Annotated in this window: 218 protein-coding genes, 3 tRNA genes and 2 pseudogenes (2 of these 223 cut by a window edge); 114 read left to right on the top strand and 109 right to left on the bottom strand. The window is 50.3% G+C overall.

The genetic code is table 11. The annotated features are described in order from the left end of the window. The 5 genes from CRO57_RS20890 to CRO57_RS20870 all read left to right on the top strand — a co-directional run. A tRNA-Glu gene (locus tag CRO57_RS20890) sits at positions 1-18 on the top strand (it extends 58 nt beyond the left edge of the window). 655 nt (positions 19-673) lie between these two features. Continuing rightward, positions 674-1,762 carry an extracellular solute-binding protein gene (locus tag CRO57_RS20885; protein WP_244580173.1) on the top strand — a complete coding sequence of 363 codons (1,089 nt, stop codon included), beginning with the start codon at positions 674-676 and terminating at the stop codon, positions 1,760-1,762. Between the two features lie 191 nt (positions 1,763-1,953). After that, complete coding sequence (locus CRO57_RS20880) at positions 1,954-3,084, top strand: ABC transporter ATP-binding protein (RefSeq protein WP_097155499.1); 1,131 nt, start codon at positions 1,954-1,956, stop codon at positions 3,082-3,084. Between the two features lie 17 nt (positions 3,085-3,101). Continuing rightward, entirely contained in the window at positions 3,102-3,971 is an 870-nt protein-coding gene (locus tag CRO57_RS20875) for an ABC transporter permease (protein ID WP_097155440.1), read from the top strand. Positions 3,972-3,980: 9 nt separating this feature from the next. Next, entirely contained in the window at positions 3,981-4,841 is an 861-nt protein-coding gene (locus CRO57_RS20870; protein WP_097155439.1) for an ABC transporter permease, read from the top strand. A 151-nt stretch (positions 4,842-4,992) separates the two neighbouring features. Here the strand turns inward: CRO57_RS20870 and CRO57_RS20865 are convergent, their stop codons facing one another. Beyond that, positions 4,993-5,331, bottom strand: a complete 339-nt coding sequence (locus CRO57_RS20865) for a hypothetical protein (protein ID WP_097155438.1) — start codon at positions 5,329-5,331, stop codon at positions 4,993-4,995. A gap of 272 nt (positions 5,332-5,603) precedes the next feature. On the opposite strand from CRO57_RS20865, the gene CRO57_RS20860 reads away from it, so the two are divergent. Then, positions 5,604-6,029, top strand: a complete 426-nt coding sequence (locus tag CRO57_RS20860) for a deoxycytidylate deaminase (protein WP_097155437.1) — start codon at positions 5,604-5,606, stop codon at positions 6,027-6,029. Between the two features lie 334 nt (positions 6,030-6,363). Further along, on the top strand, positions 6,364-8,553 hold the full coding sequence (locus CRO57_RS20855) for a CHASE3 domain-containing protein (protein WP_097155436.1): 2,190 nt from the start codon (positions 6,364-6,366) through the stop codon (positions 8,551-8,553). Between the two features lie 58 nt (positions 8,554-8,611). Here CRO57_RS20855 and prfH read toward each other — a convergent pair whose 3' ends face one another. Both prfH and CRO57_RS20845 read right to left on the bottom strand, forming a co-directional pair. After that, on the bottom strand, positions 8,612-9,238 hold the full coding sequence (gene prfH, locus CRO57_RS20850; RefSeq protein ID WP_097155435.1) for a peptide chain release factor H: 627 nt from the start codon (positions 9,236-9,238) through the stop codon (positions 8,612-8,614). After that, positions 9,235-10,434 (bottom strand): RNA ligase RtcB family protein, encoded by a 1,200-nt coding sequence (locus tag CRO57_RS20845; protein WP_097155434.1) that lies wholly within the window; start codon positions 10,432-10,434, stop codon positions 9,235-9,237. Before CRO57_RS20845 ends, prfH begins: the two co-directional genes overlap by 4 nt. Before the next feature lie 612 nt (positions 10,435-11,046). Between CRO57_RS20845 and CRO57_RS24825 the strand changes: the two genes are divergently transcribed. Beyond that, the gene (locus tag CRO57_RS24825; RefSeq protein WP_170956195.1) at positions 11,047-11,223 is read left to right on the top strand and encodes a hypothetical protein; all 177 of its coding nucleotides are present in this window, start codon (positions 11,047-11,049) and stop codon (positions 11,221-11,223) included. Positions 11,224-11,277: 54 nt separating this feature from the next. Here CRO57_RS24825 and CRO57_RS20840 read toward each other — a convergent pair whose 3' ends face one another. The 4 genes from CRO57_RS20840 to CRO57_RS20825 form a co-directional block, all read right to left on the bottom strand. After that, the gene (locus CRO57_RS20840) at positions 11,278-12,246 is read right to left on the bottom strand and encodes a phytanoyl-CoA dioxygenase family protein (protein WP_097155433.1); all 969 of its coding nucleotides are present in this window, start codon (positions 12,244-12,246) and stop codon (positions 11,278-11,280) included. A gap of 112 nt (positions 12,247-12,358) precedes the next feature. After that, positions 12,359-13,000 (bottom strand): acyl-homoserine-lactone synthase, encoded by a 642-nt coding sequence (locus CRO57_RS20835; RefSeq protein WP_170956194.1) that lies wholly within the window; start codon positions 12,998-13,000, stop codon positions 12,359-12,361. Between the two features lie 93 nt (positions 13,001-13,093). Beyond that, complete coding sequence (locus tag CRO57_RS20830) at positions 13,094-13,831, bottom strand: helix-turn-helix transcriptional regulator (protein ID WP_097155431.1); 738 nt, start codon at positions 13,829-13,831, stop codon at positions 13,094-13,096. 577 nt (positions 13,832-14,408) lie between these two features. Further along, complete coding sequence (locus CRO57_RS20825; RefSeq protein WP_097155430.1) at positions 14,409-15,203, bottom strand: SDR family NAD(P)-dependent oxidoreductase; 795 nt, start codon at positions 15,201-15,203, stop codon at positions 14,409-14,411. Between the two features lie 120 nt (positions 15,204-15,323). Between CRO57_RS20825 and CRO57_RS20820 the strand changes: the two genes are divergently transcribed. From CRO57_RS20820 to CRO57_RS20810, 3 genes are all read left to right on the top strand, one after another. After that, entirely contained in the window at positions 15,324-16,226 is a 903-nt protein-coding gene (locus CRO57_RS20820; RefSeq protein WP_097155429.1) for a LysR family transcriptional regulator, read from the top strand. 130 nt (positions 16,227-16,356) lie between these two features. Continuing rightward, positions 16,357-17,460 carry an Acg family FMN-binding oxidoreductase gene (locus CRO57_RS20815; protein ID WP_097155428.1) on the top strand — a complete coding sequence of 368 codons (1,104 nt, stop codon included), beginning with the start codon at positions 16,357-16,359 and terminating at the stop codon, positions 17,458-17,460. After that, entirely contained in the window at positions 17,453-17,908 is a 456-nt protein-coding gene (locus CRO57_RS20810; protein ID WP_097155427.1) for a MarR family winged helix-turn-helix transcriptional regulator, read from the top strand. Before CRO57_RS20815 ends, CRO57_RS20810 begins: the two co-directional genes overlap by 8 nt. A 109-nt stretch (positions 17,909-18,017) precedes the next feature. On the opposite strand, the gene CRO57_RS20805 is transcribed toward CRO57_RS20810, so the two are convergent. The 4 genes from CRO57_RS20805 to CRO57_RS20790 form a co-directional block, all read right to left on the bottom strand. Then, positions 18,018-18,518 (bottom strand): hypothetical protein, encoded by a 501-nt coding sequence (locus CRO57_RS20805; RefSeq protein WP_141401300.1) that lies wholly within the window; start codon positions 18,516-18,518, stop codon positions 18,018-18,020. Between the two features lie 35 nt (positions 18,519-18,553). Further along, positions 18,554-19,069 (bottom strand): hypothetical protein, encoded by a 516-nt coding sequence (locus tag CRO57_RS20800; protein ID WP_097155425.1) that lies wholly within the window; start codon positions 19,067-19,069, stop codon positions 18,554-18,556. Positions 19,070-19,087: 18 nt separating this feature from the next. After that, positions 19,088-20,011, bottom strand: coding sequence for an NADase-type glycan-binding domain-containing protein (locus CRO57_RS20795; protein WP_141401299.1), 924 nt, complete (start codon positions 20,009-20,011; stop codon positions 19,088-19,090). A gap of 134 nt (positions 20,012-20,145) precedes the next feature. Further along, positions 20,146-20,991, bottom strand: a complete 846-nt coding sequence (locus CRO57_RS20790) for a LysR family transcriptional regulator (protein ID WP_097155423.1) — start codon at positions 20,989-20,991, stop codon at positions 20,146-20,148. A gap of 113 nt (positions 20,992-21,104) precedes the next feature. On the opposite strand from CRO57_RS20790, the gene CRO57_RS20785 reads away from it, so the two are divergent. Further along, positions 21,105-22,295 carry a YbfB/YjiJ family MFS transporter gene (locus CRO57_RS20785; protein WP_097155422.1) on the top strand — a complete coding sequence of 397 codons (1,191 nt, stop codon included), beginning with the start codon at positions 21,105-21,107 and terminating at the stop codon, positions 22,293-22,295. 22 nt (positions 22,296-22,317) lie between these two features. On the opposite strand, the gene CRO57_RS20780 is transcribed toward CRO57_RS20785, so the two are convergent. Further along, on the bottom strand, positions 22,318-22,791 hold the full coding sequence (locus tag CRO57_RS20780; RefSeq protein ID WP_170956193.1) for a GNAT family N-acetyltransferase: 474 nt from the start codon (positions 22,789-22,791) through the stop codon (positions 22,318-22,320). Positions 22,792-22,807: 16 nt separating this feature from the next. Continuing rightward, on the bottom strand, positions 22,808-23,998 hold the full coding sequence (locus CRO57_RS20775; protein WP_097155421.1) for a benzoate/H(+) symporter BenE family transporter: 1,191 nt from the start codon (positions 23,996-23,998) through the stop codon (positions 22,808-22,810). A gap of 102 nt (positions 23,999-24,100) precedes the next feature. Between CRO57_RS20775 and CRO57_RS20770 the strand changes: the two genes are divergently transcribed. Together CRO57_RS20770 and CRO57_RS20765 are read left to right on the top strand one after the other, a co-directional pair. Next, positions 24,101-24,664: a helix-turn-helix domain-containing protein gene (locus CRO57_RS20770; RefSeq protein ID WP_097155420.1), complete on the top strand. Its 564-nt coding sequence runs from the start codon at positions 24,101-24,103 to the stop codon at positions 24,662-24,664. A gap of 180 nt (positions 24,665-24,844) precedes the next feature. After that, entirely contained in the window at positions 24,845-26,617 is a 1,773-nt protein-coding gene (locus CRO57_RS20765; RefSeq protein WP_097155419.1) for a methyl-accepting chemotaxis protein, read from the top strand. A 63-nt stretch (positions 26,618-26,680) separates the two neighbouring features. On the opposite strand, the gene speB is transcribed toward CRO57_RS20765, so the two are convergent. The 4 genes from speB to speA form a co-directional block, all read right to left on the bottom strand. After that, a complete protein-coding gene (gene speB / locus CRO57_RS20760) occupies positions 26,681-27,553 on the bottom strand; it encodes an agmatinase (RefSeq protein ID WP_097155418.1) in 873 nt (290 codons plus the stop codon). A 21-nt stretch (positions 27,554-27,574) separates the two neighbouring features. Beyond that, entirely contained in the window at positions 27,575-28,768 is a 1,194-nt protein-coding gene (locus tag CRO57_RS20755) for a carboxynorspermidine decarboxylase (RefSeq protein WP_210200955.1), read from the bottom strand. 74 nt (positions 28,769-28,842) lie between these two features. Then, positions 28,843-30,048: a saccharopine dehydrogenase family protein gene (locus CRO57_RS20750; protein ID WP_097155417.1), complete on the bottom strand. Its 1,206-nt coding sequence runs from the start codon at positions 30,046-30,048 to the stop codon at positions 28,843-28,845. Between the two features lie 156 nt (positions 30,049-30,204). After that, positions 30,205-32,094: a biosynthetic arginine decarboxylase gene (speA, locus tag CRO57_RS20745; protein WP_210200954.1), complete on the bottom strand. Its 1,890-nt coding sequence runs from the start codon at positions 32,092-32,094 to the stop codon at positions 30,205-30,207. A 423-nt stretch (positions 32,095-32,517) separates the two neighbouring features. Between speA and trpB the strand changes: the two genes are divergently transcribed. Beyond that, a complete protein-coding gene (gene trpB / locus CRO57_RS20740) occupies positions 32,518-33,729 on the top strand; it encodes a tryptophan synthase subunit beta (protein WP_170956192.1) in 1,212 nt (403 codons plus the stop codon). 121 nt (positions 33,730-33,850) lie between these two features. Here the strand turns inward: trpB and CRO57_RS20735 are convergent, their stop codons facing one another. The 5 genes from CRO57_RS20735 to CRO57_RS20715 form a co-directional block, all read right to left on the bottom strand. Further along, positions 33,851-34,786 carry a DMT family transporter gene (locus tag CRO57_RS20735; RefSeq protein ID WP_097155414.1) on the bottom strand — a complete coding sequence of 312 codons (936 nt, stop codon included), beginning with the start codon at positions 34,784-34,786 and terminating at the stop codon, positions 33,851-33,853. Positions 34,787-34,822: 36 nt separating this feature from the next. Beyond that, positions 34,823-35,338 (bottom strand): RidA family protein, encoded by a 516-nt coding sequence (locus CRO57_RS20730; protein WP_170956191.1) that lies wholly within the window; start codon positions 35,336-35,338, stop codon positions 34,823-34,825. Beyond that, positions 35,325-37,217, bottom strand: a complete 1,893-nt coding sequence (locus CRO57_RS20725; protein WP_097155412.1) for a TRAP transporter permease — start codon at positions 37,215-37,217, stop codon at positions 35,325-35,327. The genes CRO57_RS20730 and CRO57_RS20725 overlap by 14 nt, the downstream gene beginning before the upstream one ends. Before the next feature lie 166 nt (positions 37,218-37,383). Continuing rightward, entirely contained in the window at positions 37,384-38,391 is a 1,008-nt protein-coding gene (locus CRO57_RS20720; protein WP_170956190.1) for a TAXI family TRAP transporter solute-binding subunit, read from the bottom strand. 144 nt (positions 38,392-38,535) lie between these two features. Next, a complete protein-coding gene (locus tag CRO57_RS20715) occupies positions 38,536-39,438 on the bottom strand; it encodes a LysR family transcriptional regulator (protein ID WP_097155410.1) in 903 nt (300 codons plus the stop codon). On the opposite strand from CRO57_RS20715, the gene CRO57_RS24425 reads away from it, so the two are divergent. After that, entirely contained in the window at positions 39,426-39,674 is a 249-nt protein-coding gene (locus CRO57_RS24425) for a hypothetical protein (RefSeq protein ID WP_141401297.1), read from the top strand. The two genes, CRO57_RS20715 and CRO57_RS24425, sit on opposite strands and share 13 nt — an antisense overlap. 162 nt (positions 39,675-39,836) lie before the next feature. Beyond that, complete coding sequence (gene ilvD, locus CRO57_RS20710; RefSeq protein ID WP_097155409.1) at positions 39,837-41,693, top strand: dihydroxy-acid dehydratase; 1,857 nt, start codon at positions 39,837-39,839, stop codon at positions 41,691-41,693. 71 nt (positions 41,694-41,764) lie between these two features. Here ilvD and CRO57_RS20705 read toward each other — a convergent pair whose 3' ends face one another. Next, a complete protein-coding gene (locus CRO57_RS20705; RefSeq protein WP_097155408.1) occupies positions 41,765-42,466 on the bottom strand; it encodes an MORN repeat-containing protein in 702 nt (233 codons plus the stop codon). A gap of 201 nt (positions 42,467-42,667) precedes the next feature. Here CRO57_RS20705 and CRO57_RS20700 point away from each other — a divergent pair, with 201 nt between their 5' ends. Next, complete coding sequence (locus tag CRO57_RS20700) at positions 42,668-43,420, top strand: DUF2066 domain-containing protein (protein WP_097155407.1); 753 nt, start codon at positions 42,668-42,670, stop codon at positions 43,418-43,420. A 99-nt stretch (positions 43,421-43,519) separates the two neighbouring features. Here CRO57_RS20700 and CRO57_RS20695 read toward each other — a convergent pair whose 3' ends face one another. Further along, positions 43,520-43,921, bottom strand: a complete 402-nt coding sequence (locus tag CRO57_RS20695) for a YbaY family lipoprotein (protein WP_097155406.1) — start codon at positions 43,919-43,921, stop codon at positions 43,520-43,522. A gap of 359 nt (positions 43,922-44,280) precedes the next feature. On the opposite strand from CRO57_RS20695, the gene CRO57_RS20690 reads away from it, so the two are divergent. Continuing rightward, positions 44,281-44,940, top strand: a complete 660-nt coding sequence (locus tag CRO57_RS20690; RefSeq protein WP_141401296.1) for a GGDEF domain-containing protein — start codon at positions 44,281-44,283, stop codon at positions 44,938-44,940. A gap of 36 nt (positions 44,941-44,976) precedes the next feature. Here CRO57_RS20690 and CRO57_RS20685 read toward each other — a convergent pair whose 3' ends face one another. The 6 genes from CRO57_RS20685 to CRO57_RS20660 all read right to left on the bottom strand — a co-directional run bounded on the left by CRO57_RS20685 (position 44,977) and on the right by CRO57_RS20660 (position 51,608). Then, entirely contained in the window at positions 44,977-46,563 is a 1,587-nt protein-coding gene (locus CRO57_RS20685) for a peptide chain release factor 3 (protein WP_097155404.1), read from the bottom strand. A 197-nt stretch (positions 46,564-46,760) separates the two neighbouring features. Then, complete coding sequence (locus CRO57_RS20680; protein WP_097155403.1) at positions 46,761-46,982, bottom strand: helix-turn-helix transcriptional regulator; 222 nt, start codon at positions 46,980-46,982, stop codon at positions 46,761-46,763. Then, positions 46,979-47,434, bottom strand: coding sequence for a hypothetical protein (locus tag CRO57_RS20675; RefSeq protein ID WP_097155402.1), 456 nt, complete (start codon positions 47,432-47,434; stop codon positions 46,979-46,981). Before CRO57_RS20675 ends, CRO57_RS20680 begins: the two co-directional genes overlap by 4 nt. 78 nt (positions 47,435-47,512) lie before the next feature. Then, the gene (locus CRO57_RS20670; RefSeq protein WP_097155401.1) at positions 47,513-49,330 is read right to left on the bottom strand and encodes an ABC-F family ATP-binding cassette domain-containing protein; all 1,818 of its coding nucleotides are present in this window, start codon (positions 49,328-49,330) and stop codon (positions 47,513-47,515) included. A 125-nt stretch (positions 49,331-49,455) separates the two neighbouring features. Next, entirely contained in the window at positions 49,456-50,739 is a 1,284-nt protein-coding gene (locus CRO57_RS20665; RefSeq protein ID WP_097155400.1) for a coiled-coil domain-containing protein, read from the bottom strand. A 251-nt stretch (positions 50,740-50,990) separates the two neighbouring features. Beyond that, the gene (locus CRO57_RS20660; RefSeq protein ID WP_425291293.1) at positions 50,991-51,608 is read right to left on the bottom strand and encodes a DUF1134 domain-containing protein; all 618 of its coding nucleotides are present in this window, start codon (positions 51,606-51,608) and stop codon (positions 50,991-50,993) included. A gap of 237 nt (positions 51,609-51,845) precedes the next feature. On the opposite strand from CRO57_RS20660, the gene CRO57_RS20655 reads away from it, so the two are divergent. The 7 genes and pseudogenes from CRO57_RS20655 to CRO57_RS20625 all read left to right on the top strand — a co-directional run. Continuing rightward, the gene (locus tag CRO57_RS20655) at positions 51,846-52,385 is read left to right on the top strand and encodes a YHS domain-containing (seleno)protein (RefSeq protein ID WP_141401295.1); all 540 of its coding nucleotides are present in this window, start codon (positions 51,846-51,848) and stop codon (positions 52,383-52,385) included. 216 nt (positions 52,386-52,601) lie between these two features. Beyond that, a complete protein-coding gene (gene chpT, locus CRO57_RS20650; protein WP_097155398.1) occupies positions 52,602-53,303 on the top strand; it encodes a histidine phosphotransferase ChpT in 702 nt (233 codons plus the stop codon). A 183-nt stretch (positions 53,304-53,486) separates the two neighbouring features. Further along, entirely contained in the window at positions 53,487-56,300 is a 2,814-nt protein-coding gene (locus CRO57_RS20645; RefSeq protein WP_097155397.1) for a hybrid sensor histidine kinase/response regulator, read from the top strand. Further along, a complete protein-coding gene (locus CRO57_RS20640) occupies positions 56,297-56,788 on the top strand; it encodes a chemotaxis protein CheW (protein ID WP_097155396.1) in 492 nt (163 codons plus the stop codon). Before CRO57_RS20645 ends, CRO57_RS20640 begins: the two co-directional genes overlap by 4 nt. Positions 56,789-56,816: 28 nt before the next feature. After that, complete coding sequence (locus CRO57_RS20635; RefSeq protein WP_097155395.1) at positions 56,817-57,182, top strand: response regulator; 366 nt, start codon at positions 56,817-56,819, stop codon at positions 57,180-57,182. Between the two features lie 34 nt (positions 57,183-57,216). Then, on the top strand, positions 57,217-58,446 hold the full coding sequence (locus tag CRO57_RS20630) for a protein-glutamate methylesterase/protein-glutamine glutaminase (RefSeq protein ID WP_097155394.1): 1,230 nt from the start codon (positions 57,217-57,219) through the stop codon (positions 58,444-58,446). Continuing rightward, positions 58,443-59,288, top strand: a pseudogene (locus CRO57_RS20625) (CheR family methyltransferase); the annotation flags it as partial. The gene CRO57_RS20630 and the pseudogene CRO57_RS20625, both read left to right, overlap by 4 nt. Before the next feature lie 623 nt (positions 59,289-59,911). Here the strand turns inward: CRO57_RS20625 and ctrA are convergent. Beyond that, entirely contained in the window at positions 59,912-60,613 is a 702-nt protein-coding gene (gene ctrA, locus CRO57_RS20615; protein ID WP_097155391.1) for a response regulator transcription factor CtrA, read from the bottom strand. A gap of 370 nt (positions 60,614-60,983) precedes the next feature. On the opposite strand from ctrA, the gene fliI reads away from it, so the two are divergent. From fliI to CRO57_RS20595, 4 genes are all read left to right on the top strand, one after another. After that, positions 60,984-62,321 carry a flagellar protein export ATPase FliI gene (gene fliI, locus CRO57_RS20610; protein ID WP_097155495.1) on the top strand — a complete coding sequence of 446 codons (1,338 nt, stop codon included), beginning with the start codon at positions 60,984-60,986 and terminating at the stop codon, positions 62,319-62,321. A gap of 13 nt (positions 62,322-62,334) precedes the next feature. Further along, on the top strand, positions 62,335-62,748 hold the full coding sequence (fliJ, locus tag CRO57_RS20605; RefSeq protein WP_097155390.1) for a flagellar export protein FliJ: 414 nt from the start codon (positions 62,335-62,337) through the stop codon (positions 62,746-62,748). Positions 62,749-62,954: 206 nt separating this feature from the next. Further along, positions 62,955-63,419: a paraquat-inducible protein A gene (locus tag CRO57_RS20600; protein WP_244580172.1), complete on the top strand. Its 465-nt coding sequence runs from the start codon at positions 62,955-62,957 to the stop codon at positions 63,417-63,419. 68 nt (positions 63,420-63,487) lie between these two features. After that, positions 63,488-63,853 (top strand): 6,7-dimethyl-8-ribityllumazine synthase, encoded by a 366-nt coding sequence (locus tag CRO57_RS20595; RefSeq protein WP_244580171.1) that lies wholly within the window; start codon positions 63,488-63,490, stop codon positions 63,851-63,853. Positions 63,854-63,877: 24 nt separating this feature from the next. Here the strand turns inward: CRO57_RS20595 and flhA are convergent, their stop codons facing one another. From flhA to CRO57_RS20550, 9 genes are all read right to left on the bottom strand, one after another. Beyond that, positions 63,878-66,043, bottom strand: coding sequence for a flagellar biosynthesis protein FlhA (gene flhA, locus CRO57_RS20590; RefSeq protein WP_097155493.1), 2,166 nt, complete (start codon positions 66,041-66,043; stop codon positions 63,878-63,880). Positions 66,044-66,143: 100 nt separating this feature from the next. Continuing rightward, positions 66,144-67,517, bottom strand: coding sequence for a sigma-54-dependent transcriptional regulator FlbD (gene flbD, locus CRO57_RS20585; protein ID WP_097155388.1), 1,374 nt, complete (start codon positions 67,515-67,517; stop codon positions 66,144-66,146). 15 nt (positions 67,518-67,532) lie between these two features. Then, the gene (gene fliN / locus CRO57_RS20580; protein ID WP_097155387.1) at positions 67,533-67,877 is read right to left on the bottom strand and encodes a flagellar motor switch protein FliN; all 345 of its coding nucleotides are present in this window, start codon (positions 67,875-67,877) and stop codon (positions 67,533-67,535) included. Further along, positions 67,874-68,851 carry a FliH/SctL family protein gene (locus CRO57_RS20575; RefSeq protein ID WP_097155386.1) on the bottom strand — a complete coding sequence of 326 codons (978 nt, stop codon included), beginning with the start codon at positions 68,849-68,851 and terminating at the stop codon, positions 67,874-67,876. The genes fliN and CRO57_RS20575 overlap by 4 nt, the downstream gene beginning before the upstream one ends. Positions 68,852-68,917: 66 nt before the next feature. Then, positions 68,918-69,976, bottom strand: coding sequence for a flagellar motor switch protein FliG (gene fliG / locus CRO57_RS20570; RefSeq protein ID WP_097155385.1), 1,059 nt, complete (start codon positions 69,974-69,976; stop codon positions 68,918-68,920). Between the two features lie 9 nt (positions 69,977-69,985). After that, positions 69,986-71,671 carry a flagellar basal-body MS-ring/collar protein FliF gene (fliF, locus tag CRO57_RS20565; protein WP_342068290.1) on the bottom strand — a complete coding sequence of 562 codons (1,686 nt, stop codon included), beginning with the start codon at positions 71,669-71,671 and terminating at the stop codon, positions 69,986-69,988. Positions 71,672-72,040: 369 nt separating this feature from the next. Then, a complete protein-coding gene (gene sciP / locus CRO57_RS20560) occupies positions 72,041-72,313 on the bottom strand; it encodes a CtrA inhibitor SciP (RefSeq protein WP_097155384.1) in 273 nt (90 codons plus the stop codon). Between the two features lie 225 nt (positions 72,314-72,538). Further along, positions 72,539-73,207, bottom strand: coding sequence for a flagellar hook assembly protein FlgD (locus tag CRO57_RS20555; RefSeq protein ID WP_097155383.1), 669 nt, complete (start codon positions 73,205-73,207; stop codon positions 72,539-72,541). Positions 73,208-73,225: 18 nt separating this feature from the next. Next, complete coding sequence (locus CRO57_RS20550) at positions 73,226-75,298, bottom strand: flagellar hook-length control protein FliK (protein WP_097155382.1); 2,073 nt, start codon at positions 75,296-75,298, stop codon at positions 73,226-73,228. A 325-nt stretch (positions 75,299-75,623) separates the two neighbouring features. On the opposite strand from CRO57_RS20550, the gene mnmA reads away from it, so the two are divergent. Then, positions 75,624-76,805: a tRNA 2-thiouridine(34) synthase MnmA gene (mnmA, locus tag CRO57_RS20545; RefSeq protein ID WP_097155381.1), complete on the top strand. Its 1,182-nt coding sequence runs from the start codon at positions 75,624-75,626 to the stop codon at positions 76,803-76,805. 76 nt (positions 76,806-76,881) lie between these two features. On the opposite strand, the gene CRO57_RS20540 is transcribed toward mnmA, so the two are convergent. Further along, entirely contained in the window at positions 76,882-78,366 is a 1,485-nt protein-coding gene (locus CRO57_RS20540; RefSeq protein ID WP_097155380.1) for a helicase HerA domain-containing protein, read from the bottom strand. 235 nt (positions 78,367-78,601) lie between these two features. On the opposite strand from CRO57_RS20540, the gene CRO57_RS20535 reads away from it, so the two are divergent. Further along, complete coding sequence (locus tag CRO57_RS20535; protein ID WP_244580170.1) at positions 78,602-79,567, top strand: DMT family transporter; 966 nt, start codon at positions 78,602-78,604, stop codon at positions 79,565-79,567. On the opposite strand, the gene CRO57_RS20530 is transcribed toward CRO57_RS20535, so the two are convergent. From CRO57_RS20530 to CRO57_RS25210, 7 genes are all read right to left on the bottom strand, one after another. Then, positions 79,539-80,441, bottom strand: a complete 903-nt coding sequence (locus tag CRO57_RS20530) for a DMT family transporter (protein WP_097155379.1) — start codon at positions 80,439-80,441, stop codon at positions 79,539-79,541. The two genes, CRO57_RS20535 and CRO57_RS20530, sit on opposite strands and share 29 nt — an antisense overlap. A gap of 64 nt (positions 80,442-80,505) precedes the next feature. Beyond that, positions 80,506-82,644 (bottom strand): 3'-5' exonuclease, encoded by a 2,139-nt coding sequence (locus CRO57_RS20525; protein ID WP_097155378.1) that lies wholly within the window; start codon positions 82,642-82,644, stop codon positions 80,506-80,508. A gap of 77 nt (positions 82,645-82,721) precedes the next feature. Continuing rightward, positions 82,722-83,093 carry a response regulator transcription factor gene (locus tag CRO57_RS20520; protein ID WP_097155377.1) on the bottom strand — a complete coding sequence of 124 codons (372 nt, stop codon included), beginning with the start codon at positions 83,091-83,093 and terminating at the stop codon, positions 82,722-82,724. Between the two features lie 327 nt (positions 83,094-83,420). Beyond that, positions 83,421-83,933 carry a hypothetical protein gene (locus CRO57_RS20515; RefSeq protein ID WP_097155376.1) on the bottom strand — a complete coding sequence of 171 codons (513 nt, stop codon included), beginning with the start codon at positions 83,931-83,933 and terminating at the stop codon, positions 83,421-83,423. A gap of 249 nt (positions 83,934-84,182) precedes the next feature. Continuing rightward, positions 84,183-86,027, bottom strand: coding sequence for a DUF294 nucleotidyltransferase-like domain-containing protein (locus CRO57_RS20510; RefSeq protein ID WP_097155375.1), 1,845 nt, complete (start codon positions 86,025-86,027; stop codon positions 84,183-84,185). 189 nt (positions 86,028-86,216) lie between these two features. Continuing rightward, positions 86,217-87,992: a sodium:solute symporter family protein gene (locus CRO57_RS20505; protein ID WP_097155374.1), complete on the bottom strand. Its 1,776-nt coding sequence runs from the start codon at positions 87,990-87,992 to the stop codon at positions 86,217-86,219. Between the two features lie 20 nt (positions 87,993-88,012). After that, a complete protein-coding gene (locus CRO57_RS25210; protein ID WP_244580169.1) occupies positions 88,013-88,528 on the bottom strand; it encodes a DUF4212 domain-containing protein in 516 nt (171 codons plus the stop codon). Positions 88,529-88,878: 350 nt separating this feature from the next. On the opposite strand from CRO57_RS25210, the gene CRO57_RS20495 reads away from it, so the two are divergent. From CRO57_RS20495 to cysQ, 7 genes are all read left to right on the top strand, one after another. Further along, complete coding sequence (locus tag CRO57_RS20495) at positions 88,879-89,268, top strand: hypothetical protein (RefSeq protein WP_097155373.1); 390 nt, start codon at positions 88,879-88,881, stop codon at positions 89,266-89,268. A 240-nt stretch (positions 89,269-89,508) separates the two neighbouring features. Then, entirely contained in the window at positions 89,509-90,735 is a 1,227-nt protein-coding gene (locus CRO57_RS20490; RefSeq protein ID WP_097155489.1) for a 3-methyl-2-oxobutanoate dehydrogenase (2-methylpropanoyl-transferring) subunit alpha, read from the top strand. 3 nt (positions 90,736-90,738) lie between these two features. Beyond that, positions 90,739-91,755: an alpha-ketoacid dehydrogenase subunit beta gene (locus CRO57_RS20485; RefSeq protein ID WP_097155372.1), complete on the top strand. Its 1,017-nt coding sequence runs from the start codon at positions 90,739-90,741 to the stop codon at positions 91,753-91,755. Next, the gene (locus tag CRO57_RS20480; protein WP_097155371.1) at positions 91,755-93,098 is read left to right on the top strand and encodes a dihydrolipoamide acetyltransferase family protein; all 1,344 of its coding nucleotides are present in this window, start codon (positions 91,755-91,757) and stop codon (positions 93,096-93,098) included. Before CRO57_RS20485 ends, CRO57_RS20480 begins: the two co-directional genes overlap by 1 nt. Before the next feature lie 20 nt (positions 93,099-93,118). Further along, positions 93,119-94,531 (top strand): dihydrolipoyl dehydrogenase, encoded by a 1,413-nt coding sequence (lpdA, locus tag CRO57_RS20475; RefSeq protein WP_097155370.1) that lies wholly within the window; start codon positions 93,119-93,121, stop codon positions 94,529-94,531. 140 nt (positions 94,532-94,671) lie between these two features. Then, entirely contained in the window at positions 94,672-95,301 is a 630-nt protein-coding gene (locus tag CRO57_RS20470; protein WP_097155488.1) for an RluA family pseudouridine synthase, read from the top strand. Between the two features lie 203 nt (positions 95,302-95,504). Continuing rightward, positions 95,505-96,347 (top strand): 3'(2'),5'-bisphosphate nucleotidase CysQ, encoded by an 843-nt coding sequence (gene cysQ / locus CRO57_RS20465; protein ID WP_244580168.1) that lies wholly within the window; start codon positions 95,505-95,507, stop codon positions 96,345-96,347. 32 nt (positions 96,348-96,379) lie between these two features. On the opposite strand, the gene CRO57_RS20460 is transcribed toward cysQ, so the two are convergent. Next, positions 96,380-97,375: a DMT family transporter gene (locus tag CRO57_RS20460; protein WP_170956189.1), complete on the bottom strand. Its 996-nt coding sequence runs from the start codon at positions 97,373-97,375 to the stop codon at positions 96,380-96,382. A gap of 338 nt (positions 97,376-97,713) precedes the next feature. Between CRO57_RS20460 and CRO57_RS20455 the strand changes: the two genes are divergently transcribed. The 5 genes from CRO57_RS20455 (at position 97,714) to CRO57_RS20435 (ending at position 102,539) form a co-directional block, all read left to right on the top strand. Beyond that, positions 97,714-98,580 (top strand): metal ABC transporter substrate-binding protein, encoded by an 867-nt coding sequence (locus CRO57_RS20455; protein ID WP_280176202.1) that lies wholly within the window; start codon positions 97,714-97,716, stop codon positions 98,578-98,580. Positions 98,581-98,584: 4 nt separating this feature from the next. Next, positions 98,585-99,505, top strand: a complete 921-nt coding sequence (locus tag CRO57_RS20450) for a manganese/iron ABC transporter ATP-binding protein (RefSeq protein WP_097155366.1) — start codon at positions 98,585-98,587, stop codon at positions 99,503-99,505. Further along, the gene (locus CRO57_RS20445) at positions 99,498-100,391 is read left to right on the top strand and encodes a metal ABC transporter permease (RefSeq protein WP_097155365.1); all 894 of its coding nucleotides are present in this window, start codon (positions 99,498-99,500) and stop codon (positions 100,389-100,391) included. Before CRO57_RS20450 ends, CRO57_RS20445 begins: the two co-directional genes overlap by 8 nt. Beyond that, positions 100,388-101,245, top strand: a complete 858-nt coding sequence (locus CRO57_RS20440; protein ID WP_097155364.1) for a metal ABC transporter permease — start codon at positions 100,388-100,390, stop codon at positions 101,243-101,245. Before CRO57_RS20445 ends, CRO57_RS20440 begins: the two co-directional genes overlap by 4 nt. A 133-nt stretch (positions 101,246-101,378) precedes the next feature. Next, entirely contained in the window at positions 101,379-102,539 is a 1,161-nt protein-coding gene (locus tag CRO57_RS20435) for an iron-containing alcohol dehydrogenase (RefSeq protein ID WP_097155363.1), read from the top strand. A gap of 7 nt (positions 102,540-102,546) precedes the next feature. Here CRO57_RS20435 and CRO57_RS20430 read toward each other — a convergent pair whose 3' ends face one another. After that, positions 102,547-102,996, bottom strand: a complete 450-nt coding sequence (locus CRO57_RS20430; protein ID WP_097155487.1) for a YaiI/YqxD family protein — start codon at positions 102,994-102,996, stop codon at positions 102,547-102,549. Positions 102,997-103,119: 123 nt separating this feature from the next. Between CRO57_RS20430 and CRO57_RS20425 the strand changes: the two genes are divergently transcribed. Both CRO57_RS20425 and CRO57_RS20420 read left to right on the top strand, forming a co-directional pair. Then, positions 103,120-103,416, top strand: coding sequence for a metal-sensing transcriptional repressor (locus CRO57_RS20425; protein WP_097155362.1), 297 nt, complete (start codon positions 103,120-103,122; stop codon positions 103,414-103,416). A 56-nt stretch (positions 103,417-103,472) separates the two neighbouring features. Then, a complete protein-coding gene (locus CRO57_RS20420) occupies positions 103,473-104,798 on the top strand; it encodes an MFS transporter (protein WP_097155361.1) in 1,326 nt (441 codons plus the stop codon). 15 nt (positions 104,799-104,813) lie between these two features. Here the strand turns inward: CRO57_RS20420 and CRO57_RS20415 are convergent, their stop codons facing one another. The 3 genes from CRO57_RS20415 to CRO57_RS20405 form a co-directional block, all read right to left on the bottom strand. Continuing rightward, complete coding sequence (locus tag CRO57_RS20415) at positions 104,814-105,872, bottom strand: YeeE/YedE family protein (RefSeq protein WP_097155360.1); 1,059 nt, start codon at positions 105,870-105,872, stop codon at positions 104,814-104,816. 100 nt (positions 105,873-105,972) lie between these two features. After that, positions 105,973-106,305: an ArsR/SmtB family transcription factor gene (locus tag CRO57_RS20410; RefSeq protein WP_097155359.1), complete on the bottom strand. Its 333-nt coding sequence runs from the start codon at positions 106,303-106,305 to the stop codon at positions 105,973-105,975. A gap of 126 nt (positions 106,306-106,431) precedes the next feature. After that, the gene (locus CRO57_RS20405; protein ID WP_170956188.1) at positions 106,432-106,830 is read right to left on the bottom strand and encodes a thioredoxin domain-containing protein; all 399 of its coding nucleotides are present in this window, start codon (positions 106,828-106,830) and stop codon (positions 106,432-106,434) included. A gap of 91 nt (positions 106,831-106,921) precedes the next feature. Here CRO57_RS20405 and CRO57_RS20400 point away from each other — a divergent pair, with 91 nt between their 5' ends. From CRO57_RS20400 to CRO57_RS20340, 13 genes are all read left to right on the top strand, one after another. Further along, positions 106,922-107,662, top strand: a complete 741-nt coding sequence (locus CRO57_RS20400; protein ID WP_097155358.1) for a cytochrome c biogenesis CcdA family protein — start codon at positions 106,922-106,924, stop codon at positions 107,660-107,662. A 50-nt stretch (positions 107,663-107,712) separates the two neighbouring features. After that, positions 107,713-108,306, top strand: a complete 594-nt coding sequence (locus CRO57_RS20395) for a thioredoxin family protein (protein WP_097155357.1) — start codon at positions 107,713-107,715, stop codon at positions 108,304-108,306. A 115-nt stretch (positions 108,307-108,421) separates the two neighbouring features. Further along, on the top strand, positions 108,422-108,877 hold the full coding sequence (gene soxX / locus CRO57_RS20390) for a sulfur oxidation c-type cytochrome SoxX (protein WP_097155356.1): 456 nt from the start codon (positions 108,422-108,424) through the stop codon (positions 108,875-108,877). 24 nt (positions 108,878-108,901) lie between these two features. Next, positions 108,902-109,324, top strand: a complete 423-nt coding sequence (gene soxY / locus CRO57_RS20385; RefSeq protein ID WP_097155355.1) for a thiosulfate oxidation carrier protein SoxY — start codon at positions 108,902-108,904, stop codon at positions 109,322-109,324. Between the two features lie 22 nt (positions 109,325-109,346). Further along, on the top strand, positions 109,347-109,676 hold the full coding sequence (soxZ, locus tag CRO57_RS20380) for a thiosulfate oxidation carrier complex protein SoxZ (protein WP_097155354.1): 330 nt from the start codon (positions 109,347-109,349) through the stop codon (positions 109,674-109,676). A 27-nt stretch (positions 109,677-109,703) separates the two neighbouring features. Continuing rightward, entirely contained in the window at positions 109,704-110,549 is an 846-nt protein-coding gene (gene soxA, locus CRO57_RS20375) for a sulfur oxidation c-type cytochrome SoxA (RefSeq protein WP_097155353.1), read from the top strand. Positions 110,550-110,654: 105 nt separating this feature from the next. Beyond that, positions 110,655-112,352: a thiosulfohydrolase SoxB gene (gene soxB / locus CRO57_RS20370; protein WP_097155352.1), complete on the top strand. Its 1,698-nt coding sequence runs from the start codon at positions 110,655-110,657 to the stop codon at positions 112,350-112,352. A gap of 23 nt (positions 112,353-112,375) precedes the next feature. Beyond that, positions 112,376-113,644 carry a sulfite dehydrogenase gene (gene soxC, locus CRO57_RS20365; RefSeq protein WP_170956187.1) on the top strand — a complete coding sequence of 423 codons (1,269 nt, stop codon included), beginning with the start codon at positions 112,376-112,378 and terminating at the stop codon, positions 113,642-113,644. Further along, positions 113,628-114,272 carry a c-type cytochrome gene (locus CRO57_RS20360; protein WP_097155351.1) on the top strand — a complete coding sequence of 215 codons (645 nt, stop codon included), beginning with the start codon at positions 113,628-113,630 and terminating at the stop codon, positions 114,270-114,272. Before soxC ends, CRO57_RS20360 begins: the two co-directional genes overlap by 17 nt. 295 nt (positions 114,273-114,567) lie before the next feature. Beyond that, positions 114,568-115,284, top strand: coding sequence for a c-type cytochrome (locus tag CRO57_RS20355; RefSeq protein ID WP_097155350.1), 717 nt, complete (start codon positions 114,568-114,570; stop codon positions 115,282-115,284). A 30-nt stretch (positions 115,285-115,314) separates the two neighbouring features. Continuing rightward, positions 115,315-116,583 carry an NAD(P)/FAD-dependent oxidoreductase gene (locus CRO57_RS20350; RefSeq protein WP_097155349.1) on the top strand — a complete coding sequence of 423 codons (1,269 nt, stop codon included), beginning with the start codon at positions 115,315-115,317 and terminating at the stop codon, positions 116,581-116,583. Between the two features lie 94 nt (positions 116,584-116,677). Continuing rightward, positions 116,678-117,130, top strand: coding sequence for a DUF302 domain-containing protein (locus CRO57_RS20345; RefSeq protein ID WP_097155348.1), 453 nt, complete (start codon positions 116,678-116,680; stop codon positions 117,128-117,130). A 175-nt stretch (positions 117,131-117,305) separates the two neighbouring features. Then, positions 117,306-118,358, top strand: coding sequence for a YeeE/YedE family protein (locus tag CRO57_RS20340; protein WP_097155347.1), 1,053 nt, complete (start codon positions 117,306-117,308; stop codon positions 118,356-118,358). A gap of 85 nt (positions 118,359-118,443) precedes the next feature. Here CRO57_RS20340 and CRO57_RS20335 read toward each other — a convergent pair whose 3' ends face one another. The 3 genes from CRO57_RS20335 to CRO57_RS25205 all read right to left on the bottom strand — a co-directional run bounded on the left by CRO57_RS20335 (position 118,444) and on the right by CRO57_RS25205 (position 120,990). Then, entirely contained in the window at positions 118,444-119,394 is a 951-nt protein-coding gene (locus CRO57_RS20335) for an MBL fold metallo-hydrolase (RefSeq protein WP_097155346.1), read from the bottom strand. A gap of 2 nt (positions 119,395-119,396) precedes the next feature. Beyond that, the gene (locus CRO57_RS20330; RefSeq protein WP_097155345.1) at positions 119,397-120,314 is read right to left on the bottom strand and encodes an MBL fold metallo-hydrolase; all 918 of its coding nucleotides are present in this window, start codon (positions 120,312-120,314) and stop codon (positions 119,397-119,399) included. A 130-nt stretch (positions 120,315-120,444) separates the two neighbouring features. Then, a complete protein-coding gene (locus CRO57_RS25205) occupies positions 120,445-120,990 on the bottom strand; it encodes a PAS and helix-turn-helix domain-containing protein (RefSeq protein ID WP_097155484.1) in 546 nt (181 codons plus the stop codon). A 137-nt stretch (positions 120,991-121,127) separates the two neighbouring features. Here CRO57_RS25205 and CRO57_RS20320 point away from each other — a divergent pair, with 137 nt between their 5' ends. From CRO57_RS20320 to CRO57_RS20305, 4 genes are all read left to right on the top strand, one after another. After that, positions 121,128-122,672 (top strand): class I adenylate-forming enzyme family protein, encoded by a 1,545-nt coding sequence (locus CRO57_RS20320; protein WP_097155344.1) that lies wholly within the window; start codon positions 121,128-121,130, stop codon positions 122,670-122,672. After that, a complete protein-coding gene (locus CRO57_RS20315) occupies positions 122,669-123,472 on the top strand; it encodes a 3-hydroxybutyrate dehydrogenase (protein ID WP_097155343.1) in 804 nt (267 codons plus the stop codon). Before CRO57_RS20320 ends, CRO57_RS20315 begins: the two co-directional genes overlap by 4 nt. 489 nt (positions 123,473-123,961) lie before the next feature. After that, positions 123,962-125,833, top strand: coding sequence for a hypothetical protein (locus CRO57_RS20310; RefSeq protein WP_141401294.1), 1,872 nt, complete (start codon positions 123,962-123,964; stop codon positions 125,831-125,833). A 336-nt stretch (positions 125,834-126,169) separates the two neighbouring features. Then, complete coding sequence (locus CRO57_RS20305) at positions 126,170-128,215, top strand: hypothetical protein (protein WP_097155341.1); 2,046 nt, start codon at positions 126,170-126,172, stop codon at positions 128,213-128,215. 71 nt (positions 128,216-128,286) lie between these two features. On the opposite strand, the gene CRO57_RS20300 is transcribed toward CRO57_RS20305, so the two are convergent. Further along, the gene (locus CRO57_RS20300) at positions 128,287-128,886 is read right to left on the bottom strand and encodes a TetR/AcrR family transcriptional regulator (RefSeq protein WP_097155340.1); all 600 of its coding nucleotides are present in this window, start codon (positions 128,884-128,886) and stop codon (positions 128,287-128,289) included. Positions 128,887-129,223: 337 nt separating this feature from the next. Between CRO57_RS20300 and CRO57_RS20295 the strand changes: the two genes are divergently transcribed. Both CRO57_RS20295 and pyrC read left to right on the top strand, forming a co-directional pair. Next, entirely contained in the window at positions 129,224-132,613 is a 3,390-nt protein-coding gene (locus CRO57_RS20295; RefSeq protein WP_097155339.1) for an acyl-[ACP]--phospholipid O-acyltransferase, read from the top strand. A 295-nt stretch (positions 132,614-132,908) separates the two neighbouring features. Further along, the gene (gene pyrC / locus CRO57_RS20290) at positions 132,909-133,958 is read left to right on the top strand and encodes a dihydroorotase (protein ID WP_097155338.1); all 1,050 of its coding nucleotides are present in this window, start codon (positions 132,909-132,911) and stop codon (positions 133,956-133,958) included. Between the two features lie 293 nt (positions 133,959-134,251). Here the strand turns inward: pyrC and CRO57_RS20285 are convergent, their stop codons facing one another. The 6 genes from CRO57_RS20285 to CRO57_RS20260 all read right to left on the bottom strand — a co-directional run bounded on the left by CRO57_RS20285 (position 134,252) and on the right by CRO57_RS20260 (position 137,857). Continuing rightward, complete coding sequence (locus CRO57_RS20285) at positions 134,252-134,497, bottom strand: hypothetical protein (protein ID WP_097155337.1); 246 nt, start codon at positions 134,495-134,497, stop codon at positions 134,252-134,254. Between the two features lie 132 nt (positions 134,498-134,629). Next, a complete protein-coding gene (locus CRO57_RS20280) occupies positions 134,630-134,875 on the bottom strand; it encodes a hypothetical protein (protein ID WP_097155336.1) in 246 nt (81 codons plus the stop codon). Further along, complete coding sequence (locus CRO57_RS24820; RefSeq protein ID WP_170956186.1) at positions 134,872-135,939, bottom strand: N-acetylmuramidase domain-containing protein; 1,068 nt, start codon at positions 135,937-135,939, stop codon at positions 134,872-134,874. The genes CRO57_RS20280 and CRO57_RS24820 overlap by 4 nt, the downstream gene beginning before the upstream one ends. A 12-nt stretch (positions 135,940-135,951) precedes the next feature. Then, positions 135,952-136,203: a hypothetical protein gene (locus tag CRO57_RS20270; RefSeq protein ID WP_097155335.1), complete on the bottom strand. Its 252-nt coding sequence runs from the start codon at positions 136,201-136,203 to the stop codon at positions 135,952-135,954. Continuing rightward, positions 136,200-136,640 carry a hypothetical protein gene (locus CRO57_RS20265; protein WP_097155334.1) on the bottom strand — a complete coding sequence of 147 codons (441 nt, stop codon included), beginning with the start codon at positions 136,638-136,640 and terminating at the stop codon, positions 136,200-136,202. Before CRO57_RS20265 ends, CRO57_RS20270 begins: the two co-directional genes overlap by 4 nt. After that, positions 136,640-137,857, bottom strand: a complete 1,218-nt coding sequence (locus CRO57_RS20260; RefSeq protein ID WP_141401293.1) for a glycine-rich domain-containing protein — start codon at positions 137,855-137,857, stop codon at positions 136,640-136,642. The genes CRO57_RS20265 and CRO57_RS20260 overlap by 1 nt, the downstream gene beginning before the upstream one ends. Before the next feature lie 113 nt (positions 137,858-137,970). Between CRO57_RS20260 and CRO57_RS20255 the strand changes: the two genes are divergently transcribed. Together CRO57_RS20255 and CRO57_RS20250 are read left to right on the top strand one after the other, a co-directional pair. Then, a complete protein-coding gene (locus tag CRO57_RS20255; protein ID WP_097155332.1) occupies positions 137,971-138,312 on the top strand; it encodes a type II toxin-antitoxin system RelE/ParE family toxin in 342 nt (113 codons plus the stop codon). Next, a complete protein-coding gene (locus CRO57_RS20250) occupies positions 138,309-138,593 on the top strand; it encodes a helix-turn-helix domain-containing protein (protein WP_097155331.1) in 285 nt (94 codons plus the stop codon). Before CRO57_RS20255 ends, CRO57_RS20250 begins: the two co-directional genes overlap by 4 nt. Here CRO57_RS20250 and CRO57_RS20245 read toward each other — a convergent pair. From CRO57_RS20245 to CRO57_RS20215, 7 genes are all read right to left on the bottom strand, one after another. Beyond that, a complete protein-coding gene (locus tag CRO57_RS20245; RefSeq protein WP_097155330.1) occupies positions 138,590-143,227 on the bottom strand; it encodes an LPD38 domain-containing protein in 4,638 nt (1,545 codons plus the stop codon). The genes CRO57_RS20250 and CRO57_RS20245 overlap by 4 nt on opposite strands. Next, entirely contained in the window at positions 143,224-145,719 is a 2,496-nt protein-coding gene (locus CRO57_RS20240; RefSeq protein ID WP_097155329.1) for a phage tail tip lysozyme, read from the bottom strand. Before CRO57_RS20240 ends, CRO57_RS20245 begins: the two co-directional genes overlap by 4 nt. Further along, positions 145,716-146,294, bottom strand: coding sequence for a hypothetical protein (locus CRO57_RS20235; RefSeq protein WP_097155328.1), 579 nt, complete (start codon positions 146,292-146,294; stop codon positions 145,716-145,718). The genes CRO57_RS20240 and CRO57_RS20235 overlap by 4 nt, the downstream gene beginning before the upstream one ends. A 9-nt stretch (positions 146,295-146,303) precedes the next feature. Further along, entirely contained in the window at positions 146,304-148,340 is a 2,037-nt protein-coding gene (locus CRO57_RS20230) for a phage tail protein (RefSeq protein ID WP_097155327.1), read from the bottom strand. Beyond that, positions 148,341-148,958 (bottom strand): phage connector family protein, encoded by a 618-nt coding sequence (locus CRO57_RS20225; RefSeq protein ID WP_097155326.1) that lies wholly within the window; start codon positions 148,956-148,958, stop codon positions 148,341-148,343. A 91-nt stretch (positions 148,959-149,049) separates the two neighbouring features. Further along, positions 149,050-149,325, bottom strand: coding sequence for a hypothetical protein (locus tag CRO57_RS20220; protein ID WP_097155325.1), 276 nt, complete (start codon positions 149,323-149,325; stop codon positions 149,050-149,052). Positions 149,326-149,356: 31 nt separating this feature from the next. Further along, on the bottom strand, positions 149,357-150,262 hold the full coding sequence (locus tag CRO57_RS20215) for a phage capsid protein (protein WP_244580174.1): 906 nt from the start codon (positions 150,260-150,262) through the stop codon (positions 149,357-149,359). Between the two features lie 415 nt (positions 150,263-150,677). Between CRO57_RS20215 and CRO57_RS20210 the strand changes: the two genes are divergently transcribed. Beyond that, the gene (locus CRO57_RS20210; protein ID WP_097155323.1) at positions 150,678-151,772 is read left to right on the top strand and encodes a hypothetical protein; all 1,095 of its coding nucleotides are present in this window, start codon (positions 150,678-150,680) and stop codon (positions 151,770-151,772) included. A 419-nt stretch (positions 151,773-152,191) separates the two neighbouring features. On the opposite strand, the gene CRO57_RS20205 is transcribed toward CRO57_RS20210, so the two are convergent. The 9 genes from CRO57_RS20205 to CRO57_RS20160 all read right to left on the bottom strand — a co-directional run bounded on the left by CRO57_RS20205 (position 152,192) and on the right by CRO57_RS20160 (position 161,267). Next, positions 152,192-153,028: a hypothetical protein gene (locus CRO57_RS20205; RefSeq protein WP_097155322.1), complete on the bottom strand. Its 837-nt coding sequence runs from the start codon at positions 153,026-153,028 to the stop codon at positions 152,192-152,194. Then, positions 153,021-153,431 carry a hypothetical protein gene (locus CRO57_RS20200; protein WP_097155321.1) on the bottom strand — a complete coding sequence of 137 codons (411 nt, stop codon included), beginning with the start codon at positions 153,429-153,431 and terminating at the stop codon, positions 153,021-153,023. The genes CRO57_RS20205 and CRO57_RS20200 overlap by 8 nt, the downstream gene beginning before the upstream one ends. Next, positions 153,428-155,032, bottom strand: a complete 1,605-nt coding sequence (locus CRO57_RS20195) for a portal protein (RefSeq protein ID WP_097155320.1) — start codon at positions 155,030-155,032, stop codon at positions 153,428-153,430. Before CRO57_RS20195 ends, CRO57_RS20200 begins: the two co-directional genes overlap by 4 nt. A 3-nt stretch (positions 155,033-155,035) precedes the next feature. Continuing rightward, complete coding sequence (locus CRO57_RS20190) at positions 155,036-155,260, bottom strand: hypothetical protein (protein ID WP_097155319.1); 225 nt, start codon at positions 155,258-155,260, stop codon at positions 155,036-155,038. Continuing rightward, positions 155,223-155,633, bottom strand: a complete 411-nt coding sequence (locus tag CRO57_RS20185; RefSeq protein ID WP_097155318.1) for a hypothetical protein — start codon at positions 155,631-155,633, stop codon at positions 155,223-155,225. The genes CRO57_RS20190 and CRO57_RS20185 overlap by 38 nt, the downstream gene beginning before the upstream one ends. Continuing rightward, on the bottom strand, positions 155,630-157,207 hold the full coding sequence (locus CRO57_RS20180) for a hypothetical protein (RefSeq protein ID WP_097155317.1): 1,578 nt from the start codon (positions 157,205-157,207) through the stop codon (positions 155,630-155,632). The genes CRO57_RS20185 and CRO57_RS20180 overlap by 4 nt, the downstream gene beginning before the upstream one ends. A 314-nt stretch (positions 157,208-157,521) precedes the next feature. Continuing rightward, the gene (locus CRO57_RS20170; protein WP_097155315.1) at positions 157,522-158,151 is read right to left on the bottom strand and encodes a hypothetical protein; all 630 of its coding nucleotides are present in this window, start codon (positions 158,149-158,151) and stop codon (positions 157,522-157,524) included. Between the two features lie 567 nt (positions 158,152-158,718). Further along, positions 158,719-160,563: a hypothetical protein gene (locus tag CRO57_RS20165; protein WP_097155314.1), complete on the bottom strand. Its 1,845-nt coding sequence runs from the start codon at positions 160,561-160,563 to the stop codon at positions 158,719-158,721. 8 nt (positions 160,564-160,571) lie between these two features. Continuing rightward, on the bottom strand, positions 160,572-161,267 hold the full coding sequence (locus CRO57_RS20160) for a hypothetical protein (RefSeq protein WP_097155313.1): 696 nt from the start codon (positions 161,265-161,267) through the stop codon (positions 160,572-160,574). 149 nt (positions 161,268-161,416) lie between these two features. On the opposite strand from CRO57_RS20160, the gene CRO57_RS20155 reads away from it, so the two are divergent. The 3 genes from CRO57_RS20155 to CRO57_RS20145 all read left to right on the top strand — a co-directional run bounded on the left by CRO57_RS20155 (position 161,417) and on the right by CRO57_RS20145 (position 164,380). Then, a complete protein-coding gene (locus tag CRO57_RS20155) occupies positions 161,417-162,835 on the top strand; it encodes a pentapeptide repeat-containing protein (RefSeq protein ID WP_097155312.1) in 1,419 nt (472 codons plus the stop codon). A 102-nt stretch (positions 162,836-162,937) separates the two neighbouring features. Continuing rightward, positions 162,938-163,180, top strand: coding sequence for a hypothetical protein (locus tag CRO57_RS20150; protein WP_097155311.1), 243 nt, complete (start codon positions 162,938-162,940; stop codon positions 163,178-163,180). A 60-nt stretch (positions 163,181-163,240) separates the two neighbouring features. Continuing rightward, positions 163,241-164,380 carry a pentapeptide repeat-containing protein gene (locus CRO57_RS20145; protein WP_097155310.1) on the top strand — a complete coding sequence of 380 codons (1,140 nt, stop codon included), beginning with the start codon at positions 163,241-163,243 and terminating at the stop codon, positions 164,378-164,380. 17 nt (positions 164,381-164,397) lie between these two features. Here the strand turns inward: CRO57_RS20145 and CRO57_RS20140 are convergent, their stop codons facing one another. The 4 genes from CRO57_RS20140 to CRO57_RS20125 all read right to left on the bottom strand — a co-directional run bounded on the left by CRO57_RS20140 (position 164,398) and on the right by CRO57_RS20125 (position 166,764). After that, positions 164,398-165,501 (bottom strand): DUF7146 domain-containing protein, encoded by a 1,104-nt coding sequence (locus CRO57_RS20140; protein WP_170956185.1) that lies wholly within the window; start codon positions 165,499-165,501, stop codon positions 164,398-164,400. Then, entirely contained in the window at positions 165,494-165,958 is a 465-nt protein-coding gene (locus tag CRO57_RS20135) for a hypothetical protein (protein WP_141401289.1), read from the bottom strand. The genes CRO57_RS20140 and CRO57_RS20135 overlap by 8 nt, the downstream gene beginning before the upstream one ends. A gap of 171 nt (positions 165,959-166,129) precedes the next feature. Then, on the bottom strand, positions 166,130-166,555 hold the full coding sequence (locus tag CRO57_RS20130) for a helix-turn-helix domain-containing protein (protein ID WP_097155307.1): 426 nt from the start codon (positions 166,553-166,555) through the stop codon (positions 166,130-166,132). Beyond that, a complete protein-coding gene (locus tag CRO57_RS20125) occupies positions 166,552-166,764 on the bottom strand; it encodes a helix-turn-helix domain-containing protein (protein ID WP_141401288.1) in 213 nt (70 codons plus the stop codon). Before CRO57_RS20125 ends, CRO57_RS20130 begins: the two co-directional genes overlap by 4 nt. A 95-nt stretch (positions 166,765-166,859) precedes the next feature. On the opposite strand from CRO57_RS20125, the gene CRO57_RS20120 reads away from it, so the two are divergent. Next, positions 166,860-167,189 (top strand): helix-turn-helix domain-containing protein, encoded by a 330-nt coding sequence (locus CRO57_RS20120; RefSeq protein ID WP_097155305.1) that lies wholly within the window; start codon positions 166,860-166,862, stop codon positions 167,187-167,189. A 1-nt stretch (position 167,190) separates the two neighbouring features. Here the strand turns inward: CRO57_RS20120 and CRO57_RS20115 are convergent, their stop codons facing one another. Beyond that, entirely contained in the window at positions 167,191-167,802 is a 612-nt protein-coding gene (locus CRO57_RS20115) for an SLATT domain-containing protein (protein WP_097155304.1), read from the bottom strand. A 169-nt stretch (positions 167,803-167,971) separates the two neighbouring features. Between CRO57_RS20115 and CRO57_RS20110 the strand changes: the two genes are divergently transcribed. The 3 genes from CRO57_RS20110 to CRO57_RS20100 are packed head-to-tail and all read left to right on the top strand — an operon-like array spanning position 167,972 to position 168,976. Further along, positions 167,972-168,307 (top strand): hypothetical protein, encoded by a 336-nt coding sequence (locus CRO57_RS20110; protein WP_097155303.1) that lies wholly within the window; start codon positions 167,972-167,974, stop codon positions 168,305-168,307. After that, positions 168,304-168,606, top strand: a complete 303-nt coding sequence (locus tag CRO57_RS20105) for a hypothetical protein (RefSeq protein ID WP_097155302.1) — start codon at positions 168,304-168,306, stop codon at positions 168,604-168,606. The genes CRO57_RS20110 and CRO57_RS20105 overlap by 4 nt, the downstream gene beginning before the upstream one ends. Then, positions 168,590-168,976, top strand: coding sequence for a helix-turn-helix domain-containing protein (locus tag CRO57_RS20100; RefSeq protein ID WP_097155301.1), 387 nt, complete (start codon positions 168,590-168,592; stop codon positions 168,974-168,976). The genes CRO57_RS20105 and CRO57_RS20100 overlap by 17 nt, the downstream gene beginning before the upstream one ends. Before the next feature lie 2 nt (positions 168,977-168,978). Here CRO57_RS20100 and CRO57_RS20095 read toward each other — a convergent pair whose 3' ends face one another. Then, positions 168,979-169,434, bottom strand: a complete 456-nt coding sequence (locus CRO57_RS20095; protein WP_097155300.1) for a hypothetical protein — start codon at positions 169,432-169,434, stop codon at positions 168,979-168,981. 145 nt (positions 169,435-169,579) lie between these two features. Here CRO57_RS20095 and CRO57_RS20090 point away from each other — a divergent pair, with 145 nt between their 5' ends. The 3 genes from CRO57_RS20090 (at position 169,580) to CRO57_RS20080 (ending at position 171,317) form a co-directional block, all read left to right on the top strand. Then, a complete protein-coding gene (locus CRO57_RS20090; protein WP_097155299.1) occupies positions 169,580-170,764 on the top strand; it encodes a site-specific integrase in 1,185 nt (394 codons plus the stop codon). Between the two features lie 93 nt (positions 170,765-170,857). Beyond that, positions 170,858-171,058: a hypothetical protein gene (locus CRO57_RS20085; RefSeq protein ID WP_097155298.1), complete on the top strand. Its 201-nt coding sequence runs from the start codon at positions 170,858-170,860 to the stop codon at positions 171,056-171,058. A gap of 182 nt (positions 171,059-171,240) precedes the next feature. Further along, positions 171,241-171,317 (top strand) — tRNA-Arg (locus CRO57_RS20080). Positions 171,318-171,405: 88 nt separating this feature from the next. On the opposite strand, the gene CRO57_RS20075 is transcribed toward CRO57_RS20080, so the two are convergent. Then, positions 171,406-172,731: a HupE/UreJ family protein gene (locus CRO57_RS20075; RefSeq protein WP_097155297.1), complete on the bottom strand. Its 1,326-nt coding sequence runs from the start codon at positions 172,729-172,731 to the stop codon at positions 171,406-171,408. A 279-nt stretch (positions 172,732-173,010) separates the two neighbouring features. Between CRO57_RS20075 and CRO57_RS20070 the strand changes: the two genes are divergently transcribed. The 14 genes from CRO57_RS20070 (at position 173,011) to CRO57_RS20005 (ending at position 188,593) form a co-directional block, all read left to right on the top strand. Beyond that, positions 173,011-174,252, top strand: coding sequence for an HlyD family efflux transporter periplasmic adaptor subunit (locus CRO57_RS20070; RefSeq protein WP_097155296.1), 1,242 nt, complete (start codon positions 173,011-173,013; stop codon positions 174,250-174,252). Continuing rightward, entirely contained in the window at positions 174,249-175,424 is a 1,176-nt protein-coding gene (devC, locus tag CRO57_RS20065; protein ID WP_097155295.1) for an ABC transporter permease DevC, read from the top strand. The genes CRO57_RS20070 and devC overlap by 4 nt, the downstream gene beginning before the upstream one ends. A gap of 8 nt (positions 175,425-175,432) precedes the next feature. Further along, a complete protein-coding gene (locus tag CRO57_RS20060) occupies positions 175,433-176,149 on the top strand; it encodes an ATP-binding cassette domain-containing protein (RefSeq protein ID WP_097155294.1) in 717 nt (238 codons plus the stop codon). 92 nt (positions 176,150-176,241) lie between these two features. Beyond that, on the top strand, positions 176,242-176,622 hold the full coding sequence (locus CRO57_RS20055; RefSeq protein WP_141401287.1) for a hypothetical protein: 381 nt from the start codon (positions 176,242-176,244) through the stop codon (positions 176,620-176,622). 127 nt (positions 176,623-176,749) lie between these two features. Further along, positions 176,750-177,847 carry an acyltransferase family protein gene (locus CRO57_RS20050; protein ID WP_170956184.1) on the top strand — a complete coding sequence of 366 codons (1,098 nt, stop codon included), beginning with the start codon at positions 176,750-176,752 and terminating at the stop codon, positions 177,845-177,847. A 307-nt stretch (positions 177,848-178,154) separates the two neighbouring features. Then, the gene (locus tag CRO57_RS20045) at positions 178,155-178,493 is read left to right on the top strand and encodes a hypothetical protein (RefSeq protein ID WP_097155291.1); all 339 of its coding nucleotides are present in this window, start codon (positions 178,155-178,157) and stop codon (positions 178,491-178,493) included. A gap of 43 nt (positions 178,494-178,536) precedes the next feature. After that, on the top strand, positions 178,537-179,145 hold the full coding sequence (locus CRO57_RS20040; protein WP_210200952.1) for a c-type cytochrome: 609 nt from the start codon (positions 178,537-178,539) through the stop codon (positions 179,143-179,145). Positions 179,146-179,147: 2 nt separating this feature from the next. Beyond that, entirely contained in the window at positions 179,148-180,038 is an 891-nt protein-coding gene (locus tag CRO57_RS20035) for a cytochrome c (RefSeq protein WP_097155290.1), read from the top strand. 139 nt (positions 180,039-180,177) lie between these two features. Next, positions 180,178-180,771, top strand: coding sequence for an ImuA family protein (locus CRO57_RS20030; protein ID WP_097155482.1), 594 nt, complete (start codon positions 180,178-180,180; stop codon positions 180,769-180,771). Continuing rightward, the gene (locus tag CRO57_RS20025; RefSeq protein WP_097155289.1) at positions 180,686-182,173 is read left to right on the top strand and encodes a Y-family DNA polymerase; all 1,488 of its coding nucleotides are present in this window, start codon (positions 180,686-180,688) and stop codon (positions 182,171-182,173) included. Before CRO57_RS20030 ends, CRO57_RS20025 begins: the two co-directional genes overlap by 86 nt. Beyond that, positions 182,170-185,502, top strand: coding sequence for an error-prone DNA polymerase (locus CRO57_RS20020; protein ID WP_097155288.1), 3,333 nt, complete (start codon positions 182,170-182,172; stop codon positions 185,500-185,502). Before CRO57_RS20025 ends, CRO57_RS20020 begins: the two co-directional genes overlap by 4 nt. A gap of 168 nt (positions 185,503-185,670) precedes the next feature. After that, complete coding sequence (locus CRO57_RS20015; protein WP_141401286.1) at positions 185,671-187,680, top strand: hypothetical protein; 2,010 nt, start codon at positions 185,671-185,673, stop codon at positions 187,678-187,680. Continuing rightward, the gene (locus CRO57_RS20010; protein ID WP_097155286.1) at positions 187,677-188,090 is read left to right on the top strand and encodes a hypothetical protein; all 414 of its coding nucleotides are present in this window, start codon (positions 187,677-187,679) and stop codon (positions 188,088-188,090) included. The genes CRO57_RS20015 and CRO57_RS20010 overlap by 4 nt, the downstream gene beginning before the upstream one ends. 296 nt (positions 188,091-188,386) lie before the next feature. Further along, positions 188,387-188,593, top strand: a complete 207-nt coding sequence (locus tag CRO57_RS20005; protein WP_097155285.1) for a hypothetical protein — start codon at positions 188,387-188,389, stop codon at positions 188,591-188,593. 220 nt (positions 188,594-188,813) lie between these two features. Here CRO57_RS20005 and CRO57_RS24420 read toward each other — a convergent pair whose 3' ends face one another. From CRO57_RS24420 to CRO57_RS19980, 4 genes and pseudogenes are all read right to left on the bottom strand, one after another. After that, complete coding sequence (locus tag CRO57_RS24420; RefSeq protein ID WP_141401285.1) at positions 188,814-189,386, bottom strand: hypothetical protein; 573 nt, start codon at positions 189,384-189,386, stop codon at positions 188,814-188,816. A 546-nt stretch (positions 189,387-189,932) separates the two neighbouring features. Next, positions 189,933-190,699 (bottom strand): annotated as a pseudogene (locus tag CRO57_RS19995) (IS5 family transposase). Positions 190,700-190,836: 137 nt separating this feature from the next. Then, a complete protein-coding gene (locus tag CRO57_RS19990) occupies positions 190,837-191,367 on the bottom strand; it encodes a helix-turn-helix domain-containing protein (protein WP_097155283.1) in 531 nt (176 codons plus the stop codon). Positions 191,368-192,466: 1,099 nt separating this feature from the next. Further along, a tRNA-Met gene (locus tag CRO57_RS19980) sits at positions 192,467-192,543 on the bottom strand. A 317-nt stretch (positions 192,544-192,860) separates the two neighbouring features. Between CRO57_RS19980 and CRO57_RS19975 the strand changes: the two genes are divergently transcribed. Continuing rightward, the gene (locus CRO57_RS19975) at positions 192,861-193,457 is read left to right on the top strand and encodes a TetR/AcrR family transcriptional regulator (protein ID WP_097155281.1); all 597 of its coding nucleotides are present in this window, start codon (positions 192,861-192,863) and stop codon (positions 193,455-193,457) included. On the opposite strand, the gene CRO57_RS19970 is transcribed toward CRO57_RS19975, so the two are convergent. Continuing rightward, positions 193,432-194,814: an oligosaccharide flippase family protein gene (locus tag CRO57_RS19970; RefSeq protein ID WP_097155280.1), complete on the bottom strand. Its 1,383-nt coding sequence runs from the start codon at positions 194,812-194,814 to the stop codon at positions 193,432-193,434. The two genes, CRO57_RS19975 and CRO57_RS19970, sit on opposite strands and share 26 nt — an antisense overlap. Positions 194,815-194,998: 184 nt before the next feature. Between CRO57_RS19970 and CRO57_RS19965 the strand changes: the two genes are divergently transcribed. The 3 genes from CRO57_RS19965 (at position 194,999) to CRO57_RS19955 (ending at position 197,352) form a co-directional block, all read left to right on the top strand. Continuing rightward, positions 194,999-195,772, top strand: coding sequence for an alpha/beta fold hydrolase (locus CRO57_RS19965; RefSeq protein ID WP_097155279.1), 774 nt, complete (start codon positions 194,999-195,001; stop codon positions 195,770-195,772). A 23-nt stretch (positions 195,773-195,795) separates the two neighbouring features. Beyond that, the gene (locus tag CRO57_RS19960) at positions 195,796-196,500 is read left to right on the top strand and encodes a class II aldolase/adducin family protein (protein ID WP_097155278.1); all 705 of its coding nucleotides are present in this window, start codon (positions 195,796-195,798) and stop codon (positions 196,498-196,500) included. 171 nt (positions 196,501-196,671) lie between these two features. Next, positions 196,672-197,352 (top strand): hypothetical protein, encoded by a 681-nt coding sequence (locus CRO57_RS19955; RefSeq protein WP_244580167.1) that lies wholly within the window; start codon positions 196,672-196,674, stop codon positions 197,350-197,352. An 8-nt stretch (positions 197,353-197,360) separates the two neighbouring features. Here the strand turns inward: CRO57_RS19955 and CRO57_RS19950 are convergent, their stop codons facing one another. After that, entirely contained in the window at positions 197,361-198,266 is a 906-nt protein-coding gene (locus tag CRO57_RS19950; RefSeq protein ID WP_097155277.1) for a metallophosphoesterase family protein, read from the bottom strand. A 622-nt stretch (positions 198,267-198,888) separates the two neighbouring features. On the opposite strand from CRO57_RS19950, the gene CRO57_RS19945 reads away from it, so the two are divergent. From CRO57_RS19945 to CRO57_RS19915, 7 genes are all read left to right on the top strand, one after another. Continuing rightward, entirely contained in the window at positions 198,889-199,422 is a 534-nt protein-coding gene (locus tag CRO57_RS19945; protein ID WP_342068289.1) for an NUDIX domain-containing protein, read from the top strand. 291 nt (positions 199,423-199,713) lie between these two features. Continuing rightward, a complete protein-coding gene (locus tag CRO57_RS19940; RefSeq protein ID WP_097155275.1) occupies positions 199,714-200,226 on the top strand; it encodes a GNAT family N-acetyltransferase in 513 nt (170 codons plus the stop codon). An 83-nt stretch (positions 200,227-200,309) separates the two neighbouring features. Then, positions 200,310-200,963, top strand: coding sequence for a DUF1285 domain-containing protein (locus CRO57_RS19935; protein ID WP_244580166.1), 654 nt, complete (start codon positions 200,310-200,312; stop codon positions 200,961-200,963). Continuing rightward, complete coding sequence (locus tag CRO57_RS19930; protein ID WP_097155274.1) at positions 200,960-201,637, top strand: CoA pyrophosphatase; 678 nt, start codon at positions 200,960-200,962, stop codon at positions 201,635-201,637. Before CRO57_RS19935 ends, CRO57_RS19930 begins: the two co-directional genes overlap by 4 nt. Further along, positions 201,634-201,972, top strand: a complete 339-nt coding sequence (locus CRO57_RS19925; RefSeq protein WP_097155273.1) for a DUF6111 family protein — start codon at positions 201,634-201,636, stop codon at positions 201,970-201,972. Before CRO57_RS19930 ends, CRO57_RS19925 begins: the two co-directional genes overlap by 4 nt. Positions 201,973-201,979: 7 nt before the next feature. Beyond that, positions 201,980-203,218, top strand: coding sequence for a CCA tRNA nucleotidyltransferase (locus CRO57_RS19920; RefSeq protein ID WP_097155272.1), 1,239 nt, complete (start codon positions 201,980-201,982; stop codon positions 203,216-203,218). A 10-nt stretch (positions 203,219-203,228) separates the two neighbouring features. Continuing rightward, positions 203,229-203,885 carry an HAD family hydrolase gene (locus CRO57_RS19915; RefSeq protein ID WP_097155271.1) on the top strand — a complete coding sequence of 219 codons (657 nt, stop codon included), beginning with the start codon at positions 203,229-203,231 and terminating at the stop codon, positions 203,883-203,885. Between the two features lie 139 nt (positions 203,886-204,024). On the opposite strand, the gene hemF is transcribed toward CRO57_RS19915, so the two are convergent. Together hemF and CRO57_RS19905 are read right to left on the bottom strand one after the other, a co-directional pair. Next, positions 204,025-204,945, bottom strand: a complete 921-nt coding sequence (gene hemF, locus CRO57_RS19910; protein ID WP_097155270.1) for an oxygen-dependent coproporphyrinogen oxidase — start codon at positions 204,943-204,945, stop codon at positions 204,025-204,027. Beyond that, entirely contained in the window at positions 204,942-205,427 is a 486-nt protein-coding gene (locus tag CRO57_RS19905; protein ID WP_097155269.1) for a tRNA (cytidine(34)-2'-O)-methyltransferase, read from the bottom strand. The genes hemF and CRO57_RS19905 overlap by 4 nt, the downstream gene beginning before the upstream one ends. Positions 205,428-205,669: 242 nt before the next feature. On the opposite strand from CRO57_RS19905, the gene CRO57_RS19900 reads away from it, so the two are divergent. The 7 genes from CRO57_RS19900 (at position 205,670) to CRO57_RS19870 (ending at position 212,533) form a co-directional block, all read left to right on the top strand. Then, entirely contained in the window at positions 205,670-207,493 is a 1,824-nt protein-coding gene (locus tag CRO57_RS19900; protein WP_097155479.1) for an ABC transporter ATP-binding protein, read from the top strand. Between the two features lie 430 nt (positions 207,494-207,923). Then, on the top strand, positions 207,924-208,448 hold the full coding sequence (petA, locus tag CRO57_RS19895; protein WP_097155268.1) for a ubiquinol-cytochrome c reductase iron-sulfur subunit: 525 nt from the start codon (positions 207,924-207,926) through the stop codon (positions 208,446-208,448). Between the two features lie 30 nt (positions 208,449-208,478). Continuing rightward, entirely contained in the window at positions 208,479-209,726 is a 1,248-nt protein-coding gene (locus tag CRO57_RS19890) for a cytochrome b (protein ID WP_097155267.1), read from the top strand. A gap of 21 nt (positions 209,727-209,747) precedes the next feature. Beyond that, positions 209,748-210,620 carry a cytochrome c1 gene (locus CRO57_RS19885; protein ID WP_097155266.1) on the top strand — a complete coding sequence of 291 codons (873 nt, stop codon included), beginning with the start codon at positions 209,748-209,750 and terminating at the stop codon, positions 210,618-210,620. Positions 210,621-210,931: 311 nt separating this feature from the next. After that, entirely contained in the window at positions 210,932-211,477 is a 546-nt protein-coding gene (locus CRO57_RS19880; protein WP_210200950.1) for an adenine phosphoribosyltransferase, read from the top strand. Between the two features lie 67 nt (positions 211,478-211,544). Further along, on the top strand, positions 211,545-212,204 hold the full coding sequence (locus tag CRO57_RS19875) for a Crp/Fnr family transcriptional regulator (RefSeq protein ID WP_097155265.1): 660 nt from the start codon (positions 211,545-211,547) through the stop codon (positions 212,202-212,204). 134 nt (positions 212,205-212,338) lie between these two features. Further along, complete coding sequence (locus CRO57_RS19870; RefSeq protein WP_097155264.1) at positions 212,339-212,533, top strand: YgaP family membrane protein; 195 nt, start codon at positions 212,339-212,341, stop codon at positions 212,531-212,533. Between the two features lie 151 nt (positions 212,534-212,684). On the opposite strand, the gene ychF is transcribed toward CRO57_RS19870, so the two are convergent. The 9 genes from ychF to lgt all read right to left on the bottom strand — a co-directional run bounded on the left by ychF (position 212,685) and on the right by lgt (position 221,440). After that, a complete protein-coding gene (ychF, locus tag CRO57_RS19865) occupies positions 212,685-213,782 on the bottom strand; it encodes a redox-regulated ATPase YchF (RefSeq protein WP_097155263.1) in 1,098 nt (365 codons plus the stop codon). Between the two features lie 4 nt (positions 213,783-213,786). Further along, positions 213,787-214,554: an aminoacyl-tRNA hydrolase gene (gene pth, locus CRO57_RS19860; RefSeq protein WP_097155262.1), complete on the bottom strand. Its 768-nt coding sequence runs from the start codon at positions 214,552-214,554 to the stop codon at positions 213,787-213,789. Between the two features lie 35 nt (positions 214,555-214,589). Continuing rightward, on the bottom strand, positions 214,590-215,210 hold the full coding sequence (locus tag CRO57_RS19855; protein ID WP_097155261.1) for a 50S ribosomal protein L25/general stress protein Ctc: 621 nt from the start codon (positions 215,208-215,210) through the stop codon (positions 214,590-214,592). A 235-nt stretch (positions 215,211-215,445) separates the two neighbouring features. Then, positions 215,446-216,378 (bottom strand): ribose-phosphate pyrophosphokinase, encoded by a 933-nt coding sequence (locus CRO57_RS19850; RefSeq protein ID WP_097155260.1) that lies wholly within the window; start codon positions 216,376-216,378, stop codon positions 215,446-215,448. Between the two features lie 227 nt (positions 216,379-216,605). Further along, on the bottom strand, positions 216,606-217,292 hold the full coding sequence (locus CRO57_RS19845) for a hypothetical protein (RefSeq protein ID WP_141401284.1): 687 nt from the start codon (positions 217,290-217,292) through the stop codon (positions 216,606-216,608). Positions 217,293-217,417: 125 nt separating this feature from the next. Next, positions 217,418-218,572: a M24 family metallopeptidase gene (locus CRO57_RS19840; protein ID WP_097155258.1), complete on the bottom strand. Its 1,155-nt coding sequence runs from the start codon at positions 218,570-218,572 to the stop codon at positions 217,418-217,420. Between the two features lie 44 nt (positions 218,573-218,616). Then, entirely contained in the window at positions 218,617-219,387 is a 771-nt protein-coding gene (gene pgeF / locus CRO57_RS19835) for a peptidoglycan editing factor PgeF (protein ID WP_097155257.1), read from the bottom strand. A 78-nt stretch (positions 219,388-219,465) separates the two neighbouring features. Then, on the bottom strand, positions 219,466-220,644 hold the full coding sequence (locus CRO57_RS19830; protein ID WP_244580165.1) for a class I SAM-dependent methyltransferase: 1,179 nt from the start codon (positions 220,642-220,644) through the stop codon (positions 219,466-219,468). Beyond that, positions 220,601-221,440, bottom strand: a complete 840-nt coding sequence (gene lgt / locus CRO57_RS19825; protein WP_097155255.1) for a prolipoprotein diacylglyceryl transferase — start codon at positions 221,438-221,440, stop codon at positions 220,601-220,603. Before lgt ends, CRO57_RS19830 begins: the two co-directional genes overlap by 44 nt. 214 nt (positions 221,441-221,654) lie before the next feature. Between lgt and CRO57_RS19820 the strand changes: the two genes are divergently transcribed. From CRO57_RS19820 to CRO57_RS19810, 3 genes are all read left to right on the top strand, one after another. Further along, positions 221,655-221,918 (top strand): accessory factor UbiK family protein, encoded by a 264-nt coding sequence (locus tag CRO57_RS19820; RefSeq protein WP_097155254.1) that lies wholly within the window; start codon positions 221,655-221,657, stop codon positions 221,916-221,918. Between the two features lie 376 nt (positions 221,919-222,294). Beyond that, positions 222,295-222,990 (top strand): hypothetical protein, encoded by a 696-nt coding sequence (locus CRO57_RS19815; protein WP_097155253.1) that lies wholly within the window; start codon positions 222,295-222,297, stop codon positions 222,988-222,990. Between the two features lie 150 nt (positions 222,991-223,140). Then, complete coding sequence (locus CRO57_RS19810) at positions 223,141-223,479, top strand: tRNA-binding protein (protein ID WP_097155252.1); 339 nt, start codon at positions 223,141-223,143, stop codon at positions 223,477-223,479. Between the two features lie 22 nt (positions 223,480-223,501). On the opposite strand, the gene CRO57_RS19805 is transcribed toward CRO57_RS19810, so the two are convergent. The 3 genes from CRO57_RS19805 to CRO57_RS19795 form a co-directional block, all read right to left on the bottom strand. Next, a complete protein-coding gene (locus tag CRO57_RS19805) occupies positions 223,502-224,929 on the bottom strand; it encodes an ATP-binding protein (protein ID WP_097155477.1) in 1,428 nt (475 codons plus the stop codon). A gap of 99 nt (positions 224,930-225,028) precedes the next feature. After that, a complete protein-coding gene (locus CRO57_RS19800; RefSeq protein WP_425291294.1) occupies positions 225,029-225,733 on the bottom strand; it encodes a response regulator in 705 nt (234 codons plus the stop codon). 122 nt (positions 225,734-225,855) lie between these two features. Next, entirely contained in the window at positions 225,856-226,389 is a 534-nt protein-coding gene (locus CRO57_RS19795; RefSeq protein ID WP_097155250.1) for a MarR family winged helix-turn-helix transcriptional regulator, read from the bottom strand. A 361-nt stretch (positions 226,390-226,750) separates the two neighbouring features. Here CRO57_RS19795 and CRO57_RS19790 point away from each other — a divergent pair, with 361 nt between their 5' ends. Next, positions 226,751-227,641, top strand: a complete 891-nt coding sequence (locus CRO57_RS19790; RefSeq protein ID WP_097155249.1) for a branched-chain amino acid aminotransferase — start codon at positions 226,751-226,753, stop codon at positions 227,639-227,641. A 77-nt stretch (positions 227,642-227,718) separates the two neighbouring features. Here the strand turns inward: CRO57_RS19790 and CRO57_RS19785 are convergent, their stop codons facing one another. From CRO57_RS19785 to pgsA, 3 genes are all read right to left on the bottom strand, one after another. Further along, entirely contained in the window at positions 227,719-228,174 is a 456-nt protein-coding gene (locus tag CRO57_RS19785; protein WP_097155248.1) for a molybdenum cofactor biosynthesis protein MoaE, read from the bottom strand. Between the two features lie 16 nt (positions 228,175-228,190). Next, positions 228,191-228,442, bottom strand: a complete 252-nt coding sequence (moaD, locus tag CRO57_RS19780) for a molybdopterin converting factor subunit 1 (protein ID WP_097155247.1) — start codon at positions 228,440-228,442, stop codon at positions 228,191-228,193. Positions 228,443-228,522: 80 nt separating this feature from the next. After that, positions 228,523-228,872 carry the 3' portion of a CDP-diacylglycerol--glycerol-3-phosphate 3-phosphatidyltransferase gene (pgsA, locus tag CRO57_RS19775; protein ID WP_097155246.1) on the bottom strand. Its footprint extends 226 nt past the window's final position, so 350 of the gene's 576 nt are visible here — the last part of the coding sequence; its start codon lies off the right edge, out of view — the gene reads right to left on this strand; it ends in the stop codon at positions 228,523-228,525.

Here is a 228,872-nt window from a genome sequence, read left to right as displayed (position 1 = left end):
GTCCCGTAGGGCGTGCCACTTTCCAAGTGGGTTGCGACAACAAAAAGCGCGATGAGCCATGCTCTTCGCGCTTTTGTTGTTTTTGCCGCTGTTTATATCTCGGATTTTTGATTGGTTGATAGTATTCAACTGAAGTGCATGATCCGCTTGGATCGATTGCGGCTGAGAAAATCAAAAAATTCAGAGACAAATCCCCATTGCTGCAACAACACAGAAACCATGTAGAGGGTAAACCTGATCCTTATTGGTATGCAATGATACCTAGCATAGATCATCAATGCTTCAAGATCAGGAAAATCAGTGGTTTTTCCTACAAAATCGGCTGCTTTCCGGCTTGATCGAAAAAGAGCGATTCATTGCTTTGTGAAATGGAAGCAGCAATTGATCACAAAGCGTAGATTCCATCACAATACCTTCATATTCATCTGATGTCTGTATGCCAAGTGATCAGAAAGATTGTGATATTGGCTCTGAAATAAATTGTATATAATGAATTGAGTTGAAAAAATTATTACAAAACTATCTGATCCTGCATTGTCAGGTGTGAATAATTGTGTCTAAACTTTGCGACAGTTTTGACGGGTTCAATGCCTGAAAATCAAATGTACGGTTTTTAAAGCCGTGCAACGCCTTAAAAAAGAACGCAGAACAATCCAATAGGGAGAGTAGTCAAATGAAACTGACTGTTGCGATGAAGTCCAAGATGATGGGTGTCACGGTTTTGGCCGGCTTGGCCTTCGCTTCTGGTTCCGTACAAGCCGAAGAACTGCGCTTGCTGACCTGGGGCGGTTATGCTCCGGACGCAGTGGTCAAGATGTTCAAGGATGAGACGGGCATCGATGTCAAGGTGACCAAGTCCAATAACGAAGAAATGATCGCAAAGTTGCGTGCGACTGGCGGCGGTGGATTTGACCTGGCCCAGCCTAGCCAAGACCGCGTATCCGGTGCACAGGCTGAACACCGCATCTATAAACCAATGGATCTGTCCAAGATCGATGCTGGTCAGTTTATTGCATCCATGCTGGATGCTACCAAAGCCAACACCACCTTCAAAGGTGAGGTATATGGTGTTCCGCATGTTTGGGGAACCTCCGGCCTGGTGCTCGACACCAAGAAGGCCAGCATGGTCAAGGATTACACGGATCTTTGCCTGGATGACGTCAAAGGAAAAGTTTCCTATCGTCTGAAGCGTCCTACGTTGATCGGCTTTGCTTTTGCTCTGGGCCATGATCCATTTGCCGCTTATGGTGACAAGGCAGCCTATCAGGGCATCATGGACAAGGTTCAGGAAAAGCTGATCTCCTGTAAGGGCAATGTCAAAACCTATTGGGAAGGTGGCGATTCCCTTCTCAATCTGGTCCGCTCAGGTGAAGTCACTGCCGCGATGGCATGGGATACCGGCGGTTGGAAATTGAACGGCGACAATGCTGATGTGACTTTCGTTGCGCCAAAATCAGGTGCTCTGGGCTGGATCGATACCTTTGTTCTACCGAAAAAGGGTAAGAATGATGATGCAGCTTACAAGTGGATCAACTTTGTGATGCGTCCAGAAGTTGCTGCGAAGATTACCGCTTCGGCTGGTAACTTTACTGCATCCAAAGGGGCTGACGATTTCGCCGAAGACAAGCTGAAAGCACAATTCAAGGCGTCCTTCCCACCTGCAGATCTGGATAACATCAAATGGTATCCACCAGTGCCTGCCGGCTTGGAAACCATCGAAGGCAAGGTGCTTGATCGCGTTAAGGCTGCGAAAAGCAACTAATTGTCGCGCCTGATAAAAGAAGCTCCTTCGGGCAACGCCCGAAGGAGCCTTTTGCGTTTGCTTGCTTCAGAATAAGCGAACCAGCTGAAATGCTTGAAATCAGTTGGTATTTAAAGACAAAGCATGGTGTTTTCTCCTGCGCTGAACTCACGACGCCTCAAACACCAGTTGCCCAATTCGGAAAAGACTACATGAGCCAGCCGCTAGACCTGGAATGCCGAGATCTGGTCAAGACCTTTGATTCCTTCATCGCCGTAGACAATGTTTCGTTACAAGTGCAACAGGGCTCTTTTTTCTCAATTCTTGGCCCCAGTGGTTGCGGCAAAACCACATTGTTGCGCATGTTGGCTGGTTTTCTCGAGCCGACATCAGGCAGTCTTGACATCAAGGGGAAATCGATGTTGGGAGTGCCGCCCAACAAACGCCCGGTCAATATGGTGTTCCAGCATCTGGCCTTGTTCCCGATGATGAGCGTTGCCGAGAATGTTGCCTACGGCTTGAAGCGGCGGAAAATGGCAACCAGTGAAATTGAACATCGCGTCAAGGATGTATTGGAGCGGGTATCCTTGCCAGATGCAGGTTCGAAGAGCGTTGATCAATTGTCTGGCGGTCAGAGACAGCGCGTTGCCATTGCTCGTTCACTGGTGCTGGAGCCAACCTTGCTGTTGCTTGATGAGCCCCTTGGCGCACTCGATTTGAAACTGCGCGAACATATGAAAGTGGAGCTCAAGCAACTGCAGGCGCAAATTGGCACGACCTTCGTTTACATCACCCATGATCAGTCTGAAGCTCTTGTCATGTCTGATCATGTCGCAGTGATGAACCATGGGAAATTCGAGCAGGTTGGAACCCCGCAAGATCTCTATTACCATCCGCACACTTCTTTTGTGGCAGGCTTTGTTGGTGATACCAATCGTTGGTCGGGTCGTATTCAGTCCGTCTCAGGCGACCAAGCTATGGTTGCCCTTGATGAAGGCGGGGAAATTGTTGTCAGGAAAGCAAGTGACACACCATTGAATGCTGGCGAAGATGTTGATCTGTTCGTCCGGCCAGAAGCCATTTCGATTGAACGATCAGATGGAGAAAGCAACATCACGCATTTTGAGGATGGTCAGAACAATTTCGTTGGTCGTGTCACCAATCTTTTCTTCGATGGGGCCAATAGTCGTGTCGAGGTGATTGACGAGCAGAGTGGTCACAAGGTTCTGGTTACCCTGCCACAGACTGGTGCATTTTCAGATCTGGCCAGCGGAGAAATGGTCCAACTGACATGGAAGATTGAAAAATCTCGCGCCTATTCCAAGCAATTGCAGGCATCGTAAAGCATGAGGAAAAGGTGATGACTTCTTCCACCAAAACGGCTTTCAAGGCAAGCACTTTGCTTTTGATGTTGCCATTGCTGATCTGGTTGGTTTTTCTGATCATGTTGCCGCATGTCGATCTTCTGATCGTCTCGCTGCGGGAAAAGCTCGGCTATCGGGAATATGCCTTCAGTCTGCAAAATTATGTCGAATTTTTCACGGAACCGCTTTATTGGAATACCTTCCTGCGTACGGCGGTGATGTCAATTTTGGCGACTTTCATCACGTTAATCGTCGGTTTTCCGATTTCCTACTATATCGCAAAGATTGCGAAGGGAAAAATTCGGGCAACGCTCTTTCTGGCCTGCCTTTTGCCTTTCTGGGTATCGGAATTGGTGCGTACATTCGGGTGGATGATCCTGTTGCGTGAAAGCGGCGTCATTAGTTCCTTCTTGCAATGGTCCGGTTTGGTTTCCGGGCCGGTTGAGATGCTCTATAATGATGCGTCACTCATGACCGGGCTTGTTTATACATCGATGTTGTTCATGGTTGTGCCGCTAGTTACAGTGCTTGATACATTGGATGATAGCCTTATAGAGGCAGGCTATGATCTGGGTGGGAATGGTTTCACGATCCTGCGTGATATCGTTATCCCACATGCCATGCCGGGCATTGCTTCAGGCTGTATTGTTGTCTTCATGCTGACGTTGGGCAATTACCTCACCCCGACCCTGCTGGGTGGCAAGGATAGTCTGTGGTTTACGGAACAGATCTACAATCAGTTTATCACGCGCTTCAATTGGGAGTCTGGTTCGGCATTTGGCTTCATGTTGCTCATTCTATCGTCACTCATCGTCTGGGCTGGTCTCAAGTTAAGCCGACAGACCCTTGCAGATACCGTGAAGTAGGAGGCAGCGATGATACCGTCAATTCCACAACCAAAAGCAGGCATCCGTCTGTATCAAGCCTATGTTGCAGTGTTCTTCATCTATCTGGCGGCCCCTTTGATTGTCGTTGGCGTATTTGCTTTCAATGACAGCCTGTTTCCATCAATGCCTTGGGAAGGCTTCACACTGGATTGGTTTGTTGGTGATGTCGAACCACGTTTGGGTGTTTTCAATGATGGAGCACTGCTTGAAAGTTTTGGCTATTCTGCCTTTATTGCGCTCTGGGTGACTGCGTTGTCGCTGTTTGTTGGCACCTGCAATGCGTTCCTGTTTGAGCGTACAAATTTTCCGGGCAAGAACCTTCTCTATGTTCTGGCACTGACGCCTCTTGTCATTCCCGGTGTCATTCTTGGTATCTCGATCCTTATTTTTGCAAACTCGATTGTAAACAATGTAGAGGATGTATGGGGATACGAGATTGAGGCGTTACGCCCCGGTCTTGTGCTGGTGATAATGGGGCAGTTCGCATTTGTAACGACGATTACCACCTTGGTTATATCTGCACGTTTACGGAAGTTCGACATCAGCTTGGAGGAGGCAGCGCTGAATCTGGGGGCAACCAAACTGGAAGCGGTCCGAACGATCACTATTCCATTTTTAAAGCCTGCCTTGATCGGGGCAGGGATCATCTGTTTCCTCATGTCGTTTGAAAACTTCAACACGACATTGATGTTGACGGGCTCAGATTCACCTCTGACGATTACAATGTTTGATCGATTGAAACAGGGCTCAACACCAGCATTGAATGCTGTGTCGCTCCTCCTCATTCTTATCTCGGCAACGCTTGCGTTTATTTCCATCTTTGTGCAGCAAGACAAGAAAAAATCATAAGGCGCACTTTTTGGACGTCTTTTGGTTCTGGAAACCATGCAGTTTCTTTACGTGGGATACTGCGAAAAAAAAAGCGCGATGGGCCATGCTCCTCGCGCTTTAATCGTGTCAGCTATTGTTCATGTCTTGATTTTATTGTGACTGATGATGCTCAATTGAAACTGCAAATTCGGCTGCCGAAACTTCCGTTGGAATTTTTGTAACGCACGATGATTTTTCTTTTTGCTCGATAATTTTGTACCATCATGTCAGCAACCCGGTTGTTTACGAAGACATCGGTGCCGCTGCAATATTTACCTGCCAATCCCAAACGACATCCATAGGTGCTGCTGGCGTGGCGTTCACATTCACTTTTGGTAGAAAAACCTGTTGCATTGGCGGTATGAATTACCAGAAAATACTGACGCGCTTGTGCTGCTGGTATGGTGGTTGTCAAAGCTGCAAGCCCCAGCAGGCCCGCACCAATTATTTTGGCTCGTTTTGTTGTCATACTGACTGTCCCGGTTGCGTAAAATATCGACGCTAGTGATGTGGTGACCTAACGGCAACGGGAACATGTGTAGCTATTGTTTCTGAAGATGATCTGCTTTATAGAGAAAATTCATTCAATTCCAATTGTTTACCGGATTTCTGATTGATTTTTGTCTCCCGTCTGACGAACGCTGAGTTTCCAGCTTTTCCTGCGAGCTATTGTGCCTTAGTTTGAGTTGAGGCACGAGCGCGATATGTGGGCTTGCCAGTCAAGAAATGATGGAGACGTTCATGCGGCCGGGATTTGATGAATGGATGATGGGGTTTGCAGAGCAGGCAGCCAAACGTAGCCGCGATCCATCCACCAAAGTGGGGGCTGCAATCTGTCGTCCGGACAAGACCATTGCTGCCGTCGGCTATAACGGCTTTCCGCGCCGTATGGCGGATGTGCCTGACCATTATGAAGATCGGTCCGAGAAATATGATCGCGTGATTCATGCGGAAATGAATGCTGCTTTTTCCGCCCATGAGCCGATAAAGGGGTTTAGTGTTTATATCACTCATCCGCCGTGCAAGGAGTGTGCAAAAAACCTTGCCCAGCTTGGTGTCGCTCGAGTGATCTGGCGTCATAATGATGGTATTGCTGCCCGTTTTGATACGACTAGAAGTGAGCAAATCCTCGAGGATTGTGGTATTGAAATTGCAATTTTAAGGTGAATTCTCATATTGATATTATCAGTTGATTGTTCACTTCAGTTTATTTTCTCTTTGTGTCTATTGTTGATTTTATAAGTATTTATGCTTATTTATTTTTGATTTTTCTTTTTTTCTTCATGCTTGCCTAAAAATTCTTAAGAATTACTTGGAATTTTTGTCAAGATCAGCAAGCATTTGCGGAAACTGGCTGCATATTAGCGGCTTATTAATTAGTTAATCATAACTTTCTCTCAGGACTTACGACCTGAACTTATCATCACTGGTGTGATGTGCCTTACCCTCCCAGTGATGTCTGTTCATCGATGGACATTTTGATAGGCAGTGGGAGCGAGATATGGCACTTGGCGGGTTTAAATTTTCAAGCCTCAAAACCAAAAGCAAAATTCTATTGGGTGTGTGTGCGCCTCTGGTTTTGTTGACTGCTGTAGGCGGTATTTCCCTTTTCAATGTAGACAAGATCACCACCACCAGCAAATGGGTGGATCATACCCGGGTGGTGATGGCAGATGCGTCTGCCATTGTGGCCTCTGCGGTCGATATGGAAACCGGTATGCGGGGTTACCTTTTGGCTGGCAAGGAGGAATTTCTGGATCCTTACAAGTCGGGCGAAAAGCGAACCTATGCAGGTATTGACGAACTGCAGAAAACGGTGAGTGATAATCCGGGGCAGGTTGAGCGACTGGAGAAGGTGCGGGCTGTTCTCAAGGATTGGCAGTCCAATGTGACGAAAATGCAAATCCAGTTGCGCCGTGATATTGGCGATGCCAAGACCATGAATGATGTCTCCAAACTGGTTGGGGAAGCGCGCGGCAAAGCCTATTTTGATAAGTTCCGCAACCAGATTGCCACTTTCCAGAATAGGGAAGAGCTTCTGCTTATCAAGCGTCAGAAGGAATTTCAGCGTGAGTTGGATAGCGGATACCTGTCAAAAGAACAGATTGAAAAGGGTGTCCAATGGGTTGAACATACCTACAAGGTCATTGGAGAGACACAGAAAATTCTTGCAGCAGCAGTTGATATGGAAACTGGTATGCGTGGTTATCTGCTGTCAGGTAAAGAGAACTTTCTTGCACCGTATACGACTGGACAAAAGTCCTTTGATAAACTGGTTACCAAACTGAGCAAAACAGTCAATGACAATCCAAAGCAAGTGGCGCTGCTTGCCAAGATGAAGAAAAGCATTGACGGTTGGCGCACAAAGGTGGTCGAACCCATGATTGCGCTCAGACGGGAAATTGGTGATGCCAAGACCATGGATGATATGGCGGATCTGGTGGCTGAAGCCCGGGGAAAACAGTATTTTGATAAATTTCGCCAGTTGATGGATGAATTCAAGGCGGAAGAGCAGACGCTTATGGAAGTTCGCCAAGCCAGCAATGTTGAAACCGTCGGTTCTACATATAGTTTGATTATTGGCTTTGTTGTGGGAGCGATCGTTATTGGCCTTGCACTGGCATGGTTTATTGGCTCTGGCATTGGTGGGCCGCTCAACCGGATTACAGAAGCGATGCGTCGTCTTGCTGATGGCGATACCTCCATTGAAGTAACTGGTACGTCTCGCGAGGATGAGATTGGCGATATTGCGCAGGCGACACAAATTTTCAAAGATAATGCGATTGCCAAGAACCGATTGGAAGCAGAGCAGGCCGAAGCAGAGAAGCAGATGGCTGCAGAAAAACGTGCGGCTCAAATGAAGATGGCTGATGAATTGGAAACCAACGTGAAAAGTGTGGTGGAAAGTATTGCCAGCTCAGCGTCCCAGATGCAGTCGACAGCCGAGAATATGTCAGGTCTGGCTCAGGAGAGCTCCGAGCAATCAACTATTGTTGCAAGTGCGACTGAGGAAGCCTCTGCCAATGTACAGACAGTGGCTGCGGCATCCGAGGAATTATCCAGTTCCATTTCTGAAATCAATCGCCAGGTGAATGAAAGTCGTCAGGTGGCTGAACAAGCGCAGGCCACCACTTCCAATGCAACCGAGACTGTTCAAAATCTCTCTCACATGGCTCAAAAGGTTGGTGATGTCATCAAGCTTATCAATGATATTGCGGAACAGACCAATTTGCTGGCTTTGAATGCGACTATTGAAGCAGCACGGGCGGGAGAAGCAGGACGCGGATTTGCAGTTGTTGCATCCGAGGTCAAGGAACTGGCAAGCCAGACTGCAAAAGCGACGGAAGAAATTGCCAGCCAGATTGGTACAATGCAGGTTGCGACAAATGACTCGGTTTCTGCCATTACCGAGATTCATGGTGTGATCGGGCAATTGGGTGAAGCCATGCTGGCGATTGCCACCGCTGTTGAACAGCAAAATGCTTCAACACAAGAAATTACCCGGTCAGCGCAAGAAGCAGCCGTTGGTACGCAGGATGTGGCATCCAATATCACTTCGGTTCAGCATTCTGTATCCGAGACTGGTTCAGCATCTGGTGAGGTGCTTACGGCGGCTTCTGATCTCTCCAGTCAGTCTGATGCTCTTGATCATCAGATCAATCGCTTCCTTGCGGATATTCGTTCTGCCTGAAACGGGAAATATGGCAATATGAATAGGCCAGCTCAAAAGGGCTGGCCTATTCATTGTTTTACCTGAAGTCTTTGCCGCGAAAAGTGCGAACAGGGTTTCCGCGTTCGAGCTGTTTGTGCAGGTTGTTTTGATCATGCCGGGATATTGCTTTCTTCTGGCTTTCCTGAAGGATGAATTTTGCCTTCATGCGTTCCAGGGCTTGATGCTTGTTGCGATGTTGCGAGCGCTCATCTCTGGATATGACCGATATTCCGCTTGGAATATGTGTCAGACGCACAGCACTGTCGGTGGTGTTTTGATGTTGTCCACCAGGACCTCCTGCACGGAAGGTTTCATATTGCAAATCCTCCGCTCTGATCTTTGTCGTTTCTTCTTCCTGAGCCAGAGGAAAGACACCGATGTACCAGTTTTGGCGTTTGTGATTGGGTCGAAACGGACTTTTGCATATCCATTGAATGGTGCCACACCATTGTGCAAGAAAAGCCGTTACTTCTCCACCAGACAGTGTGACCAAAGCAGAAGGCACGCAGCCCTTATCTGGCTTATTGATCGTATCAATCTGAATGCCAAGACCTGCTGCATGTGCTGCTTTTTGCATTTTTTGAAGACAAAGCGAGACAGCCCTCTGACATTCGCTGGGGCCGTCGCCACTGGTCACCAAAAGCCTTGTTGATTGCTGTATCATCTTTTGTATCTCCGATGTTTGGAGTTAAAGCTCTTCTTGCTTGATGAAACGCTGGATGATTTCTTGAACGTCACCAACGGTTTGAAGGACATAACTGGTTCAATCAGGTGCAGATCTGTCAGATCCTTCAGGACATGGCCAGCATCCTTGTATGCCTGCGGGGCTTCCTCAATGAGCAATTGGCTATCCTCGCAAATGACACGCCCACCAAAAGATGTGTGTATCAGAGCATCCCGGACCGATCTCTTGCGAGTGATGCGCCCATGCATGGAACTGCGATTGTATTTTCGGCCTGCTCCATGGGCGAGAGAAGCAAGAGCATTGTCATCACGTCCAGTTGGATGCACCAGATAGCTCAAAGCATCACGAGAGCCAGCCAAAGGCGCAAAGACCATGTCGGCTTTGGCTGCTCCTTTGCGATGAAGGAACGATCGACTTCCATCCATGTTCTCAATGACCTCCACCAAATTGTGCGGCGAGTCCGAGATCAATTTGCAGTCACAGCGCAACAGGCTGGCAGCCCGTTCCGCAATCAATTGCCGATTGAGTTTGGCCCAACGAACCGCCTGATCATGTAGGGCCATATAGGTGTTTGCTTCTGCCTCAGTCAGAGCTTGTTTTTGCAAGATGGATGCAAAGACTTCGGTGCCGAGGCTGCGAGATCCGGAATGCACAAGCAAGCAAGATTGATGACTGTCGAGACCCGCTTTTGTTGCCAAGTCTGAATTCTCGATGTGATCAACCATCTGCAGTTCGCAAAAATGATTACCGCCGCCGATCGTGCCGAGTGTGCCTGGATGTAGTGTGGCAGAAAGTCCGTTTGCCTCCAGATGGTTGGTATTCTGTTTCGCAGCGTTACTTGCAGTCTGGTCCAATTTGGCCAATTGATTGGCTGACTTGTCTATTTTGATTTTGCGGGATGGTAGATCCAGCACAAAGAGCGACATGCCGCAACCAATGTCATTGCTGATGAGTTGCGGATACAGGTTTGAAGACAACATTGCGCAGCCAACCGGTCCATATTTGCCCGGATGTAAATCAGGAAATGCTGCCAGCTTCTGCATGCCTTGCAGGCTGGCGACTTGTTCTAACTGCTCAAGTGCTGATCCCTCGATCCATGATCGAGAAGAATAAAAATGCTGAATGTCAGCAGCATCCATGCGTGATGCTGCGGCATTCAAATCAGGAGTGCCCATTGAAGAGGTCCTTTGAAAATGTCTTTTGGTGTGCGCAAATAGATGTCAAACAGACGTGCTTGTCAGGGATCTTTGGACTTGCAAAAGCAGGTCAGAATTACCCTGATAGGTATTTGGTCAGTGTTTGACAGAAAAATTTGCGCCAGAGGCTGAGTGAACCGGGATGTCGGTTCAGATCAGTTTGCGGCCTCTTGGGCACGCTCAACAGCATAAGGCATGTGGCACCCTCCATTTTCAAAGTCGGTCATCGGGCATCAAGTTCAAAATTATTGCGCCAGATTTGCTCTCGGATTTCGTTTGATCCGGTATGAGCTGGATGCGTGTGATATCAGCAGCTTTTTGAGAATGCAACCATTCGGATCCAGGGCAAGGTGTCAGATGTCGGTACTTGATGGGACGGACTGACCATCTTCTTTAGTGGGAAGAATGAAAAGAGATGAAAGGTAAGTATTTGATATGGAAGAAAAAAATCGGTATTAAACTGACTGGGTATCCGGCGAGAAGGTTTGGAAATATACTTATCCACAGGGCGATCTCTCAATATACTAGGTTTCTAGTATTGAGAAAAATTCAGTTTTTCCAAATCATAAGAACATAATTCAGGAGGTTCTTATGAACGTGCAACAACAAGAAAATGAATCCAGTATTACGCTCATCTATTCCCATCTGGAAGGCTTGGAAGAACTGGCCGCGCAGTCAGGTTACAGTTTTTTGACTTTCCTTATTGGTATGGCTCGACAAGAAGCAGAGGAGACGCAGAACGGCTCCCCTGAACCTGTGAAACATTAGATTGCGTTGATGCGCATCTTGTTTCCAAAGTCATATGATTTCGGAAAATATGCTTCAGGCCGCGTGTTTGATTTTTGGTCTGCGCCAGACGACCGGGAAATCTGGCCCTGAGAGCGGATCTCCGTCTTGCAAACGCTTTTCATGATGCAATTGTGCGGGTGTGCCGGGGCGGGACTTGAAGCGCATGTCATCACCGGCATAGCGAACAGAGCACGCTCTACGCGGCTGATAGCGGCTTCTGTTGCCGCCAGCGCCATGGACGGTTTTATAATTGTGTATGATGATGTCCCCAGGCTCGGTATCGAAGCTGATAATATCATATTGATCAGGATTGGCCTCGATATCGGGCAACTCTTCCCCTTGGGAACCGGGTAGTGCGGTTTGCGACACAAAGGTGTTGGCTTTGTAGAATTTGCCATCATGGTGAGTTCCGCGGATATATTGCATTGTACCGGTTTCGTGATTGGTCGGATCTACTGCGATCCACATCACACAGCATTGGTTGCCTTCGACTTCAAAGAAACTTGCGTCTTGATGGAATGCGGTGCGTTCCTTGGTGCCCGGTTCTTTGACAAAGACCTGTTCGCCGAAGAAATTGACTTTTTCCGAGTCCAGAAATGCCGCTGCAATCTTTGGCAAGATACCTCTCTGAAGCATGAGTTTGTAGTCACGATTCCGAGCAACGGTGCCGGTATCGACATAGAAATGCCCTTTGCCGGACGTTTCGTCCTGAAGATAGCGATCACCCATTGCTTCGATATATTTGGCCAAGGCTGCCACTTCATGTTGTCCGCCATCATGGTTGGCCAGTTCGTCAAAATTGCCGTTTTGAGCGGCAGCGACAAGCTCGCTGAAATCATAACCAGCCGGGCTTTGATCCAATGTTTGTACCGTGGAATCCAGATGTCGACGGAGCTTGTTGACGAATTGTAGATCGAGGATGCCTTTTAAATGAACGACACCTACATTGTTATAAGCTGCGACTTCGTCAGGGGTGATTGGGCGTACGAGTTCCTTACTCATGACGTTTGCCTTTCATGAATTGAAAAAAATATGAGATTTTTATTGTCAATTTTGCCAGAAGCACCGGCGATAATCGGCAACTGCCTAAATGCTTCGAAATTCTAGGGTAGGGTTAGGCGGCTGACAGCACCGGGATTGGAAATTCGTTTGGATCGAGATTTCCAAAATGCAGGATCGCTTCAATTGCTTCCCTGTGAACTGGAGCACTGATGCCAAGACACATGCCGCCGCCAGGAACGCCACGCCCCCCTCCATATGCAGATGTCGGACCCATGACTTTGATATACGGGCACATTTCCATGAATGCATCCAGCAATTCTACATCAATCACCGACTGTAACCGGGACACCTGGTGTTCGAAGCACCAGATCATGGCTGCAGCAATGACACGTGCTTTGGAGGCACGATTGGCAGCGCGAGATTTTTCCTTTGGCAAGGAAATATAACGAGTGGCTTCATAAATGTGAGGGCTTCTTGGTGCTGGATCTGGATTAGAGATGTGCGGGAAGCAGTCGGCCAACAAAGAGCATCGGTCGGTCGGTGTGATCCTTACACTGCCAACAATCTCTCCATTCTTATCGCGGTCAATGAAATAGACCGCGCAGTCTTTATCGAATTGATCTCGTTCACGGCCATTATAAGAGGGCAGTGACCACCCACGACCTACCACGAATGTTTCAAAGCGTGCCTTGAAAAGCTGATCAAACTCCTGACGGCGGCTTTCCATTTGAGATCCATAAAGAATATTTAACATTTCTACCTCCATGTTTAGGTAACGAAGATAGAATTCACCATCAAAAAATATCTTTAAATACTAGGAACTTAGTATTTTTTGATATTGATTCAACTAGAAATTGATCTCCCCGAGCTGTATAGCGCGATATACTGCATAAGTGCGGTTGCTTGCTGATAGTTTTCTTTTGATGTTCTGAACATGGGTGCAAACTGTATTGCTGGATATGGTCAGAATGTCTGCAATGTCATCATCAGTTTTGCCAGAGGCGACGAATTGCAGAATTTCGCGTTCTCGGAAAGTCAGTGGATTATAATCATTGGGGCGTTGCTTGCGGCGGCGGCAACGGCGCAGAGCCTGGGTGGCAAATGTGCCGACAACATCCAGCGCAAGAGCCGAATCGGGGCTTAAATCGGGGTCCCAGCCGCAAGGTGAGAAAATGGCAATTGAGCCAGTTTCACTGATGACCGGGATGATCATGCCATTGTTAAATCCGAAACATTGGCCTTCGTCGATGATGTTTTTCTCGCGTTTGGAGAGTTTTCTGCGCTCTCTGACCTGGTTCCATGTGAAGGGGGTCGAGGTGCGTTTCAACTCGGTCACAACAGGATCACGCAGAACGTGGCCCTGCTCAAAATAGTTCCGCAAATAGTCCATGGGACGGGTATTGGCCAGGATTAATTCCTGTCCGGTTTGACCGAGGTCCGGTAGCTCCGTGCAGGTCAGATAATCCAGTCCATACCATTTCAGTTCATCAATTGTGGCGGCGATGATCGCGGAATAATCGCCTTCCACGGCCCTGATTTTTTCAACGAAATCGAAAACTCGAAGCTGCCGCGCTTTTTCAATCATAACGTGCACCTTGAATATCAATGGTTTTTGTTAGCTTCCGAACTGGCTTTGATTGGGTAGAGGTATCGGCAAGCATTTATGATTGTAATCAGAATAGATTAGTAGTCATAGATGTGCAATTGCTGGAAATCCCTATCGACGTCAACAACTTGTGATGACCGTTGGAGGTTGTTTCAGGTTGGGATTCTTGACAGGAAAGAGACGCAGAAAAATCATGGATCTTGAAATAAGCTATCTCATGTCACGATGAAAGCTTGGGGCGGTCGGAAATCTGGAAACAGAAAGGGCCATCATGCTTGTTAACATGATAGCCCTGACGCTCTAGGTGTCACAGCTTTACGCTGTTTATTTCTCTATACAACTTGAATAACTTGGGGTTGAGTGTCAACCGTTCGCCGTCGAATTCTGTACCATCATGTCGTTTATGCAGAGCTGGATCTTTACTGATTGAGGAAAATTCTACAAAGGTATAATTGCGGACTGTGCTGTTCGGCCTGTCTCGATGAATACTCTTCCTTCAGTTGTCACTGGTAATTGGAGCCGTTTGTTGTCGTGAGGTATCGAAGTGCGGGCTATATCATGCTTGTGCGATGATGGCCTCAATCGTCTCTGTGATCCGGGCTGCTTTCGCCATATTGGACCCATCTGCTTGAGGAGGGGCAAAGCGTTTGGTGTCATTGTCGTAATATTGGCCGGATTTGCCTTGGAATTCATCGGTTAGAGCCGCCCGGCAGAGAATGTCAGCGCCAATTGAAATGTCGCTGCCTTCCACACCAAAGCCTTCCTTGACCATCTTGGTTGCCAGTAAGGAGCCAGGATTGACCGAAACAAAGAGAGGACCGTCGGGATGCTGTTGCGCCAGATGGCTGGTCCACATGGTGATGGCCAGTTTGCTCTGAGCATAAGCTGGCATGTCCACAATGGGCTCTTCCCCCATCATGGCCTTGATCGAGACCATTGCTTGCGCTGCGGAAGAGAGATTGATGATGCGGCCATCTTTGGGAATGATGGGCAACAGAGCTTTGGTCAGAGCAAAGGGAGCGATGGTATTGACCATGAAGCGGACATCCATTCCGCCTTGCAAGCGCGGCTTATTGGTTCGATAGATGCCCGCATTGTTGATCAGGATATCCAGATGCTTGTGATCATCTGCAATGGCTTTTGCCAAAGCTTGCACATCGGAGAGATCCGAAAGGTCTGCCCGATATATCTGTAAGCTGGCTGGGCTGTCGCTGAGCTGCTCTTTCACAATATCCAATTTGGATTGATTGCGGCCATGCAACAGCAATACATGGCCCTGCTTTGCCAACATTCTGGCGGTTTCCAGACCGATGCCGTCGGTGGCACCGGTGATCAAAATGGTCTTGGGCATATGGGTCTCGTGGATAGAAATGTGTATTTGTTCTTCTCTCACTTCTTAATATATTTATTGTATCGAGGATAAAAATGCTTCATTTTTATCTTCATAATTCGGGTTTTGGATATAATTGCTATGGATACCGATGCGCTTCGTCTCTTTGTCTTGGCCAGTGACAAGCTGAATATTTCAGCTGCAGGGCGGGAGTTGGGGTTGGCTCCTGCGGTTGCCAGTGCTCGTCTGGCAAAGTTGGAGAGGGAGGTAGGGGCAGATTTGCTCCATCGTTCCACGCGTAAGGTGTCTCTGTCTTTGGAAGGGGCGGAGTTCTTGCCCTATGCACGGGAAATGCTGGCACAGGAAGATGCCGCACTTGCTGCGTTAGGCATTGGTCGGCCACAGGCAACCGGCATTTTACGCTTCACTGCGCCAAGCACATTTGCCCAAGCTTATATCATGCCATTGATGCCAGATTTTTTGGCACAGCATCCTGGTGTTAGCCTCGATCTGCGTCTCTCGGATGTTCGTTATGATTTGATCGAGGGCAGCTTTGATCTGGCCCTGCGTAATAGTGTGCTGGGAGATAGCAGTCTGAAAGGGCGGAAGCTGGCTGATGACAAGAGGGTGCTGTGTGCGTCTCCTGCCTATCTGGCAGAGCAAGGCACACCCAGTGAACCAGGCGATCTCAGCCAGCATGAGTTGATTGCTTTTCGTGATCGGGTACCAAAGCCCTTGAGCCGAAATGGTCAGCAAGAGGCCATGTTTGACCCTGCGAAGGGGATCAGTCGTCTGGTTCTGGATGACGGCCATAGTCTGAAATTGGCGACCAAAGCTGGAGCTGGTATTTCGATCAATTCCTTATGGAGTGTGCATCAGGAGCTGGAGGACGGTAGCCTCATCCGCGTGCTTCCGGATTATGAAATTGCGGATCAAAGCGTGCTTTGGCTCGTATATCCCAAAGCCAATGTCCTCTCTGCCAAGGTCCGTGTTTTCATGGATTTTCTGCTGGAGAGGATCGGAAAGCAGCCTGCTTGGGAATGAGATAGAAGGTTTTACCCTGTCAGTTCCGTTTCACTATCTATAGTCTTTTAATAAAGTTCGATTTCGTACTTGTTTTGAATTGAATTCGACTATATAGTTCGATATCGGATTAAATTGAAGGATTGGAAAGATGCATTCCAGACGTAAGATGATTGGTCTCATTGGTGGTGGTGTTGTTCTTGCTGCGGGGGTGTCGATAGGCGGTTTTCTGACGACCCGGCGTCCAAACCGTGCTTTGGTCCCATGGGAGCAAGCAGGCAGCTATAACGAACCACGCAAGCGGGCATTGTCCTATGCAGTTTTGGCACCCAATTCCCATAATCGACAGCCATGGATAGCGGAGCTGAAGGGAGAGGACAGGCTTCTCCTGTATCGCGACAAGTCACTCAACTTGCCCGAAACGGATCCTTTTGATCGTCAGCTGACCGTCAGTATGGGATGTTTTTTGGAATTGCTCCGTATGGCAGCGGCGCAAGATGGCTTTGCATTAAAAATGGATCTCTTTCCGGAAGGCGAGGAGGGGCCTGTGGCAGATGTGACATTTGTCGATGGCGGCAAGAAAGATCCGTTATTTGCCCATGTGTTGCATCGTCATACCAATCGCGAAGCGTATGAGGACCGTCCTGTGCCAGTGGACGCAGTGGAGACGCTCTCTGAATTTGCGAAGATCGAAATGGGCGAAGCTGAGGTTGAAGCTCTTCGTCAAGTGACGTGGGAAGCAATGGAAATCGAGATGACGACCGAAGCCACCCTTATGGAAAATGTGAATCTCATGAGGTTTGGCAAAGTTGAGATCGAAGCCAATCCAGACGGGATTTCTCTCGGAGGACCTTTGCTTGAAAGCTTGATGGTAGCTGGCATGCTGAGCCGAGAAGGTCAGGCGGACCGGACCAGTGATAGTTTCAAGCAAGGACAGGAAATTTTACATACGGCTATGATGGCAACGCCTGCTTATGCGGTGATAACCACCGTGGGCAACACGAGGGTTGAGCAGATAAAAGCCGGTTATTCCTGGATGCGACTGCAGTTGACCGCTACCGGGTTGGGGCTATCCATGCAACCGGTCAGTCAGGCCTTGCAGGAGTATCCTGAGATGAAGGCTCATTATGAACATGTCCATAAAATGCTGGCAGGACCGGGCGAAACGCTTCAAATGCTTGGGCGTCTGGGTTATGGTCCGGCTATAGACCCCAGCCCTCGTTGGCCATTGGAGACACGCATTCGAAATGTCTGACAACACGCACGCTCCTTATTACGCTCTTTTTCTGGAGGCAGGTATCATCAACCAGATTGGGACTGCCTTTCTGGAAGCACGGTTGCCCAAGGGGTTGTTGGTGTCACATTTTGGGGTTGTCAGTCATTTGATCCGCGTGCGGGATGCAGCTACCCCGCTTGAACTGGCCAATGCATTTCAGGTTGCCAAAACAACCATGACGCACACATTGAGTGGGCTGAAAAAACATGGATATATCGAGTTCCAGCCCAATCCTGATGATGGTCGGTCCAAGCAGGTGCGTTTGACAGATGCGGGTCGGCAGTTTCATAACCGTGCTATCAAGAAAATGGCTCCAGTTTTTGAGGAACTGGCAGGACGCTATTCTCCCGAGCAGGTCAATGCCTTGCTTCCCCAGCTTTCGAACTTTCGCGTCGTGGTGGATCATATGAGAGATGAGATAGGGTAGAGAAACGCTACCCTATCCTATCAAAGTCACATGATCAGCTTGCTGCTATGGCCGCTTTGATGGCGTTGTCCATGATATCTGAGCAACTTCGCCATCTTTTTAGAGCGGGTTAGTTTCCGAAATAAGTGAAATTGATAAAACCGATCACAGATGCGATTGCCAAAACACCTGCGAATAACAATACAGGTGCCAACAGTCCGGCCAGAAAACCGAAACCTTCAAGCAACAGGATTGGTTTTCTGGCTATATGATTGTCCGGCCCTTCGACGCTCAGATCAGCGGTTGGGCTGGCATCTATGACCGGATTTCTGAAATGGTCCAAAGCGGGGCGAAGAGTGACAAAGCCAAGTGCCAAAATTGCCAACCCGTACAAGGTCAATGCGATCCAGCCAGGTGGGAAGGGGTCGGTAAATAGGAGAAACCCCCAAAAACCAAGTGCAAAGAGACCGGCCGTTGTCACTGTGCCGATGCTTGCGGGAGGTGTCAGTTCTATTTCAGTTCCACATTCTTCGCACTTATAGTGAATGACAGAGTTATAGATCTGCAATTCTCTGGAGACGGGTGTCAGGCTGGGGGCCCCACAACGCGCGCATTTTCTCAACTGGGGCATTTTCGTTCACCTGTTCCTATTTCTTCTAGCTTGGTTCAGCGTTTATAGTGACATGCTTGGCGCAGTTTAGCGATTGCTGCGGAGGTACCTTTGGTGCCAAAAGAGGAAATCAACTTGCCCTTCTGATCGATGAGATCAAGTTTCACGGCGCGAGATAGGGCATTGAGCCTACCGGCGCCAGTTCCGATTTCGCCAATCCACGTCTCGGTGCCGCGCCCATTGTTGAACCACTTGGCCTTCCATAGTTCTCTGACCAGAACACCCTCATGCAGGGTAAAAAGAAAAGAGAGTCTGGCTGGTTCGTCTTGACCATAGAGGGGTAATGTAGGGAGGTTGCTGCTTCCCAATTCGACTTTCAATCGATATTTTGGACCATCGTGGTTGTTACAAGAAAAGGTCAGTTCGAATTCATTCTGCACGATCGACATGTTGCCATAAGTCATGCCGTCAAATGGTCCGCTGATATTGGCTTTCCAACTTTTGGCTTCCGCGATATTGGTGTAACTGAAAAGAATTGTGACAATCAGGGCTTTATAAAGACTGATTTTCATGGCTGTCTCCTTTGTGCCTCAATTTGTGGCCTTGAAGCCCGGCATCACATAGCTCAGACAGGTGTCCTGATATTTCTGTCCCGGATAGATATCAAGAATGGTGATCAGGATCCCATGAGGGCGGATGGTCTTGCCCAGATTGACCCTTTGCGGCCCTGTTTCATCGCGCAAAGTGCGTACCCAGCTTTCTCCATCGTCGGTGCGGATTTCAATCTGCTTGATACGGGAATTTTGCATGAAGGTTCTGGTGCTACGGTCATAGCCATTGCTGATAATCAAATGATCGAAAGCAGCAGGGTGACCGGTAGGGGCGGAAGGATTAAAGGAAACCTCCAGTTCTACACCGATGCCTTGCCCGGCTTCACCTTCGCACCAGGCTCCGCTTTCCGACCCCAGATTTTCAGGGCCGTATGAGAAATCCTTGCTTTCTGGCAGGACGCTTCGAACGCACCAATGGCCGGTTCGTTTCCCTGCTTTGCTGGCAATATTCAGGGTATGACATTTGAGATCCGATGGTGCTTGAACGGTGGTTCCACCATCTGCGACGCCTGAACAATAGGTGTTTGCGCGTGGACCTTCTCTGATGAGCTTGTCATTTTCGTTGTAGAAATCCTGACTGGATGTGAGAAGTTTTTCCGCAAGATCCAGATTATGGCTTTCGCGCATCCTGATGCTGCCATTCTCCCATTCTTCAAAATGAAAGTTTAGCCAACCACCTTCCAGTTCCACATAACCCAAGGTGAAATTCTTGGTATAGCTACCTTTGCGGTGCTGGTTTAGCAGGATGATGTTCCGTTTGTGGTCATAGCCAAATTCGAAATTCTCGCCAAAGACAGAGCCGTCATCATAGCGGCAGAGATAAAAATCCGTCTCGGCACTGGCAGGCATCGTGAAAGCTGAGATTATTGTGACAAGGAGGATTTGTAAGAGACGATGACGCATGGCTTTCCTGTCTTCCTGAGCACATTGGTGTAATGGCAGGCGGGCGAGGCTGTGAAGCTGAACAAAATCAGCAGCTTGCATCCAGAAAAGCCGTAAAATACTGTGAGCGCAATTGATACAGATGTATCAAAAGCCTAGCCTTGGTCTTCTTGCTTGAAGAGTTTGGCAATTGCTTCAATATCGTGCTGGAAGGGTGAATTTTTACGGCAGATTAGAGAGAGGCGAAAAGTTGTTGCTGGGCCGTCGACCAATCGGGTGGAGAGTGAGTTCTCATAGCGACTGCCCTTGACCATGCTTTCGCCGATGACGGTGTAACCAAGACCTGCTGCGATACAGCCAAGCACACCCTCGACGCTGCTCATGGACATGATCTGTTCATCGGAACGGCCGGTTTTCTGCTGCCAGCTCACCGCTGCCTGCCGATAGGCGCAGCCCTCATCACGTACGAACAGTACAGAGTCATGTTCCTGATCTTTTGGTAACACGACCAGCAGGCTCTCTTCGATCAACGGATAGCAGCACAAATCAACATGAATGGGCTCGGTACCGATGAAGGCGCAATCGAGCGAATTTTTGAGCACACAGGAAATGAGTTCGGCGCTGGTGTGGGTGATGATTTTGGGTATGATCTTGGCATTATGCTGTTTGAGCTTTTTCAGCGTGTCTGGGAGGAAGGTGGCGGCGAAAGTCTCGGTTGTCCCGATGCGCAGCTCAAAGATATCGCCGCTTCGGCGCAACTCGGTGCGGGCGTTGTTTTCAAGCTCTATCATTTGAGCGGCATAGGGATAGAGCAATTGTCCTTGCGGCGTCAGATGTAGCTTTCGACCGCGCAGGGTGAAGAGAGGAACACCAAGCTCTTCCTCCAGTTTCTGGATACGAGCGGAGACATTGGACGGCACCGTGTGAAGCGCTTTGGATGCCCCCTTAATACCGTCTTCATCGACAATGGCTTTGAATGTGCGAAGGCCGATCAGTTCCATCTATTTTCAACGTTTCTCTATTTCAGAAATGTTTCTTCAGAATAATTCGTTTTTACAGTAAGTCAAATTGATCTAATATCTGCGAAGCTACAAAAGCTTTGGGAGGAGCTGGAATGAGCGAGTTAACGAGAGCAAAAGTCTATTTTGCCGGAATATGCAGCATTATCGTCACCGCTGGTGTGGCGCGCTTTTCCTATTCGTCCCTGCTACCTATCATGCAGAGCGAAACCGGCCTGTCGGATGTGATGGGTGGATGGCTGGCGACTTCCAATTATCTTGGATATTTGAGCGGTGTTGTTCTGGCTGCGAGCTTGAGCAATCTGGATCATAAATTCCTTCTCTATCGGCTTTATCTGGCATTGGCGGTGATCACCACCGCTGCAATGGCGCTCACCAGTGATTTGGTTCTTTGGTCCATTCTGCGCTATCTGGCCGGGATATGTGCAACTGCAGGCTTTATTCTCTCCTCTGGTCTGATCCTGAAATGGTTGGTGGCTCATGGCCATCGAGGGGAGTTGGGCATCCATTTTACTGGTGTCGGAGTGAGTATTGTCTCGGTCGCTCTGCTGGTCGAGGCCATGACCTGGCTTCCTGCGACATGGCAGGAGCAATGGCTCACTCTTGCGATCATGGCATTCGTCTTTTCGATCCCTGCCTGGCTATGGATGCCATCGCCTGAGCAGAGCAGCAATGGTCCGCAGCAATCCCTGCAAGCTGATAATCCGCCAAGCCGCAATTTCGTTTTGGTGATGCTCGCAGCCTATTTCTGTGCAGGCTATGGCTTTGTGGTCAGCGCCACTTTCATTGTTGATCTGGTCGAGGGCTTGCCCAATATGGCCGGGCGAGGTCAATGGGTTTTTGTCTTACTGGGATTGGCAGCAACGCCTGCTGTGTTGATCTGGGATTTGGTAGCGCGCAAAATGGGATATCTACGAGCCTTATTGCTGGCTTATCTTCTCAAGATTGTCGGCATCATGCTGCCGGTCTTCAGTCAGGATTTCTATCTGGTCAGCCTCAGCGCCATCCTGTTTGGTGCGACCTTCATTGCCTGTGTCAGTCTGGTTTTGACCATGGCAGGGCATCTTTTCCCATCCAACCCATCCAAGCTGATGGGCAAGATGACAATCGCCTATAGTGTTGCACAAATTCTGGCCCCGGCTCTGACTGGTGTGATCGTTGGCGCGGTGGGTAATTATAATGCCAGTCTCTATATATCCGGGGCCTTCATGCTGGTCGGTACAGCTTTGATCATCGTTCTGATTGCCATGGAAAAGCAGAGGCAGGCGCGGCTGGAAGTTGCTTAGGAATATTGGTAGCTATTTCTGCTTAGGCCGCATCCATCTCATAAATCTTGCTGACACTGGTGTCTGATGTTCGATAAGTTCGAAATCCCATGGCTTCGTAATATGCAAGACCAGTCTCGTTTGTCTGGCCGATGGTGGCATCAATCCTTTTCAAGCCTGCCTGTTTGGCAGCTTCTTGGGATGAGGCGAAGAGATGTTTGCCAATCCCGCATCGGGTAGCATCCAGCCGCACATAGGTTCCTATGATGCCCCAACCATTGGGCACATCATAAGGTTTGTTGTCTGTTGCGATGATGAGGGATTGAAAGCCGAAGACCTTGCCAGTTTCATCCTCGGCAATCGTGCATTTGATGCTATCTGGGTGCTCGATATAATATCGCAGGATATGACCGGCATCGCTTGGGCGATCACTCTTCCAGGACGCCAAAATTGGAGAGAGAATCTCGCTCATCTGATCTGCATCATTGGCCGTTGCTTGTCTTGTCGTGATCATCATCCAGTATGTCTCGCTATCAGCTTTTTTCAGTTACCAATTTACCTGGCTTTTCGTCGTTTGAAAGAGCGATACTTGTCGCAGCGCCAAAGAGGAGAGCCCAGAAGGGGGCACCGATACCGAGGAAGCTGATGCCGGAGACTGTGGTCATGAAGGTGACCAGCGCGGCCTCTCTGTTGTCTGGCTGGGTCAGGGCTGAGCTGAGGCTGTTGCCGATGGTGTTGAGCAGGGCCAATCCTGCAATGGTGATAACCAAAGCCTTTGGCGCAATCAGGAACAGACTGATGATGGTGGCGCCGAGCAGGCCGACAATGCAATAGAAGATGCCAGCCATGATAGCGGCTTTATAGCGTGTCTGCGGATCTTCATCCGCTTCCGGCCCGGCGCAGATCGCGGCAGTGATGGCAGCGAGGTTGAAGGTATAGCCGCCAAAGGGAGCAAAGAGCAGGGTGATGAGACCGGTGACCGTCATGCTGGCTGAAGTCGGCGGCACATAGCCAGCGGATTTCAGCGCCACGACGCCGGGCATATTCTGCGATGTCATGGTGACAATGAAAAGCGGCACGCCGATGCTGATCAGAACCGGCAGCGAGAAGGAGGGCATGATGAATTCTGGTTGGGCAATGGAGAATTCAATCGTCTCCTGGCTGTGGAAGGCACCGCTGGTCCAGCAAAAGAGAATACCTGCCAGCAGAACAGTCGGAATGTTATAGCGTGGGAACCATCTCTTCCCCATCAGATAGGTCAGGCACATCAGCGCGGTCAGGGGCAGATTGTCTTCCATGGAGGAGAAGACACCCAGCCCAAAGCTGAAGAGGATACCGGCCAGCATGGCATTGGCGATTGGCTCCGGGATCAGGTTGGACAATTTGCCAAACCAGCCTGTCAGGCCGGTGAGCGTCAGTAATGCTCCGCATAGAAGAAAAGCTCCGATGGCTTCATCCATGGCCACACCATCAAGGCTGATGACCAGAAGGGCAGCTCCCGGTGTCGACCAAGCTGTCAGAATGGGCATGCGATAGAGAAGTGACAGGATCAGTCCGCTGATCCCCATGCCAAGGCCAAGAGCCAGCATCCAGCTATTGGCTTGTGCCTGGGTCGCGCCTAGCAGATCAATGGCCTGAAAAATGATGGCAACGCTGCTGGTATAGCCCACCAGCACGGCAATGCCTCCGGTGATAACATGCGAAAGTTTCAGACCTGCAATCATTCTGTCCGTGCCTTTTGGGATGGGGGGAGCTAAGCTACTTGAAGAAATCTGTCTGTTCGTTATAACAGACGTTCGCTATAACGAACAAGTGCTTTGGCAATCATGGACCATAAAAAGATCCTCATCAATCTGAAGAGTATTCGTGAGAATGCAGGGCTGAGCCTGTCGCAGACATCCGAGCTGACTGGTGTGAGCAAGGCCATGCTGCATCAGATTGAAAAGGGAGATTCCAGTCCCACCATTGCCACGCTCTGGAAATTGGCCAAGGGTTTTCGCTTGCCGCTCACCGCATTTCTGGAGGATCTTGTTCAGACCGAGACGACCTTCACGCCTGCGCCGTCCGAGACGATCAGCTTTCCAGATGGGCTGACCATTCACACCATCTTTCCATTTGATCCGCGTTTTGGCTCGGAGACATTTTGCCTGGTGCTGGAGCCAGGCCAGACCCATCTCTCCAATGCCCATGTTTGTGGGGTTGTCGAAGATGTTTTCGTGATCAAGGGAGAGATGGAAGTTCTTTTCGATGGAGAATGGACGGCTTATAAAACCGGTGATGGTCTTCGTTTCAATGCTGACCAACCCCATGGCTATCGCAACCTGGCGTCAGAGCCAGTGCAGTTTCACAATGTGATGCATTATTCCAAAATGGCCAAAATCCACTCTTAAGTGAGTGGAAAATAACAAAAATTGGCCCTTAATTGGAATTTTTAGTCCAATTTTCCTAAAATGATTAGGGCTTGGTTAAGTGCTTTTACCTAATTCTGTCCACAATTGGGTGTTTCCGACCCGCAATTTCGGAAACAATGAGCCCTAATATACGTACCAGCACTTGGATGGACCGCGCTCATGTCTATTAAACGCTCCAGCAGTATTCCTGCAAAAATCATGTATGCCATCGGTTCCTGCCTCGCCATCATGATGGTTTTGGCCTCTGTCAGCATCTGGCAGATGAACCGGATTGGCAAGGAACTCACCTCGATTGCAGAAGCTAATATCCCTGTGATGGAAGTGGTCAGCAAGATCACAACGCATCAGTTGGAACAGGCGATTTTGCTGGAACGTTCCTTGCGTGCTTATGGGGTTCAATCCAAACAATCTCAGGCCGAAGTCAACCAGATGCGAGCAAAATTTGAGAAGCTTGCACACAAGGTGACCAAGGAAATCAAGGAAGGTGAGGACGTTGCCAAATCTGCGATTTCCGTTGCCCACACTCCAGAAGAAGAAGCTGAGTATAAGCATGTCTTGAAAGCGCTGATCGAAGTTGAGAAGCATCATAAGGAATATGACAAGAAGGCACTGCATGTGCTGGATCTGGCTGCGGCTGGTGAAATTGCGCAAGCTTCCAGTGATGTCAAAGCCGTTGAAGCGCTGGAGAAGCAGCTTGATCATGAATTGGTTGCGCTGCTTACCGAGATTGAGCGTTTCACTTTGGCCGCTGCAAAAACCGCAGAACAGCATGAAAAAGAAGCTATCACCCAGATGATCTTCCTATCCATTCTGGCTTTCGTTGCTGGCGTGGCAGTGTCCTGGGTCATTGGCCGTAATGGTATTTCGGTTCCGCTTTTGAAAATTGTCAAAGCCATGGGTGATCTGGCCAATGGCAAGACTGATGTCAGCCTGGATGATCGTCCACGTCGCGATGAAATTGGTGCCATGACCCAGGCGTTGAAAGTGTTCCGTGACAATGCCTGTGCCAAGCAGGAACTGGAGCTGAAAGAACAGAAAAAGCAGGTTATGGAGCGCGAGCGTCAGGAACAGCTGGCTAATCATATCGCCAATTTTGAAGCCAATGTGCAGAATGTTCAGGCCACTTTGCAGAGCGAAACCAGTGTGATGTCCCAGACTTCCAAGGGTTTGGTCAATCTGGCTGATGAAGCTTCTGTTTCTGCTGAATCTGCCCACAACGCTTCCGGTGAAGCATCCGGGAACGTACAGACTGTCGCGTCTGCTGCAACCGAGTTGAGTGCCTCCATTCAGGAAATCAGCAATCAGGCGAACCGGGCCATCCAGATCACCGACACAGCATCTGAAGTAGCGCGTGGCACCAATGAAGATGTCACCCGTCTGGCCGATACCGCGGACAAGATCGGTGCTGTGGTCGAGATGATCAAGGCAATTGCTGAACAGACCAATCTGCTGGCACTGAACGCCACCATTGAGGCAGCTCGTGCCGGGGAAGCTGGTAAAGGCTTCGCGGTTGTTGCTGCAGAAGTGAAGGATCTGTCCACTCAGACAGCCAAGGCAACAGATGAAATTGCTACCCAAGTGAATGATATTCAGACCTCGACGCGCTCCACAGTCGACTCCATTCAGGCGATTGGTGAACATATCGAGAGCGTTATGGAAATCACCGGAGCCATTGCTTCCGCGGTTCACGAGCAAACTGCGGCGACCGAGGAGATTTCCTTCTCCATCTCGAAAGCAGCAGGCGGTAGTGATGAAGCCGCAGCCAATGTGACCCGCGTTTCTGATATCATTCGTGAAACCCGTGAGCAGTCCAGCAATGTCGATCAGACCTCGGAGCAGCTGATGAGTGTTGCCAGCGAGCTGAACACTTCGGTCAAGTCCTTCCTTGACGAAGTGCAGAAGAATAGCGATGCGAGCAGAAAAGCAGGCTAAAGCTTTCCAAAGATAAATAGAAAAGCCGCCTCTATGTGGGCGGCTTTTTTGTATCCAGCTTTTCTAGGCTACCAGTCCCATCAAACGGTAGGTGAGATTGGCGGCCGTGAAATCCCAGGCCCATTGATCCTGAAAGGGGGCCAGCTCCACGATATCCATGCCAACGCAGCGGCGGCCTTTCAGGGCATGACGGATCAGGTTCAGGCTTTGGTAATAGGCAAGACCACCCGGTACAGGCGTGCCGGTTGCGGGCATGATGGATGGATCTAACCCGTCAACATCGAAGGTGATATAGACATCTTCGGGGAAATCGTCCGGCAGATCAAAGCTCTGGATGTTGCCAGTGACCAGCTCTTCACCGTCGACAAAATGGATGTGCGGCTGATTGAGGCGGCTTTCCTGCTCTTCGATGCATAGGGCACGAATGCCAAACTGCATCAATGGCATGCCTTCCTCGACAGCCAGCAAATGCATGACCGAGGCATGGGAATGTTTGTTGCCCTGATAGGCGACACGCAGATCGGCATGGGCATCGATCTGAATGATGCCGATCTTCTTCTTCAGAGCATCAGCGACGCCCATCACTGCGCCATAGGTCAGGCTATGCTCTCCACCCAATGTCACTGGGATCTTGCCTTTTTCGACCACGGCGCGGGTGCGTGCGCGCAGCTCAGTCATCACATCCTCAATCGCCTGATTGCAATTGATGGAGGCTGTGGTGGTGATGCCTTTTTCCAGCGGGAAGCCCTTGCCATCGAACCGCTCCAGTTCCTGGCTTGCTTCAAGCAAGGCAGATGGGCCAGCGCCGGTGCCAGAGCCGTAAGAGACGGTCTTTTCCAACGGGCAGGGAATGACATGGAAGAGAGCTGTTTCCGGATTGCTTTCCTCAGTTGTCAGTTCAGAGCCAAGAAAGGCAGGATAGGTCAGATTGGTCATTTTTATGTCTTTCTCGGGTAATCAGGACAGGCGGTCGCGGAAGGTTTCATAGCCAAAGCTCCTGATCACTTCCAGCTCATCTGTCTCGCTGTCCCATAGCGCGATGGAAGGCAATTGCACGCCATTGAAGGTGTTTGTCTTGACCATGGAATAGTGAGCTTGATCAAGAAAGGCGATGCGGTCGCCAATCTTTGGCTCGCTTGCAAAGCCATAATCACCAATGACATCGCCGGCCAAGCAACTAGGGCCGCCAAGTCGGAATTGTTTGGCACTAGAATCCTCACCCAGAAGGGCCGGGCGGTAAGGCGCTTCGATTACATCTGGCATATGACAGGTGGCGGAGAGATCCAGAATGGCCAGATTGGTGTTGCCATTTCGGGTCAGATCCAGGATCTCGCCAATCAGGATACCAGCATCAAGAGCCACGGCTTCTCCAGGCTCCAGATAGATTTCGATATCATATTTGATCTTGATGGCCTTCAGGAATTCCACCAACTCATCGCGCTGATAGTCATCGCGAGTGATATGATGGCCGCCGCCAAAATTGAGCCATTTCATATTTTTCAGCCATGGGCCCACACGGTCTTCAATGGCTTGCCAGGTGCGCTGTAAAGGCTCGAAATCCTGCTCGCAGAGGGTATGGATATGGATGCCATCGAAAGGAGCCACGTCTTCATTTGTGAGCTGGCAGATTGGAGTGCCAAGGCGAGATCCATTGGCGCACGGGTCGTATTTTTCGATATGGCCTTCGGAATGCTGCGGGTTGATGCGCAGTCCAAAGTCCGGGGCGTGCCCCGCTTGTTTGGCGGCTGTAATTTCATCGCCAAAGAGCGCCATCTGATGCGGGCTATTGAAAATCAGATGATCGGAAAGCTCCAGCAATTGCGGCATTTCGCTTTTCTTGAAAGCGGCGGAGTATGTAGCCAGCTCGCCTTTATAATGCTCGCGGGCCAGCATGCTTTCCCAAAGACCAGATGAGCAGGTACCATCCAGATGATCGCTAACCAGATCACCGAGTGACCAACAGGAAAAAGCCTTCAGGGCTGAGAGAACTTTGACATCCGCCCGTTTGCCGATATCAGCGAGGATTTGCAGATTGTTGCGGATGGCAGCTTTATCGACCACAAAGCAGGGGGAAGGAACGCGGTTGAGGTCAAACTGTGCAAAGGCACCGGCATCGCCTGCCTGTGTTTCCATGATGGGGGTATCGCTCATGCCTGTTCCTGCTTCTGTTTGTGGTCTTCAAAGCATAAGGGCCCGGAAAATCCGAGCCCTTGGATATTGTTGGATTAGAAATCCAGAGGCTTGTCCAATTCAGCCACCTGCCATGGCAGGCCATGCTTGTTCAGCATGTCCATGAATGGATCCGGATCCATCTGTTCCATGTTGAAGACGCCTTTGCCGGACCATTTACCGGTCAGCATCAGGGCAGCACCGATCATGGCAGGAACGCCGGTGGTGTAGGAAACGGCCTGAGAGCCAACTTCTGCAAAGCACTCCTCGTGATCGCAGATGTTATAGACATAGACGGTTTTCTCTTCGCCGTCCTTCTCACCGGTCATGATGTTGCCGATGCAGGTTTTGCCTTTGGTGGTTTTGCCGAGATCACCCGGATTTGGCAGAACTGCTTTCAAAAACTGCAGCGGGATGATTTCCTTGCCTTCATACATCACTGGATCAATACGGGTCATGCCAACATTCTGCAGCACTTCCAAATGCTTGATGTAAGCATCGCCGAAAGTCATCCAGAAACGGGCGCGCTTGATTTCCGGCAGATGTTTGGAGAGGCTTTCCAGCTCCTCGTGATACATCTGATACATGTTGCGCTCGCCAACCACAGGGAAGTCATAGGCTTGTTTGTTTGACATGGCCGGGGTGGTGACCCAGTCGCCATTTTCCCAATGACGAACTTCTGCGGTGACTTCACGGATATTGATTTCCGGGTTGAAGTTGGTCGCAAAATGCTGGCCATGGTCGCCGCCATTGCAATCGAGAATGTCGAGGGTATCGATGCGGTCGAGCAGGTGCTTCTTGGCATGAGCAGTGAAGACGTTGGTCACCCCTGGATCGAAGCCGGAGCCGAGAAGCGCCATCAGGCCTGCTTCTTCAAAACGCTGCTGGTACGCCCACTGCCAGTGATATTCGAACTTGGCCTCATCGCGTGGCTCGTAGTTGGCGGTATCCAGATAATGGGTGCCGGTCGCCAGACAGGCATCCATGATGGTCAGATCCTGATAAGGCAAGGCAACATTGACCACGAGGGTTGCGCCAGTTTCGCGGATCAGGGCAGCAGTTGCCTCGCTGTTGTCAGCATCCACTTCGGCGGTTTTGATCTCAACGCCGATGCGCTTTTTGACTTCAGCAGCGATCTCATCGCATTTGAACTTGCGGCGGGACGCCAAGGTCACTTCACCGAAAATGTCGGCCAGTTGGGCCATTTTGTGAATGACGACGGAGCCAACGCCGCCTGCACCGATAACAAGAACCTTGTTCATGGATATCTGTCCTTCTTATGGGGAGGAAAGTGCTTCCTCAGTCGTTTAACTTAGACTAAGTCCCAGTGAATGGGATTCACAGCGACATAGTCTAGTTCATTTTAGGGGTGCGAATCTTTGGCGTTGGATTGTGGATACAATCCAATGAGACGCGCACTAATGCTCGAAATAAGTGTAGCCGTTCAAGCTTTCTTTGAAAGCAGTCATGATGGTTTTGCGTTCACCCGCAGTCAGCCGTTTCTTGGAAACGGCTTCTTCCACCATTTTCTTGAAAGAATTGGAAAGCGCAAGGGGATCATATTCCACATAGCGCAAGACCTCGGCGATGGTATCGCCTTCGACCTCATGGATGAGGTTCACATCACCATCCGGCTGGATCTCGATGGTGGCCACATTGGTATCGCCAAAGAGATTATGCAGATCGCCCAGAGTTTCCTGATAGGCGCCGACAAAGAAGACGGCAAGATGGTAATGTTCACCCTCGGACAGCTCATGCACTGGCAGGGAATTGGAGATGCCATCGGCCAGTACGAACTGGTCGACCTTGCCGTCACTATCGCAGGTGATGTCAGAGAGGATCGCGCGGCGGGTTGGCTCTTCATTCAGGCGTTGGATCGGGATGATTGGGTGCAACTGGTCTATGGCCCAGACATCCGGCAAGCTCTGGAAGAGAGAGAAATTGGCGTGATAGATATCGGCGGAGCTTTCAAGCGCGCTTTTCACGTCGTCAGAGACCCATTCATCACCTTGTGCTACTTTGCGCATTCTGCTGACCAGATGCAGATAAAGCTTTTCTGCTTTCACCAGATCGCGCAGGCCAATCTCGCCACGGCCAAAGTTGCGGCGCACTTCATCGCGATAGAAGGTTACATCGTTCAGGCATTCCTGTAGACGAGTAGGGGTCAGATAGCTCTCAACATCGCGCATATCACGTAGCGAGCGCAGATCATCATTACCGATTTCTATGGTTTCCCGATCTTCATAATGGGTGACATCGAGAATGTTGAAGAGCAGCATCGAGGAATAGGCAACTGTCGCACGGCCACTTTCCGTGACGATGATTGGATGATCTTCACCTGCATCATCCATAGTGTTCTTCACCGCTTCGACGATATTGTTGCAATATTCGGTCGTGGTGTAGTTGATGGAGTTTTCGGTCGATTTATGCTCGCCGGTATAATCAATGCCAAGGCCACCGCCGAGATCGATATATTTCAGTGGAGCGCCTTCCTTGCGAAGCTCGACAAAGAAGCGGCAAGCTTCTGCTGTAGAGCGCCGCACATCCAGAATATCAGGCACCTGACTGCCCAGATGGAAATGCTGCAACAGCAGGCAATCGAGAAACTCTTCTTCCTTCAGGCGCTCAATCACGTGCAGCACATCAGGAGCGGAGAGACCGAAGGCAGACCGGTCGCCAGAAGACAGTGCCCAGTTGCCGGTGATGCGATTGTTCAGCTTGATGCGGATACCAAGAGCTGGCCGGATGCCAATGCGTTTGGATTCCTTGAGAACAAGTTCCAGCTCGGAGACACTTTCCAGCACCAGCACGGTATTGAAACCAAGCTTGCGGGACAGCAGTGCCAGCGAGATGAATTCGCTATCCTTGATGCCGTTGCAGATGAGCAGGCTCTCAGTCGCCAGACGCTGGCCCAGAGCGATGATCAGTTCTGGCTTGGAGCCGACTTCGAGGCCGAAATTGTGAGGGGCACCATATTCGACGATTTTTTCGATCACATGGGCTTGCTGATTGACTTTGACAGGAAAGACACCGCGATAGCTGTTCTTGTAATTCAGCTCCTTGATAGCGGTCTGAAAGCCATTGTTGATCTTGTCGATCTGGCTTTGCAGATTGTTGGCGATGCGCAACAGAATGGGCGAGGCAATGCCGCGCTCTTCCAGTGAATGCAGGATTGATGTCAGGTCCGTTGTGGTGGTGGTTTCACCATGCTGCGTGATCAGGCCAATATTGCCATTCTCCAGCACCTCAAACAGGCCTTTGCCCCAACGTTCGATTCCATAAATCGCTTCAGGTCCAGAATTGCTCAACCGCGTCATCCTTCAATGTCAGGCCTACAAGGGCCTAGGGGCTGGATTGGGCAAGAGCGTAAGATTTTGCGTCTTGTGAATGCAGCCCAGTTGTTTCGTCGAGAAACCTCATTCTTCTGTCAGCTCCGTCTATGGAGCGGTGTGAGGGGCTTATGGCGGAAAGTGATCGACAAGTCCAAGGAAAATTTGGCTCAATTGTGCTTTCTGACAGTTTGTTGGCCTTGTTCTTGGATTGGAACCGAAAAGAGATGAGGTTTCAGCGTCTTGTGATCACAATTTGGGGGTAAATTGTGAGTCCTCAAGCTTATCACATTGTGGGCCTTTTCAATTGGATCCAGATTGCTCTAGATTATCGCAAATGCTTTTGAGCTTTCGAATGAAGGAAGCCTCACAATATAAGATTGAAGGTCTGGGAGTGAAATTATGGGCTATTTAAAAACAATGCCTTCCAAGGACGGCTTTTTCGGTGAGTTTGGTGGGGCCTTCATTCCGCCGCAACTGGAGCCGCATTTCAAGGAAATTGCCGAAGCCTATGAGCGTCTGGCCGTAGATAGCTCCTATATTGCCGAACTGCGCTACATCCGGAAGCATTTCCAGGGTCGCCCTACACCGGTTCAGCATGCAAAGAACCTTTCTAACGCTATGGGTGGCGCACAGATTTATCTGAAGCGTGAAGATCTCAATCATACCGGTGCGCATAAGCTGAACCATTGTATGGGCGAAGCCCTGCTTGCCAAATTCATGGGCAAGAAGAAGCTGATTGCTGAGACCGGTGCTGGTCAGCATGGTGTGGCTTTGGCGACCGCTGCTTCCTATTTCGGTATGGAATGTGAAATCCATATGGGTGAAGTGGATATCGCCAAGGAGCATCCGAATGTGGTGCGCATGAAACTGTTGGGCGCAAAGGTTGTGCCGGTTTCCTTTGGTGCCAAGACCCTGAAGGAAGCTGTCGATTCCGCCTTCATGTCTTATCTGGAGCAGACCGAAGATGCCATCTATGCCATCGGCTCTGTGGTTGGCCCGCATCCTTTCCCGAAAATGGTTCGTGATTTCCAGTCCGTGATGGGCTTTGAAGCCAAGGATCAGTTCCTTGAAATGACTGGCAACAATCCTGACCATGTCGTGGCATGTGTCGGTGGCGGCTCCAATGCCATGGGCCTGTTCTCCGGCTTCATTGATGATGATCAGGTTCAGCTACATGGTGTCGAGCCGCATGGTACTGGCACAGAGCTGGGCAAGCATGCTGCAACCATCACCTATGGTGAGCCGGGCCAAATTCATGGTTTCAAATGCATCATGCTGAAGGATGAAAATGGTGAACCTGCACCGGTTCACTCCATTGCATCTGGCCTTGATTATCCCGGCGTTGGTCCAGAGCATTCCTATCTGCACACCATCGGCAAGGTTCAGTATGGTTCTGCCAGTGATGAAGAGACCTTGAAAGCATTCTATGCACTGTCTCGTCATGAAGGCATCATTCCAGCTCTGGAAAGCTCCCATGCTATTGCTTATGCCATGAAAATGGCAATCTCCCATCCAGGTGAAAGCATTCTGGTCAATCTGTCCGGTCGTGGTGACAAGGACATTGATTATGTGACCGAGAAATTCGGCTTTGGTGATGACTTCAAACTTTAAGTCTTGCAATTCAAACAAAAGGTCTCTCTTTGAGAAAAGGGAGGCCTTTTGTTTTGTGTGGCTGGTCGGTCTGTACTATTTATTTTCAATTTATTGATGACTGCATATGGGGATTGGCAGGTCAAGAATGTGCAATGATCGAAAGCTTTCGCATAAGTAACGTTCCGAGGCGACCATCCATCACTGCAAAACCAAGCGCGATGATGGCAAAGCCGATCCAAATCTCCGGTGCCATGGTTTCGCCGAGAAAGCAAACCCCAAGAGCAATGGCAAAGAGCGGTGTGAGCAAGGCCACCAGCAGCACATTGCCAGCTCCGGCCCGTGTAAGAATGATGAAATAGAGCACATAGGCCAGCGCGGTAGAGAGAGCAGAAATCCCCAGCAAGGCTCCCCAAACCGGGATGGATAATACCAGACGCGGTGCACCATCAACCATCAGGACAATCGGGATCAGTAGAAACGTCGTGCAGATCAGCATACCAAAAGCACAAGCCAGCGGCGGATGGCCAGACATGGTTCGTTTCGCCCAGACCCCGGCCAATGCATATCCCAGCGAGCCTCCAAGAATGGCAAGTTGCGCCAGATTGCCAAGACTGAAATCACCCAGCATATCTGGTCCCATGATGAAAACCACACCTGCCGTACCAAGCATCACGCCGACAAATTTTCGAAAAGTAAAAGGCTCATCCGCCAGGAAAAGCCCAGCCACAACCACGGCAAACATGGAGGTAGTACTGTTCAGAATGGAAGCAAGGCCACTTTCGATTTGTGTCTGCCCCCAAAGGATCAGCGCAAAGGGAATGGCATTGTTCAACGCTCCCATCACGACGCTTGCGCCCCAAAACAGCAGGGATCGCGGAAAGGCAATCCCTTTCAGTTTCATGACCAGAGCAACGATGGGCGCAGCCCAGATGACACGATGCAGGGTCACGGTCAACGGTGGTACTTCCTGAAGTGCAATATCACCGAAAAAGAAAGATCCACCCCAAAGGGCAGATAGCACAAGCAACAAAAGCGCTGATTTTGAATCCAGCACCGGCAGCGTTTTTGCCGTCATGTTACGCTCCCTTGCTTTAAGATCTGCAATTTCACATCAAAAAGTTTGTGGTTGGGGGGATTTGAGCGATGCCGTCATCTCAATCAGCACAGGGGCATTGCGTGGCAGGCTTTTGACCCCGATGACCGAGCGCGCATGGCGGCCGCGATCCGACAAGGCCTCGATCAGAAAATTCGACGCCCCGTCAGCGATTGATGAAATGTCGCTGAAACTGTCATCATGGGCGACATAGCAGGTGATGCGTAGAACGCGCTGAAGATTGTGCAAACCGCCCGCGCAGACATGGAACCAGGACAGAGCCTGCTGGGCGCAAATTCGCGCGCTTTGCACTGCCTCGTCAGGACTGACTTCCCCGCCTACCTTGCCGACATGAGCCAGAGCCCCATTTTGCTTTGGCACTTGACCGGCAAGAAAAACGGTTAGCCCTTCAATTGCAACCAGATCATAGGGATATTTGGTTCCCTCTGGCTGCGGTAAGGTGGCAATCAGCTTATCGAGCGCGCCCTCTACCTCGGCACAATTCATCTGATCGGAATATCTAGCTTCGGTCATAACTTGCATCTTTTTTATCGAAGAAATTCAGGCCATATCGCTGCATCAGCCAAACCAACAGCAGAGCGAGAATTGCAAGGCCATTGAAGGCCAGATCAGCAGTGATCAGCAAGCTTGCGGCTACCAGCAGGAAGGTCCGACCGATCCAGCCAAGCCCACGTCCGGCCAGCCAACCTGTCAGCGCAATGGACAGACACACAATGGCAATGGCAGAGCGCAGCAGAACCTGTGCCAGATCGGCCCAATTGCCCTGACCTAAAAGTTCGGGATTGGCGACAAACAAAAACGGAATGACATAGGCAGGAATGCCGAGTGCAAAGGCCCGCCAGCCAACCGATGTGGAACTGGTGTCCGCAATCGGTGCTGCTGCAAAAGCGGCCACAGCAACCGGAGGTGTGATTTGTCCCAATACTGCATAATAGAAGACGAATAGGTGGGCTGCCAAAGGATTGGCCCCAAGGTCCACCAATGCGGGCGCAACCAGAGTGGCCTGAATGATATAAGCTGGGGTTGTCGGCATGCCCATACCAAAGATGAAAGCGGCAATCATGGCAAGGAACAACGCCATATAAAGATTGCCATCGGCAAAGGCCAGCACCAGACTGGAAAAGCGAAAACCAAGGCCCGAAATCTGTACGATGCCGACAATGATGCCAGCTGACGCGCAGGCAATGGCAACGGTCACTGCTGACTTGGCTCCAAATTCCAGCCCATGGGCCAGCGTCTTGCCCGACACACGGGTGGATGCCCGCAGGAAGGGAGTGATCAGGGTCGCAACTACTCCATAAAAGGCGCAAAGGCTTGGTGTATAGCCCATGATCAGGAACGTCATGATCACCACAAGCGGCAGAAGGAAGGTCCAGCCAGCCTTGAACTCACGCCAGGTCGCGCCCTTCTCGCTGCGTTCCAGCGGTTGCAAGCCATGTTTCAAAGCTTCCCAATGCACCGCCACAAACAGGGAGGCAAAGAATAGAAAGGCGGGCAAGGCTGCAGCTGTGATCACTTCCTGATAGGTGATGCCCAAAATCGCGGCCATCAGAAAGGCCGCAGCTCCCATGATGGGTGGTGTGATTTGCCCTCCGGTCGAAGCCACAGCCTCCACCGCCCCGGCAAAGGCCTTCGGATAGCCCAGCTTTTTCATCATCGGAATGGTTATGGCACCGGTGGTTGCCACATTGGCAACCGAACTGCCGGACATAGTGCCCATCAAGGCGCTGGCAACAACGGCCATCTTGGCCGGCCCACCTCGTGTGGCACCGGTCGCGGACTTGGTGACATTGACGAAAAAGTCCCCGCCGCCAATCACCTGAAGCAATGCCCCAAAGACCACAAACAGGAAAATGAAATCGGTGGAGACGCCAAGTGCCACTCCAAAAATGCCCTCGAAACTGAAATAGATCTGATCGACAAACTGATTGATGCTCACGCCCTTATGAGCCAGCGGACGCAGAAAATCGACATGACGCAAATAGGGCCCGGCAAAACCATACGCAATGAAGATAACGCATAGCGCCGTGATGGACATGCCAAGGGCGCGACGCGTCATTTCCAGCACCACAAGCACCGTGCCTAACGCGACAAGTAACTCCGCCGGCGTCGCGACCTGTGTCCATGGTGGACGCACGACAATTGAGCTATGATTGACAATCAGATATCCGACACACAGAACCGATAGCAGGATCAGGCCCCAATCAAGCATGGAGCGGAACACGCCACCCGCCGATCTATAAATCAGAAATCCGATCACAAGCGATAAAAGCAGATGCGTTCCGCGTACCACCAAATCGGGGAACAGAAAAAACGGGGATGCCACCAACAGATGAAACATCGCCATGGAGACTGCCAAAACCGAAACGGTTTTATCGAGAGTGAAGGGCATGAGTGGCCGCTCCTGAAATGCTTGGTCGCCGGATGAAAATTCAAGATGCAACCCTGTTTGGCGATCTATCTCGACCTTATCTGGAGGGAAGTTAGATAAGGCATTAACTCAGATCGTCAAACAGGGAAAGAGCTCTCACTTCTAGGGAAAAGCGAGAGCCAGGCTGCTACTTCAGAGCTGGCTTATCCATCGGGATGCCTTTTTCCTTGTAGAATTTGGCAGCACCGGGATGAAGAGGCACCAGCATGCCGCGACCAGCAGTCTCTGCTTCGATATATTGCAGTAGGGCATGGGTTTTTTGGAAGCGATCAAGATTGTTCCAGATGCTGGATGTAACCTTGTAAGCGGTGTCATCAGACATCTTGTCAGAGGCAAACAGGAAGGTCTTGGTGCCAACCGAGGTCACCGGCTTTGACTGACCCTGATAGAGACCCACCGGCAGGGTGACTTTTTCGAAGCCGCTGCCATATTTGGAAAGATATTCATCGACCATTGCATCATCCAGATCCAGTACACGGATCTTGCGGGCAGTTTCTGTTGCCAGAACGGTGGAATGCGGATAGAGAGCCACCCACATCACGGCGTCGAGCTGACCGTTGCGCAAGCCGTTTTGGGATTCCTTCCAGCTCAGATGATGAAGCTTGCCACCATTGGCTTCCAGATCTTCGATGGTCATGCCATGTACTTTCAGCAGATTGTTAAAGGCATTCCAGGATGTCTGACCCGGCTGGCCGGCACTGATCTGTTTGCCCACCAGATCTTTGATGGACTTGATGTCTGAGCTTGCATCCACCCAGATCTGGATAGCACTTGGGAAAAAGGTCATCAAACCCCGTAAATTTTTGATCGGTTTGTCAGGTGTAGCCGGGTCACGGCCCGCAAAGGCATCTGAGGCATTGCTGGCGGATGTGATACCCAGATCCGCTTCGCCCGAAGAGACACGCAAGATATTGGGGCCGGATCCACCGGGCTGCACACCTACAACGCTGTTCGGGAATGCTTCGCCCATCAGATTGCCAAGCCCGGTGGCGACAACATTGAACGTGCCGCCACTCGGGCCACCACCGATATTCAGGAATTCCGGGTCATCTGCCATCGCTGACGTGCTGATGGTAGCTGCTGCCAATATACCCGTTGCGGTACGCAGGAAACTGCGCATGAATGTCTGTGTCATATGAAACCTCCCATGGTTTGATGGAGTCCATAAGGCCATATGTGCCAGATCAGGCAACAAGATTTATGAGTATTTTTAATAAAAAATAGGATTCTATAAACAAACTGTATAAATAGATAAATGAACCATATCCTGCACGACCATCTAACGTTCCCAATAGGGCTTCAAGGCATCCTTCATATGTTGAGTGAAGCGCTCCGCCGCCGGAGACAAAGACCGGTTTCGACGGGTGATCAGGCCAAGTTCTCGAAACAAAGGCGGGTTCAAAAGGGTTCGGAAGACCACATCTTGCTCAATTGGGTTCACTGACATTTGCGGCAAGGCGGCAATGCCGAGATTGGTTTTCAGCAACGACAAGACGGTGGCAATATTGGAAACCTCGATCCAGGGTGCAGAAATATTTTCCGGCACATCTTTCAATGTATCCAGAATGGGGCGAATGCCGGTATCAGCTGCAAAGGATATATAGGGATAGTCTGCCAGTTCTTGCCATTTCAAAGGCCCGCTGCCCTGTGATAAAGGATGGCTCTTATGGGCCACCACACCAAATGGATCACGAATAAGAGGCTCAAAATCCAGTGCCTCGGTCGGGTCCGGTCGCCCGGCAACTCCCAAATCCACTTCTCCGCTCAATACACGCTCTCTTACGCCAGAAGAATTATCGTCACGCAGCGACAGACGGATATTGGGAAAGGCCGCAAAAAAGCTCTCAATGGTTCTGGGCAATACATTGGTCGCAACCGATGGTAGAACCGATACGGCGACATGCCCCTGCGCGCCATCGACCATGGCTTGAAAGTCATGCAGGGTCTGGTCCAGCTCTCCCAATACTCGTTCGATACTTGGTAAAAAGGTCTCGCTGGCCTTGGTCAGGCGTAAAACCTTTGTCGATCGGTCAAACAGGCGCACATTCAGTGTTTCTTCCAACTGCTTGATGGCCGTGGTAACAGCAGGCTGTGACATATCCAAAAGCTCTGCGGCACGTGTGAAAGACCTTTCACGTGAGACTGCCACAAAGGCACGAAGGTGATGCAGTGAAACTTTCATTTGGTTTCCATGATACGCCAGACACGATTTTGTATTTGTTGCGATTGTGTTTGGCTTGGAGTTCTCATTTAGGCTGTTTTTGTTGTGAAAGCCAAGCGACTTTTCCTGGAACCGTTAGTCTACCTGCCCAGATGGAACTGAATGTGTGGCAGCTTGATATGATCCTCGAAGCGGTGATTTTGTTCAAAACAGAGGCGTCATTTTTATTATTATTGTTCTTTTATCAGCGGGATTGATCAATCAATTCAAAGAAACTGTTTGTCTCCCATTCCTTGAATGGTTTATGACAGGAGCAGACTGGGGCATGCCCCTTAGGACCAGATGACCGTATGAGCTTCTGGTGGTAACAAAATCCGGTTGCCCGGAAGCTGCTTGATATATCCCACAAGGATCAGGAAATGCCAGACTATCGTTCCAAGACTTCGACCCATGGCCGCAATATGGCTGGTGCCCGCGCTCTTTGGCGTGCGACCGGTATGGAAAACAAGGATTTCGGCAAGCCAATTATTGCTGTTTGCAACTCCTTCACCCAGTTCGTACCGGGCCATGTGCATCTGAAAGATCTTGGTCAGATGGTGGCGCGTGAGATCGAAGCTGCAGGTGGTATCGCCAAGGAAATGAATACCATTGCTGTGGATGATGGCATTGCGATGGGCCATGACGGCATGCTCTATTCTCTGCCGTCTCGTGAAATCATCGCCGATAGCGTGGAATATATGGCCAATGCTCATTGCGCTGATGCTCTGGTTTGTATTTCCAACTGCGACAAGATCACGCCGGGCATGTTGATGGCTGCCATGCGCCTCAATATTCCTGCAATTTTTGTTTCTGGTGGCCCGATGGAAGCTGGTCGTGCCGAAGGCATTGATCACGGGTTGGATTTGGTGGATGCCATCGTCATGGGGACCGATCCTCAAGTCTCTGACGAAATGGTGCAGAAGGTGGAAGAAGCAGCTTGCCCGACTTGTGGTTCCTGCTCAGGCATGTTCACCGCGAACTCCATGAATTGTCTGGCTGAAGCCCTTGGCTTCGCTCTACCGGGCAATGGCACCGTTGTTGCGACCCATGCGGATCGTAAAGAATTGTTCCTTGAAGCAGCGCGTACCGCCGTTGATATGTGCAAGCGCTATTACAGGGAAGACGATGAAAGCGTATTGCCACGCAATGTTGCCAACTTCAAGGCGTTTGAAAATGCCATGACACTGGACATTGCAATGGGTGGCTCCACCAATACCGTGCTGCATATTCTGGCCATCGCACGTGAAGGTGAAATCGACTTCACCATGTCAGATATCGATCGCCTTTCCCGCTCGGTTCCATCCGTTTGTAAGCTGGCACCAATGACGCAGAAATATCATATCGAGAATTGCCATCGTGCTGGTGGTATCATGGGTATTCTGGGTGAGTTGGATCGTGCTGGCCTTATTCATCGCGATTGTTCTACCGTTCATCTGCCAACTATTGGTGATGCTATCGATACTTTCGATATCATGCGGAATCCGTCTGATGCGGTGAAAACGCTTTATAGTGCGGCACCCGGCGGTGTCCGCACCACTGAGGCTTTTTCTCAGGCCAAGCGCTATAAAGAACTGGATACCGACCGTGCTGATGGCTGTATCCGTAATAAGGAAAATGCCTATAGTCAGGATGGTGGTCTGGCGGTTCTCTTTGGCAACATCGCCAAGGATGGATGTATCGTGAAGACTGCAGGTGTGGATGAGAGCATTTTGAAATTCTCCGGTCCTGCGCGTATTTTTGAGAGTCAGGACAGTGCCGTGAAAGGTATCACCGGTGGCGACATCAAATCTGGTGACGTGGTTTTGATCCGATATGAAGGTCCTCGCGGTGGTCCGGGCATGCAGGAAATGCTCTATCCAACCTCCTATCTGAAAGCCATGGGTCTGGGTAAGGAATGTGCACTGATCACTGATGGTCGCTTCTCAGGTGGTACCTCTGGTCTTTCCATTGGTCATGTTTCTCCAGAGGCTGCCTCTGGGGGTGCCATCGGTCTGGTGGAAGAGGGCGATATGATTCATATCGATATTCCAAACCGTAAGATTGACGTTGAAGTATCTGATGAGGTTATGGCAGAGCGCCGTGCTGTGATGAATGCCAAAGGTCGTGATGGCTGGAAGCCGGTTGAGCATCGCACTCGCATTGTGTCCCGCTCTCTGGAAGCCTTCGGCCTGATGGCTACTTCCGCCGATAAAGGTGCTGTGCGTGATCTGACCGGTTTGACCCGTGTCGAAGAGTAGGTTGCTCCGGCAGTATTGAATGAAAACCCGGCCTCAAATGAGCGCCGGGTTTTTTTGTTGGTTGATTGACACTACCAGCGGCGGGCTTTGTCATAGCATTCTGCGCGGCTGCCGGTTGATCGTGCCTGGCGGACCTTGTCGCCCATATTATAGAGCAGGCAGGCGCTTATTCTCTTTGCGGTGTTTATGTATTCGCCGGGGCCATGTTTCTTGTTATCCCGGAAATAGCCGGTATAGGATGCTCCCGAGGCATATCTCAGTACAGCTTCGCCATTGAGCTTGCCATTTTTCCAGCTGCCCACATATCGGTTGCCACTGCTATATCTTTTTTCCCCGCGTCCATGTGGTTTCCCATTTCTCCAGGCGCCATCATAGACGTTGCCGTTGGAATATGTCATGCGGCCAATCGTGCGCTTGTTGTTCTGCATGGTTCCTTCATAACGGGCTCCGCTTGAGTAAGTGCATTTGAAATACCCATTCATCTTGCCTCCTTCAAAGCGGCCATAGCATTTACTGCCACTGGCATAGAACCGGGTACCCAGGCCATGCGGTCTACCATTGCTGAACATGCCTTTATGAACATTACCGCTGTTGAAGCGCAGGGTGCCTTGGCCGTTGGGCTTTTTGATCCGACCTTTCTTGGTGTTGTAGATCCCAACCTGGCCTTCATAAACTGCATTGTTATAGCGCAAAGTGTCGGCCTGAGAATGAGCAGAGAAGAGTATGCCTGACAGCAATGCTGTCAGTTTGATAATGTGAGGCAGCGACGTCATGTCTAAATCCTGATTGATGTCCAACGGGGTTTTGAGTTTTGTGCGTTGATTGGAGAGGGTGTTGAGGACAAAGTGTTGATGTGAAGCGTCAGTCAAACAAGAGGTATAGATGTACTAACTCTTGAAGCCAGTTTGAAAGCAGGAAGGACATTCGTGTGGTGCAAATTGGGCTTCCACATCAGCTTGTGATAGGATCAATTCATGCGTTTATATCTATATATTGCCATCTTCTTGTCCGGCCTGTTGGGCCAATCGGTTTTGCCAGCGTATGCTGGGCATGAACATCTATATTCTGCGACCACCATAATCACCGGGCAGGACAATCTGCCCGAACGCAAGCGTGGTATGGTGGAATGCCTGAAGATGGTCGTGGCCAAGGCGAGTGGTAATCGTTTGGTTCTTACCAATCCCGAAGTGCTGGATGCTTTGCAACGAGTCGAGGAGTATGTTGCCAGTTTTTCCTATCTTGATCGAAAGGAAGGCATACAGATTTCTGATGAACAGGGAACGAGGGATCGCTCATTCGAATTTACGGTTCTCTTTGATGAGAAGAAGATCAATACGTTACTTGCAAAGGCAGGAACTGCGCCCTGGTTGAAAACACGACCTGAAATTCTGATCTTGCTGAATGTCTGGGACGGTCAGGCGGACTATCTGGTCACCGAGACATCCGAACGTGGCTGGGGGCAACGTGAGGTTATTTTCTCCCTGCGTAATAGAACTGCGCTTTCCCTGATTATTCCCAGATCCGATGCGATGCCGATTGAGACCGAGGCCAAAACAATATTGACAGGCCGTATGTCGGTCAACAAGGAGGGATATTGGGTTTCTGATTGGAAGCTGAGTGATGCCGATAACAAGCAAAGTTGGATATCACCAATTGGAACCTTTGATAAGGTGATTGCTCATGCCATCTGGAAGAGCGTTGACTTGCTGGCAAAGGAAAATCGTTAGAGCATTTTGAATGAATATTCGGTCATTCAGAACTTTCAAATTATTGTTTATAAAAATATTTTTCCGAAAGACGCATATATTTGTGTGCGGTTTTCATGCCTATCCTACCGGAACCATTTTGATCCGATAGAGATCTTGATGATGCTCGCCCAATGCCGGGTGAATGGTGTCGTTGGCATATATGAGCTTGCCATCCATTCTGATGCTGGCTGAAATAGCATAAACGTGACCCGACTTCTGGTCCTCGGGGTTGAAATGGATCGTGAATGGAACAGGAACCTGACCGGCTGGGTCAACAATGACCTTGCCCAGTATTTTGGCAGGGGCGTCCTGCAATGAGATGTCCAGCAATTGTGCTTCCATGATTGCATTTTTGGGTAATGCTATCCGTTCCAGATAGAATGCTTCGCCTTTGATCGTGGCTTTGCCTGCGTAAGCAGTAGAAGCGGGCAGGGCGGCAGAAGCGAGTGTCAGGAATTTGATGGCCTGACGACGGGTCATGGCATGTGTCACTATTTTTCTTTCAATGAGTTCGGTTTCAGAATGCTAATGCTTTCTCTCTGAAAGTAACATGAACACAGATTGTGGTGATTTTTTCAGGCAAGGGAAATTTGACAGCCATTTTCTATGCTGCCAAGAGAGCTTTGTTATCAGCCTGCAATTGGCTGCGGGAGTCTTGTTTATTTTTTGGACATGCTTTTATAATTGGTAAAGAGCATGGCGATAAGCTTTTGCAAGACAAGCTGATTATCCTTTGATCTGAAACAGGTGTTCATGCATTGAATAAGCGATCCAGAATAAAAACACCTTTTTTCGTCACGGCACTTTCTGTTGTTGTGTCACTGTTGGTGACTTCTGTGATGATGAATACGCTAATGGATCGACCTGATCGAGTTGGTTATCTTATTGCTTTCATTGTGCCCTTGTTCATCGCCTTTCCTGTTAGCTATTACATTCAGGGCAAGCGACTTGAATTTGCTGATATGCATGATGAATTGCACCTTGCTCACGAGACCTTGAAACATATTTCGCAATTTGATGATCTGACTCAGACCTATAATCGAGCAACATTTTATCAACTCGTTCGCAAGAGCGAAGAAGCTTCCGCCTCCAAAGCATTGCTTATGGTGGACGTCGATCATTTCAAACAGATCAATGATTGTCACGGCCACAAGGCGGGAGATGAGGCCTTGGTCCTTATCGTGAATGCGATGAAAAGCGTTTTGCGCAAGAGAGACATTGTTGGCCGAATGGGGGGTGAAGAATTTTGTATCTATTGCCCTGGTATTGCCAGAGAGCAAAGCCTTCGGGTGGCGGAGCGGATTCGAGAAGCTGTTGCTGCCGTTGATTTTGAACCTTCACCAGAGATTGTTCATCGATTGTCGGTGAGTATTGGAGTGGTATCCGTCGATGCCAAGTTTGATATGGATGGATTTGACCAGCTGGTGCAGGCGGCAGATCACTACATGTATCAAGCTAAAGAAAACGGGCGTGATCGGGTGATGGGCGGCTCTTTGTAGAAAAAGCCGCATATCTGTTTGTACTCAGATTTGAGTTTACCCTTCGGCGCTGACCAGTTCACGTGTTTTCATGAAAATGATGTCCGGATTGCGCTCTTTGGTATAATCCAGCTCCCACTGGCTCTTTGCCAGAAAGACCGGGCTTCCTTCACGGTCATGCACCACATTGCCTGCATTTGCGGAGATGAAAGTCTTCAGCTTGGCGTCATCCTCGCATTTCAACCAGACGGCCATATTGAAAGTCAAAGGCTCGAAGTCGATTTCGACGCCATATTCCGCCTTGGCACGGGACTTCAGAACATCGAGCTGAAGGATGCCGACGAGACCAATGATCCAGTTGGAACCAATATTGGGCTTGAAGACCTGTGTGAGACCTTCCTCGGCCAGATCCTCCAAAGCGCGGCGGAGTTGTTTTACTTTGGTCGTGTCTGGCAGGCGAACACGGCGCAGAATTTCCGGAGCAAAAGCCGGAAGGCCGGTGAATTGCAGATTTTCGCCTTCGGTAAAGGTGTCGCCAACGCGAATGGTGCCGTGGTTCGGAATGCCAATTACATCACCAGGTCCTGCACCATGGACCACCTCGCGATCCTGCGCGAAGAACATGATTGGGCTATGAACCATCACGTCCTTGTTTGTGCGGACCTGACGCAGTTTCATGCCTCGTTTGAAATCACCAGAGCAAATACGCATGAAGGCCACGCGGTCACGGTGATTGGAGTCCATATTGGCTTGTACTTTGAAGACAAAGCCGGAAACCTTTTTCTCGTCAGGTGTCACCGTGCGAATGGTTGATGGAGCCGAACGTGGCATTGGCGCGATCTCAGCGATCAAATCAAGTAGGGCAGTCGGTCCGTAATCTTTCAGTGCGGAGCCGAAGATGACCGGAGACAGATGGCCTTCCTGGTAGCTTTCCAGATCGAATTCCGAATAGCCTATAGAAGCTAATTCCATCATCTCCCGGGCTTCTTCCAGCAGTTGACCATCGACCAGCTCATCGAGTTTTTCATCGTCAAAGCCAGTCGTTTCGACAATCTTGTCGAATGCCTCGCCTCGTGTCTCGGAAGTATAATAATCGCCATTGGTGATGTTGAAGCAGCCATGGAAATTGGAACCGGTGCCGATGGGTAACACCATTGGCGAAAGGTCCAGGGCCAGTGTTTCCTGGATTTCATCCAGCAGCTCGAAAGTGTCCTTGGCTTCGCGATCACACTTGTTGACCAATGTGATGATTGGAATATCGCGCAGCCGGCAAACCTCGAATAATTTTCGGGTCTGAGCCTCGATACCTTTGGAGGCATCGATGACCATGATGGCGCTGTCAACGGCGGTGAGTGTGCGATAGGTATCTTCTGAGAAGTCTTCGTGGCCCGGTGTATCAAGCAGGTTGAAGATCAGATCTTTATGCTCGAACGTCATGACCGATGAGGTAACCGAAATACCACGTTCCTGTTCAATCTTCATCCAGTCAGATTTGGCACGGCGTTTTTCGCCTCGGGCCTTCACTTGCCCGGCCATCCGAATGGCCCCACCGAAATAGAGCAGCTTTTCTGTCAGGGTGGTTTTACCCGCATCGGGGTGCGAGATGATTGCAAAAGTGCGGCGCTTTTCATGACTTGCGGGCATATCAGTCTTTCATGTCTCTTGACGGAATGGCGATCCGCGTTTGCGCGGTCACAAAGCGATCAGCCAAAATCAGGTTGGGCGGACCATAGGCGAGAGTGAGTGCAATTTCCAGAGAAAAGCTGGACTGAAATCAATTTGCGAGCCGGATTTTCGTCGATCAATTCCAGTATTGGCAGGATAGCATGATACCTGACTGATTATTGCTCCTCGTGCGGAATTGAAAAGATCTCTTCGACTGGTCGTTGCATGAGTTTCGCTATCTTCAGAGCAAGAGCAAGAGAGGGCGCATAGCGCCCATTCTCTATTGCAATGATGGTTTGTCGTGAGACATCGAGGGCGTCTGCAAGTTCCTGCTGGGTCATCTTGGGTGGAGATTTTCGCAAGAGGCGCAGATTGTTTGTAATCTTGCTCTCTGTCATGACAGTTTTGATGCGATTGCTGCTGTGATGAATCGAGTAAGGGCGGCGATGATCAGAATGGAAGCCAATGCAAAAATCAAGCCTTCGGGTTTGAGGAGTGAAAAGTTACCGATGAGATTGGGGCCATAAGCTGTTTCCCAAAGGATTGCGACAATCAAAGTCGAAATACAGCCATCCAGCACATAGTAGCTATATTTTTCAGCGCGGTTTTCAATAGATATCTCACGCTCATCAAGGGGGTCTCTAGCCTTTGTCTTTTTTGACCAGAGGGTGGTTGATGCGAGAACCAAGCCGATGGTTGCAGCAGCCAGAATCAGGCCCAATGATATGGCCATTTGGCGGGTTTCAAGCTCGGCAAGGTTGTTGCCATTCCAAAATTGTATGGTCAGCGCCGCCCAGGCACTGAGAAGCAGTGCCGTGGCAGTCCAGGAAAAGCGTTCATAACGGGACATAACAATCTCCAAAATGTAAAGCACCCTTTACATAATGTGAATTGATAAAAAAGTAAAGCGCCCTTTACATTTTGTTGTTTAGCTTTCTCCGAGCTCTTCTTGCATGATTTCCAGCTCCAGCCATTTCTCTTCGGCTTTTTCCAGCAATTCTTCTTGGGCTTCCAGTGCTTTTGCAGCCTTGTTGAAGGTTTCGGGATCTTTGGTGAAAAGATCGGGGTCTTCCAATCGTTTGCGCAAGCGATCAATCTTACCTTGAATTTCTTCCATCTTGATCGGTAAGGTTTCCAGCAGATGTTTGTCTTTGAAAGTCAGCGCTTTGCGTTGTTTTAGCTCTTCCTCTTTTGAGCTATGGCTTTCTTTGACAGGCTTGGTTTTGGCGGTGGCCTTTCTGGCTTCTACACCTGTGCCTCGTTGGGCAACCATGTCGGAATAACCTCCGGCATATTCAATCCATTTTCCGTCACCTTCTGCAAAAAGCGTAGAGGTGACAATGCGATCGAGGAAGTCGCGATCATGGCTGACCAGAATGACTGTGCCTGAATAGTCGTTGATGACTTCCTGCAGCAGGTCCAAGGTTTCCAGATCCAGGTCGTTGGTTGGTTCGTCAAGGACCAAGATATTTGATGGCTTTGCGAGGGCACGGGCCAACATCAGACGGCCGCGTTCACCGCCGGATAATACTCCGATTGGGCTTCTGGCCTGTTCCGGACGGAAGAGAAAATCCTTCATGTAGGAGACAACGTGCCGCGAAGTATCGCCCACCTGAATCATGTCACCACCATGAGAAGTGAGGGCTTCTTTCAAGGTCCAATCCGGATTCAGGCTTTCACGTTTCTGATCCAGCGTCATCATTTGCAAATTGGTACCCAGTTTGATTGTGCCGCTGTCAGGTTCCAGTCCGCCTGTGAGCAAGTTGATAAGCGTAGATTTTCCTGCACCATTGGGGCCAACGATGCCAATACGATCACCACGCAGAATTTCCATGGAGAAATCCTTGACGATATTCCGCCCTTCATAGGCCTTGCTGATTTCCTTGGCCTTGACTACTGACTTGCCGGATGTCTCGCCTTCCGAGGCTGCCATCTTGACGTCGCCCTGAGGTCGGTTCTGTGCCATTTGTTGTTTCTTGTGACGCAGAGTATGCAGTTCTCCAAGGCGACGGACATTGCGTTTGCGGCGTGCAGTAACGCCATAACGGATCCAGTCTTCTTCTGCGAGGATTTTTTGTTTGAGCTTTTGCTCCTCAACTTCTTCCTGCGCAAAAATCTCATCTCTCCAGGCTTCAAAATGAGCAAAACCTCTACTGCTGCGGCGAGCTGTGCCACGGTCGATCCAGACGGTCGTGCGGGTCAGATTTTCAAGAAAGCGGCGGTCATGGCTGATGATGACTTTGGCTGAGCGAATTTGCCTCAGTTCACTTTCCAGCCATTCGATGGCGGGAAGGTCCAGATGGTTGGTTGGTTCGTCCAGTAGCAGAATGTCGGGTTCGGGTGCCAGAACACGTGCAAGGGCAGCGCGGCGGGCCTCGCCACCTGAAATGTCTGATGGATTTTCGTGCCCCGTAAGACCAAGTTCTTCCAGCAAATATTGGGCGCGGTAGTGGGCATCGCCTTCAGTCAGGCCATCTTCCACATAGGCAAGGGTGGTTTCATAGGCTGATAAGTCCGGTTCTTGCGGCAGGTAGCGCAATGTGGTGCCTGGTTGAAAGAAACGTTCTCCCTTGTCGGGTTCCACGATATTTGCTGCAATTTTCAAAAGTGTGGACTTGCCAGATCCATTGCGGCCTACCAGTGCAATTGCGTCACTCTCATGCACTGCCAGCTCGGTTCCGCCAAGGAGAGACTGGCCGCCAATGGTCAGATGTGTATCTTGCAAATGAAGCAGAGGAGGGGCCATGGACGTGCTTGCCTTCTAGTCTTGGAACATGTCGATAAGACATTGGATGTGGCAAGGCTTACCCAAGCTGGAGAAGACTTTCAAGTGGCGGGAAATTATCTTTGTTTCAGATTTGCAGGCAGAAATCAGGAAGCTTGTTCGTTTTGTTCCGGTTGCTCTTCTTGGCTCTCATCTGACGATTTTGCCAGATTGGTGATATGGCCCGCCAGTGACAAGACTTTGGAAAGCGGATCCTCTTGCTGTTTGTTCTGTTTGTTGTCGTCCAGAATGGCGGCAATTTTGGAAGGCTCTGCTTCCTGCTTCATGGCCGCAACAGTTACTTGGGCCGCAATCTTTTTCATTTCCTCGCGTAATTGATGTTCGGACGGTGTCAAAGGACTTTCAGATTGAGCAGGGGACTGGTTTTTGCTGAGTTCGTCATATTTGTCGTGCAATTCCTTGAGCGTCGATTGCAGAGTGTTGATTTGCTTGTTCAGACGAATATTGTCAGCTTCAAGGGCCTTGCGAACAGCTTCTCGGGAATTCTCGTCATCAGCATTATCGCCCTGATTTGACAATTGTAATGTCAGGCTTGAGATCTTTGCTTCCGCTTCCACACGCCGTGCCTCTGTTTCAGCCAAACGAGCCTGATCATCTGATGATGAATTGTTACGAGCACCTTGAAGGCGCTTAACGCGCTGCTTCAATGTTGCGATTTCGCTGTCTTTGTCGGCAGCTTCCGACTGAAGTTGGTTGAGTTTCTCGTCCAGAGTATCAAGGCGCTCTTTGATGCGATCAAAATCAGAGTTTTTCTGGCTCAGGCGGGATTCGACTTCTTTTCTGCTATCGGTCTCGGTTTTGAGTGCCTGGTTTAGTTCTGAAATCTCACCACGTGCAGCCTCGATGCGTGCCAATTGGGCAACCAGTTCCACTTTCTGTTCACTTTGCTCGGTCTCGAAATGCAGGATATCAGTTTCAAGATCGGTCTTGATCTGTTCAAGCTCTGCAATCCGCTCCCTGGCTTGCGCGACCGAAGTGCGCGATTGTTCCAGCTGGCCTGCCTGATGCAGATAGTCATCGCCTTTGTTGGCAAGGGAGTTTTCCAGATCTGAAATGATTTTCTGATGATCCGTGATTGAGCTATTACGCTCTTCAATTGTTTGCTTGAGACGGTCAATTTTGATGCTGTTAAGGGTAAGCTGCTCGCGCTGGGATTCCACGGAGACTTCCAGTCGACGCTGGGTGATGGCCTGCTCGGCCCGCTGCATATCTTTTTCTGCCTGCAATTCACTGTAGCTGATCGGTATCTCGCCCAATACACGCTTTTCGGTGAGACGAACCGCACGGCGCCAGATCATGGGAACGACTACCAGCATCATCAAAATGGCGATGATGAAACCCAGCAAGATATATAAAGCAGATTCAATCAAGGGAAATGACCACCTATACCCGTATGCACCCGATAACAAGTGCTTAATCGATCCGAACCGAATCTTATCTTTGGTTTTACCAGTAGAGTGGACAAGGTGGAATAGTTAATCACTATTAACTATTCATTTTTTGGTCTTTTTTAGGGGAAAGACCGACAGTAATTTCTAATCAAAATACATTGTCTGCGAAACAAAAACCCCGTCAACAGATTGCTGACGGGGCTGAAACTGCATTCAAAGAGCAGGTTGGATCAGAACGGGTTCCAGGTCGGACGTTGACTGAATTTCAGATAACCGACATTGACGCCAAGCCTGGCCCCGACGCCTGAGCGGACAGGAACCACCAGAATTCCATTGTTGCCAAGGACGGTCAGACCAAAACCACCAACCAGATAGGCAGAGCCGTTGAAGCCGATATAACGACGATAGATGGCGCTGGTATCGGGCAGGTGATAGACAAGCATCATGGTGCGATTGCCGTCTCCACCAAAGTCCCAACCAATGGAAGGGCCTTGCCAGAAGACCTTGTGTTCACCCATGTTTTTGGTATAGAGCGTCCCCTCGCCATAGCGCAGGCCCGCTACAATGGCAGCGCTTCCTTCTTCACCGAGAATATAGCCGTTGGGTAGGCCATATTTGGCGAACGACCTTTCCAGAACAGAGGCAAGGCCACCGGAGACAGACCCAAAGAATCGTTGGCCAGCATCCAGTATTTCTGCATTCGAGTAGAAATTGTCATTTGGATTGATGTCATTTGCCTGTGCGCGGGCAGATGTGCTCAGCATTGTTGCCGAGATCACATACAGCATGGCTGCGATGAACAGGGTGGAGAAATATGCGCCAAACGTGCGGTGCTGAAACAGGGTCATGTTCGGTGTCCTTTGCAGGAAAAATTGCCATGGCGGGTGGATTCGAGCGAAGTTCGGAGCCGACAATATTTTGTTTACCATATCTTATGGATGGCTCTTTTTTCTTAACAGAATCCTTATTTCGACCAGTCTAGGGTTGATTATGATGAAAAAATGATATTCGGCGGACCAGAAGGAAGTTTCTTGTGGGCAGAGGAATATGACAACCGGAATTGGTTGGCTGTAAGGAAGAGTGGCATGAAGGCGATGCGAGGATCGTGGAGCAAGACTGGGCAATCGGTCCTGTTGATGATGAAGAAGGGCTTGTCAATTTGCCTGATGGTGTTCGTCTGTATTGCTGTTGATCTTTCTATCAATGTCAATGATGTAGAGGCATCGGTGCAATCGCGACGCGTTGTGATCGATCCGAATAGCGGACTTGCTATATGGGGTTATGACCCGGTGGCTTATCATACCGATCAAAAAGCAGTGAAAGGCAAACATGATTATGAGTTTGTCTGGAACAATGTGAGTTGGGTTTTCGCATCACAGGCCAATCTTGAAGTCTTCAAGGCAGATCCCGATCTTTATGCGCCACAATTTGGTGGGCATGGAGCTTTGGCCATGGCACGGGGTTACTTGTCTGCTTCCAACCCGAAGGTTTGGGCTCTTTATAAAGACAGGCTTTATCTTTTTTATTCTTTTCCAGCTCGGGCAGCCTGGGCCCAGGCACTGGAACAGCATATTCAACGTGGAATAGCCAGCTGGCAAAAGTTGGAACCCACTCTTACACGCTGATATAAAGGCATTCCTTTCCTTTTAGGGAGAGTAAGTCTGCCAAAACATCACTACTTTACATTATTTCATATGGTTTCTTGCCCAGTTTGAGTGGGCAAGATCAGTGAACCCTTGGCAGATGCCGCGTGGATGGTTAATTCTCATTAAGAGAGAGTGGTATTGATTCGTAAGAGTGAATGAATACCAAAGACATGAATCCAACCAGTTGAGGATGTAATGACTGCCAAGGACACCCTTTCCTCCATGGATCTGGCTGCTTTGCTCTGTAGCCGGGTTTGCCACGACATCATTAGCCCGGTTGGGGCGATTACAAATGGCCTTGAAGTGCTTGAAGAGGATAATGGCGAGGATATGCGTGCCTTTGCCATGGAGCTGATTACCAAGTCGGCTCATACCGCTTCGGCCAAGCTCCAGTTTGCGCGTCTTGCATTTGGTGCCGCCGGATCTGCTGGCGCTGAAATCGATACTGGCGATGCGGAAAAAGTTGCCAGTAATTTCATGGCAGGAGAAAAGGCTGACATGGAATGGGAAGGGACACGTGTCCTGATGCCCAAGAATCTGGTCAAGTTGCTTCTTAACCTTGTGCTAATCGGAACTTCAACAATTCCTCGGGGAGGTACCATTAAGGTTAAGCATGATGGGGACGCCCGTTACCCTACTTTCCTGTTGGTTTGCGAGGGTCGGAATGCACGTATTCCGGCAAGTCTTGATCGCCTGTTGCGTGGTAAACCTGCTGATGATCACGGCATCGATGCCCATGCCATTCAGCCTTATTATACCGGGCTCCTGGCGCGAGAAAGCAAGATGGATCTGTCGTTTGACTGGACTGACGACACAATTACCATTGAGGCCAAGCCGGTTTACATACCGCCTGCAAGCGAAATGATTGGTGTTGCAATCCCAGGTGAAGATGCTTGAATGAGTAACTAAGTATTTTCCCTAATTTATATGGTAAAATAATCAATAGGGTTATTGATAGGTTGACGTAAAAGCTGACAATTATTGTGGTTTGCTTCAGCCTATCTTAACCACTTGGTCCGACACTGAGGGGGAACAGCCGCGTGAAGTGGCAGGATTCCGCCAATTGTCAGGGTATGGATCATGGATGATTTGTTACGTGAATTTATCGAAGAAACCAATGAAAGCTTGGATGTCGTTGATGTAGAGCTTGTCAAGTTTGAACAAGAACCGAACAACGCTCAGATCCTCGATAACATTTTTCGACTGGTTCATACCATTAAAGGGACCTGTGGTTTTCTGGGCCTTCCTCGCCTGGAAAGTCTGGCTCACGCCGCAGAGACCTTGATGGGAAAGTTCCGCGATGGGGCCCCCGTCACCGAAGAGTCGGTTTCCATTATTCTGAAGTCGCTTGATCGCATTAAAGAGATCATGTCCGAGCTTGAAGCAACCGAAAGTGAGCCGGAAGGATCGGATGAAGACCTCATCGATCATCTGGACCGGCTGGCTGGCATTGGCAAATATGCCGGGCAAGCCGGTGCTGCCGAAGCGGATGCACCCAGTGCGGAAACCCCTGACGAACCCGTCGCTGAAGCATCGGAACCGGAAAGTTCTGAATCTGATGATGATAAGCCCGCCGAGGTTTATCAGGTTCTTGAGCGTGAACTCAAGGCAGGTGAAGTCTCGTTGGATGATCTGGAGCGTGCTTTCCGTGACGCTGATGGTCCCGAGGACTTTGATGTTGAGGCTAATGCTAAAGCGGCAGCTGAAGAGGCTGTAGCGGCCGCGGCCGCACAGAAGCGCTCTGGTGCCAAGCCGGTTGCGAAGAAGGAGCCAGTCAAGCCTGCGCCGAAAAAAGAACCAGAGGCGAAAGCTGCTGACAAAGAGACCAAATCTGTTGCCAATCAGTCCATTCGCGTGAATGTCGAGACGCTTGAGCATCTGATGACCATGGTTTCCGAGCTGGTTCTGACCCGTAATCAGTTGCTTGAAATTGTTCGCCGTCATGAAGATTCAGAATTCAAGGTGCCACTGCAACGCTTGTCCAATGTGACAGTTGAATTGCAGGAAGGCGTCATGAAGACCCGAATGCAGCCAATTGGCAATGCCTGGCAGAAATTGCCTCGTATCGTGCGCGATTTGGCCAATGATCTGGGCAAGCAGATTGATCTGGTCATGGTTGGTCAGGATACCGAGCTTGATCGCCAGGTACTGGAACTGATCAAGGACCCACTGACCCATATGGTGCGTAACTCGGCTGACCATGGGCTTGAAATGCCTGATGAGCGTGTTGCGATGGGCAAGCAAGCAAAAGGAACTGTCAAGTTATCTGCGTATCATGAAGGTGGTCACATCATCATTGATATTGAAGATGATGGTCGTGGTCTGAATACCGAAAAGATCAAGGAAAAAATTCTCAAGAATGAATTGGCGACCGAAGCCGAGCTTGAGAAAATGAGCGAGCAGCAGATCAACAAATTCATCTTTGCTGCGGGTTTCTCCACTGCCGAGAAAGTGACCAACGTGTCTGGTCGTGGTGTAGGCATGGATGTTGTTCGCAACAATATTGAAGTGATCGGTGGTTCTGTCGATCTGAAATCAACTGCAGGCAAGGGATCTGTCTTCTCGATCAAGATCCCGCTGACCCTGGCTATTGTTTCCAGTCTGCTGGTGGAAGCTTCTGGCGATCGCTTCGCTATCCCACAACTATCCGTTGTTGAACTGGTACGCGTTCAGAACAATTCCGAACATAAGATTGAACGTATCAAGGATACGCCTGTCCTTCGTTTGCGTAACAAGTTGCTGCCTCTTATTCATCTGTCCAATCTGCTGGGTATTGAAGAGAAGCGCGATGAGGAGATTGAACTGGATGATAATGGCTTCATCATTGTCATGCAGGTTGGCCCGCAAATCTTTGGTGTTGTGGTCGATGCCGTCTTCCATACCGAGGAAATCGTGGTCAAACCAATGGCGTCCATGTTGCGCAATCTGACCCTGTTCTCCGGCAATACCATTTTGGGTGACGGTAGTGTGATCATGATTTTGGATCCGAATGGTGTGGCTCAGGCCTTTGGTAGCCATGTTGGAACCGATATGTCTCAGGAAGTGGAAGAAGAAGAGAAAGCTTCCTTGCCGGAAGAAGAGAACAACAAGGTTTCCCTGCTTATCTTCCGTGCAGGCTCTGCCGAACCAAAAGCTGTACCGTTATCTTTGGTTACGCGTCTTGAGGAATTTGAAATCGACAAGATCGAATATTCCAATGGACGAGATATGGTTCAATATCGAGGCAGCCTGATGCCGTTGGTTCAGGTCAATAACTATATCGAGCGGAAGACCGAAGGCTCGCAGCCGATGTTGGTCTTCTCTGATGCAGGCCGCTCAATGGGGCTTGTGGTTGATGAGATCGTCGATATTGTTGACGAACATCTGGATATCGAGGTTTCCTCCGAGGTTCCTGGCATTTTGGGAACTGCGGTCATCAAAGGTAAAGCAACCGAGATTATCGATGTTGGTCACTTCCTGCCACAAGCATTTGAAGACTGGTTCCATCGCAAGGAACTGGACGAGGTGGCCTTGGTCAAGAAATTGCTGTTTGTTGATGACAGCTCCTTCTTCCGTAATATGCTTGGTCCGGTGCTGAAAGCTGCAGGTTATCAGGTTACTATCTGCTCCTCCGCTCAAGACGGATTGGCTGTATTGGAGCGTGACCCTGGTTATGAGATCGTGGTCAGCGATATCGAAATGCCCGAGATGAACGGTTTCGAATTCTGCGAGGCCATTCGACGTAATCCTGCGACGCGGGATATTCCGATCATTGCATTGTCGTCCCTGTGTACACCACAGGCTATCGAGCGCGGTCGTCGGGCTGGCTTCAACGACTATGTAGCGAAATTTGACCGTCCTGGGCTGATTGCATCGCTCAAGGAACAGAATGTTGAGCTGGGAGTAGCAGCATGAATGATCATACCAACAAAGAGCTGGATGGTGAAAACCTGGATGAAACCATTCAGTATGTAACCATCTATATCTGTGATCAGTTGTTCGGATTGCAGATAAGCCGCGTTCATGATGTTTTTGTTCCGGAATCCATGACACGGGTGCCGCTTTCCAGACCGGAAGTGGCCGGGGTACTCAACCTGAGGGGACGTATCGTTACAGCAATTGACATGCGTCGCCGGCTGGGACTGAAACCATTGGAAAACGTAGAGAATCTGATGGCGATCGGGATCGAATTCAAGGAAGAATCCTATGGTTTGATCATCGATAGCGTCGGGGAAGTTCTGGATCTTTCAGAGAGTTCCAAGGAATCCGTTCCATCCAATCTGGATCCTCGTTGGGCCGATATTGCGGCGGGTGTACATCGGCTGGATAGTAATCTGATGGTTATTCTCGATGTTGATCGTGTACTGGGCGATATGGTGGAAAAAATTAGTGTAGCTGCTTAAAGCGATCAGTCGGGATAGGAGTGAAGTAATGAAGAAATGTCTCGTTGTTGATGATTCCAGTGTGATCCGCAAGGTAGCAAGGCGCATTCTGGAAGATCTTGAGTTTGAGATTACAGAAGCCGAAGACGGCCAGGTCGCACTGGATAGCTGTGTTGACCAGATGCCTGATGCGGTTCTGTTGGACTGGAACATGCCTGTCATGGATGGTCTGGATTTTCTGGTTGAATTGCGCAAGCTGGATGGAGGAGATGATCCAAAGGTGATCTTCTGCACCACAGAGAATGACGTGGCTCATATTGCCAAAGCCATTCGCGCCGGAGCCAACGAATATATCATGAAACCTTTTGATCGTGAGATTGTTGAAGCGAAATTCCAGGAAGTTGGCCTGATCTAGGACTTTATATATTTCCAAGCCAGAGAGAGATTGAATGGGTCTTATGTCTGCAAATGCTGCTGCGGCTTCTTCGGCTGCGCGCCAGATTAAAGTGATGGTTGTAGACGATTCTGTCGTTATCCGGGGGTTGATAGGCCGCTGGATCAATGAAGATCCCGATCTACTACTGGTGAATTCACATCGCAATGGGCGTCTTGCGGTAGAGGATATTGCCAAGTCCAAGCCGGACATTGTTATTCTCGATATCGAGATGCCGGATATGGATGGTCTTACAGCACTTCCTTTGTTGCTTAAAACCTACCCTGCGACCAAAGTTATCATGGCTTCGACGCTGACGCGTCGCAATGCTGAAATCAGCTTGAAGGCGCTGTCGCTGGGTGCTGCGGACTATGTTCCAAAGCCGGAAAGCAATAGCCAGATTACCACTTCGACTGATTTTCGTCGCGAGCTCCTCAATAAGGTCAAAGGACTTGGCGGAATGCCACAACGGCCTGCACCGGGAGCAGGTGGATTTCGTGCCTCCCGACCAGCCGGAGCAACTGCGCCACAGCCCGCGCCGCGTCCAGGCGCCATGCGCGCCGAGACGGCCACAGCAGCAGGTGGTGCACGCCCGGTAGCCGCTGCGGCTGCTGCAGCTCGTGGTGCTGGAGGGATCGCCTTGCGATCCTTTGGCAGCGCCCGTCCAAGAGCTTTGTTGATTGGCAGTTCCACTGGCGGGCCTCAGGCTCTTGAAAAACTGCTTGGTGAAATCGGACCTCAAATGTCTGGTGTTCCGATACTGATCACGCAGCATATGCCAGTCACATTTACCGCAATTTTGGCTGACCATCTGGCGAGGGCTTCAGGCTCTCCGTCCGCAGAAGCGCAACATGGGGAAGTGGTCAAGGCCGGACAAATTTATGTAGCTCCGGGCGGAAAGCATATGGTGCTGGCAAAGCAGGCGGGACAGGTCGTTGTTCAGCTGAATGATGAACCTCCGGTGAATTTCTGCAAACCTGCTGTTGATCCATTTTTTGAAAGTGCTGCCAAGGTTTATGGAGCTGCATCCCTTGGAGTGATCCTGACCGGTATGGGCCATGATGGTGCTGCAGGAGCGCAGCATATTGTTGACGCCGGAGGCAGCATTATTGCTCAGGACGAGGCTTCCAGCGTTGTATGGGGCATGCCTGGGGCAGCCGCGCAGGCCGGGGTTTGTGCCGCAGTTCTGCCACTTGCGCAAATTGGCTCAAAAGTTACACGTATATTTAGAGGGGAACGGCAATGACACCACAAGAATATGCCTACCTTCAGAGCTTCCTTAAACAGAAGTCAGGGCTGGTACTGTCAAACGATAAGCAATATCTGATTGAAAGCCGCTTGATGCCTATCGCGCGTAAGGCGGGTTTGCAGACCATATCGGATTTGATTGCCAAATTGAAAACGCCGTCAGAGAAGGGATTGCAAAATCAGGTGGTCGAGGCGATGACTACCAATGAGTCCTTCTTCTTTCGTGATAAGACGCCGTTTGACCATTTCACCGAGACGATCCTACCCCATATGACGGCCAATCGTCCGGGTAAGAAAATCCGTATCTGGTGCGCAGCAGCCTCTACCGGGCAGGAACCTTATTCCCTTGCCATGTGTATCAAGGAAAATGCTTCCAAGCTGAATGGTGCGCGCTTCGAGATTATCGGGACAGATCTGTCCAACGAAGTTCTGGAAAAGGCCAAGGTCGGCTATTACAGCCAGTTTGAAGTGCAGCGTGGTCTGCCAGTGCAGTTCTTGCTGAAATATTTTACCCAACATGGTGAGATGTGGCAGGTTAATCCTGATATCCGCTCGATGGTGACTTATAAGCCATATAATCTGTTGGATAGCTTTACCGCTCTTGGTCAGTTTGATGTGGTCTTCTGTCGCAACGTTCTGATTTATTTTGATCAGACTACCAAGTCTGACATCATGAACCGCATTTCCAAACAGATGCCGGATGATGGCTATCTGGTGCTTGGTGCCGCAGAGACTGTGGTTGGTTTGAGCAATGAGTTCAAATCTGTTCCAGGCAAACGCGGACTGTATAGCACCGCTCGTGCTGCTGCTGCTGCGAAGCCTGCGTTGAATGCCGTTGCTGCTGGTGGGGGGATGCGTCCTTCTGCTGCAGTTGGTGGGACACGTGCGGCTGTCGGTACGGGAGCTACACGTCCAGGTGCTGCCAGTGCGGGATCTGCTGCTGGCGGACTGTCTCGACCTGGCATAACCAAACCAGCAACCAGTGGTTTAGGATCCAGTGGCGCCAGCCGTCTGGGAACATCTCGTCCCGGATCAACTGGATCATCCGGCTCAACCACTCGGCCTTCGGGCGCTGGATCGCGGTTTACCAGCTTGAAAAAATAATGGATCTTACTACAACGATATGATCAGGGCGTCTGGGGTTCTCAGGCGCCTTTTTGCTTTGCTGGTATGGCCGATTTAGCGGATTGCGTTCAGGTGATTTATTGCGAATGCGCGATTGTGATGAGATGATTGGTTGGTCGACCAAAGCCGTTCTCACGATTGTTGAACGACTGAAAAAGATTTTCACTTCATGTTTTGAAGCGAGTCCTTATCTGAAAAGTGCGTCAACTTTTCCAAAATACTCGATTATCATCACCAAAGTATTGTGTGCCTTCCTGGAGAAAGTTGGCAAAGCAAAACCCGCCATGCGAGCAAGGCGGGTTGCAATCTCGTGAGGGAACCAGGAACTTCAGGCGAAGTCAGGCGCTTTCTTTCAAGCCCTCTTCATCCGGTTCGCGCAGCACATAACCACGGCCCCAGACAGTCTCGATATAATTTCGACCACCGGTAGCTGTTGCCAGTTTCTTGCGCAATTTACAGATGAATACATCGATGATTTTCAGCTCTGGCTCGTCCATGCCACCATATAAATGGTTGAGGAACATTTCCTTTGTAAGGGTCGTACCCTTGCGCAGGCTGAGCAATTCCAGCATCTGATATTCCTTGCCGGTCAGATGCACGCGCTGACTGTTGACTTCAACAGTTTTGGTATCCAGATTGACGGTCAGTTCGCCGGTCGTGATCACGGATTGTGCATGGCCTTTGGAGCGGCGCACAATTGCGTGAATACGAGCAACCAATTCGTCTTTGTGGAATGGTTTGGTCATATAGTCGTCGGCACCAAAGCCGAGGCCACGGACCTTGTCTTCGATTCCGGCCAGACCGGACAGAATCAAAATTGGAGTTTTCACCTTTGAGACGCGTAACGTTCGCAGCACCTCGTAACCGGACATGTCCGGCAGGTTCAAATCCAGAAGTATAATGTCATAATCGTACAACTTGCCAAGATCGATGCCTTCTTCACCAAGGTCGGTGGTGTAGACATTGAAACTTTCGGACTTGAGCATCAACTCGATGCTCTGTGCCGTGGCGCTGTCGTCCTCAATTAGCAAAACTCGCATGCCAATCCCCTCATCTTGCCTTTCCTGGGCTTGGAGCAACCTGACTTTCTGCAGGTGCTAAGGACCAAATCACATCCCAGTAAAAAAGCTAATGCATAATGGTTAACAAATCCTGATTCCATCATGCAAGCCTTGTCTGAAACTTTACCAAAAAAAAGTGGTATCTATTTGAATACTAGGTAAAATTTTCCTAGTACGCGACTTAAAGTTTCACTTTAAGAAAGTCTGCTAAGTGACTCTCTTGACTCGGCAACATATTAAGCATTTCAACTGGGCAAAATTTACCTTTATGAATCCTATGGATTTATAATTAACCATACGGGTAAACGAATCGTTACGATGGGACAGAATCAGTAAAGGTTTGGCAATGGTGCAGGATTTAATTGGAAAGCTTGAAGATGTAACACCGCGCCATTCTTACGGGCGTGTTTCCTCAATTCAGGGGCATCTGGTTGAAGTTGTTGGCCCTTTGTTTGAGATGAGTGTGGGGTCGATGGTATCGATCAAGAGTCGCGACCATGATCCCATCCTGTGTGAAGTTGTGGGTTTTGCCAATGACAAGGCCCTTTGTTTGCCGTTTTCGGAGCTCGAGGGCATCCGAATGGGATGCCGGGCCGATTTGTTACCTGCAGCGAGCATACGTCCGACTAAAGGATGGTTGGGCCGTGTTGTTAACGCTTTTGGTGATCCAATCGATGGTAAAGGTCCACTCCCACGTGGCCATGTAACGATGCCTTTGCGTGCCAAACCTCCTGCTGCGCATGCCCGAACCCGAGTTGGCAGGCCCATGGATTTGGGTGTGCGGGCCATTAACTCTTTCATCACGCTCTGCCAGGGACAACGTATGGGCATCTTCGCCGGGTCTGGTGTTGGCAAGTCAGTGCTTCTTTCCATGCTGGCTCGAAATGCCTCATCGGATGTGAATGTCATTGGTCTGATTGGTGAACGTGGTCGCGAGGTGCAGGAATTTATCGAAGATGATCTGGGGGAGGAGGGCCTGGCTCGATCCGTTGTTGTTGTTGCGACTTCCGATGAAATGGCGTTGATGCGACGTCAGGCTGCTTATCTGACGCTGGCTTTGGCGGAGTATTTTCGCGGTGAGGGCAAACAGGTTTTGTGCATGATGGATTCAGTTACAAGATTTGCACAGGCTCAACGTGAAATTGGTTTGGCGGCTGGAGAGCCACCTACTTCCAAGGGATATACGCCCACAGTATTTGCAGAATTGCCGAAATTATTGGAAAGAGCGGGTCCTGGGCTAAAAAAAGAGGGATCTGTTACGGGACTTTTTACTGTTTTAGTGGAAGGTGATAATCACAACGAGCCAGTTGCTGACGCTGTAAGGGGCATTTTGGATGGCCACATCGTCATGGAACGGCAAATTGCGGAGCGGGGAAGATATCCGGCGATAAGTATTTTGAAATCAGTTTCGCGTACACTCCCCAAAGCTGCTGACCCGGCCTATTGGCCAAGCGTATTAAAGGCGAAGCAGTACATGGCGACTTTTTCGGATATGGAAGAGCTTATCCGATTGGGAGCCTATAAAAAGGGAAGCGACCCCGAGGTCGATTTGGCGATTGCCCTGCATGAGCCGCTGGAAGCTTACTTGACCCAGTATAAGGGAGAGGCGACCAGCTTGCATGAAGGTTATGAGTTGCTGAATGGGATTGTCGGGGAGCATTTGAACAGGGAAGATTCGGGGCTTTAAGGAGTATTGAGTAATGAAGTCACGTGACAGTCTTATCCGCCTAAAACGTTTTCAGGTGGATGATAAGCGCCGTCAGGTCGGTCAGATCGAATTGATGGTCACCGAGTTCCAGACGATGATCAAGGATCTGGACGATCAGATCGCCTTTGAAGAAGAAAAAGCTGGCATTAATGATGTGGCTCACTTTGCCTATCCTACGTTTGCCAAGGCAGCGATCCAGCGAAAAGAGAATTTGCAGGTTTCTATCGACGATCTCAACGAGCAGTTGGAACGCGCGCAGGATCAATTGCGCGAAGCCATCGGAGACTTGAAGAAAGTCGAGAAACTGGAAGAGCGAGATCAGGCACGCGATCGTGCTGCTCAGGAAGAAACCGAACAGGCTGAGTTGGACGATTTCAGTATGATCGGCCGACATCGTCGCGGCTGATAGCTCATATTTGAGGATTGGCCTGTCTTGTGACCGAGAGGCTTATCCGTGACAGATTGCTAGAGAACTGCAGATCTGTTTTCAATGCTCCATTGGCTGGCCGACAGTTGGATGAAAATCTGCCTGTCCGGCTGGCTGTCGGAGTTTTTTGTTTTTGTATCCTTCAAAAGTGAATCGGGCTAGATTGCTCATTCGTCAAATGCTTGATGTCTGAGAAATTCCGAGAGGCCCGATTGTCGTTCCTTCTTCCCTTACTGCTTGCTCTTGTTGCCTTTAGTTTTGGTCTGGGGCTTGTTTTGCCGCTCGTCAGTATGGATAAATTGCTTCTTTTTACCGAGACGCCGTCCCTGCTATCGATCCTGATGGGACTTTGGCAGGATGGTGAGCCGGTCCTGGCCGGGATTGTGGGACTGTTCTCGCTTGTTTTTCCCAGTGGCAAGATCTTGCTACTTCATTATATCGCTTACAAGGGACGGGTTGGGCGCGGGCGCTCCATTGCTCTTCTTGGGTTGACCAGCAAATGGTCGATGATGGATGTGCTGTTGGTTGCTCTGGTTGTCTTTTCAGCCAAGACATCCGGCTTGGCGACGGCGTCGGTCTTGCCTGGGCTATGGTTCTACGCCTTCGCGACACTTGGCTCTGCTTTTGCAGCCATGATGATCAAACGATAGGATATCAAAACAAGTTTACCTCGGTTGTCTGTCATTCAATAAGGACTTTGTCTCTGAGGTGGGGTGAGTTGGGTATCAATTTCGATGCCATTGATGCCTTTGATGTTGCGGGCGATTATGAAATTCCACTTCAAGCCAAGCTGTTGGCTCGGAGTGGCGAGTATGATGCCATCATCGCTTGCGCTCTGGTCGTAGATGAAGGCATCTATCGACATGACTTTGTGGCGACTGCAGTGATTGATGGTGTGACTCGCGCGCAGCTGGATAGCGGTGTGCCTGTTCTCTCGGTTACTTCGACCCCATATCACTTTCATGGGCATGATGGGCATCTGACTTACTGCTCCCGCCATTTTGTGACCAATGGAGCGGAAACCGCTGAAGCGTGCATGACGACGCTTGGAAATTTGCCAGTGGTCAAGATATGGGTTGGATAAGCTCGGAATATCTGGGATTTGAACCTATATGGTGCCAACTGTTTTCAATCTTACACGTGTATGAACTTCGCTCTGGCTTAGGACCGTTGTGTGTGCACGGAAACGTTCGATGATCGAGCGAACATAGGGGCGAGTGCCTGGAGAGGTTAGCAAAACCGGGATTTCTCCCATCTGTGCCGCATCTTCAAAGGCATCACGAACCAATCCGACGAACTCCTGCAGTTTGCTGGGAGCCATGGCGAGTTGCTTTTCATCACCATCTCCAATCAAGGCAGACGCAAATTCCTGCTCCCATACGGGAGAGAGAGTGATGATGGGCAGATAACCGCCTGGTGCCTGATGGGAAGCGCAGATTTGCAGGGACAGTCGTGAACGTACATGCTCTGTCATGGCTTGCACGGAGCGCGTAAAGCCCGAGGCGTCGGCAATTCCTTCCAGAATGGAACTCAGATCGCGAATGGAAATACGCTCTTCCAGGAGACTTTGCAGCACACGCTGGATGCCGGAAATGGTGATCTGGCTTGGAACAATATCATCGACCAGTTTCTTCTGTTCATCTGGCAATTCGTCCAGCAATCCTTGAACCACACCATAAGAGAGCAGTTCAGACATATTGGCTTTGATGATCTCGGTCAGGTGAGTGGAAATGACGGTAGCCGGGTCGACCACGGTCAGGCCGAGAATAGCGGCTTCCTCACGCAAGGATGCATCAATCCAGGTAGCTGGCAGACCAAAGGTTGGTTCGGTTGTTTGGGCTCCGGGTAATGAAATCGGTGCGCCGGTTGGATCCATGCTCATGAATTGACCCGGATAAACCACGCCCCGGCCCACTTCCACTTCCTTGACTTTCAGGACATAGTCGTTGCCTTGCAATTGGACATTATCCAGAATGCGTACAGCTGGCATGACAAAACCCATCTCGGATGCCAGTTGACGACGAAGCGCCTTGATCTGTTCAGTCAGCAGTTCGGACCCTTCGCCATTGGCCATGGAGATCAGGCCATAACCCAGTTCAAGGCGTAATTCGTCCATTTTGAGGACCTGACTGATTGGTTCCTCGCTTGGTGGGGCTGCTTCTTCCAGAGTCTCCTGTTGCTGTTGGATGATCTGTTGAGCGACTTCTTCCTTTTGCTTTTGGCTCGAGCGATAGGCCATATAACCGGCACCGCCTGCCAGAGCCAGAAACGGCATGGCTGGCATACCCGGCAAGAAGGCCATGACGACCATGACTGCCGAGGACATGCCCAGTGCTTTTGGATAGCCTGAAAGCTGCTCTACCATGGCGCGGTCGGCGGAGCCGGAAACGCCAGCTTTTGACACCAACATACCAGCGGCAGTGGAGACGATAAGAGCGGGAATCTGGGATACCAGACCATCGCCGATTGTCAGCAGAGTATACGCTTCTGCCGCGTCACCAAAGGCCATTTCCTTTTGCGCCACGCCGATAATGATACCACCCAGGACATTGATGAATGTGATGACGAGACCGGCGATGGCATCGCCGCGTACGAACTTTGATGCACCATCCATGGCACCAAAGAAAGAGCTTTCATCGGAGAGATCCTTACGGCGCTTTTTGGCTTCCTGATCGTCAATGAGGCCTGCGGACAAATCTGCGTCGATTGCCATTTGTTTGCCGGGCATGGCATCCAGGGTGAAGCGGGCAGCCACTTCGGCAATACGACCGGAACCCTTGGTGATCACAACAAAGTTCACGGTAACCAAGATGGCAAAGACAATCACCCCGATGACGAAATTGCCACGCGTGATGAAGGCTCCAAAAGCCTCGATGACATTACCTGCGGCGCTAGAGCCTTCATGCCCATAAGCCAGAATCAGACGGGTGGATGCGAGGTTCAGTGCCAGCCGCAACATGGTGGCGACGAGAAGGACGGTTGGAAAAGCGGAGAATTCCAATGGTGCGCGAATGAAGAGCGCCGTCATCAGAATGAGGATGGAAAAAATGATGGAAACTGCCAGAAACATGTCCAGCATGAAACCTGGCATTGGCAGGATCATCACCACCAAAATCACCATCACTCCGATGGCAAGACCCAGATCTCCACGCCGTAAAACGTCAATTGCGTTGGCAATATGACTGCCAAAGGAAGGGCCGGATGGTGCACTCAGGCCAGCCTCAACTGGTGCGTCTCCTCCATCACCTGGAGGGGCGCTGGCAGTCTCAGCCATCGGGGCCGTTGCGTCGCTCATGCCTTAAATCCTGTTTTGCTTTTCAAAGCGGGAATTCAGTGTTTGGTCGTGCTTGCCTTTCTCTTAGAAGACTCGTGCCTTAGCTGGCGATCTTTCCTTCTCCTGGTTGCGGGATATCCACGCCTTCTGATGCGTATTGGCGCAACTTGTTCCGCAATGTGCGGATGGAGATGCCAAGGATATTGGCTGCATGTGTGCGGTTGTCCAGGCAATGATCCAGCGTGTCGAGGATCAGATCCTGCTCGACTTCTGCCACTGTTCGTCCAACCATGGTGCGCGTTACACCTTCGGCGGCCATAACAGCTTGTGCAGCCGGGCCGCTGGCCATACCAATGATGGTTTGATCCATACGACTGCCATCAGGCATCCGAAGGGCTTCAGGGCCGATTTCGGTTCCGGTTGAGAGCAGCACCGCGCGATGCATGGTATTTTCCAGCTCACGGACATTGCCAGACCACTGATTGGCATGCAGGTGGCGTGTGCATTCCCCGCTTAGTTTACGTTGGGGTAGACCATTGGCTTGCGCATATTTATCGGCAAAATGGTTGGCAAGCACATCAATATCTTGCGGACGTTCACGAAGAGCCGGAATCTGCAGGTTGATAACGTTAAGCCGATAGAGCAAATCCTCGCGGAAGGTACCTGAACGTACTTCATCCGCCAGATTGCGGTTGGAAGTTGCGATGATGCGGATATCAACGGAGACAGATTGGGCACCACCGACGCGGTCGATCACACGTTCCTGAATGGCACGTAGAAGCTTGGCCTGCAAACGGATGTCCATTTCGGAAATCTCATCGAGCAACAAGGTACCGCCATTGGCTTCTTCGAATTTGCCGATCCGGCGGGCGATTGCACCGGTAAATGCCCCTTTTTCGTGACCGAATAACTCAGATTCCAGAAGATTATCCGGGATAGCGGCGCAATTGACCGACACAAAAGGTTTGGCCGCGCGTCGGGATTTTCCATGCAGATACCGGGCCAGTACTTCCTTGCCGGTACCGCTTTCGCCGGTGACCAGTACAGATGCGTCACTTGGTGCAATCTGATTGGCCAATTGCATGAGGCTCCCCATGGCTGGGTCGCGGAAAATCAGATTTCCCTGATCTTGGGAGACAGCTTCGAGAACAGCCGCAATGACGTCTGGATCGGGTGGAAGAGGGATGTATTCCTTGGCACCGGCACGAATGGCTTTCACCGCGGCTCGGGCATCATTTTCCACGCCACAGGCCACAACCGGAACTGTGATATGTTCGTTTTCGAGGGATTGGATCAAGTGAGCAATGTCGAGATTGACATCGACCATCATCAAGTCTGCCCCGCGACCAGCCCGCAAATGACTGAGGGCCAGTTGCATCGTTTCGGTATGAGAGACCTGGGCTCCGCGGTCCAAAGCGATTTTTGTCGCCATAGAGAGCTGGCCGTTCAATGATCCTGCAATGAGAAGGCGCATAATGTTTCTCCTGGCTTACTTATCAGCTTTGATAATTTCGGTCATGGTCACGCCCAGCTTGTCTTCCACCAGCACCACTTCGCCACGGGCAACCAGTCGGGCATTCACATAAATATCCACGGCTTCCCCCACCTTGCGATCCAGCTCCAGTACATTGCCCACATCAAGATTGAGCAATTCATTGACAGGCATCTGGGCGCGACCAAGAACGGCTGAGACGCGAACCGGGACGTCGAAGACAGCTTCGAGATCAGCGGCATTTTTGGGGGAGGGCGTGCCATCTTCACCAGCTCCTGCCTGATCGACAGACATATCCTGTTCCTGCAAGTTCAAGCCGTCATTTTCTGGACTATCGCTCATTGTGGCTCTCCTTGGGGTTGATCGGACTGGTCATGCGTTGCTGTTTCAAGATCCGGGTCAGGAGTGACATGATGATCTGTATCATGCGCTGCTGGTTCTGTTGTCATGGACATGTCTGGTTGGGATTCGCTCAACCCCTGTGGCATATCCAAATTTAAATCGGGTTCAGCAGTCTCAGCAGGTTTGTTCATTTCCAACTGATCCCCGTCAGAAAGCTCAGGCGTTTCCTGCTCATCGGGTGTAGTTTCTTCTGATGCTATCTCTGGTTCTGCCGAAATGTCTTCATTCGCATTGTCATCATCTTCTGTCTCGTCTTGCGGGATGTGCGCAAAATGTTGATCAAGCAACTCTTCTGCATGATGCATGGCGGCACGCATGTTGCGCCCAATTCCACCATCGTTCCATTCCACTTCGCAATCTCCTGGCGCCACGGCATCATCTTCCGTAATCATCAGCGAGCCCTCGAAACCCAGTTCCTTCATCTGATCTTGCGTTGTTTGTCGGATTTCATCAGCAAGACTGGAGTGCACACGGATGATCAAATGCGGGCTTTTGCGCAATGGTGCCAGAATCTGGTTTAGCAAGGCCTGTATTTCAGCTTTTGGCTCTTGCGCCACGAGCTTTTGCGCGAAACTGCTGGCGAAAGCAAAGGCAAGGTGGCTGGCATCGCGTTCCAGACGGGCAAGCAAGGTGCCGACCTCGGTATAGACCATGGCAATTTCATCGAGGATGGACTTTTGAAGCTCGGCACTCTTCTCCGCGGCGTTTTGCTCGCGCTCCTGACGACCATCAGCCAAACCTTGCTCATAGGCCTGTTGACGAATGGTTTCGATCAAGGCCTCATGTTCTGCAACTGTGATCATTGGCTCAGGAGGTTCTTCCTCAATGATTTCTTCTTCCACGACCTCTTCGATCTCAGGCTCGGGGGGAGCTGAGAAATTCAGATCAAAAAGGTAGCGGGCGGGCTGTGCCATCGAATTCAGTTCCTGAGGTCTTTGGGGTCGGTTCGTGTTGCGGGTTAGTATTTCAAATTATGCGTATTAGTAGATCAGTTCGTCTTCGCCATTGCCTTTGGCGATCATCAATTCGCCACGGGCTGCGAGATCTTTGGCGACATTGACCATGGTGCCCTGTGCTTCGTCCACGTCCTTGAGACGAACAGGGCCCATGGTTTCCATATCTTCCTGCAGCATGGCGGCTGCACGGGTGGACATGTTGCCAAAGAACAGCTCGCGAATGGTTTCGTTGGCGCCTTTGAGAGCCAGAGACAATGCGTCTTTTTCGACATTCTGGAGCAAGGTCTGAATGCCACCTGCGTCGAGCTTGGAGAGATCTTCGAAGGTGAACATGAGTTGCTTGATCTTTTCTGCGGATTCTCTGTTCTCTTCTTCGAGAGCTGCCAAAAGTCGTGCCTCTGTCTGGCGGTCGAAGTTGTTGAAGATGTCTGCCATCACCTCGTGAGCATCGCGACGAGAGGTGGTGGAAAGATTTGACATGAATTCCACGCGCAGGGTCTGCTCGACCTTTTGCAAGACTTCCTTTTGCACCGCTTCCATGGAGAGCATGCGATTGATAACCTCAAGTCCGAACTCTTCCGGCATGATGGACAGAACACGGGCTGCATGGTCCGATTTGATTTTGGAAAGAACCACGGCAACTGTCTGCGGATACTCGTTCTTCAGATAGTTGGCCAGAACATTTTCCTGAACATTGGAGAGTTTCTCCCACATGTTGCGACCAGCAGGCCCCCGAATTTCTTCCATGATCGTGCTGACACGGTCATTTGGCAGGAAGGATCGTAGTAGTTTCTCTGTCGAATCATAATTGCCGGTTACGCTGCCTTTAGAGGTCAGACGCGAGACGAATTCCACGATCAGGTCATCCAGCATATTAGGTGTGATGCCACCCAGTTTTGCCATTGCGATAGAGACCTGCTTGATCTCTATGTCGTCCAGACGCTTCCAGATTTCGGCACCATGCTCGTCGCCCAGTGCCAGAAGCAGCACTGCAGACTTTTCAGCACCATCGAGTTCGCGCTCTTCGTTGTCGATAGAGACGCCGCTATTGTTGCCCATTGTTGCAAGTGCATTGGCTGACATAGTGAAATCCTATGCTGCATCCTGAAGCCACAGCCGAACGATCTTGGCTGCTTCTTCAGGATTTTCTTCTACGAGTTCACCAACACGCAATAGAGTGTCGGCCTGCAAGGAGCCTTGCAATTGTGCATGCTCGATGGCTTTCATTGTCGGGTGAACTGGTTCTTCATTCTCAGGTGCAGGTACCATGTCGCCATCATCATTCAAGACCATAGGCTGGCCATCTGGCCCAATGACGATGCCTTCTTCGTTCTCTTGTTCCGGCTTTTCGAGCATGCGCTTCATCAACGGACGTACAACGAGGAACAGGACCAGAAGGGTCATGAGAAGAAGGATGCCGAGTTCGGCAAAGCGGATATAGTCATCCTTGGTGAAGGCAAAGAGCTCGTCGCCACTGTCGTCAAAGATGGTTTGTGGACCATCAGCGAACTGCATGTTGATGACTTCGACCTTGTCACCACGGGTTTGAACATAGCCAACTGCCGAACGCACCAGACTGGAAATCTGTTCAAGCTCTTCAGCACTTCTTGGTTTGTAGGTCAGCTCGCCTGTATCATTTTTCTCATATGTGCCATCTACCAGAACTGCAACAGAGAGACGTTTGACACGGCCACCCTGAACCACTTCGGTCGTGGTCTTGCGAGAGATTTCGTAATTGACAAGCTCTTCGGTAACGTCGGTTGCTTCCTGACGACCGGCCCCATTGCCGGTATTGTCGGCAGCGCCCGGGAGCTCATTGCCAACAGTTACGCCATCATTGCCTTCTTTTTCGTTGCTTTTTGCGGATTCCGAGCGGGTTTGAGTGGAGCGGATCACCTGACCGTCAGGATCAAAGGTATCGGATGTTTCGGTAACCTTGTTGAAATCGAGTTCTGCAGCGACTTCGATGCGGGCCCGACCATCTCCTACGATTTTGGCGATGATGTCCTCTACCTGATTGCGAAGTCGATTTTCCAGTTGCTGAGTTCGCTCGTCCATACGGGCGGAGAGATAATTCTCGTCATTGCCGCGACCAGATGCCAGCAAACGACCCTTGGCATCAATGATCGTCACATTTTCCGGATTCAGACCCTCAACGGCAGAACCAACCAGATGCTGGATTGCCTGTATCTGGGTTTGTCCCAGATTGCCCTGTAATTTGACAGCGATGGACGCAGAGGGTGGTTTCTGATCCCGTTTGAAAAGCTGGCGTTTGGGAAGAACCAGATGAACACGCGCTTGGCGAACATTGCGAATGGTGCGAATGGAGCGGGCAAGCTCACCTTCCAGCGCGCGCAGATGATTGACATTCTGCACGAAGGACGTGGTGCCAAGTGTTTCGCTCTTGTCGAAGATTTCATAACCGACATTGCCGCCCGCAGGCAGGCCGCTCTCTGCCAGCTGCATGCGCAGGCGCAGGATCTGGTCTTTCGGTGCCAGGATGACAGCGCCTTCCTGACGGATCTCGTGCTTTACATTTTGCGCTTCCAGCAATTTTGTGATCTGGATGGAATCTTCAAAAGCAAGGTCGGTATAGAGCGGTGAGAGGGTCGGTTCGGAGACGCGCATCATGATAAAGGCAAAGAAGCCAACGAGTACGGCTGTGACCACACCCATTGCTGCCAGTCTTACTGGTCCCAGCGTCTTGAAAAATTCTGTCAGTGCGTTCACGCCAGTCGCCCTTTGTGCCTTTTCGGCCTTACCCAAATCACTAGGCAATATTTTCCTAGCGATTGGTTAACAAGGTGTTAAGGAAATGGTTAACGAGTGGTTAACACTTTGTGGTGCACGACCTTTTCCGCTCAAATTGGTATGAAAAAAACGACTCACAGGGTCGTTTATCCCCTTTTTATCTATGGAGAAGCGAAATTTGAGGCGAAGAATGGAGCCAATTTTTCCCCAGAAGTGGAGATTGGCTCAAATGATCATGACTGATTTGCCAGGTCTGATCGGGCCGGCTGTTGAGTGAGGGTGCTTGGCGTCGGAAAGAGATAAACATTTGACGGGCAATAAAAAAGGCCGGCGCTTTTTTACGCCGACCTTTTGAGATTTTCTGGTTGGTCAGGTTGCCCTGCCTCCCAATATGCCTCAGCGATATTGCTGGACCCGTGTTGCACGCAGACCCGCCAGACCGTGTTGGTCGATGGAACTCTGCCAGCTAAGGAATTCCTCAACTGTCAGCGTATATTTCTGACACGCTTCTTCCAGGCTCAACAAGCCACCGCGTACTGCGGCAACGACTTCAGCCTTGCGCCGGATCACCCACCGACGAGTATTCTCGGGTGGTAGATCTGCTATGGTCAACGGGGACCCATCGGGGCCGATGACATATTTTACTCTAGCACGTGTTTGATCGGTCATTGTACTCTCACACTCAACCTGACCTCATCGAAGTTGAGAATAGAACAATGCCTTTAAAAAAGACCTAAGCCTCTGGAAACACTTTGGTAATGAATCGGAATGCGAAATGCGAGTGATCTTGCATATTGCCAATAAGTCGCGGAAATGATGACTTTTATCGCTTTTGAAGCCGTTAAAAGCCTCTTAACCATAACGAAAAGTCGTGCAAATTGCGCTTGAAGTGCCTTAACTGCCGCTGGTTTGGGCGATGGATTTTACCTGCGACATTGCGATGGCCTGGCCGCCGATGATGAGAAGAGGATTGGAACTGCTCACATCGACCTTATCGACCGTTCCGGTCTGATCGGTTGTTGCTGCAACGTTGTTTCCGCTGGTATCCAGTGCGTCGATCTGAATGGAATAGGTACCAGGTGCCATTCGGACACCTGCACTATTCTTGCCATTCCATTCATAGGTCTGAGCGCCGGATTTGAACTCCACGCCCTGTTTGACCGTTACTACCTGACCTGATGCATTGCGAATGGTTACTGTACCCTTGGCATCCGATGGCATATCGAATTTGTAAGTCAATGTACCGCCGCTTGTCAGATTGCCTTTGGATCCGTCAATGGTGACGGTCTTGCCTACAAAGTTCAGACTGTTCAAGGCATTGTTGGCAGCGGACATAGCTACCAGATTTTCCATTTGCTGGTTGGCCTTGATCTGCTGTTCGACGCTGGAATATTGTACCAATTGTTCGGTGAACTGGTTGGCATCCATCGGGTCGAGCGGGCTTTGGTTCTTCAGCTGTGTGGTCAGAAGGGTGAGGAATGTCTCATAATTGCCGACCAGTCCGGCCTGATCCTTCTGTGCTGTTCCCTGTGTGCCGGCTGATACGCCACCAACTGCAGTCATGGTTTAATCCCTTCCGGCTTAGATGACCAAATTGACGCCATCTGTGGCGACGTAATTCTGTGCAAGTGCGCCATTGACCGGCGCTTCCGTTGCTGCATCTGTGTTGTCGGCTCTGTCAGACGATGAAGAGTAAATGTCATCGTCCGACTGGTTCTGTTGCTCTGCCCATTGCTGATTTTGATCCCCCTGGTCCATCAAAGAGAATTCCAGACCCTTGTCTTCAAGCTGCAAACCGCTTTGTTGCAGCGTGCGTTCCAGCATTCGCTGATCGCGCATCAGGAAGTCCATGGTTTCGGGGCGCTCGACAAAAAGATGCGCTCGAGCCTGACCGTCAGAGCCAATGGTCAATTTTACATCGATCTTGCCCAGTTCAGCTGGATCCAGTCGAATCTCGAAGCGATTTTCTCCGCCACGTACATGGCGAGATATCTGGGCGGCGATGGCTTGGGCATTTGCCAAACTGGCGGAGGTGGGCAGATTGCCTGTCTTGGCAAAGGCATCAAACCCGGTCAAACGAACGCTTCTGTCCTGAGACATGGAGTTTGAGAGATCCATCTCTACAGTTGGATCGAACAGATCATTCGCACCATCCATATCGGTCATTTGGCCTGCATCTGCTTTGACCCCAGCCATTAGTTCAGAGAAAATGGCTCCCTTGGGAGCGCGCAACTTGGCCAACTGTTCCTGACGATCATTGACCGTTGGCGCTGATTTATCAGATCTGGCGTCCGTCCGGATTTCCGACTTGGCAATATCAGATGGATTGTCTTCACTGGTCGCTTGTTTCTGATCAGGATCGCTTGCTGCGCGCTGTGCTGCCAGGGCTTCCTTGCTCTGGGTAGCAGGTGTTGTTCCTTCACTGGAACTTTGAGCAAGCGCAGATTGGGATTGTGTGTTCTGGTTCGTGGCGTCCGTAGTTGCCTGGGTGTTCTGTGTTGGAGTCGGCGTTGGTTTTGCTGACTGCTCTGTTACTTGCTCAATGTCTGCTTTGACAAGTTGATCATCTGACAAGTTGGCAGTGTCAGTTGCGTGAACAGCTGGTTGTTCGGTATCTGAAGCGTGAGTTCTGGCTGACTGTTCAACTGACTGCTGAGCTGGTTCTTGTGCTTTTGCTAATATTGACTGCTCTTCCTTGTCAGTCACATTTGCATCCGGCCTGTCCGAGATAGCGTCACCATTTTGCGAGATGGCTTCTGCATTAGAATCCGTCACCTGCTCCGCAGCAATGGTTTTGTTGCCGGATTTGGTGCCAGGGACATTCTGTTGGCTCTGGTCGTCATTTTTGAATGCTTTTGTAGTTTTGTTCGGAGCAACAATGCCAGCTTCCGTCACTGTTTTGGTGCTGGTAATCTCAGCGTCGATCACTGGCTGGCCTTTGCCCTCAGTGCCAATTGCTGCGTCTTCCTTGCCGTTTCCTATTTTGACGGTACCCAATTCTGCTTCGGACTTTTCACCGGTTTGGATAAGTTGCTTTGTGAGTTTCGGATCAATTTCACCCTCAGCGTCCGTTGCCGGGACCTTGGCAGTTTCGTTGCCAATGGATTCTATCTGAGCAGCAATGTCTGCCAGAGTGGTATGGTCTTTGCCGGTTTTCACCGGTGTTTCATCCTCAACCTTCGGGGCCGCACTATCCATCAATAGCGCAGAACCAGTTTTATTCTTATCGTCGCGCTTGTTGGCAACCTGCTCCAAGAGTTGCCAATTGGTCAGATTGGCAATTTCCGCAGGCACTTCGGATTTGGACTCTGGTGCTTCCTGGGTGGCTTGGTCAGCAGCTGGTTTTTTGACAGATATGGACTGATCGGCAGCAATTGGCCCGCCATCTGGCTTGGGATTTTGGGCGTGCTGATCCGAATTGACGCTGGCCTGTCTGTCGCTATTTGCATGAGGCTTGGCAGGCGCATCGCTTTTTCCGGGTTGTGTTGACGACCGATCAGAGTTGCGTGATGCTCGCTCATCGGCTTGGACTTTATCCATTTCCCGTTCAAACTTGCGCATATCATCAGCCGAAGACTGCCCGTTTGTTGGCAACTTTCCTTTGGCAGGGGGAGGGCTCTCCACTACAGGCAAGACAGAATACTGAGCGACCATATTTTTCCTCGTACATGAGTTCACCCATATCCTATTCAAGGATCGTGCCAAGTTTTTGAATTTTCAGAAAGGCTGATTTCTGCTGATTTTGGGGATGTGACTTCGAAGCTGTGAGGGCCAAGGCGGTGAAAAACTGCCTGCTTGAGGCAATTCTTGCCGGGTCAAATGCGTTTTTTTACTCAAAATCTCCAGTTTGGGGTTTGGTGTTTTCGATCAATACCTATATAAAGGCGGAAAATAAGCCGACAGATCGGAACTGACCATTCCGGTTCAAGCAGTCGAGGACCAGTGCTGTTGTTGGTGAGATGAGAGATGGAATCTGTTTATGTCAAACAGTCTTGATTTACCTGGTCGCCCAGAAGATACCCGTGTTGTTGTTGCTATGTCCGGCGGAGTGGATAGCTCCGTTACAGCCGCTTTGTTGAAGCAGCAGGGGTATGATGTCATCGGCGTCACATTGCAGCTTTATGATCATGGCAAAGCCATGCATCGGGCTGGTGCTTGTTGTGCAGGACAGGATATTCAGGATGCAAAGCGTGTTGCCGAGCATCTGGGTATCCCTCACTATGTGCTGGACTATGAAAGCCGCTTCAAGGAAGCGGTCATTGATCGGTTTGCCGAGAGCTATCTGGCTGGCGAAACCCCAGTGCCTTGCGTCGCTTGTAACCAGACCGTCAAATTTCAGGATTTGCTCGAGACTGCCAAGGAATTTGGCGCTGATGTGATGGCGACTGGCCACTATATTACATCTCGTCAGAAAGGAAATCGCCGGGTTCTTTATCGCCCGACCGATGAAGATCGTGATCAGAGTTATTTCCTGTTTGCTACGACACAAGAGCAGATCGACTTCTTGCGCTTCCCGCTTGGTGGTATGCCAAAACCGGAAGCCCGTGCGTTGGCCCGTGAACTTGGTTTGAGCGTTGCGGACAAGCAGGATAGTCAGGATATCTGCTTCGTTCCGACTGGAAAATATACCGATGTGATTGAACGTTTGCATCCTGGCGCTGCTGAACCTGGTGATATTGTTCATATTGATGGACGTGTTCTGGGCCAACATAAAGGTATTATCCGCTACACTGTTGGTCAGCGCCGTGGTCTGGGTGTTTCTGCAGGCGAACCATTGTTTGTCGTCAAACTGGATGCGGAAAAGAAGCAAGTTATCGTCGGTCCACGTGAAGCATTGGCAACACGTCGTCTGAAGCTGCGTGAAGTAAACTGGTTGGGTCCTATCGATGTGTCCGAGATTCCGGAAAAGGGTCTGGAGATTTATGCCAAAGTTCGCTCAACCCGTCCTCCGAAGGCCGCACTATTGCATGTGACCGATGATGGAGGGTTCGAGGTCGAACTTCTGGATGGTGAGGAAGGTGTCGCGCCAGGTCAGGCTTGTGTCTTCTATGACAGTGTTGATAAGGAGTCCGAACTCTGGGGTGGCGGCTGGATTGCCAGTACCAAGTCCGTGGCTCAAATTCGTCAACCGTCCAATGTGCAAGATGCGATCAATGCTTGATCATAAATGGTCCCATTGATTATGAAAAAGCCGGGCTTGCCCGGCTTTTTTGTCTGTTTGTCAAAGTTATTTGAGACTATTCCGGGTTGCCGGGTTCGGTCTGGTGACCCAGATCCTTGAGCGTAACAATTCGATTGCCACGCAGATCGTTGGCGCAGATCAGAAAACCGCGCTCTTCCATATAGGTCAGTAGCCAACGGGCGCGACCTGGTGAGCGAGTGCCGTATGCGGTGGCTAGCTCGATATTGGTTGGGCAGGGCTTCTTGCCTATGGCAGCTTTGGCCAGTACCAGATAGACACCGCGCATTTCCTCGGGCAATTGCTCTGCAACAAGGGTAGCTTGCTTCCACTGATCCTCGTCCAGTTCCTCTTCCTGCGTGTCCAGTTTGGCACGCGCGACAGAAAGGAGTTGCCGAAATTCCTGTAATTCCGGCACTGTTTTCAATTGCTTGTCGATGCGGCAGCGAACCTGAAAATCCTGATAGAGAACCGAGATCGGTTGGAATGCCGCTTCTTCATCTTCCAGAAGTTCGCCCAGAATCCGATGCAGGATTTCCTCACGCTCTTCAAGGCTGAGGCCCGAATCCAGTTCCAATTGTGGTTCGGGCTCATCCGGAAATTTTGCTTCCATGCGCAAATGTGCAAGCTGTTGCAAAACTTCTGCTGTGGTCTGGGCCGGAGCATGCAGAGCTGGGCCGGGTTCATCATCGGTTCCTGGTTTGAACAGAAGATCATCCAGGCTTTCGGTTGAGCGTTCCGGTAGTGGCATCAGTTTGGGGCTGGTAGAGCGGGCCGCTGTTTCGACAGCGCCGATCCTGACGGTTTCAGAGCGACGATAAAGAGCTGGGCCCAGAGCCACAAAGTGCCCACGATCCAGATTTCGGAATGTCTCTGCCTGACGACGTTCCATGCCCAGCAAATCTGATGCGCGAGCCATATCGATATCCAGAAAGGTTCTTCCCATCAGGAAGTTGGAGGCTTCTGCGGCAACATTCTTGGCAAGCTTTGCCAGTCGCTGGGTGGCGATAATACCAGCCAAGCCACGTTTGCGGCCGCGACACATCAGGTTGGTCATGGCGCCAAGGGACATACGGCGTGCTTCTTCGCTTACCTCACCACCAGCAGCCGGAGCAAAGAGTTGGGCTTCATCCACCACAACCAGTGCCGGATACCAGTAATTGCGGTCGATATCGAACAGACCATTGAGGAAAGCACTGGCGGCGCGCATCTGACGATCTGCATCCAGACCTTCGAGATTGAGCACTGCAGAGATACGATGCTGGCGTACACGGGCGGCAATCATGGTCAGATCGCGCTCGGTGCCGATGGCATCGACAACAGCGTGGCCGAATTTTTCGGCCAATGTTACGAAGTCGCCTTCCGGGTCAATCACGATTTGCTGCACCCAAGGGGCACTTTGTTCCAGAATGCGACGCAAGAGATGGGATTTGCCCGAACCGGAATTGCCCTGAACCAGCAGACGTGTAGCCAGCAATTCTTCCAGATCCATTTCTGCCGGATTTCCCAGTTTCATGGTGCCGAGATTAATGCTGACGGTCATTGGGGCGCAGATTTCCTATAATTCAACTAGAGAGGCAACGTCTCCGATTCGCAGCAATTTAGGAAGTGAGGATTATCGTTGATACCCGAACTCTCACATGTCTTTGTCACTTTTGAGGCTGTGGATGGTTGTAAGTTTTGTGATTGAGCAAGAAACGGGTGGGGAGAGAGCAGGGAGAGTGATATCAAAGTCATTTGAACGATAGAACACAATAACATGCTTGGGAGAAAGAGGTATGAAATCGACCTCATCGCAAACAGCAATCGGTTTGGTGATGGCACCCCGGCAATGGGGCATGCTGATCTTGCTTGCCTTTTTATGGGGTGGTGCCTTCTTCTTTGTCAAAGTCAGCATTGCAGAATTGCCAACCATGATGATTGTGTTCTGTCGGGTTGGCTTGGCTGCGCTTGTGCTGGTGGCATTCGTTCTGATGACTGGACGAACCATTCCCAAAAGCCCGAACATCTGGCTGGCATTTTTTATTATGGGCTTTTTGAATAACGTGGTGCCGTTCTCTCTGATTGTATGGGGTCAGAAAAGCATTACGTCAGGTCTTGCCTCGATCCTCAATGGCACCACGCCGATCTTCACGATGCTTGTCGCCGGGCTTTTGCTAGCAGATGAAAGATTGAGTCTGAACAAGGTAATGGGTGTGGTGCTGGGATTGCTTGGCATTGTTGCCATATCCGGTGTGGATGCTTTGTCTGGATTGAGTAATTCCCTATGGGCACAATTGGCAATTCTAGGTGCTGCCCTGTCTTATGGCTTTGCGGCCGTCCATGCCCGGCGATTTCGTGCCATGGGTGTGGATCCAGTGGTTGGGGCGATGGGACAAGTCTGTGCGTCCAGCTTGTTACTGCTGCCGATCATGATCTGGGATGATTGGGCGGGGGTGAGTACACTGCCATCGTTTTGGGTGATATTAAGTGTTGTTCTGCTTGCCGTTTTGTCGACTGCCTGGGCTTATATTCTTTATTTTCGCCTGCTGGATGAGGCTGGTGCGACCAATGCTTCACTGGTTACGTTGTTGATACCGGTGTTTGCGATTTTGCTTGGCGTGCTCATTCTGGGAGAGAGCATGAAGCTGTCTCACATCCTAGGAATGATTTTGATCGGTTTCGGTTTGCTTGTTGTCGATGGCAGGGCCTTGAACTATCTGAGATCAAAGAAGCCTAGTGAAACGGCATCTCTGAGAGGATAGCTATTCCGCCAATAGCCAGACCAGCGCCTGCCCAACCTGGAAGAGCTGGAGGACGTTTGTTGATGACCCACAGGATCGGCAAGATCATGATTGGTGCTGTCGATCCCAGAACGGCGACAATGCCTGTATTCTGACTTTGCAATGCGAAAATCAGTAAGCTCATGGCCCCCACATAGCCCATCCAGCCTGCGACCGTGGCGAGGACAATGGGGGCGATATCCTGTTTGTCGACAGTGCGAAAACGCATTTGCGGGATCAGCAACGTGGTCATCAGCAAGACGGCGCTGAGAATTGTGCGAGCGGCACTGGCAGCCAACGGATCTGTGCCAGCATCTACAATTGGCTTCATGATGATCAGGCCAATTGCCTGACAGAGTGCGGAGAGCAACCCCCAGAACAGCACTTGTAACAAACTACCGGTCAGTTTTTCGCCTGTGCCATCATTGGATTGCGGATTGTTATAAAGAATAGCCAGTGCAATGCCTGTCAGGATCAGAAAGCCGCCAATGGCATCGCTAAGGCTCAGGACTTCTCCAAGTGCAAGAAAACCGATGAGGGATGCCATGGGAGCATTGAGCGCGAAAAGAAGTTGCATACGGCGCGGACCGCCATATTTGAGGCAGGAATGCAAAGCTATATCCCCCAGCAGAATGCCAATGATGCCGGAGAAGGCGATGGGTATCCATTGTGCCCAATTCAGACTGCCCCAATTGCCTTGCAAGGTGACGACAAGGCCAAGCAATAAAGCGGACATGGGAAGCTGGATGCGGGTGAAATCCAGCACGCCGAAATGGATGACTGGTCGGTAGGATACAATGGATGCAGCCGCCCAAATGATTGCAGCGCATATGGCGGCGAGAATACCCAATTCCATGTAAGATTATCCGAATGATAGGCAGCTTAGAAGCTGTCTGCCTATCATGGATGTCCTGAGCTGTCTAATACTTGGCTTGCTGTTTGCGGATGGCTGCTGCTTTTTTTTCCACCTCGACGGCATCGCGTAGAGTGTTGATGCCACCTGCCTCCAGGAGGTCAATCAGACGCAGGAGAACTTCTGCTGTAGCGAGAGAGTCACCGAGGGCAGTGTGACGCACCTCTGGCGGAATTTCGATACCGAACTGCTCTGCCAGTGTGTCCAGCGTCAGACTTGCGGTTTGACCCTGAAGATGGGCGGCCAACAAGACGGTGTCCAGCACAGGGTTGGAGAATTTCAGACCTGTCTGAGCTTCCTTGAGAGATAGGAATTTCATATCGAAGGCGGCATTGTGGGCTACCAGAACCGCATCACTGACATAGGAATGAAATTTGGGGAGAACCTCTTCGACAGGTGGTGCATCGGCCACCATCTCGTTGGTGATGTGATGGATTGCAGTAGAGGCGGCCGGGATGGAGCGACCCGGATGGATGTATTGATCAAAGCTTTCGCCCCTCATGATACGTCCATTGACAATGCGAACGCCTGCGATGGAAATCATCTCATCACCATTTGAAGGCTCCAGTCCTGTGGTTTCCGTGTCGAATACCACGAAGGTCAGTTCGCGCAGGGGGGTGTCCTCGATATCAGAGAGGTCGGTTCGTTCCATCAGATCAAAATCATAGAAATCCAGACGTTCCGGTATGATTTCTCGTTCAACTTCGATGTCATCTTCATGATGATCGCGAGCTGGCGTCAAGGGGAGGCGTAGATGAACGGTGCCATCCGGCGTTTTTGTGCACCAGAAATCAGTCTTGTGGCGATCCAGTACATCGCGTCCAGTGATCTCGCCCAGATCAGCGTCCAGCGGTTCATCGAGCCAGCTATCGATTTGGGAGATGGTGACCATTTCACCATGCCAGTAGAGATCGATATAGATTTTGCGTCCTGTGCGATTGGCGGATAGTTGGAAGACACGCAGGCCTGTTTGGCTGGCGACCTTGCGCATGACAAATTCGATCAACTCGACAATGGTGACACTATCACAATGTAGCCAGACCGGTGTACCGACAAACTCGCAGGTCAGCGTCAGATCCTCGGATGCATTGCGGCGCAATATGCAATTGAAAAGTGAGGAAGAATATACATCTGACATGGGCCAGGCACCAGCCATGAGTTGATGAGATTTGTTATCCATGGCTTCGATGCTGGCCGAAAGTGAATGTGTTTCCTTTACCAGAATCTTTTCGAAGTTTTTGCGGGTGTCTGCATCCAGATTGAAATCACCTGCCAGCATTTCTGCTGTTGCTTGCAAATTGGCGGCAGGATGACGTAGCTCCATCATTGCCTGATGGAGCAGGCGGTCTCGCTCTACATTTTCGGCCAGTTGATGGGTGATATCCTCAAAGGTGACTGTATAGCCGGTAGCGAGATTTTCTTCTGTATTGACGATGAGTGTCACCTTGCCTTGCAGGGTATGACCCCCGTCGGCTGTGGCGCCGATTACCATTGTTGAGAGGCCTTCCTTGTGACGCTTGTGGCGGCCTTCTTCAAATCGGTTGTGTAGACGGTCCAGTGCATGGCGAAAAGGGGCTGCTGAGACAACAGAGAAAAGTGTTCGACCAAGGCCCAGTTCGCCTGAGACATGCAGGATATTCAGGGCACGCTTGTTGTAAAGCAGGATCTTGTTTTCCAGATTGCAGATCAGAACGCCCTGATCAAGATCCTGAAGAACGGTTTCCAGACGGCGCTTCTGACGATTGGCCAATGCTGTGGCCTCTGAAACCTGCTTATCTGTTTCCTCTCTTGCTTCTACCAAGGCCTGGGAAATTTCGCGAATGGCGGGATTGAGAAAGCCAAGATATTTTCCGGTTTCGGAATTCAGATCCTGTTGAGCGCCTGCATGGACCAATGTGCGCACATCCTTGACGATCATATCGATCGGGTTGGCAACATTGAGATCGAATTTCTGCCAGACATATCCATTGAGCAACAGGATGGCAAAACAGGAAATACCACCAAACAATACCAGATGTGGTGTTGCCTCTGGGCCAATGCGACCAAGAGCGAAATAGAGAGAGGCAACGATGATGGCACAAGAGGCGAGGCCAATGAAGGCGAAGAATAGAAATATGCGGAGCCGCAGGCTGAGGCGTTCAATCATGTCAGGCAGTTTTCAGCAATAGGATCTTCAGCTTATGGCTGAAGAGATATGAAGGCCAGGATGGATGTGGAGATGGATCAGGCTTGCGCCAGAATATCCCGGACTGTCTGGGTAACCTTACCCAGCGAGAAAGGTTTGGTGAGATAGGCATTTGCGCCCATTGCCAGTCCTTTCTCGATCTCGATGTCGCGGCTGCGAGCGCTCATCATGATGATTTTGATATTCTGAGTGGTGGTATCTGCACGCAGTGCCTGACAAATTTCATAACCATCTTTATGGGGCAGGGAGACATCCAGCAGAATGAGGTCCGGATGGGTCTGACAAACGCAATCAATGGCCTCGTTGCCATCATGCGCAGTAGCAACCTTATAGCCTTCGGATTTCATCAAATGCTCTAATGCGAAATTGATGGATGTTTCGTCATCCACCACCAAAATGGATTTGGTCATAGTGGCGCTCCTCCCAGATGCCATATGTGCCAATGTCTATCATAATATGCAGAGTCCAAACGTTCTGCCGCTCGGTAGAATGAGTTTGCGGAGATGAAACTTCGCAATTAAAAACGGCCGAAAACGACTTCCGAAAACCAGCATTTATGCAATCAGGATAAGGCCTGATGAGTGATAAGGCTTTGCGCTTGATCAAAAGACATTGCCATAGTCTGGGCATGATTATGACGTTTTTTGATAGGAAAAGCTATTGGCCATTGCTCCTAGTTTTGGGAGGTAGCCTTTGATTTTTCAGTTTTAATTAGTCCAAGGTTGTAGGTAATTTCCCTATTTGCAGGCAGCGGTGCTCCATCCTGTGGGCATATCCAGCCATTTGGCTTTGGATTGTAGATCGTCTGCAGTCAGAGACAAGTCAGGGCTGATATCGGCGCGTTTGTTGTTGATGCAATCGAACAATTGTTTGCGCTGACCATTGGGGGCATCGCGGGCGATGATATGAAGGGTACCCAATTTTATGCCGGGCAAGCTTTCATGTTCCTTGAGAGTTGCAACTTCGAGTGCAATGAAACGATCTGTACGCGGAATGACGTAAGAAAGTGGTTGGAGCAAGCTTTTGCCTTCAAAAGTGGAGATAACCACCAGATCGCCCTCGAAATCAGCGGTTGCACGAGAGAACCAACCATAATCCAGAAAGACCTGGAAGAGGATCATCATGGCACCGGCTGCAGCCGGAATAGCGGCTTTGGGACGTGGTATGCGCAGAATATATTTATACAACAGGATTATGATGCCTGCTGCGCCGATGCCAGCGACGAAGGTGCCTAGAAGATTGAAAAGCATAAAATGTCTCCGACTGGGTCTGGCTCTGGATTAACCTGACAGGTCTGAAGCCTGCCGCATGTTCCGCACCAGAGAGGTTTAGCAATCTGGTGCGGCCATGTCCAATCGAAATATGTTAGCTTTTCTGACTAGTTATGCCCTTGCGTTATCCCTGATCATCTGATCAGGGTACCAAGCGGGTCGGACCATTATCGATGGCCCGCTCGGCTAGCGTTTTCTGATGAAAGCGCGATGCTTTCATCGAATATCTTAAATATTCGCTCCATGACTGTGGCCAAGAGCAGATTGCATTGTCTTGATGACGATGAAAGCGTCTTTCAGGTGATTGCGTTCCAGCTCTGACAGGATGGCAGGTGGCATGAAATTATCCGGCTTCTGGCCTTCTCTGATCTGCTTGGCCTGATGTTCCAGACGCATATTGGCGATTAGATCATAAGCATCGATCAAATCGCCTGCGCCAGAAGAACTGAGTGCTTTGGCATCGCGCGCCAGTAGCAGGCGTTCACGTGTGTTGGCATTCTCGATCGCTGCTTCCAATGCATAAGCTCGTCCAAGATCCACGATCGGGACCACGCCATTATGTTTCAGATCAACAGTGTCTTTATGCTCACCCTTTTTGATGAGAGCAAAGCCACGGAAGAGATTTAGTGGTGGTGTATGGCTGAGGGAATTGGAAATCATGTGCGCGCGGAAGATCGAGTTTTTCTGCGCCTTCTCCAAAGTTTCCTGATACATGCCATCAAAGAGCAGCTCATTGCCGCAGATGGGGCGTAGATCAAACATGACGCTGGCCAGCATCTGGGCCATTGGGTCGGGTTTGTCGATCCAATGATTGAAGTAACCGCGCCAAATATCTGCAGGCTGGCACCATCGTGAATTTGTAGCCATCATGTCGCCGGGACAATAGAAGTAACCGCAGGCGTCCAGCCCGTCCGAGACATATTGGGCAAATTGCTTGAAATAGTCACCATGTTCGGCTTCACGATAGGCATTGTCCAAAATCAGACAATTGTCCTGATCGGAAACGCCGGTTTGTTCTTGCCGACCTTGAGAGCCGCAAGCCAGCCACAGATAGGGCACCGGGGCAGGGCCGAATTTCTCTTCTGCCATTGTGACAAGACGACGGGTCAGGGTATCTGTCACATTGGTGATGATGCGGCCGATGTTATGGGCGTCCACACCAGAACCGACCAATTGCGCCAGCATCTGAGGTGTCTTGGAGACGATTTCATTCAGGGCTTCAAAGCTGTTCTGGCGGCTGATGTCGCGAATGATGAAAGGAGCGGAAACGGCTTGTTGGCGTACCAGATTGGTGTTTGTAAGAATGCCGACCAGTTTTCCATTCTCAACCACTGGCAAATGGGTGTGGGAACGCTCCATCATGGCCATCAAGGCATCAAATCCAAGCGCGTCCGGCCCCAGGGTGAAAGGATTTGATGTCATGACTTCGCCAACCATCGTGTCTGATGGTCGGCCCGCAGCAACTACACGATGACTGAGATCGCCCGTGGTGAGAATGCCGGTGAGGGTGTCACTCTCCGAGATCAACACGCAGGAAATGTTTTTCTCTCGCATGATTTGTGCCGCCTCCATCACAGTCGCAGATGGCGGAATAGTGATGGGGTTTGGCGTCATCAGATTGTCGATGGAAACCGAGATCAGGCTTGTTGTGGAATCAGTGTTTTGTGGTGTTGTTGGAGCTTTTCTGGCCAAGGAACTATCGAAGAAAGAATGGAAAGGTGGATAGTTTTTGATCAGGTTTTGAAATTCCTCTCCAGGGATGATGAAAAGAGAAGTTTCTTCGCTGGCAACGGCCTTGTTCGGGGACTTGCCATCTGACAACAGGGCCCGTTCACCAAAGCAATTGCCGACATTCAAGTGAAGCAGTAGTGAGCCTTCTGGCGTGATGAGATCAACAGCGCCTTTTTCAATCAGATACAGACTGGAGAGATTCTCTCCCACATCGCAAATTACCTTCTCCGCGGCGACGGTTCTGGTTTGGGTGCTGGCAGCCAATTCCTGCAGGCGTTCTGAGGGAAGCAGGTCAAATGGATGGCGATGTGAAGCAAATTCTGTAAAAGAGGCAATGGTCATGCCAGACTCCCCGGTCATCAAAATCAATCAGATTGTTCGATAGCAGAGGTTAAATTGTCATTGATGCAGGTCACTCATGAGCTGACAATTTATGCAATTCGAGAAATAAGCCATTTTGGCACCAAATATGGACGGAAAAAGCCCGACTGAACAGCCGGGCTTCTCTGATTTTGTTTGGGAGTGTCAATCTTAGTGATCGACAGCTGCACCCGCACCAGATGGTACGCGGATGCTTTCCACCAGATCCTGGATCTCTTGCGGTGGCTCTTCGGTCGCGTTGGACACTACGTAAGCAACTGCGAAGTTGATCAGGGCACCGATTGCACCGAACGCTTCTGGAGCAATGCCCAGGAAGTGGTTGGCAGTGGTGTTAGCCAACATGTTGGTGCCTGGGATGAAGAACCAGCCTTTGTACATGAAGATGTACAGCAGGGTGGACAGGATACCAGCGATCATGCCGAGGGTTGCGCCCTTGGAGTTGATGCGCTTGGAGAAGATACCCATCATCAGTGCAGGGAAGATAGAGGATGCTGCCAGACCGAAGGCCAGCGCCACAACCTGAGCTGCGAAGCCGGGAGGGTTCAGTCCAAGCCATGCAGCGATCGCGATGGCAACACCCATGGAGATACGAGCGTAGAGCAATTCCTGCTTCTCAGAGATATCCGGAGTGAAGGTACCCTTCATCAGATCGTGAGAAACGGCGGAAGAGATAGCCATCAAGAGACCGGCAGCAGTAGACAGAGCAGCAGCCAGACCACCAGCAGCAACCAGGGCAATCACCCAGTTTGGAAGCTTGGCGATTTCAGGGTTAGCCAGAACCATGATGTCACGGTCCACTTTCAGCTCGTTGCCTTTCCAGCCAAAGCCTTCTGCTTTAGCAGCAAAGTCCTTGCTCTTGTCGTTGTAATACTGAATGCGGCCGTCACCGTTCTTGTCCTCGAACTTCAGAAGACCAGTGGTTTCCCAGTTCTTGAACCAGTCAGGACGTGCTTCATATTGCAGGTTGCCGTCAGGAGCGCCAACTTCACCGGTCTGGATGGTGTCCATCAGGTTCATGCGAGCCATTGCGCCAACGCCAGGAGCGGTGGTGTAGAGGATTGCGATGAAGACCAGAGCCCAACCAGCGGACCAACGAGCGTCAGACACTTTAGGAACGGTGAAGAAACGGATGATAACGTGTGGCAGACCAGCCGTACCGATCATCAGGGACATGGTGTACATGAACATGTTGAGCGGGTTGGAAGACTGTGCCGTATATTCCTTAAATCCGAGATCCGTCACAATCTGATCAAGCTTGGTCAGAAGTGGGGTACCGGAAGCAGCGTGATCACCAAACAGGCCGATCTGTGGCAGGAAAGAACCGGTCAGTTCCATGGAGATGAAGACTGCAGGTACGGTGTATGCCAGGATCAGAACGCAGTACTGAGCGATCTGGGTGTAGGTGATGCCTTTCATGCCACCCTGCACAGCGTACAGGAACACGATGCCGGTGCCGATCAGAAGGCCGGTGGAAGCGTCTACTTCGAGGAAGCGGGAGAATGCAACACCAACGCCCTTCATCTGACCAATCACGTAGGTGATGGAGCAGACGATCAGGCAGACCACGGCAACGATACGTGCTGTGGAAGAGTAGAAGCGGTCACCAATGAACTCAGGCACGGTGAACTTGCCGAATTTACGCAAGTAAGGTGCAAGCAGCATGGCCAGCAGTACGTAACCACCGGTCCAGCCCATCAGAAACTGGGAAGCACCATAGCCGTTAAAGGCGATGAGGCCTGCCATGGAGATGAATGACGCAGCAGACATCCAGTCAGCAGCGGTTGCCATACCGTTGGCAACAGGGTGAACACCGCGGCCAGCAGCGTAGAATTCACCGGTAGAGCCAGCGCGGGCCCAGAAGGCGATGCCGATATAGAGCAAGAAAGATGCCCCAACGACGATATATGTAAGAGTTTGAAGATCCATAATCTCTCGTTCCTGCTCTCTTAGTCGTCAGACACGCCGTGGGCGCGGTCAATAGCGTTCATGCGAACAGCGTAGAAGAAGATAAGTCCCAGGAATACGTAGATCGATCCCTGCTGGGCGAACCAGAAGCCCAAGTCGGTGCCACCGACGGAAATACCTGACAAAGCAGGACGAAGAATAAGCCCAAAACCGAAAGATACCACAAACCAGATCACCAGACAGATGGTGATGAGGTTGAGGTTGGCTTTCCAGTAGGCTTTTCCAGAATCATTATTCTCAGCCATGTTTCCCCCCATGGTGAAGAACCGTTTATTCGGTTCCTGTTCCAGGTTGTCCGTTGAACCTTTGCCCTTGAGCCAATTCCAGGTTCCTCCGCTGGGATCAGCTTGATCAATGAGCCAGGGTCCCTGTACGGACCTTGTGAATGTTACGACCAGCAATTGGGCTGTCAGACAGAATCCCGCATCGCTGGCCTTGACCCGATCTAAAATGAGAGGCGCAATCAATTCAATTAATGTTTCGTATAATTCCCTCATCCTTTAGTCGTGACCGCTGTCGCAACAAATGAAATAGAGTCTAAAATTTCAAAAAGTTGAATGTAAAAGTCTTTCCGAGATTATATTGGTTAAAATTCTAGTATTTGTGACAGTATTTCTATGCTGCAGGTGCGAAAATTGCCCGTATTTGTCTTTTGGGGTGCTTTGATATTTTATAGGTCGGGTAGCGGTGAAAGAAATTGATGACTTTCTTTTACGTAAGCTGCTTTTGGCAATTTCATGTACCTTTTGGACGGTGGGTGCCTCAAAATATGACTATTCCGATTGCCAATTGGTGGGATGTTTTGCAGAATTTTCAGTGATGTTTGATGAATTTGAGGAGGGATGGAATGAGGGAACAGATCAAGTGGAGAAATGCGGGCGTCTTCGTTTTGCTGGCAAGCTTGTGTGTGATCCCGGCCCCAGGTTTGGCACAAGATGCGCCCACCGATTATGTCGGTGAAAATCATGTCTGGGTTTTGAACTGCAACAGCCATGGCTATAAGCTGAAATCGAAATATCCATTGTCCTGGTACGATGAGAATTACCGCTATCACGAAAAAAGAGTGACCCTTTATATGGGTAAGACATGTGATGCCAGCACCGTATCTTTTGGTAAGGGAACATGGTGTTGGGCCAATGGAGGCTTTGTTGCGGATTTGGTAAAGCGCCGTATTGGTTTTCCCAGACAGGAATTGATTTGTGATGCTCAATCATTGCCGATGAAATGTCGCTGCTGACGATTGGTTGATACATGGAAGCAATCTGCTGCAAATTTTAAATTCAATTGGACTGTATGTTCTATGAAATTTTTTCATCAGGATTATTTGATCTATTTTCCTCGTTAAAAGGTGCTAAATTTTCTCTTTTATTTTCTTATATGAGAAGAAAAAGGGATGACTGTTTCTCTGTATGTGACATCATATAGGACAATGATGCTGACATAATTCTCTCACAATGAGAGCTGAGGAGGAATGGGCATGTCTGATTTCGGACCATTGAGCTTTTCCGTGCCTGAACCCGCTGGGCGTCCAGGGGATGAGCCGGATTTTTCCTATCTGGATGTTCCCAAAGCCGGGGCGGTGCGCAAACCCAAGATTGATGTGGATCCACGTGAGATCAAGGATATGGCGCGAACCATGATCCGGGTTCTGAACCGCGACGGCGAACCGGTTGGACAATGGGCTGATCCGATAGATGACGATATTTTGCTTCATGGTTTGAAGAGTATGTTGCGCACGCGTGCCTTTGACGAGCGCATGATGAAGCTCCAGAGGCAGGGCAAAACTTCGTTCTATATGAAATGTACCGGCGAAGAGGCGATTGCCGTTGGTCAGCAATTGGCATTGGCCAAGGGAGATATGAATTTTCCGACCTATCGGCAGCAGGGATTGCTTCTGTGCCAGGATTATCCGCTTGAAAAGATGATCTGTCAGATCCTCTCCAATGCCAAGGATCCATTGCATGGCCGTCAATTGCCGATCATGTATAGTTCCAAGGAACACGGCTTTTATACGATTTCGGGGAATCTGGGGACGCAATATATTCATGCGGTTGGTTGGGCTATGGCCTCGGCCATCAAAGGTGATACCAAGATCGCAACGGCCTGGATTGGTGACGGTTCCACAGCTGAGAATGATTTCCATGCTGCGTTGGTGAATGCTTCGGTTTACAAGCCGCCAGTTGTTCTGAATATCGTCAATAACCAGTGGGCCATTTCTTCGTTCCAGGGCATTGCAGGTGGCGACGCGGCGACCTTTGCGGAACGTGCACATGGCTATGGCATTCCATCCCTGCGCGTTGATGGCAATGACTTTATTGCCGTTTACAACGTCTCCAAATGGGCAGTCGAGCGTGCGCGCCGCAATTTGGGGCCAACCCTGATTGAATGGGTGACCTATCGCGTTGCTCCACATTCTACTTCTGATGATCCTTCCAAATATCGACCGCGAAAGGAATCTGATGCCTGGCCATTGGGTGATCCGGTCTTGCGTCTGAAGAATTATCTGATCAATGAGGGTAAATGGTCCGAAGAGCGCCATGTTCAATCCGAAGCCGAATTTGAGGCGGAAGTCCGTCTTGCGACCAAGGAAGCCGAGAAACACGGTGTAATGGGTGAAGGTTCGTCAGCTCGTGATATTTTCGAAGATGTCTACAAAGAAATGCCACCGCATCTGCGTGAGCAACGTCAGAAACTGGGAGTCTGATCCATGGCTGAAATGAACATGATTGAAGCCATCCGCGATGCGATGGATATCAAACTTGGCCAAGACAAGGATGTGGTCGTCTTTGGTGAGGATGTCGGCTATTTTGGCGGGGTTTTCCGTTGCACGGCTGGCTTGCAGGAGAAATATGGCTCCAATCGCGTGTTTGACTGTCCCATAAACGAGAGCGGCATTGTCGGTACTGGAATAGGAATGGCGGCTTATGGTTTGCGGCCGTGTGTAGAAGTGCAATTTGCCGACTATATCTATCCTGCCTATGACCAGATCGTCTCGGAAGCCGCTCGCCTTCGCTATCGTTCTGCGGGTGATTTCACAGCTCCGATTACCATTCGCACCCCTTGTGGGGGTGGAATTTTTGGTGGTCAGACCCATAGTCAGTCACCTGAAGCGATTTTCACCCATGTGTCTGGTTTGAAGACCATAATGCCCTCCAATCCTTATGATGCCAAGGGAATGCTGATAACAGCGATCGAAGATGATGATCCTGTTCTCTTTCTGGAGCCGAAGCGTCTGTATAATGGACCGTTTGATGGACATCATGATCGTCCGGCTCAAAGCTGGGCGGGGCATCCCATGGGGGAAGTTCCGCAGGGCCATTATACCGTGCCGATTGGCAAGGCTGCTATTCGCCGTGAAGGCAGTGATGTCACCATCCTGACCTATGGCACCATGACTTTTGTGGCCGAAGCTGCAACGTCCGAGACAGGTATCGATGCCGAGATTATCGACCTGCGTTCATTGTTGCCTTTGGATATCGAGACGATCGAGGCTTCTGTGAAGAAGACTGGTCGTTGTCTTATTGTTCATGAAGCGACATTGACCTCTGGTTTTGGTGCTGAGCTGGCTGCGCAGGTGCAAGAGCGTTGCTTCTACCATCTGGAAGTGCCGATCGAGCGGGTGACTGGTTGGGATACGCCATATCCGCATGCTCAGGAATGGGATTACTTCCCGGGACCAAAGCGCGTTGGTAAAGCTCTTAAAGCCATGATGGAGGCAGTATAATGGCCAAGCATATCATTAAAATGCCTGATGTTGGTGAAGGCATAACCGAAGCCGAAATTGTTGAATGGGAAGTCAAGGTGGGTGATTTCGTCAATGAGGACGATGTGTTGGCTGCCGTGATGACGGATAAGGCGACCGTTGAAATACCGTCTCCTGTGACTGGTACCATCCTATCCCTTACCGGTGAACTTGGTGAAATGACCGCGGTGGGCGCCGAGATCATCGCCATCCAGGTGGATGGTGAAGGCAATGTTGATGCAGAGGATGATGTTTGTGCACCAGCACCAGCCGCTGGCTCTGAAAAACCTGCCATTCAAGACGAAAACAAATCCGAGATTGCAGACAAAAAAGTGTCTTCAGAGCCATCCTCCGCAATGACGAAGCCTTCTTCTGTTCCTGCGACACCCGTAGCCGCTGCACATTCCATTGTCCCCACTCAAGGATTGCCGCGCGCTGTGGGTGAAAAACCTCTCGCCTCTCCAAGTGTGCGTCGTCGTGCCCTGGAAGCAGGTATCCGCCTTGCCTATATCCGGGGTACCGGCCCGGCTGGCCGTATTCTGCATGAAGATCTGGATGCCTATATCGTGTCCTCTGGTCAGGGTGCGATGGTGCAGCCGGTCGTTACCTCTGCCATGCAGGCTAGACATGAAGTGGATGAATACAAGGTCATCGGTCTGCGTCGTAAAATTGCCGAGCGTATGCAGGATTCCAAGAGTCGCATTCCACATATTTCCTATGTCGAGGAAGTGGATGTCACGGATCTGGAAAAGCTGCGTGTTCATATGAATGACACGCGCAAGGAAGGCGATCCAAAGCTCACCATTCTGCCTTTCATCATGCGAGCCATGGTTCTGGCTATTGCCGAGAATCCAAAACTCAGCTCTCATTTCGATGATCGGGAAAATGTCGTTCGCCAATATGCGGCTTGTCATATCGGGATGGCCGCACAAACTGATGGTGGTCTGATGGTGCCTGTTGTCCGTCATGCAGAGGCGCGATCCGTGCGTGATCTGGCAGCCGAGACCAAGCGTTTGGCTGATGTGGCGAGGGACGGCTCCATCACTCGTGACGAGCTGACCGGGTCTACGATTACTCTGTCCAGCCTTGGTGCATTGGGCGGTATTGTCTCGACCCCGGTTATCAATAGCCCGGAAGTGGCAATTGTCGGTGTCAACAAGATCCAAATCCAGCCGGTTCATATGGACGGGGTATTCGTACCACGCAAGATCATGAACCTGTCATCCAGCTTCGATCACCGCATCATTGATGGCTGGGATGCAGCCGTCTTCATTCAGAAAATCAAGAGCCTGCTGGAGCATCCGGCAACTCTATTTGTCGATTAAGCGAACTTGGAGTGCCAATCATGAATGCAACACGCGGCGGCATCTCTTGTGATGTTTTGATTTTGGGCGCAGGCCCCGGCGGCTATGCGGCTGCCATCCGAGCAGGGCAATTGGGCCTGAAGACCATTGTGGTCGAAGGCGAAAAACCCGGTGGAACCTGCTTGAATGTGGGATGTATTCCGTCCAAAGCCATGATCCATGTGGCAGAGGAATTCCATAAGGCAACCAGCTTTGCCATATCTGGCAAAAGCGCTTTGGGTATTTCTCATTCCAAGCCAAAGCTTGATCTGAAGCAGTCGGTGGCTTGGAAAGATGGCATTGTTGCCAAGCTCAATGGTGGTGTATCCGGTCTTATCAAAAAGGCTGGAGCGCAATTGATCCAGGGTTGGGGCAAGATGCTGGATGGCAAAACCTGTGAGGTGCAGACCAAGGAAGGAACCAAGGTCATTCATGCCGAACATGTGGTCCTGGCTCCGGGTTCCGTTCCGGTGGAATTGCCAGATCTTCCTTATGGTGACAAGGTGATCTCTTCAACCGAGGCCTTGGCACTGGAGAAAGTACCTGCCAGATTGATTGTTGTCGGTGGCGGTTATATCGGGTTGGAGCTCGGTACCGCTTTCGCCAAGATGGGCTCTGCTGTCACGGTCGTTGAGTTTGCTGATCAAGTCCTTCCTCACTATGACAGGGATATTGCCAAGCCGGTGGCCAAGTCTCTGACGGATCTTGGTGTAACCGTTCATCTAAGCGCCAAGGCCAAGTCTCTTTCCAAGGATGGCAAGGCGCTCCTGGTGGAAGATGCGCAAGGCAAGGAATTGAGCCTGGCAGCCGATAAGATCCTGGTCACTGTGGGTCGTAAATCCCGCATGGAAGGTTGGGGTGCCAGTAATCTCTATCTGACCATGGATGGTCCCTTCATCAAGATTGATGATCAATGCCGGACCTCCATGAGTGATGTCTTTGCCATTGGTGATGTGACAGGTGAGCCGATGCTGGCGCACCGTGCCATTGCTCAAGGTGAGATGGTGGCTGAAGTGATTGCAGGCAAAAGTCGTCGCTTTGATCCAGCGGCCATTCCGGCAGTTTGCTTCACTGATCCTGAAGTCGTGGTGGTGGGTTTGTCTCCCGCTGAGGCCAAAAAACAAGGGTTCGATGTCAAGATTGGCATGTTCCCTTTCATGGCCAATGGCCGCGCCATGACCATGGAAAGCGACAGTGGCTTTGTGCGTGTGGTTGCACGGACAGATAATCATCAGGTGCTGGGTATTCAGGCCGTTGGCAAAGGTGTTGCGGAACTGTCTTCTTCCTTCACTCTTGCCATGGAAATGGGTGCCGTGCTGGAAGATATTGCAGGCACCATTCATGCTCACCCAACGCAATCTGAAGCGTTGCAGGAAGCAGCTTTGGGTGCTTTGGGACATGCGCTGCATATCTAAGCTTGAAGCCAAATTCTGAGAATATTGCACGGCGGGTGATTGACGTATCATCCGCCGTCTTGCATATGGGCGCCATGAGATATCCCAAGACTGACCATGCTCCAAGCCTGACACCGCCGCTGGTGGATTACGCGCCGCCAATGGATCCATATTTGAATGTGGTCCATGAGGATGAGCATATCCTTGTCTTTGACAAGCCAACAGGTTTGCTGAGTGTTCCGGGAAAGGCCGCAGAGCATCAGGATTGCCTGGAGCACCGAGCCGTTGAGTGCTATGGCGATGCGCGGATCGTACATCGACTGGATATGGATACGTCTGGGGTAATGGTGTTGGCGAGAACTGCGGATGCCCTGCGCAATCTTGGGCGCCAGTTTCAAAAACGTAAAACCTCCAAGCAATATGTGGCCCGCGTTTGGGGGCAGCTGAAGGATGATGAAGGGCATGTGGATTTGCCCTTGATTTGTGACTGGCCTAGCCGCCCCAAACAGATGGTTTGCTTTGAACGTGGAAAACCTGCACAGACTGACTGGAAAGTGATAGGACGAGATGAGAAGAGCACCTTGGTGCGGCTTTCTCCGATCACTGGCCGCTCCCATCAATTGCGCGTTCACATGCTCAGTCTTGGGCATGTGATTTTGGGCGATCGCTTTTATGCTAAAGATGAGGCACTTACGGCTTCTGACCGGCTCTGTCTGCATGCCGAGTATCTGGGACTGATCCATCCTGCGACGGGTGAATGGATGGATTTTTCGAGCCCGATTTCCTTTTAAGCTTTTTTGAGAAAAGATCTTTTTCCCCTCTCATTATATTTGGAATGGCTGTTCAAAATGCTGTTCGTGCTCTTTGGGCTGCTTGTTTGTGACAAAACCCTTTGTTACACAAATGTGACAAGGGCAATTCTGAAGCGTATTCTTGTCCGAAAACCGCACACACTTTTCGGGAATACGTTCTAAGCTTTGTAAAGGCTGGAGTTATGAGTATGGCAGGGGCTTTCTCTCATCTGGAAGCGGCGTTGATTGATGCAGCACTGGCGGCTGGGGTAGCGATACTGGACATTTACGAACAGGAGATCGATGTTCGCCATAAAGGAGATGACAGTCCGGTTACCGCGGCTGATGAAGCGGCAGAAGCCATTATCCTTCAAAAACTCAGCCAATCTGCCCCAGAGATTGCAGTTGTTGCCGAGGAACAGGTGGCTGCTGGTAATATCCCGGAAATTGGGGATTGCTTTTTTCTTGTCGATCCTCTGGACGGTACCCGCGAGTTCATTGCCCGCAATGGGGAATTTACCGTCAATATTGCGCTGATCAAGGATGGTGTGCCCGTGATGGGCGTGATCTATACACCCGCCAAAGGATGGCTTTTCTTTGGGGAGGTTGGCGTTGGTGCCTATCGTGCCGAGGTGATGGACCCTCGCGTCAGCTGTGAAGTCTGTAATCGACAAGATATGCAGGTTTATCAAACCTTTACTGGTTTGGTTCTGGTTGGCAGCCGGTCGCATAAATCCGAGAGCGATGCTGCTTTTGTGCGACCTTATCAGATCGAGAACCGCGTTGCGATTGGCTCATCCTTGAAATTCTGCCTTCTGGCAGCGGGAGAGGCGGACCTTTATCCGCGTTTCGGCCGTACCATGGAATGGGATATTGCAGCGGGGGACGCAATCCTGACCGCTGCTGGCGGTCAGATCGTCGATCTCGATGGCAATCGCTTTCGATATGGCAAAGTGGTCAATGATGATGCACCTTTCGCCAATGGTTATTTCATTGCCGGGGCGGGTGTCGATCTGCAACCGGGGCTGGATGCCCTGAAGGGATAGATCCCTTCAAGGGTGGAGAAGCATCAAGGATTTCAAGCGAGCTCGTCAGCTCGCTTTTTCTTTGCCTTCTGGTCCATATGAGAGAAGAGCAATACTCCTGCAAGCACAATGAATGTGCCAAGCGCCTCGTAAGGGCCAAATGGCTCGGCAAGGATGATTACCGCCATAAGTGTGGTGAAAAGCGGACTGAGATTGCCCAGCATTCCAACCATTTGCGGGCCGATCTTGTTCAGGGCTTCATTTAGCATATAGGCGGGGATCACCGTCGAGAATATTGCAATTAGCGCCACGTAGACACCGATTTCATTATTGACCCAGAGATCCGAGATGGAATGGTTGATACTGAAATGCACCAATGTGGCTATGGCGGCTGCACTCATGGCAAAGGATGTGAAAAGGCGACTTCCCATGGCAGTGATGATGGATTTGGCCATCAGCTGATAAAGTGCGAAAGTAATAGCCGATCCCAGGACAAACAGAGCACCCACCTCAATATTTGGATTGCCATGATTGGCCGCGCTTGAGAAGAGAATTGCCAAACCGCAATAAGAGACCGGGAAGGCGATCAGAGACCATCTACTCAATGGTTGTCCAAAGAAAAGAGCGCCAAAGATCACTACGAATAAAGGGTAGGTGAAAAGGATCAGTCTTTCCATTTGTGCCGTCAGATAGACCAGGCCCGAGAAATCAAGAAAGCTGGCAACATAATAGCCGCAGATGCCGACCAATGCCGTTTTGAGCATGATTGCCGGGGTCAATAGAAGACGCCGGGATGGTTCCTTATAGAGGAGGCGCAGGCCAGTGATCAGAAAAAAGGGCAGGGCGAGAGACATGCGTAGTGCCAGTAGTGTCTCAACTGGTAGATCTCCTGCGGCATAAGCGAGCTTGGCAAAGATGGCTTTGGTCGAGAAGAAAAAGGATCCGCTAGCTGCAAGTGCGATGCCGATCCAGGCATCCTTGGAAATGGATGAAGTCAAGGTGCCCTTCGCGGCCTGTTGAGGCCTCGGGCTACTGTCACTGCTTGGCATAAAAAGCTCTTGATAAAAATATGAAAGCAAAACGAACATGATCTGTTCGTCTTTGCGGAATGGTAGGAAAGGCAATCTAGCACCTGATCGGGCAATTTGCCAGTGCTTGAAACATGATGCTGATGATGAAATTATCGCGTTCAGTTTAGAATTTTAAGGCCTTTTGTGATTAAGTTAAAATTTAAGTATTTGAAATATATTTATTTTTAATATTTATTGCGAATGCTTCTTAAAAGCGTTTGACAGAGTTAGGTTTGCTGATAAGTTGGATGCCAGAAAATGTATGATTTTTGGAGATTGGTATGAATTGGTTGAAATCCGTCCTGGCGGGTGTGGCGATGGTCGCCAGCGTAAGCATGCCTTTTGGTGCGAGCGCGGTTGCAGCAGACAAGTTCAAGGTTGTAACTACATTCACCGTCTTTGCTGATATGGCTAAGAATGTTGCCGGGGATGCTGCTGTGGTGGAGTCAATTACCAAGCCCGGCGCCGAGATCCATAATTATCAGCCGACGCCGCGGGATATCCTTCGGGCGCAAGATGCGGATCTGATCATCTGGAATGGACTGAATCTGGAATTGTGGTTCAAACGCTTCTTTTCCAACCTGTCTGATGTGCCCAGTGTGGTTGCGACCGAAGGTATTGAACCTATGGGCATTGGGTCTGGTCCATATGAGGGCAAACCAAATCCGCATGCCTGGATGTCACCATCTGATGGTCTGATCTATGTCGATAATATTCGCAAAGCACTGGTGAAATATGATCCGGACAATGCTGACGTCTATAACGCCAATGCAAAAGCCTATAGCGAGCAGCTCAAAGCTATTGTTGATCCGATTCGGGCCAGTCTTTCCAGAATTCCGGATGAGAAAAAATGGCTGGTGACGAGTGAAGGGGCGTTTAGTTATCTGGCACGGGACTTTGATCTGAAAGAATTGTATCTGTGGCCGATCAATGCCGATCAACAGGGGACGCCAAAGCAGGTGCGTCGTGTGATTGATACCGTTCGTGCTGAGAAAATCCCTGTTATCTTTTCTGAGAGCACAGTCTCTGATAAAAGTGCAAAACAGGTAGCGGAAGAAACTGGCGCCCAATATGGTGGTGTGCTCTATGTAGACTCTCTTTCCGAGCCTGATGGGCCGGTTCCGACCTATTTGGATCTCCTCAAAGTGACCACCCAGACCATTGCGAACGGGTTGGTGGAATAAGATAATGCTAAAGCCGTTCTCAGATCTAAACCCCGACAATCGTGAGTTGGGCCTAGTCGCGGATAATATCACAGTTACCTATCGCAATGGCCATACAGCCTTGCGGCAGGCAAGCTTCTCTATTCCGCAAGGCTCCATCACTGCGTTGGTCGGGGTGAATGGATCTGGAAAATCGACCCTCTTCAAGTCCTTGATGGGATTTGTTCCTCTGGCGACCGGCTCCGTCTCCATTTTGGGAATGAGTGGTGCCGAGGCCCTCAAACGCAATCTGGTTGCCTATGTTCCTCAGGCCGAGGAAGTGGATTGGAATTTTCCGGTTCTGGTGGAAGACGTGGTGATGATGGGCCGTTATGGCCATATGGGTTGGTTACGCATTCCGTCTCGCAAAGACCATGAAATGGTTCAGGATGCGCTGGAGCGGGTGAATATGGCTGACTATCGCAAGCGCCAGATCGGCGAATTGTCCGGTGGTCAGAAGAAACGTGTTTTCCTTGCGCGGGCCCTGGCTCAGGAGGGCAAAGTCATTTTGCTGGACGAGCCATTTACCGGCGTGGATGTGAAAACCGAAGATCAGATTACCGCTCTGTTGCGTGAGTTGCGCGAGGAAGGACATGTGATGCTGGTCTCCACTCATAATCTGGGCTCCGTCCCTGAATTTTGTGATCGCACGGTTCTCATCAATCGAACTGTGCTGGATTCCGGTCTCACCAAGGACGTCTTTACGCAGGCCAATTTGGAAAAGACCTTCGGTGGTGTCTTGCGTCACTTCATTCTGGGTGGCTCGGAATTGCATGACGATGATGATAGTCGTCAGGTAACGGTGATCACTGATGATGAGCGTCCGTTTGTTGTCTATGGCGAAGCTGATGATGGTGCGAGCGAGAAGGGTAAGGTCGATAAGCCGCAAGAGGCTCGGTATGATTGATCTGCTCCTTGAGCCTTTTGCCTATCGTTATATGGTCAATGCCATGGTGATCAGCGCTTTGGTCGGTACGATCTGTGCTTTTCTGTCAGCCTATTTGATGCTGAAGGGCTGGTCGTTGATTGGTGATGCGCTGTCGCATTCTATTGTTCCCGGCGTTGCCGGTGCTTATATGCTGGGGCTTCCTTTCTCGCTTGGGGCTTTCCTGGCTGGTGGCTTGGCTGCCATCTCCATGCTGTTTCTCAATCAGCGAACCAAGTTGCGCGAAGATGCGATTATTGGATTGATCTACACGTCCTTCTTTGGTCTTGGGCTGTTCATGGTCTCGTTGTCTCCGACCTCGGTGAATATTCAGACGATTGTCCTGGGCAATATTCTGGCCATTACAAAGAGTGACTCCTTTCAGCTCTTGCTGATCGGTGGCGTGACACTGGTGATTTTGTTCTTCAAATGGAAGGACCTGATGGTGGCCTTCTTTGATGAGAATCATGCGCGCTCCATTGGTCTGAACCCGGATATGCTGAAGGTCCTGTTCTTTACTTTGCTCAGTGCATCTACTGTTGCAGCGTTGCAGACGGTAGGCGCTTTCCTTGTCATTGCGATGGTGGTAACGCCCGGAGCGACGGCCTATTTGCTCTGTGATCGGTTTCCGAAACTGATTTCTGTAGCAATCGCCATTGGCGCCGGGACTGGCTTTTTCGGGGCCTATTTCAGCTATTTTCTGGACGGAGCAACTGGTGGCATCATCGTTGTGTTGCAGACCTTGATCTTCCTCGTCACCTTTGTCTTTGCTCCGAAATATGGCCTGTTGGCTTCTCGCCAAAAAGCCAGAGAGGCATTGAATGAGCAAGTCATGGATCAGGTTGATGGACAGGAGCGCGCATCATGAGCGAATGGTTTGACCTGGCTTTGATGCCTTTCCAGTTTCCTTTCATGCAAAAAGCCTATCTGGCAGTCATTCTGGTCAGCTTTCCCATGGCTCTATTGTCTTGCTATGTGGTGCTGAAGGGCTGGTCCTTGATGGGGGATGCGATTGCTCATGCTGTCTTCCCCGGCGTGGTGATTGCCTATCTTCTCAATATTCCTTTCCTGATCGGGGCGTTTGCTGCGGGCATGTTCTGCGCCATCTCCACCGGCTTCTTGAAAGAGAATAGCCGGGTCAAGGAAGATACGATCCTTGGCATTGTTTTCTCCGGCATGTTTGCATTCGGTATCGTGCTTTATTTGAAGATCGAGACAGATGTTCATCTGGATCACATCCTCTATGGCAATATGCTTGGAGTGTCCTATGCTGATCTGCTACAGGCGGCCATCATCGGGCTCATTTGCGCAGGATTTGTGCTGATCAAACGTCTGGACTTGCTTGCGCTTTCCTTTGATGAACAGCATGCACGGGCTATTGGACTACCGACGCGCTGGCTCCATTATGGACTGCTGGCTGCGATTTCCCTGTCTGTCGTTGGGGCTTTGTCTACCGTTGGTCTGATCCTGTCCATCGCCTATCTGATAGCACCAGGTGCTGTGGCTTTTCTCTTCACCAGAACCTTCCGTTCCATGCTTCTGATTGCCTCAATCGTTGCCATTGGCTGTAGTGTGGGCGGTGTCTATTTGAGCTTCTGGCTGGATAGCGCTCCAGCGCCGACCATTGTACTTTTGATGAGTGCTGTTTTTGTCTTTGCCTTTGTTTGGGCTATTCAAAAGACCAAGGCAGCCAGCAAGGTGATGGTGGAAGCTGCGAGCTAAACTTTTAGTATTGCTGATGAAATTAGAGACCTTTGCGGTTCGTGCTGCAAAGGCCTTCTGTATTTTTGCTGTCTTGCCTGTGCTGCGACATTCTGTCTAGACTTCTTCCCAAGATTAGAACAGGGGGAACACCATGCCCGGGGCATTCACATTTAACAGCACCAAATCCATTTTATGCGAGCCGGGCGTTGTAGCAGGGTTGGGGCCGCGTTTGGTTGCGGAGTTTGGCCGTAAACTTCAAATCGTCACAGATAAGGGATTGCTCGCTGCCGGTCTGGTTGAGCCGCTTTGTCGTTCGATCCGTGAGGCTGGCGGTGAGTATGTGATCTTTGATGATGTGGTAGCGGATCCTCCGGCCAATCTGGTGCTGGCGGCGCAACAGCAGGCTCGGGATGATGACGTTGAGGCTGTTATCGGTCTTGGCGGTGGATCTTCGCTGGATGTGGCCAAGCTCTCAGCTTTGCTGGCTAAAAGTGATGAGCAGCTTGATGACATTTACGGTGTTGGGATGGTCAAGGGAGAACGATTGCCCTTGGTGTTGATCCCGACTACAGCGGGGACCGGGTCGGAGGTGACGCCCATTTCTATTATCACCGTGGGAGAAACCGAGAAAAAAGGCGTGGTGTCACCGTTGATCCTGCCTGATCTGGCGGTGCTGGATGCCAGTCTGACAATTGGGCTGCCACCGCATGTGACAGCGGCTACCGGGATTGATGCCATGGTGCATGCGATTGAGGCCTATACATCGGCATCCATCAATAACAATCCGATTTCTCGTGGTCTGGCACAGCAAGCCTTGCTGTTGCTTGGTGCCAATATTGTTTCGGCGGTGAAGGATGGCACAGATCCGCAAGTACGATCTGACATGTTGCTTGGCTCATTGCTGGCAGGGCAGGCCTTTGCCAATAGCCCGGTCGCAGCTGTACATGCCTTGGCCTATCCTATCGGGGGGATCTTCCATGTGCCGCATGGTCTATCGAACGCGCTGGTTCTGCCCCATGTGATGCGCTTCAATATGCCCGCCTGTGGCAAGGCTTATGCGGATCTGGCTCCATTGATCTTTCCTGACCTTGGCAGCGCAGCGCATGATCGCCGTTGTGAGGCACTGATCGACCGATTGGCGGCTTTGGCGGAAGATCTGGGATTGGAAACCCGCCTGCGAGAGGTTGGTATCGACGAAGGGGATCTGCTTCGTATGGCAAGCGATGCCATGTTGCAGACCCGTCTGCTGGTCAACAACCCACGTGAAGTGTCAGAGGCAGAGGCCTTGGCGATCTATCAGGCGGCTTGGTAGGATAGTTTTAGCCGCGTTTTAGCTTCGAAATCGCCTCATGAAGGCTTGAGAGGAAACGGGATCGATCTTGCTTGGAAAACGGAGCAGGGCCGCCGGTGACCTCTCCCCACTCGCGTAAATCGGACATCAGATTTCGGGTGGCGACCGCATTGCCGATGGAGCTTTCTGTAAAGGCCTTGCCAGTGGGGGCCAATACAGTGGCGTTTTTCTCGATACAGCGTTGGGCCAGCAAGATATCTGCCGTGATGACGACTGATGCCTCTGTGCAATTTTCGGCGATATAATCGTCAGCCTTATCTGCGCCATCGTCTACCTTGATGAAGCGAATATCCTGATCTCTGGGAAACCGCATCCATTGATTGGCTACCAATAGAACCGGAATATCGTGCCGTTCGGCCACTTTATAGACTTCTTCCTTTACCGGACAGGCATCGGCATCGACATAGATTTCGGGCATTTCAGATATATTTTCCTCAGATATCAATCGTTTGATCATAGAAAGCTGCCCGCTTTTTGCAAGTGAGAATTGCGGGTGTTGGTGATCTTGACTCATCCTCCCTAGGGGGATAAATTCGAAGTCATGTCACATGATCACTCCCATCTTCATCCGAACCATCCCAAAATTGCCAAGCGTCTGAAGCGTGCGCAGGGGCATTTGCGTCATGTTATTGATATGATTGAACAAGGTAATCCTTGTCATGACATTGCTCAGCAATTGTTTGCAGTGGAACGAGCTATTGCCAATGCAAAACGAACTCTGATTCAGGACCATATTGATCATTGCCTGGAAGCTAGCTTGCACCCCGGTAATGAAGGTGGGGGGGATGATGCCCGTCAGGGGATCGAAGATTTCAAGGCCATTACGAAATATCTCTAACTCCCATTTTTAGAGAGGTTTTGAGTGAGAAAAAGTCAGATTTGCATGAGGACTCAATGTTGCAAATTTTAAAACATCGTCAGTTTGCGCCGCTCTTTCTGGCTCAATTGGTGGCATTGTTTGGCACCGGTTTGGCTACGGTGGCGCTTGGTTTGCTTGCTTTCGATCTGGCCGGAGAAAAGGCAGGTCTGGTTCTGGGTTTGGTCTTTACCATCAAGATGGTGGCGTATGTGGGAATTGCGCCGATTGCCGGGGCGTTTGCAGACCGTTTGCCAAGACGCAAGATGCTGGTGATGCTGGATCTGGTGAGGGCAGGAGTGGCCATGATGCTGCCGTTCGTGGCTGAAGTCTGGCAGATTTTTGGCCTGATCTTCCTGCTACAAGCTGCTTCTGCTGCCTTTACCCCGACGTTTCAAGCGTCCATTCCGGATATTTTGCCAGATGAGCAGGACTATACGAAAGCGCTCTCGCTCTCTCGTCTGGCTTATGATCTGGAAAGTCTGCTGAGCCCGATGCTGGCGGGCGCTGTTTTGCTATTCTTTGCTTATCAGGCGTTGTTTGTGGGCACGATCATTGGATTTGTAGCCTCAGCGCTGCTTATTTTTTCTGTTGCTCTTCCCAATCCCAAGCCGTCGGAACCACGGGGTATCTATGAGCGAACGACCCGTGGGATCTGGATCTATCTGGCAACACCGCGCCTTCGTGGATTACTGGCGCTGTGCATGGCCGTATCAGCCATCGGCTCCATGGTTCTGGTGAATAGTGTTGTTCTGGTGCGGGAAACGTTGGGTTTGGCGGATGTGCATGTGGCCTATAGCTATGCCGCCTTTGGGGCCGGATCCATGATTGCGGCATTGTCGCTGCCGCGCTTGCTGGACAGGCTTCTTGATCGACAAGTGATGTTAAGCGGCGTTGCCATCCTGATTTTGGCTCATGGAGCTCTTATCACAGTTATGATGCTCGGACAGTTTTCTTTTGTAAGTCTACTGATTGGCTGGCTGTTCATTGGCGTTGGCTATTCCGCAATTTTGACGCCATCAGGGCGGTTGCTGCAGCGCTCCTCTCACCCGGAAGATCGTCCTGCTGTCTATGCTGCGCAGTTTGCACTGTCCCATGCTTGTTGGTTGATTTGCTATCCATTGGCGGGTTGGATGCAGACATCAATGGGGAGTGAAGTCACCATGTCGGTTCTGACTGTGATTGCTCTTTCTGCTGCGCTTGTTGCGACTCAGCTGTGGCCTGCGGACGCAGAGCGGGTGATCGAACACAGTCACGATGATTTGCCGCCAGATCATCCGCATCTGAAAGACAGCCATGGCCATGTGCATAGCCATGTCTTCGTGGTGGATGATTATCATGTGCAATGGCCGGGCAGACCATAAGGGCTTTGCCGTGTTTTAGACGGGGCGAGCGAAACCGACCATGAGCTGGCGGAGACCAAGGGCTGCACCGGCCATCAAGGAGAGCAAGGTAACAGGGCCGCTATAGGCCAGCAGTGAAATGGCTGAGAGGCCTTGGCCAATGGAGCAACCTACAGCAATAACTGCACCGACACCCATCAGGCCTGCACCAATGATCTGACGGCGCAATTCACGGGGATCTTCGCACGCTTCCCAACGGAAATGGCCTTTGATCATGCTGCCAATGAAAGCGCCAATCCAGACACCAGCAACTGAGCCTACACCAAATGTGAGGGAGGTGCCGGATGCGGTCATGGCATAGAGGATTGTTTCACCAATAGGGCCTGAGAAAGTGTGTGAGACAACGGGATTGGCCTCGAAACTCTCCGTATAGAGCCATTGGGTGCTAGCCCAACCCGATACCACTGCCAGACCGACAATGGCTCCCCAGAAAATTGTTGATGGTTTTTGACGCACATGCCTCGGAGCGGCTGTGGCAATCAGTACAACAATTCCTATCAGAATACCTATCACGGAGCTGCTCAGCCCAATAAGCTCCGACAAGCTGGTGGCGAAGGATGGCAGGCTGTCTTCGACTTGATTGACCGGAAAGAGCCAGATGCGAATATAGGCCAATGGTCCTGAAATTGTCATATAGGCGCTGATGCCCATAACGATGACAATGACAAAGGCGCGGAGATCTCCACCGCCAAGACGAGCGAGAGCGCCATAACCACAATTGCCGCAGATAGCCATGCCATAGCCAAACATGAGGCCTCCAACGATGCTCTCCAGCGGGTTCCATTGCTGGCGCAGATAGGTGGCATTTTGTAGTTGCAATGCGTCAAAGTGAACGAGGGAAAAGGTGCCGATGATGGCAATGCCGATGGCAATACCCCACATGCGCAGACGAAGATCGGAGCTGGAATAGAAATAGTCTTCAATAGCGCCTAGAGTGCAGAAGCGTCCCAATCTGGCGGCCAATCCAAGCAGGATGCCACCAGCAAGGCCAGCATAAGCCAATAGAAATTCGTGGCTGAGTAACAGCTCCATCATTGCCAGATTTCCTCCCCTCTCGAAAATCGAGAAAACCGGGCGTTTGTTTTTATTCGCCTCGGCTCAAATCGTAACTCGACAAAAGAAGTTACGATCAGGTCTAATCCCTGCAGAAGAGTTCATAGACCACTTCCATTATTTGTTTGGAACGGTCATCGGTCAAGCGATAATAGATTGATTTGCCTTCTCTGCGTGGTGTGATCAACCCTTCCAGGCGCAATCTGGAGAGTTGTTGAGAGACAGCTGCCTGACGAGCGGACAAGAGATCCTCAAGCTCGGTGACTGATTTTTCACCGGTGACCAGGTGGCAGAGAATCATCATTCTTCCCTCATGCCCTATCGCTTTCAGGAAATTGGAGGCACGGGTGGCGTTGCTCTCCATCTTTTCCATGTCGCTTTCAAGCATATTCTCGTGGAAGACTGGCAGTGCCATAGAAATTCCTCAAGCCGTCTACAGAGTATCTCGCATCATCTGGAATTCAGTTGATGCTCTGATCTTAGTTTGTTGCGAATCCGTCTTTGAGAAGTTCTACAACTTTTCTGGGATGCGCTGTCAAGTTCAGTTATCGCCAGATGTCTGCTTTTTATCAATCGAAGCGAGGATTTGTGCCAATAACCCCCAGAAGAAGTCTTCTCCGGGATAGCCTTCAATGCGGCCTTTCTCTTTGCCATCCTTCAGAAGTACAAAGGTTGGGGTATAATGCAAACCCCGATTGACCTGTACATCCTGCGGAAGAGGATCTGAAATATCTATGCGACGCAACGGGGCTCTTTTGCCTTCATCGCTTTTGGGGTAGATCGGACCAATCTCACGCAACCATTGTTCGCACCAGACGCAGCCTTCTTCCTCGACCATGACCAGTTCAAGCTTTGAGCTGTCCGAGGCCCGGGCAGATGAAATCATGGATGACAGTGTGATCATCACCATCATCAGAATGGAGGAGACTAGTGTTTTCATATTTAACCTTGCGCAAGGCTCGTATTGACGTTGTTCTAACACATAATATAATTTGAATGTGTGAATTATACAAGTTGTCTTGGAGGCTCTGGTGCTGGAAGTCACTCTTTTCGGGGCAGTAATAGCGGGGTTGCTGTCATTTTTATCTCCCTGCATTTTGCCAATTGTCCCTTTTTATCTGTCCTATCTGGCTGGAGTGGGAATGAACCAGATTTCCGCCGAGGCTGAGATTGATGCCGCGGTACGCCGCAGAGCGGTTCTTGCCGCGCTTTGCTTTTCGGCCGGAATCTTGACCATCTTCATGGGGCTGGGGGCAGCTGCCTCTGCATTTGGACAGATGGTACGTGAATATTTTGATATTCTACGCTGGGTGGCCGCTGCAATCATCATTGCCATGGGGCTACATTTTCTTGGCGTCATACGAATAGGATTTCTCTATCGACAATTCAGGAGCGATGCGGGCAGCACCAAGCAAGTGGGGTATATCGGGGCTTTTGTCATTGGTCTTGCTTTTGCGTTTGGCTGGACCCCCTGTGTCGGACCGGTTCTGGCTTCCATATTGTTCATGGCGGCAGGGACGGACACGGCAGGTCAGGGTGTCTGGTTGCTGGGAGCCTATGGTGCAGGCATGACCGCTCCCTTTGTTCTGGCGGCTCTCTTTGTTGGCCCTTTCATGGCCTGGATGATGAAATTCCGCAAACATCTCAGTCTGATGGAGAAGATCATGGGAGCATTGCTAATTGTTTTTGGGCTTTTGATTGCCACCAATTCAGTGAATGTGATTGCACAATGGATGCTCGAGGTGGTGCCCGGTTTTACAAGTTTAACCTAGAAATTCAGGTTTTCAATTCGGTGCTATTCATTTCTTTGGGAGGAGAAACTATGAGGATTTTGGATCAGACGAAGGCGCTTTTCATTGTTGGCGCAATATGTCTTGGAGCGCTTGTTACGACGCCATTAGCAACCAATGCTGCCAGTGTTGGAGATGATGGCCTGCATAAGCAGACGTGGATGCGAGATACATTCAAGGATTTGCGTGAGGATCTGGAGGAAGCCACAGCGGAAGGAAAACGGCTGATGGTGATGATCGAGCAACGCGGCTGTATCTATTGCAAAAAAATGCATGAAGAGATCTATCCGATTCCCGAAATTTCTAATTTTATCGAGGAAAATTTCTTCGTTGTGCAGATCAATATGTTTGGAGATGTCGAAGTAACCGACTTCGATGGCACCACAATGTCTGAAAAAGACATAGTAAAAAAGTGGGGGGTGTTGTTTACCCCAACCGTGATGTTTTTTGGAGAAACCGCTCCGGAATCGAAGCCTGCAAACCAGCTCGTAGTCGCGCAAATGCCTGGTGCATTTGGGAAAATGACGACGGAGGATATGTTGCGCTGGGTTGTTGAAAAAGGGTATGCGGGAGAGGAGTCTTTCCAGAAATATCATGCTCGAATGATAGCTTCGCGAAAAAAATAATTGCCAAACTGTCGCACCTCACACATTATGACATTCAATTAATTGAATTTGTTATCGGGTGACCAGAGAAAAAATACCCGGAGCAAATCCATAATAATTGAGAGGGAGGACCAATATGAAGAGACCAGTTTTGGCATTATCTGCCCTGCTTATCGGGGCTGGCGTTGCCACAGCAGAGCCCACTCCGGCAGGCAAGGTTCAGTTTGAAGAGGGAGCCGTGAAAGCGTCTCTGACCGGTCAAGCTGGTGATGTCGCAAATGGGCGAAAGGTCTTTAAAAATCGCAAGCTCGGCAATTGCCTGGCCTGTCATGCCAATTCGGATATGAAAGACGAGCTGTTCCACGGGGAAGTTGGTCCAACTCTGGACGGTGTTTCTGATCGTTGGACGGAAGCCGAGTTGCGCGGGATTGTGACCAATTCCAAGAAGACATTTGAAGGCAGCATCATGCCATCTTTTTATGTCGTCGATGGTATTGGGCGACCTTTGAAAAAGTTTGCGGGCAAGTCCATTCTCTCCGGCCAACAGGTTGAGGATGTTGTTGCCTATCTGATGACACTGAAAGAACAGTGATCCACCCACTATTGGAGAATTAAGATGAAGCTTACCCGTAGGGAAGTGCTGGTGCTTGGATCAGGAGCCGTTGTGGCAGCCAGCATGGTTAGCCTTCCAGCTTTTGCTTCCACCGTAGAGGAAGATATCAAGACGCTGATTGGCGGCGCTGAAGTAAAAGAGGGCGGTATTGATCTGTCCGCTCCGGAAATTGCCGAAAACGGTAACACTGTGCCGGTTGAAGTCGATGCAGAAGGTGCTGAGAGCATCACCCTGTTTGCTGCTGGTAATCCAACCCCTGCAGTGGCGACCTTCAAATTTGGTCCTCTGAGCCCATCTCAGTCTGCTTCTACCCGTATCCGTTTGGCCAAAACCCAAGACGTGGTTGCTATTGCAAAGATGAAAGACGGTTCATTCCGTCGTGCATCCACCACTGTCAAGGTAACCATCGGCGGCTGCGGCGGCTAAGCAAGATCAGGAGAATAGAAGAATGGCTAAAGGTGTGAAACCTCGCGTGAAGGTTCCGAAAAAAGCTGAAGCAGGCGAATCCATTACGATCAAATCCCTGATCAGTCACAAAATGGAATCCGGTCAGCGCAAGGGTAAGGACGGTAAGCTCATCCCACGTTCAATCATCAATCGTTTCACTTGTGACTTCAATGGTCAGAATGTGATTGATGTTACTATTGAACCTGCGGTTTCGACCAATCCGTACTTTCAGTTTGAAGCAAAAGTGCCAGAGGCAGGTGAGTTCCATTTCACCTGGTATGATGACGACGGATCAGTCTACGAGGCGAAGAAAAAAATCAAAATCGCCTAATCGTAGCTTTCTTGGGAGGACCACCGCATGGAAAAGACTTCATTCCTGCTTTCAATGATGGTAGCGGCAGCTTTTGCCGCTACTGCCTCAATCGCTCAGGCTGATGAGAGTGCCAGCCTGGAGATTGAAGGCGAGACCTTTGTTACGAAAACAAAAGCGCCAGCTCATGCCGAGAATCTGGACGAAATCTATTCGGGCTGGGTTTTTCGTGCAGATGAAACACAAACTTTGCAGACCGATGATTTTGACAATCCGGGTTTCGTTTTTGTCGATACAGCAATGGATCTGTATGAAGAAGTGGATGGAACTGCTGACAAGGCTTGCTCCAGCTGTCACGAGAATGTCGAAGACTTCAAAGGCCTGCGCGCCGCAATGCCACGTGTGAAAGATGGCAAAGTGCAGACCATGGAAGAGATTATCAACAATTGCCGTACGGAACATATGGGCGCCAAGGCTTGGAAATGGTCAGGAACCCAGATGAGTTCCATGGTTGCCTATATCGGTTTGCAGTCACGAGGCATGCCTGTGAAGGTTGCTATTGATGGTGATGCGAAGCCAATCTGGGAACAGGGCAAGAAGTTGTACTACAGTCGTTTTGGCCAGTTGGATATGGCATGTTCCAATTGTCATGAGGACAATTATGGCAACATGATCCGCGCAGACCATCTGTCTCAGGGCCAGATCAATGGTTTCCCGACTTATCGTCTGAAGAATGCCAAGCTGAATTCCATCCATGGCCGCTTTAAAGGTTGCATGAAAAATATTCGTGCCGAGCCTTTCAAGGAAGGGTCTGATGAGTTCAAAGCTCTGCAGCTTTACCTTGCCAGTCGTGGGGCAGGTCTGACGGTGGAAACCCCGTCTGTAAGAAACTAGTCAATGTGAGATGTCCCGTGTTGCCGGTGGCAGCACGGGACTTTTCGTAACTAAACAAATTCAAAAATGCGCATATGTCGCATTAAGACTTCAGGATAATGGCTGATGATTTCCCGTCGCGATTTTCTCCAGGTAAGTATGGCAGCTGCATCGCTTTATGGTCTGTCGGGCTTTGGCGCCTGGGCCAAAGTTGCTGCCCAGCAAGCCCTGACCCAAGACCAGCTTTTGGAATTTGACACATTTGGCAATGTTTCCATCATTCACGTGACTGATATTCATGCCCAAATGATGCCAATCTATTTCCGTGAGCCGGAAATCAATATCGGTGTCGGGTCGAACAAGGGTCATGTACCGCATCTGACAGGGGCAGATTTCCGCAAAGCTTATGGCGTTGGTGAGGGTACACCTGCTCAATATGCACTGACCTATGAAGATTTCTCCTCCCTTGCCAAGAGTTATGGCAAGGTTGGTGGTTTGGATCGCGTTTCCACCATCATCAATTCCATCCGCGCGGATCGTCCTGATGCCTTGCTGCTGGATGGTGGTGATACCTGGCATGGCTCGCTGACCTGTTACAAGACAGAAGGTCAGGACATGGTCAATGTGATGAATGCATTGAAGCCGGATGCCATGACCTTCCATTGGGAATTTACTCTTGGTTCCGAGCGTGTGAACGAGATTGTGGAAGGTTTGCCTTTTGCGGCTCTTGGTCAAAATATCTTTGATGCCGAGTGGGATGAGCCTGCCGAACTGTTCAAGCCATACAAATTCTTTGAGCGTGGCGGCGTGAAGGTTGCCGTTATCGGTCAGGCATTTCCTTATATGCCAATCGCCAATCCGCGCTGGATGTTCCCTGAATACAGCTTCGGTATTCGTGACGAGAATATGCAGGAAATGGTCGACGAAGTTCGCGCTGCTGGTGCTGAATGCGTGGTCTGCCTGTCTCACAACGGTTTTGACGTGGACAAGAAAATGGCGTCTCGTGTCAAGGGTATTGATGTCATCCTGTCTGGTCACACCCATGATGCGTTGCCGGAGCCAGTGCTGATCGAGAAAACCTATATCGTGGCATCTGGCTCCAATGGCAAATTTGTCAGCCGTATCGATCTGGATATTCGCAATGGCAAGATGATGGGCATCAAGCATAAGCTGATCCCGGTCTTCTCTGATGTGATTGCACCGGATCCTGTCATTACCAAACTGATTGATGAGCAGCGGGCACCATACAAGAAAGAATTGGAAGAAGTGATCGGCAAGTCCGATAGCCTTCTTTATCGCCGTGGCAACTTCTCTGGTACCTGGGATGATCTGATTTGTGAGGCTCTGATCGAAGAGCGCGAAGCAGATATTTCCATGTCACCGGGCGTGCGTTGGGGACCAAGCATTCTGCCAGGTCAGGATATTACCCGTGAGGATCTGTTCAACGTGACCTCCATGTCCTATGGCGAAGCCTATCGCACCAAAATGACTGGCGAGTTCATCCATGTGATTTTGGAAGATGTGGCCGACAATATCTTCAACCCGGATCCATATTACCAGCAAGGCGGTGACATGGTTCGGACCGGTGGTTTGAATTTCACCTGTGATATTTCCAAACCGCAAGGCAAGCGTATTTCTGATCTGACGCTGACCAAGACTGGCGAGAAGATAGAAGCTTCCAAGGAATATTGGGTTGCCGGTTGGGCCAGCGTGAACGAAGGCACCGAAGGGCCGCAAATCTGGGATGTTGTAGAGAGCTTCATCCGCAAGAAAGGGACTGTGAGCGTCTCAGGGGAGAGCAACGTCAAGGTTGTTGGCGTTTGAGGACGAGGAAGGAGACATAATTTATGTCTGTAATTTTTAAAGGCAAAAAGCCATCGCGTCGCGCCTTTATGAAAGGTGCGCTCGCCACCAGCGCAGGAGCCCTTTCTACAGGGGCTGCACTTGCTGCCGGTGAGAAGGTGATTACCGAAGTTCAGCCTTGGAATAGCGAGCTTGGTGATGGTGTGGATGTGATGCCATATGGCAAGCCATCCGAGTTTGAAGAGCATGTGAAGCGTCGCACGGTTGAGTGGTTGACTGCGGATCCGGTTTCTTCCATCAACTTTACTCCGTTGCATGAGCTGGACGGCATCATTACGCCGAATGGTCTGGCCTTTGAACGCCATCATGGCGGCACTGCGCATATCGATCCAAAAGAACATCGTTTGATGATCAACGGTCTGGTTGATCGTCAGTTGGTTTTCACCATGGAAGATCTGATGCGCTTCCCGCGTGAGAACCATGTCTACTTCCTGGAATGCGCGGCCAACTCCGGTATGGAATGGCGTGGTGCACAGCTCAATGGCTGTCAGTTCACACATGGCATGATCCACAACGTCATGTATACCGGTGTGAAACTGCGTACGCTTTTGGAAGAAGCAGGCGTCAAACCATCCGGTAAATGGTTGCTGGCAGAAGGTGCTGATGCATCTGGTATGACCCGCTCCATTCCAATGGAAAAAGCGCTGGATGATTGCCTTGTTGCCTTCAAGATGAATGGTGAAGCACTACGTCCTGAGCAGGGTTATCCTGTTCGTCTTGTTGTTCCCGGTTGGGAAGGCAATATGTGGGTGAAATGGCTACGCCGTCTGGAAGTGGGTGACCAGCCTTGGCATCACCGCGAAGAGACCTCCAAATATACTGATTTGCTTGAGAATGGTAAGGCCCGTCGCTTTACCTGGGAGATGGATGCAAAATCCGTCATTACCAATCCAAGCCCGCAGGCACCATTGACCCATAAGAAGGGGCCGACTGTCATTACAGGTCTTGCCTGGTCAGGACGCGGTACCATCCCGCGTGTGGATGTGACCATTGATGGTGGCATTACCTGGCATCAAGCGCGGATTTCCGGACCGAGTCTGGATAAATCCATGCATCGTTTCTATTTCGAGTTTGACTGGGATGGAAAGCCATTGCTGCTGCAGAGCCGTGCTCATGACAGCACCGGTTATGTCCAGCCGACCAAAGATCAGTTGCGTAAACATCGCGGTGTGAACTCCATCTATCACAATAACGGCATCCAGACCTGGGCGATTGACGAAGAAGGGAAAGCGGAAAATGTCGAAATTTCTTAAAGCATTTGTCGTTGCCTCCCTGTTGGCAACGCCTGCGGTTGCTGCAGGTAAATATGGCCTTGGTCGTGAGGCTACGCCGGATGAAGTGAAAGCCTGGGACATTGATGTGCGTCCTGATGGCACCGGTCTGCCAAAAGGCAAGGGCAATGTGGAGATGGGCGAAGAATTGTTCATCGACAATTGCGCTTCCTGCCATGGTGACTTTGGTGAAGGTGTTGATCGCTGGCCGGTTCTTTCGGGTGGTCACGGTTCGTTGAAAGATGAGCGTCCTGTCAAGACAATCGGCTCCTACTGGCCGTATGCTTCTACCTTGTTCGACTATATCCAACGGGCGATGCCTTTTGGTGCGGCTCAGACGCTGGAACCGGATGAGGTCTATGCGATTACTGCCTATCTTCTGAACATGAATGATGTGGTGGATGATGAGTTTGAGCTCAGCGATGAGAATTTCAAAACCATCAAGTTGGAAAATGAAGAAAACTTCTTCATGGATGATCGCGCCGACAAGGAACTCAAGGAGTTTACCGGTGAGCCTTGCATGAAAGAATGCAAGAAAAGTGTTGAGATCACCAAGCGTGCCGTCATCGTGGATGTGACACCGGAAGAAGGTGGCGGGGCTTTGGAATAAAGCTGTCATCGGAAGTATCTGATCGGCGGGCGCGGTTCTGCGACTGCCGATCAATAGCCATGAGTTTTGACCAAGGAGGGATGGGCAAGGCAATTGGCGGGTTTGAAAGATGTCGGGGGATGTCTTTTCGACCTTTTGGAGGATTTGGCAGGTTGGATGGCTTCGTAACTGACCAGGCAATCTGCCAAATCTCTCCGCACCGGTAACGAGAATTTCAGGGGGGAGTGCCACATTGTCTTGGGCACAATATTCGACCAGACATGTCAGGCGTTCAACAATAATAGGATCTGCAGTTATGGTGAGCGGCTTGCGTCTTTTTCTGATGGTTTCGATCGGAATTTTTCTCGGTTTTGGGCAACCGGCTTTTGCAGTTGAGTTGGGCGACAAGGAAAAAGGACGCAAGCTTTTCAAAAAGTGCAGGGCTTGCCATCAGATTGGCAAGGGTGCCAAGAACAGGGTTGGTCCTCATCTGAACATGCTATTTGGCCGTCGCGCCGCTTCCATTGAGGGTTTCAAATATTCCAAGGGGATCAAGCGGGCCGCCGCTGGCGGACTTGAATGGCATGCTGATAATCTGTCTGCCTATATTGAGAATCCAAAAAATCTGGTTTCCGGCACCCGTATGAATTTTCGAGGCATGAAAGATCCGCAAGACCGCGAGGATCTACTTGCTTATCTGCGCACATTCTCAGACAATCCTGCTGATATTCCGGAAGCCGATCCGACTACATCAGATGCTGGCCATGATCTGGATCCGGCTATCCTGGCGCTGAAAGGTGACCCGGAATATGGCGAATATCTATCGGGTGAATGTACGGCTTGTCACCAGACGAGTGGTCAGGATGATGGCGTGCCGTCCATTGTGTCCTGGCCGGAAGATGACTTTGTAATGGCGATGCATGCTTACAAGAAGAAGGTGCGCAAGCACCCGGTCATGCAGATGATTGCAGGGCGGCTGTCAGATGATGAAATTGCATCTCTGGCAGCGTTTTTTCGCGATGTAGAAAACTGATTTCGAAGAATTGATTAGGGAGGAAATGATATGAAACTAAACAGACGTGTATTTATTGGTGGTGCTGCAGTTGCTGCATCTACACTTGCGGCGCCGCAGGTCTTTGCAAAGGGAAATGGAAAACCCAAGGTGGTTGTGATTGGCGGCGGCGCTGGCGGTGCAACGGCTGCCCGTTATCTGGCAAAGGATAGCAAGGGGGCATTGGATGTAACTCTGATCGAGCCAAGCCGCAGCTACTATACCTGTTTCTTTTCCAACCTCTATATCGGTGGGTTCCGCGATTTGAGTTCCATTGCCCATTCTTATGGAACACTGGCATCTGGTTATGGCATCAATGTTGTTCATGATTGGGCTATTGGTGTGGATCGGGAGAAGAAGGTGGTTAGCCTGGCCGGTGGTGCGCAAGTGCCGTATGACAAGTTGATCATTTCTCCGGGGATTGATTTTGTTTCTGGCGCTGTCGAAGGATGGGATGTTTCAGCCCAGAACAAAATGCCTCACGCGTATAAGGCCGGATCTCAAACCGAGTTATTGAAAGCTCAGTTGATGGCCATGCCTGCTGGTGGTGTCTTTGCCATGGTGGCTCCACCAAACCCATTCCGTTGCCCTCCCGGGCCATATGAGCGGATTTCCATGGTGGCGCATCTGCTTAAGCAGCACAATCCAACCGCCAAGATTCTGATCGCTGATCCGAAGCCCAAATTCTCCAAGATGGCATTGTTCCAGGAAGGTTGGAACAATCATTATGAAGGCATGGTCGATTGGGTGGGACCTGATTTTGGTGGCGACAAGGTGTCCGTCAATGCCGATGAGATGACCGTTTCCATTGATGGGGAAGTGACCAAGGTAGATGTCTGCAATGTGATCCCGGCCATGAAGGCTGGACGTATTGCTGAACTGGCTGGTGTATCTGATGGCCGTTGGGCTCCTGTGAATGCCAAGGATATGTCGTCCAAGGCTGACAAGGATGTTTATGTGCTGGGTGATGCAGCCATGCAAGGTGACATGCCAAAGTCCGGCTTTGCAGCGAATAGTCAGGCCAAGGTTTGTGCCAATGCCATTCGTGGTGAATTGACCGGTTCCAAAGTCTTTCCGGCGAAATTCTCGAATACCTGTTGGTCATTGATTGACACTGACGATGGTGTCAAGGTCGGTGCAAGCTACAAGGCGACCGATGAGAAAATTGCCAAGGTCTCGGGTTTTATTTCTAAGACTGGTGAAGATGCTGCCACCCGTGCGAACAATTACAAGGAATCGCAGGGCTGGTATGCTGGCATCACCAAGGACATGTTCGGCTAAGCAACCATTTGTCGGGGCGGCGCTTGGTATGAGTGCCGTTCTGATCGGGATTCAAGAAGATAACTGTCCCTCAATCAGTAAAAGGAATTGAACAATGAAAAAGTCAGCAAGCCTCAAAATTCTGGGAGCTGCTTTGGGTTTGGCGCTTGGTGCCAGTGTTGCCCAGGCAGGTGAGGCAGCAAAGACCTATGCCTTTGATGGTGCATTTGAAGATGCAACTTTTGGCATTGAAAGTGCGATTGTCGATAAAGGTTTGGTGATTGATTATGTCAGCCATACCGGTGATATGTTGAATCGTACTGCCAAAGATGTCGGCTCTTCCAAGCCTATCTTTGAAAAGGCAGATATCTTTCTCTTCTGCTCGGCTGTTCTCTCCCGCAAGGTGATGGAAGCAGATCCAGCCAATATTGCTTATTGCCCTTACAAGGTGTTTGTCACCAAACGTGATGGCAAGGTGGAAATTGGTCACCCTGTCTATCCTGAAGGACCAATGAAGGAAGTTGAAGCCTTGCTTGCTGAAATTGCAAACAAGGCAATCTCGGAATGATTTTTGAGATTTGAGCGGACGGATTTCGCTTGGACAGGCAAGTATCCCGGATTTGCCTGTTTGGGACACCGAGTAGCGCGCCCATTGAGGGGCGGGTGCGCTATTTCATCATCTCTTCTTTGTCGTATGGTCGGAATGTCGGAACGATTTTGAGGAGTGCGAAGGGACTGGGCTTATGTTGGAAGCCATAATTGACCAACTCGGTGATAGCACCGTGATGATGCTGGTCGGACTTGTGATTGGACTGGTATTTGGAGCCGCTGCGCAACATTCCAGATTTTGTTTGAGGGCTGCGATCGTCGAGACAGCCGGACGGAAATTGGGAGCCAAACTGGCGCTTTGGTTATTGGCCTTTTCTGCTGCCGTGATGTTTGTTCAGGCGGCAATTTTCTTTGAATATCTTGATGTTTCCGACGCGCGGCAATTGTCGGCTACCGGTTCCATGTCCGGTGCGATTGTTGGTGGTCTGATGTTCGGCATCGGCATGATTTTGGCGCGAGGCTGTGCCAGCCGTTTGCTGGTACTGTCGGCTACCGGTAATTTGAGGGCGATGGTGACGGGGCTTATTCTGACTTTGGTTGCTCAGGCCTCGTTGCGCGGTTTCATGGCGCCGGTGCGTGAGACCGTGGGTGGGCTCTGGCTGGTTGATGGCGGTGAAGCACGCAATCTGTTGCATGTTTTCTCGCTTGGGCATGGATTGGCCGCTCTGATCTCTCTGGCAGTTCTGGGCTTTGCAATCTGGTTGGCCAAACAAAAATCTGTCAGACTGACCCATGGTATTGGCGCTGTTCTGGTTGGCTTTGCTGTCTCTTTGGGGTGGGTTTTAACTTATCAGGTTGCTCAAGTTTCCTTTGAGCCGATCAGCGTGCAGTCTGTCAGTTTTACCGGGCCATCCACCGATACTCTGATGGCTTTGGTCAATGAGCGCGAAATTGTGTTTACCTTTGGGCTTGGTTTGGTACCAGGCGTGTTTCTGGGGTCTGGCTTGATGGCATTGGCAACAGGGGAATTCGAGATACAGCGCTTTGGGCCAGAAACCAAGATGGAGCGTTATTTCCTAGGGGCTTTCCTGATGGGGTTTGGTTCCATGCTGGCTGGTGGTTGTGCCGTTGGTGCAGGGGTGACTGGTGGTGCGGTTTTTGCCATTACTGCCTGGGTGGCAATTTTCTCCATGTGGATGGGTGGTTTGTTGACCCAATGGTTGGTGGATCGATCTTCTATGGCGTAGGAGATGCTCAAGTGATCAAAGAAGCCGGGCAATCATACGATTGCCCGGCTTCTTTTGGTGATGAATTATGGGTTCTGGATCTTGCTTACTCGAATTCCATCTGCTCGTAGACGCGGCCAGCATTCTTTGTCGCCAGCTCGTCGAAGGTATCGAGATTTTTATAGGGGCTTTGGTCGACATAATAGGCGTCGGCCAGTGTGCCATCATTTTCCAGATGCTCACCGATTTTGCCGCGCAAATATTCCAGATAGCCTTTGGTGTAGCGACGTACCTGGGCCATGTTCGTTGGGTGACCATGACCGGGAATGACGTAGGTGGCATTCAGTTTTTCGAACTCATTGTCCCATGTTTCCAGCCAGTCAGCTGTCATCGTGTGCTCGAAGATTGGCAACATGCGTTCGTGGAAAGCCACGTCACCAGAGATCACCATGCTTTGCTTCGGTAACCAGACCACAATATCGCCAGGGCTGTGAGCAGGGCCAAGATAGCGTGCCTCAATCTCGAAACTGCCCATGGTGACCTTATAGTCCTCATCAAATGTTTCAGTCGGGCCAACAAGCGTTGTGCCTTTTGCTTTTTCCTTGTTCAGGCGTTTCATATTGGCAAGTGATTGCTGACCATATTCTTCAAATTCTGCTGCGGCTTCGCTATGAGCCACGATTTTGACACCCTGTTCTGCCCAATAACTGTTGCCAAGCATGGCATGGCCCTGGCCATTTTCATTAAAAACAAGTTTGACTGGTTGGTCCGTAACCTGCTTGATCTCTTCGTGCAGGGCTTTAGCCAACACATACGCGCCGCCACCATTGATGACCACGACCCCTTGACCGGTGATGATGAAACTCAAATTGTTGTTATGGCCGGAATTCTCATAGGTTGGAGGGGCCGTCGCACCAATAGCGGAAAAGACATTTGGGATGACTTCCACCGGTTTTGAATAAAGTGGTGAAGCGGGATATTGATCAGCGATATCTTCGCTGGCCTGTAGGACAGTGGTGCAAAGGGCGAAGGCAGCGGTCAGCAATAGCTTTTTCATGATCAGGCCTCGGAAATGAATTGATAGGAATTGTCTTTTCGCTCGCAACGACCAATTCCACCATTTGGCAGATGGAAGCCGATGAGCTGCATTTTATCGGTCGTGATCTTGTCCAGCAGAGCTATGCGCGTTTTCGCACCCGTTTCCGGATCCTGATCGGAGCCTGAATGCCAGTCCGGGCGTTCGAAGGCAACATGATGATTCACGATGGAGTCGCCAACAATCATTGCAGCATCCGAGCCGCTTCTGACTTCAAAAGCCATATGACCGGGCGTGTGGCCGAAGCTTGCATGGGCGGCAATGCCAGGCAGGATTTCTTCTCCATCCTTGAAAAAGCTGACCGCGTCTTCAATGGCGCTGAGACGATTTTTGGCTCCGACAGCGAATGCCTGACGAGAAGGTTCGATTGAGTTGACCGTTTCAGGATTCATCCAATATTCCCATTCTGTCTTGCCGATCATATGGGTGGCATTGGGAAAAACCGGATCGTCGAAGTCATCAAGCAATCCCCAGATATGATCGGGGTGAGCGTGGGTGAAGATCACATGAGTGATGTCATCAACGCTCAGATCTGTTCCTTCCAGACTTTCAAGGATTTTACCTGCAGTTGGCATGAAGTTGGAGCCGGCTCCGACGTCAAAGAGGACCTTGTTCTCGCCGGACTGAACCAGGGTTACATTGCATTCTGGCACCACACGCTTGCGATCAAGGCTGTATTTTTCCAGAATAGGCGCGAGTTCGTCCTGAGGCAGATGGCCATAGACCATGTCGCCAGGCAGGCCCAATGTACCGTCGCTCAGGGTGGAGATTTTGGTGTTACCCAAAGTAAGGCTGGCATGGACCAGATTGGGGATCAGGGATGTCAGGGCAAGGCCTCCGGCCATTACTCCTGTTGTTTTCAGAAAATCACGTCTATGCATGGTAATGGTCCTCACCTGAACATATTCAATTATGTTAATGTATTACAAATTGTCGCAGGCTGGCAATGGTAGTTTAGAAGATTCGCAAGCTTGTTGATGGAGGCCGGGTGAGGAAAGGAATTTCTTTGATTTACAAGGGAATGCCTGCCAAGTGCGCCACCAACTCTAGAGAATTGCGGGCATTGAACTTTTCCATAAGGCGGGCGCGATGGACATCGACAGTGCGGGGAGAGATATCGAGTGCTCGAGCGATTTCCTTGCTGGTTTGGCCCTCAGACAGAAGCGTTGCGACTTGCCGCTCGCGTTTGGTCATCTGGGTGATGGAGCGTGTATTGGAGATATCAGCAAAGGACCAGATGGCTTGATTATAGGGTTGGTCCGGCGTGAGGGATTGCCCGCGAACTCGACACCAGAAATGTGTCCCATCACGGCGCTGCATGATGCGTTCGTCATTATAGCGGCCATCCTGGCTCATTTTCGAAAGGCCCAGTTCACCTATTTTGAGGAACTCCTCGCTGGTGGGATAGAGCTGTGACAGGCTTCTGCCAGTCAGATCCGTGCATTCATAGCCGAACATTTCCGCAAAGCGCAGATTGGCTTGCTGAATTACCCGATCTTTGGTCACAATTAAGCCGACGGGGGCGTGGTCAAAGGCGAGAGTGGCTAGGTCCTGCATATCATTTGGCATTTTTAGGTAATCTCACGGATCCATAGGCTAGATCGTGGTGGTTAGTCTTCGACCATACAATAAGAACAGACTTTGGCAATCCAATCCTGTACAGATCCAGGATTGCCTTGGGGAGGAGAGAATAGATGAACCCGGCAAGTTGGTTAGATCGAGCGGCTAGACGATGGCCAGAGGCTCCGGCCCTGTTCTGGGGAGAGAAGCAGATCGCCACTTATCGAGATTTTGATCGAGCTGCTGGTGCGATTGGCAAGGCTCTTGCTGATAAGGGTGTGAAGGCTGGGGATCGGGTTGGTGTCTTCATGAGCAACCGGCCAGACTATCTGATTGCGCTTTATGGCATCTGGTATCTGGGAGCCGTGGCGGTTCCTATCAATGGCAAATTGCACGTGAAGGAAGCAGGCTGGATTTTGAAAAATGCCGAGGCTTCCTGCGCCTTTGTGTCTGATGATATTTCAGATGGATTGGAAGCTTTGACCTCCAGTTCTGGTTGCTCCTTGATATCTGTCGATCAGGATGAGTTTGCAGCCATGAAGCAAGGAGTGTCGCTCCCTGCGCCTGCCATCGTCGAACAGGACGATATGGTCTGGCTTTTCTATACATCGGGCACGACTGGCACACCTAAGGGTGTGATGATGTCTGCAGGCAATATTGCAGCCATGGCCTCTGCCTATTTCTTTGAGGTGGATGAAGTTGAGCAAGGCGATGCCATTCTGTATGCCGCGCCCATGTCTCACGGAGCGGGCATATACAACTTCATGTTCGTCATGAAGGGCGCACGGCATGTTGTGCCACCTTCAGGCGGGTTTGATGCCCGTGAAATTCTGGAGCTTTCTCCGAAAATCGACAATGTCGTCATGTTTGCAGCCCCCACCATGGTGCGGCGTCTGGTGGATGTTGCCAAGCATAGTGGTCAGACCGGGGAGGGCATCAAGACCATCATCTATGCCGGTGGGCCGATGTATTTGGCTGATATTTTGGATGCGGTGGATGTGATGGGGCCGCGCTTTGTTCAGATTTACGGGCAGGGGGAATGCCCGATGGCGATCACCGCCCTTAGCCGTGCGGATGTCAGTGATCGTGACCATCCTCGAGCAATGGAGCGTTTGGCGTCGGTTGGTCTGGCGCAATGCTTTGTCGAGGTCAGGATTGTCGATGAAGATGGACAAGAGCTGCCAGCAGGTCAAATTGGCGAGATTGTCGTCAAGGGATCTCCGGTCATGCTCGGCTATTGGCGTAATGAGAAAGCCACGCGCGAGACGATCAAGGATGGCTGGCTCTGGACGGGTGATATGGGCCGGGCTGATGAAGATGGCTATATCACCATGCAAGATCGCTCCAAGGATATGATCATTTCCGGCGGCTCCAATATCTATCCGCGTGAGGTGGAAGAGGTGCTGCTAACCCATCCGTCCGTCAGAGAAGCAGCTGTTGTCGGCCAAAAAGACGAGGAATGGGGAGAAGTGGTCGTCGCCTTTGCCTCTGTATTTGAGGGAAAGAAAGTCAATGCTGCCGAGCTCGACAAGCTTTGCCTTGATGCTATTGCGCGTTTCAAACGACCGAAGTGCTATCTCTTCCTCGAAGATCTTCCCAAGAACAATTACGGCAAGATTTTAAAGACCGAATTGCGAGAGCGTTTGGAGACCATGGATAAGGAAGGATCTGAAAGATGAGTGATCTGAGCGGAAAAATTGCGCTGGTAACGGGATCAGTTCAGGGCATTGGATTGGCCATTGCCAAGAGCTTTGCTGATGCAGGTGCCAGCATTGCTCTGCATGGTCTGGCTGACGAGACGCAGATTGCGGCGGCAAAGTCAGAACTTGAGCAAACCGGGGCGGGCGAGGTTCGTTTCTTTGATGCGGATCTACGTGATGTTGCTGCCATCGATGCCATGATGGATGAGATCGAAGCATGGGGTGGTGCCGATATTGTCGTCAATAATGCGGGCATCCAGAAGACGGCCAGTCTTGCTGATGTGGAGCCTGCGCTTTGGGATGCGATCCTCTCGGTCAACCTCTCCGCTGCTTTTCATGTCATGCGCCGTGCCATGCCGGGGATGGCGGACAAAGGTTTTGGTCGGGTGATCAATATCGCCTCCGTCCACGGATTGGTGGCTTCCATTGATAAAGCGCCATATGTGTCCGCCAAGTTTGGGCTTGTCGGGCTAAGCAAAGTGGCAGCTTTGGAATATGCCAATAAGGGCAGCAAAAAGTCCGGTGGCGTGACGGTCAATTGTATCTGTCCCGGCTGGACCGAGACTGTGCTTATTGAGCCGCAAGTTGCGGCGAGGGCCGAGTTGTTTGGTGGGGATCGGGATGCTGGGGTTGCTGATCTCTTGAAAGAAAAGCAACCATCGCAGCGAACGTCAGATCCTTCCGAGATTGGTGCTCTGGCTTTGTGGCTCTGCTCACCGATTGCCCATAATGTGACGGGTACCTCCATCCCTGTTGATGGTGGATGGACATCTCAATAGATTATTGGAATGAACATAAGTGGAGAGGCCGAAAGGCCTTTTCTGCTTCAAATTGTCTCTCCCTGAAATTTCAGGGGAAGGAGCATGCGGCGACGGCTTGCTAATTATTTTATCTTTTAAGTCATTGAAATTGCTTTCTTTTGTATCTTTACCATAAGGACATGTCTGGTTGTTGACGAGGGTGACAAAAATCTTAACAAAGCGTAAAGTTGCAACGAATTGAAAATACAGTGCGACTTGTTTTGACGCCGAGTTGTGGTGCCTCGGCCTGATTTTTGTAGGAATTGAGTTATGAAAATTGATGGCTCCGTTGGATTTTATGAGACTGTCCTTGATTGGGTTCTTTGGCCCCAAAATGGCTTTGTGGCTTTGCAAAAACTAGTTTCAGCGACTGAAGCATATGCGAGCTCCTCATCTGACACAGAACTGAGCGTATGGGTTATTAAATATCCAGAGGATGCAACACCCCCTGAAGGAGAAACCTATCCTATGTGGGTTGATAGGGTGACGTTCAAAGGGGAAGGGCTGGAATATGATGAGAACGGTGCCTTGATTGCTGGAAAGATCACCGAATTCTTCTGGTTTTATGGCGGGCACGACGGTGCAAATGGTCCAATTCCAAGCTTTGCAGCTAAGGATTTGGATTGGGATGTTGCAAAGGTGAACGAGGAAGCTGGCAGATTCTGGCCGGAGATATTTGATGGCAATGACCAGTTCAATTATTGGGAGAGCAGTCTCGGTGCTGATGTCAATCTAGGTATCGGGGATGACAGCCTTGAAATCACCGATCCAATGTTTCGATATGGTGGTGGGGTTAGCGTCGATATGGGAGCTGGAGATGATTTCTTTCGCGATACGACCATTTTTACCGGCTGGACTACCGGGCATCCGGGCAAGCTGATTTTGGGTGAAGGATTTGATGATGTCGAAATGCGTTTGGGTGGGCCCTATCCTTTGAGTGAGATTGAGGATTTTAATCCAGAGCAAGATCGCATCAGATTTCTGAATGACAATGAAGCTTTTGTTTTCAGACAAGTGGAAGGTGGTGTTGAGGTCAAGCGAGCACAAGCGGATGAGACGGAGGGTGCTCTGTTTATTCCTGGAATATCTAGTGATGAGATCAAAATTGAAAATGGCTATCTGACCGGGATAAATGGCCGCGACTATTCCCGTCACGTGAATGATGCTGATGTCACGCAGCATCTTCATGGCACGACAAGCAAGGATGTGTTTGTGCTGGACGGCAAGCGTGATGACTATCGCTGGCATGCAACCGATGACGACAAGGGAATCGTCATCTGGGATGTCAAAACCGAGACACCTGATCTGCTTTATGATTTCGAAGTGTTGCGGTTCAATGATGTCTCATTGCAGCTTTCCGAATGGCCCACATCGGAAGGGCCAGCGGTTGAGGGCATTCGTGACATTGCTGATCAGACCCAGTATCTGCAAGCCGATGAATGGGGTGAGACCTTTATCATTGATGGTAAAATGAGCGACTATCAATGGGCGCCAACCCAGGACAGGACAGGGACCGTGGTCTGGAATGTGAAGACCGGCAAACATGATATTCTGACGGATTTTGCCTGGATCAATTTCAATGACGGTAAAGCTGATTTGGTCCAATATCCGCGTTCCAATGCTCCGACGACCGAAGATCAGGTCGATAAGGATGAAATCATCAAGGCTGACAATCATCGAGAAGTTTTCGAGATTGACGGTTATCGCGATGATTATAGCTGGGGACCAAACCCGGATGGTGAGGGAATTGCCATTTGGAATGGAAGCAATATCGACATTCTCATTGGTTTCGATGGCGTGCGCTTCCTCGATAGCTATGCCGATCTGAGAGCTCTACCGCAATGGGGGGATGTGCCTCGTCCCAATGGTGAAATCCTGATCAAGGATGATCCGACTGACAACCAATATTTGCGTGGGGAGACGGGAGAAGAGATCTTTGTCTTTGATGGCAACAAGGGCGACTATAACTGGGGTCCAACGCGCGATGGCAAAGGTGTCGTGGTCTGGAACAAGGATGGATTTGATATCCTGATGGATTTCAAGGCTATTCGCTTCAATGACGACACCATCACCACCAATGAGATCCGCGGTATTGATGATGGCAACGTGAGCGGTGTCAAAATAAAAGACATTGCGAACGAGACACAATATCTGCACGGGGAAGGTGACAAGGATCAGTTCATCATTGATGGCAATGCTGAGGATTATGCTTGGGGTGCGACACGTGATGAAACCGGCTTTGTGGTTTGGAACCGTGAGACAAAGGTCCATGACATTCTGACTGATTTTGAGGAAGTGGTCTTCAATGATCAGGTGCTGGTGGTTGAGGACGTCATCTAGTGGCAACGAAGTAGAGATAATCCCACTACTCGTTTTTCGTGTATTTCCATTGAGGCCTCGGGAGATGACTTCGCGGGGCCTTTTGCATGCTCCCTTAAATTTCAGGGGTGATTTGGATACCTTGGTATAAATCCATATCTATTTTATCAAGTCTTTGATTTTTATGAATTTAACTGAATTAACCTTCACCTTTTGTTTTTGTCTGGGTGAGGTGACAAAAAAGTTAATAAAGCGTAAAGTTGCAGCGGATTGCAAAAATGAATGCCTTCGGGCTGTGGTTGTTGAGTGCAAATGGCAGTTGTATCTGCCGATCTATTGGGCAACAGGAATTACGCTATGAGACTTATTGGAACAACCGGTTTTACCAGTAATGATTTTAACTGGGCGTTGTGGCCCAAGGATGGTTTTACTCAGCTGCATACCAAGGCATTGTCTGACAGCACGATCGCTACCAAGGCGATAGATGGTCAGGTGAGCTATTGGTTCACTACCGGGACCGAGAATGAAACAGCTCCCGATGGAGCTTCAATCCCGGCTCAGGTGAATGGGATTACCTTTTTTGGTAATGATTTGGCCTTTGATGAGAATGGAGCACTTATAGGTGGGGTGCTTACCGGGATTATCCGTCATTTTCATGATCCCGAGCAGGTGCATGGTCCTGCTATTGTGATTGGTGCCGATCTGTTTGCGGTGAATGTAACCACCATCAATGCCAATCCTGCTGCCTTCTGGGCAACCGTGTTTGACTTTAATGATGTTGCAGTGATCTCCCAATCTGTTGCTGGTGCTGAACTCTCGTTGGGTAAGGGTGATGATCTTGTTTTTCTATCTGACGTGATGGATCAACATGGTCAAAAAGCAGTGATTGATTTGGGTGAAGGAGATGATTTCATTCAGATCAGTGATGAAATCTCTGCCACTGGCGATTTGATGCCTGCCTCTCTTACCCTTGGTGAAGGCTTTGATGATGTTATTGTTGGCTCTTATCAACCCGGTGTGAGCTTTATTGAAGACTTCAACCCTGATGAAGATCAGATCCTTTTCACCAAGCTCGATCCCAATGCAACCATTGTCGATAATGGTGGTGAAGGTGTCACGATCAATGGCTTTCATATCAAAGGCATCACTGAAGATCAGGTGAAACTGGAAAATGGTTTTCTACGTGGTGTGAATGATCGAGACTATTCGGTTTGGATCAACCAGTCCGGCGCGGTTGATGCGGCGACAGGTTCCACCAATAAGGATGTTTTTTCTTCGCTGGGTGTGAGAAGTGAATATCGATGGCGCCCAACTGAAGATGGGACGGGGGTTGAAATCTGGAAGGTTGCCGATGGCATCATAGACACCCTGCATGGCTTTGAGCATTTGCGCTTTGTTGATGGCACACTCAGCCTTGCGGATTGGCCGACCTCTGAAGGTCCGATTGTTGATGGTATCAAGGATATTGCTGATCAGACCCAATATCTCACCGCCGACAATGACGTTGATACTTTTATCATCGATGCGGATATGGCGGAGTATCGCTGGGCTCCGACCCGTGACAAGAGCGGAACGGTGGTCTGGAATGCCGAGACCGGCAAACATGATATTCTGACAGACTTTGCATATATCCAGTTCAATGATGCCAAGGCTGATTTGGCGCTGGTTCCCCGCTCCAATGTGCCGCTCACTCAAGACAAGGCCGATGAGAATGAGGCCCTGACTGCGTCCTCCTCTCGTGAAGTGTTCGAGATTGATGGCAATCGCGATGACTACAGTTGGGCACCGAATGAAGATGGTGATGGCATCCTGATTTGGAATGCGACCAATATCGATGTGCTGATTGGCTTTGACGGTGTGCGTTTCAAGGACGCTTATATCGATCTTGAAGCCTTGCCAAGCTGGGGCTCGATTCCACGTCCAGTCGATGAAATTCTGGTGCAGGATGATCCGAACACCAACCAATATCTGCGCGGTGTTACGGGTGATGAGATCTTTGTCTTTGATGGCAATATGGCCGATTATACCTGGAGCGCTACCCGCGACAAGAAAGGTGTGGTTGTCTGGAACGATAGCGGCTTTGATATTCTGATGGATTATAAAGCCGTCCGCTTCAACGATGGTACCATCACCACCGATGAAATTCGTGGCATTGGCACCGGCAATGGGAACGGTGTCGTGGTGCAGGATATTGCTGGCGTGACCCAATATCTCCATGGAGCAGGGGACAAGGATCAGTTCGTCATTGATGGCAATGCCGAAGATTATGGCTGGGGTGCAACGCGCGATGGCACCGGATTTGTGATCTGGAACCGTGAGACCTCAAAACATGATATTCTCACCGGCTTTGAAGAAGTTGTCTTTGATGATCAGGTCTTGGTCATTGATGATGTTCTGGGCTGAATCAATAGCTCATTGAAACTCGAAAAGCCCCGTATCCTGATCGATGCGGGGCTTTTTGTTGTAAACAGGTCCTAGGCTCTAAGACCTGCAATAATCAATTTGGTGAATTTGATGATTTGCTGTTTCAGGATCGACTTTTGAACGGCGGCGTAACGTTCTTCGAGACTTAGGGTGATTATACCGTGAATGGCGGCAAAGAGTGTTCTTGCTTCCAATAACAGCAGCTCTTCATCTGCATCGGGTAGAAGCTCTTTCAGGGGAATTGCGATTTTCAAGAATAGCTGATGCTGATTGTCCAAATGCCAATTTGGCACTGGTTTTTCTTCTGGCCATTTGTGATCGAACACAGCTCTCCAAAGGCGGTAATTTTGGAGTGCAAAATCCAGATAGTCGCAGGCCAGTTTTTCCATGCGGGCGGCTGGCTCATCAATTTCCTGCTGGCCCAAGGCGAGAGCTGCACCAAGGCTTTGCAGGGTGTTGGAATTGATATGCAGGATCAGATCATCGAGATCTTCAAAGGTGGTATAGAGGGAACCAACTGCGCATCCAGCTTCCTTGGCGATATCTCTGGCACGCAGATCTTCGATACCATTCTGGCGCATTTGCTCGGTTGTGACTTCCAGCAGGCGAGTGCGCAAGGCTTCTTTTTTGGCTTGGCGTTTGTCGCTCATGTCTCACCTCTTTTCCAATTGAAATCAGATAAATGAACATTGTTCAAATTAATTCTTGAACAATGTTCATTTATCTTGTATCTATTTTCTTGAACGTTGTTCATATTCTTGTTTGAAGATTAAATCAAGACTTATCCATCACATGATGTGATCCGATCAATGAGATAGGACTTGAACAGGGATAAGAACGGAAACCGATGGCTCGTAAGCGTTTATAAGTGCAGGAACTTGATCTTCTCCGTCATTTTGCCAATTCTCAAAGTTGAGAGATGCGAATAGACGTAATCAGGTTAGATTGAGTGTCTGCCGCGCTTCATTTCTGTAAGAAAGAGAGACAATGCGTATTAGTTTGTTAAAGTCGGACCGCTTTGCGCCTCTGTTCTGGACGCAATTTCTGTCCGCCTTCAATGATAATTTCCTCAAGAATTCTCTGATCTTTTTGATCCTTGCCAAGCTTGGTGCTCAGGAAGCTGCTTCCATGGTGACGTTGGCCGGGGCCATTTTCATGCTGCCCTTTTTACTATTTTCTGCTCTTGGTGGAGAGCTGGCCGACAAGCATGACAAAGGCCGTATGGCGGAGAAACTGAAACTTGCGGAAATGGGAGCGGCTGCGGTTTCCATTGCCGGTCTCGCACTCTCCTCGATTTGGGTGATGATGGGGGCACTCTTTCTGTTTGGTGTAATTTCTGCACTCTTTGGCCCTATCAAATATGGCATCCTGCCAGATCATCTTGAACAATCAGATCTGCCTCGTGCCAACGCCTGGATTGAAGCTGCAACCTTCGTGGCGATCCTTGGGGGCACCATCATTGGAGGCTTGGCATCCGTCGGTGGCGTCAATGTTGCCATCTTCGGGCCTTTGATGATGATCTTTGCCTTTTTGGCATGGCACTTTTCCCGCTCCATTCCTGATACTGGTTCGGGTGATGCAGGTTTGCATGTGCATCGCAACTTTCTTGCCTCGACCTGGTTGTTGCTCAAGGAACTGAAAGGGGATCGCAATATCTGGCGTGCCAGCCTGATCGTTTCCTGGTTCTGGTTGGTCGGTGCGATCGTGTTGTCCATTTTGCCCACCATGGTCAAACAGGTCATGGGTGGTGATGAACTGGCGATCACTGCATATCTTGCGGTCTTTGCCCTGTCCATTGGTCTTGGTTCTGCTGTTGCCGCCTGGCTGTGTGGTGCACGCATTGTGTTGCTGCCAGCTCCAATTGGTGCCCTGCTGATGGCTGGCTTTGGTTTGGATCTTTATTTCACAATTGATGCGGCGACCGAGCCACTGGTGGCCAAGGATGTGATGACCTTCTTCTCTCATGGTCTGTCTCAGCATGTAGCGTTTGATTTATTCGGCCTTGCTTTCTCTGCTGCCTTCTTGGTGGTGCCTGCTTTCACCGCTGTGCAGGCGTGGGCGAGAGTTGATCATCGCGCCCGGGTGATTGCGGCGGTCAATGTTCTGAATGCCGGTTTTATGGTAGCTGCTGGTGGTGCGGTTGCTTTTGGTCAGAGTTACGGTCTGACGCTGGCCAATATTTTGCTTGGCCTTGCTGTTGCCAATGGCATTGTGGCAATTCTGGCGCTTGTCTTTCTGCCAACCAATCCTTTACGGGATTTGCTGTTGATTGGCTTTCGAGTTTTCTTCCGTCTGGAAGTGGAGGGACGTGACAATCTGGCCAAAGCTGGTCCAGCGCCCATTCTTGCACTCAATCATGTGAGTTTTCTGGATGGTTCTCTTGCGCTTGCTTTGGGTGATGAAGAACCGATTTTTGCAGTTGATCATGGCATTGCGCAGCGCTGGTGGGCCCGCCCGTTCCTGTCATTTTGCAATTTTCTGAGTTTGGATCCGACCAAGCCTATGGCGACGCGTACCATGATCAAAGCCATGCAATCAGGTCAGCCTTTGGTGATCTTTCCTGAAGGGCGCATCACGGTCACCGGTCGTTTGATGAAGGTTTATGATGGTGCGGCGATGATTGCGGACAAGACCGGAGCCAAGGTTGTGCCGATCCGCATTGATGGTCTGGAACGGAGCTACTTCTCTCGTCTGACCTCGGCCTTGGTCAAACGTAAATTATTCCCGAAAGTAAAAGTAAAAATTCTGGAGCCGGTGGAATTGCAGATTGAAGAAGGTCTGACCGGCAAACAAAGACGCCAAAAGGCAGGTGCTGATCTCTATCAGATCATGTCTGAACTGGTATTCCGCACCACTAATACCCAGATCACGGTTCTGGAAAAGGTTATCAAGGCCGGCAAGGGGCTTGGTATGGGGCGCGTTGCCATTGAAGATCCTTTGACTGGCAAGCTCAGTTATGGGCGCATGCTGACTGGAGCGCGCGTACTGGCCAATCGTTTTGCACAGGACTTTTCTGATCAGACTAATGTTGGCTTCATGCTGCCAAATGCCAATGGCTCCATTGCTGTCATGCTGGGGCTGATATCCGCTGGCAAGGTACCGGCAATGATCAACTTCACTGCCGGGTCTGCCAACATCATGGCGGCTTGTAAGGCTGCAGAACTGAAGACCATTGTCAGCTCAAAAACCTTCATTGAGCAGGCCGGTTTGGAGCAGATCGTCAAGGATGTCTCAAGTGCTGTTGAGTTCGTCTGGGTTGATGAAATGCGAGAGACATTCAGTATATTTGAGAAAGCCGTGGGTTTTCTGGGGCGTGGCGCACCGAAGGTGAAGCGCTCTGCCGATGATGCGGGTGTGATCCTCTTTACCTCTGGCTCTGAAGGTACGCCCAAGGGTGTGGTTCTGACCCATCGCAATATGTTGTCAAATGCGGCACAGGCTGCAGCGCGGATCGACTTCAATTCCGGAGACAAGGTCTTCAATGTCTTGCCAATCTTCCATTCCTTTGGTTTGACCACGGCAAGTTTGCTACCTCTGATCTCCGGTGTGCCGCTCTATCTTTATCCATCGCCGTTGCATTATAAGGAGATCCCGGAGCTGGTTTATGGCAGCAATGCAACCATCCTGTTTGGCACCGATACTTTCTTGCAGGGTTATGCCCGCACAGCAAATCCGTTTGACTTCCGCTCTCTTCGTTATTGCTTTGCAGGGGCGGAACCTGTGAAACCCACCACCCGCCAGATCTATATGGAGAAGTTTGGTCTGCGTATTCTGGAAGGCTATGGTGTGACAGAAACCGCACCGATCCTGGCGGTCAATACACCAATGTATAATCGCATTGGTTCTGTCGGCAAGCTGATGCCTGGTATGGACTATAAGCTGGAGAAAGTGCCGGGAATTGATCAAGGTGGCCGTTTGATGGTGAAAGGTGCCAATATCATGGCGGGCTACTTGCGAGCTGAGAAGCCTGGTGAGCTGGAGCCACCTGCCGATGGTTGGCACGATACTGGTGATATCGTGGAAGTGGATGATGAGGATTTTGTCTTCATTCGTGGCCGGGCCAAGCGGTTCGCCAAAATTGGCGGTGAGATGGTGTCTCTGGCTGCCGTAGAAGCCTTGGCAGAAGAATTGTGGCCGGGATATCTTTCAGCGGTTGCCACCATTCCCGATCCCAAGAAGGGCGAGCGGTTGGTGATGATCACGGATCATCCCGGAGCACAGCGATCAGCCTTTGTTGCCTTTGCCAAATCTCGCAAGGCCAGTGATCTCATGGTGCCGTCCGAGATCTTCCATTCTGATGTGCCAGTGCTTGGATCGGGCAAACTTGATTTTGCCGGGGCCAAGAAGCGGATCGAGGAGATCCTGTCCGAGGATTGATCAAAGTTCGATATGTCGTGAAAGAATGAAAGGGCTAGCCAATGGGTGGCCTTTTCTGTTTTGGAATACTCACCAATAGACCGAAGGCATGGAATTGAAGGAAGTCAGGGAATTGGATGTTTCGGCTTAGTGATGGACGATTTGCTGGTTGTTTTTGTAGCTCGCACGGCTTAAAGAAAGGCGACTTGGCGCTTTTTTGTGAGCGCTGTGAGACCATTTTGAGCAATATTTTGTGCGAGTCCTTATCCGAAAAGTGCTTCAACTTTTCGGGGACGCGCTGTACAGGAGTAGCCTGATGACGACCGATCTGACGATCACCCGCCCGGATGATATGCATTTGCATTTGCGTGATGGCGATATGTTGAAGGCTGTAACTCCTCATACCAGCGCAGATTTTGGTCGTGCCATCATCATGCCTAACCTGGTGCCGCCGGTGGTGCATACCGAGCAGGCCCGGGCCTATCGTGAGCGCATCATGGCAGCGGTGCCTGCTGGCCATGCTTTTGAGCCGATGATGACGCTTTATCTGACTGAGAGCACCGAGGCAGACGATGTGATTGCTGGTGCCAAGGATGGGCTGATCAAAGCGGTCAAGCTGTACCCGGCTGGTGCCACCACCAATTCCTCCAGTGGAGTGCGTGATGTTTCCAAAGTTATGCCGGTGCTGGAAAAAATGGCTGATGCCGGTCTGCCTCTGTTGGTGCATGGGGAAGTGACCAACGCCGAGATTGATATTTTTGATCGTGAGAAAGTCTTCATCGAGACCGTGCTGGATCCTCTTCGTCAGGCATTGCCAGAACTGCGTGTGGTCATGGAACATATCACCACCAAAGATGGTGCTGATTATGCGGCTGCTGGCAATGAAAATTTGGCGGCGACCATCACCACACATCACCTGATCATCAACCGTAACCATATTCTGGTTGGCGGCATCAAACCTCACTATTACTGCCTGCCAGTGGCCAAGCGGGAAGAGCATCGGTTGGCGCTGCGCGCTGCAGCCGTTTCTGGTGATCCGCGCTTCTTCCTCGGTACTGACTCCGCGCCACATACTACTTCCGCCAAGGAAAGTGCTTGCGGTTGTGCTGGTATTTATTCCTCGATCAACACCATGAGCTGTCTGGCTCAGGTCTTTGAAGAAGAAGGCGCTCTGGACAAGTTGGAAGCCTTTGCTTCTCTCAATGGTGCTGCCTTCTATGGCATTCAGCCAAATGCCCAAAAAATGCGTCTGACCAAGCAGGATGAGCCGGTCTCCTATCCTGGGACGGTTGTGGTCGGAGATGAGACTGTGACCGTATTTGACCCGGGCTATCCGCTGCATTGGAAAGTCGAGAATCTCGGTTGATTTCTGTTCAAAAACCCAAAGGCGCCAGGTTCCTTCCTGCGCCTTTTTTCATCAGATTTCACAGATTGTCGGACAATTAAAAAAACAGATTGAAATGCGCAGCTGAGATTCGTACAAGTGTGCTTCAACAGCATGGTGTATTCACCGCTGCAACAGGCTGGCCCCTTAGCTCAGTTGGATAGAGCAGCTGACTTCTAATTAATATAAACCTCTTTAAAATCAATATTTTACAGAAGTTTCTGTGAGACATCATTCTTTTATCAATGGGAAATCTCACAGCGTCAGACAAGGGACTAATTGTCTATTTTGTCTGCAATCCTTTGAGCGATTTTTTCGATATTTTCAACCGTAGTTTCTAGCCTGGTCAGACGTCGATCTTGGCCTTCACGAGACTGGACTTCTCGTTCCAGGCTATTCATACGCTCGCTCATTGTCGCAGCCCACCAGATGGCCCCGAAAGTCTGAAACATCAGAGTGAGGATTAGCGCGACCGGGACACGTTTGTCCAAATGCCATGGTTCTCGCTTCTTGTCGGTCATTCGCTTACTCGCTTCCAGCCGCATTTTTTCCGGCCATACTCATTGTGTTTATAGGCCTTGCGTAATGCTTCAGTCTTCATGACTGCGATTGCGGCCGGGGAATAGATTCTTGGCTCATTGGTCAGGCACCAATCAACGGGACCAGTGGTCTTGCATCCGCTTACGAATGTCATCATCACCAAGGCGATCAATGTCCGCATCGCTCTTTTTCCTGTCTTTTAGGGCTTCAAGGGTGGCAGCCTGCTGTTCCTGTTTGGCCACCTTCTTGCCTTTGGAAAATGCGCGCCAGGCAACGAGAAGAATTGCCCCGACAATGCCAAGGGCTGTTACCAACCAGCGGCCCAGTTTCGTATTTGTGAACCAGGCTAAAGCGCTCATGCGAACAGACCCTCATCAGTGCCTCGGCTTTTTTGGAAATAAGACCAGGTCAGATATCCGCCTGCAGCAATCAGGGCAGCAGCGAGCAACCAGGGCAGAGGAACAGCATCGGCATAGGAAAGGATGCGGGAGAGGGTGGATGCCACGCCCTCGATCTCTTCCGCTTTGTCCAGGACGTTTTTGACGATATCGGTCTGACCGGTCACTTCAGAAATTGCAATGCCGGTTCCGGTCGATGACACAACAGCCTTCATTTGGCTGGATCTCGCCAGGTGTTTGGCCTGCAGGGCATCTTCAATGGCTTCCAATGTCATTGGTCCAACGATGCCGTCAACGACCAGTCCATGATCACGCTGGAACGTCATCACAGTATCTTTTGTAATGCGAGCTTTGGGACGTCCATTGACAGGCATATCATAGCCCAGGGCGGCAATTTGGCCTTGCCATTCTCGAACCGCATTATTGTTTGCATGGGCTTCACCACGCGAATGACGGGCATAAGCAGCAGCCATCTTTGTGGCATAGCGATTTTTGCGATAGGCAGGGCCATTATAGGCACGGGCAAATTTATGCCAGTTCAAACTCTTCAGATGGCAAACCAGGTTATTTTTCTCAATGAACAGGATCATGGCGCGAACCTGTCCAGCGACAGAACCGCAAACGTCAGCCCACATATGTTGCGGGCTTTGATAGCCAAGTCTTTCCCAATGAGCGCCCATGACCTGGCCAAGCCCCATGGATATTGACTGGATGGCCGCATCCATGTCGATTTTCATGGCACGCTCAAAAAGAGCATACCGGGCTTTGTAAGACCGGGGGTTTTTAACACGGCCAGCTTTGCTATGGGCCAAGCCCTGGCGAACAGCGATCTTGCGCTTTTCTGGAGACAGAAGGCGATAGAAATAATGGCCTTCAAATCGGATAGGGGGCAGCTTTTCGTGGCCAACAGACCATAAAGAAACGCCTGCACTTTCCACCTCGATGACACTGAGAAGAGCGGCAGGTGAGATATTCAGGCGCTTGGCTTCATCGTCGACAAGGTTCCGGACCTCTTGGGTAAACATGGGACAGCCTCGTTAGAGAATGGCATTCTGTCCCTCGTCTTTTTCAATGGACCGAATGCAATGATTGGGTTCTCCAACAAGGTAAAACAGGCCGTCGACCGTCAATCGCACCGGCCACCAAACGTGCTTCCAAAAAGGGCCATGGTCCCCGCGCTGCGACTTGCCCAGGCGAGAGGAAATTGTCTCGTCCGGATCTCCAAAAGCGATAGCGCTGAAGAGCTGATCTATGGCGATCAGAATATTGAGGATGTAACGCCGGATCATGCCGCCATGGCCTCACGCCAGAAGGCATCAAACTGTTCGTTGGTCAGTTTGAGAACGCCCTTGAGCTGCAAAACCAATGGATGATCAGGTTCGTACTGGCTGGCATTCTGCCAAGCGTTCAGCGCCTTCTTTCGTGCCTTGATATCCGGAATGGCGTTTAGTGCTGGCTCGACCTGCTCATCAAGATCATGATCAATCAGAACATCGATAAGCTGTTTGCGCGTGACTGGCAGAAGAGGTGCTTTCTGTTTTGTCAAATCCACCGGTTCAGGTGTAATGAATTCACCCTCTCCATCGAGTTCCTGACCGATTACGGCTAATCCTTGATCATCTTTTTTCAGATAAGATCCCTCGGGAGGTGCGAAGCCTTCTGGATCATTCAGTACAATGACGTTTTCAATGATACGTGATGCTTCATTTACAATTGCGTATTTCATTATCCAAACTCCCAGATACAAACCACACCAGATCCCTTAGGGTTGCCGTACGAAGGATGAGAAAGTCCTATATCCATTCCTCCTTGAGCAGAACCTCTGCCTCCTGAATAAGCGCTTACACCGTTAGTTGTCCCTCTTCCTCCTCCACCGGCAACAACAGTGCCAGCACTGGATGAGCCACCAGCACTGGATGAATTCCAGCCACTCGATCCGCCGCCGCCAACGGTAACGCTAAGTTCTGGATCAGGAGTAAGTGAGAAACCTAGAGTGGTAGCTCCTGGCCCTCCATTACCAACCACGCCATTGTAACTTGCGCTGCCACCACCGCCACCAATAGCGAGGACTAGGATATATTTGGTGCCGACTGTGAGTGTGGCTTGAGTTGACGAAGTGAAGATTTTGAAACCAATCGGTTTCGCACCACCTAAGTCGGATGGACCTTTACCGCCGAACAGACCTTGAGCCAGATCGAATGCAGTATTCACGCCTGTCATATCACCAATTGCGTGATTATGTGAGGCATCCGCTTTAGTTGAGAGTTCAACAGTACTTGCAGCGCCCAAGACTGTTCGCATTTCTGAGGCGGTTTCTTTTCCAACCAGCTCGCGACCTTTGTCACTAGCAGAGATTGGTGTTGCTGCTTGAGCCGCATTCCTTGCAGATTCCGCCTGATCTTTCGCCGCTACGGCCTGATCTTTCGCTGTTTGAGCCTCAGTCAGGATCTGACCAGTAGCAGCGATTGCATCATCTTTGATCTGAGTGGTTGCGGCAATTGCCGCATTAGCCTGATCACTGGCGGCTTGTGCGGCTGGCAAAGCCTGTTCGAGTAAGTCTTTGAATGGTCCAAGGACACGCGCCACTTCCCGGCCTTGCTCGGTAGCCCAGATCAAGCAGCGCTCAAACAGACTATTGATAATCTCAGGATCTCGTCGCTGGCCCGTGACCTGGATATTGATATCCAGTTCAGCCAGACCCTTGATCCTGTATTTTTGACCCGCTTCTGCAGGAGTGGTCAGGTGAAGGCCCCCGGCCGCACCATAGCCACCTGTCACCGTGTAATCGACATTGAGAATGAGGGGGACATAGGCCTCATTGACCCATTTGGAAAATTCCAGATCTTCTTCCTGCTGGAAGGCAAAGGAAACAGTGAAATCAACCTGTCCGGCATTTGCTATTGGAAAGGTTTCTCGATTGTCTTGTGTGATAGCATTGACCATAGGCAGCTCCATCTTTGCCGCCTATGATCCTATGACGTGGGCTTGGTCAACTGTGTCAATGATGGGTAACCCAATGGGTTGCTTTGTGTGCCCCATTGGGTTAGTATGGCATTATGCAAACAGTCTCGGAATTCCCAAGCTTTACCAAACAGGCGGAAAAACTCTTCTCGCCTGACGAGAAAAAAGAAGTAATTGATTATCTGGCGAGCTATCCCCTGAAAGGGGATGAAATTCCCGGAACGAGCGGTATTCGTAAATTGCGAGTTCCAGCAAAAGGCAAGGGAAAGCGCGGTGGTGCCCGTGTCATTTATTATTGGTACGACAAGGATAATCCGATTTTTGCTCTACTGGTTTATGGCAAAGGCGAGAAAACTGATCTTGATCCAGCAGAAAAGAAGATTGTTGTCAGGTTGGTGAAGGAAATCAAAAAACATCTGAAAGGAGAAAAATCATGACACAGTTTGGTGATGATCTCATTCAATCCTTGCAGGAAGTGGCGGCATATACAAAAGGCGAAGATGTACCAGGAATGGTTATTCATCATGCCGTCTCTCCAAGCGAAGTCCGTAAAAAAGCCAAACTGACACAAGCTGAAATGGCCCCTCTCATGGGAATGAGCTTGTCTGGTTATCAGAAATGGGAACAAGGCCGAAGAACCGTCAGCGGCCCTGCACAAACCCTTTTGCGTGTTTTGGAGAAAAACCCAAAAGCAGTGATAGATGCATTGGCGTCCTAGTCTCGCATTCCGGGGATCTCCGGCCTCGATGGGCGTTTGATTTTCACCCCATTCAGCTCGTAACCTTGTTTTTCAAGCAAGGCCAGATCCTTCATTGGAGCTGAAGATCCATCTTCCAGTAGACGTTTGCGATAGTCCGGCCAAGCCTCTTGAATTGTTTGCCAGGGAATGACCTTGCCCGTTGCATAATGGTCAGCAAGGATCTGGTGCATTTTCGGATTGACCGCCTTCAGTTCGCGATAATGCCCTTGCAGATCCATGATACCACGCTGCGCCCATCCAGGCTGTTCAAGCAAGACAAGAGCATTGCGAGCTTCGATCACTGCAATCTCTTCCAGAATATCTGTCAACACCCCACGCTGCTGAGAGGTGAACAGGCTTTCCCCATCGGAGCCTGTCACCTTGTCGTCTGCCATATCTCTGCGAAGTTTGGAGATTGCCCGCACGGCTCGCCTGGCGCGATCAAGGGGATGCAGTTTCTTGGCTTTGCTATCGCCATGACGAGAAACCAGCCAGACCCGCTTCTCTTCGTCCATGTCTGCCAGATAGTCCGCCGCGTCTGCTTCATCACCTGCTTGCAGAATGGCATCATAGCTCTTGCTGGCTCCCTCGAAACTGCCCATCGATGGTGCGACCAGCTTCCAAAATCCATTTAAGGACCGGGACCCCTTCGAAGACGATTTGATGAAGCGGCGCAAAATGGCCATGTCATCAAGGGACTGATCTGGCTTGTCGCTGGTACCGGCATCAAAAAGGGCGAGTGCGGAGCGGGCGAGACCGCCAAAGAAATTGACAATCATCTTATCTGTCATTGCTGGAGACCAGCCCATGGCTTCCCCCAGAAGCTTGGAAAATTCCGAGGTGCGAGCGGTATATTGCAAATGTGGTTCAAGGCCTTTCATATGCTCTGGAACGATTTCCCGATCGCTAAAGAAATCCGTATTGGATTTTTTCTCAAAATAGGATCTTATCGCCGGGTTCCCTTCGATGACATTGGGCGGGAAAAGGGTTTTCATTGACCCTTCCAGCCACCGTTCATAAGCCAGCGCATCGTCTTTTATTATCCCGTCAAAAGCCGCTTCAGCGATATTCAGAAACACGGCCATTTCGAAAGGTTTGGGTACGGCAATCCAGGTGTTCCCGCTTTTGATCATCCAATGTGTGGCGCGGGTGGTGTCCGAGATTTCCTGATAATCATCATATTGGCTCATGAGAGCATGAATGCCCAGACCGGCCATCATGAGAGTGGAGAGACGCGCCCAGCTCTTTGCCGCCATCGGCAAGGCCGCTTCGTCTTCAGCCGTCAGAACCTTGCCCATCATTTTCTTTGCAATTGGGAGCATCATTTGACGGGTGCTTTTGTCCATGCCCTGCAAGCTGGCATTGAGAAAGGGAATAATGCGAGCAAGGCCAGTCATGGCAAAACCACGCCGGTCAAAGTCGATATGGTCCCGCGCTCGATAGGAGGCCTCTAACGCCGCCTCATATTCGGAGAGTCCACGTAATTTGGCCTCTTCGAAGAAGGTCTTGAACAAACCGATCCGGGTTGAAGTCTCTGAGACCTCAGTCAAGGCCATCCAACCTTTTAGGGCATCCTTGAGATTTTTGTTTGCCAGATGATGAGCGACATACCCCTTTTTGCGCAAGGCCTGAAGATCTCGATTCACTGCGCCATTGCGCAAACTGGCCACATTCTCACCACCCATGATACCGCCCATGACATTGTAATGCCGCGCCGCATCCCGGCCGCGCAACTCATCCATGACACCTGAAGCTGTTGCTTTGACGCGAGCAAAGGGCTTGCCATAGAAGATGGTGGCCATCACCTGGTCGCGGATCAGGTTGGCGGCAATGAATTCTGGCGCGGCCGTTACACCAGTGCGCAAAGTAGTTGCGGAAGTAGACAGCATTTCAATCCAGAAATTTTGCTCATGCTTTTGCATCAAGCCGAATGACTGCATCATTTGCTGGCCCAACTTGCCATCAGCAAGCCGGAGCGCTTGAAGCTGGCCACCATCTCGGAAGAAGACGATATTCTGTCCATTCTCTGAAATGACCTGTGGCCGGAAAATGCGCCCCTTGGTATCGCCTAATGTTGCTTCCAAAGCATCACGCAACGTCGAAACTTCCATCGGTCCATAGCCATTTTGCTTGGCTGCATCGGCAAAGGCTTCCATTGGATCGATTTTCATCACCATGCGCAATTCCTTGGCCGGAATACGTTCGGCAATTTTACCGCCACCATGACCAGCTCGCAGCGCGAGACGATCAAGAGAACGGATTATGTTATTGTGAGCAATGGCGCTGGCAGTGTGATAGGCATCTGCCATCAGGCTTTCCAACGGATTGACAACATCACGACTGGACCCGACAAACCGCTTCACCTGGTCAGATTTTGCGCTTTTGCTTTTCCGGCCGCCACCGTCTCCGACTGGATCCCCGTCATAGTCGAATTTGCGAAGACCAGGAACATAATCGCGAATGAGCAAACCGTCGCTATATTGGGCCTTGGTGATCAATCCTGCATCCAGCTTTTTGCGCCACATGGCACGGTTCCAGTCATAGACCTTATCGGCCGCGCTTACGAATTGCGGATGGTCAGCTTCAAGGGTTTGGATGGCACGGGCATGATCTCCACGAGTGAACTTGTCCGGCTCGTTTGGGATCAGGCCCTTGTCGAACCGGTCCCATTCACCAACAGCACGCCGGGCCCATAAATAGGCACCGAATTTCTGCAGCAGATCCTCGTCCCATTTCGATAGCACATTTGCGCCGCCCATGGCCTCGACAAGAGCATCGCGCAAGGAAGCGGATGATGGGTCCATCGAGCGATAGGCATGGACACCATGCATGATATCCATGTGACCGGCTGATTGCGCACCATCGAGCATTCGAGCCAGCTTATAAGGATCTTCAGCCGCATTCAAATCCAGCTTGCGGCCGGTATTCTCTGAATAGATTTTTGCCAGCTCACGCACACCGCGCTGGATTGGATGCTTGAAGTCCAAGAACATGCCATAGGCATCATGCAAAAAATCACCAATGGTATGACCAATACCGAAACGCTTGGCATCCTCTTTGGCCTGCCCGACAAGGCCCTTGCGTTTGCTGGTGACAATAGAGCTGGCAATGGCTTCATCGGATGGCAAAGTGCGCCATTGATGGAAGGCATCCTGGATATCGGCCAATCCCTTTAACCAGTCCGGTTTATGCTCCTTCAGGAAGCGAGTGAATTCCTTATTGAACTTTGGTGCTTTAGTGGCTGCATAATTGGGGTTGGTCATGTAAACGCGGAAGAATTCGGCAAACCCTTCTTCCAGTTTGACCTTGGGATCTGCGCCGATATAGGCCATGGGTTCCAGCTCAATGGCATTCAGCCGCATGAGCTTTTGAAAATCTGTGCCCAGTTTGATTTCAACATGGTGACCGATCTCATGGGCATAGACTGAAAAATCATCCTGGATCTGAAGGCGGATAACGCCGGTACGCAAATTATGCGTTCCCAGGGCTTTGCTCATTTTGCCGCCCATCCATTTCAGAACGCCTTGCCTGGTTGCGGCCGCTTCGACCAGATCAGCCAGCTTTTCGGAAATATCCTTCAGGCGTTCAAATGCCCGTTCCTGATTTGCTGCTGACTGTTCTCGTGTGACGCCATCAGGATTGCGCTGCAATTCACCGGTCATTTGGGACGTTCGAGCTTTGGTTGCTGTTAGGTCAGCATCGTCCGTTAGGGACAATACATCTGGGCCGTCATGAATTCCGTCTTGATTGGCAGTTGGTTTTGCTTCAGAGCCGAATGCCCTTGTTTCCTCCGAGACCCTGACACTGCGCTCGGAATGGGGCATGAGCTGATCACCAAGGGCAACAGGCTCCAAATCAGCCTCAGACGAGGCCACAGAGCGCCTTGCATCACTTTGGAGGGTGTCAATGCCATCCAGTTCCACTTTTGCGCCTGTCGAGTCCACAACGTCCATTTTGGGCCTGTTTGGCTCGATGGAAACGTGGTCGGGAGCTTCTAGCAGAGATGATTGTGTGACCGGCTCGATTTCATCGATGTTCCGTTCCAGGTTGTTAGCCACGCGCCCGCCTGTGCTTGGCCTATGCGTGATTGGGCCAAGGGCGCCACCGGCAACAGCACCCAGACCGACAGAGCTTGCAAACTGGATTGGGTCAAAGGCTTCTCTAAAGCCTGCCCCCATTTCAAGGCCCTGGATAGCCGCATCTGTTCCAGCATTTACTGCAGCACTATCAATCGCCCCGGCAAACAAACGAGCGCGAAGGCTGGTCAAACCTTTTCCGCCAAGAGCAAGGGCTTTTTCACCCAATCCAATCGGTAAGAGGTTTTCCAGATGAGGCGTACCACGCTCGGCATCCACGATGGTACCAGCAAGCTGACCAGCAAGAGCGGCCGCGCCTTCGCCCATTCCATCCCATTCCGGGAAACTCTGATATCGACTTTCAAAGCGTTTGCGATCTTCAACCCTGTTCACGTCGCGCAAAGCGCCGGTCACAGTGCCTTTGCGGGTTGCGGCTTCCATGTTGATGTAAAATCGTTCAGCCAGACCAGGGCGTGGGGCTTCCTTCAGGACGCCGCTTTCCCCTTGTTGTTGTGCTTCGTCAAAGAAATTGGTCATTTGCGACGATCCTTTGCAGGGTCATAATCTTCAGATCCATCTTCATGGATCGTAATGCCGTGATTATCCAAGGTGGCTTGATAGCGTTCTGTTTCCTGTCGGGCGGCTTCTATGGCTCGCAAGTAATAATCAGCAGCTCCATCCCCGAATTTTTGGTCAAATTCACCAGCTTTGTCCGGATTGTCTCGAAGCAACGAAATTGCAGATCCTGTTGGCTGCTCTTTCCATTTCACCTGGTCATATTGACCTTCCAGGGACTGAGTGGCGCTGGAAGCCTGTGCCTTGTCCTCAATGGTCCTTGCTTCAGACCGGCTTGGTTTTTTGCCTAGCTCGATGTTGCGCAAATGGCCAACGGCCGCTTCAGCAACATCCTTATGTAGACCTTTCCAGCGCATCACCTGGATCATGACTTCATCAGCAAATGGGCCATAGGTCTGATCGATCTTGCCAGCCAGATCCAACCAGGTTTGCTTGTCCGGATCTTTTGCTACAGGTTCAGCCAGGGCGGTCAATTCTGATAAGGTGAGGGGAGCTTGTGTCTTATCTGGAATACCAAGAACCTCTTGAGCATCAAAACGACCTTTGATCAGCTCTTCCAGACTGGCCAGATCCCCGTCCATCGCTTCATCTTTGAGCGGTACCAATTCGTCAAAGGCTTCATCCACTGCTTGAGCTGGATCAGATTTTCTAAGTTTTAGAATCTGTTGCGCCGCTTTGTTGGCGTTCGACAAGATTTCCAACTGATCGACATAACCCTTGATACCGGGCTTTGGTTCCAGCTTTTGCAACTGTTCTGCAATTTCATCGGCGGGTAGGACATCAAGACCGGAAATCGCCTGATAACTTGCTGCACTGATATCGCGTTTTCGGTCCCATTCAGTTGCTCGCTCTTTGCCCAGGATCGAGCTGACTTGGTCAAATGTCAGTTCTGCACCATCGATGGCAAGACCAACACCATCACGGGAAATGCTGGCAAGATCATCATTGATCAGGCGTTCCATTTTTCGGGATTGTATTCTGGCGTCGGCATGGGCCTGTCTGCGTTCTTGCGAAATCACAGCTTTGAAATTGCGCTCTATTGCACGAACCTGATCAAGAGAAAGAGAAGCGAACTCTTCCGCTCCGCTAGACCATTGTTTGCGCATTTCTGCTACATAGGCTTCCTTGCTATCCGCATCTGGCAAACTGTCAAAAACACCGCGAAGTCGAGCAGAGGTGACAGTACCGAGTACCTCTCTTTTTTGCTTTTCGGCCAACTTGGGAGAAATGACACCCGCAAACCGGGCTTCCTCAATATTGCCCAGGGCCTCATTCATCGATATTTCAAGGTCTGCACCCGCCTGAATATCGTCTCCAACAAGATAAGCCTGCTTTTCCAAGCTGGAAAATTGAGAAGTCAGTGCAGCATCGTAGTTTGATCTTTCGCCTTCTCTGACACGCTTGTCCTGTTCAGCAATGGCAGACCTTTCGAACACAAGGCGCTTTCTGGCAAATGTCTGTTCAGCCAGCCACTGTACAGCGGGGTCTGAAGGAATCGAGCTTATATTGCCAAGTATTTCTTTTTGTGCAGCATCTAGCGCCTTGGTCAATGCAGTCGGATCATCTTTGTGTTCTTCGTAGATTTCATCAATTTTTTGATTGATCTCTACCGGCACGCGACGGGCAAGATCCCGGTTAAGCGTAGCGTTATAGGCTTTTCCACCGGGTGTATCATCTGAACGCAATGCCAATGCTGGCCCTGTTGGCCCTGGTCTGCCTGATCCAGCAACAGGCGCACCTGCCGAGACTTCACTATTTGCAAATCGGCTGGCCCATTTCATGCGACTTTTCATGTGTGGGATGCCGGGCCGCAAAAATTTCTTTGAGACTATTTCAGCAGCGGATTGGGCATCGCCAGCTTGACGCAGTGCATCCAGAACAGAACCTTCCGGACTATTGGTCAGCTCATGAATTAGAAAGCCGTAATTGGCTTCGTATGATGCAGGATCAAGTCCTTTCTCCTGTGCAAAGGCTTCGAACTGGCGACGCCGGGGACCGGTCCATTGGGCATAACCAAAACCACCACGGGAGCCTTTCACTAGAGGGGACACCTCTTGCAGTGTTTTAAAGTTCCCGCTTTCATGGGCCAGATTGCCGACAAACCCGGCGGCTTGCGCTTTGGTCAGGTTTAGATCCTTCTGCATATCGACCATGAGGCGATTGCCGATATCGGATGGTTCTCCTGCCGTTTGGTTACTGCCAGTGCCCAGATCGACGCTGTACGCATCTTTATGACCTTGTGTCTTTCCTGCTTCTATTGAAGCTGTCTTTTGCCTGGCCATTGCCTTATGGGCCATCTGACTCAAAGCAGATCCCATGCGTTGAAGATCTCGCTGCAAGGCATAGAAAATGCTCACATTGGGATCCACGGCCGTGGTTGGTTTCGTGGAAACCTGCCCCTGAGTGTTCAATTTGGTCAGATTGCCAGGGCTTCTACCTTGTCTATTCGTCATCCAAACATCCCCGCAGCTGCTCCCAATGCACCAATCAGCCCACGTGACCGGCCAGCGCTCCTGGTTCGGGAGGCAACACGACGCCAGCCAGCAGCCCGGGCGCGATGCAAAGCCATGCGTGCATCTGTGTCGGCACGGTCGACCGTAATGTCAGAGCTCGCCCGTTCTTCCAGGGAAAGGGCGTTATCTTCAGAAACGCCTTCCCCGACGAGCTGACCGGAGGCCGCGAACTTCACCGCATTTTCGCCCAGGGCTTTTGCCAATTGCCGCTTGATATTGGTCGAACGCTGCATGCCTTTGACTTCTTCATCACGCGCTGCGCTCTCTGAATCGTCCGCTTTCATGTCATATTGTTCGGCCTGAATGTCTGCAGCCTGGACAGCCGTCAAGGCGCTGGCAATGCCGACAACGCCTTTCAAGATCCCGCTCACACTCAAACCGCTCCCGGCCGTGGTTGCAGCCGTGGCGGCTGTGCCAGCAGTTGCAGCAGCCGTTCCCGCAGCCGCAGCACCACCAGCCGCAGCAGCTCCGCCACCCCCGGTTAACGCTCCCAATGCGCCCAATGCCAACTCCATGTGCAGCTCCTACAATTTGGCTTCAATCGTTATGGATCTCACCGCCAGACGGCCCGGTCTGGTCTGCGTGATCGTGACTGTTGGTTCATGGGCGAAGCCTTTCAGACCTCGCAGCTCGATCATGCCGGTATAGCCAGCGTCCAGTTCCGGCTTGTCCATGTTCCCATCATAAGCGCGTAGAGGCACGTCAACCGGTTCCTCTCCGTTGGCAGCAATGGCAAGGGATGTGGTATTGACAACCGAAACCCACACTGAATGAATGCGAGCCTGACGACGCAAAACGGTCTTTGGTCCAATGTCGCGAGGGGGCGGCAATGTTGTTACCTTGGGTGGGGCAAACAAGCCAACCTCACCAGTCTGGACCGGAGTTGGTACCTGGATCTTGGCATTCAGAACTTTGCAGGGCCCATAAACATCACCATCCCCCAAGACCCAGACATCCCGCCCTTCCAAATGTTCCAGGCCCGTTATCTCGGAGCGAGCATCCGGAAAGGTAAAAGGCTTGGCTGCATCCAGCAAAAGCCCTCGTTCAAAGCGTTCCAATCGTCTTTGATTATTGCGCTCCATGACCACAGCCATTTCATCGCGACCATTGACGGAAATTGCTCTAAACAGATCCTCTTGGGAAGTGATACGGCCGAAGCCGGTTACATCCTGTTGGCGCAGCAGGAAACCGGCACGCATGCGGCCCTTGGCATCAAGGACACCAAGCATATTTGCATCGGTTGAGAGTTTGGCACGGCGCATGGCCATGTCGGTGACGTCTTCAAACAAGTGTGGGGAAAGAATGGAAATTGGCTGACTGACAAAGTTTCCATCTACATCGGTATAGCGAAATTCGGAAATGACCGATCCCGATTTATGCACGAAGATGGCCGCGCCTTCATTCTTGACGACTGGCACGCCCGGTTTTGTTCCATGGGTTGAGGCTTCCACGTGAACGGTTGGCTTTGTCTTGTCGATGGTTCGTTCGGAAATCCAGTATTCACGTTCGGACGTGAAGACCAGCATATTGCGTCCAGGCACAATGTGATTGATCTTTTCGCCGCCTTCACTGTCCAGCGGCACCACAAAAGCCCCGTTTGCTTCATCCAGTCGCGTATCAAAGGTGAAATATCGACCGACAATCGAGGTCATCCAGTTGTTACCACGGCTTTTGAAGCCACCGGCAAAGAAACGCTGTTGGAAAAACATCCCGCAACGAGGCCAGCCGCGTGTCGCTGATATGATTGGTTCACCTGGTTGCAAACCAACCTTGATCTTATAAGCTGGGATAGCGGCATCGGCTTTGTTGATTGCGGTACCAGAAATGGCCCAGCCATCCCCCTGATTTTCCTTGCCTTCAAATCTGATTGTAATGCGAGCGCTGGCCTTCTGAGTTACGACGAGACCAGGGGCGACGTTGGGCAATTCCAAAATGGCATTCTTGATCAGGGTTGCCACACTGTCCCAATTGATCCCGCCAGGCATATCAATGGTGGTGGTGTCTTGTCCGGATACGGTTACCCGGAAGCGGTCACCAGCGGAGAAGCCAACGAATTGCAATTCCCATTCTGCAGGTTCACCATTGGTATAGTTCCCGCCATAGTCATAATTCGGGATCTCTTCATAGGGCAGATTGCCTTGGCTCCAACCTGAATCTGTATTGATAACCCGGACAGACTGCACATCTTCATGAAAGAGGAACATTGTGTCCTGGCGGTGTGTCCAGGTGATTTCCGGCAAATGAGCAACATTGAAGGGCAGGGCAAAACTGGCAGTGATCGCAGCGCCATCGATCACATCTGCATGACCATCGCGCAACGCGATTTCAAAGCTGCTACCGGCCGAGTTTTTGAACGGAATAAGGCGAGCTGTTGAATTATCGACATTGACGACATGGCGCAATCCGCCGCGTTTGGTGAAACCACCTTGCGGGTGGATCTCGACATTCTCGACATGCAAGGCACCGGCATTGAAATATTTCAGCTCGGTGCGGTCGATCTCCAGCGGGTCAAGCTCGCCAGCGGTAAAAGTCGCCATGAGGCGTCCAGGACGAGCAACCATTTAGCTACTCCATGCTTCAGTCAAGGGATTGCGCCCCATGCGCATCCGTTTGTTTGGTGTTGTGGAACTATCGGTTTGCATGGCAGTACCAATCAATCCGCCCCGGTTTTGTTCGCTTGGATTGCCATAGGCCTGCCGTTTCAGCTCATCCGCTCGTTTGCCATCAGAGGCAATTGCCTCAATCAGCAAACCGGCAAGACCAGTGCTGACAGCTTTGGCAAAAATGGGGGACCACAGGTGAGGTGAAGCCATGGAGCGAACGACTGCATATAAGTCATCAGCGTTGGAATAGATCTTGTCACCAAAGCGCTTGAAGTCTGTGAAATTGCGATCAGGGATATCAGGTTGATCGGTAACCCGATCCAGAAGCAAAACATTGTCACCGACCGGCATTTGAAAAATGACCGAGAATCCCGCAATTGGTTCGTCATCCAATTTGGTCAGACGAACCAGTTTTTGAGCAAATGACCAGGGATAGAGCGTTAGGGCAAAGGAGGCTTCCTGTTCATATAACCGATCAGCCGTGACCCCTGCCGTGACTTCTTCAGACAGATTTTCAGGGGCGCGAATTCCAATCCGATCGCATGCACGTCGGATCACTTCGATTTCATTCAACATTGCAAAGATCCTGCGAACTCGAGATAAAAAAATGGCCCGGCGGAAAGGAACACCGGGCCATGGTCAACAATTGCCAACACTACACATGCGGCTATGCAGTGGTCTGCGCAGCAATTGTCACGACCCCCGCCGCAATAGTGGTGACGATGTAATTTTTGAGCTGGGGAGTACCATCAATGTCCAGACCGGCCATGATGAAATCGCCCTTGGCCAGATCCTTGGCCAGGTTGTCGAAATATCCGGCAGCTTCAACAGCGGCCGCATCATCATTGGTGTGGTAGGTGCAAAGTGCTTTTGTGGCATTGGCACCACTTCCGACGGCTCCGATAGAAGCCAATCGAACGAATCCATTCAATTGAAAGGCCATCTTTTAAATTCCTTGGCTTGGCAAAATGAGCTTATTGGAGGGTGATTTCGGTTGGTATCTTGACGCGACAACGGACAATACCTTCTTCCATCAGGCCCGCTTCCGCGCCCTCAACCTCCATACGGATGGAGTGATGGCCGAAATCATTTTCCCAATCCCAGATGGTTTGCAGATCCTTGTTATTGCTCCAGCCCATGGCTTCCTTGTGCCACATGTTGAAGTCGTAATGACCTTCTTCGACCTCGGTGAAATATTCATCCGGTGCGAGGAAATAGTGCACACCACCCCAGAATTTGGAGACGGTATTGCGAAGGAAAGAAAGCTGGTCACCTGTCCAATCAGCATTGTTGAACTGCTTGTAGGCTAAGCACTGGTTCCAGATCAAAGACGGCAGCGGACAATACACATTGCCATCCCATGGCACATCCGCATTTTGAAGCGCCGTATTCATCATCAAAAGCAGATCAAGGACAAAGTCTTTGTTGTTCCCGCCAATCATGCCCGGACGACCATCTGCGTCGAGAAGGGGCTTTACACCGGCACCGGTGCCAGCATTTGTACTGGAAAGCTTGTCGCCAGCGTCAAAAATGGCGTGATCCACACCGCGACCAAGAGCCATGGCGCCAGAAGTTGTCAGATTTTCCTTTTCACCAGGTCCCATGCGCGAGACATCATAGGTTTCACAGGTGTCGAAGAATTCCCAGGTCTCCAGATGTGCTTCGACTGTTTTCTTCTGGGAGTTGTTCTTTCGGGCTGCCTGGCCACGTTTTTTCTTATGGGCCTGGCTTTTTCCCATAATACGGAATATCGCCTTTGACCCTTCAATCTTTGTTTCCGAGGTCACGGTCGACTTCATCATAAATCCCTTGGCTTGGAATTTTTGACGGACCTTGTCGTTATATTGGGTCTTGAACCAATTTGGGACGTCGTTGCTCATCATTCAGCCTTCTGATTGCGAGTTTTATCTCGCCAGAGACAGAGCCGACTGCGGACAAGAGAAAAGCGGCGCATTGAGCTCTGGCATGAACTCAACGCTAACCGCCTCATGGATTGGTCAACCGATGGCAGGCCTGCTGCAAGATCTACCTACATCCCCAGCGACGTTGGGGTCTGTTGCGGAATAGTGCGAAATAACACCCTAAGGTCGGCACTGCGGACTTTTGAGACGTTCGCAATTCTGTTTTCGATGACTGCTGCGGTGTCGTCTCACAAAAAGCTAAAATTATTAAGAAGAAAGTCCAATTCAGCGGGCTTACTACACGAGTTTCAGCAAATCAGTTTATGGGAGATTTGAAGTAAACGATAGAAAGTTGTATAATAAATAAAAACAATCAAAAATTATATAGAGGAAAATGCTTTTGTTTAAAAAATACTGGAGGGTAACTGCTCTTTCTGCAGCAGTTCTTTTTACCGCGCAACCATCTTTATCTGCAACTTGTGATGCAATTTTGGCACATGGCATTACAAACATAACGATTAAGAAATCTGCCCGAGCATCCATCGCTACAAAGTACCACAACCACTGCCACAAAAAGTTTTCAAGTATGAATGCCGAAACACTTGCCGACATTAGTGTGGAGGTTCTAGGATATGGAGGTGGTGAAGCAAACTTCAACACAACCAAGACTTCATCCGACCTACTTCAGTGGTGCAAAACCAATAAGGAGTTAGCTGAAAGCAGTGCTGATTTGTACGAAGAGTCTCGCTCTCTGTATGGAGAAGCCGTCCGAGCTTGGAACGATTGCAAAGCACTGAACAAAGATGGACTTAAAGTGGACGTTAAAATTACACCGAATAATCAAGCGGTGGCCGTCGGACTTAGATATACCAACCCTGGAAAAGTTTCTTATATGGGCTACGAGGTCCGCGGATTCGTTTGTTCCGAAGTGATTGCTGGAGGTGGCATTGCTTCCGCCAAGACCCCAGTAGCAATTTCAACAGGTGCAATTAACCTCAGCTGCACAAGAAATGATCCATTGACGGTTTCGCTAGCTGGCGGCGACTACAAAGTGCAAGACTGGGGACAGGTAAACATGTTCACTACCGCCGGGCCAGTACAAGTTTACTTTACTGAGTTGACTGAGCCAACGGCACCGACAGCGGAAGTGCTGAGACTGAACTCGGAAATCACCGACTTAAAAATGAGCATTAAAAATCTAACTCAAGTTACCGAGATGGCCGATCAGGCTTTGAATGAGCGTATCAAAGGGCTATCGGTAGAAATTGTTCACCGAAAAAGATACCACACAGAGAAACAGCACATTCTTCCGGTAAAAGCAGATAAAACAGTTTGTACTGTTGGGGGTTTACAAGGAAGATTGGGAAACTCGGGAGACAATGCCTATTTCAGGACATCCAAGAGCGGACATTGGGTGTTAGACTTACACACGGATCCTGATCCAAATCTTAGCCTTCGTGTTGAGGTCATTTGCTTCAAGATCAAGTAAATCGAGCCTTCTCCGGAATAAGGCAAGGAGCGCATTGAGTTGCGCTCCACGCTCTCTTCAAATGTGACTTTTCGCAAAATCTATTCAGCTGCGGTTCCGAACCTTGAGATAAATGACAAAGCTCAAACAACTCCCGTGAAGCACAGCCAAACAAATGTCGAGAACGGATGCATTCTCATGTTTCAGAGCTCGTTCTCAAGAACAAACCTCTCAAAACACTCGATTGTATGAACCTAGATCAACTATCGAAGCCGACATTCGAACATCGTGCAACATCATGCAAAATGGACTCAGAGCTGTCATTTGAGTATTTCTCAAACGACAAATTTTTAAGGTTGCGATCCGTCAGGCCTTAGGGGGTCATTTCGCACTATGCCGTAACAGTCCCCTCGTTTGGTGACCAAGGAACAAAGTTCCGATTAGCCTGGATAATGATGCTGATAGCTAGCGTTATATTTCTTCTCGACGCTTGCGTCATATTTTGATGAACTCGGTTTCAATCGGGGATCATCCCCCATTCTGGCCAGCTCTTCCTTTGAGAAGAAGGCAGTAGAGCCATCGGCTGTTTCACCAAGAGCAACGCCTTTTTCCTGTGCCATATTTTCAATTGCGCGAATGATCATGATGCCGTCGGCAATCTCGCTCATGCCGGACATGAAGCCTTGTGCACTTTCGGGAAGTCCCAGATTTTTGCCCATATTCTCGGCAATGGCCAGGGCATCATTTGCGGCTTTTTCAGCACCTTGGGGATCTGTCTTCAGATAGCCAGCAAGGGTGTCAAATTCCTTCTTTGGATCATATGCCGGGGTTAACAGGCCTTCAGCAACAGGACCTTTGAAGGTTTTATTGATGAAGTCCTGAAACTTGTCCGGAGTGATGCCGCATTCGAGCGCGGCTGCTTTGGCGGAATTCAATAGAGGATCGTCAGTATCACCGAAATAGCTTTTCAGCTCGTCATCAGGTTTGAAGTCATAGCCGCTCACATCTTCCGGCAATTGCGGATTGGATGCATTTAGACTGGCAACCAGGCGGTCAATAGTCTCTTGGTCATTCTCACCGTGATAGTCTTCTGCCAGTCCTTCAGGGCGATAGGGACTGTTGTCCTGGCTATTTTCGTTCTGATTGTTTTCATCTCCGGCCCCTTCACCATCACCAGTGCCGGTACCATCTTCCGGAGCGAAGGCAATCTGAGGGCCAAAGGGAGCTGAAGCAAGCCAGGCTATGGAGCGTGGAGTGAGCAAAGCAGATTTAAGCATTGGGTTTTTCCTTATTGTTGGACGGGTCATATCCGGCTTCAGCCAGATCTTTCAAAATCGTGCGAATGATGGAATTTTGGCCTTCTCGATAAGTGCTGATCATCGCCACCTGGTCACTGCTTAAGGAATGCATGGTTTCTGGTGAGACGGTCACAGAGGGCCTTTGAAGCGTGGTTTGCACGAACTGTCTCAAGACGTGCTGCCCAGCTTCGGTCTCGAAAACTGATTTCAAATTTGCGAGCCACTTGTGGCGTTCAGCTTCGCGCCTGGCTTGTTCTTCTGCAGATGCATCCTTGCGGCTTGGATGACTGAATTGATCAATCAAGCCTTCCAGATTGCCCCAATGCGCTTCTGTGCCGAGACCGGCGATCAGATCCTGAATTCCCAATGCTGTCTGGTTCATGCCGCCACTCCCTCAACACCTGACACATTTTCGCCCATGGCTTGAGCTGCAGCCGCCATAGCAGCCATTTCTTGCTCCCGCTTCTGAATTTCTGCGCGCTCTTCAGCAGTCACAACAAATCTGGACGGTACGCCCAGCTCATGGCCGATATGTTCCAAAGCATCTTCGAGCTTGGCCACATTGCTTGCCCGCTCTTGCAGGATAGCCAGGCATATCTCGACAAACTGGACGATTTTTTCCATGCGTTGGGCTGCACGGGATGTTGCGATAGGTGACGAGACTTTGACCTGCACAAGAAGCTGATCGATGTTCAATCCGGATTCGATCAGATTGAGGTTCGAAGCGATTTCCAGCAAACGACGGGCAAGCGGAACGATGATCTCATAAACCAGGCGACCAAAAGCCCCTGTATGATCAGACGCCAATCGCTTGACGCGCTCAAGGATCTCGGTTGCTGATCGCACTGATGCCCCGTCTGGCGGCAAGCTTTGATCCATCATGGTTGATTGCACGGCCATGCGAAGATCGTTCAGCACGATATTGCTGACATCGATGCGCGGATCCTGCATACGCTGGATGGATGGCCCTAAAACACCACCATTTCGGGCCACGGTCCAGATTGCGCCCGGCTCGATATCGGACATGTCCGGATTGAAGACACCATCATCTACGGCGGTCCAGATCCCAAGGAGCGCAATAGCGGCTGATTGGAGTGACAGACTTTGTGCTGTGTTCAGTGTCTTGATGCTTGGCATCGCCAGCATGACAGGACCGCGACCATAGGTTTCGCCAGGAACACGGAAATAACGCGGGGTGATCCAAGGATTAGTCCTGGTCTTTTCCTCTCGGAAAATCACGTCATCGCAATCAACCCATGTCGAGGTGATCCAGCCTTTGGATTTCTTGTCGTAAAGCGTGGCAACCGTCAGAGTGATTCCATCTTCTGGTTTGTTCTGGATCTTGTCCTGCAGCTTTTCACCAAAGCGGGATTTTTCGTCCTCGAATTCCTCCTCAATATGCCAAACCGGCCATTTCCGGTCCCAGAAGACGCCCATGACATCCCCGTGAGGCCCACAAAGCAGACGAAGCTCATCAATCGGTACTGTCAGGAAACGAGCTGGAAGATCTTTGTCACCTTGCTGCACATACATTGCGCCGGTCGAGGCTGACAAATCCAATCCCATTTCATGAAATGCCAGGTCGAATTCACCATTGGAACACATGGCGGTCAGAATGGTTGTGTATTTTTCCAGTTCTGGCCGGAGTTGGTTCTTGATATCGTCTGGCAGGATATCGCCCGGTTTAAGCGTGAACATTTCCTCGGAAACAAAATCTTGCCAAAGACGACCGGCAAAACGAAAGGCCCCAACAATTGCAGTTTGGTCAAAAGCCTTGTTGACGCGCTTCTGGCCGGTACCATCAGATGATCCTTTGCGAAAGGGGATCGCATAGTCAAATGCTTCATCCAGCAAAGGCTTCATGGTCTGAAATTCTTTTTCAGCGATAGCCTTGAAACGCTTCAGCCTTTTCAGCGATGAGCTTTCTTGTGCAATCTTCTTTTGTGCAGGTTCATTCTTGGGTTTCCGCTTGCTGCCTGCCATGACCTACCCCAATGTGCTTTGGCCAGAAGTGGAGCCAATGTAGGTAAGCAGGCGATTGCCTTGGGCTTTGCGGCCGCCGCCTTTGGATTTGGCGCGTGCCTGATCAATTTCGGCGCTTTGTTTTGCGACTGCCGCAAGCTGGCGGCGCTGATTTTCAGCAGCAGTCTTCTTTTGCAGCGCGACAGCGCCGTTATCCTTGCTCTTGCCGCCCCCGAAAAGTGCGCCCATATCGCCAGATCTCCATTCCATCACGGTTTTCAGTTCGTGATAGTCCGCAGATTTCGGCTATACGCGCCCCGGCTTTGGTGATGACTACCACGTCAATGGAAGGATAGGCAGATCGAGGCAAGGTCAACCGAATGAGCCTGACAATCAATTTCAGGTGCTTTCGGGCTAATTTGGTACACATGAACCAACCATCGGCCGTTCCGTCCTCATTGGGCCACAGCCCCCCGACAGCGACCGTTTCTCCCTCATCTGTTCGCAAAACCCAGCTTTCACCATGTTCGATCTGAAGTTTTGCGCACTGCCAGGCCATCATCTGACAACGGCCCATGCAGCAGGCAAGGTCATATTGAGTGGCAGGAGAAACCAGCTTCATGAATATTTATGCGGGTCGATTTGCCGCCCTTTTTTCTTGCCGGCAGAAGGCACAGAGTTGCGCCGGCTATTTTCGGAATTGGTACCGGTTACTGCTTGCCGGCCGCGATATCCGAGAACCAAATATTGAAGCCCGTCATGAGGGTGGGAATATTCGTTCTGTTTGTCTGGAGTGAGTGAATATAGCCCATCTTGACCTTTGATTTTCTTATATCGATATCCGGACATGAAGCCGCGGATGAGAATAGGGCAGTTTTTTGAGACGAGAATTCTCGGTGTTTCACCATCGATCATTTTGGTAAGTTCACCTTCTACGGCTCCAATGCGCAAACCTAACTCGTTCGAGCCATTGGCAGGAATGCGGACAGGAATGCCAAGTTTGGCTGTGACGGTATCAATCCAGGCTAACTCGCCACCTTCACGATCAGCTCCATACTGAGAAGCAGGATCTGCCCAGGCCCGAATGTCGCGGCAATCTGCATAACGCCGGTCCAAAAGATCATTCAGCATATCGCCAAATCTATCAGCCCCGACACCAGCGCCAGGGCAAAGTTCATCTATCACGATAAGCTGGCCGTTGGTGCGTGGCTGCCCGATAATAGCAGCAGGGTTAAGCCCGGCATCCATTCCGAGAAGAACGGGCAAATCAGGATCTGGATCGATCTTAGGTCCGATATGGCGCGTTTGGTTGAAGGATCGATAGACTGGTAAGCCTTCACGGCTATATCCAAATTCGTTATGAACGAACCGGCGCACATACCATTCTGGTTCAGCTGCTGCGATCAGCTGGTAATAGTTCGGCTCCAGTCGGGAGAGGTTTTCTGCATTGGGTGATAGTCCGGAGGGCTGACGATACAAGCGCCGGTGTTCGGCGCAATCCTCGACTAGCTGCTCATAGGTCCAATTATCCATGTCCGGAGCGTTGAAATCACCAAGAACCGTTCGGGCGCGGAGAGCGGTCGGATCTGCCAGATCCTCTTTTTTGGGATAGCGGCCCGTACGCTGCTCGATGTAACGCAACACGTTGGATGCCAGAGTGTCGGATTCATTCATCCATCCACCTGAAATCTCCAATCCGCGCAAGATGTCCTCAATGGACTGATCACCAATGCCGATGAACATGGTTTCAGCCTCAATTCGATATCCTGAAGGCAAACGGAACCGCAGAACATGCTTTGCGGGTCTGTCATTCCCTCCTGACCAGGTTGAACCAGCATAGGTTTTAGGGAACCACTGAAGCCATGAGTTCAAAACCGTTCTTTCGGCGTCTCTGAAGCTCTCACGAACCACCACAAAGCGATCCCGGATTACACCATCTTTGCAAGGCGGCATGAAGGTTGCGGCCATAATCCGTGCAAAGGCGCAAGAAACAGTCTTGCCGCCACCAACCGGACCCATGATAAACTTGGACATGATTCTGTCGCGGATGAAATTTCGTGTAACAGGACCAGGAGGAACATAGCGATAGGGATCAAAATCATCATCGATCTCATATTGCTGCAACAGCTTCCGGACATCGATGTCAGAAGGGGTGATCAGATCCTTGAAATGATCCTGTGAAGGAATTGAGCTCATCCCCTGACCCCTCTCAGATCGAGACTGAAAACGCGCCCCCCGTCCCCCAGACCGAACCAGAGGGTTACGCGATTTTTCCAAATCCGAACCGTTTCAAAATCCAAAACGGTGTGTCGCAGAACACCCCTATATGGGGGGTGGGGGGGTGTTTCCGGGGAAGGCTCGCGGATTTCTGCCATTCTTTTCGTCGTGGCAACCAAAGCAAGCAAGATCCAGAGGGGGGCAATCGATCCAGAATGATGCCCTTCAAAAATTGCCGGTCCCCTCAAAATAAGGGGGGCTTCCTGCTGATATTCTATCAGTAGGTACATTCTCTATTCTCCCTTATCTTTCATGAGGTTAGCTGTTTCATGAGACATGGTGTCATGAGACTTGTTTGATTGATCTTCGCTAAGTGATTGATTTTCCTCGCTTTCGCTTGGTTCTGGCATCCCGATTGAAAACACATCTTCACCTGGTTGATTTGCTGTGACGCTATCCTCTCCCAGATCGATCATCAGCACTGGAAGCTTGCCTTCATCGTCATTGTCTTCCTGGACAGGCTTCTTACCGTAGAGGTAGGGCGTGAGCTGATCGGCAACTTTGGTCTGCATCGCCACGATCTCGGCAATGTTCGGGATGCCATTGAGCCTGCCATCCTTGAAAGCTTGGATCGCCTTGTCTCGCTTTACGCCTTGGGCTTCTGCCTGCATGAAGATGAACCAACGATGCAGATCCAGCGGATGACTGGACATGATCTCACCCTGAAATAACAGCGGATCTCGGTAGCCTTTGGAGTGATACAGCTTCTCAATGGTGGCGGTTTTCTTGTTTTTTGCGCCTTTTGGTCGACCGGGACCGCGCTTTTCTGTCCGAGTTGGCGGGAAAATCGCGGTCGGCGCGTCTTCATACCCGTCATTTTCATCTGTCTGAAGCAGATCCATTTGATTGCCATCGCTACTCATCTATTTGATAAACCTCAATATTTTATTCAAACGAGCAGAGCTGCAAAGAGCGCTGATTTACACAAGGGTTCCACCAATATTTGCTGGTGTCCCCTTTGGTGTCCCCAAATTAAATTAATGAAATCATATGTTTATAAGAATAGTTCCACAGTTCCACTAGGGACACCTGTATATATGTATGTATGTGCGCGAGCGCATACGTGTGGCTATTTGGGTGTCCCCGTGGAACTTTTGGACTAATCGTCTGATTTCATTTGTTGAATTTGGGGACACTAGGTGTCCCCAAGGTGTCCCCCGTGGAACTTTTAGTGTCCCCAATGCCCCCGGACCCGTCAGGAAGCAGGGACAGCTCCGCAGCAAGTTTGACCATACGGCCGTTCACTCCTGGTCAACTGTCCGCTAGCCCGGCAGGGCTTTTGCTCCCTTGCAAAAGCCGTGACGTGGCGCGGTCCATCTGGACAGTTAAGGGTCTGGGAAACAGAGATAAATTTTTTAGAGATCATTGGTTATCTCCATGGGGCGTCATTTTTTGGCTAAGAGGGTCGGGGAGTAGGAACTAGATGGGTTTCATCCTTCCTCCGATAGCTGATCAAAGGCGGTCAGATTGACGAGCGTACATCGCCTTGAAATGCCGCCAATCTTCATCTTGTTGACTTCTTTGCTGAAATTGATGACCTCAGATGGCCCTTGCCGTAGCGCATCGACCCAAACCTCTTTGGCCCAGCGCTCGCCTTCAAACAGTTCGTTGAGGGCAGGGCCTTTGTTTGGAATAGCAAGGTATTCACTGTTGGGGTCCAGATAGGGCTGGCCATACTGGTCTGTCTTTTTGCGTTTTTCCTTTGGCAAAAAGCCAAGATCAACTTGCGCCAGCATCTCTCTTGTTTCGCTCAGTGACATGAAAGTGTTGTTGCTATCTCGATATGCTTCCAGCACAGCTCCAATTGAATGCTGTTTGCCATTGCGCCAGGTGTTCACGCGGCTGGTCAGCAAATGCTCAAGGCAATCTCTCCAGTTCTCACTGGATGTTTCTTTTTCACTCAGGTTTGCAGCAGCCAAAAGCTCAGACCAACCGGACAAATCGTCAGATCGATAGCCAAGGTCTTCCAGTCCGTCATCCCCCAGCATCAAATGGGCGCATGCCAGCAAAGTGCCAAACGTGTCTTGCCCTCGTCCTGCATGACCACCCTGTTTGAGGACTTGGCTATATGCGTCCCAGGTCTCATCAAAACGTGCCCACTGGTCGGCCAGTCTTCTCAGGATTTTCGCACCCGCATGTGGGGGCAATGGGGGAGGAGCCTTGGCTTTGTTGAAGTCGAGCTTGCCAATGGAGAGAAACGCCATTCTGGATTTGTCCGCCGGTGTCATTGGTGGTGGATTGATGGCAGAAAAGAGAAAGCAGGATCTGGCATTGAATTCAGCAGAGGAATGATCTTGTGCCCCGCGTAGCTTCGCAGCGCCGCTAGCGGCAAGACGCGCCAGATCGACAACAGCCGACACTTTCCGGTTATCGGCCGTGGCTTCCAGTTCATCAATGGCGACAGGCAAAGAGCCGCTACCAACCCGCGAGTAAATCCCGGCTGCAGATGCATCGGCCGACTTGACAAGAGTGCTTCCCAGAATTTCGGCCATCAAACCATGCAGTGTAGATTTGCCAACAGCCATATCACCAACGAGAAACACGGACGGACGCCACACCAGGGCACCGCCAATCATGGCAGCGCCAAGCCAGCCGAGAAACAGAAATGGATCCACGTCTGGCCGTTGCCAGTTCCAGGTCTTCAAGCTTCGAAACAGATCGATGGCCGGATTGTTCTCTAGAGTGATTTCTTCATGCCACGGTTTGCCGATGGGCGGCCGTCGAGGATAGAAAAACTCCCCCACCTCGCCGGTCTCGTGCCGCTCACCATTCATCCAAAGGCAATCCCCACAATGAAGGATCAGCTTGCCATCTTCACCCTTCCAGGCTCCCAGTCCGCGCACCTTGTCGACAGCATTCCATAGGCCTTTATTCGCCGCAGCTGTATAGAAGGTTTCCTTGATTAGTTCACCATTCCAGTTCTTAATCTCATTGCTTTTCAGGGTCTTTTGCGGCCATGCCCAATAGGCATAGTTGATCCTGTTGGCGAACAAGCGCTGAATATATCCGCGTCCAAAGCTTGATGGAGTAACGGCTGCCAATTGCCCCATGGCATCGATCATATAGATGATATCGCCATCCATGCCCAAAGGCTCTACCGGACAATCTGGCGGCAAGCCCAGTTCGTCCGGCTCCCAGTCTCCCGGTGGCACGTCATTGCGATATCCGCCCGGTTTCGGGTCAGGGATAGCCGCCTGCCGCCGACCGGCAACATTTGTCACCCTGTCTATTGCCGGTTGAACCAGATCTTTTATTCTTTCAGCGCCTGCACTCACGCTTCACCTCAATTCTTGTCTTTTTGAGTGCGAGGGATCGAAGGTGTCCGTGCACCGCCGCGCTTTGGTTTGCCCTGGTGCTTTACCGGTTGCTCGCCAATGCTCATCGGCTCATTGTCCGGCGTTGGTTCTTTCGCCTGGGCCGGAGCTTTGGGTGCTGGCATGGACTTGATGGCGTCTGCCGCAGCTTCAAAGACAGGGTCTTTCGCCAGCGGTCCTTCTTCCATCGTGATGGCCCGGTCCTCTTCCGGAATTGGCTTGCGCTCGCTTGATGTGGCGCGTCGCAGTTTGGCTGAAATTTCCCGTTGCTCAATCTCGATATCAATGAAGACAAGGCGACAGACGCGAGCAAACAGCGTGTAAGCCAGGCAAATCTCGAATGCCTGGTCAAAATAGCTCGATGCTGGCTGATTGTGTAGGTTCAACTCAGCCGCTTTGCGCCATAGCTGCTCACCAGACACATTCTCATGTCGATGACAGACATATTTGGCCAACTGATAAAGGTCATCCGCTTGGTCTTGGGCTTCTGTATCTGCCGGAAGCATATACAGGCTGTACCAGCGCTCTTTGTCCTGGCCTTCTTCCGCGTCCACCCCGGCCACCTTGGCAATCAGGCTGAAGGCCGCCATATGTGCCACATCGCTTGCATAATCCACGACATCGATGTCCAGGAGTGAAAGTTTTTCAGTTATGTTTTCAGACATAGCTTTTCCTTTTCTCAGACGGGTCAACACGCTGCGGATTTCGGGTTGAACAGATGATTGGAATTTGCGGGGATCTGCCCTAATTGCGAATTGGGTGTGTTTGCTCTATAGCTGCAACTTAGCGTTTCTTTGTGTTTTGGGGCGACTGGATGATGGATGGCCGCTTGATATTGGCGTTTGCTTTGGGTGCTGGCTCTGTGCTGGCTGTGCTGCTTTGGTTCTTTCTGGGTGATTTTGGTATCACCTGGCCTGCCGGTTTGGAGAGTCAGGAAAGCTTGTCTGCAATCGTTCGTAACTGGGGTCTTCTGCCTCTGGCGCTCATTGGTATGGGGTTGGCTGTCTGGCGCTCCAAAATTGCAAGTGATCAACGTAATATAGCGCAACAAGCCCAGTTCGCAGATCGCTATGCGAAGGCTGCATCCATGTTGAGTGACAGCGCACTTTCTATACGAGAAGCTGGAATTTTCGCTTTGAAGGAACTCGCGTTGGCAGATCCAGAGGGCCACTATATTCCAGCACAAAGCCTTCTCTGTTCTTTCATTCGTGATAGAAGCAAAGTCTACCAGCCAGACAATCAAACCTTGCCCCCTGTCCCGAAGAGTGGCTATGATTCCACTCAATGTGAAAGTGATATCAAGGAAGCTCTGCGCGCTTTCTTGATGTTGCGAACGCCTGAGACTAAAAATATCGAAGATCGTCAAAAGTGGAGGCCTGACCTGAATGGATCCCATCTTGTCGGAATTGATGTTCGGTATGCTCGACCTGATCGTTGGAAGAGAATTCGCGTGCCCAATGAGGTAATTCCTGCTGAGGGAATTCCCATTCGCCTGGAATTTGTTGGGGCAGATCCCGTTAGGGTAGATCTTAGCGGGGTAAACCTCATGGAGGTAAACCTCAGTGGGGCAAAGCTCGAGGGTGCAGACCTTAGTGAGGCAAATCTTGGTAGAGCAGACCTTCGTGAGGCAAGCCTCTTTGATGCAAATCTCAGGGAGGCAAATCTCGTTGGGGCAAACCTCGGGGAGGCAACCCTCAGCGGCGCGGATCTTAGCGATGCAGACCTTAGTGAGGCAAACCTTGTTGAGGCAAAACTCGAGAGTGCAAACCTCGGGGAGGCACGCCTTGTTAGAGCCGACCTTCGGAAGGTAAATTTCGTTGGGGCAAAGCTCAATAGTGCAAGCCTCTGGGAGGCAAATCTTTTTGGCGCGTGTCTCAATGATGCCGAGCTTGGGAGGGCAGTGTTGAATGAGGTAGACCTTAGTGAGGCATATCTCTACAGGGCTAATCTTAGTGGCGCACGACTCTGCGGGGCAAACCTCAGAAGGGCACAGCTCGACGGAGCAAATCTTAGTAATGCATGTATGTGTCGAACAAGTCTCAGCGATGCAAACTTCAATGGAGCAGACCTTAGTAAGACATGCATGTGTGATGCAAGTCTCAGTGGGGCAAACTTCAGTGGGGCGAACCTGAATGGGATATGTCCCAATGGAGCTAGGCTCATTCAAGCAATCACTGAAGGCACACAAGGATCTAATGTACAGATAGATAGAAAGGACATCCCTGAAACTTGAGTTGCCCGGCGCGGCAAACCCTTCCAATTCCCCCCACTCTTGACTCCAATTCCGTTCAAAATCTAAAATAGAACATAAAATGAACAAATTGGAATTTGAGCCATGTCCCAGCGCAAGAAATGGAAGAGGGAGATTTTCCCGCCGCATAAGGTTGAGGTGATCGATGAGCTGAACGAGCTGCACAAATATTGGCTTCAGCGACGCGTTGAGCTTGGTGTCCATCCAACCAGCGAACACCACAAGATCCTGGACCGCCTCGTCGACGATATTCGTCGGACGGTTTTGGATCTGGGGGGCGAGCTGCCTAAAAACCATCCTTGCCAACGGTGGGAAGAATATCGGTAAAGCCTTTGGTGGTGTTTTGTCTGATTGCACGCGCTTGGGAATCCAGCTAAGACTGCTTGTATGAGTGACCAACGCAATACAAATTACTGGCTGTTCTTCTGGCCAACGGCAATCACTGTCTCCCTGTTTAGTCTGAACCTTATGCTGAATGGCTGGCCCGACTGGAGCGACTGGTTGGACAAGTTGGCCAAGCATGAAAAAGCGACCGCTGCTTTGCGCAATATCGGTCTGATTTTTCTTGGAATAATTGGTTTGGGTTTGGCCATTTGGCGTACCAAAACAGCCAGTGATCAGCGCGATATTGCTAACAAGCAAGCGCAAACGAGCATTGATCAGATTCGGATTGCACAGCAAGGGCAGTTTGCTGATAGATACGCCAAAGCTGCTGCCATGTTGAGTGAAAGTGAGCTTTCGGTAAGAGAAGCGGGTATTTTTGCTTTGAGAGAGCTTGGCTTTGCAGATCCAAGAGGGCACTACTTTCCAGTCCAAAGCCTTCTTTGCTCCTTCATCCGAGATAGAAGCAAGAGTATGCGGGGGGATACTGGATCTCCACCTCTCGTCAAAGATTATGGTAAGGACCACAATCAGTGTGAGGGTGATGTAAAAGAAGCTTTGAGAGCTTTTATTGATCTGAGAACTAGTGAGAATAAAGCTCGCGAAAAAAGTAAAATGTGGACACCAGATTTGAGTGGTGCGTACTTTGCTCAACTCGATCTGTCGCTGGTGGATATTGATTTGTCGGGGGTAAATCTCCAAGGTGCAAATTTCATTGATGCCCAACTTTTTAGGGCTGACTTTAGTTACTCTAATTTTTCTGATGCAAACTTTAGGGGTGCAGACCTTGATCTTGCAGAGTTTAAAGGGGCAGACCTCTTTCGTACAGATTTCAGCAAGGCAAGTTTTCTGTCGACTGTTTTTACACGGGCGAGCTTGGATGAAGTAAATTTCGGCTCGGCTAACCTTGAAGGAGCTCAACTCAATGATGCAGAACTCGTTGAAGTAGATTTTAGGGATGCGCGACTTAAAGATGCTGATTTTAGTAGGGCGCATGTCAGCAATGTAAACCTCAGTGAGGCAGACCTTACGGACGCTATTTGGGCCGGTGCAATAATAAGAAATACAGACTTCAGCGAGGCAATTACTGATGGGATAGATTGGAGTGAAGTTAGCATAGCCTCCGAAGACATCCCCAAACCATGAAATATTAAACTCCCCCATCACACACCTCCCAACAAATCATTCATGTCTTTTCCGCAATTGCTGCTGACGACTTCGACCGGATATCCGGCCCGTTTGACTCTCTGAAAAGCGCGGTCAAACAGCGCCTGTGCTTCCGGCTTGTTCCAATCATTGTCCTTCAGCAGGACAAAGGAATTGAAGCAGGGATGCAGGGGAAAGGTTAGCAAATTGGGCAAAGATCCAGCAGCCAAAACACGCGCTTCCGGAACACCGAGGGCAACAGAAAGCCCGTCTTCTATTCCCTCGCCAATAACGCCAGGCGCGGCCAGTTTTCGGGCAACCATGGTGTCAGGGTTCAAATTGCCCTTGCCACGGGTCATCCAAATGGCCGCGCCTGCCGTGCGGGGAAACATGAGCTTTGCTTTGCTCTGGTCTTCAATGGGGGCTTTGCCGCACCCGTCCGGGGCAATGAAGGTGTAATGCAGCGCCTGAAGGTGACCGTCAATATTGTCCATGCGTGAGACAATGGCCGGGAAAGTGGGGCCAGCCTTCACCTTTTTGCGCTTGCCGCCCTCAAACTCATAGTCTGCTAGCAACCAATATTCAGCTTCAGGCAGGAAATGACAGAAGTCTGTTCTGTTGCGGATCTCATCAAGCGGAATGCCGCGATGCTTGAAATAGACCTCTCCCAGACTGCCCTCGATGGGCAAGGTCTTGTTCCAGGTCTTTTGTGCCTGCTGGATGAGATATTGCTGACGCCGGTCATCTTTCGCTTTTTCCAGCTTTTCCCGTTTCTTGATCTCTTTGATATATTTGGCCCGGTCGGCCTTGCTCATCTTTTTCCAGCCCAGCCAATCTTCTGCCCAGGCAAGCGCGGCCGACCGGTCTTTTCCCATGCCCTTGCAAAGCGCGATCAGATCGATGATATCGCCCTTTGCGCTGTCATCGGCATAGTCCTTGAAGCAGCCTTTGGCTGGTCCAGTCAGCCAGACAACAAAGCTACCCGCTCGCCGGTCATGGCGCACAGGACTTTTGACGGTATAATTGCCGCCCGATCGCTTGCCACCGGGCAACAGATCCAGGACCAATCTGTCGACGCTATCCTGCAGGGCAGATTTCACTTCCAGAAGACGACTAGCCATGATCCCCTCCAAACAACATGACGGCCGCATGTTTCAGCAATTCATCGATATCGGGATTGTCCCGGCTGTCTTCGATAGAGCGCAGCGCTTTGCTGACCGCCTGTTTTGAAATTCCGGCCAATCCAGCCGCCACCACAAGCGGCACATCCATTTCAGTGACGATCAGATAAAGCGCACGTTGCCGGCACTGGCTTGCTTTGGCTTTGAACGGGCTTTGTTTGTCTTGTGTCTGCGGGTCATCCTTCAGCACGTCCATAATGTTCAGATTGGCCCATGCGGCCATCCAGCCAAGCAAAAGATGATAGACACTCTGATGCGCATTGCGGGATCGTGCATCCAGTTCCTGTTCTTTGCCAAGGATCTGCAAAGCTCGATCCAGGGCGCGAAGACTGGATGGTTTGGGATCTGTTACACCATTCATCCAGCGATACCATTGCCGTTCACGAATGCTTGCCACGGCGCACAATTCAGAGATTGAAATATTTTTTTTGGATCGAATGCGCTCAATGCGCTCCAATTTGTGGACAAATGGGAATTTTGACGCACTTTGTGCGCCATCGGTTGACAAAAGACATGTCTTTTTGTTTGCCCTAAATCGTCGTTTTTGCCGCCGCCGCTCGTTCATGGCCTATTTCAGTCTCCCTTTTGCCGGGTGACTGGCCCGTAATTGCTCCAATGCCTGACTGATCTGTTCCAGTCCGTCGATTGCCTGTTGCTCGACCTCGGTGCGTTGCAATCGCTCCACCCAGTCAAAGCCATCGCGCTCCATGCGCCGTATGCCGTCGTCATCCAGCGCTGCCTTCAGCAGGGCAGGGCCATAGGCAACGAGCAGCGCAATGAAATGCTCCAACCGGGGGGCAGACAAGCCAGCCAACCATCGCTCGACCGTGCGGGGCGGTATCTTGGCTCGCCCCGCCACCTGTTTTGCGGTGTGGACCGGGTGCTGCCTCCGCAGAAAATCCGCCAGTCGGTCGCGCACCAATGCCTCATGGGCGCAATGCAGCGTGTTGCGATGCGTAGTTTTGACCGGCAGAAAGATGGGAAGCTTGGTCATGACTGGCACCGGATATGTTCTGGAAGCCAGTCATTAGGTGTGACTTGTCGCTTGGTGACCTTCACGATCTCCAGCATTGCGGGCCATTCGGGAATGCGCCCTTGTTCATAGCGGCTGACAGAGGCCTTGGTAACGCCAATCAGCTTGCCAAACGCCTCTTGTGACAGCCCGCGCGCCTTGCGCCAATTTTTGAGCGGGTGATTTGCCATGAATAGATTGGTCACATATATTGTGACTTTGGTCAATCCAGAAAGTCACATATACGCACAACGACATATTTGCAAAAAGTTGCAATATTGGTGACATGACCAAAAGATTCGGGAAAAGTGCTGGGGAACGCCAAAAGTGGTATTTGCGCGAATGGCGCAAATACAGGGGGTTGACCCAGGAGCAACTAGCAGAAGCTATCGAGAGTACAAAGCAGACGGTGTCTAGAATGGAAAGTGGGTATTCTCCCTACAATCAACCATTCTTAGAGGCATGTGCTGACGCGCTTGACGTGAAGGCTTACGAGCTTTTGCTTGGCGCACCTTCTTCAAATGCTACCGTTGAGGAACTTTGCTCGAGTCTTCGCGCTCAACCGACAGCAAAGCTTGAGAAAATCAAGTCGTTTCTCGAATTGCTGGATGATTGATTTAAGCGATCTGGATTCTCGTCAAATACCAGAAGAGCGTTAGAATAATAAAAATGAACGCCAAACCACTTGTGGTATAAATGGCGGGTGAGACAACAGAGAGCCATGTTGCAAAAGTGCTGTTCCACCAGTTGCTCCCCTTCTTGTTGTCTGGGAATAGGTCTGGTTCTAATCTAATCGTGAGGTAGTAGTCGCAACGATCATGATTCATGTCGTAGTTCGATAGGACTTCTTCATACAGCTCAAGTGCTTGCGCATGCTCAAGCCTATCATTTAGCAATTTTGTGTATATTTTGCTGATCTCTCGTCCGCATTCGTGCGCATTAAATGCGCCTTCTGCTAGTCTGGAGACCGGATCAGTGTGTGACAGATAAATTGATAGTGCTGATACTCCGATTACAAAGCCTCCAACTAGTTTGGCCATGTCCGCACTAATTTCAACGCTATAGGCTAAAGATAAGACACCTGCGAACAGAGTGAACATCGACAGCACGTTCATAGAGTTGGATTTTACATCCGCTTTCTTCTCTAGGCGCTTTGCCATTTGGAAACGGGTGCTTCTTGTGACGCGCATTCTTCTTAGTGCTTTTGTTTTTTGGGCTTCTGAGTTCATGGCTCTGCGGACGGTTTGAGTTTGGTTTTGATTAATCTACCTATGGATTTATAAACTAGCAATGCAATTATGTAGTTAAGTTTAGTCACAATATATGTGACTTATAGTTTGACATTGATGTCACATATATTGTAACAATCGGTCATCATTCACCACCGGATGTATGGCTATGTTACCCAATCAGACCCAATCAGCACCGCTTGAGCGGTTGCAGCCTTTAACACTGGACCGCTTTCAATTGGTCCAGTTGTTGGGCACCAGCGAGAGTGCCTTTGACCGCGCTCGTCGCAAGCTCGAAGACAATCACTTTCCTTTAAAACTCCCTGGAATGCACAAATGGTCTCGCCCGGCCGTCGTTGCCTGGATCAAGGCCAGTGGCAACAAAGACCTGATGCATCGCATCCTCATTGGCGAGCCGCTCGATGATGTTGTCGAGAGTGAGGAAGTCGATATCCCGGGCATTCCTGAGGATCTTGCCAATCGCTATGGAGGGGATGCCGCATGAAGGTCACTCTGCCAGCAGAATTGCGCATCACCTTCTTCCCCACGCCAGGGGATGATAACCGCAACAGTCATTCTCTTCTCTCCAATATTGGAGAGATCAGCCTCAATCAGCGTGATCGGGTGAAAGTTCTCATGTCATCCAATGGGCGCGAGATCGATCTGCATCACAGCAATGACGCCATCGCCATTGTCGATATGCAGGAGATCATCGCCGCCATCGTCAACGCCACATTCAACCGCATTGCGGGTCCGGAAATTCTGGAACCAACCAAAGGCCATTACCATGCTCAAGAAATATAACAGTGAAAATCCGAACCCGAATGATATCAAACTAGGCGCACGCCTGAAGCTGGCCCGCAGTCTAGCTGGCATGAGCCAGGAGAAACTGGGATCGGAGCTGAAAATCACCTTTCAGCAGATCCAGAAATACGAGAAGGGCACAAACCGGATCAGTGCCAGCCGCCTGATCGATTGCGCCCGTATCCTCAATCAGCCGATCACCTTCTTCTATGAGATAGAAGAGGAGGCCAAGAGTGAGCAAAGCCAAAGCTGGCTGGATGTCGTGCAATCAGACCATGGCCTGAGAGTTATGAAGATTCTTGGCAATGCCAGCGAAGCCCAAAAAGACAAAATCCTTCGCACCGCCAGGATCATTGCAGAGCCGGGTTAGGATTAATTACGGCCCCTAGACATAGTTGGGAAAACATTCTTACAGCGGGGACAACTATGCGTTCGAATTTTGTATCCCTTAAGTTGACCAGGCTGCAAGATCGACTTCTTGCCATCAGTATAGCAGTTAGCGCACAGATAATGCTCTGGTTCTTCGCCTTTCATCGATGGCTTCAACGCATAAGCGAACGCCCCGGTGAAAATCTCCTGCATCTCATAGCGCTCTTTGTCAGCTTCCCAGTGTTCCATCTTTCCCAGCCGTTCTTCAAGCTCACCTTTTTCCTTCAGCGCTTGCGCATAGAGAGATTGAAGCGAAATCAATTCTTTTGAAACGGAATATAGGCTGTCGTTGAGAGCGACAACGGCAGCGTTATATTCCTGATTTTCTTTGATTTCCTTGACAGTTTTAAGCAGCTCGATGGAAGTGGCAGTGCCACTGAGTAAAGCCATTACATCCATGATCGAATCCCCTTCTTCAGGGGGAATTATATCGGGATCTACAACTTATAAGAATATTTGGTTTTCAATTTCTCCTATTCATACACGTCAAAACCGGGGAATGGAGACCGCAGCAAAAGGGCAGGGCCCGAACTAGGATTGTCCCATGGCCAAAGTCACGATCAAAATCCCTCATGTTGTCTGGAGAGACGGCCGTCCACGCTTCGTGCCGGGGCCGGGCGTGCGCAAGCTTGGCTTGCAGGGACAGGATCTGAAAAAGCCTGATGGTTGCTGGCTGGATCTGAATGAGACCATTGCCTGGTCTAAGGCCAAATGCACGGAAATAGCAGAACTGCGCAAACCAAAGGAAGAGGACAAGCCAAAGACCCGAAGAAGAAAAGCCAATCTGTCTGGCTTTCTGTCATTGGGCGAGCTGTTGGTGAGCTGGCGCAAGAACCAGAATGTGAAAGCCAAACAGACCGGCAAGCCAGCCAGGAAGACAAGAGAGTGGTACGACAACAATATCGCTGTGCTGGAAAAATATGATCCCGATTTATGGCTGCTTCCGGCCATCTCTGTCACGCCGGTCTTTGCCTATAACTTCTATGAGAAGCTTCGTCAGGATAAGGGCGTGCATATGTCCAAGGCGATTATCTCCACCATCCGGCCTGCCTATGCCTGGGGCGTGTTGAAGGGATATGTGAAAATCAATCCCTTTGGCAATCTGAGAGTACAGACACCACCGCCAAGGGTGCGTGTGGGCAGCATAGAGGAAATGAAGCATCTCATTGCCACGGCCGATAAAGAGGGCAGGGCGGATATTGGGGATGCAATCTTGCTTGGCCTTTGCACCGCGCAACGCCAGAATGACCGGTTGCTGCTGAAACTGGAAAAGCGCATCGAGGGATATTTCCTGTTCCGGCAATCAAAGACTGGTGTCATCGTGCAGATCCCGGAAATCCCGGATTTGATCAAACGGCAACAGCAGGCTATGGAGAGGCGCACCAGAGCGCAAAAGCAGATCCCGCAGTTCCTGATCAATGAAAAGCAGAGCAGGAAATGGGGAGCCGATGGAGACACCTATCGAAAGGCGTTTCGCAAGATCTGTGACAAAGCAACCGAGACCATGCCAAGCCTGAAAGGCTTCAGGGATCAGGATCTGCGTGATACATCGGTGACCTGGCTCGCCAATGCTGGCTGCACGGTGCCGGAAATCAGCTCCATCACGGGCCATAGCATCGAAAATGCCAACAAGATTTTGCGTCACTATCTGGCCCAGACACCGGAACAGGCCAATAGTGCGATTGGGAAGCTGACATCCTACTTGCAAGAAAAAGGCGGCTTGCTTTGATTTTTAGCAATAAATTCAATTGGTTGTAAACAAAATTGGATTTTATTTGTAGTTGCATAAAACTTGAATCTTCCCAGAAAAAAGTCCAGAAAAATGCATGATTTACTTATCTCAGAATTACAGGATCAGATCAGCACCCTGACCGGGTTGAACACGGCAGCCATCTTGCTGGATGGATATCCGGCCTCTCAATATCAGCTTATGCCTGCCATTCATTCTTTGCACAATGCAATGAATACGTGTCTGTTGACGACGCAAGCAAGCCTTGAAAAACTTGAGCAAATCAGCCCTTAATCAGAAACGCGTTTCTGCCATTCTCAAGACCCAAGTCTCATATGAGACGTGAGACGCACTAAAAAGGCCTCACAGGGTCTCACAAGCTAGCCCTTTGGCGCGAAAGAGAAAATAGCGCCAAGGGAAAAAGAATAGATATTTCCTTGACATAGGGGATATTAAAAAATAGAAACACGCCGGACGGCCCCTTAGCTCAGTTGGATAGAGCAGCTGACTTCTAATCAGCAGGTCGAGGGTTCGAATCCTTCAGGGGTCGCCAATATTTTCCATGTTTTCTGCGTGAAATTTCATATCGCTGTATTGTGCCGTTGATCAAACAAGTTCCAGTCGAGGTCTTGCCTGTTTGGTTACAGAGCCAAAGCTTCTGTGAGACTTTGAGTACGCTCCCAGCACCAATAGAGAGACAGGCCTATTGCTATGCTGGCGCTGATATAGGCCAGCCCTTTCGGTAGAACAGGATTGAGCTTCTTCGTTATCCAGAGCAGGGCAAAAACAGCCAATACAATCGCTATCTGCCCAATTTCGACGCCGATATTGAAGCCGATGAGGGCCAGCCAGAGTTGATTGGTTCCACCACCCAACAGATCGCCTAGTACGAACGAGAACCCATAACCATGAATGAGACCGATGAATGCAGCCATCAGGAAGAGGTTTCTTTTGATTGATGTCCGGCTACTCGCCTCGGATGGAGATCGTTTCAAAACGAGGATTGCAGCATAGAGAATTGACAGGGCGATGGCCGTTTCAACAGCTGGGATAAACCATGCCCCTTGCGGAGAATAGCCGAGATTTCCCAAAAAGAGGGTGACACTATGACCGAGTGTGAAGCCAGTGACAGACCAGAGAATTGATGTGGAAATACCCGATGCCAACGCAAGACAGACTACGAATAGCACATGATCAAGGCCGATGAAGATATGCCAAATTCCTTGCCAGGTGAAGTTGCCGAGAGAAGAAAGCCATGACCCATCATATTGGACAGGTACAAGCATCTGACCGGTGAATTGTGTGGTACGTGGTGGATCGAACCGATGATCCATCGCTGCATTATTGATGGTGATTTGGGGTGGTAAGCGGATTTCAGGTAGTATGGATTGAATACTCAGAGTGCTATCTGGTTGATCGGTCGGTATAAAGATCTCTACATCCAACAAAGCATCAACGATATAGATTGGCTCGTCACTTGTACCATCTGGTTGCCTTTGGAAATCTGCCAATGCTTTTGAGGCTCCAGCAGGTGTTACAAAGTCCGGATGTTCTGCTTGAGAGAAAAAGGCGGCTCTTCGGGCTTGGCCTGCAATTGCTTCGCCATTGATGGTGAAGGCGTAACCTTTGGCCAGAAAATCTGCCAATTCTGCTGTCTTCTTTCTCGTGCTATCCTGATTCAGTTGGAAATAAGGGACGCCATCTATCACTTCCTTTTTCAGGAAGGGGGGAATTTGATCATTGTTTTGATCTTGGGGGCGCACCAGGAAGTTTCCATAGGCTAGGGGACCGGGAATTCGCAGATAGATCAGTAAACCTGCCTCACCATCCTCTGCTTTGGTTTTTGTAATATGAATCAGTCGTGCTCCTGCATCAGTTGTAAAATGTGCTTGAGCGTGGGCTCCGAATAAACCAGATAAAGAGAATGCAAGACAGATAAGCAAGGCGATGCGGGTGACAAGAGACATGGTTTTTTCCAGAATGAGGTAGTAGCAATCAGCTTACAAGCTGAAGGTAAAATGTGGAGCGAAGATGTGGGTGTCACATATAGCTTGTTCTACAATATCATTTGCATCTAGCACAATTGATCCCTTGTCAAAATCGTGGGCAAGAATTTTGGAGAGAGGAATGCCATGGTATGTATTCTGGTATTGGTACTGCTGGATACGTTTTATTACAAAACTCCGATTGCTGCGATGTAGGCTTTACTTCTATATTTTAGAAAAAACAAATATAAGAGATGTTTGATGGATAATAAAGTTCTCTCCGCTCTGCCGCTAGAAGATGCTGGCATTGATAAACAGGGATCCAGCCGTCCGGCCAAGCGCCGGTATGGGCGCTATATCTTGCTGCTTCCTGTTGCCATGCTTTTGATGTTTACCGGCGCGGTAGTGGGGATGTACTTTCAGCCCCCAGGATTGCAGATTTTTTATCGGGCGACAGGACTTGAGCCAGGTGGCGGCACAGAGAACAAGTTGGCGGCACCAATCAATTCTGTTGTGACCGAGCAAGATATTCAAGCCTTGCGGGATGGTACCATTGTTGCTTTGGGGAAATTGCAGCCCAAGGGTGAGGTCTCCACTATTGGCATGCCTTATGGGGCAGGGGATGCCCGGGTGGAGAGCTTATCTGTCTCCAATGGTGATTTTGCGAAGAAGGGCACCATTCTTGCGGTTTTGGATAATCGGCTGGCGCTTGAAAATAGCGTGAAATCTGCTGAAGCCGAGGTTCTGGTGTCTGAAGCTTCATTGGAACAAGTCAAACTGTCCATTGCTGCCAGCCGGGCCGAGAATGAAGCAGAGTTGTGGCGGGCTGAGGCCAATTCAGAGCTGGCATCCGCAGAACTCACTCGGACCAAGGCTCTCTATGAGCGTAAAGTCGCAACACTTGCGCAATATGACAGGGCAAAGGCCGAGGCACAGCGAGCGGAGCTGGATATTGCTCGCAAACTTGCGACCGTGAAGCGTTTTGAAACCAATGGTGTGATCAGTCAGGCAGATGTGGAGCTGGCGTCGCGCAAACTTGTGTCAGCGCGGACTGCCTTGGAGACTGCTAAAAACAACCTTGAAAAGTCACTTGTACGCGCGCCGTTTGATGGGGTTGTGCTGGAAGTTCTTGTGCAGGCCGGAGAACGCCCGACTAGTGCAGGGGTTCTGGATTTTGGCCAGACCCAGACCATGACGGCAGAGCTGGAGGTTTACCAGAACCAGATTGGTCGAATTGCTCTTGGGGATTCGGTGCTTCTGAAGGCTGAAGCCTTGCCTGAGGATTTGAAAGGCGAGGTTATGGAAATTGGTTTGCAGATTGGCCGCCAGAGTCTTTTGACCTCTGATCCAGCTGCCAATACCGATGCGCGAGTGGTCAAGGTACAGGTGAAACTGGATGATGCGTCTTCCAAACTCGCCTCTCGTTTCACCAATCTGGAAGTTTATGGTTATGTCACCTCTGCCACCCAGAGTGCGGGTAAGGCTGAAGGGGCAGGCCAATGACTGCTTTTCTGACATGGTTGCTCGGCCGTATTCCCATCGGCTGGCTGCAACTGACCCATAACAAAGGGCGCTTTTGGGTGGCTTTATTTGGTGTGGCCTTTGCCAATGTGTTGGTATTTGTTCAATTGGGCATGCTGGGGGCGCTTAACAATTCTACCATTCAGCCCTATCAGTTGCTTGATGCGGATATCATTATCTCGGCATCCGATTCCAATACCTTGCTGGATGGGGGCAATGTTGCCCGGCAGCATATGCTGCAGGCCTTGGCAATTGCAGATGTAAAATCAGGCGCTTCAGTTTACTTTGGTAAGGTCGACTGGCGGGTGACAAATGATCAGATCTCCGCCATGCAAGTGGTGGGTATGCCGATTGAGAGCGTTGATTTCATTGCACCAGCATTGCGACCTTCCTTCCTGCATTTGTCTCTGGCGGATACCGCTCTGGTGGACCGAAAAACGCGTGGTGGTACGAAGGAATTTTTTGACAATCTCTCACCTTTAACTCCTGCCATTTATGAGCTGAATAACAGGCAGGTTAAACTGCTTGGGGCCATGGAGATCGGAGCGGGATTCAGTGCTGATGGCAACTTGTTGATGTCTGATCAGAGCTTTCTACGCCTTTCTCAGCAACGAAGTTCAGCTGCACCCAATCATATTCTTTTGAAGGTCAAGCAAGGAGCCTCCATCGAGCGGGTCGTGACTTTGCTGAAAAACCTGCTGCCTGAAGAGGATCTTCTGATCAGGAGTTTCAATCAGGCAGCTGCAGATGAGCAAGCATATCAGACCTCGGTCAAACCGGTAGGCATCATCTTTGGTTTTGGCACCATCATTGGCGTTTTGGTCGGTATTGTGATCGTCTACCAGATCCTCTCGACAGATGTTGCCGATCATCTGAAGGAATATGCGACCTTCAAAGCCATAGGCTATAAGCAGGCTTTTTTCCTCGGTATTGTCTTCGAGGAAGCTTTGATCCTGGCGGTGCTGGGTTTTATACCCGGAACGTTGGCTGCCATGGGGATTTACAAGTTGCTTGCCTTGAAATCGGGATTGCCTGTAGGACTTACCCTGGGGCGGGCCTTGATGGTGTTCATCGGCACCATAGTTGCCTGTTCCATATCAGGAGCGATTGCTACACGGCGTTTGTCTCAGGCTGATCCTGCGGATCTATTTTGAGGGTGATCATGCTTCAAGCTGCAAAACAAAAATCACCAATCTTACTCACGGGCGTCAATCATTGGTTTGGCATTGGTGAAGCGCGCAAGCAGGTCATCTTCGATGTTGATCTGGAGATCAATCCCGGGGAATTGACCATTCTCATGGGGCCATCTGGCTCTGGCAAGACAACTTTGCTGACCCTGATGGGATGTTTGCGAGAGGTGCAAAAGGGAGATTTATTCCTGCTGGGGCATCAATTGCGCGGCGCTGAAGAAGAGGAGAAGGAGTTCTTGCGCAGGCAGTTGGGCTTCATCTTTCAGGCTCATAATCTGCATGAGAGTTTGACTGCGACCCAGAATGTTCTGATGGGGCTTGCGGTTCATCCAGCTTCAGATCGTGTTGAGCGACAGGTAGAAGCTGCTCACCATATTTTGTCGTCGCTCGGATTGGAGGATCGACTGGACTATCTGCCTGCCAACCTTTCTGGTGGGCAGAAGCAACGTGTTGCGGTAGCGCGGGCTCTGGTCTCGCGTCCTGATATCGTCTTTGCAGATGAGCCGACGGCTGCGCTCGATAAGGAAAGTGGTCTGGCGGTGGTCAGAATGCTCAAAGGCATGGGAGAGGCATTTGGTACCACGACGCTTATGGTTACCCATGACAATCGCATTCTTGAGCTGGCCGACCGGATCATCACCATGGAGGAAGGGGCTATCGTCAGTGATAACGTTAACCGGAAGATTTAGGGCGTTAAGTAGTTCTCGTTACAATTTTTTATTAAAATTGCGCAAAAATCACGGCTTGTTCTGATGCTGCAGCTTTGAAAGGTGCTGAGATTTTGCGTTTTGTCAATCCCCTTCGCGAGATTTTCGTAGTGGTGATGCTGGGCGCATTGTGTCTTTTGCCTCTAACCAACTTTGCACTGTCCCATGCTGACTTGTCTGCCTCGCTCGACCATGTTGCGCTTGATGATAATAATGATCATCATCATCATGAGCATGCGGGTGACGAGCATGTGGATCACGATCTTGGTTCTGGTTCAGCCAAACATGTCCATCATTCCGGTGATCAGAACCATTGGCCGGGAATGAGCATTGGCCGCATTCATCTTTCAACGCCGCTCTTTGTCGATATCCAGTTTTCAGTGCGAGGGGATCTGCCTCTCGCTATCCTTCAGTCCCTTCCTGATCGACCTCCCAGGATTGTGAGTTTGTCTTGAAACATAGATCGAATAACAGTGATTTGTAGCACTGATGTTTGATCCTTCATCCGATTGCCTGGATCCGTTTTACGATGATCATCAGAGCAATTGGTTTGCTTTGCCTCTTTTTACAAAGGGCTTCGAGATGAAACATCTGGTGGGATCTTTACCAACCTTTGATCGGTTCTGTCATGGACGGGATAACAATTTCAATCTACTTCGCCTGATTGCAGCCTTTGCGGTTGCGGTCAGTCACTCTTCCCTGTTGACTTATGGCACTGGTGTTCCGCAGCCATTGTTAGAGCTGACCGGTTATACTCTGGGCCATCATGCGGTCAATATTTTCTTCATGATCAGCGGGTTCCTGATCTATCAAAGCTATCTATCCAGCGAGCATTTGCGCTCATTCGTCATGGCTCGTCTGTTGCGGATTTTTCCGGCGCTGATTGTTGCAGGCCTTTTGGTGGTCATTATCGGTGGCTTGCTCTTCTCAAGTGCTTCACCCTCCGATTATTGGACCTATTCTGACACCTGGATTTATCTGGTTGGGACGTCCAGCGCCTTTTTTTCCAGTCTGAGATTGCCCGGCCTGTTTGAACAATTGATCGTCTCTGGTGAGGTGAATGGATCTCTATGGACCCTGAAATGGGAGCTGATGGCTTATATGGCAGTGCCGATACTTGGATTGATCGGTGGCTATAAAATACAAGGTCGCTTTGCACTGGTGCTCGTTGGTTTTGTTATTGTCAATCTGGCGATCAGTCTGCAGACCGACTGGCGCAAGGATCTGATGATGCTGGATGATGCCTTGCGGTTGGGGCTGTGTTTCCTGCTCGGGATGGGCGTTTATCACTATCGCCAGAAAATTCCCGTCTCATTGGGGAGCGCATTTCTGCTCTGGGTTCTTGTCTGGTTGGTGCGGGAGAGTGGGTTTTATGAAATCAGCCTGATGGTGGCAATGGCTTATACGGTCTTCTGGTTCGCCTTCATACCTGCAGGGTGGCTTCGTTGCTATAATCGCCTTGGGGACTATTCCTACGGGATCTATATCTTCCATTTTCCAGTCATGCAGATGGTGATGCAGATTTACGCGCCGTCTTCCGCCAATGAGACATTGATGCTGGCCTTCCTTGTCTTTTTACCGTTGTCCATCCTGTCTTTCCATCTCATCGAAAAGCCTGCATTGAGATTGAGGCGTCGTTGGAGCAGGATACCGCTCAAGCCACTTGAAGCTGGCACATGACAGAAAATGAGCACGAGATCCAATTTAATACCCTTTCTGTGTAGTATGTTCCGGTCGCACCATAGCCAGCCATGATTGCCGTGAAAGGTGGCCGTCAGCTGGCTATCTGCGAATATGCCGAAAAACTCAGCGACAATTCGTGCATTCATCCGAGGATTAGATTTATTCTTCTGGCAAAATGGTGGTCGCCATTGAGAGGCTCTTGTGACATTTTGTAAAATGACTTAAATCGGAAAGCAGAAAGTGTTTCCTGTTTGATCCAGAGTGATACGACCTGTTCATCTGGAATGCCAAGGACCAATATTGCATGCTGTTGCTTGCCTCAGAATTCAGGATACTTGGTTTTATGCTGATTGCTTTCAGCATGATCTTGCTTGCACTCGTGGGCGGTACCTTCAGTCATGCCCATGAGGTGAGTGTGGAGTATTCTCATAAAGGCCCTGTTCATTCGCATGCGGAGGATAAACACCATGATGGGGCTCAATTGGATGATAATCCTCTTCATTGTGGGGCGCAGATTTTGACCTTGGCTTTGAGTCCAGATGGTTATTTTGGCTTGCCTAAAGATCTTCATGACCGGACCAAAAGCCCGAACCTGATGTCGCTTTCCTTTACGCTTGATCCTCCTCCACCTCGATCTGCCTGAGTGAACTTCATTATTTGGAAATTCAACTCAAAAGGTAGATGAAATGAACAAGTTTCTTATTTACACCGCTGTTGCCCTGATGGTTTCAGCGAGCGCATACGCACCTGTTCCTGTTCTGGCGCATGGTGGGGCGACTGGAATTGTCAAAGAACGCATGGATGCCATGGGTATGATGGGCAAGGCTGTGAAAGCCTTGAAAGGCATGATGCAAGGAAAAGCTGCTTATAATGCCGATTTGGTACGTAAACAGTCTGCTGTCATCAAGCAGCATTCGGGCGAGGCTTTGATCAAGGGGTTTCCTGAAGGATCAACCCAAATGCCGTCGGAAGCCAAAAACGAGATCTGGATGGATTGGGAGCGTTTCTCAAGCCTTGCCGAGCAATTGGGAACCTATGCTGGGGCATTGGAAATGGCGGCAGACAATGGTTTGATGAAGGATGCTGCCAAAGGTCAATCCATGGGAACCATGATGGGGGTGGCTGCTTCCGCCAGCATGGGCAAGGATATGATGGGCAAAGCCATGGGTGTGATGGGCGGTGGTGCAATGGATGCTGCTGCTCTTGCCAAGATGCCTGCCGATGCCGTCTTTACCAAGATGGTGCAGGTTTGTTCGGCCTGTCATACTGACTTCCGTCTTGAGAAGAAGAAATAACCATGAGGCGCATGATTTATGGTGCAATTTCAGCTCTGGTATTTACCGGGGCTGTCTTTGTGATGCTGTCTTTCTGGCCCATTGGCAAAAAGGTCGAACTGACTTCCTTGAAAGGCGTGCCGGAACGTGGTGCTTATCTTGCAAGAATAGCGGGTTGTATCGCCTGTCATAGCAATTTCAAGGAAGGTGGAGCTCCGCTCGCTGGTGGTGTTGCGTTCAAGACCGAGTTTGGCACCTTCTATTCTCCCAATATCACCACCGATGGTGAGCTTGGTATGGGAGAATGGAGCCTTGCTGATTTTGAGCGTGCTGTTCGGCAGGGTGTTTCGCCAGATGGAGAGGCCTATTATCCAGCCTTTCCCTATCCTTTCTATGCCAAACTAAGCGATCAGGATATTGCCGATCTTTGGGCTGCCTTTCAAACGGTGGTGCCGGTTACGCAGGCTTCCAAGTTGCATGAGGTTCCGTTTCCTTTCAATCTGAGGGAAGGGCTGAAAGTCTGGCGCGGCTTGTTTCTTGATCAATCAAGTGATGCATCTGTTTCGAACAAGAGCGAGCAATGGCAACGGGGGCAATATCTCGTTGAAGGGCCTGGTCATTGCGGGGCTTGTCATACGCCACGCAATTTGCTTGGGGCAAGGAAGACAGATCTTGCTTTGCAAGGAGCAGATAAATTGCCTGATGGCAGCAAATCTCCTTCAATCACTGCTGAAGCCCTTCAAAAAGGCGGATGGGACAAAGATAATCTTGCCTATGCCTTTCAGACCGGGCTGATACCTGATGGAGATGTCTTTGGTGGCTCCATGGGGGAGGTCGTGCGTGACGGCATGGCTTTCCTCAGTCAGGAAGATCGAGAGGCAATTGCTATCTATCTGCTTGACCTGAGAGAATGATATTTGCCCTTTGATGAGGAGAGGTGGTTGCCTGGTCTTGTGACCATCTCTTCTTAATGATGTATTTGAAGCTCACTTGCCAATCTGCTTGCATTTGATATAGAATGTTCACTTAATGTTCTTATTGTGGGTATTGGTGATGGATCGCGATTTTGGCAATTGTTATCCTCCTGAAAAGAGCCGTATGCATGAAGTTTGTGGGCCGGGGGCCTATTTCTTTGCCTTTGCGCTGGCGGCACGTCTTGGTGGGCAGGTGATCTGGGTGCAGGAGAAATGGCGGTCTGAGCAGATCAACCCATCTGGCTTTGCACGTTTCATCTCGCCTGACAAATTGCTTCTGGTTACGACAAAGGATCAGAAGGAACTGATGGCCGTCTCGGAAGAGGCGTTGCGCTCCAGTGCCATTGCCTTTGTGGTGATGGAGGCCAGTCAACCTCTGACTCTGACAACCGGGCGGCGCTTGCAATTGGCTGCGCGTGATGGGGGAACAATGGCTCTGGCCATCATCCCCGAAGGGGTGGGGAGCAATGTTGCCGAGACACGTTGGCATTGTGCGCCCATATTTGATGGCAATTTTTACAGCGCAGACTCGACACTTCAGCGTTGGCAACTTATAAAGAACAAAAAAGGAACATTTGGAGTTTGGCATGTTCGATGGGACAGGGAAGCGCATCGTGTCGCTATGGTTTCCTCGATTGGCGAGCGAACGGGTTCTTCGAACTTGTCCGCATGACGGGGCCTTTGCGCTTACATTCAATGAGAAGAATGCCAATCGTCTTTACTGCCTGAATGGGCAAGCTGAGGCGCAAGGGCTCTATCGTGGCATGGCCTATTCTGATGCCCGAGCCTTTTGTCCAACTCTGCAAACCATTCCTGTGGATTTTCGGGCTGACCAACGTTTTTTGGAAATTCTGCGCCGTTGGGCCACACGTTATTGCCCATGGGTGGGGTTTGAGGGTGTGGACGGTCTTGTGCTCGATATCACCGGCTCTGCTCATTTGATGGGGGGAGAAGAGGCCATGCTGGCTGATATATCGGCGCGGTTGAATAGAACTGGTTTGAGCGTGCGTATGGGACTGGGAAATACAAGGGGGGCTGCCTGGGCTTTGGCGCATCATGGGGAAGAAGGCAAGCAAATTGTCAAGGCCGGGGAGGAGCTCTCAAGTCTGGCTACGTTGCCTGTTTCGGCTCTGCGATTGGATGAAGAGACATGCGTGACGCTGCAACGGTTGGGTTTGCGTTATATCGGAGATCTGGTTGAGACAGAACGTGCACCTCTCTTACGTCGTTTCGGGCCAAGCCTGTTGAAACGATTGGATCAGACTTTGGGCTGGCAGCCCGAGCCGGTTACACCGTTGGAAGACCCTATCCATTATGGGGTGCGGATGACCTTGCCGGAACCCATCGGGCTTTTGAGCGATGTGATGGCTGGAACAGAGCGCCTCTTGGAGCGTCTCTGTGATAAGCTCAAAAAACAGGAAGCGGGGGTGAAAGAGCTGTGTCTGACTGCGCGAAGAGTGGATCAGGAGAGTCAGCAAGCGACCTTGCGTCTTGCGCGCCCTTTGAGAGACCCACATCGGATCTTGCCCTTGTTTGAGCGCGGTTTATCAGAGATTGAAGCAGGTTTCGGAATTGATCAGTTGCGGCTGCAAGCTGTGCATGTAGAGGCATTGCCAAATCAGCAAACGAGTTATCTTTCTTCTGGCTGCAAGGATCAATTGGATGATCTGATCACGCGCCTCGGAACCCGGATCGGATTGGAAAATATCCAGCGCTTCCTACCCGCTGATAGTCATATTCCGGAGCGTAGCTTTTCTGTTGCTCCAGCCGCTTTTTGTGAACCGGATAGCAAATGGAAGGCACCAAGGCCGCGGCCCATTCGATTGTTTGGGCCAGATCCGGTTGAAGGTGAAGATGCGCGTCCACCCAGACGTTTTCGTTGGCGGGGGCTGTTTCTGACCGTGCGTAATTGTGTGGGCCCCGAACGCATCGCACCGGAATGGTGGCAGCAGGATGGTAATTGGAGTTCTGGCTTACGGGATTATTGGCAAGTGGAGACAGCAGAAGGGCGGCGGCTCTGGATGTTTTATACGCCGCAAGAGCCGGGCTGGTTCGTGCAGGGAGAGTTTGCATGACGCAATCGAATCCAGGTCATGCGCTGACCGAGGATGAAAAACTGCAACAGGTGATTGAGGAGCATCTGGCGCCTAATTATGCTGAATTGTGCGTGACCTCCAATTTTACCTTTTTGACAGGGGCCTCTCATCCTGAGGAATTGATGAGGCGTGCCTTTGAGTTGGATTTGGAAGCCATTGCCATCACTGATCATAACTCGCTAGCCGGGGTGGTGCGGGCTTATTCGGCACTCAAGGAATTGAAGCGGGAAGCAGAGGCTGCGCTCAAGGATGGATCAATCACTGAAATAGAGCTGCCCAAATTGATCATTGGGTGTCGCTTGATTTTGCAGGATAGCCCAGTCCATTGGGTGGCCTTGCCGACGAACCGTGATGCTTATGCCCGGTTGACCCGACTTTTGACTCTCGGCAAGCGCCGGGCTGAAAAAGGACAATGCGATCTGCACCATGATGATGTGGTCAAGGGTGCGACAGGCATGATCCTGATTGCCCTGCCGCAGATAAGGCCAGGAGACCGACAGGTTTTGACGCATGTTCAGGCCATGGTTCGCCAATTTCCCGGTTGTGTCTTTACCGGAGCTGCACCGCGTTATGATGGTAGTGATCAGGTCTATTTCAATATTTGTGCCCAGTTGGCGCTCAAGGCCTGTGCACCCATGGTGGCAATTGGGGATGTGATGATGCATCGGGCAGGCCGTCGCCAGCTGGCCGATGTTCTGACCTGTATGCGAGAGCATATTACTATTGATGAGATTGGTACTCGTGCTTTGCCAAATGGAGAGCGCCGTTTGAAAAGTGCTCAGGATATGGCTCGATTGTTTCGCAATCACCCGGCAGCGATCCGGCGCAGCGTGGAAATTGCCACCCGCTGTAGCTTCTGTTTGGGTGAATTGTCTTATGAATATCCCGATGAGATTGTGAATGGGTCTGAGGCACGACAAGAGCGCCTTGCACGACTGGCGTGGGAAGGGCTGAAAGATCGATGTCCGGAGGGCATTTCGGATCGCAACCATGCCTTGGCGCAGAAGGAACTCAAGTTGGTTGAAGAATTGGGGTTTGCGGCCTATTTTCTCACCGTTCATGACATTGTGCATTACGCGAAGGGCAAGAATATTCTTTGTCAGGGACGTGGGTCGGCAGCCAATTCCATTTTGTGTTGGGCGCTGGGAATTACTGATGTCAGCCCGGATCAAATTGCCATGGTCTTTGAGCGCTTCGTGTCAAAGCATCGCGGAGAACCACCGGATATTGATGTGGATTTCGAGCATGAACGGCGTGAAGAGGTTATTCAGCATATCTATGAGAAATATGGACGCCATCGGGCGGGGCTTTGTGCAACGGTGATCCATTTTCGCACCCGCGCTGCCATTCGAGAAGTAGGTAAAGTCATGGGCCTGTCGCAGGATGTGACAGCCAGTCTGTCTGGGCAGATTTGGGGCACTTCCAGTGGAGGGGCATCGAAGGATCGGATCCGGGAATTGGGACTGGATCCAACAGACCGGCGCTTGACCCAGACCATTCGCCTGATTGCTGAAATTATCGGCTTTCCACGCCATCTCTCGCAGCATGTTGGTGGATTTGTCATCACCAAAGGACGATTGGATGAGTTGTGTCCCATTGAGAATGCAGCGATGGAAGATCGAACGATCATTGAATGGGACAAGGATGATATTGATGCCTTGAATATTCTCAAGGTTGATGTGTTGAGTCTTGGCATGCTGACTTGCATCCATAAGAGCTTTGAGCTTTTGGAGCATCATGAAAAGCTGGACTATAGCATTGCCACGGTCCCGCAAGAGGATAAGGCTACCTATGATATGCTATGTGTTGCTGATGCCATCGGAGTCTTTCAGGTCGAAAGCCGTGCGCAGATGAATTTCCTGCCACGGATGAAGCCACGTACCTTTTATGATCTGGTGATCGAAGTGGCCATCGTTCGTCCAGGACCTATTCAGGGTGGGATGGTGCAGCCCTTTATCAGACGGCGGCAGGGGTTGGAGAAACCAGAACCATTTGGCAAGGCTTTGGAAGATGTGACCAAACGCACTTTGGGCGTGCCGCTCTTTCAGGAGCAGGCAATGCAAATTGCCGTGGTAGGTGCCGGGTTTTCAGCTGAAGAGGCTGACCATTTGCGCCGATCATTGGCCTCGTTCCGCCGTATGGGAACCATCGGATCATTCCGGGATAAATTCATCAATGGCATGCTGAATAATGGCTATAGTCAGGAGGTGGCAGATCGCTGTTTTTCTCAGATTGAGGGCTTTGCCGATTATGGTTTTCCGGAAAGTCATGCTGCCGCCTTTGCCATGCTGGCTTATGTTTCCGCCTGGTTGAAGTGCCATCACCCGGCTATCTTTGCCTGTGCCTTACTGAATTCCCAACCCATGGGTTTTTATGCGCCTGCCCAGATTGTGCGCGATGCGCGGGAACACCAGATTGAGGTGCGACCGATTTGTGTCAATTTCAGTGAATGGGACAATGTTTTGGAGCGCCGGGTGGATGGGGAGTTGGCTTTGCGTCTGGGCTTCCGTCAGATCAAGGGCTTACGGGAAGAAGAAGTGGACTGGATTGTTGCTGCTCGTGGCAATGGCTATCATGATCCAGAGAGTTTGTGGCTGCGCGCTGGTCTGGAGCCACGTCTCTTGGAAAAACTGGCTGAAGCGGATGCATTTGCTGGCATGGGATTATCCCGGCGAGATGCCTTTTGGCAAGTGAAGGCCATTCGCGGGAAAGAACCACTGCCGTTATTCCACGATCCGCTTGATGGTGAGATGGTCTATGAGCCCAAGGTTACATTGCCGACCATGCATCTGGGAGAGGAAGTTGTTGATGACTATCTCTCCATGCGGCTGACTTTGCGTGCTCATCCCATGGAATTGTTGCGTCCTGCCATGCCTGGATTGCTTACCCATGATCGATTGAGTGAAGTACCATTGGGGCGCTACTCCGTTTGCGGTCTGGTCATCACCCGCCAGCGTCCGGGAACGGCTTCTGGTGTTATCTTTGTCACATTGGAAGACGAAACGGGTGTTTCCAATATTGTTGTCTGGCCAAAGGTCTATCAGAAGTTCCGCCGCACAGTCATGGGGGGACGCTTGTTGCGAGTTTCCGGTTATTTGCAACGAGAAGGGATTGTAGTGCATCTGATTGCTGAAGATGTAGCAGATATGTCTCACAAATTGTCGGAACTTGGCCATCCACTGAATGATGTGGTCGGGCTCACCAATCCCGTAACGGATGAAGCGCCAAGGTCTTCTTGTCCGCCGGCTCGCGCCCGTCATCCTCGTGAGCAAGCCAAGCGTTTGTTCCCAAGTCGGGATTTTCATTAGCAATCTAATCGTAGGAGAGGGGGGGCGTGATATTTGTATTCTGCCTTATCCTGAACGGCCTTTGAAAAGATGTTGTCTGTAAAATTTGAATAAATAATTGTGATATTCACAATTTACTTTGATATATTGTTTATATAGCATTTTATGGCAATATCAAGGATGTTTGCTATGACAATCTCTTCAGAAATAAATAAATCCGGCCCTTATGTCGGGAATGGTGTGGTCATCCAATTTGACTTTGATTTCAAAATTGATGAAGCAGCGCACCTTCACGTAATTCGAACCAGTGTGAGCGGTGTTGAAGCCGTTCTTACAGAGAATGAGTATCAGGTGTCACTTGACGCTGACCGGACCGGATCAGTGACACTTTCGGATCCATTACCAACGGGAGAGAAGATCACACTTCTTCTGAATCCACCTTTCAACCAACTTGTTGATCTTCCAAATCAGGGGGCATGGAATCCTGAAGTTCTGGAAAGTGCTTTGGACAAGTTGACCTCTTGCTTGTTGAAGCTTCGCGAAGAAGTTTCCCGTGCAGTGAAAATCAAGGCGTCAACTGATCTTGCTGACTTGGATGATTTGTTGGCGGATATTGAACGGCTGGCTGATGTTGCTTCTGAAGTGAAATCTTTGGTTGGGGTAAAGGCAGATATTATCACATGTGCTGCGAACATTGCTGCAATCCTCGCTGCAGATGATGAAGCAGTCAATGCGGCCTCAAGCGCACAGACTACATCAAATTTGCGGGATGAAGTTGCAACCATGAAGCAATTGGTTGAGGCAGCCAAGGATCAAGCGATTGCGGCAAGGGATGCAGCGCAAGCAGCAAACCCTATTCCAGCGAGCGACAAAGGCCGCGAACTGGTTGCCAAAGATACAGCCGCAGAAATGCGAACTGTCCTTGGTGCAATGGCTGTGGAGGAGGTTCCTTCAGGTGTGCCCGTTGGAGCACTGATTGATTGGCCTGTAGATGCCGTTCCTGCTTTTTGGGCAAGAGCTGATGGGTCGGCTTTTAGCCGGTCCACCTATTCCGATTTGCATGATGCCCTTGCTCCTGAGTTCACGGTGACGATTACAAATGGCTCGGCGATCATGACTAGTATCGGCTCGGCTCAAGGCTTCAGGGCTGGAATGGCCATTGAAGGCGCTGGAATTCCTGTTGGTACAACCATTCAATCGGTTGATGGTGCGAACCAAATCACCCTTTCCGCAAATGCGACGGCCAACGGAACGAAATGCCGGGTCTATCGCTATGGCAATGGCGATGGCTCAACTACCTTCAACCTGCCTAACTTTGCTGGCCGCGTGTCTCGGACTTGGGATCCATCCGGGGCAATCAACCCAGACGAAGCAGCGCTTGGTGTGAGCCAAGAGGATGCATTACAGGGGCATTGGCATGACCATTTTGCTCATGGCAGCAACATTGGTCAGGGTTCTGGGGGGAGTGCGATCAATGACAGAACAGATAGTACTTGGACACAAAAAGTAACAGCAAGTGACGGGAAGACGTCTGTTCGAACAGCGATTGCTGATGGCATCAATGGCCAGCCACGTATTGCTTCTGAAACTCGTTCCAAATCCCTGATCGTCAACAAGATTATCAAGGTATCAGGTGGGGTGGATGACTCGGGGGTCTTGGCTGCTGCAGGTGCATTGGCAGATATTGCGTCTGCCGTTGCAAAGGCAGATGAGGTTGAGCGGGTCGCCAAAAACAAAGTGGCAAACATCACCAACACGCATGCCACTTATCTTGCACCTACATGGACCGAAGCCAAAGGTGTTGAAGTTGCTGTTCTTTCGACGACAATTGAAAATATTGCAGTCGGGAACAAAGTGAAGGGGGCAGTTCATATATTTTGTGAAAGTGAAAACAACGTTACTTATTACATTACTCGCAATGGTGTAGATCTCATTCGTGGTACAGGTGGGGGAGACAACGGGGCGAATGGTTATATCGCCACCATCTCTGATGTACAAATTTCAAATACTCCCTCGTTGCTTTCCTTCAACTTCTTTGATGAAGCCCCGGGTGCCGGGGAGAATATTTACAAGATCATGACCCAATCATCGGGTGGATCAGCACAAACCGTTGCTATCAACCATACTATCAGCGGTGGTACTGGTGCGAACGCAGAATATGGTGTTTCTAGTGTCATTTTGGAGGAAGTACAGGCATGATGATGTTTGCAAATTACAATGCTGATACTGGCGAAGTTTATGCTATTTGCGGCGAGCTTCACGGACTACCAGACAAAGAGAATTTTGTTCAAGTGGATGCAGATATGACGGTGGGTTGGCGGATTATAGATGGTGCGGCCGTTTCTCCACCAGAATCTGCACTGGAACCATTGAAGCCAGTCACACGAAAGCAGCTCATCGATGCTCTGATTGATCATGACCTGGATGAACAGGTAGAGCCAGCACTAAACGTCATCCCGGATGTAAAGGCCAAAAAGAAGGCGCTGAACGCTTGGCAGAATGCCAGCCAGTACGAACCTGATCATCCATTGGTCTTGCGACTCAAGGGCGTTCTGAATTTGAGTAATGATCAATTTGATGCGCTTTGGCGGGAGGCCATGGCAGCATGATCCGGGACTACTTCTTCGCCCAAGGTGATACATCTTCAATACCACAATCGGTCTAGATCAGCTTTTGAGCGCTATTCTGGTTGATGATCCAGACGAGACATTTCCTCTCGTCTGGACAAGATGCTGCTTGGTGACTACGATCTTTTATGGTTAGCATTTTGAATGCTGGTTCATTTGATCACGGACTCTCTGTTTTCCCTTTTGATGGCTGGGGCCACTGCTGGAACTTGAGTTAAGAAGATGCAGGTGGGGAGTAGCTATATCGCTCATAACCTGCAACAGTTTAAGAGGTAATCATGTTGGACAAAGGTGCGGAAAAAGCCTTGGAGCCTGATGATTTTTCAAACTTTGCAAGAAAGCTATCTCGTCGTGATACTGGCCATCAGCGTCGTTGGTTTCCATTCTATGCTACGATCATGGGTGATGATTATGGTAGAAACGATAAGAGAATGTTCCTGCGCCATCGAGAGGATCTTCGGCGGTTTACAACGGAACGAAAATGAGCTTGATGGGAAAGTAGACCAACAGTTCTGAAAATATGATCGAATTTACTTCAACTACCTTCGGATTTACATTTATGATATTAGCGCATCAGTTTTATTTTTGAAACTATCTTGGAGTAGCCCTGCCTGTTTGGGTGAACTCCATCGTCTGTATCAGATTTTGTCCAAAATGAATCAACATCAATGTACCCACTTGTGCAAAGCTGGCTAATCTTCTTATTTATTGATGTAATTCTTGAGTTACTGATTTTTTTCCTGCAGGATACCAAATGTCAGACTTGGAATGAACGATAGGTGGTACTCCGACGCATATATAATGATCGGTCACCAACTTGATACGTTCTAACATACGAGTGTAATCCTCGATAACATCCTGTTCTGATTTATCGAGCTTTTTGATACTATTGAAACCAGCAAAAACAATAATGGTCTCCGACATTTTTGGAATTAGCTTCCAAGATATTACGTTTAAAGGTGCGCCAGATAGGCCGTGGATAGAAGCGTCTTTGAAGTCCTCGCGCCAATCGTAAACCACATCTACTTTTTGGGTTTTCATATTGTAGTTAATCCCAGCGACCATAGAGTCACCTTCAAACCTTATGGTGTCTGTTTCTGAGTATAATAATCTATTAATTAGAGATTTTGACTTAAAATATAAATTTGTTCTTAATAACCTCCCTTCAAGTTTTGAAACAATCTTCGGTTTTACAGAAATTAATATAATGGAAGATAAAATAATAAAGAGAATTAATATTCTATAATTAAATTTATTTCGATAAAGCATTTTTCTCACGTAAAATATTCCAGATGTAATGCATTTCCTCAATGGAAATCTAGGGCACGTTTGAGGTTTTTGGATTGTCCAAGTTTAAACGTCGCAAAATTTAATTTTTGAAAGTCATTGTTCTTAGATGACATGTACATTGACTGATTTCAAGTACTTAAATCCGTACGGCAAAATAGGTGTGGTGGCTTCACATTTCAAGTGTAACATCGAAGTTTTCCGTGAGTGCTTTGAATGTGAGGCATTTACGCGAGGTTGAGTTGATGATGAGTGTTAGGAGACCTGTGCACGGTTTATTTATAGTATTGTTTTAGCGTCGTTTTCTGTGATGAGAAAGTACTCAGTTGGAATGGATGACGTCTTGCGCTCCGGCTATTATTTGACCTCCTTAACTCAAAACTTTCTGTGACAAAACTGATGCTGTTCTACACTTGCCGCATTCAAACAGTGGTTTCACGATGCGCTGTATTTTATGGGAAATTTGGCAGTGGAGGAGGAGGAACTTGAACTCCAGATACGTGGATCCTGCCTCAATATAGAGGAGCTTGGGGTGTGCTAGGTTCTGTTGACAAACTGTTTGATCCAAAGCCTTGCTGATACGATGTGAATGAAGCCCAGATAGCTTTTTGCTGTTTTGTCATATCGGGTTGCCAGTCGCCTGGCATTCTTGAGTTTGTTGAAGCAGCGCTCGGTCTGATTGCGCAATGCATAGACGAAAGGGTCGAGAAAGGGCTGTTTCGTGCGATTTGATCTTCCAGGAATAATGGCAATACCTCCCTTGCCCTCAACATCCTCTCTGATTGCATTCGCATCATAGCCCTTGTCAGCAATGAAGACCTTTGGATCTGGCAAATCCTCATCCTGCAACAGATCGTAACCGGTATAGTCGGAACACTGCCCCGGTGATATCTCGGCCTTGATGGGTAAGCCATGTGCATTCGTAATCAGGTGAATTTTCGTCGTGAAACCACCTTTTGAACGGCCAAAACCTTCTTTTGGAGTCCCCCTTTTGCGCCCGCTGCCTGATGATGAGCGCGGATGACGGTACTATCGATCATTTGAACCTGATTTGGTGCGATACCACTCTCGTTCAGCACCTCAAGAACCATGTCCCAGAGACCCGCCAACGTCCAGCGTCGGAACTGGCGATAGACCGACGACCATTTGCCGAACTCCTCTGGAAGGTCACGCCACTGTGCTCCAGTACGAGCAATCCAGAAGACACCGTCTAGCACCAAGCGATGATCTCCCGCCGGGCGACCGCCACGACCACGGATCGAGTTGATGAAAGGTTCGAAAAATGCCCATTCGGCATCGCTCATAGTCAATCGCGCCAAGATAGCCTCCTTGAAAGCTATCTTGAATCATATCTCAGTTGATTTGGGAATCCAGTTTGTCAACAGAACCTAGGTAATTTGCTGTGATGAAGGGTCCCTGTCTTCGCCCGCGTGTGGTGTCTTTATTTTATCGAGAGACATAATATATCTTGCAGCACTTTCTTTACACCGAGGGTTGATGAAGTGCCTTTGTATTCTTCATGGTTCTTGTGAAGAAGGCGATAGCAGGTCATATAGGTCAGCCAAAGCTTGTCTGGTGCAAGGCGTTCATCGTGGGATGCCAGAAAGTCTTCTACCGTTACGACAACCAATTCCAACAGTTCAGTATCTAGATGCTGAGATTGTTCATTTTCAGATATGTTTTCTTCCAAAGACGGCTCGAAACCGGGGTACGAATAGGGGCTTGCCTGTTGCGGTTCACCGAACCCTTCATATTTGGGATTGGTACTGTGATTGCCGGTCAGTACCCAGCCAGGGTCTGCACCAAATTTTTCGAACTGCAGAAGTGTATCCGCCCCTGGCAAGCTCTCATTTCGCTCAATTTTCTGCCATCCTGTGGTGGATATACCCAGAATTCTTGCGGCTTGGTCCTGCCTCAAGCCTTTGTCTTTGCGAATTTTTTTGACGCGAGCGCCGATGGATCGGTCATCCATAGGTTGAAATAGCAACTCTGGTTATTGAAAAAAATAACTTAAGTTGTTATTCTTTTCATGAATTTGGAACACATATCACAACAAGGAGATCCTGCCCGGTTTCCTTGTTACGGGGAGGTAGTATGCATGGTGATGGGAACGACGACAAGCCGAACAAGATAGTCTGAAGAAAAGAAAAAGTGTCCGTACACAGTTTGCATAGCGAGCTGCGGCCCTTTTCGTTATCAATGACAGTACTGCTTTGATAAAAGCGTCTGTTTGAGATCTGTGCAGGCACCCAGTGTTTTGACAATGACTGATATTGTGCCAGTCTTGCAAACCGGAATTTTTTCGGAATTGCGAAGACGAAACAATATATTCGAGCTTTAGCTCATAGATATGGCATATTGGGTGGTCGCAACTTTTCTGCAACTAAATGTAAGGATTTGCTTCTGAGCTAGTTAACTCGTGATGTTGTTCTGGCTGATTATTGTCTGCTTCTTGATGGTCTCACATAGAAAATCATTTCTTTGTCTCTCAGCGTGTTTTTTACCAGCACATCTTCGTAAATAATCAAGGCCCCGATGATCAGGAGTTGCTCTCGGGGAACCTGGAGCCGCCCGCACCTCTGGCTTCGTAGCAGCGTCTGAATTTCTTGCTGCAAGGGGACATACGATGCTGGAGGTGCGGGTAGCTACCATATGGGTGTGCCGATTTGATCGATTGTTCCATGCAATAAGTGCTGTGACATTGCTTGAGGCGTCGAAACAGGCCTCAGGTGATTTCTTTGCTATGTTTTCATAATTGTTTTGCGAATTGGGTGGTCAGAGTTTGGCTATTGATTTTGCTGCCAGTGAGCGACCTGCCAGTTCTGGACTTGGACACATAAACCGCATCACCACGACATCTTATCTCAAAATTGTTGTAGCCAAAGGGGACGTTCGTTTGCATCACCCATTCATGGGTGATTGGCTTCAGATAGATCCAATAAAACTTGCTCAATATGCTTCAGGAGACCCAGGAAATCGGAAAGCCTGCGATAGCGCACCATATTGATCAAGTTCGACATCTTGATATGTTCAAGAAGAAGATCGCATCATATTCAATTTTTGGGGAAATTTGGTAGCGGAGGAGGGACTTGAACCCCCGACACGCGGATTATGATTCCGCTGCTCTAACCAACTGAGCTACTCCGCCAAACCAATGATATGCTCTCTTGAGCGAGGCTGATGTGGCTTATAGGGTTCCCATACTTCTCTGTCAAGCGAGGTTTGGAGCGGGATGTGAGAATCCACTGCTTTGTGAATAAAGCTTTTGTGGGCGTTGGTTACGTGGGTTCGGCAAGGAAAGTTATCAGATGGATTTTTTGCCTATGGGATTGACCAGTTATCATAAAAGAACTGGGAATGATTGTGGACTTGTGCGGGGCTGACAAATGATTTGAAGTGAGATAGGACTTAACTCATGCCTGTTGGCATACCGATAGAAGAGATTATCTGACAGGAAGTGATTGCATGTCCAGAGCACCCGGATCGAGCGGGGAGAAGACCCTCAAGGCAATTTATGAAGCAGGTATCGAGCTGATTTATCAACATGGCTATGAGGCGGTTTCCTTGCGCCAACTGGCAGGGGCAGTGGGCATTCAAGCTGGGTCACTTTATAACCATATCGCTTCCAAGCAGGACTTGCTGTTCAAACTGCTCCATTCCATCGTTCTGGAGCTGAACGAAGAGTTGGATGCGGCGCTTGCTGATATTGATGATCCAGAAGAAGCAATGCGGGCTTTTGTGCGGTATCACATCACCTGGTATACGGCGAGCAAGCAAAAGGTCTTCATTGGCAATATGGAGTTGCGCAGCCTGAAGGCTGAAAATTACACCAAGATTGTCGCTTTGCGTCGTCGCTATGAAATGCGTTTGAAGGATATTCTGGATCGTGGAATCGAGCAAAACCGCTGGTCGATGCCAGATAGCAAGGTCTCCGCCCGAGCGCTTATCGCCATGCTCAGTGGAATTTGTGGATGGTACAATCCTGATGGACCTTATTCGATTGAGGAACTGGTTGAGATGTACACCCAAATTGTCTTTAACGGGCTTGGACCGTCGTCCTGATTGGTGTTGCTTTGGGATGAGGTAGAAATGCCGGATACAAACCCAGTGTCTTGTTGGCTAGCCACAGCATCATGATGCTTTGTGTGATGGTGCCGATTGTGGTTGCTATGGCGGCACCTTGAATGCCCCAAATAGGAATAAGCAGCAGATTCAAAGCGATATTGATAGCCATTGCGGCGAATGCGGATTTAGCGGACATTTTCTGTTGGCCTGCCATATTCAGAACATTCTGAACCGGCCCAACAGCTCCTTGAAAAATCAATCCGATTGTCAGGATGGTTATGACGCTTTGACCTTGCATGTAATTGGAGCCGAACAATCGCAGAATATATGGTGCCAGAACTATAATGGCCAAGGCTGTGATTATGGATGGCCACAATGTCCAATGTGTCATTTTGCGATAGAGCGCATTGATCTCACGCATATCGGCTTTGCTGGCAAACAGGTTTGCAAAAGGCCTGGCTGCGACGAGACTGGTGGCAAAATGAATATAGGCGACCAGTGCCAAGGTTTTGACCGCAGCATAATAGATGGCGATTGGCTCAGGCCCCACCAATAGTCCGAGCAAGATGATGTCTGCGTTGAGCGTGATAAGGTAAAAGCCATCCAGCAGGACAAGTGGACCGGATGTTTGAAACCAGAACAGTTGCTGATGATCTGATGTGCCATTGACTGATTGCTCAGAAGAATCAATGAGAGCGGATTTCAGTATGCGATTGGCACCAAGCACTTGAATGGTTGTTGCCAGTGCAGTTGCCAGGAGTGCGGCCTGCATGGCTGTTGTTGCATTGCTGGGAAGGCCGAGAAGATAAGCTGCGAGCAGAAAGATGAAAACCAGCAAGGGACGCAGAATAAAGGATGGCAGCAAGGCGGTCAGAATGTGTGATCGCGCCAGTGCTGCGCCTTCATAAATCTCTCCCAATGCAAAGAGTGGCAGGCATGCCATTCCAAGATAAATAGGCCAGAGATGGTTTTGCTCCAGCCAGCTTGAAAATGCAAAGGTTCCCACGAGGCCGATGATGGCGAAGAGGGAAGCAAAGCCGAGCGCTGTGTTGCGGGCTGTCAGAAGAAAGTCATGGGCGGTACTTGCTTTGTCATGAAGGAGATATTGCGGCAGGAAACGTAAGATTGCGGTATTGAAACCCATGCAGGAAATCTGGCTGAGAACAATGACCCAGACCCAGACTAGCGCATAAAGTCCATAATCCTGCTCTCCCAGCAGGCGAGCTAGGAAAATCTGCAATAGGTAGAGCAAGCCAGCCCCGGCCAGACGAATGGCAAAGGTCAGAATGGCTTGCTTTTTAATGGCAGTGCTGAAGACTGTTTGCTCATCTGATTGGTAGGTCGGTTGTGCCATCTGGGCTCGCTTGTTTGTGCATGCCCGGTAAAGCTATCAGTAAAGCTTTAATGTCTGGTTGTCCTGTTCGCCGCAAAAAAGATCTGGAAAGGGCTGTGAAGTTTTGGAACTTCGCAAACAGCCACTTGCTAATCCCTCTGTGGCGTGCCTTGCTGTTGCCAAGTCAAATCGGGAGTGAAGAAGAATGGCACAAACACAGCTCAATCATGTTCAAATGGGCCCGGAAGAAGGGGAGTTGGTTGTTTTTATCCATGGATTTGCCGGAGATTTGACGGGATGGGGCAATCTTCAGGTTGGCCTTTCTTCTTCCATTCGATCCATCGCTTTTGATTTGCCAGGGCATGGCGGATCCCTTGATTATCCAGAGAGCTGCAACGCCATGGTAGCGGCCAAAGCGATCATGGCAGATCTGGAGGCCCTTGGTGAACAAAGGGTGCATCTGGTTGGTCATTCGCTGGGTGGTGCTACGGCGTCCCTGATTGCGTTCAAAAAACCAGAGCTTGTGGCATCGCTGACGCTTTTGGCACCTGGCGGATTTGGTCCCGAAATTAATCACAATTTACTCCGGCATTATTCCAAGGCTAAGGATGTGGATCAGATCCATATCCTGCTGGAACAATTCTTTGGCTGGGAATTTGAAGTGCCAAAAGCATTGGCTGAGCAGGTGGCAAAATATCGTGAAAATCCAGGTGCGCTGGATGCGGTTCAGGCAACTGCGGAAGCCATCATCGATGGCAATGTTCAAAAATGCCTGCCGACCGCACAATTTGCTGACTTCTCCTTTCCGGTGAAGGTGATCTGGGGCACGCAGGATCGAGTGCTGCCAACCCGTCAAAGTCATAAATTGCCGGGCGTGATTGCAACCCATGTCTTTGAGCGGGTTGGACATATGCCACATATCGAAATTCCGCGTGAAGTGCTGGCACTGATCCGTCAGAATGTAGCAACGGGCTCATAAGTTTCTTTCCCTGAGGGCACATCATGTCGAAAAATGAATGTTGGAAACTCGGTGAAGAGGTGATTAAAACCTGCCTTGCCATGAATGATAGCGGTCTCAACCATGGCAAGTCGGGCAATGTCAGCGTTCGCTATCAAGATGGCTTTCTGATCACACCATCTGGTGTGGCTTATGATCAGTTGGCGCCGGATGATCTGGTCTTCATGGATCTGGAAGGGCGTTATCGCGGTGATTATCTGCCCTCCAGTGAATGGCGCTTTCATTTGGCCATCTATCAAGCCAGGCTGGATGCCCAGGCTGTCGTGCATGTGCATTCCAGCTATGCAGCTGCACTTGCGTGTTTGCGTCAATCCATTCCAGCCTTTCATTATATGGTGGCGGTGGCTGGCGGTAAGAATATTCGTTGTGCAGAATATGCACTTTTTGGAACGGATGTTCTATCCGAAACCATGATGATCGCTCTTGAGGATAGAAAAGCTTGTTTGCTGGCCAATCATGGGCAAGTGGCGTATGGCGATTCTCTTGCCAATGCATATTGGCTCGCGGGTGAGGTGGAAGGTCTGGCGCGAGATTATTGTCGCGCAAAAGCCGTTGGAGAGCCCCATATACTATCCGACGAGCAGATGGATGACGTACTCACCAAATTTCGTTTCTATGGCAAACAGATAGAGGACGTGCCCCTTGAGGAGCATGTTTTCATGGATTTGCCACTAAAGCTGATTTCATAAGCGCTAGAGCGCAAGTGCCACTGATATTCAATCGGTTAATAACCTGTTAACCAAACTCTGGCCTTTGCTTGGATAGGTGCTGGATCTTGTCTCATTTCGGTCCGAATTGGGACATTGTGCCTGCTTTTCGCCGTAAATGATGTTAAGACTTTGTTTAGCTTTTGAGTGGCCGTGCTTGGAAATGAAACTTGGTCACTTAACCTGTTGTTTGATGTTTGTCATGTCAGCAACGGGGATCAGAATTGCGGCAAGGGTGAAGAGGTGTCCATCATGGATGAGCAGAAGAAAGCGTCGCCAAAACGCAGTTTGGAGAAGGCTATCCGTGATGTGCGCCTGAATGATGTCGATCAGGATAGTGTCGTGGTGGAACTGGGAGATACGGAACGGGCAAGACTTGAGCTGCTGAACGAAGCGCTTGAGGAGGTCCGGGCGGAGCTTCCAGAGGATATGGACCAAGCTATCTTGCAGATCATACCTGGCCGGAAGCAGCGTTTCTGGGTAGATCTTCTCGCTTTTGTGGAAATGGGCCGGGATAAACGCACCTATCGCTTTGTCAAGGATACTCGCATGGGTCGTGTCGTCATCAGGGAAGGCTCGGATGTTGATGATATCGCTGATCAGGTGACGCATTATCTGGCCCGCCGGATCATCGAGCGTGAGAAGGCGCTGGAAAGTGATGATCTGATGGATAAGCTGGGTAAGACGGCCGCAGAACCCGTTACAGACTTGGCGCAATCTCAGCGCGCGCCTGCAGCGAAAAGCAGTGGTGGTTTGATGATGTTCCTGATCGGGATCTTGTTTGGTGCCGCTGGCCTGTTGGCTTACGCCTGGTATGCACCATCCCCATTCTAGAACAGCATTTAGTTTTCTTTTCCAAGCAACTGATGGTGACCTAGATCCTTGATTGGCTCGCCTGGTGTGCTGAAACCACGTTGGGTCATGTGGCAATTCCAGTCACCAGCTTCTCCTGAAATCCTGAACAGATTATAGGCCGAGGACGGTTTGTGTCCTCCGGGACTTTGTGATGCGCTGGGCACACAAATGACCGGAACGCTTCTGTCAGGTCCCTTGATTGTCGTACGTGTCGCCAGATGGGTATGGCCATGCAGGATTAATTCTGCGCCATGCTGCTGAATGACGCGTCGGAAGAGAGAGGCACCAATCAGGCGCTTGTGCCAATAGGTGGCTTTCGGGGCAGGAGGATGATGGATCATGACCACGCGGAACTGGCCCAGACTTTTGGCATGATCCAATTGTTCAGCCAGCTTGTGCGCCTGTTTGGCAAGGAAATAGCCAGTGGCCATGAAGGGCATTGTGGCTCGGGCCGAATTTACTCCGATCAAGGCGACTTGGTCGCGCACACGCAAAGTGGGAAAGCTGATTTGATCTGCCAGATGCTTGTCTGTCGCCATATAATCCAACCAAGCTTGTTCGGCTTTGAGGCGTGAGCCTGGCACATAGGCATCGTGATTGCCTTGCACAACCGAGATCCAGTCGGCAGGACCGAGACTTCTCAGCCACTTCTGAGCATTCAGGATTTCTTGTGGTAAAGCCAGATTGACCAAATCGCCTGTGATGGCCAGATGATCAGGTTTGGCAGCCTTCAAATCCTCTAGCAAATTGTCCAGAACAGAAGAGGTCATCACCCCTTTGCGGTTCCGACGCCAATTGACATAGCCAAAGATACGCTTGTTGGCCAATTGCAGATTGGTCGGCTCCGGTAGTGGGCCAAGATGAGGGTCGGATATATGGGCAAGCTCAAACATACCATAGCGATTAGCTGCTGGCGTGAACGAGGTCCAGCCTTCTTTTGAAGCTTTGCCAAGTTATGCGGAAAAATTGCCGGATATGATCGGGCAATGAGGCATGGGAGAGTTTTATAGGGGAGATGGTGACCAGTTGGCAGGGAGGGGATTGAAATATGCTGGGAGGATCATATTCCAAAAGTTCCCAAATTAGCTGGCTGGGAACCGGGCTCAAGATCGGGGGGAGGAAAGCCCTATATTCCTGTCCAACTGGTCATCATTTCTTGATGCAGCTTACCTGCATCTTATCGGGATCATCTCAATCCCGCCCTGGCCAGTCACACCACGTTATTCCGGCCGGAGCTTCATTCTCTTGAGCATTTCGATCGGTATCGAGACGCTCAAAAGACTGTCTTAATTCATTGGATTCAACAGGGTGTTGACAACGCGACGGTCTGCCATGTCAACAGCTGGACGCCAATGGAAACGTTCTGCTTTGCGTGCTTTTTTGAAGAATTTCAACATAACTCTCTCCCATTTCATCAGGGGTGGTCTGGTCCGCTCTTGACCAGTTCTGAATTTAATTTGGTGTCTTATCTGTAATTTTCTATAAATTGAGTAGTGCTAAATTCGCAGAGCTTGCATGTCAAAACTGCATAGGTCGAAAAAGATAATGATTTTAAAGTGGTTAGCGCAAAAAAGGCGCTCTTTACCTCTCTCGCCAAAGCTGTTCCGGCCCCTTGTTTGGTTACGTGGTTGCCTTAATGGTGCCAGCCTAGGTGTGCGTTTGATCGTGCAAGATGAATTCGATCGGGTGCTTTTGGTCCGTCATACCTACATAAAGGGATGGTATTTACCCGGTGGTGCCATCACGCCTGGGGAGCCTCCACTGGAAGCAGCAAAGCGGGAGTTGTTTGAAGAAACGGGTGTCGAAGCTATCAGTCAGCCAGATCTGTTTGGTTATTATCTCAATAGCCGTGGCTTCATGCGGGACTATGTGAGTTGTTATCGGATTGCCGATTGGAAAGCACCGGATAAGCTGGGGCCGAGCGATGATGGTGAAATTGCAGAGACAGGATTTTATGCTTTTTCCGATCTGCCGGATGATGTGAGCCCTTCAACCCGCGCACGGGTTGAAGAATTGTTCGGACTACGGCCTCTTTCAGATCGATGGTGATAGATATATGTGCTGAATTATTTCTCTTATCAGCATTATGTTTTAAATAAATAAACTGAAAATCATAAAATACTGCATAGACAGGCTTTGGTCTTCATGTTAGGGGAAAGATCACTAACAAATGGACTGAACGCATGTTGCGACGATAAAGATATATCCAATTGACCAGACGAGTGGGCGGGGAATTTATCCTGTCTTGAAATATGTCTGCAGATCCCGCGCTATCAAGTGGGGCCCTTTCTCTTTCCTCAACAATCATAATGACCCGGTTTCCGGGCGAGAGAATTTGCCATGTGTCAGTCCGAATTTCAGCTTACACCTGAACTACCACTTCATTTTGACGCCATTGAGCAACTGCATCGTGACGCCTTTGGGCCTGGCCGTTTTGCCCGGACCGCCTTTCGTGTGCGAGAGGCTGTTGGGCCACTGCCAGAGCTGAGCTATGTGGCTCTCAGCGGTGGGTATTTGGCTGGGTCTGTGCGGCTCTCTCCTGTTAAGGTCGGAATCTGCAAAGCTTTGCTTCTCGGGCCGTTGGCCGTGCATCCTGATTTCAAGAACAAAGGTGCCGGACAGCTTTTGATGCAAAAAGCGATTGAAGAGGCCAAGAGCCTGTCTTTCTGCGCCATCCTGCTGGTCGGCGATTACGACTATTACAAGCGGTTTGGTTTTCAACGTGTGCCAATGGGTCAGATCACCATGCCTGGGCCGGTCGATCCTGGGCGCCTTCTGGTTTTACCGCTGGGTGAGGATGTAAGTCAGTGTCTGGGCGTTGTTCAGGCTGACACTTCTGCGCTTCTCTCATAGAAAATGTCTCTATTCGTTCTGCTTGTTCGGATGACTGCTGCTTCCTATATTGAAAAGATAGCAATGATCCGGGATGAGGATAAATGAGCAAAATAGAACAACAAGCTAAGGCTGACGGTGCAAAGGGTGATCCATCTGCGATGAAAGATATGCCAGATGGATTGAAAGCCCTGATGAGCCGTGCTGGCAAAGACAAAGGCAAGCCACCTGTTCATTTATGGAATCCTGATTTCTGTGGCGATCTGGATATGCGGATCGCCAGTGATGGCACATGGTTCTATCTCGGCTCACCAATCGGGCGAGAGGCCTTGGTGCGATTGTTTGCTTCTGTTTTGCGTAAGGATGACGATGGCAAGACTTATCTCGTCACGCCAGTCGAGAAGATTGGCATTACGGTCGATGATGCTCATTTCCAAGCCGTGGAAATGGCTAGGAAGCCATCTGATCAGGGAGAAGTTCTGACCTTCCGTACCAATGTCGGGGATCTGATCAGTGTGGATCAGGATCATCCATTCCGCTTTGAACTGGAAGAAGGTACAGCTGGTCTGAAAGCCTATATCAATGTGCGTGGCAATCTAGAGGCCAGACTGACGCGGGCACTGATGTATGATCTTGTCGCAATTGCCGAGGAAGGTGAGGGTGAGCATGAAGGGTATTTTGGTGTGATCAGTTCCGGCATCTTCTTTCCGATCTGTTCCATGGCAGCCTTGAATGCCTTTGAGGCCGCATTGGCATGAAAGATGACAGTATTTCTTCGTTGATTGGGCAGACAGAACATCCCCCGTTCAGCGCGCATGGGTTTCGTGACCTGGCTCAATGGGCTTTGTCGCACCATCTGGATCAGGAAGGCGTCTCTCACGCGCATCATCAGACGCCGGTAAAAGATCTGGCATGGCATGACGGGGAAGTGTTGCATCTAAAGGATGCTGCGGTTCTGATCCCTGTCATTGATCGTGGCAGCGAGGCGAGCGTTATGCTTACTCAACGCACCAATCATTTGCCATCCCATGCAGGGCAGGTTGCCTTTCCAGGTGGCAAGGTTGATGAGCGGGATGGAACAGCTGAAATGGCGGCTCTTCGAGAGACTGATGAAGAAACTGGACTGACTTCCGACTTCATTGATGTTTTTGGCCAGCTACGACCCTATATCTCTTCAACCGGATATCGGATATTTCCGGTTCTGTCTGTTGTGAAGCCCGGGTTTGAACTGAAACCAAACCCCGGAGAAGTCGCTGATATTTTTGAAGTTCCCTTACGATTTTTAATGGATCCTTCCAACCATTTGAGAAAAACAGCCGAGTGGCGCGGAAAAACACGCGGATATTTTGCAATGCCTTATGGGGAGCACTATATTTGGGGGGTAACAGCAGGCATCCTGCGCAATTTATATGAAACGGTTTATCAATCATGATCCGCGTAATTATTACTCAGCTTCTCCTTTTTTTGTTGCCGTTTCTGGCCTATGCAGCCTATTTGTTCCTGACCAAAAAGCTACATCGCAAGGTCTGGATCGACGCTCCTCGCTATTGGCTGGTGATTGCTGGATTTGTTTGTAGTCTGGTTGGGTTTGGTGTTCTGGCCTTGATCAATAACAACCCCACTGGCGGCACCTATATTCCTGCCCATTATAAAGACGGGGTGTTGATCCCCGGTCAGATTGTCAAGGATGTGGAGCCGGATGCAAATCCGGGTAAGAAGGCACCTTCCAACCGTCAAAGTGATAGCAAAACCAGCGACAAGAATTGAGACAACAATGACATCCATTCTTGATGTTTGCGAGGAACCTCATTTTTCCTGGCGAGAGGATGCATGCCTGAAGGCGCTTTTTGCCGCGCTGAACCGGGATGGTGATGAAGTGCGCGTGGTGGGGGGCGCCGTGCGCAACTCGCTGATTGGTTTGCCAATCGGAGATATCGACTGCGCGACGACAGCCTTGCCGAGCGAGACCATGGAGCGCGGTCGCGAGGCTGGTTTCAAAATTGTTCCGACGGGACTGGAGCATGGTACCCTCACATTGGTGAAAGATGGCCAATCTTATGAAGTGACCAGCCTTCGTGCGGATGTGGAAACGGATGGGCGCCGTGCCAAGGTGGCGTTTGGTCGGGACTGGACCGAGGATGCCGCGCGTCGCGATTTCACCATGAATGCGCTTTATCTGGATGCAGATGGTCAGCTTTATGATTATCTGGGATCCGGAATATCTGATACCAAGGCGCGTCGTGTGCGCTTCATTGGGAAGGCAGAAGAGCGCATTCGCGAAGACTATTTACGCATTCTGCGTTTCTTTCGTTTCTATGCCCAATATGGCCATGCCTTTCATTGCACGGACTATGATGCTTGTGTTGCCCTGCAAGACGGAATGAAGCAATTGTCAGCTGAACGTGTGGGCGTTGAAATGATCAAGCTGGTGCAGGGTGAGTTCGGCTATTCTGCGCTGGAAGCGATGTTTGATGGTGGATTCTTGGGTCAGATTGGCTTGAAAGTGCCAATGATCAAACGCTTTGGTTATTATCAGAGCCAGTCAGTTATGCTTGGCATTCCTCTGTCTTCGACCGGTGCTTTGATGGCCGTGAATGGTCATTGCCGGGAAAGCGTTGAGGGGTTGATGCAAGCCTGGCGACAGCCCAACCGCCTGCGTGATGCCTTGGTAAGGCGTTCTGCTCTTTTGGAACAGATTTCCACGTCGGATTTCCAAACGGCGGAGCTGCAGACTTTGAAGCAATGGGCCTATCGCTATGGCAAGGATACGGTTCTTGACTGTCTTGCCCTGCAGCGCCTGGATCGGGATGCGGAAGATCTTCGTGAGTTATGTCAGCACCTGCAGCAATGGGACCTTCCGGCTTTTCCTGTGAAAGGAAAGGATCTGATTGCTGCTGGTGTCACGCCAGGGCCAGAAATGGGCGTCAGATTGTCTGATTGTGAAGCGCGTTGGGTAGAGAGCGGTTTTAGCCTCGGTAAAGCAGATCTGCTGGATGGTATAAGTTCAGATTAGGAGTTTTGGGATGCGGCCTGACTTGGTCATTTTTGATTGCGATGGTGTGCTGGTCGACAGCGAGATTGTGTCCAATGAAGTATTGGTTGATAATCTGGCAGGGTACGGACTGGTCTTGAGCCTTGAACAGGCCATGAGCATGTTTGTTGGTGGCACCATGCGAGGCGTCGGAGAAAAAGCTCGTCAGATGGGTGCTGATCTTCCGAAGGATTGGGTCGATGAAATTTATTCCCAGACCTATGCGCGTCTCGAGCTTGGTGTGGATGTGATCAAGGGAATCCCAGAGCTATTGGATGATCTGGATGCAGCTGGCATCAAATATTGTGTGGCTTCCAACGGATCTGATGACAAAATGAAGATCACGTTAGGGCAGAACGGGCTTTGGGATCGGTTCAATGGCAAGCGCTTTTCTGCGCATAGTGTTGGTATTTCCAAGCCTGACCCGGGATTGTTTTTGCTTGCTGCCGAGAAGGCTGGTGTTTCACCGGATGCTTGCGTTGTAATCGAAGACAGCCTTAGTGGCGTGATGGCTGCAAAGCGTGCTGGCATGCGCTGTTTTGGCTATGCACCGCATGGCGGCGGGGCTGCTTTGGCAGAGCATGGCGCCCATATCTTTGATGATATGGGTGCTCTGACAACTTTAATCGGCTTGAAGGAAATGGCTTAGTGCCCGTTTTAAAAGCCTCTGAATGAGACTTTTAGGCTTCATATCCAGCTCTCTCCCCCTCCCAAACCGCCCACTAGGATACCATGACGGGTGGTTTGGGAGGGGGAGAGGGCTTGGTCAGGACTTGTAAATCAGCTTCTTAAGGCCATTTCACTTCTGGTGGCATGGAAGAGAGGATTGAGGCAACATTGCCGCCTGTCTTCAGGCCAAAGATCGTGCCGCGATCATGAAGCAGATTGAACTCGACATACCGTCCACGGCGCACCAATTGTTCCTCACGCTGAGCATCGGTCCAGCTTTGGTTCATATTGCGGCGCACCAGCTCCGGATAGATGTCGCGGAATGCACGACCTACATCCTGCGTGAAGGCAAAGTCTGCGTCCCAGTCTCCGGAATTGTGCCGATCATAGAAGATGCCGCCAATGCCGCGTGGCTCATCCCGGTGTGGCAGATAGAAATAGTGGTCGCACCAGTCTTTATAGTGCCCGTAATCCGCCACTTCATGATTATCGCACGGAGCCTGCATGGCTTTGTGAAAGTCGATGCTATCCGGGTCATCCTGTGTGCGACGAGCATCCAGTACTGGTGTCAAATCTGCGCCGCCGCCAAACCACTGGCGGGTGGTGATGACCATGCGCGTATTCATATGTACGGCTGGTATGTTGGGATTGCAAGGATGGGCAATCAGAGAAATACCGGAAGCCCAAAAGTGCGGATCTTCGGATGCACCCGGGATCTGATTGCGAAACTGCGGTGAGAATTCCCCATGAACGGCGGAGACATGAACACCTACTTTTTCAAAAACCCGGCCTTTCATGATGGACATCACACCGCCACCACCTTTTTCGCCGGTATGGTCGGTGCGCTCCCAAGGGGTGCGTTCAAAACGGCCTGCAGGCTTGTCGCTGTTAGGGCCTGAAAGCTCGTCCTCGAGCGTCTCGAAGGAAGCGCAGATTTCATCGCGCAATTGTGCGAACCAATTGGTGGCTTGTTCTTTCTTTGCTTCCAGATTGTCTGGAAGCGTGTCTGGCAATGTATGAAGGCCGAATGTCTTGGTCATGATGGAAAAGCTTTCAATTGACGCAAGGCCTCGGAAGCGACCATTGCAGTGGAAATAGCAAGATTGAGGGAGCGTTCGCCCTCTCGCATCGGGATAGTGATGCGCTCGTCTGCGCGTTCATGAACATTCTCTGGCACGCCGACCGACTCGCGGCCAAAGAGCAAGATATCATTTGGCAAATAATCAAGATCGGTGAAGGCATGGCTGGCTTTGGTGGTGGCCAGAACAAGACGGCGGCTCTCACTCTCGGTCCATTCCAGGAAATGGGACCAGGACAGATGCTTGGTATAGGTGGAGCGATCCAGATAATCCATGCCGGCACGGCGCAGGGTTCGGTCATTCAGGGCAAAACCACAGGGTTCAATGATATGGGCATGCAAATCCAGACAGGCGGCCATACGCAGGATGGTGCCGGTATTTTGTGGAATATCTGGCTGATAAAGCGCGATCGAGATGGCGCTTTTAGAAATTGTGTCATTCATGACAGAAGATTTGCCGCAGTTTCTTGTGAAAGGCAATGCCAATTTTGGCCAAGCTTTGTGACATTCATGTCTATGCAAATTTGTCACAGCTTTGGGAAGAATTTCCTTCTCATCAGATTGGTGAGGAGGTATCTCAAGTTTGTGATATTCTGGACAGCTGTTTGATTCTCAAACGGTGTCAGAACCTGCTTTTCTCCACTGGTTCTGTTCTCAAGCCCATATTTAGTATCTGGATAGAAGTGATGTTTTCCTTTTTTGAGAAACTGGTCAATCCATTCGCAAGTGGTGGTTTGGAACAACCGCCTAAAAGCTTTTGGGCTTTTTGCTGGCATTACACGAAGCCGGTTGCGCCTTATATGGTCGTCATGTCCGTTCTTAGCGCGATCATTGCCGTTATTGAGGTCAAGCTCTACGGATATGTCGGTGATCTGATCAATTGGTTTTCAGAGACCGAACGATCTCAATTTTTTACCGAACATGGTGATGCTCTGATCTGGATGGGTATTGTCTTGTTATTGATTTTTCCGCTTCTGGAATTCCTTTGGCAGTTTCTGTTTCATCAGACCATCATCGGCAACTATCCCATGTCGATCCGCTGGCGGGTGCATCGTTATTTGCTTCGTCAGTCCATGACATTCTATCAGGACGAATTTGCCGGACGTGTGGCGCAGAAGCTGATGCAAACAGCCCTTGCCGTGCGTGAAGTGATTTCACGCATTGCGGATGTCTTTGTGTTTGTCAGTGTATATTTCGTCTCCGCCCTGTTTCTGGTGGGTGAGACCCAATGGCAAATGGCTGTTCCTCTCTTCTTGTGGCTGCTGGCCTATCTGGCGACGCTGACATATTTCGTACCCAAGCTTCGCGATGTTTCGCGAGAGCAGGCGGATGCACGTTCCACAATGATGGGGAATATCGTTGATGCCTATTCGAATATTTCTGTTGTAAAGCTTTTTTCACACGCCGAAAGAGAAGAGACTTATGCCCGGCAATCGATGAAGGGTTTCATGGGAACCGTCTATCAACAGATGCGTCTTGTAACCAAGTTGCAAATTTGCCTGAAAGTCATCAACCAATTGCTGCTTGCTGGAACCGTTGCAGCGGCAATCTATTACTGGCAGGGGGAAATGGTCGGTCCTGGAGAGATTGCTGTTGCCACGGGTCTCGTTCTGCGTTTGCGCGGCATGTCCGAATGGATCTTGTGGGAAGTTGGCGGTCTGTTTGAGAATGTCGGTACCGTTCAGGACGGTATCAAGACGATTGCTCAGCCTCAGATTGTTTTGGATAAAGTTGATGCGAAGCCTTTGGCAGTTCAGCAAGGGGAGATCAACTTTGATCAGGTGTCCTTCAATTATGGCAAGGATGAGCCGGTCATTGATGGATTGAGCCTGACAATCAAACCGGGCGAGAAAGTAGGCTTGGTCGGTCGCTCCGGTGCGGGTAAGTCCACTCTCATCAATCTGTTGTTACGCTTCTATGATCTCGACAAGGGTCGTATCAGCGTGGATGGGCAGGATGTGACTGCCTTGCAACAGGATAGCCTTCGCTCTCAGATAGGTGTGGTGACGCAGGATACTTCGCTTTTGCATCGTTCTGTTCTGGATAACATAGTTTATGGTCGAGAAGGGGCTGAACTGGATGAAGCTGTTGAAGCTGCACGCAGAGCTCAGGCGCTTGACTTCATTGATAGTCTTGTCGATGCACAAGGTAACAAGGGCTTTGATGCACAGGTGGGTGAGCGCGGGGTGAAATTATCTGGTGGTCAACGTCAGCGAATCGCTATTGCCCGTGTGCTGTTGAAAAATGCGCCAATTCTGATTCTGGATGAAGCAACATCCGCTCTGGATTCGGAGGTTGAGGCGGCCATTCAGGACAGTCTGGACCATCTGATGGATGGGAAAACGGTTGTTGCCATAGCCCATCGTCTGTCGACCATCGCCAGTATGGACCGCTTGATCGTGATGGAAGATGGGAAGATTATCGAGCAAGGCAGCCACGAGGAATTGTTGGCTCAAGAAGGCCTTTATGCTTCACTTTGGCAACGGCAATCTGGTGGATTCATTGGATAAATCAGCATTTTCCCTTAGGTTTGCCTGGAGGGAATAGAAGTGCAATAAGAGAGATGCTGCTTCCGTTGATCTGGTTCACAGGTCCGGGAGCGGCATTTTTTGTTCCCGGCTCTTTGATTTCATGGTTTGTGTGGCAATGAGTAGCAGGCATTTATCTCCGATACCTGTGCACGAGCGATCCATTCTGTCTTCCAGTGACGTATTAAGACCAATGTGTGAGCTTGTTTTTGCGACAAATGGCCCAAGTTTCAACGGTCAGACTGGACAAGTGGACTTTTCAATGCAAAAAGAGACCCGCAAAGTTTCAGCATGTTTGAAACTGATTGAATTGGCTCGTCTGCCATTGAGGGGTTTGGCACTTCCCTCCAAGAAGATTGCCAGATGAGGTGACGAGCTGGGAATAGGACACTGGTTTCGAGAGGACCTAGCCTTGGCTACCAGCGAAAAGGCAGAACCAACCCGTCGCGACTTTTTGTATATTGCGACTGGAGCGTTTGGGGCCGTTGGCGCAGCTGCGCTTGCTTGGCCGTTTATTGACCAGATGAATCCCGATGCTTCCGCACTGGCGCTTGCTTCTATCGAAGTTGACCTTTCTTCCATCGAAGAAGGTCAAAGCGTAACTGTTAAATGGCGCGGCAAGCCGATTTTCATCCGGTATCGTACACCTAAAGATATCGAAGAAGCGAAAGCTGTTGATGTTGCGACCTTGATTGATCCGCAAACCGACGAAGAACGTACAAAACCAGGTAAAGAGCAGTGGCTGATTCAGATTGGTATCTGTACTCACCTGGGATGTGTTCCTTTGGGCGATGCTGGTGATTATGATGGCTGGTTCTGTCCATGCCATGGTTCTCACTATGATACCGCAGGCCGTATTCGCAAAGGTCCGGCTCCGCTGAACCTTGAACTCCCTCCCTATGAGTTCGTTTCCGATACCCTTATCAAAATCGGCTAACGTCCGACCAGACCTCTAAGGAGACCAGTCATGAGCGGACATTCTACGTACCAGCCGCAAAATGGCGTAATGAAGTGGATGGAGCGCCGTCTGCCAATCGCAGGCCTCGTGCATTCCTCTTTCATTGCTTACCCTGTACCAAAAAATCTGAACTATTGGTGGACCTTCGGTGGCATCCTGGCTATTTGCCTTGTCGCCCAGATCCTCACCGGTGTCGTTCTGGTTATGCATTATACCCCCAACACTGCCATGGCGTTCTCATCTGTTGAGCACATCATGCGCGATGTGAACTGGGGCTGGATGTTGCGTTACCTGCACGCCAATGGTGCTTCCATGTTCTTCATTGCCGTCTACATCCATATCATGCGTGGCATCTACTATGGTTCCTACAAGGAGCCACGTGAAGTTGTCTGGATTTTGGGTGTTGTCATCTTCCTGCTGATGATGGCTACCGGCTTCATGGGTTACGTTCTGCCATGGGGACAGATGTCCTTCTGGGGTGCGACCGTTATTACCAACCTGTTCTCAGCTTTCCCAATCGTTGGTGATCCAATTGTTGAATTGCTGTGGGGTGGTTTTGCGGTAGATAACCCGACCCTCAACCGTTTCTTCTCTCTGCATTATCTGCTGCCATTCATGCTGGCCGCGATTGTTGGTCTGCATATCTGGGCGTTCCATGAAGCAGGCAACAACAACCCGACCGGTGTTGAGCCAAAAGACAAGCAGGATTCGGTTGCTTTCACGCCTTACTACACCATCAAAGATCTGTATGCGATCATCCTGTTCCTGATCTTCTTTGCATGGATGACCTTCATGGTGCCTAACTTCATGGGTCACCCTGACAACTACATCCCTGCTGATCCGCTGGTAACGCCTGCACATATCGTTCCTGAGTGGTATTTCCTTCCATTCTACGCGATCCTGCGCGCTGTACCGGATAAACTGGGTGGCGTTCTGCTGATGTTCGGTGCGATTGCCGTGTTGTTCGTTCTGCCTTGGCTGGATACATCCAAGGTTCGTTCCAACACCTATCGTCCGCTTGGCAAGCAGTTCTTCTGGATTTTCGTCTTTGTCTGTCTGACACTGGGTTGGCTGGGTGCCAAGCCTGCAGAAGGCGGCTATGTTACCGCGTCTCGTATCGCAACAGTTTGGTACTTTGCTCACTTCCTGATCATTCTTCCTGTTCTGGGCCTGATCGAGAAGCCGAAGCCATTGCCGAATTCGATTTCCGAGGCTGTTTTGGCTAAAAAAGGCGGATCTTCCGCTGCAGCCGAATAACGAGCGAGGAAAGGGAAACCGATGATTACGCTGACCAAAAATACGGTTCGCGCGCTCGTTGCAGCTTGTGCACTGACAGTTTCTGCTGGTGGTGCCATGGCTGCAGGTGGCGGCAAACACTTTGAAAAGCAGGACTGGTCTTTCTCTGGCCCATTGGGCAAGTATGACAAGGCTCAACTGCAGCGTGGCTTCCAGGTCTATAAAGAGGTTTGTTCCTCTTGCCATTCACTTGAATATATTGCGTTCCGCAATCTGGGTGAAGATGGTGCTTTGGGGTATAACCCTGATCAGATCAAGGCTCTGGCAGCTGAATATGAAGTAGAAGATGGCCCGGATGATGAGGGTGAAATGTTCACCCGTGCAGCCAAGCCATTTGATACCTTCCCATCTCCATATCCAAACGTTCAGGCTGCCAAGTCTGCAAATGGTGGTGCTTATCCACCTGATTTGTCCCTGATCGCGAAAGCCCGTGCAGGTTCCATGGGACCAGATACCGGTATTGAACCTCTGACCGATCTGGTCCGCATGGTTTGGCACACGGTGACGGCTTATCAGGAATATGGGCCAGATTATCTTTATGCTCTGTTGACTGGTTATGAAGAGGCGCCGGAAGGCGTTGATGTAGGGGATTTGAACTATAATCCCAACTTCATTGCAGGCAATGCATTGGCTATGGCTCCACCGCTTGATGATGAGTTGGTGGAATATACCGATGGGTCTCCAATGACCAAAGAGCAGTATGCCAAAGACGTTTCTGCCTTTCTGATGTGGGCCGCCGAGCCCAAGCTGGAACAGCGCAAGCGCGTTGGTGTGAATGCTCTGATCTTCCTGGTGATCTTTGCAGGTCTGCTGTATTTTACCAAGAAGCGTGTCTGGTCTGATGTAGATCACTAATGGCAAGCCATTATAAGAATAGCGAAAAGGGCTCTTCATGAGCCCTTTTTTTATGGAAAGTGCTGTTCTGGTCTTTTGCTGAGGGTGCCGAGATGATTTAACCCAATAGAGACTGAAATTTGCCAGGAGATATGATCATCTGGCAGAAGTATGTTGGGGATTTATCGATGGATCCGGTCTTTATGATCTGCAAGTTTTGCAAGATGCTTTGAAATTTGCACATCATGACTGTGCCGGAAAAGCGTGATCCAGATCTGGCAGCGAGGCCTCATGTCATCGTTGGCCGTGTATTGTAAGAAAAGGACTCAGCTATGAGTGAAGCTGCTGTGATGGATCTTAAAAAGATCATCCGTTCCATTCCGGATTATCCCAAAACCGGTATCATCTTTCGTGATATTTCCACCCTCATTGCCCACGGTCCGGGGTTCCGGCAAGCCGTGCGACAATTGGCTGCTCCCTTTCTTGATCAGAAGATTGATAAAGTTGTCGGTATCGAGGCTCGTGGCTTCATTTTTGGTGGCGCTGTTGCGGATCTGTTGGGTGTTGGTTTTGTGCCAATACGCAAGCAAGGTAAATTGCCCGGTGAGGTGGTTGGTCAGGATTATGAGCTGGAATATGGCACTGATCGGATCGAATTGCACAAGGATGCGATTCAACCAGGTGAGCGGGTTTTGTTGTTGGATGATTTGATCGCAACAGGCGGTACCGCGTCTGCAGGTGTTGATCTGGTCAATCATGTCGGTGGTGAAATTATCGCTGCTGCTTTTGTCATCGATCTACCGGATTTGAGGGGGGCTGATTTGTTGCGTGAAAAAGACGTTCAGGTCCACACTCTGGTGGCATTTGAAGGCTTGTAAGGGTTGACGATTGAGAACCATTGAATAGGCTCTTGATGCACGCACAGTATGAATAGGAGAGGGCATTATGGGACAGAGGAGCTTGGAGCAATTTTATCCTGCACTGTCCAAACTGGAACCTGAGGCGAGGACTTTACTCTCAACCAAGGCCATGCCCTTTGTGATTGCAAAAGGAACGGAAGTTTTTGCACCGGGACAGAGTTGCCGGGGTTATCTCTTGCTCAGTCGTGGTGTGGTGCGTGTTCAATCTGTCTCCAAAGAAGGTAGAGAAGCGCTCCTTTATCGTGTTTGCCCTGGAGAGATATGCATTCAGACCAGCCTGAATTTGCTGGGAGAAGAGACTTATTCTGCAGAAGCTATATCGGAAGATGAAATTGAAGGGGTGCTTCTGGACCCAGCCAGTTTCGACAGGCTTCTGGCCACTTCCCCTGTTTTTCGCAAGTTTGTTTTCTCGTCTATATCCAAACGACTGAAGGATATAACCCAGACGGTTGAGCGCATTGCTTTTGAACCGATTGAGGTGCGTCTTGCCGATAACCTTCTCATGCGCAAAGATGATACTGGTCGGGTTGAAGCTACGCATCTGGATCTGGCACGTGATTTGGGGACAGCTCGTGAAGTCGTGTCACGCCACTTGGAGCGTATGGCGCAAAAGGGTGTTGTTCGGACAAGCCGCGGTGTCGTGCTGATTGTTGATGAAACTGCTTTGGAACGACTGTGCCGATGAAATTTTTGGTACATCGCAATTCAGTGTTCGCTCTGTACCTATTGTGACAAGGTCACCGGACTCTCCTGATCTTCTGGTTTATTGTGTTATCAGATTTCCAAGCCGTGACTTATAGGCTCTAAAAGGAGTTTCCCATGTCTGTTAATGTTGGTGGTCTTGACCGCATTCTTCGCATTATTGTTGGTATCGTACTGATCGCGCTGGTCTTTGTTGGGCCGCAGACACCTTGGGGTTGGATTGGCATTGTGCCATTGGCAACTGGTCTGTTCAAATTCTGTCCATTCTATCCTTTGCTTGGATTGAATACCTGCCCGATCAGCAAGGAATGACTTTCCGATTCATACGGTTGCATGATTATTTGTCATGAAAATAATAGAGACATAAGAAAAGGCCATGCTAATCTGGGCATGGCCTTTTCTTATGTCTCTATTCAATCTTTGGCGGAGATCTATGTTTGTTAAATGTGCCCTTTGGAGTTCATCATGTGTTGAACTTGAAAAGCATAACGTCGCCGTCCTGAACAATATATTCCTTGCCTTCATCGCGAGCTTTGCCGGCTTCTTTGGCCGCACTTTCACCACCGAGTTCTACATAATCGTTATATGCAATGGTTTGGGCGCGAATAAAGCCGCGTTCAAAGTCAGTATGAATGACCCCTGCAGCCTGAGGGGCCTTGGAGCCGCTGGTTACCGTCCAGGCGCGCGTTTCTTTTGGTCCGGCGGTGAAGTATGTGATTAGATGAAGAAGGTCATAGCCTGCCCGGATCATGCGATCGAGACCAGGCTCTTCCAAGCCCAATGTCTCCAGGAATTCTTCCTGTTCTTCGTTGTCCAGCTGTGAGATTTCTGCTTCAATTGCAGCAGAAATAACCACGGTGCCTGCGCCTTGTTCCTTTGCCATTTCTTCAACAGCAGCAGAGAATTCGTTGCCGGTGCCTGAGCTTTCCTCATCCACGTTACAAATATAGAGGACTGGCTTGGTGGTGAGCAGGTTCAGATCGCGAACTGCCTTCAGCTCTTCTCCGGATACATCAAGCATGCGGGCAGGTTTGCCGTCATGCAGGAGTTCTAGAATGCGATCCATCAGCTCGGCTTGAACCTTGGCTTCCTTGTCGCCTGTCTGACCTTTTTTACGAAGAGGTGTGACACGGCGTTCAAGGCTTTCCAGATCTGAAATCATCAATTCTGTTTCCACGGTCTCCGCATCTGTAACCGGATCGATCTTGCCTTCAACATGAGTGATGTCGTCATCTTCAAAGCAACGCAAAACATGAACGATTGCATCGACTTCGCGAATGTTGGCCAGGAACTGGTTGCCAAGGCCTTCACCTTTGGAGGCACCACGAACGAGACCGGCAATATCCACAAAGGTCAGACGGGTTGGGATGATTTCCTTGGAGCCAGCAATCTTCGCAATTGCGGTCATGCGGGGGTCGGGAACAGCCACATCGCCAGTATTTGGCTCAATGGTGCAGAAAGGATAGTTGGCGGCCTGAGCGGCTGCCGTTTTGGTCAGGGCGTTGAACAGGGTGGATTTGCCAACATTGGGCAGGCCCACAATTCCGCATTTGAAACCCATGGGGTTAGTCCTTCTGCTTTGAGACCAGCTTCATCAGCGCTTCTGCCATGGCGTTTTTCGGGGCCTTGTCAGACTTTTCTTTTGATGAGGCGTTGGTTTGCTTGTTCGAATTAGAGGATTTATCAGCTGCTGCTTCTGCTTTCGCGTCATTTTCGCCAGCGAGCGCAGCATTTTGTTGTGGTTTGCTTTTTGTTGCCTTCGGAGTGGGTGGATTCAGGCGCTTGGAGAAGTCTGTCATATAACGCCCCATGTCTCCACTGAGCATGCTTGGAGCCGTGAAAGCCAGCGCATCAAGCAGAGGATCCAGCCATTCCTGATCAGCCTTTGCAAAATCGCCAAGTACCCATTGGGTAACGCGATCCTTGCCAGGATGACCAATTCCAAGGCGAAGCCGATGATAATCGTTGCCGATGTGATTGCAGGTTGAGCGTAAGCCATTGTGGCCAGCAGCACCGCCACCAAGCTTCGCTTTTACCTTGCCCGGTTTCAGATCAAGCTCGTCGTGAAAGACAAACACATCTTTGGGAGGGATTTTGTAGAAACGACAGGCTTCCGCAACCGCACGACCGGATTCGTTCATATAGGTTGTCGGCTTGAGCAAGAGTGTCTTTTTGCCAGCGATCAGGCCTTCGGAAATCTCGCTCTGGAATTTTTTTCGCCAAGGTCCGAAACTGTGCTGGCGTGCAATCTCGTCAATGGCCATGAAGCCGATATTGTGACGGTTGCCAGCATATTTGAGCCCGGGATTTCCAAGTCCGACAAGCAGATACATGGGTAAACCTCCCGGGCCCTAAGGGTCAAAGCAGCTTATTCAGCAGACTCTTCTTCGCCTTCACTTTCGCCTTCATCGGCGTCATCATTGTAACCAGCTGGAGCTGCGATGGTTGCAATGGTGAAGTCACGATCGGTGATGGTCGGATTCACGCCTGCTGGCAGTTTCACTGCAGACACGTGAATGGAATCGCCGATGTCTGCTTCAGCCAGATCCACAGTGATGGATTCCGGAATTTCGAGAGCCGGGCACTCAACTTCGACTTCACGACGAACGATGTTCAGCGCACCACCACGTTTCAGGCCTGGGCTGGTCTCTTCGTTGATGAAGTTCACATGTACACCAACGGTGATTTTGGTGGACTTGGAAACGCGCAGGAAGTCGACATGCATTGGGAAGTCGCGAACGACATCCAGCTGGTAGTCGCGTGGGATCACGCGAGTTTTCTCGCCATCAACATCAATGGTGAGAATGTGGGACAGAAAGCCACCTTTCTGGATCTGCAGCTCGGTTTCCTTGTAAGGAAGAGAGATGGATACAGGGTCTTTCTTGTCACCATAGATGACAGCTGGGACGCGACCAGCGCGACGCAGTGCACGGGCAGCCCCCTTACCGGCTCGTTCACGGCGTTCAGCTTTGAATTCAAATTCAGCCATAGGAGTTCTCCTAAAAAGATCAAAAAAAGGGCCGCAAAACGACCCATCTGCTGCAACTCCTCCAAGGGTGTAGAGGCAGCAAGCAGGCTTATAGGGCAGATTTGGAAGAATGGCAAGCGTAAGGCAGGCTCAAATGGGCTGTTTTTCGCGCTTTTCGAGACAATTTTTGCCTCAATTTGGTAAAGAAAAACCCGGCTCGATGAGCCGGGCTTTGAAAATCGATATATCGGATGCCTTAGTCGAACAGGGAGGAAACAGATTGTTCGTTGGCTGTGCGTGAGATTGCTTCGCCCAGCAGGTTGGCAACGCTGAGCACACGAATATTTGGTGCGTCGAGAACGGCTTGAGTTGGCTCGATGGAATCTGTGATCACCAATTCGCGCAGTTTGGATTTGACAATACGATTTACCGCGCCACCGGACAGAACACCGTGGGTAATGTAAGCGGTGACGGAGGCCGCACCTTTGGCGAGCAGGGCGTCAGCTGCATTGCACAGAGTGCCGCCGGAATCGATGATGTCATCGACGAGAATGCAGTTGAAACCCGCTACATCACCAATGATGTTCATGACTTCAGATTCGCCTGCGCGTTCACGACGTTTGTCGACGATGGACAATGGTGCGCCAATGCGTTTTGCCAGAGAGCGGGCACGAACCACGCCACCAACATCAGGGGAAACAACCATGACATTCTCGGATTCGTTGCGCTCCAGAATGTCGCGAGAGAGAACCGGAGCAGCATAAAGGTTATCAGCCGGAATATCAAAGAAACCTTGAATCTGAGCAGCATGCAAATCCAACGTCATGACCCGGTCTGCGCCAGCATGGGAAATCAGATTGGCAACCAATTTTGCCGAGATCGGGGTTCTGGGGGCGCTACGGCGGTCCTGACGGGCATAACCGAAGTAAGGAATAACAGCTGTGATGCGACGCGCTGAAGAACGGCGCAGAGCATCGATAAGGATCAAAAGCTCCATGAGGTTGTCGTTGGCCGGAAAAGAAGTCGGCTGAACGACAAAAACGTCCGAACCTCGAACGTTTTCATGAACTTCAACAAAGATTTCCTCGTCCGCAAAACGGCGAACCGAGCAGTCGCTCTTTTCGATGCCAAGATATTCGGCGATCCGCTTGGTGAGGGTAGGATTGGAGTTGCCGGCTAGGAGTTTCATGAACCTATTGCCCTGTAATTTCGCAAGATGGAGGAGCCGCTGGTCGGGGTTGGCTCCTTAGCGCCCCTGAGATGAGGGCGTTGTAAGCATGGAATCCTGTGAAAGTAAAGTTCGGGCAGGGAGAGTCCGGGAGATTCTTTTTGCTTTTTTACAAAATGCTGTCAATGCGCAGCAAAAGTGCAACAAGTGCGCAATGTGGCATGTGACTAAAGGGGAAAACACAGTTCCTATAGACTGGAATGCCAGGTCTTGAGTTGTGCTGCTGTATCAACCGCCACCTTGTCAAGAATCGGTCCTGTGACAGCATCCCAGGGGTCAGATCCTGTCATAGGAGTTTGCTGACTGCCCATGATGCGATTGAGGCGTTTTCCATCCTTGTCGAAAATATCCCAGACATAGGAAATTTGGACTTGCCCCTGGTTTTCACTGGCAGAGAAATATCCCTTTACGCGATGTGTGACTTTTGTATCGGAACGGGCAACAACAGGTAATGCCTGTTGCGCGACACGTTGACCCAGACTTCCGGAAAGTTCACGTGCGACTCTGGTCGGTGCTCCAACCATGGGTTCAAAGGTTAGAACTGCATTTGAAACTGGTGCCGTATAGTTCTTAACCAGACGCGATTGTGAGGGTTGATTGGTCTGAGGCTGAGTTGTTGCGGTCTGATTGACCGTACCAAGGCTGCTTGCAGGTGGCAGGCCGGTATTGTTTGGTGCTTGCTGCTGGGTGGCGTTGTTCTGTTGGGTTCCGTCAGGTGGTACGGAAGTCATGATGGACTGAGGTTGTTCTGTTGGCAGGCTTGCTTGGCCAGACGGTTCAATCACCCCTGGAGGGGTGGGAACACCAGAGCCTGAACAGCCAACAACAATGCTGGTGCACAGGGCGATAAGCGTTGCTTTTTCAAACTTTGCCATCAGATTTGCCATCGTCAGTCCACTCCAAAACTTCACTCTCCCGCACCCTCGCATATCCATGATGGATGCGAGTTCGAACCGTGCGGGAGAATTGTATTGGCATCAGTTTAATACAGGACGGTTTTCTATTTCTTAACCAGCATCTCAATTGGTAATTTTGAGAGTGGCTCTGGTGCAGATTCTGTTGTGATGTAGCTATGACCCGGGCACATGGCGATGTTGTTGTCGCTGTCCATCAGGATCATATGGGTAAAGAGCGTCATGTTGGGGCTGATGACTGCGTCATTGTTACGATAGAACATGGGCCATTCCATCCAGCTGGGTGAAAAGCGGGCTCCAACAGAATATCCGCAGGCATTCAGGCGATGGGCTTGTTCACCTGCAGCATCTACCACGCCAGCATGGGCATCAAAAACATCGCCAAATGTGTTTCCCTGGCGCATGGCTTCTTCAACCGCATTCAAGGCCTCTTTGGCGGTTTCGAATAATTTTTCATGACGAGTCGTTGGCTGTCCCACAATCACGGTTCGCATCATTGGGACGTGATAGTGGCGATAGGCTGCGGCCCATTCCAGAGTGATCTGGTCTTGTGAATCGAGTTTTCTGCGTCCTGCTTTATAGCGGCAGAGCAATGCATCAGGGCCGGAACCCATAATGAACTCGTTGGCTGGATAGTCGCCGCCGCCTTCAAAAATCACGCCTTGCATGGTTGCGAGAATCTTGCCTTCATCTGCACCAGCGGTAATCAGGGGTAGAGCTTCGGTCAAGGCGAGATCCGACAGTTCCCCGGCTATGCGGACATAAGCCAGCTCGTCGACCGATTTTATGGCTCGAAGAGGTGGAATGAGATTGGAGGCGTCTTTGCAATCGGCGAATGTTCTGAGCGCTTCATCCAGTGCTCTTCCATTGGCTGCTGTCAGACCATGGGTGTCATATTCGATGCCAAATGTGGCGCCGAGCAGGCCCAGATCATCCAGCATTTCACGCAATTGAATGGCTGGTGAGGCATTGCCGCGATCAACCCATGTGCGAATATCTTCGATATTGGAAGTAAGCTGTGCCTGACGCAGATCTGCCGAACGGGTGAGCAGTGTCATCTCGCCGTTTTTTTGCAGAACCAGGCATTGAAAGAAACAATAACCGAAAGTGTCATAGCCGGATAGCCAATACATGCTTTCCTGCGCGAAAAGCAGCATGGCATCAAGTTTCTGATCGGACATTTTGGCCATGGTAGCGGCCTTTCGTCGGTCGAACTCTTCCTGAGAGAAATGCAATGCCATTTTGATGTCCTCCAATAGAGCGTGGCTTATTATTATGAATGAATTCAGTCTGTTATTGCGATTGCGGTGATCTGGCGACCATAATCAGGTTCATTTTTGTGGGTGGCACGGCGATAGGAGAAGAATTCATCGGGCTCGCCATAGGTGCATCGATCCAGATTGATCGCGGTTCCCACACCTTCCTTTGTCAGTTTGCTCATGATGAAAGCTGGCAGATCGAATTGATGATGACCATCTCGTTGACCAGCTGAGAAAAAACCGGAATATTCAGGTTCCAAGTTGACAAAGCGGGTTTTGAAAGCATCGTCCACTTCATAGTTGGGTCGAGAGATGGTAGGGCCAAGTATGGCGGTGATGTGTGCTCGCTCTGCGCCCATGTCTTCCATTTGAGACAGGGTATTTTCGATTACCCCTCCAACGGCGCCTTTCCAACCAGCATGAGCAGCACCCACGACCTGATTTTTCTGATCTGCAAACAATAATGGTCCGCAATCGGCTGTCAAAACAGCAACAGCCATACCAGGTGTTTTGGTGACCAAGGCGTCGACCCTGGGACGATTGTCATCGTCAAAAGGGGTATTTACAATCGCAGCATCTGGTGAATGGATCTGATGGGCAGTGAGCAGATTGGTGGGCGTGACACCCAGTTGCATTGCTACGCGTGCGCGATTGGCGGTGACATTGTCGCGGTCATCATCAGATCCATATCCACAATTCAAGCTATCATAGGTGTCATTGGACGTGCCGCCACGGCGTGTGAAAAAGCCATGATTGATAGCGCCTATTTGGCTCAGGGCAGGATGTTGCAATTGCATGGAGCATCTCCGGGCAGGCTGAAACAGGCAATATGGCCGGACATTCAAGGGACCAAATCACATGCTGGAGATGATAGCCTAGTTGGAAAATCCGGGTACGTCGATTCCCTGTGGAACGATTGCCAGAACTTTGAACAGATCCCCCATCTGGGCGGGTGCAGCCAGACGTTCCACTGCATCGCGAATGGCTTCCTGTTCTTCATGGGTTTTGCCTGCACCCAATTGTCCGGCGCGTTCAAGAATCCCCAAATTCAGTAGAAATTGCCCCTGATTGATCAAATGTGTTGTGATCGGCTGCATGGTGTCTTGTGCTTTGTTTGCCAGGCTGGCAGCTTCACCCATGATTTGGAAATTGACATGTGTTGTCAGATCCTGATCGCCGACATCATGCAGAATGTTGGCATAAATGTGGCCTTTCAGTGCCTGCAAACTGTCACCAAGAGCAGATTTGGCATAACCGTAATCGATCAGCAATGCTGCCCCGCCGTGTTGAGCTATGCGGGTGCCTAACTCTTGGCAAATGGCTTCTCCAAGTGGGTTCTGCTCCCATATTGCCCCGTCTTGTGGTGGTTCTGGCGACGTCAGACAGCCGATATCGCGGGTAGGCCCAAGGCCGAAAGCCAGCTTTCCTTCCTCATCAAGACCAATGATACGTTCATGCCAGCGATCTTTGTGATGGATCCATTGATGGATGGGGAGGGCATCCAAAAATTCATTGGCAGTTATGAAGAGCGGCTGGTTCGGCAGGGTATCGATGCTGGCGTGATGATTAAGCGGGCTGGAGCCAAGCGCGAGTTTTTTCTTCTGCTGCCTGGTCAGGATCGGGCTGGTTTCTACCATATGCAGGATCAGGGCATCGCGGGCTTGCTGGTCCTGTGAAATTGCGCGGACCATATCCTGCATCAAGGTGCCACGCCCGGGGCCCAACTCGACCAGATGAAAGGGGGCCGGACGACCAGCCTGATGCCATTGATGAAGCATCCAGACGCCCAGAATTTCACCAAACAGCTGACTCACTTCAGGAGCCGTGGTGAAATCGCCTTGTTCACCAAACGGATCTCGGGTCATATAATAACCCTGTTCAGGGTCCGCGAGCGCCAACGCCATGAAAGTGGCGATATCCATAGGTCCTTCAAGGGCAATCATGCGCTTGATGCGCTCGGTCAGAGAAGGGAGATTGCCCATTGTCTTGGTGATCCTGTCGAGAATGAAACTATTTGTCAGACGTTGCTGATTGTCGTGATGAACGTAGCGCATGGATCATCAGGCAAGCGCCTGCAATGACCATGGGGGCTGAGAGCCACATGCCCATCGTGGTTCCGGCAGTCAGAAAGCCGACTTGTTCATCTGGCATGCGGAAAAGCTCGACGAAGGATCGAAAAATTCCATAACCGAGTGCAAACGTCCCGGCGATGAAGCCTGGTTTGTGTAGCTTACCGGCGGAATGGCTCAAAATTCGCAAGATGACGAAGAGAAGAAGGCCTTCCAGAGCGGCTTCATAGAGTTGACTGGGATGGCGAGGCAATGGACCTCCATTGGGAAAGATGACACCCCATGGAACGTCCGTGACTCGGCCAAAAAGCTCGGCATTGATGAAATTGGCAATACGCCCGAAAAACAGACCGAACGGAGCACCAAGGGCGATCAGATCCAAACCGGATAGAAGGGGTATTTTCTTTTGGTTCGCGAAAATGATCAGTGCCAGCATCACTCCGGCAAATCCACCATGGAAGGACATGCCTCCATTCCAGATGGCAACGATCTCGGCTGGATTGGCGAGATACGCATCCAGATTATAGAAAAGCACATAACCCAGGCGGCCGCCAATGACGATACCCAGGGTAGCCCAAAGAACAAAATCATCAATCTGTTCTTCGGAGGCTGGGCTTTTGACATGGGGCCAAAGCTGCGCTTGGCGAGCGACCCGTTTCAAATAATGCCAAGCCAGTAATATGCCTGCGATATAGGCAAGTGCGTACCAGCGTATCTGGAGCGGTCCCAGCGATAGCAGGACTGGATCGATGGTTGGAAATGGAATGGCATAAAGCGTCACGAGCAGGCCCTTCGATGGGGAGTTGCTTTGGGAGCCGCACGAAACTGGTAGCTCTTGATCCTACGATTTGTGGTGATTGCGACCACAAGTCAAGAGAAAGTCGCAAAAATCAATTGTGAAATCGAGATTGACCATTATATCTGGGGGTAGATGAGAATGGCTGACCTGTTTTGGAGTGTCAGTCAAAAAACGATGGCAATGAAGGAGCCTGATTATGACCCATGTGAATAATCGTCTGTTTGATGAATTTGCCAAATTGATGAACGATGCTGCTGGTGTTGCTCAAGGTGTTCGTGGAGAGGCGGAGAATATGTTTCGCGCCCAGATAGAGCGTTTTATTGGCGATATGGATCTTGTAACCCGTGATGAGTTCGAGGCAGTCAAAGCCATGGCAATTGCCGCGCGTGATGAGAATGAAGCCCTGAAAGCGCGTCTTGTTGCTTTGGAAAGCAAAATATCTAACGGTGATGAAGCTTAAGGATCCTTCCTTGGACGTAAACTCATAAATGCGGTGAATTTGGTAGAGGCAAGTTTTTTCGATCACAAGGAGTGAGGATGCAGACAATGTGTTGTATTTTCAAATCCTTGCGACGTGGTGATCGGAAAAAATCGCCCTATCCTTCGGACGACAAAATGGTCAAAATCTGACGTCGGCAAAGAGCTTGAATGGGTAACCAGTCCATCCTTCCCTCTTTTTCTAGCTATATCAGACCATTTTGACGCCAAATACAGCTCATCTATGAGTCTACGTCCTGAGCTTTCGCCCTTGGAATAGCCATTTTGTGTTACAATACTGATCTGGCGTCGAATGATTGGCGTACAGCAATAAGTTGAGATAGCAGGAGGGCCTAGTTGTGACGCAGGACATACGCAATCGCCTATTTGATCAATTCGAAATGTCGGTCGTTGATCATGGATGGACTGAGATATCCTGCGCTCGATTGGCTCATCGGGCCAATGTCGATTTGCATGAGGCCTATGCAGAATATCCCACTCGCTTTTCCTATGTGAGTGATTTGATACGCCGGATTGATCGCACCATGCTGGATGACTTTGATACTGCGCTTGCGGATGAGCCCGCGCGGGATCGTTTGTTCGATGTGTTGATGGGGCGCTTTGACGCCATGCAAGACCATCGGGCTCTTATTGTCAGTCTCAGTAAAGCAGCCAAGTATGATCCGATGTTGGCAATGCATTTATGTGCATTGTCGGCTCTGACTGGTGAATGGATTATGGAAATGGCTCATATTTCTTCCGCCGGGATGATGGGGCAAGTGCGCAACAAAGGTGCTTTGCTGGCTTATGGCCGTGCTTTTGCGATCTGGCTGGAAGATGAAAGTGAAGATCTGTCTCGTACTATGGCGGTGCTGGACAAGATTTTGCACCGAGGCGAACGGGCTTTATGCAAAACTGAAAAACTGCTTTGTCGCATGAACAAGTTGCGTAAATGTTGTTCTAGGTCTTCGTTTCGTGATCGTAGATCCGGTCGCAGAACTTCCGAACCTGTCTCTTCTGTGGATGAGAGCGAAGGGTTGGCGACAGTCTCTTGAGTTTGTAATCGTAATTCCGGACCATTCTCTGAACTTAAAGCACTTCTCACAATCGTTGAATCGTGAGTAGTGCTTTAACCTTTTGATCCAAAGCGAGTTCTTATCCGAAAAGTGCTTCAACTTTTCGGGAACACGCTCTAAGGAGAAGATATGTCCGAGATTTCATTCGATGACTTTTTGAAAGTTGATATCCGTGTTGGAACAGTTGTTGAGGCTGTGCCATTTCCCGAAGCTCGCAAACCTGCCTATAAGCTGAAAATTGATTTTGGTGGCGAGATTGGCGTCAAGAAAAGTTCTGCGCAGATCACGGTTCACTATAGTTGCGAAGATTTAGTCGGTCGTCAGGTCATGGCAGTGGTGAATTTTCCACGTCGTCAGATCGGTCCTTTCATGTCCGAAGTTTTGACGCTTGGCTATAGTGATGACAATGCTGATATTGTTCTTGCTGCTGTTGAGCAGGCTGTGCCAAACGGCTCACGTCTTCATTGAGAGTTTCGTCAAATCTGGCGGTCTAGACGGGCAGGCGGATCGCTGCACGAAGGCCACCAGCCGGGCTTTCGCATAGTTTGATATCACCACCATGACCACGTGCAATATCGCGCGCAATGGCAAGGCCCAGACCTGTGCTTGAGATATCCTGATTGCGCGCCGTATCCAGCCGATAGAAAGGTTTGAAAACGGTTTCCCATTCTGGCTGCGGAATTCCCGGGCCGTCATCATCAATCGTGATGATCCACCAGTTGGTGGTCTGTTCCGATGTGAGTTCCACGGCATTCCCATAACGCAGGGCATTGCTGACCAGGTTGGTCAGGCATCGTTTCATGGTCTGAGGGCGGATGGAAACCTCTGCGCGACCATGATGGGTGACTTTCAGATTCTTTCCTGATCTTTCGGCGTCGTGGCTGAGTTCTTCCAGAAAATCGGGTATGGAAATAGTTGCAGATTTTTCGGCAGAGACACCACGCGCAAAAGCCAGATAATCTTCGAGCATATGCTGCATTTCATCAACATCACGCTGCATGTCCCGTGCTTCCGGCTCATCTTCAAACAATGCAAGTTGTAGCTTGAAACGCGTCAGAACAGTGCGAAGATCATGAGACACACCGGCCAGCATGGTAGTTCGCTGTTCGATTTGTCGTTCGATTCTGCGTTTCATTTCTATGAAGGCATGGGCGGCCTGTCGAACCTCTCGTGCGCCAGTTGGTCGGAAATTGGCCAGATCCTGACCTTTACCGAATTGTTCTGCGGCGTTAGCCAACCGTTGAATGGGGCGAATTTGATTGCGCAAGAACAGAATGGCGACGATTAGCAGTACCAGTGACGTCCCAATCATCCAGATCAGAAAGATATGAGAATTGGAGGCATAAGTCTGGCTGCGGCGTGTGAAAACGCGGAGAACCGAATCCTTCAATTTGATACGCACTTCAACCAGATTGGAGCGGCCAACGGTGTCAATCCAGAAAGGTTTACCGATTTGTGCAGTGATCTTTTGTGACAACGCACGATCAAGCAAGCTGAAGAAGGGTTTGGGGCCGGGAGGTGGCAATGGACCCGCCGGAAGCAATGCTACATTCAGATCCATCTGATCTTTGGCGATCTTGATGATGGTTTCATTTTCAGCATCTTGAGGATATTGTTCGATGACTGCAATGATAGCTGCAATGTCTCGGGTGACTGCCCCTGACAATCGATTGGTGACCGTCTGCCAGTGACGTTCCATGAAGACAAAAGCCAGAACTGATTGCAGGATGACCATTGGGGCTACAATGATGATAAGCGAGCGGCCATAGAGGCCTTTGGGCATCATTCTGGCGATAAAGCGCGTGAATTGCCGCCAAGCAGATCTGATGAGTGCGATCACTTGAATGAGAAAGATGATCGATGGTCTCAGCCAATTGGGGAGCCATGTCAACTTTGCCTCAACGGGTATGTCGGGCATATTTGCAAGCTTCTGTGTGTTTGGACCCGTGGCCTCCACGGTCTGCTTCAATTTTCGATCGTCTTTGTTCATGATGTGGCCATGGTCATTTGATCACGCTTAATCTGTCAATAGACGATAGCCAATACCACGAATTGTTTGCAAATAAATCGGGTTTGAGGGATCTGGTTCAATTTTCCGGCGAAGGCGATTGATTTGTACATCGACCGTGCGCTCGCCTGTGCCATCTTCTCCAGCCAGGGCGGCGCGCGTGACAGTCGCGCCCGGTTGGGAGGCGAACAGTGCCAGCAATTCCCGTTCACGATCAGTCAGGCGAATAACATCATCCCCACACAATAATTCCTGTCGCTCCAGTTTGAATTGGAAGGGGCCGAAATTGACTTCATTGATGGCAGCGGTAGCGTTTGCCATGTGATGTTTGAGAATGTTGCGAATACGCAGCAGCAATTCACGAGGTTCAAATGGTTTTGGCAAATAATCGTCAACACCAATCTCCAGTCCCTGGATACGGCTTTCGCTTTCTGCGCGGGCGGTAAGCATCAGAATAGGTATGCTGTCTGTTTCCCGTAAAGAGCTGGCAAACTCCATACCGGTTTCACCGGGCATCATTACATCCAGAATGAGCAGATCGAAGGAAAGGCCTGCCATTGTCTTGCGCGCTTCGGCTGCATTTTGCGCTGCGGAGACCCGATAGCCATTGTTGGTCAGGTATTTTTGCAGAAGTGAGCGGATGCGGCTGTCGTCGTCGATGACCAACAGATGCTGAGCATTATCCGGCAGGGATTTGTTTGAAGAGGCCATGATCGTCTTGAGCTTTGTTACTATAGTGGCCTGCCATGACCTCGGGTCACGGTTGCAGGATCGAACTGCATTCAGTTTAACATGTTTTGCTGCATCAGCGTCAAAGCACGAAACCTTACCTATTCTTACAATGCATGGTCCTGGCGATCTTGCTGACTGTTGAGCTGACGTACCAAAGGGCGATCATTCTGCTCAATCAAGGAATAGAGAAAGGCTTTGGCAGTTTCCTTGGTCTCTGGTGGCAGACTGATTAGGGCCTGTTCTATCCGTCGTGCCTGGCAGCGGGAGAGTTGCAATGCCAGATCACGGCCCTTTTGTGTCGGGAAAAGAAGGCGCTGGCGGCGATCTTTGTCACCTGTTTGTTGGGCAATATAGCCATCCTCGATCAATTGCTTGAGAACACGTGCCAGACTTTGCTTGGTGATTTTCAGAATTTCAAGCAGATGGGCCACCGGGATACCGGGACTGCGGTTGACAAAATGCAGAACTCTATGGTGAGCACGACCATATCCTATGCCTGCCAACATGGAATCGGGATCAGCGACGAAATCGCGATAGGCGAAGAAGAGGAGCTCGATGATTTCGAAGGAAATACCATCCTGCTCCGACATGGGAAAGGTGATCATCGGTAGGTTCTGATCATTTTTTTTGTCTGTCATCTTTATACTTCGAACTTCGTATTTTGAGATATTTTATCTGTTATGCGCTGAGACGGCGAATTAATTCTTCCTTATTCTCATTTGAATTGAGAATAATTTTGTAATTGAGATTCTGGTGTATGGTTCGCAAATATCAAAAAATAAGTCAGCATTATTGACTTATTTTTATTCATTTGTTACTTCTTTCTCAGATCTTGCGAAAGGAATGCAAATTTTCTTGCTAAAATCACTTCTTTTCGCAAAGGACCTGTTTTGGAATTTTAAAGGCCGGATAGACCATAGCGTGAGAAATTGTTCAGCGCAAAAGGCTTTGCCGGTCTTGCGCCCGTGATTGGGGGCAACTGTACCAGGAGACAAGAAAATGGCTGGACCATCATTTGATCAGCGTGAAGGACATATTTGGTACAATGGTGAGTATGTGGACTGGAAAGATGCGAAATTGCATGTTCTGTCTCATGGCTTGCATTATGCTTCCTCCGTGTTTGAGGGTGTGCGCGCTTATGGTGGAAAAATCTTCAAGCTCGAAGAACATACAGAGCGTCTTTACAAATCAGCGGAGCTTTTGGGGTTTGAAATTCCCTATTCTCAGCAAGAGTTGAACCGCATTCAGATTGAAATTCTGGAGAAGGAAGGTCTGACCGATGCTTATCTGCGTCCTGTTGCATGGCGTGGTTCCGAGATGATGGGCATCTCTGCTCAGGAGAATAAGATCAATGTCGCGATTGCGGCGTGGGAATGGCCATCCTATTTCTCGCCAGAGGATCGTTTGAAAGGTTTGCGTCTGAAAACCGCCGAGTGGCGCCGTCCGGATCCTCGTACAATTCCATGTGTAGCCAAGGCTGCGGGTCTTTATATGATCTGCACGCTCTCCAAGCATAAAGTGGAGAAAGAGGGATATCAGGATGCCATGATGCTGGATTTTGAGGGCTATGTTGCCGAGGCAACCGGCGCGAATATCTTCTTCATCAAGGATGGGGCTATCCATACTCCTACGCCAGACTGTTTTTTGAACGGTATTACCCGTCAAACAGTGGTCGATCTGGCCAAACGTCGCGGTATCAAGGTTATCGAGCGTAAAATTCGCCCTGAAGAATTGGGTGATTTCGAAGAATGTTTCCTGACCGGTACTGCAGTGGAGGTTACCCCGGTTTCTGCAATTGACAATTACAGCTTCACTCCGGGAACTATAACCAAAACTCTGATGGATGATTACACGGCAGAGGTGACCCCTACCGCCGCAGCAGCAGAATAAGTCAATCTCCTTTGTGCTTTGACAAGAAAGGCTGCTTCTTCGGGAAGTCGCCTTTCTCTTTGAAAATATTGGAAAAATCAGCGCTTCCAGCGTTCCAACGCTGCGTCATCCTTGTCTTTTGCCTCAACCCAGCCACTATCACCTTGTTCCAGCTTTTCCTTTTTCCAGAAGGGAGCTCGGGTTTTCAGAAAATCCATAATGAATTCTGCCGCTTCAAAAGCTGCTTGTCGGTGAGAGGAAGCCGTCACAACCAGAACGATTCGATCACCAGGTATCAGAGTACCAAAGCGGTGAATGATGCGAGTGCCGTTCAGAGGCCAACGCTTGTTGGCTTCTGCCTCAATTCGTTCCAGCTCAGTCCGGGCCATGGCTGGATAATGCTCCAACGTCATATCGATGATGCGTTCATCATCGACCATATCCCGGACAAGACCGGTGAAGGTGACGACAGCACCAATGCCGGTATCTCCTGAACTCAACGCATCAATTTCTGTTGCGATATCGAAATCGTTCTCTTGCAAGCTGACAGTCATGGTATTGGCTTTCTGATCAACCGCCGGTCATGGGAGGGAAAAAGGCAATCTCGGACGCACCTGCAACTGGATCGTCACGTTCTGCATGAAACTGATCCAATGCAACGCGAATTGTGTCCAGATCTGCAAAGGCTCCTTCATATTGGTCATCCCGGCCTTGTTGCCAGAGGAGCAGGTCCTGCACGGTGGTCACGCTGTTCGGTAAATCGATTTCTTCTTCTTCAATGCCAAGGCGTTCTCTAATCCAGGCGAAATAGATCAGTTTCATCGTCTGCTCCAATTCTCACAACGTCCGGGTTTTGCTGTTTACCAAGCTTCTAGACCGATTGGTCGGAGGTTGCCTTGAGATTAGTCATCCAGCAGATAATGAATTCCGGCACGGAAATAATCATAACCCGTATATAAGGTTAGCAAAGCAGAAATCCACATCAGTGTTAGACCAATCTCCGTATTGAAGGGGAGAACCTTGTCACCGGCTGGGCCTGCCAGAAGAAAGCCAAGGGCAACGAGTTGTGCTGTGGTCTTCCATTTGGCCAGGCGGGTTACCGGGACGCTGACCTGCAATTCCGCCAAAAATTCGCGCAAACCCGAAACGAGAATTTCACGGCAGACAATGATTACGCCGGCCCAGATATGAAAACCGTTGAGGGTATCTGCTGCCGCCAACATCAGAATGGAAATGGTGACGAGCAATTTGT

Source organism: Cohaesibacter gelatinilyticus (genome assembly GCF_900215605.1).
Taxonomy (GTDB): Bacteria; Pseudomonadota; Alphaproteobacteria; order Rhizobiales; family Cohaesibacteraceae; genus Cohaesibacter; species Cohaesibacter gelatinilyticus.
Note: the sequence above shows the minus strand (reverse complement) of the source record. Positions and strands in the feature narration are given on the sequence as shown.

What these genes read in the sequence shown, in the direction of transcription:
- CRO57_RS20885 (WP_244580173.1), top strand. Translation starts at nt 674, where the DNA reads ATGAAACTGACTGTTGCGATGAAGTCCAAGATGATGGGTGTCACGGTT.
- CRO57_RS20880 (WP_097155499.1), top strand. Translation starts at nt 1,954, where the DNA reads ATGAGCCAGCCGCTAGACCTGGAATGCCGAGATCTGGTCAAGACCTTT.
- CRO57_RS20875 (WP_097155440.1), top strand. Translation starts at nt 3,102, where the DNA reads ATGACTTCTTCCACCAAAACGGCTTTCAAGGCAAGCACTTTGCTTTTG.
- CRO57_RS20870 (WP_097155439.1), top strand. Translation starts at nt 3,981, where the DNA reads ATGATACCGTCAATTCCACAACCAAAAGCAGGCATCCGTCTGTATCAA.
- CRO57_RS20865 (WP_097155438.1), bottom strand. Translation starts at nt 5,331, where the DNA reads ATGACAACAAAACGAGCCAAAATAATTGGTGCGGGCCTGCTGGGGCTT.
- CRO57_RS20860 (WP_097155437.1), top strand. Translation starts at nt 5,604, where the DNA reads ATGCGGCCGGGATTTGATGAATGGATGATGGGGTTTGCAGAGCAGGCA.
- CRO57_RS20855 (WP_097155436.1), top strand. Translation starts at nt 6,364, where the DNA reads ATGGCACTTGGCGGGTTTAAATTTTCAAGCCTCAAAACCAAAAGCAAA.
- prfH (WP_097155435.1), bottom strand. Translation starts at nt 9,238, where the DNA reads ATGATACAGCAATCAACAAGGCTTTTGGTGACCAGTGGCGACGGCCCC.
- CRO57_RS20845 (WP_097155434.1), bottom strand. Translation starts at nt 10,434, where the DNA reads ATGGGCACTCCTGATTTGAATGCCGCAGCATCACGCATGGATGCTGCT.
- CRO57_RS24825 (WP_170956195.1), top strand. Translation starts at nt 11,047, where the DNA reads ATGAACGTGCAACAACAAGAAAATGAATCCAGTATTACGCTCATCTAT.
- CRO57_RS20840 (WP_097155433.1), bottom strand. Translation starts at nt 12,246, where the DNA reads ATGAGTAAGGAACTCGTACGCCCAATCACCCCTGACGAAGTCGCAGCT.
- CRO57_RS20835 (WP_170956194.1), bottom strand. Translation starts at nt 13,000, where the DNA reads ATGTTAAATATTCTTTATGGATCTCAAATGGAAAGCCGCCGTCAGGAG.
- CRO57_RS20830 (WP_097155431.1), bottom strand. Translation starts at nt 13,831, where the DNA reads ATGATTGAAAAAGCGCGGCAGCTTCGAGTTTTCGATTTCGTTGAAAAA.
- CRO57_RS20825 (WP_097155430.1), bottom strand. Translation starts at nt 15,203, where the DNA reads ATGCCCAAGACCATTTTGATCACCGGTGCCACCGACGGCATCGGTCTG.
- CRO57_RS20820 (WP_097155429.1), top strand. Translation starts at nt 15,324, where the DNA reads ATGGATACCGATGCGCTTCGTCTCTTTGTCTTGGCCAGTGACAAGCTG.
- CRO57_RS20815 (WP_097155428.1), top strand. Translation starts at nt 16,357, where the DNA reads ATGCATTCCAGACGTAAGATGATTGGTCTCATTGGTGGTGGTGTTGTT.
- CRO57_RS20810 (WP_097155427.1), top strand. Translation starts at nt 17,453, where the DNA reads ATGTCTGACAACACGCACGCTCCTTATTACGCTCTTTTTCTGGAGGCA.
- CRO57_RS20805 (WP_141401300.1), bottom strand. Translation starts at nt 18,518, where the DNA reads ATGCCCCAGTTGAGAAAATGCGCGCGTTGTGGGGCCCCCAGCCTGACA.
- CRO57_RS20800 (WP_097155425.1), bottom strand. Translation starts at nt 19,069, where the DNA reads ATGAAAATCAGTCTTTATAAAGCCCTGATTGTCACAATTCTTTTCAGT.
- CRO57_RS20795 (WP_141401299.1), bottom strand. Translation starts at nt 20,011, where the DNA reads ATGCGTCATCGTCTCTTACAAATCCTCCTTGTCACAATAATCTCAGCT.
- CRO57_RS20790 (WP_097155423.1), bottom strand. Translation starts at nt 20,991, where the DNA reads ATGGAACTGATCGGCCTTCGCACATTCAAAGCCATTGTCGATGAAGAC.
- CRO57_RS20785 (WP_097155422.1), top strand. Translation starts at nt 21,105, where the DNA reads ATGAGCGAGTTAACGAGAGCAAAAGTCTATTTTGCCGGAATATGCAGC.
- CRO57_RS20780 (WP_170956193.1), bottom strand. Translation starts at nt 22,791, where the DNA reads ATGATGATCACGACAAGACAAGCAACGGCCAATGATGCAGATCAGATG.
- CRO57_RS20775 (WP_097155421.1), bottom strand. Translation starts at nt 23,998, where the DNA reads ATGATTGCAGGTCTGAAACTTTCGCATGTTATCACCGGAGGCATTGCC.
- CRO57_RS20770 (WP_097155420.1), top strand. Translation starts at nt 24,101, where the DNA reads ATGGACCATAAAAAGATCCTCATCAATCTGAAGAGTATTCGTGAGAAT.
- CRO57_RS20765 (WP_097155419.1), top strand. Translation starts at nt 24,845, where the DNA reads ATGTCTATTAAACGCTCCAGCAGTATTCCTGCAAAAATCATGTATGCC.
- speB (WP_097155418.1), bottom strand. Translation starts at nt 27,553, where the DNA reads ATGACCAATCTGACCTATCCTGCCTTTCTTGGCTCTGAACTGACAACT.
- CRO57_RS20755 (WP_210200955.1), bottom strand. Translation starts at nt 28,768, where the DNA reads ATGAGCGATACCCCCATCATGGAAACACAGGCAGGCGATGCCGGTGCC.
- CRO57_RS20750 (WP_097155417.1), bottom strand. Translation starts at nt 30,048, where the DNA reads ATGAACAAGGTTCTTGTTATCGGTGCAGGCGGCGTTGGCTCCGTCGTC.
- trpB (WP_170956192.1), top strand. Translation starts at nt 32,518, where the DNA reads ATGGGCTATTTAAAAACAATGCCTTCCAAGGACGGCTTTTTCGGTGAG.
- CRO57_RS20735 (WP_097155414.1), bottom strand. Translation starts at nt 34,786, where the DNA reads ATGACGGCAAAAACGCTGCCGGTGCTGGATTCAAAATCAGCGCTTTTG.
- CRO57_RS20730 (WP_170956191.1), bottom strand. Translation starts at nt 35,338, where the DNA reads ATGACCGAAGCTAGATATTCCGATCAGATGAATTGTGCCGAGGTAGAG.
- CRO57_RS20725 (WP_097155412.1), bottom strand. Translation starts at nt 37,217, where the DNA reads ATGCCCTTCACTCTCGATAAAACCGTTTCGGTTTTGGCAGTCTCCATG.
- CRO57_RS20720 (WP_170956190.1), bottom strand. Translation starts at nt 38,391, where the DNA reads ATGACACAGACATTCATGCGCAGTTTCCTGCGTACCGCAACGGGTATA.
- CRO57_RS20715 (WP_097155410.1), bottom strand. Translation starts at nt 39,438, where the DNA reads ATGAAAGTTTCACTGCATCACCTTCGTGCCTTTGTGGCAGTCTCACGT.
- ilvD (WP_097155409.1), top strand. Translation starts at nt 39,837, where the DNA reads ATGCCAGACTATCGTTCCAAGACTTCGACCCATGGCCGCAATATGGCT.
- CRO57_RS20705 (WP_097155408.1), bottom strand. Translation starts at nt 42,466, where the DNA reads ATGACGTCGCTGCCTCACATTATCAAACTGACAGCATTGCTGTCAGGC.
- CRO57_RS20700 (WP_097155407.1), top strand. Translation starts at nt 42,668, where the DNA reads ATGCGTTTATATCTATATATTGCCATCTTCTTGTCCGGCCTGTTGGGC.
- CRO57_RS20695 (WP_097155406.1), bottom strand. Translation starts at nt 43,921, where the DNA reads ATGACCCGTCGTCAGGCCATCAAATTCCTGACACTCGCTTCTGCCGCC.
- CRO57_RS20690 (WP_141401296.1), top strand. Translation starts at nt 44,281, where the DNA reads ATGATGAATACGCTAATGGATCGACCTGATCGAGTTGGTTATCTTATT.
- CRO57_RS20685 (WP_097155404.1), bottom strand. Translation starts at nt 46,563, where the DNA reads ATGCCCGCAAGTCATGAAAAGCGCCGCACTTTTGCAATCATCTCGCAC.
- CRO57_RS20680 (WP_097155403.1), bottom strand. Translation starts at nt 46,982, where the DNA reads ATGACAGAGAGCAAGATTACAAACAATCTGCGCCTCTTGCGAAAATCT.
- CRO57_RS20675 (WP_097155402.1), bottom strand. Translation starts at nt 47,434, where the DNA reads ATGTCCCGTTATGAACGCTTTTCCTGGACTGCCACGGCACTGCTTCTC.
- CRO57_RS20670 (WP_097155401.1), bottom strand. Translation starts at nt 49,330, where the DNA reads ATGGCCCCTCCTCTGCTTCATTTGCAAGATACACATCTGACCATTGGC.
- CRO57_RS20660 (WP_425291293.1), bottom strand. Translation starts at nt 51,608, where the DNA reads ATGACCCTGTTTCAGCACCGCACGTTTGGCGCATATTTCTCCACCCTG.
- CRO57_RS20655 (WP_141401295.1), top strand. Translation starts at nt 51,846, where the DNA reads ATGAAGGCGATGCGAGGATCGTGGAGCAAGACTGGGCAATCGGTCCTG.
- chpT (WP_097155398.1), top strand. Translation starts at nt 52,602, where the DNA reads ATGACTGCCAAGGACACCCTTTCCTCCATGGATCTGGCTGCTTTGCTC.
- CRO57_RS20645 (WP_097155397.1), top strand. Translation starts at nt 53,487, where the DNA reads ATGGATGATTTGTTACGTGAATTTATCGAAGAAACCAATGAAAGCTTG.
- CRO57_RS20640 (WP_097155396.1), top strand. Translation starts at nt 56,297, where the DNA reads ATGAATGATCATACCAACAAAGAGCTGGATGGTGAAAACCTGGATGAA.
- CRO57_RS20635 (WP_097155395.1), top strand. Translation starts at nt 56,817, where the DNA reads ATGAAGAAATGTCTCGTTGTTGATGATTCCAGTGTGATCCGCAAGGTA.
- CRO57_RS20630 (WP_097155394.1), top strand. Translation starts at nt 57,217, where the DNA reads ATGGGTCTTATGTCTGCAAATGCTGCTGCGGCTTCTTCGGCTGCGCGC.
- ctrA (WP_097155391.1), bottom strand. Translation starts at nt 60,613, where the DNA reads ATGCGAGTTTTGCTAATTGAGGACGACAGCGCCACGGCACAGAGCATC.
- fliJ (WP_097155390.1), top strand. Translation starts at nt 62,335, where the DNA reads ATGAAGTCACGTGACAGTCTTATCCGCCTAAAACGTTTTCAGGTGGAT.
- CRO57_RS20600 (WP_244580172.1), top strand. Translation starts at nt 62,955, where the DNA reads ATGTCTGAGAAATTCCGAGAGGCCCGATTGTCGTTCCTTCTTCCCTTA.
- flhA (WP_097155493.1), bottom strand. Translation starts at nt 66,043, where the DNA reads ATGGCTGAGACTGCCAGCGCCCCTCCAGGTGATGGAGGAGACGCACCA.
- flbD (WP_097155388.1), bottom strand. Translation starts at nt 67,517, where the DNA reads ATGCGCCTTCTCATTGCAGGATCATTGAACGGCCAGCTCTCTATGGCG.
- fliN (WP_097155387.1), bottom strand. Translation starts at nt 67,877, where the DNA reads ATGAGCGATAGTCCAGAAAATGACGGCTTGAACTTGCAGGAACAGGAT.
- CRO57_RS20575 (WP_097155386.1), bottom strand. Translation starts at nt 68,851, where the DNA reads ATGGCACAGCCCGCCCGCTACCTTTTTGATCTGAATTTCTCAGCTCCC.
- fliG (WP_097155385.1), bottom strand. Translation starts at nt 69,976, where the DNA reads ATGTCAGCCAATGCACTTGCAACAATGGGCAACAATAGCGGCGTCTCT.
- sciP (WP_097155384.1), bottom strand. Translation starts at nt 72,313, where the DNA reads ATGACCGATCAAACACGTGCTAGAGTAAAATATGTCATCGGCCCCGAT.
- CRO57_RS20555 (WP_097155383.1), bottom strand. Translation starts at nt 73,207, where the DNA reads ATGACTGCAGTTGGTGGCGTATCAGCCGGCACACAGGGAACAGCACAG.
- CRO57_RS20550 (WP_097155382.1), bottom strand. Translation starts at nt 75,298, where the DNA reads ATGGTCGCTCAGTATTCTGTCTTGCCTGTAGTGGAGAGCCCTCCCCCT.
- mnmA (WP_097155381.1), top strand. Translation starts at nt 75,624, where the DNA reads ATGTCAAACAGTCTTGATTTACCTGGTCGCCCAGAAGATACCCGTGTT.
- CRO57_RS20540 (WP_097155380.1), bottom strand. Translation starts at nt 78,366, where the DNA reads ATGACCGTCAGCATTAATCTCGGCACCATGAAACTGGGAAATCCGGCA.
- CRO57_RS20535 (WP_244580170.1), top strand. Translation starts at nt 78,602, where the DNA reads ATGAAATCGACCTCATCGCAAACAGCAATCGGTTTGGTGATGGCACCC.
- CRO57_RS20530 (WP_097155379.1), bottom strand. Translation starts at nt 80,441, where the DNA reads ATGGAATTGGGTATTCTCGCCGCCATATGCGCTGCAATCATTTGGGCG.
- CRO57_RS20525 (WP_097155378.1), bottom strand. Translation starts at nt 82,644, where the DNA reads ATGATTGAACGCCTCAGCCTGCGGCTCCGCATATTTCTATTCTTCGCC.
- CRO57_RS20520 (WP_097155377.1), bottom strand. Translation starts at nt 83,093, where the DNA reads ATGACCAAATCCATTTTGGTGGTGGATGACGAAACATCCATCAATTTC.
- CRO57_RS20515 (WP_097155376.1), bottom strand. Translation starts at nt 83,933, where the DNA reads ATGCTTTTCAATCTTCTAGGCACCTTCGTCGCTGGCATCGGCGCAGCA.
- CRO57_RS20510 (WP_097155375.1), bottom strand. Translation starts at nt 86,027, where the DNA reads ATGACCATTGCCTCTTTTACAGAATTTGCTTCACATCGCCATCCATTT.
- CRO57_RS20505 (WP_097155374.1), bottom strand. Translation starts at nt 87,992, where the DNA reads ATGGATCTTCAAACTCTTACATATATCGTCGTTGGGGCATCTTTCTTG.
- CRO57_RS25210 (WP_244580169.1), bottom strand. Translation starts at nt 88,528, where the DNA reads ATGAGGGAATTATACGAAACATTAATTGAATTGATTGCGCCTCTCATT.
- CRO57_RS20495 (WP_097155373.1), top strand. Translation starts at nt 88,879, where the DNA reads ATGAGGGAACAGATCAAGTGGAGAAATGCGGGCGTCTTCGTTTTGCTG.
- CRO57_RS20490 (WP_097155489.1), top strand. Translation starts at nt 89,509, where the DNA reads ATGTCTGATTTCGGACCATTGAGCTTTTCCGTGCCTGAACCCGCTGGG.
- CRO57_RS20485 (WP_097155372.1), top strand. Translation starts at nt 90,739, where the DNA reads ATGGCTGAAATGAACATGATTGAAGCCATCCGCGATGCGATGGATATC.
- CRO57_RS20480 (WP_097155371.1), top strand. Translation starts at nt 91,755, where the DNA reads ATGGCCAAGCATATCATTAAAATGCCTGATGTTGGTGAAGGCATAACC.
- lpdA (WP_097155370.1), top strand. Translation starts at nt 93,119, where the DNA reads ATGAATGCAACACGCGGCGGCATCTCTTGTGATGTTTTGATTTTGGGC.
- CRO57_RS20470 (WP_097155488.1), top strand. Translation starts at nt 94,672, where the DNA reads ATGGATCCATATTTGAATGTGGTCCATGAGGATGAGCATATCCTTGTC.
- cysQ (WP_244580168.1), top strand. Translation starts at nt 95,505, where the DNA reads ATGAGTATGGCAGGGGCTTTCTCTCATCTGGAAGCGGCGTTGATTGAT.
- CRO57_RS20460 (WP_170956189.1), bottom strand. Translation starts at nt 97,375, where the DNA reads ATGCCAAGCAGTGACAGTAGCCCGAGGCCTCAACAGGCCGCGAAGGGC.
- CRO57_RS20455 (WP_280176202.1), top strand. Translation starts at nt 97,714, where the DNA reads ATGGTCGCCAGCGTAAGCATGCCTTTTGGTGCGAGCGCGGTTGCAGCA.
- CRO57_RS20450 (WP_097155366.1), top strand. Translation starts at nt 98,585, where the DNA reads ATGCTAAAGCCGTTCTCAGATCTAAACCCCGACAATCGTGAGTTGGGC.
- CRO57_RS20445 (WP_097155365.1), top strand. Translation starts at nt 99,498, where the DNA reads ATGATTGATCTGCTCCTTGAGCCTTTTGCCTATCGTTATATGGTCAAT.
- CRO57_RS20440 (WP_097155364.1), top strand. Translation starts at nt 100,388, where the DNA reads ATGAGCGAATGGTTTGACCTGGCTTTGATGCCTTTCCAGTTTCCTTTC.
- CRO57_RS20435 (WP_097155363.1), top strand. Translation starts at nt 101,379, where the DNA reads ATGCCCGGGGCATTCACATTTAACAGCACCAAATCCATTTTATGCGAG.
- CRO57_RS20430 (WP_097155487.1), bottom strand. Translation starts at nt 102,996, where the DNA reads ATGCCCGAAATCTATGTCGATGCCGATGCCTGTCCGGTAAAGGAAGAA.
- CRO57_RS20425 (WP_097155362.1), top strand. Translation starts at nt 103,120, where the DNA reads ATGTCACATGATCACTCCCATCTTCATCCGAACCATCCCAAAATTGCC.
- CRO57_RS20420 (WP_097155361.1), top strand. Translation starts at nt 103,473, where the DNA reads ATGTTGCAAATTTTAAAACATCGTCAGTTTGCGCCGCTCTTTCTGGCT.
- CRO57_RS20415 (WP_097155360.1), bottom strand. Translation starts at nt 105,872, where the DNA reads ATGATGGAGCTGTTACTCAGCCACGAATTTCTATTGGCTTATGCTGGC.
- CRO57_RS20410 (WP_097155359.1), bottom strand. Translation starts at nt 106,305, where the DNA reads ATGGCACTGCCAGTCTTCCACGAGAATATGCTTGAAAGCGACATGGAA.
- CRO57_RS20405 (WP_170956188.1), bottom strand. Translation starts at nt 106,830, where the DNA reads ATGAAAACACTAGTCTCCTCCATTCTGATGATGGTGATGATCACACTG.
- CRO57_RS20395 (WP_097155357.1), top strand. Translation starts at nt 107,713, where the DNA reads ATGAGGATTTTGGATCAGACGAAGGCGCTTTTCATTGTTGGCGCAATA.
- soxX (WP_097155356.1), top strand. Translation starts at nt 108,422, where the DNA reads ATGAAGAGACCAGTTTTGGCATTATCTGCCCTGCTTATCGGGGCTGGC.
- soxY (WP_097155355.1), top strand. Translation starts at nt 108,902, where the DNA reads ATGAAGCTTACCCGTAGGGAAGTGCTGGTGCTTGGATCAGGAGCCGTT.
- soxZ (WP_097155354.1), top strand. Translation starts at nt 109,347, where the DNA reads ATGGCTAAAGGTGTGAAACCTCGCGTGAAGGTTCCGAAAAAAGCTGAA.
- soxA (WP_097155353.1), top strand. Translation starts at nt 109,704, where the DNA reads ATGGAAAAGACTTCATTCCTGCTTTCAATGATGGTAGCGGCAGCTTTT.
- soxB (WP_097155352.1), top strand. Translation starts at nt 110,655, where the DNA reads ATGATTTCCCGTCGCGATTTTCTCCAGGTAAGTATGGCAGCTGCATCG.
- soxC (WP_170956187.1), top strand. Translation starts at nt 112,376, where the DNA reads ATGTCTGTAATTTTTAAAGGCAAAAAGCCATCGCGTCGCGCCTTTATG.
- CRO57_RS20360 (WP_097155351.1), top strand. Translation starts at nt 113,628, where the DNA reads ATGTCGAAATTTCTTAAAGCATTTGTCGTTGCCTCCCTGTTGGCAACG.
- CRO57_RS20355 (WP_097155350.1), top strand. Translation starts at nt 114,568, where the DNA reads ATGGTGAGCGGCTTGCGTCTTTTTCTGATGGTTTCGATCGGAATTTTT.
- CRO57_RS20350 (WP_097155349.1), top strand. Translation starts at nt 115,315, where the DNA reads ATGAAACTAAACAGACGTGTATTTATTGGTGGTGCTGCAGTTGCTGCA.
- CRO57_RS20345 (WP_097155348.1), top strand. Translation starts at nt 116,678, where the DNA reads ATGAAAAAGTCAGCAAGCCTCAAAATTCTGGGAGCTGCTTTGGGTTTG.
- CRO57_RS20340 (WP_097155347.1), top strand. Translation starts at nt 117,306, where the DNA reads ATGTTGGAAGCCATAATTGACCAACTCGGTGATAGCACCGTGATGATG.
- CRO57_RS20335 (WP_097155346.1), bottom strand. Translation starts at nt 119,394, where the DNA reads ATGAAAAAGCTATTGCTGACCGCTGCCTTCGCCCTTTGCACCACTGTC.
- CRO57_RS20330 (WP_097155345.1), bottom strand. Translation starts at nt 120,314, where the DNA reads ATGCATAGACGTGATTTTCTGAAAACAACAGGAGTAATGGCCGGAGGC.
- CRO57_RS25205 (WP_097155484.1), bottom strand. Translation starts at nt 120,990, where the DNA reads ATGCAGGACCTAGCCACTCTCGCCTTTGACCACGCCCCCGTCGGCTTA.
- CRO57_RS20320 (WP_097155344.1), top strand. Translation starts at nt 121,128, where the DNA reads ATGAACCCGGCAAGTTGGTTAGATCGAGCGGCTAGACGATGGCCAGAG.
- CRO57_RS20315 (WP_097155343.1), top strand. Translation starts at nt 122,669, where the DNA reads ATGAGTGATCTGAGCGGAAAAATTGCGCTGGTAACGGGATCAGTTCAG.
- CRO57_RS20310 (WP_141401294.1), top strand. Translation starts at nt 123,962, where the DNA reads ATGTGGGTTGATAGGGTGACGTTCAAAGGGGAAGGGCTGGAATATGAT.
- CRO57_RS20305 (WP_097155341.1), top strand. Translation starts at nt 126,170, where the DNA reads ATGAGACTTATTGGAACAACCGGTTTTACCAGTAATGATTTTAACTGG.
- CRO57_RS20300 (WP_097155340.1), bottom strand. Translation starts at nt 128,886, where the DNA reads ATGAGCGACAAACGCCAAGCCAAAAAAGAAGCCTTGCGCACTCGCCTG.
- CRO57_RS20295 (WP_097155339.1), top strand. Translation starts at nt 129,224, where the DNA reads ATGCGTATTAGTTTGTTAAAGTCGGACCGCTTTGCGCCTCTGTTCTGG.
- pyrC (WP_097155338.1), top strand. Translation starts at nt 132,909, where the DNA reads ATGACGACCGATCTGACGATCACCCGCCCGGATGATATGCATTTGCAT.
- CRO57_RS20285 (WP_097155337.1), bottom strand. Translation starts at nt 134,497, where the DNA reads ATGACCGACAAGAAGCGAGAACCATGGCATTTGGACAAACGTGTCCCG.
- CRO57_RS20280 (WP_097155336.1), bottom strand. Translation starts at nt 134,875, where the DNA reads ATGAGCGCTTTAGCCTGGTTCACAAATACGAAACTGGGCCGCTGGTTG.
- CRO57_RS24820 (WP_170956186.1), bottom strand. Translation starts at nt 135,939, where the DNA reads ATGTTTACCCAAGAGGTCCGGAACCTTGTCGACGATGAAGCCAAGCGC.
- CRO57_RS20270 (WP_097155335.1), bottom strand. Translation starts at nt 136,203, where the DNA reads ATGATCCGGCGTTACATCCTCAATATTCTGATCGCCATAGATCAGCTC.
- CRO57_RS20265 (WP_097155334.1), bottom strand. Translation starts at nt 136,640, where the DNA reads ATGAAATACGCAATTGTAAATGAAGCATCACGTATCATTGAAAACGTC.
- CRO57_RS20260 (WP_141401293.1), bottom strand. Translation starts at nt 137,857, where the DNA reads ATGGTCAATGCTATCACACAAGACAATCGAGAAACCTTTCCAATAGCA.
- CRO57_RS20255 (WP_097155332.1), top strand. Translation starts at nt 137,971, where the DNA reads ATGCAAACAGTCTCGGAATTCCCAAGCTTTACCAAACAGGCGGAAAAA.
- CRO57_RS20250 (WP_097155331.1), top strand. Translation starts at nt 138,309, where the DNA reads ATGACACAGTTTGGTGATGATCTCATTCAATCCTTGCAGGAAGTGGCG.
- CRO57_RS20245 (WP_097155330.1), bottom strand. Translation starts at nt 143,227, where the DNA reads ATGACCAATTTCTTTGACGAAGCACAACAACAAGGGGAAAGCGGCGTC.
- CRO57_RS20240 (WP_097155329.1), bottom strand. Translation starts at nt 145,719, where the DNA reads ATGACGAATAGACAAGGTAGAAGCCCTGGCAATCTGACCAAATTGAAC.
- CRO57_RS20235 (WP_097155328.1), bottom strand. Translation starts at nt 146,294, where the DNA reads ATGGAGTTGGCATTGGGCGCATTGGGAGCGTTAACCGGGGGTGGCGGA.
- CRO57_RS20230 (WP_097155327.1), bottom strand. Translation starts at nt 148,340, where the DNA reads ATGGTTGCTCGTCCTGGACGCCTCATGGCGACTTTTACCGCTGGCGAG.
- CRO57_RS20225 (WP_097155326.1), bottom strand. Translation starts at nt 148,958, where the DNA reads ATGTTGAATGAAATCGAAGTGATCCGACGTGCATGCGATCGGATTGGA.
- CRO57_RS20220 (WP_097155325.1), bottom strand. Translation starts at nt 149,325, where the DNA reads ATGGCCTTTCAATTGAATGGATTCGTTCGATTGGCTTCTATCGGAGCC.
- CRO57_RS20215 (WP_244580174.1), bottom strand. Translation starts at nt 150,262, where the DNA reads ATGAGCAACGACGTCCCAAATTGGTTCAAGACCCAATATAACGACAAG.
- CRO57_RS20210 (WP_097155323.1), top strand. Translation starts at nt 150,678, where the DNA reads ATGCTTTTGTTTAAAAAATACTGGAGGGTAACTGCTCTTTCTGCAGCA.
- CRO57_RS20205 (WP_097155322.1), bottom strand. Translation starts at nt 153,028, where the DNA reads ATGCTTAAATCTGCTTTGCTCACTCCACGCTCCATAGCCTGGCTTGCT.
- CRO57_RS20200 (WP_097155321.1), bottom strand. Translation starts at nt 153,431, where the DNA reads ATGAACCAGACAGCATTGGGAATTCAGGATCTGATCGCCGGTCTCGGC.
- CRO57_RS20195 (WP_097155320.1), bottom strand. Translation starts at nt 155,032, where the DNA reads ATGGCAGGCAGCAAGCGGAAACCCAAGAATGAACCTGCACAAAAGAAG.
- CRO57_RS20190 (WP_097155319.1), bottom strand. Translation starts at nt 155,260, where the DNA reads ATGGGCGCACTTTTCGGGGGCGGCAAGAGCAAGGATAACGGCGCTGTC.
- CRO57_RS20185 (WP_097155318.1), bottom strand. Translation starts at nt 155,633, where the DNA reads ATGAAGCTGGTTTCTCCTGCCACTCAATATGACCTTGCCTGCTGCATG.
- CRO57_RS20180 (WP_097155317.1), bottom strand. Translation starts at nt 157,207, where the DNA reads ATGAGCTCAATTCCTTCACAGGATCATTTCAAGGATCTGATCACCCCT.
- CRO57_RS20170 (WP_097155315.1), bottom strand. Translation starts at nt 158,151, where the DNA reads ATGAGTAGCGATGGCAATCAAATGGATCTGCTTCAGACAGATGAAAAT.
- CRO57_RS20160 (WP_097155313.1), bottom strand. Translation starts at nt 161,267, where the DNA reads ATGTCTGAAAACATAACTGAAAAACTTTCACTCCTGGACATCGATGTC.
- CRO57_RS20155 (WP_097155312.1), top strand. Translation starts at nt 161,417, where the DNA reads ATGATGGATGGCCGCTTGATATTGGCGTTTGCTTTGGGTGCTGGCTCT.
- CRO57_RS20150 (WP_097155311.1), top strand. Translation starts at nt 162,938, where the DNA reads ATGTCCCAGCGCAAGAAATGGAAGAGGGAGATTTTCCCGCCGCATAAG.
- CRO57_RS20145 (WP_097155310.1), top strand. Translation starts at nt 163,241, where the DNA reads ATGAGTGACCAACGCAATACAAATTACTGGCTGTTCTTCTGGCCAACG.
- CRO57_RS20140 (WP_170956185.1), bottom strand. Translation starts at nt 165,501, where the DNA reads ATGGCTAGTCGTCTTCTGGAAGTGAAATCTGCCCTGCAGGATAGCGTC.
- CRO57_RS20130 (WP_097155307.1), bottom strand. Translation starts at nt 166,555, where the DNA reads ATGACCAAGCTTCCCATCTTTCTGCCGGTCAAAACTACGCATCGCAAC.
- CRO57_RS20125 (WP_141401288.1), bottom strand. Translation starts at nt 166,764, where the DNA reads ATGGCAAATCACCCGCTCAAAAATTGGCGCAAGGCGCGCGGGCTGTCA.
- CRO57_RS20120 (WP_097155305.1), top strand. Translation starts at nt 166,860, where the DNA reads ATGACCAAAAGATTCGGGAAAAGTGCTGGGGAACGCCAAAAGTGGTAT.
- CRO57_RS20115 (WP_097155304.1), bottom strand. Translation starts at nt 167,802, where the DNA reads ATGAACTCAGAAGCCCAAAAAACAAAAGCACTAAGAAGAATGCGCGTC.
- CRO57_RS20110 (WP_097155303.1), top strand. Translation starts at nt 167,972, where the DNA reads ATGTTACCCAATCAGACCCAATCAGCACCGCTTGAGCGGTTGCAGCCT.
- CRO57_RS20105 (WP_097155302.1), top strand. Translation starts at nt 168,304, where the DNA reads ATGAAGGTCACTCTGCCAGCAGAATTGCGCATCACCTTCTTCCCCACG.
- CRO57_RS20100 (WP_097155301.1), top strand. Translation starts at nt 168,590, where the DNA reads ATGCTCAAGAAATATAACAGTGAAAATCCGAACCCGAATGATATCAAA.
- CRO57_RS20095 (WP_097155300.1), bottom strand. Translation starts at nt 169,434, where the DNA reads ATGGATGTAATGGCTTTACTCAGTGGCACTGCCACTTCCATCGAGCTG.
- CRO57_RS20090 (WP_097155299.1), top strand. Translation starts at nt 169,580, where the DNA reads ATGGCCAAAGTCACGATCAAAATCCCTCATGTTGTCTGGAGAGACGGC.
- CRO57_RS20085 (WP_097155298.1), top strand. Translation starts at nt 170,858, where the DNA reads ATGCATGATTTACTTATCTCAGAATTACAGGATCAGATCAGCACCCTG.
- CRO57_RS20075 (WP_097155297.1), bottom strand. Translation starts at nt 172,731, where the DNA reads ATGTCTCTTGTCACCCGCATCGCCTTGCTTATCTGTCTTGCATTCTCT.
- CRO57_RS20070 (WP_097155296.1), top strand. Translation starts at nt 173,011, where the DNA reads ATGGATAATAAAGTTCTCTCCGCTCTGCCGCTAGAAGATGCTGGCATT.
- devC (WP_097155295.1), top strand. Translation starts at nt 174,249, where the DNA reads ATGACTGCTTTTCTGACATGGTTGCTCGGCCGTATTCCCATCGGCTGG.
- CRO57_RS20060 (WP_097155294.1), top strand. Translation starts at nt 175,433, where the DNA reads ATGCTTCAAGCTGCAAAACAAAAATCACCAATCTTACTCACGGGCGTC.
- CRO57_RS20050 (WP_170956184.1), top strand. Translation starts at nt 176,750, where the DNA reads ATGAAACATCTGGTGGGATCTTTACCAACCTTTGATCGGTTCTGTCAT.
- CRO57_RS20045 (WP_097155291.1), top strand. Translation starts at nt 178,155, where the DNA reads ATGCTGTTGCTTGCCTCAGAATTCAGGATACTTGGTTTTATGCTGATT.
- CRO57_RS20040 (WP_210200952.1), top strand. Translation starts at nt 178,537, where the DNA reads ATGAACAAGTTTCTTATTTACACCGCTGTTGCCCTGATGGTTTCAGCG.
- CRO57_RS20035 (WP_097155290.1), top strand. Translation starts at nt 179,148, where the DNA reads ATGAGGCGCATGATTTATGGTGCAATTTCAGCTCTGGTATTTACCGGG.
- CRO57_RS20030 (WP_097155482.1), top strand. Translation starts at nt 180,178, where the DNA reads ATGGATCGCGATTTTGGCAATTGTTATCCTCCTGAAAAGAGCCGTATG.
- CRO57_RS20025 (WP_097155289.1), top strand. Translation starts at nt 180,686, where the DNA reads ATGTTCGATGGGACAGGGAAGCGCATCGTGTCGCTATGGTTTCCTCGA.
- CRO57_RS20020 (WP_097155288.1), top strand. Translation starts at nt 182,170, where the DNA reads ATGACGCAATCGAATCCAGGTCATGCGCTGACCGAGGATGAAAAACTG.
- CRO57_RS20015 (WP_141401286.1), top strand. Translation starts at nt 185,671, where the DNA reads ATGACAATCTCTTCAGAAATAAATAAATCCGGCCCTTATGTCGGGAAT.
- CRO57_RS20010 (WP_097155286.1), top strand. Translation starts at nt 187,677, where the DNA reads ATGATGATGTTTGCAAATTACAATGCTGATACTGGCGAAGTTTATGCT.
- CRO57_RS20005 (WP_097155285.1), top strand. Translation starts at nt 188,387, where the DNA reads ATGTTGGACAAAGGTGCGGAAAAAGCCTTGGAGCCTGATGATTTTTCA.
- CRO57_RS19990 (WP_097155283.1), bottom strand. Translation starts at nt 191,367, where the DNA reads ATGGATGACCGATCCATCGGCGCTCGCGTCAAAAAAATTCGCAAAGAC.
- CRO57_RS19975 (WP_097155281.1), top strand. Translation starts at nt 192,861, where the DNA reads ATGTCCAGAGCACCCGGATCGAGCGGGGAGAAGACCCTCAAGGCAATT.
- CRO57_RS19970 (WP_097155280.1), bottom strand. Translation starts at nt 194,814, where the DNA reads ATGGCACAACCGACCTACCAATCAGATGAGCAAACAGTCTTCAGCACT.
- CRO57_RS19965 (WP_097155279.1), top strand. Translation starts at nt 194,999, where the DNA reads ATGGCACAAACACAGCTCAATCATGTTCAAATGGGCCCGGAAGAAGGG.
- CRO57_RS19960 (WP_097155278.1), top strand. Translation starts at nt 195,796, where the DNA reads ATGTCGAAAAATGAATGTTGGAAACTCGGTGAAGAGGTGATTAAAACC.
- CRO57_RS19950 (WP_097155277.1), bottom strand. Translation starts at nt 198,266, where the DNA reads ATGTTTGAGCTTGCCCATATATCCGACCCTCATCTTGGCCCACTACCG.
- CRO57_RS19945 (WP_342068289.1), top strand. Translation starts at nt 198,889, where the DNA reads ATGTCAAAACTGCATAGGTCGAAAAAGATAATGATTTTAAAGTGGTTA.
- CRO57_RS19940 (WP_097155275.1), top strand. Translation starts at nt 199,714, where the DNA reads ATGTGTCAGTCCGAATTTCAGCTTACACCTGAACTACCACTTCATTTT.
- CRO57_RS19935 (WP_244580166.1), top strand. Translation starts at nt 200,310, where the DNA reads ATGAGCAAAATAGAACAACAAGCTAAGGCTGACGGTGCAAAGGGTGAT.
- CRO57_RS19930 (WP_097155274.1), top strand. Translation starts at nt 200,960, where the DNA reads ATGAAAGATGACAGTATTTCTTCGTTGATTGGGCAGACAGAACATCCC.
- CRO57_RS19925 (WP_097155273.1), top strand. Translation starts at nt 201,634, where the DNA reads ATGATCCGCGTAATTATTACTCAGCTTCTCCTTTTTTTGTTGCCGTTT.
- CRO57_RS19920 (WP_097155272.1), top strand. Translation starts at nt 201,980, where the DNA reads ATGACATCCATTCTTGATGTTTGCGAGGAACCTCATTTTTCCTGGCGA.
- CRO57_RS19915 (WP_097155271.1), top strand. Translation starts at nt 203,229, where the DNA reads ATGCGGCCTGACTTGGTCATTTTTGATTGCGATGGTGTGCTGGTCGAC.
- hemF (WP_097155270.1), bottom strand. Translation starts at nt 204,945, where the DNA reads ATGACCAAGACATTCGGCCTTCATACATTGCCAGACACGCTTCCAGAC.
- CRO57_RS19905 (WP_097155269.1), bottom strand. Translation starts at nt 205,427, where the DNA reads ATGAATGACACAATTTCTAAAAGCGCCATCTCGATCGCGCTTTATCAG.
- CRO57_RS19900 (WP_097155479.1), top strand. Translation starts at nt 205,670, where the DNA reads ATGTTTTCCTTTTTTGAGAAACTGGTCAATCCATTCGCAAGTGGTGGT.
- CRO57_RS19890 (WP_097155267.1), top strand. Translation starts at nt 208,479, where the DNA reads ATGAGCGGACATTCTACGTACCAGCCGCAAAATGGCGTAATGAAGTGG.
- CRO57_RS19885 (WP_097155266.1), top strand. Translation starts at nt 209,748, where the DNA reads ATGATTACGCTGACCAAAAATACGGTTCGCGCGCTCGTTGCAGCTTGT.
- CRO57_RS19880 (WP_210200950.1), top strand. Translation starts at nt 210,932, where the DNA reads ATGAGTGAAGCTGCTGTGATGGATCTTAAAAAGATCATCCGTTCCATT.
- CRO57_RS19875 (WP_097155265.1), top strand. Translation starts at nt 211,545, where the DNA reads ATGGGACAGAGGAGCTTGGAGCAATTTTATCCTGCACTGTCCAAACTG.
- CRO57_RS19870 (WP_097155264.1), top strand. Translation starts at nt 212,339, where the DNA reads ATGTCTGTTAATGTTGGTGGTCTTGACCGCATTCTTCGCATTATTGTT.
- ychF (WP_097155263.1), bottom strand. Translation starts at nt 213,782, where the DNA reads ATGGGTTTCAAATGCGGAATTGTGGGCCTGCCCAATGTTGGCAAATCC.
- pth (WP_097155262.1), bottom strand. Translation starts at nt 214,554, where the DNA reads ATGTATCTGCTTGTCGGACTTGGAAATCCCGGGCTCAAATATGCTGGC.
- CRO57_RS19855 (WP_097155261.1), bottom strand. Translation starts at nt 215,210, where the DNA reads ATGGCTGAATTTGAATTCAAAGCTGAACGCCGTGAACGAGCCGGTAAG.
- CRO57_RS19850 (WP_097155260.1), bottom strand. Translation starts at nt 216,378, where the DNA reads ATGAAACTCCTAGCCGGCAACTCCAATCCTACCCTCACCAAGCGGATC.
- CRO57_RS19845 (WP_141401284.1), bottom strand. Translation starts at nt 217,292, where the DNA reads ATGGCAAAGTTTGAAAAAGCAACGCTTATCGCCCTGTGCACCAGCATT.
- CRO57_RS19840 (WP_097155258.1), bottom strand. Translation starts at nt 218,572, where the DNA reads ATGGCATTGCATTTCTCTCAGGAAGAGTTCGACCGACGAAAGGCCGCT.
- pgeF (WP_097155257.1), bottom strand. Translation starts at nt 219,387, where the DNA reads ATGCAATTGCAACATCCTGCCCTGAGCCAAATAGGCGCTATCAATCAT.
- CRO57_RS19830 (WP_244580165.1), bottom strand. Translation starts at nt 220,644, where the DNA reads ATGCGCTACGTTCATCACGACAATCAGCAACGTCTGACAAATAGTTTC.
- CRO57_RS19820 (WP_097155254.1), top strand. Translation starts at nt 221,655, where the DNA reads ATGACCCATGTGAATAATCGTCTGTTTGATGAATTTGCCAAATTGATG.
- CRO57_RS19810 (WP_097155252.1), top strand. Translation starts at nt 223,141, where the DNA reads ATGTCCGAGATTTCATTCGATGACTTTTTGAAAGTTGATATCCGTGTT.
- CRO57_RS19805 (WP_097155477.1), bottom strand. Translation starts at nt 224,929, where the DNA reads ATGCCCGACATACCCGTTGAGGCAAAGTTGACATGGCTCCCCAATTGG.
- CRO57_RS19795 (WP_097155250.1), bottom strand. Translation starts at nt 226,389, where the DNA reads ATGACAGACAAAAAAAATGATCAGAACCTACCGATGATCACCTTTCCC.
- CRO57_RS19790 (WP_097155249.1), top strand. Translation starts at nt 226,751, where the DNA reads ATGGCTGGACCATCATTTGATCAGCGTGAAGGACATATTTGGTACAAT.
- CRO57_RS19785 (WP_097155248.1), bottom strand. Translation starts at nt 228,174, where the DNA reads ATGACTGTCAGCTTGCAAGAGAACGATTTCGATATCGCAACAGAAATT.
- moaD (WP_097155247.1), bottom strand. Translation starts at nt 228,442, where the DNA reads ATGAAACTGATCTATTTCGCCTGGATTAGAGAACGCCTTGGCATTGAA.